Annotated in this window: 111 protein-coding genes and 1 riboswitch (2 of these 112 only partly in view); of the genes, 56 read left to right on the top strand and 55 right to left on the bottom strand. The window is 72.5% G+C overall.

What is annotated here, in order from left to right; all coding sequences use genetic code 11:
- On the top strand, nt 1-397 hold the 3' portion of the coding sequence (locus PZB75_RS02180) for a hypothetical protein (RefSeq protein ID WP_275533578.1). Its footprint begins 86 nt before the window's first position; only the last 397 of its 483 coding nucleotides appear in the window; its start codon lies beyond the left edge, outside the window; it ends in the stop codon at nt 395-397.
- Nucleotides 398-588: 191 nt separating this feature from the next.
- Here the strand turns inward: PZB75_RS02180 and bioD are convergent, their stop codons facing one another.
- The 3 genes from bioD to bioB are packed head-to-tail and all read right to left on the bottom strand — an operon-like array spanning nt 589 to nt 3,785.
- Nucleotides 589-1,278: a dethiobiotin synthase gene (bioD, locus tag PZB75_RS02175; RefSeq protein ID WP_275533577.1), complete on the bottom strand. Its 690-nt coding sequence runs from the start codon at nt 1,276-1,278 to the stop codon at nt 589-591.
- A gap of 1 nt (nt 1,279) precedes the next feature.
- On the bottom strand, nt 1,280-2,584 hold the full coding sequence (locus PZB75_RS02170) for an adenosylmethionine--8-amino-7-oxononanoate transaminase (RefSeq protein ID WP_275533576.1): 1,305 nt from the start codon (nt 2,582-2,584) through the stop codon (nt 1,280-1,282).
- Nucleotides 2,577-3,785, bottom strand: a complete 1,209-nt coding sequence (gene bioB, locus PZB75_RS02165) for a biotin synthase BioB (protein ID WP_275533575.1) — start codon at nt 3,783-3,785, stop codon at nt 2,577-2,579. Before bioB ends, PZB75_RS02170 begins: the two co-directional genes overlap by 8 nt.
- Nucleotides 3,786-3,927: 142 nt before the next feature.
- Between bioB and PZB75_RS02160 the strand changes: the two genes are divergently transcribed.
- On the top strand, nt 3,928-5,070 hold the full coding sequence (locus tag PZB75_RS02160) for an 8-amino-7-oxononanoate synthase (RefSeq protein ID WP_275533574.1): 1,143 nt from the start codon (nt 3,928-3,930) through the stop codon (nt 5,068-5,070).
- On the opposite strand, the gene PZB75_RS02155 is transcribed toward PZB75_RS02160, so the two are convergent.
- Both PZB75_RS02155 and PZB75_RS02150 read right to left on the bottom strand, forming a co-directional pair.
- On the bottom strand, nt 5,063-5,281 hold the full coding sequence (locus PZB75_RS02155) for a DUF397 domain-containing protein (RefSeq protein WP_275533573.1): 219 nt from the start codon (nt 5,279-5,281) through the stop codon (nt 5,063-5,065). The two genes, PZB75_RS02160 and PZB75_RS02155, sit on opposite strands and share 8 nt — an antisense overlap.
- A complete protein-coding gene (locus tag PZB75_RS02150) occupies nt 5,281-6,165 on the bottom strand; it encodes a helix-turn-helix transcriptional regulator (RefSeq protein ID WP_275533572.1) in 885 nt (294 codons plus the stop codon). Before PZB75_RS02150 ends, PZB75_RS02155 begins: the two co-directional genes overlap by 1 nt.
- Nucleotides 6,166-6,366: 201 nt before the next feature.
- Here PZB75_RS02150 and PZB75_RS02145 point away from each other — a divergent pair, with 201 nt between their 5' ends.
- Complete coding sequence (locus tag PZB75_RS02145) at nt 6,367-6,798, top strand: ATP-binding protein (RefSeq protein ID WP_275533571.1); 432 nt, start codon at nt 6,367-6,369, stop codon at nt 6,796-6,798.
- A gap of 138 nt (nt 6,799-6,936) precedes the next feature.
- On the opposite strand, the gene PZB75_RS02140 is transcribed toward PZB75_RS02145, so the two are convergent.
- Nucleotides 6,937-7,410, bottom strand: coding sequence for a C40 family peptidase (locus PZB75_RS02140; RefSeq protein ID WP_275533570.1), 474 nt, complete (start codon nt 7,408-7,410; stop codon nt 6,937-6,939).
- 3 nt (nt 7,411-7,413) lie between these two features.
- Nucleotides 7,414-7,585: riboswitch (cyclic di-AMP (ydaO/yuaA leader) on the bottom strand.
- Between the two features lie 927 nt (nt 7,586-8,512).
- Here PZB75_RS02140 and PZB75_RS02135 point away from each other — a divergent pair.
- Nucleotides 8,513-10,090: an alpha/beta hydrolase gene (locus PZB75_RS02135; protein ID WP_275533569.1), complete on the top strand. Its 1,578-nt coding sequence runs from the start codon at nt 8,513-8,515 to the stop codon at nt 10,088-10,090.
- A gap of 139 nt (nt 10,091-10,229) precedes the next feature.
- Here the strand turns inward: PZB75_RS02135 and PZB75_RS02130 are convergent, their stop codons facing one another.
- On the bottom strand, nt 10,230-11,285 hold the full coding sequence (locus tag PZB75_RS02130) for an NAD-dependent epimerase/dehydratase family protein (RefSeq protein WP_275533568.1): 1,056 nt from the start codon (nt 11,283-11,285) through the stop codon (nt 10,230-10,232).
- Between the two features lie 532 nt (nt 11,286-11,817).
- On the opposite strand from PZB75_RS02130, the gene PZB75_RS02125 reads away from it, so the two are divergent.
- Nucleotides 11,818-12,717, top strand: coding sequence for a hypothetical protein (locus PZB75_RS02125; RefSeq protein WP_275533567.1), 900 nt, complete (start codon nt 11,818-11,820; stop codon nt 12,715-12,717).
- A gap of 149 nt (nt 12,718-12,866) precedes the next feature.
- On the opposite strand, the gene PZB75_RS02120 is transcribed toward PZB75_RS02125, so the two are convergent.
- The 4 genes from PZB75_RS02120 to PZB75_RS02105 all read right to left on the bottom strand — a co-directional run bounded on the left by PZB75_RS02120 (nt 12,867) and on the right by PZB75_RS02105 (nt 21,211).
- Nucleotides 12,867-14,882 (bottom strand): ABC transporter ATP-binding protein, encoded by a 2,016-nt coding sequence (locus PZB75_RS02120; RefSeq protein WP_275533566.1) that lies wholly within the window; start codon nt 14,880-14,882, stop codon nt 12,867-12,869.
- A 1,361-nt stretch (nt 14,883-16,243) separates the two neighbouring features.
- A complete protein-coding gene (locus tag PZB75_RS02115) occupies nt 16,244-19,087 on the bottom strand; it encodes a LuxR family transcriptional regulator (protein ID WP_275533565.1) in 2,844 nt (947 codons plus the stop codon).
- A 52-nt stretch (nt 19,088-19,139) separates the two neighbouring features.
- Complete coding sequence (locus tag PZB75_RS02110; RefSeq protein WP_275533564.1) at nt 19,140-20,252, bottom strand: arylcarboxylate reductase; 1,113 nt, start codon at nt 20,250-20,252, stop codon at nt 19,140-19,142.
- A complete protein-coding gene (locus tag PZB75_RS02105) occupies nt 20,249-21,211 on the bottom strand; it encodes an ACP S-malonyltransferase (protein WP_275533563.1) in 963 nt (320 codons plus the stop codon). Before PZB75_RS02105 ends, PZB75_RS02110 begins: the two co-directional genes overlap by 4 nt.
- 277 nt (nt 21,212-21,488) lie before the next feature.
- Here PZB75_RS02105 and PZB75_RS02100 point away from each other — a divergent pair, with 277 nt between their 5' ends.
- The 10 genes from PZB75_RS02100 to PZB75_RS02055 all read left to right on the top strand — a co-directional run bounded on the left by PZB75_RS02100 (nt 21,489) and on the right by PZB75_RS02055 (nt 98,036).
- Nucleotides 21,489-30,365, top strand: a complete 8,877-nt coding sequence (locus PZB75_RS02100; protein ID WP_275533562.1) for a type I polyketide synthase — start codon at nt 21,489-21,491, stop codon at nt 30,363-30,365.
- Entirely contained in the window at nt 30,362-44,743 is a 14,382-nt protein-coding gene (locus PZB75_RS02095) for a type I polyketide synthase (RefSeq protein ID WP_275533561.1), read from the top strand. The genes PZB75_RS02100 and PZB75_RS02095 overlap by 4 nt, the downstream gene beginning before the upstream one ends.
- 16 nt (nt 44,744-44,759) lie before the next feature.
- Nucleotides 44,760-60,008: a type I polyketide synthase gene (locus tag PZB75_RS02090; RefSeq protein WP_275533560.1), complete on the top strand. Its 15,249-nt coding sequence runs from the start codon at nt 44,760-44,762 to the stop codon at nt 60,006-60,008.
- A gap of 98 nt (nt 60,009-60,106) precedes the next feature.
- Nucleotides 60,107-72,526 carry a type I polyketide synthase gene (locus tag PZB75_RS02085; RefSeq protein ID WP_275538552.1) on the top strand — a complete coding sequence of 4,140 codons (12,420 nt, stop codon included), beginning with the start codon at nt 60,107-60,109 and terminating at the stop codon, nt 72,524-72,526.
- 46 nt (nt 72,527-72,572) lie between these two features.
- The gene (locus PZB75_RS02080) at nt 72,573-87,704 is read left to right on the top strand and encodes a type I polyketide synthase (protein ID WP_275533559.1); all 15,132 of its coding nucleotides are present in this window, start codon (nt 72,573-72,575) and stop codon (nt 87,702-87,704) included.
- A 25-nt stretch (nt 87,705-87,729) separates the two neighbouring features.
- The gene (locus PZB75_RS02075) at nt 87,730-94,419 is read left to right on the top strand and encodes a type I polyketide synthase (RefSeq protein WP_275533558.1); all 6,690 of its coding nucleotides are present in this window, start codon (nt 87,730-87,732) and stop codon (nt 94,417-94,419) included.
- A gap of 139 nt (nt 94,420-94,558) precedes the next feature.
- Entirely contained in the window at nt 94,559-95,440 is an 882-nt protein-coding gene (locus PZB75_RS02070) for a 3-hydroxyacyl-CoA dehydrogenase family protein (protein ID WP_275533557.1), read from the top strand.
- On the top strand, nt 95,437-95,739 hold the full coding sequence (locus tag PZB75_RS02065) for an acyl carrier protein (protein ID WP_275533556.1): 303 nt from the start codon (nt 95,437-95,439) through the stop codon (nt 95,737-95,739). The genes PZB75_RS02070 and PZB75_RS02065 overlap by 4 nt, the downstream gene beginning before the upstream one ends.
- Nucleotides 95,732-96,841 (top strand): acyl-CoA dehydrogenase family protein, encoded by a 1,110-nt coding sequence (locus PZB75_RS02060; protein WP_275533555.1) that lies wholly within the window; start codon nt 95,732-95,734, stop codon nt 96,839-96,841. Before PZB75_RS02065 ends, PZB75_RS02060 begins: the two co-directional genes overlap by 8 nt.
- A gap of 70 nt (nt 96,842-96,911) precedes the next feature.
- Entirely contained in the window at nt 96,912-98,036 is a 1,125-nt protein-coding gene (locus tag PZB75_RS02055; protein WP_275533554.1) for an HAD-IIIC family phosphatase, read from the top strand.
- A gap of 45 nt (nt 98,037-98,081) precedes the next feature.
- Here PZB75_RS02055 and PZB75_RS02050 read toward each other — a convergent pair whose 3' ends face one another.
- The 3 genes from PZB75_RS02050 to PZB75_RS02040 form a co-directional block, all read right to left on the bottom strand.
- Nucleotides 98,082-98,750: a class I SAM-dependent methyltransferase gene (locus tag PZB75_RS02050; RefSeq protein ID WP_275533553.1), complete on the bottom strand. Its 669-nt coding sequence runs from the start codon at nt 98,748-98,750 to the stop codon at nt 98,082-98,084.
- Nucleotides 98,751-98,830: 80 nt separating this feature from the next.
- The gene (locus PZB75_RS02045; protein ID WP_275533552.1) at nt 98,831-99,133 is read right to left on the bottom strand and encodes a hypothetical protein; all 303 of its coding nucleotides are present in this window, start codon (nt 99,131-99,133) and stop codon (nt 98,831-98,833) included.
- 19 nt (nt 99,134-99,152) lie between these two features.
- Entirely contained in the window at nt 99,153-99,935 is a 783-nt protein-coding gene (locus PZB75_RS02040) for an alpha/beta fold hydrolase (protein ID WP_275533551.1), read from the bottom strand.
- 403 nt (nt 99,936-100,338) lie between these two features.
- Between PZB75_RS02040 and PZB75_RS02035 the strand changes: the two genes are divergently transcribed.
- Nucleotides 100,339-102,474 carry a BTAD domain-containing putative transcriptional regulator gene (locus tag PZB75_RS02035; protein ID WP_275533550.1) on the top strand — a complete coding sequence of 712 codons (2,136 nt, stop codon included), beginning with the start codon at nt 100,339-100,341 and terminating at the stop codon, nt 102,472-102,474.
- A gap of 262 nt (nt 102,475-102,736) precedes the next feature.
- Here the strand turns inward: PZB75_RS02035 and PZB75_RS02030 are convergent, their stop codons facing one another.
- Nucleotides 102,737-103,597 carry a BTAD domain-containing putative transcriptional regulator gene (locus tag PZB75_RS02030; RefSeq protein ID WP_275533549.1) on the bottom strand — a complete coding sequence of 287 codons (861 nt, stop codon included), beginning with the start codon at nt 103,595-103,597 and terminating at the stop codon, nt 102,737-102,739.
- Between the two features lie 570 nt (nt 103,598-104,167).
- On the opposite strand from PZB75_RS02030, the gene ccrA reads away from it, so the two are divergent.
- On the top strand, nt 104,168-105,538 hold the full coding sequence (gene ccrA, locus PZB75_RS02025) for a crotonyl-CoA carboxylase/reductase (protein WP_275533548.1): 1,371 nt from the start codon (nt 104,168-104,170) through the stop codon (nt 105,536-105,538).
- Between the two features lie 69 nt (nt 105,539-105,607).
- On the opposite strand, the gene hemA is transcribed toward ccrA, so the two are convergent.
- Complete coding sequence (gene hemA, locus PZB75_RS02020; protein ID WP_275533547.1) at nt 105,608-106,858, bottom strand: 5-aminolevulinate synthase; 1,251 nt, start codon at nt 106,856-106,858, stop codon at nt 105,608-105,610.
- A 325-nt stretch (nt 106,859-107,183) separates the two neighbouring features.
- Between hemA and PZB75_RS02015 the strand changes: the two genes are divergently transcribed.
- Complete coding sequence (locus PZB75_RS02015) at nt 107,184-108,761, top strand: AMP-binding protein (protein ID WP_275533546.1); 1,578 nt, start codon at nt 107,184-107,186, stop codon at nt 108,759-108,761.
- A gap of 3 nt (nt 108,762-108,764) precedes the next feature.
- Complete coding sequence (locus tag PZB75_RS02010; protein ID WP_275533545.1) at nt 108,765-110,303, top strand: long-chain fatty acid--CoA ligase; 1,539 nt, start codon at nt 108,765-108,767, stop codon at nt 110,301-110,303.
- A 113-nt stretch (nt 110,304-110,416) separates the two neighbouring features.
- Here the strand turns inward: PZB75_RS02010 and PZB75_RS02005 are convergent, their stop codons facing one another.
- The 5 genes from PZB75_RS02005 to PZB75_RS01985 all read right to left on the bottom strand — a co-directional run bounded on the left by PZB75_RS02005 (nt 110,417) and on the right by PZB75_RS01985 (nt 114,952).
- Nucleotides 110,417-110,575 carry a hypothetical protein gene (locus tag PZB75_RS02005; protein ID WP_275533544.1) on the bottom strand — a complete coding sequence of 53 codons (159 nt, stop codon included), beginning with the start codon at nt 110,573-110,575 and terminating at the stop codon, nt 110,417-110,419.
- 79 nt (nt 110,576-110,654) lie between these two features.
- Nucleotides 110,655-111,608: a cytochrome c oxidase assembly protein gene (locus PZB75_RS02000; RefSeq protein ID WP_275533543.1), complete on the bottom strand. Its 954-nt coding sequence runs from the start codon at nt 111,606-111,608 to the stop codon at nt 110,655-110,657.
- Nucleotides 111,609-111,747: 139 nt separating this feature from the next.
- Nucleotides 111,748-112,773: a 6-phosphofructokinase gene (locus tag PZB75_RS01995; RefSeq protein ID WP_275533542.1), complete on the bottom strand. Its 1,026-nt coding sequence runs from the start codon at nt 112,771-112,773 to the stop codon at nt 111,748-111,750.
- 153 nt (nt 112,774-112,926) lie between these two features.
- Nucleotides 112,927-113,655, bottom strand: a complete 729-nt coding sequence (locus tag PZB75_RS01990) for a glutamine amidotransferase (protein ID WP_275533541.1) — start codon at nt 113,653-113,655, stop codon at nt 112,927-112,929.
- A gap of 58 nt (nt 113,656-113,713) precedes the next feature.
- Nucleotides 113,714-114,952, bottom strand: coding sequence for a MurT ligase domain-containing protein (locus PZB75_RS01985; RefSeq protein ID WP_275533540.1), 1,239 nt, complete (start codon nt 114,950-114,952; stop codon nt 113,714-113,716).
- Nucleotides 114,953-115,067: 115 nt separating this feature from the next.
- Here PZB75_RS01985 and def point away from each other — a divergent pair, with 115 nt between their 5' ends.
- Nucleotides 115,068-115,622: a peptide deformylase gene (gene def / locus PZB75_RS01980; protein WP_275533539.1), complete on the top strand. Its 555-nt coding sequence runs from the start codon at nt 115,068-115,070 to the stop codon at nt 115,620-115,622.
- A 20-nt stretch (nt 115,623-115,642) separates the two neighbouring features.
- Here def and PZB75_RS01975 read toward each other — a convergent pair whose 3' ends face one another.
- Complete coding sequence (locus PZB75_RS01975) at nt 115,643-116,308, bottom strand: TetR family transcriptional regulator (RefSeq protein WP_275533538.1); 666 nt, start codon at nt 116,306-116,308, stop codon at nt 115,643-115,645.
- A gap of 171 nt (nt 116,309-116,479) precedes the next feature.
- On the opposite strand from PZB75_RS01975, the gene PZB75_RS01970 reads away from it, so the two are divergent.
- Entirely contained in the window at nt 116,480-117,706 is a 1,227-nt protein-coding gene (locus tag PZB75_RS01970; RefSeq protein WP_275533537.1) for an acyl-CoA dehydrogenase family protein, read from the top strand.
- Between the two features lie 88 nt (nt 117,707-117,794).
- Here the strand turns inward: PZB75_RS01970 and PZB75_RS01965 are convergent, their stop codons facing one another.
- The 3 genes from PZB75_RS01965 to PZB75_RS01955 all read right to left on the bottom strand — a co-directional run bounded on the left by PZB75_RS01965 (nt 117,795) and on the right by PZB75_RS01955 (nt 121,654).
- The gene (locus tag PZB75_RS01965; RefSeq protein ID WP_275533536.1) at nt 117,795-118,283 is read right to left on the bottom strand and encodes a glutathione peroxidase; all 489 of its coding nucleotides are present in this window, start codon (nt 118,281-118,283) and stop codon (nt 117,795-117,797) included.
- 122 nt (nt 118,284-118,405) lie between these two features.
- Nucleotides 118,406-118,966, bottom strand: a complete 561-nt coding sequence (locus PZB75_RS01960; RefSeq protein WP_275533535.1) for a GNAT family N-acetyltransferase — start codon at nt 118,964-118,966, stop codon at nt 118,406-118,408.
- A gap of 156 nt (nt 118,967-119,122) precedes the next feature.
- Nucleotides 119,123-121,654 carry a DEAD/DEAH box helicase gene (locus PZB75_RS01955; RefSeq protein ID WP_275533534.1) on the bottom strand — a complete coding sequence of 844 codons (2,532 nt, stop codon included), beginning with the start codon at nt 121,652-121,654 and terminating at the stop codon, nt 119,123-119,125.
- A 182-nt stretch (nt 121,655-121,836) separates the two neighbouring features.
- Between PZB75_RS01955 and PZB75_RS01950 the strand changes: the two genes are divergently transcribed.
- A complete protein-coding gene (locus PZB75_RS01950) occupies nt 121,837-122,628 on the top strand; it encodes a metal-dependent hydrolase (RefSeq protein WP_275533533.1) in 792 nt (263 codons plus the stop codon).
- 223 nt (nt 122,629-122,851) lie between these two features.
- Here the strand turns inward: PZB75_RS01950 and PZB75_RS01945 are convergent, their stop codons facing one another.
- The 4 genes from PZB75_RS01945 to PZB75_RS01930 all read right to left on the bottom strand — a co-directional run bounded on the left by PZB75_RS01945 (nt 122,852) and on the right by PZB75_RS01930 (nt 130,225).
- Nucleotides 122,852-124,633, bottom strand: a complete 1,782-nt coding sequence (locus PZB75_RS01945; protein WP_275533532.1) for an ABC transporter ATP-binding protein — start codon at nt 124,631-124,633, stop codon at nt 122,852-122,854.
- A complete protein-coding gene (locus PZB75_RS01940) occupies nt 124,630-126,522 on the bottom strand; it encodes an ABC transporter ATP-binding protein (protein ID WP_275533531.1) in 1,893 nt (630 codons plus the stop codon). The genes PZB75_RS01945 and PZB75_RS01940 overlap by 4 nt, the downstream gene beginning before the upstream one ends.
- A 213-nt stretch (nt 126,523-126,735) precedes the next feature.
- Nucleotides 126,736-129,684 carry an FAD-binding and (Fe-S)-binding domain-containing protein gene (locus PZB75_RS01935; RefSeq protein ID WP_275533530.1) on the bottom strand — a complete coding sequence of 983 codons (2,949 nt, stop codon included), beginning with the start codon at nt 129,682-129,684 and terminating at the stop codon, nt 126,736-126,738.
- Nucleotides 129,685-129,781: 97 nt separating this feature from the next.
- The gene (locus PZB75_RS01930; protein ID WP_275533529.1) at nt 129,782-130,225 is read right to left on the bottom strand and encodes a MarR family transcriptional regulator; all 444 of its coding nucleotides are present in this window, start codon (nt 130,223-130,225) and stop codon (nt 129,782-129,784) included.
- Between the two features lie 128 nt (nt 130,226-130,353).
- On the opposite strand from PZB75_RS01930, the gene PZB75_RS01925 reads away from it, so the two are divergent.
- On the top strand, nt 130,354-132,162 hold the full coding sequence (locus tag PZB75_RS01925) for an ABC transporter ATP-binding protein (protein WP_275533528.1): 1,809 nt from the start codon (nt 130,354-130,356) through the stop codon (nt 132,160-132,162).
- Nucleotides 132,163-132,302: 140 nt separating this feature from the next.
- On the opposite strand, the gene PZB75_RS01920 is transcribed toward PZB75_RS01925, so the two are convergent.
- Nucleotides 132,303-133,385 carry an NAD(P)-binding domain-containing protein gene (locus tag PZB75_RS01920; protein WP_275533527.1) on the bottom strand — a complete coding sequence of 361 codons (1,083 nt, stop codon included), beginning with the start codon at nt 133,383-133,385 and terminating at the stop codon, nt 132,303-132,305.
- Nucleotides 133,386-133,590: 205 nt separating this feature from the next.
- Here PZB75_RS01920 and PZB75_RS01915 point away from each other — a divergent pair, with 205 nt between their 5' ends.
- Entirely contained in the window at nt 133,591-134,013 is a 423-nt protein-coding gene (locus tag PZB75_RS01915; RefSeq protein WP_275533526.1) for a YjbQ family protein, read from the top strand.
- A 360-nt stretch (nt 134,014-134,373) separates the two neighbouring features.
- Here the strand turns inward: PZB75_RS01915 and PZB75_RS01910 are convergent, their stop codons facing one another.
- Both PZB75_RS01910 and PZB75_RS01905 read right to left on the bottom strand, forming a co-directional pair.
- Nucleotides 134,374-136,155, bottom strand: a complete 1,782-nt coding sequence (locus PZB75_RS01910; RefSeq protein ID WP_275533525.1) for a siderophore-interacting protein — start codon at nt 136,153-136,155, stop codon at nt 134,374-134,376.
- Nucleotides 136,155-137,141, bottom strand: coding sequence for an ABC transporter substrate-binding protein (locus tag PZB75_RS01905; RefSeq protein ID WP_275533524.1), 987 nt, complete (start codon nt 137,139-137,141; stop codon nt 136,155-136,157). Before PZB75_RS01905 ends, PZB75_RS01910 begins: the two co-directional genes overlap by 1 nt.
- Nucleotides 137,142-137,291: 150 nt before the next feature.
- Here PZB75_RS01905 and PZB75_RS01900 point away from each other — a divergent pair, with 150 nt between their 5' ends.
- From PZB75_RS01900 to PZB75_RS01890, 3 genes are all read left to right on the top strand, one after another.
- A complete protein-coding gene (locus PZB75_RS01900) occupies nt 137,292-138,032 on the top strand; it encodes a helix-turn-helix domain-containing protein (protein ID WP_275538551.1) in 741 nt (246 codons plus the stop codon).
- Between the two features lie 89 nt (nt 138,033-138,121).
- Entirely contained in the window at nt 138,122-139,180 is a 1,059-nt protein-coding gene (locus PZB75_RS01895; protein ID WP_275533523.1) for an iron chelate uptake ABC transporter family permease subunit, read from the top strand.
- Nucleotides 139,177-140,211 carry an iron chelate uptake ABC transporter family permease subunit gene (locus PZB75_RS01890; RefSeq protein ID WP_275533522.1) on the top strand — a complete coding sequence of 345 codons (1,035 nt, stop codon included), beginning with the start codon at nt 139,177-139,179 and terminating at the stop codon, nt 140,209-140,211. Before PZB75_RS01895 ends, PZB75_RS01890 begins: the two co-directional genes overlap by 4 nt.
- Before the next feature lie 100 nt (nt 140,212-140,311).
- Here PZB75_RS01890 and PZB75_RS01885 read toward each other — a convergent pair whose 3' ends face one another.
- Nucleotides 140,312-140,755 carry a nuclear transport factor 2 family protein gene (locus tag PZB75_RS01885; RefSeq protein ID WP_275533521.1) on the bottom strand — a complete coding sequence of 148 codons (444 nt, stop codon included), beginning with the start codon at nt 140,753-140,755 and terminating at the stop codon, nt 140,312-140,314.
- A 676-nt stretch (nt 140,756-141,431) separates the two neighbouring features.
- Between PZB75_RS01885 and tsaD the strand changes: the two genes are divergently transcribed.
- Nucleotides 141,432-142,508: a tRNA (adenosine(37)-N6)-threonylcarbamoyltransferase complex transferase subunit TsaD gene (gene tsaD / locus PZB75_RS01880; protein WP_275533520.1), complete on the top strand. Its 1,077-nt coding sequence runs from the start codon at nt 141,432-141,434 to the stop codon at nt 142,506-142,508.
- Between the two features lie 264 nt (nt 142,509-142,772).
- Nucleotides 142,773-145,418 carry an alanine--tRNA ligase gene (alaS, locus tag PZB75_RS01875; protein ID WP_275533519.1) on the top strand — a complete coding sequence of 882 codons (2,646 nt, stop codon included), beginning with the start codon at nt 142,773-142,775 and terminating at the stop codon, nt 145,416-145,418.
- Nucleotides 145,419-145,546: 128 nt separating this feature from the next.
- Here alaS and PZB75_RS01870 read toward each other — a convergent pair whose 3' ends face one another.
- Nucleotides 145,547-146,998: a short-chain fatty acyl-CoA regulator family protein gene (locus tag PZB75_RS01870; RefSeq protein ID WP_275538550.1), complete on the bottom strand. Its 1,452-nt coding sequence runs from the start codon at nt 146,996-146,998 to the stop codon at nt 145,547-145,549.
- Nucleotides 146,999-147,235: 237 nt separating this feature from the next.
- Between PZB75_RS01870 and PZB75_RS01865 the strand changes: the two genes are divergently transcribed.
- Genes PZB75_RS01865 through PZB75_RS01855 form a run of 3 tightly spaced genes read left to right on the top strand, consistent with a single transcriptional unit; the run spans nt 147,236 to nt 150,841 of the window.
- Nucleotides 147,236-148,756, top strand: coding sequence for an MmgE/PrpD family protein (locus PZB75_RS01865; RefSeq protein ID WP_275533518.1), 1,521 nt, complete (start codon nt 147,236-147,238; stop codon nt 148,754-148,756).
- Complete coding sequence (prpB, locus tag PZB75_RS01860) at nt 148,756-149,661, top strand: methylisocitrate lyase (protein WP_275533517.1); 906 nt, start codon at nt 148,756-148,758, stop codon at nt 149,659-149,661. Before PZB75_RS01865 ends, prpB begins: the two co-directional genes overlap by 1 nt.
- Before the next feature lie 37 nt (nt 149,662-149,698).
- Complete coding sequence (locus PZB75_RS01855) at nt 149,699-150,841, top strand: bifunctional 2-methylcitrate synthase/citrate synthase (RefSeq protein WP_275533516.1); 1,143 nt, start codon at nt 149,699-149,701, stop codon at nt 150,839-150,841.
- 127 nt (nt 150,842-150,968) lie between these two features.
- Here PZB75_RS01855 and PZB75_RS01850 read toward each other — a convergent pair whose 3' ends face one another.
- Nucleotides 150,969-152,525: an AMP-binding protein gene (locus tag PZB75_RS01850; protein WP_275533515.1), complete on the bottom strand. Its 1,557-nt coding sequence runs from the start codon at nt 152,523-152,525 to the stop codon at nt 150,969-150,971.
- Nucleotides 152,526-152,620: 95 nt separating this feature from the next.
- Here PZB75_RS01850 and PZB75_RS01845 point away from each other — a divergent pair, with 95 nt between their 5' ends.
- The 4 genes from PZB75_RS01845 (at nt 152,621) to PZB75_RS01830 (ending at nt 156,163) form a co-directional block, all read left to right on the top strand.
- Nucleotides 152,621-153,256, top strand: a complete 636-nt coding sequence (locus PZB75_RS01845) for a TetR/AcrR family transcriptional regulator (protein WP_275533514.1) — start codon at nt 152,621-152,623, stop codon at nt 153,254-153,256.
- 387 nt (nt 153,257-153,643) lie between these two features.
- Complete coding sequence (locus tag PZB75_RS01840) at nt 153,644-154,822, top strand: SRPBCC family protein (protein WP_275533513.1); 1,179 nt, start codon at nt 153,644-153,646, stop codon at nt 154,820-154,822.
- On the top strand, nt 154,819-155,247 hold the full coding sequence (locus tag PZB75_RS01835; protein WP_275533512.1) for a PaaI family thioesterase: 429 nt from the start codon (nt 154,819-154,821) through the stop codon (nt 155,245-155,247). Before PZB75_RS01840 ends, PZB75_RS01835 begins: the two co-directional genes overlap by 4 nt.
- Before the next feature lie 139 nt (nt 155,248-155,386).
- Nucleotides 155,387-156,163, top strand: a complete 777-nt coding sequence (locus PZB75_RS01830; RefSeq protein ID WP_275538549.1) for an isoprenyl transferase — start codon at nt 155,387-155,389, stop codon at nt 156,161-156,163.
- 121 nt (nt 156,164-156,284) lie between these two features.
- Here the strand turns inward: PZB75_RS01830 and PZB75_RS01825 are convergent, their stop codons facing one another.
- Nucleotides 156,285-157,043 (bottom strand): NPP1 family protein, encoded by a 759-nt coding sequence (locus PZB75_RS01825; RefSeq protein ID WP_275538548.1) that lies wholly within the window; start codon nt 157,041-157,043, stop codon nt 156,285-156,287.
- 541 nt (nt 157,044-157,584) lie between these two features.
- Entirely contained in the window at nt 157,585-158,379 is a 795-nt protein-coding gene (locus PZB75_RS01820; protein ID WP_275533511.1) for a response regulator transcription factor, read from the bottom strand.
- Nucleotides 158,380-158,826: 447 nt separating this feature from the next.
- Between PZB75_RS01820 and PZB75_RS01815 the strand changes: the two genes are divergently transcribed.
- Together PZB75_RS01815 and PZB75_RS01810 are read left to right on the top strand one after the other, a co-directional pair.
- Nucleotides 158,827-159,915 (top strand): HAMP domain-containing sensor histidine kinase, encoded by a 1,089-nt coding sequence (locus PZB75_RS01815; protein ID WP_275538547.1) that lies wholly within the window; start codon nt 158,827-158,829, stop codon nt 159,913-159,915.
- A gap of 139 nt (nt 159,916-160,054) precedes the next feature.
- A complete protein-coding gene (locus PZB75_RS01810; protein ID WP_275533510.1) occupies nt 160,055-161,500 on the top strand; it encodes a glyceraldehyde-3-phosphate dehydrogenase in 1,446 nt (481 codons plus the stop codon).
- A 261-nt stretch (nt 161,501-161,761) separates the two neighbouring features.
- Here PZB75_RS01810 and PZB75_RS01805 read toward each other — a convergent pair whose 3' ends face one another.
- A complete protein-coding gene (locus PZB75_RS01805; protein WP_275533508.1) occupies nt 161,762-162,217 on the bottom strand; it encodes a MarR family transcriptional regulator in 456 nt (151 codons plus the stop codon).
- A gap of 162 nt (nt 162,218-162,379) precedes the next feature.
- Here PZB75_RS01805 and PZB75_RS01800 point away from each other — a divergent pair, with 162 nt between their 5' ends.
- Entirely contained in the window at nt 162,380-163,837 is a 1,458-nt protein-coding gene (locus tag PZB75_RS01800; RefSeq protein ID WP_275533507.1) for an MFS transporter, read from the top strand.
- Between the two features lie 279 nt (nt 163,838-164,116).
- Here PZB75_RS01800 and PZB75_RS01795 read toward each other — a convergent pair whose 3' ends face one another.
- From PZB75_RS01795 to PZB75_RS01785, 3 genes are read right to left on the bottom strand one after another with little or no spacing between them, the layout of a single operon-like run.
- A complete protein-coding gene (locus PZB75_RS01795; protein ID WP_275533506.1) occupies nt 164,117-165,130 on the bottom strand; it encodes an FAD-dependent monooxygenase in 1,014 nt (337 codons plus the stop codon).
- Nucleotides 165,127-165,693, bottom strand: coding sequence for an isoprenylcysteine carboxyl methyltransferase family protein (locus tag PZB75_RS01790; RefSeq protein WP_275533504.1), 567 nt, complete (start codon nt 165,691-165,693; stop codon nt 165,127-165,129). Before PZB75_RS01790 ends, PZB75_RS01795 begins: the two co-directional genes overlap by 4 nt.
- Nucleotides 165,694-165,706: 13 nt before the next feature.
- On the bottom strand, nt 165,707-166,789 hold the full coding sequence (locus tag PZB75_RS01785; RefSeq protein ID WP_275538546.1) for a 3-oxoacyl-[acyl-carrier-protein] synthase III C-terminal domain-containing protein: 1,083 nt from the start codon (nt 166,787-166,789) through the stop codon (nt 165,707-165,709).
- 89 nt (nt 166,790-166,878) lie between these two features.
- On the opposite strand from PZB75_RS01785, the gene PZB75_RS01780 reads away from it, so the two are divergent.
- Complete coding sequence (locus PZB75_RS01780; protein ID WP_275533503.1) at nt 166,879-167,751, top strand: UbiA family prenyltransferase; 873 nt, start codon at nt 166,879-166,881, stop codon at nt 167,749-167,751.
- A gap of 178 nt (nt 167,752-167,929) precedes the next feature.
- Here PZB75_RS01780 and PZB75_RS01775 read toward each other — a convergent pair whose 3' ends face one another.
- A complete protein-coding gene (locus tag PZB75_RS01775; RefSeq protein ID WP_275533502.1) occupies nt 167,930-168,280 on the bottom strand; it encodes a PRC-barrel domain-containing protein in 351 nt (116 codons plus the stop codon).
- Between the two features lie 231 nt (nt 168,281-168,511).
- On the opposite strand from PZB75_RS01775, the gene PZB75_RS01770 reads away from it, so the two are divergent.
- The gene (locus PZB75_RS01770; protein ID WP_275533501.1) at nt 168,512-168,748 is read left to right on the top strand and encodes a DUF4287 domain-containing protein; all 237 of its coding nucleotides are present in this window, start codon (nt 168,512-168,514) and stop codon (nt 168,746-168,748) included.
- 250 nt (nt 168,749-168,998) lie between these two features.
- Here PZB75_RS01770 and PZB75_RS01765 read toward each other — a convergent pair whose 3' ends face one another.
- From PZB75_RS01765 to PZB75_RS01740, 6 genes are all read right to left on the bottom strand, one after another.
- Complete coding sequence (locus PZB75_RS01765; RefSeq protein WP_275533499.1) at nt 168,999-169,226, bottom strand: DUF6296 family protein; 228 nt, start codon at nt 169,224-169,226, stop codon at nt 168,999-169,001.
- A gap of 156 nt (nt 169,227-169,382) precedes the next feature.
- Nucleotides 169,383-170,609 carry a cytochrome P450 gene (locus PZB75_RS01760; RefSeq protein WP_275533498.1) on the bottom strand — a complete coding sequence of 409 codons (1,227 nt, stop codon included), beginning with the start codon at nt 170,607-170,609 and terminating at the stop codon, nt 169,383-169,385.
- A 42-nt stretch (nt 170,610-170,651) separates the two neighbouring features.
- On the bottom strand, nt 170,652-172,355 hold the full coding sequence (locus PZB75_RS01755; RefSeq protein ID WP_275538545.1) for an NAD(P)/FAD-dependent oxidoreductase: 1,704 nt from the start codon (nt 172,353-172,355) through the stop codon (nt 170,652-170,654).
- Nucleotides 172,356-172,414: 59 nt separating this feature from the next.
- Nucleotides 172,415-174,082 carry an NAD(P)/FAD-dependent oxidoreductase gene (locus tag PZB75_RS01750; RefSeq protein WP_275533497.1) on the bottom strand — a complete coding sequence of 556 codons (1,668 nt, stop codon included), beginning with the start codon at nt 174,080-174,082 and terminating at the stop codon, nt 172,415-172,417.
- Nucleotides 174,072-183,686 (bottom strand): non-ribosomal peptide synthetase/type I polyketide synthase, encoded by a 9,615-nt coding sequence (locus tag PZB75_RS01745; protein WP_275533496.1) that lies wholly within the window; start codon nt 183,684-183,686, stop codon nt 174,072-174,074. The genes PZB75_RS01750 and PZB75_RS01745 overlap by 11 nt, the downstream gene beginning before the upstream one ends.
- 162 nt (nt 183,687-183,848) lie before the next feature.
- Nucleotides 183,849-184,769 (bottom strand): sterol desaturase family protein, encoded by a 921-nt coding sequence (locus PZB75_RS01740; RefSeq protein ID WP_275533495.1) that lies wholly within the window; start codon nt 184,767-184,769, stop codon nt 183,849-183,851.
- Nucleotides 184,770-185,637: 868 nt separating this feature from the next.
- Between PZB75_RS01740 and PZB75_RS01735 the strand changes: the two genes are divergently transcribed.
- On the top strand, nt 185,638-185,856 hold the full coding sequence (locus PZB75_RS01735; RefSeq protein ID WP_275533494.1) for an MbtH family protein: 219 nt from the start codon (nt 185,638-185,640) through the stop codon (nt 185,854-185,856).
- Nucleotides 185,857-186,160: 304 nt separating this feature from the next.
- Here the strand turns inward: PZB75_RS01735 and PZB75_RS01730 are convergent, their stop codons facing one another.
- Nucleotides 186,161-186,523 (bottom strand): hypothetical protein, encoded by a 363-nt coding sequence (locus PZB75_RS01730; RefSeq protein WP_275533493.1) that lies wholly within the window; start codon nt 186,521-186,523, stop codon nt 186,161-186,163.
- Here PZB75_RS01730 and PZB75_RS01725 point away from each other — a divergent pair.
- The gene (locus PZB75_RS01725) at nt 186,440-194,230 is read left to right on the top strand and encodes an amino acid adenylation domain-containing protein (RefSeq protein WP_343286213.1); all 7,791 of its coding nucleotides are present in this window, start codon (nt 186,440-186,442) and stop codon (nt 194,228-194,230) included. The two genes, PZB75_RS01730 and PZB75_RS01725, sit on opposite strands and share 84 nt — an antisense overlap.
- Nucleotides 194,227-201,921 (top strand): non-ribosomal peptide synthetase, encoded by a 7,695-nt coding sequence (locus PZB75_RS01720; RefSeq protein ID WP_275533492.1) that lies wholly within the window; start codon nt 194,227-194,229, stop codon nt 201,919-201,921. The genes PZB75_RS01725 and PZB75_RS01720 overlap by 4 nt, the downstream gene beginning before the upstream one ends.
- A 46-nt stretch (nt 201,922-201,967) precedes the next feature.
- On the opposite strand, the gene PZB75_RS01715 is transcribed toward PZB75_RS01720, so the two are convergent.
- Complete coding sequence (locus PZB75_RS01715; RefSeq protein WP_275533491.1) at nt 201,968-203,494, bottom strand: SDR family oxidoreductase; 1,527 nt, start codon at nt 203,492-203,494, stop codon at nt 201,968-201,970.
- A gap of 365 nt (nt 203,495-203,859) precedes the next feature.
- On the opposite strand from PZB75_RS01715, the gene PZB75_RS01710 reads away from it, so the two are divergent.
- The 4 genes from PZB75_RS01710 (at nt 203,860) to PZB75_RS01695 (ending at nt 209,050) form a co-directional block, all read left to right on the top strand.
- A complete protein-coding gene (locus tag PZB75_RS01710; protein ID WP_275533490.1) occupies nt 203,860-205,122 on the top strand; it encodes a polyprenyl synthetase family protein in 1,263 nt (420 codons plus the stop codon).
- Between the two features lie 204 nt (nt 205,123-205,326).
- Nucleotides 205,327-206,880 carry a phytoene desaturase gene (locus PZB75_RS01705; RefSeq protein ID WP_275538543.1) on the top strand — a complete coding sequence of 518 codons (1,554 nt, stop codon included), beginning with the start codon at nt 205,327-205,329 and terminating at the stop codon, nt 206,878-206,880.
- Nucleotides 206,877-207,977 carry a phytoene/squalene synthase family protein gene (locus PZB75_RS01700; protein ID WP_275533489.1) on the top strand — a complete coding sequence of 367 codons (1,101 nt, stop codon included), beginning with the start codon at nt 206,877-206,879 and terminating at the stop codon, nt 207,975-207,977. Before PZB75_RS01705 ends, PZB75_RS01700 begins: the two co-directional genes overlap by 4 nt.
- A complete protein-coding gene (locus PZB75_RS01695; protein WP_275533488.1) occupies nt 207,974-209,050 on the top strand; it encodes a DUF5914 domain-containing protein in 1,077 nt (358 codons plus the stop codon). Before PZB75_RS01700 ends, PZB75_RS01695 begins: the two co-directional genes overlap by 4 nt.
- A 108-nt stretch (nt 209,051-209,158) precedes the next feature.
- On the opposite strand, the gene PZB75_RS01690 is transcribed toward PZB75_RS01695, so the two are convergent.
- Together PZB75_RS01690 and PZB75_RS01685 are read right to left on the bottom strand one after the other, a co-directional pair.
- Nucleotides 209,159-210,757, bottom strand: a complete 1,599-nt coding sequence (locus PZB75_RS01690; RefSeq protein ID WP_275533487.1) for an FAD-dependent oxidoreductase — start codon at nt 210,755-210,757, stop codon at nt 209,159-209,161.
- A complete protein-coding gene (locus tag PZB75_RS01685) occupies nt 210,754-212,034 on the bottom strand; it encodes a lycopene cyclase family protein (RefSeq protein WP_275533486.1) in 1,281 nt (426 codons plus the stop codon). The genes PZB75_RS01690 and PZB75_RS01685 overlap by 4 nt, the downstream gene beginning before the upstream one ends.
- Nucleotides 212,035-212,549: 515 nt before the next feature.
- On the opposite strand from PZB75_RS01685, the gene PZB75_RS01680 reads away from it, so the two are divergent.
- The 4 genes from PZB75_RS01680 (at nt 212,550) to PZB75_RS01665 (ending at nt 221,073) form a co-directional block, all read left to right on the top strand.
- Nucleotides 212,550-215,489: a type 2 lanthipeptide synthetase LanM family protein gene (locus tag PZB75_RS01680; protein ID WP_275533485.1), complete on the top strand. Its 2,940-nt coding sequence runs from the start codon at nt 212,550-212,552 to the stop codon at nt 215,487-215,489.
- A gap of 101 nt (nt 215,490-215,590) precedes the next feature.
- Nucleotides 215,591-215,788: a hypothetical protein gene (locus tag PZB75_RS01675; RefSeq protein WP_275533484.1), complete on the top strand. Its 198-nt coding sequence runs from the start codon at nt 215,591-215,593 to the stop codon at nt 215,786-215,788.
- Nucleotides 215,789-215,860: 72 nt separating this feature from the next.
- Nucleotides 215,861-218,791 carry a LuxR family transcriptional regulator gene (locus PZB75_RS01670; protein WP_275533483.1) on the top strand — a complete coding sequence of 977 codons (2,931 nt, stop codon included), beginning with the start codon at nt 215,861-215,863 and terminating at the stop codon, nt 218,789-218,791.
- Between the two features lie 305 nt (nt 218,792-219,096).
- The gene (locus PZB75_RS01665; protein ID WP_275533482.1) at nt 219,097-221,073 is read left to right on the top strand and encodes an AfsR/SARP family transcriptional regulator; all 1,977 of its coding nucleotides are present in this window, start codon (nt 219,097-219,099) and stop codon (nt 221,071-221,073) included.
- A 267-nt stretch (nt 221,074-221,340) separates the two neighbouring features.
- Here PZB75_RS01665 and lanKC read toward each other — a convergent pair whose 3' ends face one another.
- From lanKC to PZB75_RS01650, 3 genes are all read right to left on the bottom strand, one after another.
- The gene (gene lanKC / locus PZB75_RS01660; RefSeq protein ID WP_275533480.1) at nt 221,341-223,932 is read right to left on the bottom strand and encodes a class III lanthionine synthetase LanKC; all 2,592 of its coding nucleotides are present in this window, start codon (nt 223,930-223,932) and stop codon (nt 221,341-221,343) included.
- Nucleotides 223,933-223,997: 65 nt separating this feature from the next.
- Nucleotides 223,998-225,263 (bottom strand): MFS transporter, encoded by a 1,266-nt coding sequence (locus PZB75_RS01655; protein ID WP_275533479.1) that lies wholly within the window; start codon nt 225,261-225,263, stop codon nt 223,998-224,000.
- 162 nt (nt 225,264-225,425) lie between these two features.
- Nucleotides 225,426-225,590, bottom strand: coding sequence for a hypothetical protein (locus tag PZB75_RS01650; RefSeq protein ID WP_275533478.1), 165 nt, complete (start codon nt 225,588-225,590; stop codon nt 225,426-225,428).
- Nucleotides 225,591-225,950: 360 nt separating this feature from the next.
- Between PZB75_RS01650 and PZB75_RS01645 the strand changes: the two genes are divergently transcribed.
- The 4 genes from PZB75_RS01645 to PZB75_RS01630 form a co-directional block, all read left to right on the top strand.
- The gene (locus PZB75_RS01645; RefSeq protein ID WP_275538542.1) at nt 225,951-227,078 is read left to right on the top strand and encodes a radical SAM protein; all 1,128 of its coding nucleotides are present in this window, start codon (nt 225,951-225,953) and stop codon (nt 227,076-227,078) included.
- Nucleotides 227,075-227,815 (top strand): iron-containing redox enzyme family protein, encoded by a 741-nt coding sequence (locus tag PZB75_RS01640; protein WP_275533477.1) that lies wholly within the window; start codon nt 227,075-227,077, stop codon nt 227,813-227,815. Before PZB75_RS01645 ends, PZB75_RS01640 begins: the two co-directional genes overlap by 4 nt.
- A complete protein-coding gene (locus tag PZB75_RS01635) occupies nt 227,812-228,012 on the top strand; it encodes an aroma-sacti cluster domain-containing protein (protein ID WP_275533476.1) in 201 nt (66 codons plus the stop codon). The genes PZB75_RS01640 and PZB75_RS01635 overlap by 4 nt, the downstream gene beginning before the upstream one ends.
- 465 nt (nt 228,013-228,477) lie before the next feature.
- A protein-coding gene (locus PZB75_RS01630) for an adenylate/guanylate cyclase domain-containing protein (protein ID WP_275533475.1) crosses the window boundary here: on the top strand, nt 228,478-230,686 show its 5' portion. The gene runs 1,001 nt beyond the window's last position; 2,209 of the gene's 3,210 nt are visible here — the first part of the coding sequence; the start codon lies at nt 228,478-228,480; its stop codon lies off the right edge, out of view.

Raw genomic sequence — 230,686 nt, 5'->3', positions numbered from 1 at the left:
CCCGGCGGCGGCGGACGGCGCCGACGGCGAGCCCGGCGCCGCCGCCCTCGTCAGCGTCACCGAGTTCACTCCGCACCGGCCCTGGAACGCGATCGGCATCGGTCTCGCGGGCACGGTGCTGCGCCGCACCTGGCAGGACACCGGCGGCGCGGTCGGCCTGTGGCTGTGGATGGACTCCGACCTCCTGCGCCCGCGGTCGGGTTCCGTCTCGGTGTGGCGGGACGAGAAGGCGCTGTACGACTTCGTGGCCCGCGAGGACCACCGGCGGATCGTGCGCTCGTATCGCAGCCGCGGCACGATGCGCGCCACCACCTGGCGCACCGGACACTTCACCCCGGACGCGACGGAGGAGGCCGCCCGCGCCCTGCTCACGGGACGTACGCGGTGGCCGGTCTGACCTCCGGCAGGTCTCAGGCCGCGGTCGGCGGTGGTGGCCCACCGCCCCGGGCGCACACTCCGCCCGGACGACGCACGGCGTCCGGCGGGACCGACCCGCACCGCCCGCGGCGCGCCGCCGCACGACGGGCCGGCTCCGAGGCGCGCGGTCACGGCGCCTCCGGCCTCTTCCGTCGCGGGCCGCCCGGCCGGTCAGTGCACCGGACGGCTGCCGCCCAGCCTGGGTGTCAGCCAACTCCCGGCCAGGGAACGGAAGTCGGCGGGGTCCAGCGCACCCGCTCCCGTCGGCACGACGCCGAGCAGCGGCGCGCCCGCCACGACGGGCAGATCGTCGAGGTTGCAGCGCGCGGCCAGGTCCGGCTCGGCGGGCATGCTGCCCACCACCACCCCGAGGCATTCCAGTCCCCGGGCCCGCAGCGCCTCGGCGGTCAGCGCGGTCACATTGAGGGTGCCGAGCCCGGCGGCGGCCACCACCAGCACCGGCGCCGACAGCAGCCGGGCCGCGTCCGCCAGCGTGCCGCCCTTCTCGTCGAACCGTACGAGCAGCCCGCCCGCGCCCTCCACCAGCACCAGATCGTGTTCGGCCGCCAGCTTCCCGGCCGCCTCGGCGATCTCGTACGGCTCGACCGCGGTCATGCCCGCCCGTACGGCCGCCGTCGCGGGCGCCAACGGATCGGGGAACCGTGCCAGTTCGAACGCTGTCACATGATCGCCCGCCAGCCGGGCCACCTCGGCGGCGTCGCCGGGCTCACCCGGGGCCAGCCCGGTCTGCGCGGGTTTGAGCACCGCGACCGTACGGCCCCGGGCCACGGCCGCCACGGCCGCGGTGACGATCGTCTTGCCTATCTCGGTACCCGTACCGGTCACCACCAGGACCGTCATCTCAGCCCTCCCGCGCCGCCGCGCACACCGCACGGCAGATTCGTGCCACATCGTCGTCGTCGGTCACATAGGGCGGCATCGTGTAGACGAGGTCGCGGAACGGCCGCAGCCACACGCCCTCCCGCACCGCCGCCCGGGTCGCCGCCGCCATGTCGACGTCGTGGTCGAGCTGTACGACCCCGATGGCTCCCAGCACCCGCACGTCCAGGACGCCGGGCAGTGCGGTAGCGGCGGCCAGGCCGTCGCGCAGCCCCGCCCCGATCCGCTCGACCTCCCGCCGCCAGTCCTGGCCGAGCAGCAGTCCCACGGAGGCGTCGGCCACCGAGGCTGCCAGCGGATTGCCCATGAACGTCGGTCCGTGCGCGAGCACCGGGACCTCACCGCTGGAGATGCCCTCCGCCACGCGCGGGGTGCACAGCGTCGCCGCCATCGTCAGATAGCCGCCGGTCAGCGCTTTCCCGACACACATCACATCGGGGGAGACACCGGCGTGCTCGGCGGCGAACAGCTTGCCCGTCCGTCCGAAGCCCGTCGCGATCTCGTCGAACACCAGCAGCACGTCGTGCGCGTCGCACGCCTCGCGGAGCACCCGCAGATAGGCGGGGGAGTGGAAGCGCATCCCGCCCGCGCCCTGCACCACCGGCTCCACGATCACGGCGGCCAGCTCGTCGGCGTGCCCGGCGATCAGCTCCCGCAGATGGCGTACGTACGCGGCGTCCGGCTCCGCGTCGAAACCGTCCGGCGGGGCGTCCGCGAACACCTGGTCGGGCAGCACACCCGACCACAGTTCGTGCATACCGCCCTCGGGGTCGCACACCGACATCGGCTGCCAGGTGTCCCCGTGGTACCCGCCCCGCCAGGTCAGCAGCCGCTGCTTGCCGGGGCGCCCCGCCGAGCGCCAGAACTGGAGGCACATCTTCACCGCGACCTCGACCGAGACGGAGCCCGAATCCGCGAGGAAGACGTGCCGCAGCGGCTCCGGGGTGATCTCGACCAGCCGGACGGCCAGCCGCACGGCGGGCTCGTGGGTGAGCCCGCCGAACATCACATGACTCATCCGGTCCAGCTGGCCGCGCGCCGCCTCGTTGAGCACCGGGTGGTTGTAGCCGTGCACCGCCGACCACCACGACGACATGCCGTCCACCAACTCGCGCTGTCCGTGGGCGGGTTCGGCGAGCCTGAGGCGCACCCCGGAGGCGGACTCCACGACCAGTGGCTCCTGCCGCCCCGGCATCGGACCGTACGGGTGCCACACGTGTGCCCGGTCCAGAGCGCGCAGAGCGGCGGGTGAAAGGGGCTCAGGCATTGGGCGCGAGATCCGTCCCCGCACCACGACGGCGTACCGCGACGAGGTCGGTCCGAGCCGCCGGAACACCGACCGGGACGTCGACCGGAGCGTCCGGAACCGCCTCGGCCGGGGGCCCGGCCGAGGCGGCCTCGGAGGCGTCACCACAAGGAGCGCAGCCACCGCCCGTATGACCGCCACAGCCCTCGGCCGCCCGCGCGCGGTGTCCGGGGAGCGTCGTCGTGTCCGAGCCCTCCACCTCGAACCCCGCGTCCGTGATCATGTCCAGGTCCGCCTGTCCGGCCTGGCCCTCACTGGTGAGGTAGTCGCCCAGGAAGATCGAGTTGACCAGGTGCAGCGCGAGCGGCTGCATCGAGCGCAGATGCACCTCGCGCCCGCCCGCGAGCCGTACCTCCACGTCCGGGCAGACGAACCGCACCATCGCCAGGACGCGCAGGCAGCGCTGCGGCGAAAGGTTCCACTCCTTGGCGAGCGGTGTCCCCTCGAACGGGATGAGGAAGTTCACCGGCACCGAGTCCGGGTCCAGCTCGCGCAGCGCGAAGACCACGTCGACCAGGTCCTCGTCGCTCTCGCCCATGCCCGCGATCAGACCCGAACAGGCCGACAGACCGGCGGCCTGGGCCTGATGGACGGTGTCCACCCGGTCCGCGTACGTGTGCGTCGTCGTGATGTCCCCGTACGTCCCCTCGGACGTGTTGAGGTTGTGGTTGTACGCGTCGGCGCCCGCCGACCGCAGCCGCTCGGCCTGCCCCTCGGAGAGCAGCCCGAGGCAGGCGCACACCTCGACGTCCTGGTTCTGCTCCTTGATCGCCCCGATGGTCCGCGACACCCGGTCCACGTCCCGGTCCGTCGGCCCCCGGCCGCTCGCGACCAGGCAGACCCGCTTCGCGCCGCCGGCCACCCCGGCCGCCGCCGCCTTCGACGCCTCCTCCGGCTTCAGCCAGGTGTACTTGAGGATGTCCGCCTTGGAGCCGAGCCGCTGCGAGCAGTACGAGCAGTCCTCGGGGCAGAGCCCCGACTTCAGGTTGACGAGATAGTTCAGCTTCACCCGCCGCCCGAACCACTGACGACGTACCTTCCCGGCCGCGGCCACCACTTCGAGGAGATCGTCGTCGGAGGTCGCCAGCACGGCGAGCGCTTCTTCGCGGGTCGGCAGTTCGCGCCGCAATCCCTTGTCCACCAGCGTCTTCAGCAGGTCCATGGCCATGATCCTGGCGCACGGTGACGCCCGTGGCCAAGGAGGAACCGGACAACAGAGCCGAGAGACGGTGTGTGTATTGCCACACCGTGCCCGGTCAGCGGCCCGGCTAGGCTCTGTGAGCTGCCTACAAAAGGGACCGTTCATGCCCGCCGCCCCGTTCGACTGGATCGACGACGAGGCGCGCCGCCGCGCGGACGCCGGCCTCGTCCGTACGCTGCGTCCCAGACCGGCCGAGCCCGTGCTGCTCGATCTCGCGAGCAACGACTATCTGGGCCTCGCCCGGCACCCCGAGGTGACCGCCGCGGCGGCCGACGCCGCACACCGCTGGGGGGCGGGCGCCACCGGTTCACGGCTGGTCACCGGCAGCACCGGCCTGCACGCCGAACTCGAACGCGAACTGGCCGCGTTCTGCGGCTTCGAGGCCGCCCTGGTGCTGTCGTCCGGCTACGCCGCCAACCTCGCCGCCCTCACCGCGCTCACCGGACGCGACTCACTGATCGTCTCCGACGCCGGCAACCACGCCTCGATCGTGGACGGTTGCCGGCTGTCACGGGCCGAGACCGTCGTCGTCCCGCACGCCGACCCGGACGCCGTGCGCAAGGTCCTGCGTGGCCACCGAGGACGCGCCCTGGCCGTCTCCGACTCCGTCTTCTCGGTCGACGGCGACGCGGCCCCGCTGTCCCGGCTGGCCGACGCCTGCCGGGCGGAGGGTGCCGCACTGCTCGTCGACGATGCGCACGGCCTGGGAGTTCTCGGTGCGGGCGGGCGGGGGGCGCTCGATGCCGCCGGGCTCGCGGGCGGGGACGGGACCGTGGCGACACTCACCCTCTCCAAGTCCCTGGGCAGCCAGGGCGGCGCGGTCCTCGGGCCCGCCCGGGTCGTGGAGCAACTGGTCAACACCGCCCGGACGTTCATCTTCGACACCGGCCTGGCCCCGGCCGCGGCCGGAGCCGCCCTGGCGAGCCTGCGACTGCTGCGCCGCGAACCCGCCAGGGCCGCCGGGGCCCGCTCGGTCGCCACAGCGCTGTACGAGCGGTTGACCGCGGCCGGGCTGACCGCTGTCCGGCCCGACGCGGCCGTCGTCTCCGTCCGCGCTCCCTCGGCCGCCGCCGCGGTGCGCTGGGCGGCGGACTGCCGTGCGGCCGGGATCGCCGTGGGCTGCTTCCGCCCGCCGTCGGTGCCGGACGGTGTGTCGCGGCTGCGACTGACCGCGCGGGCCGATCTGACGGAACCGGAGATCGCGACCGCGGTGGCCACGGTCGTGGCGACGGCTCCGGTCAGCTGACCGGTCCGCCGCGCAGGACGGAGACGAAGGACGACCAGGCGGTCGCCGAGAACCGCAGCGGTGGCCGGGCCACGTCCTTGGAGTCCCGGACCGCGAGCCGTTCCCCGGCCAGGGCCGCGGTCTCCACACAGTTGTTCATTCCGGTGCTGCGGCTGCTGCGCCGCCACCGTACGGCGTGCGGTGACTCGTACGGGTCCGAGCGGTCGGACATCAGGCCCCCTCGGGCAGTCTGGACGTCTGAGCGCCGCGGCTGATCGCGGCGATGAGGTCCATCGAGTGCTCGGGCGACAGCGCGCGCGCCTGCATGGTGCGGAAGGCCGAGCCGTACGCCTCAAGGTCTTCTTTCCGCTCCAGATAGAGGCTACTCGTCAAGTGATCGAGAACGACCACATCCAGATCAGAAATGTTCGGAAAGGAAAAGATGACGAAAGGGCCGGTGAGACCGACGTACCCACCGATGCTGAAAGGAAGTAACTGAAGTCTCACATGCGGTAGCTCAGCCACCCTGGCGAGATGGTCGAGCTGTTCCCGCATCACCTCGCGTCCGCCGACCTCGCGTCGCAGCACCGCCTCGTCGAGCACCGCGCTCAGCCGCAGCGGGGGATCGGCACGCAGCACTCCTTGCCGTGCCAGCCGCACCTCTACCAGCGAGTCGAGCTGACGCGCGGGCAGCCCGTCCAGCGCGGAGCGGGTCACGGCGCGCGCGTAGTCCGCGGTCTGGAGCAGTCCGGGCACCACCGATGTCTCCAGGGTGCGGGCGGTCCTGGCCTGCGACTCCAGGCTGATGAAGTCCCGGTACTGCGGCGGGATCAGGCCCCGGTAGGCGTGCCACCAGCCGCTGCCGCCCCCGCCCGCCGAACCCGCGAGCACTTCGAGCAGCGCCCGCAGCCGCGCGTCACCCACCTCGTACGCGTCGAGCAGCCGCGAGATGTCGTCGGGCCGCACCCCACTGGTGCCGGTCTCGATCCGGCTCACCTTCGACTGGTGCCAGCCGAGCAGCCGCGCGGCCTCCCGGCTCGTCAGACCGGACCTGTTGCGCAGCGCGCGCAGCTCCTCCCCGAGTTTGCGGCGGCGTACCGCGGGGCCGTGCTGCATGACTCCTCCTCCCGCTCGGTCGAAGGCATCAGTGTGCCGCCCGAATACGTTCGTCCGGGGCAGAGTTCACCGCTTCGAGCGACAGATATATGCATATCTTGGTGGATCGTCGTCACAGACGGCAGCATCAGTGGCAATCTGACGCGAAGCGGAATCCAGGCCGATCGCGGGTCGGCCTGGGAGGGAAAGGGACGGCGCGCCATGGCGGACCATCAAGAAGCAACCGTCACCCTGCCGAGCGATCCGGCCTCGGTCCCGAGGGCCCGGACATACGTGGCCGACACGCTCACCGACTGGGGTCTGCCACGCGACACGGAGATCGCCGACACCATCCGGCTGATCGTCTCCGAACTCGCGACCAACGCCGTCCAGCACACCGCCGGCCGATCGCCCGCCTTCACGGTCGACCTCCGGCTGGAGCGGGACGAACAGCTCCACCTCGGCGTCACGGACAGCGACCCGCGCCGGCCCCGCCGACTGCCCGCCGCCGTGCGGCAGGACAACGGGCGGGGCATGGTGATCATCCGCACTCTGACGAAGGAGTGGGGCGGCCGGCTGACCATCACCCCGACCGCCGACGGCGGCAAGACCGTGTGGGTCGCCCTGCCGTGGCTGCCGCACGCGCGGCACTGAACGCGAACGCCGGACCGGCCGCTGCGGCCCCGGGACCCGCGGCGCCTTCGGACCCCGAGCGGCCCCGGGGCCGCGGCCGGAGCCGCCGCGCGGCCCCGGCCACCCGCTCGGACGGAACAGGAGAGAGTGGCGGCCCGGTCAGCGGACCCTTCCGTACCAGACCCCCTTCGACCAGATCTTCTCCAGCCTGACCACCGCGCCGGTCTTGGGGGAGTGCCAGATCTTTCCGTTCCCGGCGTAGATCCCCACGTGGTAGACACCGCGCCCGGAGTGGAAGAAGACCAGGTCGCCGCGTTGCCGCTGGGAGGCCGAGACGTGGCGGGTCTTGTTGTACTGCTGCTGGGCGGTGCGTGGGAGCTTCTTGCCCGCCTTCTTGAACGAGTAGAGCGTCAGACCGGAGCAGTCGAAGCGGTGGGGGCCCGCCGCACCGTACCCGTAGGGCGATCCCTTCTTCGACGCGGCGATGCCGAGCGCCTTCGTCGAATGGGTGGCGGCCTGTGCCTCGGACACCAAGCCCGGTGCCAGCAGGGTGCCGCACGTGGCGGCGAGAGTGAGAACGGAGGCCGTACCGGCCCGCGCGATCAGAGACGGGACATGAACCTGCGCAGTCATGCGCAACCCTTCGTCAGCCGCCTGTGAAGGATGACCTGTCGGGTTCGGGCTGGCGAAGTTGCCCGGCCGCGGTCTGCGGCTTCACCCCGAGGGCCGATCGATCTCTCGTCGGCCCGTTGTGCTCGGGTCCTCCACTCCTGCCGATCCACTTCTGTCGACCAGGCATCCGGACGGCGGCAGGACTCGGCGTCCGCCCGGACCGCCCCGCCGCGGTGGCGGGGGCTTGTCGTCCCAGGGATCTTTACCCATCGACTGCCGTTTTTCCGAGCTGAAAGGGCGTTATGTGAGGCTCATCACGACTGATCCGTTCGGGTGGACAAAGGGTGTTCGAGATCCCGGTCACACCGCACGACCGGCGGCGCACCAGCGGTGGAGCAGGCCGTTCCGGTCGTCGTCCATCCCGGGTACGCAAGTCGGGCGACCCCTCCCCCAGGAGGGTGCCTACGCCGAACGAGGGAGGAACACCGCACGTCACACAGGCGTGTCGCAGCCGACGGCCGGTCAACTCGCGGGGCCGGGGGGCAAGGTGATCCGACCGCCTCTTCGCTCCCCTGCGGCGCCGGCATCTCGGTGAGCATCGCGCGCACCCGTACCAACTCCCGCGCCTCGATCTCCAGACCCGACGGCCGCCCCTGTACCGGTCCGTCGAACGAGGGGCTGCTGGAGGAGAGCGCGGGCGCCCGGCAGGACGTGCCGACGCTCGGCAGGGCGTGCCGACGCCCGGGTGCGCCCGCCGCGAGCAGGGCGCTCGTGGTCCTGGCCTCCGCCGCTGACCCGCAACGACTCGAAGAGGGTGAGGCGGGCGCCGAGGGGCGGGTGAGCAGATCCGTGGCGTCGGCCGGCGGTGGCGTCCGCTCCGGGCGAACGCCGCCGCTTCGGTATCGCCGCCGAACGCCGCGGACGCCGCGACTGTCATGACTGGCACCGGACCGGCCGTGTCGCGAGCGGTGACCGCTCAGCGGGACACGGGTCTCCGGTTATTGATTAGGTAAAGAAGTACCCCCATGGCCTGTCCTCAGGGGCCTCACAGACGACACGATCCGCAGGAGGTCCTATCAGCCGCGCCGTCATCGGCGGCGCAACGACCATGGGGAGGATCGACTTGAGGCGCACAGGAGTGCTCGGCTCGGCCGGCACACTCATCGCCGGCACGCTCATAGTGGGCGCGACAGCAGCGCCGGCGGCCACCGCGGACGGCCGTCATCACGGCGGTTCCGAGGCGTACGGCGTCGAAGTGGCCGCCGCGCGCGCGGCCAGGGCCGGGATCGACTGGACGGACTGCCCGGCCGACTGGGCGCTGGCGAAGCCGATCCAGTGCGGCTGGGTGTCCGTACCGGTGGACTACGCCAAGCCCGACGGCAAGCAGATCCGGATCGCCGTCGACCGGCATGTCAGCACCGGCACCAAGCGGGAGCGCCAAGGCGCCCTGGTCTACAACCCGGGCGGCCCCGGCGGCTCGGGGATGGCCTTCCCCCGGCGCGTCACCACCAAGAACCCGCTCTGGGCGAACACCTCGAAGGCGTACGACTTCGTGGGCTTCGACCCCCGCGGCGTCGGCCACTCCGCTCCGATCTCCTGTGTCGACCCGCAGGAGTTCGTCAAGGCGCCGAAGGCGGACCCGGTTCCGGGCAGTGAGGCCGACAAGCGTGCCCAGCGCAAGCTCGCCGCCGAGTACGCGGACGGCTGCGCCGAACGGAGCGGCGCCGTGCTGCCGCACATGACGACGCCCGACACCGCCCGTGACCTGGACGTCATCCGCGCGGCGCTGGGTGAGAAGAAGCTCAACTACCTGGGCGTCTCCTACGGCACCTACCTCGGCGCCGTCTACGGGACGTTGTTCCCGTCGCACGTGCGCCGCATGGTCGTCGACAGCGTGGTGAACCCGGCGAGGGAGAACATCTGGTACGAGGCCAATCTCAACCAGGACATCGCCTTCCAGTCACGCTGGAACGACTGGAAGGCGTGGGTGGCGAAGAACGACGCTGCCTTCCACATCGGCGACACCCCGGAGAAGGTCGAGCGGGCCTGGCTGACGCTCCGCGCGGCGGCCAAGAAGAATCCGATCGGCGGGGTCGTCGGACCCGCCGAGCTCATCGGCTTCTTCCAGAGCGCTCCGTACTACGACTCCAGCTGGGCCCCCGTCGCCCGGACCTGGAGCGACTACCTGGGCGGTGACACCCAGGCGCTGATCGACGCCGCCGCCCCCGACATGACGGACATCAAGGGCAACATCTCCGCGGAGAACGGCAACGCCGTCTACACGGCGGTCGAGTGCGCCGACGCCAAGTGGCCCACCAGCTGGCGCAAGTGGGACCGCGACAACACCCGGCTGCACCGCGACAACCCCTTCATGACCTGGGCCAACGCCTGGATGAACCTGCCCTGCGCCACCTGGCCGGCCAAGCAGCGGACACCACTGAACGTCAAGACCGGCAAGGGCCTGCCGTCCGTGCTGATCGTGCAGTCCACGCGGGACGCCGCCACCCCGTACAAGGGCGCCGTCGAACTGCACAAGCGGTTCAAGGGCTCGCGTCTGATCACCGAGAGGGACGCCGGTTCGCACGGCGTCACCGGCCTGGTGAACCCCTGCGTCAACGAGCGGGTGGACACCTACCTGCTCACCGGGAGGACCGACCGTCACGACGTGACGTGCGCCCCGCACGCCACCCCGAAGCCGTGACCCTCCGTCGGCGCTGAACCAACCTGCCTTGAGGGGCGGTCGGATTCCACCGGCCGCCCCTCGGCCGTGCCCGCGAGGCTCGCCGTGCGCCCGTGTGCCGGACGGGGCGTCAGGACACGGACTTCGACGCCACCCCACGTCACCCGGCGTGACCCCGGTCGTACCGCTCCAGCCAGGCGTCCTCCGCCGCGTAGTCGAACAACCCCTCGCCGTACGTCCGGAGCATCGCGGGGAAGACCTCCCGCCAGTCCCGCCCGGCGAGTCGCGCGGCGAGCCACTCGACGGTCTCCGGCAACGACCGCGCGTACCCGGTCACGGGCCGGTAGCCGAGCTCCCGTTCCGCGGCCGTCATGTCGTACACGATCGGATGCGGGCTCGACCACGGCGTGACACCGATCCCGTCCGCCGGGGGAGCGCCCGGCACCAGGACCGTCCCGGTCTCCCGGCCGAGCGCCGCGTCGACACCCGCCGCGATCTCGGCGATCGTCGGGGCCTCCGGGTCCGCGGCGTTCAGCACCCGTGACCCGGGCCGTGACGCGGCGAGCCGGATCAGCTCGGCGACGTTCGACACATGGACCGGGTGGAAGCGGCACGCTCCGCCGTACGCGAGCACCCGCCGCCGCCGGCCGTCCAGAATCCGTTTGACGAAGTACAGCTCGCGCGGTGTGCGGCAGTACGTGCCGTGGATCGCGCCGGCCCTCAGCAGGGTCACCGGCAGGACGTCACCGGCCGCGAGCAACTCCCGCTCCAGGCCGGTCTTCCGCGCCGCGTACGTCGTGTCCCCCGGCGCCACGGTCGGACAGGTCTCCGGGATCGGCACCGGGTAGCGCGGCGCGCCGTCCGGCTCCCCCTGGGTGTCGAAGCTCCGCCCCCGCCCGTCCTCGTACACCGCTCCGCTGGAGATGACGACCGCCGAACCGATCCGGTCGGCGAGTCCGGTCAGTTGCCGGGCGTGCGCCCGCCCGTACGCCACCATGTCGACCAGGACGTCGCAGCCGTCGCCCAGCGCCGCGCCCAGCGCCCCGTCGTCGTCGCGGTCGAGCGCCACCGTCCGTACGTCCCCGGGCCACCGCTCGTCCCTGCCGCCCCCGCGAGAGGCCGCGGTCACCTCCCAGCCGTCCTCGGCGAGCCCACGCACCACGGCTCGCCCCACCTGCCCTGTCGCTCCGACGACCCACGCACTCCGACTGTTCATGACCGGAACGTTAGAAGAACCGGACCGGCGGGACCGGTCATGTTCGCCGTTCGCGGATACGCCGTCGGCGTCGCGCTTCCGGGAACCCTGCCGGTCGCCCGCCCGCCGGAACGAATCCATCGCCATGCCGCCGGGCCGCCCACGCCGGCGTGCGGTGAAGGGGATATCCCTTGAATACGAGAATATTGATGGAAGAATCATCGGCGAGATGGAAACGGAAAGTGCGCCGCAGGATCATCACACGGTCCCATGATTCACTCCGTTGGGTTTAATCCCGTATTCTCGACCTTTTGGAACGATGCTCGACTTATATTTGGGTAGAGAGTCGAATAGTACATCACGCAAGGTGCCGATGTGGCGCCTGTGTTCCATTCAATCCCAGGTTGCGCTCGGCGAAGTAGGTCGGTCCGGTTGCCGCCATCTGTATGGTCCACTGGTGATTGTGTCCGGTTTCGTGGGTGTTTTCTTCCCGAGGAGAAGAGCGGAAAGTTGACACATACTCTGCTTCCCGGCGCCTGCTGAAGGAGAAAGTATGGTCACGCCGATTGAACAACTCTCATCGGTCTTCGTTCTCTTCGGAGACCCGCTCCACCCCGGTACCACCACCAGGGCCATTGTGTACTGGCCCCAACCCGGGGGCGGCGAAGCGGTGGAATACAGCTGCTCCGTCTGCCCCGGTGGATCGGGAAAATGGCACGACCTCACACCGATCTGCGGAACGTCCTACTGGGTGGGCGATTTCACGGTTTCCTCCCACGCCCCTCTCGGTGAGGCATGCCTGACGGTCAGGAAATACATCGAATCCAGATGCGTCACCGAGACCGTGACGATCACGGTCAAGGAGCCGCTGTGCGGAGAGCGGGGCGAAAAGGGGGAGAAGGGGGACGTCGGCCCACGCGGCGGGCGTGGCGACAAGGGCGACGACGGGGAGAAGGGGGAGAAGGGGGCCCGTGGTGATGTCGGCCCGCGTGGCGAGAAGGGCGACAAGGGCGAGACGGGGAGCAAGGGCGACCGGGGTGGCCGGGGCGACCCCGGCCGGGACGGCGAGAAGGGTGAGCGCGGTGAGAAGGGGGACTGCGGCCCACGCGGCAGGACGGGCGACCGGGGGGAGAAGGGTGACCCGGGCTGGAAGGGCGACAAGGGGGACAAGGGGGACGAGGGCGAATGCGGCCCCCGGGGCGAACAGGGCGAGCCTGGCGCACCGGGTGACCCCGGCCCTCCCGGCCGGGACGGCGAGAAGGGCGAGCGCGGCGAGAAGGGGGACTGTGGCCCACGCGGTGAGCGGGGGGAGAAGGGGGAGAGGGGAGAACCCGGGCCACGCGGTGACAAGGGCGACAAGGGAGACAAGGGAGACCCACCGGACTACACCGTCGTCGAGGAGATCGTCTGCGCGGTCGTCGCACGCATCTTCCAGCATGTCGAGTGCCCATGACGGGGCGTCGGTGAGTCACTTACCGGCCGGCTGTGACGCGCGGTCGCTGGGAGACGTGGACCGCACGCGACGACGAAGCTCCTGGTGGACGGGCCCACACGCGAAACCGCCCACGCCGCCAGGAGCTCCGTGCGTTCCGCCGGTCCCCGCTACGGGGTCGCGGCGCGGTCGTCGCCGGAGGGCTCGGGACCGGACCGCGCGGGCGCGGGGACACGCGTCACGTCGGACGTGACCCGCTCCTGCCGGTACTGGTCGGCCTGGGCCCGGTACATGGCGGCGTAGCGGCCTCCCGCGGCGATCAGTTCGTCATGGGTGCCCCGCTCGGCGAGGCGGCCCTCGTGCAGGACGTGTACGAGATCCGCGTGCTGGACGGCCGCCATGCGGTGGGTGACCAGGACCACGGCCCGTCCCGGACCCGCCAGACCACGAATCCTCTCGAACGCGGCGATCTCCGCGGCCGGGTCGAGCGCGGACGTGGGTTCGTCGACGATCAGCACCCGCGGATCGCGGTAGCGGGCTCGGGCCAGGCCGATCTTCTGCCACTGGCCACCGGAGAGTTCACTGGCCCCGCGGAACACCCTGGCCAGCAGCGTGTTCATCCCTTGGGGGAGAGCCGCGATCATCCGGTCGGCGTTCGCGTAGCTCGCCGCCTCCCGCATGTCCTCCTCGTCGGCCGGCCGGCCGGTGTCGCTGATGCGGATGTTCGTCCCCGCCGTCATCGGCCAGCGCTCGAAGTCCTGTGTCAGCAGCCCCACCTGGGCGAAGACCTGCTCGCGGTCGGCCTCCCGCAGATCGACCCCGCCCCACAGGACCCGTCCGCTGTCGGGCAGCAGCAGCCCCGCCAGCATCTTGATCAGGGTGGACTTGCCGGCGCCGTTCTCCCCGACCAGGGCGGTCACCTTCCCGACCGGGATCGTCAGCGACACCTCGTCCACCGCGGGACGTTCGCCCCGGTCCGGATAGCCGTACGTGACCTTCTCGAAGGTCACGGCCTCGAAGTGGGGATCGATGGGCAGACCGCCGACCGGGATCGCCCTCCGGGCGGACTCGTCGACGAAGCGTTCGAGATCGCGGACGTACAGCGACTCCTCGTGCAGCGCGTTCAGATTCATCACCAGCGCGCCCAGCCCGGAGGTGCCCGAGCGCACCGCGATGACCGCCGTCCCGGCGACCGCCAGCTCCATGTGCCCGCCGAGGATGAGCGCGCCGAGCGCCGCGTAGGTGACCACGGCCGCGCCACCGGACAGCGCGGCGGCCAGGAACTCGGTGCCCGCCTTGTCCTTCGCGAGGCGCGACTGCTCCTCCTCGGCGCTCTCCGCCATCGCCCGGTAGTGGCCCAGGAAGAATCCGCCCACGCCGTGCACCCGGACCTCCTGCGCCGCCGTGCGCGAAGTGAGCAGATCACCCAGCAGACGGCTCGCCCGGATGTGTTCGACCCACTGCATCGTGGACACGTACCGGCGCTGGGCGACGCGCATCGCGCCCCAGCCGCGGGGCGCGGCGATCAGCAGCAGCATCGGCAGGAGCACCGGGTGCAGGATCGTCAGGACGCCGCCCGCGGCGATCAGCGAGATGATCCCGTTGACCGAGGCGACACAGACACCGATCATGCGCCGGGCCGACGCCGCGCCGAACTGGGCGATGTCGATGAGTCTGCGGAACTCGCCGTCCTCGATCGCCTCCAGCTCGACCCGGGCCGCCGCCCGGAGGTACCGCTCGTTGGCAGCCCTCTCGACCTTCGGCTCCAGCCGTCCGGCGGCGGACGTGGACAGGGACGCCAGCACGGCTCCGGCCACCGCGACGCCGCTCCCCGCCAGCAACGCGGGCAGCGCCGAGTGCAGCCGGGCGGCCGTGTCACCGCTGCCCAGCAGGGCCCCCAGCACGGCGTTGACCACGATGAGCCCGAGGGCCGCGGTCACCCCCTGGCCGATCTCGGTGACGGCGACGGTGACCATGGCCCGCCGGTCGGCGCGCAGCGCGAGCCGGAGCGTGCCCGAGATCATCTGCGGGACCGAGCGCAGGGTGGCCGACAGGGTGAGTTCGAGACGCGCGTACTCGTGGGTGGACCAGCCCATGTCGTACCGCAACGGCCCGCCGAACAGCTCCCGTTCGGAGGCGGACACGGCCGGTTCGACCGCTTCGGGGCGGGTGAGGAACCGCTTCATGCGGGCACCTGACCGATGCCGGTCGTGAAGGAGCCCCTGGGCTCCGGTGGGGAAGAGGGGCAGGTGGGCGGAAGCGCGCCGTATGACATCAGTACCTCCGACGGGTGATGACTGGGGAGAAGCGGACCGAACCGCGCGGGACGGATTCCCACGGGACGGATCGCGCGGAACGGGATCGCACGGGACACCACGGGGTCGGTCCCGGGGGAGGGAGTGCTGGTGGGGAACAGCGGCCGGTACGCCGGGTCGTCGGCGCCGGGTGGACGCCGTGTTCGATTTCCCTGCGCTCTTCGGTGAGAAGTGGCCACGGGGGCGTCGCACCTCCTCGTATCGAACGGACGTGGGGAAAACGACGCTCGTGCGGGGGGCGTCACGGTCTTCCTGGGGCGATTCTTCGAGCGCAGGTTCGACCTTGAGTCGGCGACAGGGCGCGCCAAGGCCGCTGTCCGTGCGAGAGCGAGCGAATTCACCCGCAGGGTGGCCGTTCACCCGTTTCGGGTATTGCGCCGAGGTGTCGTGCGGGCGGCGGCCTGCGGCGGGTCGTCCGCGCGACGCGTGTCCGGAGGGGGTCGCTGTCCGGCGCGCGTCGGAGCCGGGCGGGGCGCGGGGTGTTCGCGCGTTCGGACGCGGAGGCGGTGGCCGGCCGTTCCGTCGCGAGCCGACGGTGGGCGGCCGGCGGGCGCGGAGCATGGCCGGGAGTCTTCCTGCCGACCGGGCATCGGCCGGTGTGCGTGTCCCGAGCGCGGCGGCCTGACGTGGTACCGGCTCTTGGTCCGGACCTATTGACGGGAGGTCTGGACCACTTTACCGTCTGGTGAATCGCATCGCGCAGGTCTCCAGGCCCTCCACGTTCCAGGAGGTGGGCGTGTCGGACAGGTTGTTCTCCCGCGCCGTCGTCCGCCCGGTGCGGACGGTCCGGCGGCCTCCGCGCGCGTCTTGGGTCATATTGTCAGGGGCGCGTCATTGGAGGGCTGTTTCGGTCACCGGTACACAGGGGTTGGACCGGCCCCCGTGCCGAGAACCCGGCTTCCTCATCCCACTCGTAGCCAGGGCGCCATGGGTACGCTCACCCACCCGGTGACGCGCCGTCACGGCAAGAAGGGAACTACTCAGCATGTTCCGCCGGACGGCACGTCTGCTGGGGGTCTGCCTCAGCTCCAGCAAGGCCTGATGACCTGGTCGCTCAACTGGGGGGCTCGCGCGACTGGACGTTCGGCGACAACGTCAAGGCGTTGCGGGCCGCTGACGGCAGGCCGATGGACCGGCCTCGGCCCCGGGGGCGCTCCCGGGGCCGAGGCCACGCCGCGTCAGGACCACCTCGCGCCCCCGGTGACCACGGTCCGTGTCGTGTCGGGGGCACGTCACGCGGTGTGCGCGGTGACCAGGTGGAACTCGCTCGGCAGATCGGCGCGGTTGGCCACGTTGAGCTTGCGGTACACCCGGGTGAGGTGCTGCTCGACCGTGCTGACGGTGATGCACAGCCGGTCGGCGATCTCCCGGTTGGAGTGCCCGAGGGCGGCCAGCCGGGCCACCCGCTGCTCGGCGGCGCTGAGCCGGGGCGAGTCCGGGAACGCGGCCGGAGCGGCGAGTGGCCGCCCGCCGGGGTCCGCTGACAGCAGGGACTGCTGCAGGGACCTGGCCGAGCAGCGTTCGGCGAGCTGGAGCGCCTGGTAGAGCGCCTTGCGCCCCTTGCCCGCCTGGTCCAGTTCGTGCTGGGCCTGGCTGAGACGGGCCAGCGCGCGTGCCAGCTCCAGCCGGTCGCCGCACAGACGCAGCACGCGTACGGCTTCCTGGAGCAGGGCGGCGCGGCGCGGCGGTTCGCCGCTCTCGGCCAGCAGCCGCAGGGACATGCCCCGGCTGCGGGAGGTGCCGGGGCCCGAACGCTCCACCTCCTCCTCGGCGAGACGGTGAGCCTCCTCGCGCCGGCCGAGGACGAGATGGGCCGCCGCCGCGCCACTGCGCCAGGGAGCCAGCGACGGCAGGTCCAGGCCCCAGTCGCGGGCGAGCCTGCCACAGAGCAGGAAGTCGTCGAGAGCGGCGTGGACATGGTGGGCGCCGAGCCGCTGATGGCCACGGGCGTACAGATACGGGAGAGCCGTCCGGGACCGGAACACCCCCTCGGGCAGTGGGTGGCGGGTCTGTTCCTCGGCCGCCCCGGCGTCACCCATGGCGGTGTGCGCCAGCACCAGGGTGGCCAGCGGGGCGCCGACCGCTGTGCCCCAGCCGCGCGGCGAGACGTGGGTGAGGGCGGATTCGGCGAGGCGCCGGGCGGTGGGGAGGTCTCCGTACCGCAGCGCCGTCTCGGCGCGCACCGCGGCCAGCCGGGCCTGCCAGGCCGGTGCGCACCGGGCGGTGGCCTCCGCCAGCAGCCGCCCCGACCAGAGGGCGGCCCGGCCCAGCCGGTCGGTGTGGAGGAGGGTGAGGAGGGCGGACTCGATCTCGTCGAACGTCGTGTCGTCCAACCGGGTGGACCGGATCAGCTGCTCGGCGTTCATGGCCGCGCCCCGGTCCGGCTCGCCGCTCAGCACGGAGGCCAGCAGGGCGTCGGCGCGCGGGGCTCCGGGGTACGGCGGAGGGCCGGTCCGGCACGCCCCTCGTGGCGGGATGCGGTCGAGGAGAGGAGGGTGCGACACGCGCAGCCACGCGCGTACGGACCCGAGCGCGGCCGGTGCGCCGGCGCAGCCGGGCGCCTCGCACAGACGCCGGGCGACCGCCGCCGCCTCGTCCCCGCGGCCGTGCCACAGCAGCGCTTTGACGAGGGGGAAGACGTCCGTGTCCGGCAGGGCGCCACCGCACGCGGCGTCGGCCAGCGGGACGAGGTGCCGGGCGGCCACCGACGGGTTCACCCGCGTCTCGGCCCTGGCGAGCGCGGCCGTGAGACCGGCCCGCTCGACGGCGTCGGAGCAGGCGCGGGACGCCAGTTCCAGACAGCTCACCGCGAGCGGGATGTCGTCGCTCAGCCTGGCCTGCTCGGCCGCCTCCTTGAGGACCGGGAGAACCCACCGGTCGTCGACATGTCCGACCGCGACCAGGTGCCGGGCGACGTCGGTCGACGCGGCGCCCTCGCGGTGCAGCAGCCCGGCCGCGCCCAGCCGCAGATCACGCAGCCGCTCCGGCGGGACGTCCCCCAGCACGGCCGCCCGTGCCACCGGGTGGCGGAAGCGGGTGAGGTCGAGCAGTCCCGCCGCGTCCAGTTGACGCAGCACCCGTACGACCGGGTCGGCGCCGGTCCCGAGCAGCCGCGCGACGCGCGCGGGCGACGAGGCGTCCCCCAGCACCGCCAGCGCCCGGCCGACGTCGAGCATGCCCGGCTCACCGCGGCGCAGACACGCCAGGACGGCCTGCCCGAAGGAGTCGCCCGCCACCGGGCCTCCCGGCGCGCCCGGGTCCGGTGCGGCCCGGCCACGTACCGGATCGTCGGAGACGTCACGGATGTCACGGACGTCACGGGTGCCGAGGATGTCGTGGGGCTCCTGGACGGTTCGGAGGCCGCGTGCGCCACCCAGTTCCCGGTGGTCCTCCAGCAGTGCCCGTACGAGCAGGGGATTGCCGCCGCTGATCGCGTGGCACTCCGGTGCGAGGCGCTGGGCCTCCGCCGGGTCCAGCCCCTCGGTGAGCAGGCGCGTCACCCCCTGCCGGGACAGCGGGGGCAGTTGTAGCCGCCGGTAGTGCCGCTGACGCAGCAGTTCGGTGTCGAACACCGGGTGGTCGCGGCGGGTGTGGCGCGGCTCGTTGAGGACCAGCATCACCGGCGCCGAGCGGATTCGGCGGACCAGACGCAGCAGGAAGCCCATGGACGAGCCGTCCGCCCGGTGCACATCGTCCACGCCGATGAGGACCGGGCGCCGGGCCGCGAGCCCGAGCAGCGCCTCGCAGAGATCGTGCGCCAGCCGGGCCCGGGTCTGCCGCTGGTCCTCGCCGCCGCCCGGTCCGGACAGCCGGTCCCGCAGTTCGGCGGGGAGAGCGAGGTCCGCGAACAGTTGCCGCACCACGTCGAACGGTCCGGCGAGTCCGGTGTCCCGGCCCGAGGCGACGACGAATTGCGCCCCGGCGTCGGTGGCCTGCTCACCGAAGGCGTACAGCAGCTCCGTCTTTCCGATTCCGACGGCGCCACTCAGCAATACGATCTGGCCCTTGCCCCGCGAACTCTCGGCGAGCAGGCTGTGCAGAAGGGACAGCTCGTCGTCACGTTCGAACAGAGCCATCGGAATTCCTTCTCTTGCTGGCTGGAAATGCCCGAGCCGTCGGCGGAGGACGTCAGTAGAGCCCTTCGGGAGCCGATGATGTTATTTGCAGCGGGCGGACATTGGCGACACCGTCACAGGGCCACGCGTCGCCGCAGTCATGACGCAGCGCCTGATCGCGTTCGAGCACATTGGGCAGGAACAGATCGTCGTGCAGCACGGTCAGCCGCACCTGCCCGGCCGCCCCGTACGCCACGGTGGTGGACCAGTCCTCCTTGTCCACCACCGCCATGGTCACCTGCGGGTAGTTCGGCGCGTACGCCAGCGGCTCCCCCTCGTCGCCCACCGGCAGACCGGCCGCGTTGCCGAAGGTGTTGCCGTAGCTGAGGCCGCAGATCCCGCCCCGCAGAGCGGTCACGAAGTCGCGGTACATGTCGGGACTGATCTGGGTGCCGCTGAGGCGTACCCCGTCGAGGGCGGCCACGGCGTCGGGGTGCCGCTGCCGGAGGACCTGGAGGATCGCCGGGGTGGTGTTGAGGTAGTGGACCGAGCCGAGACCCAGCACATCGACGATCTGCTCCAGCAGATGGGTGGTGTACTCGTTGGCGTCCGCCAGCCGGCCGGCGCGGATGAGCCGCTTCACCCAGCGCGGGTCCATGTCGATCCCGTACACCTGCCCGGCGTGGAGCTCGGCCGCCTCCCAGACGCCGTTGCCGATCAGATGCGGGCCGGTCGGGGTGGCCTGGAGCCAGGTCCGGTGGGGCAGGAAGCCCTCGCTGACGAACGACCAGCGGCGCCACGCGCCCCGGTGCAGCAGCATGTCGGGGGTGTAGAAGACCCGGCAGGGGGTGCCGGTGGTGCCGCCCGAGTCCCACACCCGGCCGGTCAGCGGGCGCGGGACGGCCAGCGGGACCAGCTCCGACGGGTCCTGCGACCGCAGCACGTCCAGCGGGAACGGGCCGAACGCCGTGAGCTGTTCGTGACGGGTGATGTCCCGCGGATCGAAGTCCAGCTCCGCCGCCCGCCGCAGCCAGTACGGACTGCCGGTACGGGGGTCGAAGTGCCGCCGGACGACCCGGCGCGTCCACCGGTCGAGATCGGTGCCCAGCCAGTCCTCGACCAGCGCGTCGCACTCGGCGCCCCGGTGCGCGTACGCCTCCCCGGCCCCACGGACCGTGGTGGTCACCGGGGTGCCCCCGCCGGGGGCAGGTCGATGCCGAGCTCGTACACGGTGGTCAGCACCTGCTCGATGTGTTCCGGCCGGTCGACGTGCACCACCGGGAACGGGAACCTGAGGATGCCGTCCGGGATGGACCCGCCCATCACGAGCCCCAGCCGCACCCCTTCCTCCTTCATCCCGGCGTACACATCCACCAGGCTGACCGGGTCGGTGGCGTTGCGGTGGAAGAGGTCACGGACGTCGTCCGCCGTGGCCAGCCGTCCGCGCTCCAGACAGGACAGCAGCGGCAGTGAGGGAGACACGAAGGTCATGCCGTCGACGTAGGGGGCCATGAAGTCGCGGTAGGGGCGGCGCAGCGGCGAGTGGACCGCGATCGTCCGGTCCGGCAGCGGAACCATCGTGCCCGGGGTGACCTCCGCCGCCAGCTCGTCCAGCGCGGCCCGCTCGCCCGAGAGCATGATGATGCTCATGGCCCCGTCGGCGGTCGGACCGAAATCGCCCGACGCGTGGACACCGGGACGCCCCTCGCCCCGGTACAGGGCGAGATCGGCGTCCGCCGCCACGAAGGCGAGCGCGAGCCCCTGCTCCGGAGAGCCGGCCGGCGGCTCGGGGGCGTACCGCGAGTGCGAGAGCATCGCGAAGAGATCCTGACGGCTCACCGCCCCGGCCAGCGCGCTCGCGGTCATCGCCCCGAGGCTCAGCCCGCCGAGCACCGAGGGGCGCAGACCGTGTCCGACGAGCACGTCGTGGACACCCAGGGCCAGGGCGGTCTCGCGTATGGTGCCGACGCTCTGCCGCTCCTCCGGGGCCTCCGGCAGATCCTCCTCCAGGATCTGCCCGACCGTCAGTCCGGTCCATTCCGCGATCTCCTCGTACAGATCACGCATGACCGGATATGCCTTGTGGAGTTCCACTCCGTGCACTTCGGTTCCCACGCCGCCGCCGAACAGAAATCCCAATGCCATGAACGTCTCCCGTGAGCATTGCGCGAGCAGAGAATTTCGGCCACGGCGGGGCTCCGTCGAATGGCCGCTGAGTCCGGGACCGTGCTGCCACCGTACCCAGGGTGCGGCCGCCTGGAAACAGGATTCGCCAATATTCGCCAGGAGCTTTCCCCGGCGCATGATGTCGCGGACGGCGTCATCGAAACGATATGCCGAGGTGGCAGTGTTCTCGCTGTGTCCGCGTAATTGGCTCTCCGACACCGCGACGAGAAAAGCCGGAAGTGAGGGGGTATTCGTGATGCCAGGTATTGGTCCGAGGACACCTGTCGCAGTCGTCGGATATTCCTGCCGTCTTCCCTCGGCCCCGGACCCCGACGCGTTCTGGCAGCTGCTCGTCGAGAGCCGGCACGCGATCACCGAGGTTCCCCGGGACCGGTGGGACGCGGCCGCGATCGCGGCGGCCGGGGCCGCGCCGGACGCGGAACGCGCCCGCTGGGGCGGCTTCATCGACCGGCCCGACCTGTTCGACGCGGGCTTCTTCCACATCTCGCCACGCGAGGCCACCGCCATGGACCCGCAGCAGCGGCTCGTGCTGGAGCTGGGCTGGGAGGCCCTGGAGCACTCCGGAACGGTCCCCGCCGAACTCGCCGGCAGCGCCACCGCCGTCTTCGTGGGCGCGATGCTGGACGACTACGCGGTGCTGCGGGCGAGGCAGGGCGCCGGGCGGATCGACCGCCACACGGCCGTCGGCACCCACCGGTCCATGATCGCCAACCGGCTCTCCCAGCTCCTGAACGCCCGGGGCCCCAGCCAGACCGTGGACTGCGGACAGTCGTCCTCGCTGGTGGCCGTCCAACTCGCCTGTGAGAGCCTGCGCTCGGGCGAGTGCACCGCCGCGCTGGCGGGCGGGGTCAACCTCAATCTCGCCCTGGAGAGCGCGCTCGCCACCGCGGGTTCCGGCGCGCTCTCCCCGGACGGACGCTGCCGCACCTTCGACGCCGCGGCCGACGGCTATGTACGGGGCGAGGGCGGCGCGCTGGTCCTGCTGAAGACCCTCGACCAGGCGCTCGCCGACGGCGACCGGGTCCGGTGCCTGATCCTCGGCGGCGCGGTCAACAACGGGGCCGCGGCCGCCGGACTGACCGTGCCGGACGCGGACGCGCAGGCGGAGGTCATCCGGCTCGCCCACCGCCGGGCCGGGGTCGAACCCGCCGACGTGCAGTACGTGGAGCTCCACGGCACCGGGACCCGCGCCGGGGACCCGGTGGAGGCCGCCGCCCTCGGCGCCGCGATCGGCGGCCGGCGCCCGGCCGGACTGCCACTGGCCGTCGGCTCCGCCAAGACCAACGTCGGTCATCTGGAGGGCGCGGCCGGGGTCACCGGACTGCTGAAGGTGATCCTCTCCATCGAGCGCCGGGCACTTCCCGCCAGCCTGCACTTCACCACCGAGCACCCGCGCATCCCCCTGGACCGGCTGAACCTGACCGTCCAGCGGTCACTCGGCCCCTGGCCCAGGGCCGACCGGCCCAGGACGGCCGGAGTCAGCTCGTTCGGCATGGGCGGCACCAACTGCCACCTGGTGCTGTCCGACCGTACGGAACCGGCCACCTCGGCGCCGAGTGCCCCGGCGCGCCCCGCCGCCGTCCCCGTACCGGTGCTGCTCTCCGGCCGCGACGAACAGGCGCTCCGGGGACAGGCCGCGCGGCTGCTGCGCCACCTCGCGGACCGGCCAGGACAGGGGCCCGCCGAGACCGGCCACGCCACCGCCGCCACCCGGACCCACTTCGAACGCCGGGCGGCGCTGCTCGCCCCCGACCGCGACGGCCTCCTCGCGGACCTGGGTGAACTGGCCGAGGGGCGCACCGGTTCCCGCACGGTCGAGGGCGTCGCGCGGTCCGGCGGACTCGCCTTCCTCTTCACCGGGCAGGGCAGCCAGCGGCCGGGCATGGGGCGGGGGCCGTACCGGGCGTTCCCCGAGTTCGCCGCCGCCTTCGACGCGGTGTGCGACGAGTTCGACACCCTCCTCGATCTGTCGCTGCGCCGGCTCGTCCTGGGCGGTGAGGGGGCGCCGGACCCCGTGCTCCTGGACCGGACCGAGTACACACAGGCGGCGCTCTTCGCGTACGAGACCGCCCTGTTCCGGCTGTTCGAGGCGTGGGGCGTCGTCCCCGACGCCGTGCTCGGCCACTCCGTGGGCGAACTCGCCGCGGCCCACGCGGCCGGGGCGCTCTCGCTGCCCGACGCGTGTGCACTGGTCGCGGCGCGCGGCCGGCTGATGCAGCGGCTGCCGTCGGGCGGCGCCATGGTGTCGGTCCAGGCGTCCGAGGACGAACTGCGGCCCGGCCTCGATGACTTCGCCGGACGCGTCACGATCGCCGCCGTCAACGGCCCGGCCGCCACCGTGCTCTCCGGTGACGAGGACGCGGTCCTCGCACTCGCCGGGCGGTGGCGCGAGCGTGGCCGGAAGACCGGGCGGCTGCGGGTGAGCCACGCCTTCCATTCCCCGCACATGGACGCCATGCTCGACGACTTCCGGCAGGTCGCCGAACGCCTGGAGCACCGGACGCCCGCGATCGCGGTGGTGTCCAACCTCACCGGCCTGGCCGTCGAGCCGGACCAGCTGTGCTCGGCGGACCACTGGGTCCGGCACGCCAGGGACAGCGTCCGCTTCCTGGCGGGCATGCGCACCCTGGAGGCCCGTTCCGTCACCACGTGCCTGGAGATCGGGCCCGACGCCGTGCTCGGCGCGATGGGCCGCGACTGTGTGGCACCCGGGTCCATGACGTTCGTTGCGGCGGCGCGCGCCGAGCGGGACGAGGTGGCCACCCTGACCGCCGCGCTCGCCCAACTGCACGTACACGGCGTTCCGGTCGCCTGGCGGCGGCTGGCCGGCGGCCCCCGCTCCCGGATGGCGCCGCTGCCCACCTACGCCTTCCAGCGCCGGCGGTACTGGCTGACCGACGTACCGCGCCTCCAGGACGTCACGCCGGGACCGGTGGCCGGTGGCGCCGACAGCGCGTCCGGCGCCGGGGAGGCGGGTGCCGGGGAGGCGGGCACGGGTGGGGCGGGTGCCGCTTCCCCCGAGCGGACCCTCGTCGGCGCGGGCGCGGAACTCGCCGCGCTGGTACGGGAACAGGTCGCGCGGGTCCTCGGCCACGGCACCGGGCAGGACGTGGCGGCCCGGCTCTCGTTCAAGGAGCTGGGATTCGACTCCCTGATGGGGGTGGAGCTCTCCGATCTCCTCGGCCGCGCCACCGGAACCACGCTGCCGAGCACGCTGATCTTCGACCACTCCACGCCCGACGCCCTGATCACGCATCTGCGGAACGAGCTGTCGACGGGCGCGGGCGCGGGCCATGGCGCCGTCGACGCACCGGCCGGAACCCCCGCGCACGGCGACGGTCCCACCGGTGATCCGGTGGTGATCGTGGGGATGGCGTGCCGGTTGCCGGGGGGTGTGTCGTCGCCGGAGGATCTGTGGGATCTGGTGGCGTCGGGTGGGGACGGTGTTTCGGGGTTTCCGGTGGACCGGGGCTGGGATCTGGAGGGGTTGTTCGATCCGGACCCGGACCGGGTGGGGAAGTCGTATGTGCGGGAGGGGGGGTTTCTGCATGACGCGGGGGGTTTCGACGCTGAGTTCTTCGGTATTTCGCCGCGTGAGGCGTTGGCGATGGATCCGCAGCAGCGGGTGTTCCTGGAGACGGCGTGGGAGGCGGTGGAGCGCGCCGGGATCGATCCGCGCTCGCTGCGTTCCACCCCCACCGGAGTGTTCGCCGGGATCTTCGGCTACCGGGACCAGGACGCCTCGGTACAGGGCCCCGACGACGCCCTCGAAGGCAGACGTCTGACGGGTGGGGCGGGGAGTGTGTTGTCGGGTCGGGTGTCGTTTTCGTTGGGGCTTGAGGGTCCTGCGGTGACGGTGGATACGGCGTGTTCTTCGTCGTTGGTGGCGTTGCATCTGGCGGTGCAGTCGTTGCGTGCGGGGGAGTGTTCGTTGGCGTTGGCGGGTGGGGTGACGGTGATGTCGTCGCCGGGGACGTTTGTGGAGTTCAGTCGGCAGCGGGGTTTGTCGGTGGATGGTCGGTGTCGTTCGTTCGGTGTGGGGGCGGATGGTACGGGGTGGGCTGAGGGTGTGGGTTTGTTGGTGGTGGAGCGGTTGTCGGATGCGGTGCGTCGTGGGCATCGGGTGTTGGCGGTGGTGCGGGGTTCCGCGGTGAATCAGGATGGTGCGTCGAATGGGTTGACGGCGCCGAGTGGGGTGGCGCAGCGGCGGGTGATTCGTGCGGCGTTGGCGTCGGCGGGTTTGTCGGGTGCGGGTGTGGATGTGGTGGAGGGGCATGGGACGGGGACGCGTTTGGGTGATCCGGTGGAGGCTCAGGCGTTGTTGGAGACGTATGGGCGTGAGCGGTCGGGTGGGCGTCCTTTGTGGTTGGGGTCGTTGAAGTCGAATATTGGTCATGCGCAGGCGGCTGCGGGTGTGGCTGGTGTGATCAAGATGGTGTTGGCGATGCGGTTCGGGGTGTTGCCTCGTACGTTGTATGTGGAGGAGCCGTCGCCTTTTGTGGACTGGGCTTCGGGTGGTGTGGAGTTGTTGTCCGAGGCGCGGGTGTGGGAGCGGGGTGAGGGTCCGCGTCGTGCGGCGGTGTCCTCGTTCGGGATCAGTGGGACCAACGCGCATGTCGTGCTGGAGGAACCACCTCCCACCGACGACCACCGACCCGCCACCGACACCACCGACAGCGCGGATGAGACCGCGCCCACCGTGCTCTGGCCGCTGTCCGGCCACACCGAGGAGGCGCTGCGCGCACAGGCCCGCCGGCTGCGCGCACACCTCGTCGCCGAACCCCGGCCGCGCCCCGTCGACATCGGCCATTCCCTGGCCACCACACGCGCCGCCCTCGACCACCGGGCCGTCCTCCTGGGCGACGACCGGGACCGGCTGCTCGACGATCTCAGCACGCTCGCCGAAGGCGGTCTGCCGCACGGAGCCGCCCGAGGCATACCCGACGGCGGCGGGACGGCGTTCCTGTTCACCGGACAGGGCAGCCAGCACCCGGCGATGGGGCGCGAACTCCGCGGCGCCTTCCCGGAGTTCGCACGCGCTCTGGACGAGGCGTGCGAGGCGTTCGGAGATCTCCTGGGGCGCCCGCTGCGCGAGGTCGTCCTCGCCGGGGAGGACTCGGCCGAAGCGGAACTGCTGGACCGCACGGTGTTCACCCAGGCGGCGCTGTTCGCCCATGAGGTCGCCCTGTTCCGCCTGCTCGGACATCTCGGGGTGCGGCCCGACCGGGTGGCGGGGCACTCCATCGGCGAACTCGTGGCCGCGCATGTCGCCGGAGTGCTGTCGCTGGAGGACGCCACCACGCTGGTGGCGGCGCGCGGCCGGCTGATGCAGGCGCTGCCGCCGGGCGGCGCGATGGTGTCCGTGCAGGCTCCGCAGGAGACCGTGGCGGCGCTGCTCGCCGGAGCGGACGGGCGGGTCGCCGTCGCCGCGGTGAACGGCCCGGTCTCCTCGGTGCTCTCCGGCGAGGAGCACGCCGTACGGGAGTTGGCCGACCGGCTGACGGAACTGGGCCACAGGACCCGGCGGCTGCGGGTCAGCCACGCCTTCCACTCACCGCTGATGGACCCGATGCTCGACGAGTTCCGGGACGTCGCGCGCCGGCTCACCTACCGGGAGCCCGCTCTTCCCCTGGTGTCCGGACTGACCGGGCGCACCGCCACCGCGGAGGAGGTGACATCGCCCGAGCACTGGGTGCGGCACGTCCGCGGGACCGTGCGGTTCGCCGACGCGGTGCGCGCCCTCCGCGACGCGGGGGTGACCACCTTCGTGGAGGTCGGGCCCGACGCGGTGCTCACCTCCATGGGGCAGGACTGCCTCACCGGGGAACCGGACGCCCGACGACCCGAGTTCGTGGCCACCCAGCGTCGGGGCCGGTCCGAGGCGCGGGCACTGACCCAGGCACTGGGGCGGCTGCACGTACGTGGCGCCGGGCCCGACTGGGACGCGGTGTTCGCCGGTACCGGAGCGCGACGCGTCGACCTTCCCACGTACGCCTTCCAGCACCGCCGCTACTGGCGGAGCGCGGCCCCGGTCCGGGCCACGGACGCCACGGGGCTGGGGCTGCGGGCGACCGGGCATCCGCTGCTCGGCGCGGTGGTGCGGCCGGCCGGTTCCGAAGAACTGCTGCTGAGCGGGCTGTTGTCGGTGGAGACCCAGCCCTGGCTCGCCGACCACACCGTGCTGGGCCGGGTCCTCTTCCCGGGGACCGGTCTGCTGGAACTGGCGCTCCAGGCCGCCGGGCTCGCCGGGTACGAGGAGCTGGCGGAACTCACCCTGGAGGCGCCGCTGGAACTGCCGGAGAAGGGCGCGCTCCAGGTACAGGTCCTGGTCGGCGGGCCGGACGGGAACGGGCTGCGGACGCTGACCGTGCACGCCAGGCCCGACGGGGACGCCCCTGGCGCCATCCCCGGGGGCGTGGTGTCGACGGTGTCGTCGGACGACGGCTGGACCCGGCACGCGAGCGGAACACTGGCCCCGGGTGGACCGGGTGGACCGGGTGGACCGGGCGACGAGGCTGGTGGGCTCGGAGTTGCCGGAGTCGCCGGAGTCGCCGGAGCCGGCGGTGCGTCCGGGGCGGCGACCGTCGCGTCCGGGACGGTCGCCGCCCCGGACGCCGACTGGCCGGTGCCCGGCGCCGTGGCGGTGGACCTCGACGGCTGGTACGACACGCTGGCCCGGCAGGGTTTCGGCTACGGGCCGGCGTTCCGGGGGCTGCGGGCGGCCTGGCGGCGCGGTGACGAGGTCTTCGCCGAACTCGCCCTGGGCGAAGGGCAAACGGGCCGGACGGACGGTTTCGGCCTGCACCCCGCGCTGCTCGACTCGGCCCTGCACGCCATCGAACTGGGCGCGCTGCCGGGCGGCCGGGGAACACATCTGCCGTTCGTCTGGAGCGGGGTGCGGCTGTACCGCCCCGGGGCGTCCGCGGCCAGGGTACGGCTGACCCCGGTCGGCCCGGACGCGGTCTCCCTGAGCCTGACCGACGACACGGGGCGCCCGGTCGCCTCGGTCGCCTCGCTCGCCCGGCGGCCGGTCACCGCCGACCGGCTCGGACCGGCCGGGGGCGGGCCGGTCGCCTCGCTCCTGCGGATCGACTGGGAGCCCGTCCCCCCGGGCCCCGCCCGGTCCTCCGTGTCCTGGGCGGTGCTCGGAGACCCCGCCACCGTCCTGGCGGACGGGACGACGGCGCCCAGGACGTACGAGGACCTGGAGTCGCTGGTCGGGGCGCTGTCCGCGGGCACGGCCGCGCCGGATCTGGTCCTGGCCCCCTACACCCGCCCGGCGTACCCCGCGGGCGACGACCCCGACCTCCCGGCGACGGTCCGCACCGCCACCCACCAGGCGCTGGCCCTGGCACGCGGCTGGCTCGCGGACGAGCGGTTCGCCGCCTCCCGGCTGGTCGTCGTCACCCGGGGCGCGGTCGCCGCGCCCCGCACCCCGGACGGGAACGCGGACCGGGCCGTCCCCGTCGACGTGCCCGACCTGGCCCGCGCGGCCGTCTGGGGACTGCTGCGGTCCGCCCAGACGGAGAACCCCGACCGGATCGTGCTGCTCGACCTCGACACCGCACCCGGCGCGCCGCTGCCCCCACCCCGGGAGCTGGCCGCCGCACTGGCCGGTGGCGAGCCTCAACTCGCCTTACGCGACGGTGTGTTCCTGGCACCTCGGGCGGTGCCGGTCCGGCGCGGACCCGAGGCGCAGGACCGCACCGGGCCCTGGGGCCCCGACGGCACCGTACTGATCACGGGCGGGACCGGGGCGCTGGGCGCCCTGGTGGCCCGCCACCTGGTCACCGAACACGGCGTCCGGCAGCTGCTGCTGGCCGGCCGCCGGGGGGACCGGGCCCCGGGAGCGGCCGAGCTGGTGGCCGAGCTGGCCGGGCTGGGGGCCGAGGCCACCGTCGTGGCCTGCGACGCCGCCGACCGGCCGGCCCTCGCGGAACTCCTCGCCGGTATCGGCCCGAAGTGGCCGCTGACCGGTGTCGTGCACGCGGCGGGCGTCCTGGACGACGGAGTGCTGGCCGCGCTGACCCCGGAACGGACCGACACCGTGCTCCGGCCGAAGGTGGACGGCGCCTGGAACCTGCACCGGCTGACCCAGGACATGGACCTCACCGCGTTCGTCCTCTTCTCCTCCGTGCAGGGCCTGGTGGGCGGCGCGGGGCAGGCCAACTACGCGGCGGCCAACACGTTCCTGGACGCCCTGGCACACCACCGCGGCGCCCACGGACTGGCAGCCGGAGCACTGGCCTGGGGCCCCTGGGCGGAAGGCGGCATGGCGGAAGAACTCGCCGACGCCGACCGGGCCAGATTCGCCCGCTCCGGGATGCGCCCCCTGGCCCCCGTACCAGGGCTGCGGCTCTTCGACGAGGCCGTGGCGCTCGGCGCCCCCGCTCTCGTACCACTGGCCCTGGACACCACGGGGCCCGCGGCGCGCGGCACCGAACCGCCGCGTCTGCTGCGCGGGTTGTTCCGTACCGGGACCGCGCGCCCCACGGTCACGCCCGCCTCCGCCGGGGGCGCCGGACCGGACGCCGGGCTGGTCCGGCGGCTCACCGGACTGGACCCCGCCGACCAGGACCGCGCACTGCTCGATCTCGTACGGGCCGAGGCGGCCGCCGTCCTCGACCACGACGGTGTGGCCACGGTCGACGCGGACCGGACGTTCAAGGCGCTCGGGGCGGACTCGCTCACCGTCATCGAACTCCGCAACCGGCTCAACCGGGCGACCGGGCTGCGGCTGGCCGCGACCGTCGTCTTCGAACACCCCACCCCCCTTCAACTGGCCGCTCGCCTACGGGCCGAGCTGCTGCCCGAAAGCGCGACGGAAGCCGCCCCCCGGCCGGACGGCGACGCCGGCGGGACCGTACTGAACGAGGCCAGGTTCCGGCGGGAACTCGCCGCCCTGCCCGTGGACCGCATCCGCGGGGCCGGCCTGCTGCCGGGACTGCTGGCGCTCCTCGGCCCGGACCCCGCCCACGACGAACCCCCCGAGGCACCGGGCGCGGAGCGCGCCGGGGAGGACGACCTCATCGACGGCATGGATGTCGCCGACCTGATCCGCATGGCACGCGAAGGCGTCGAGTCCCCCGAGCCCGGAAGGGGCAAAGCATGACCACGTCGTCCGAAGCAATAGTCGAGGCCCTGCGGGACGCGCTCAAGGAGACCACCCGCCTGCGCAAGGAGAACCAGCGCCTGCTGGCGTCCGCGCAGGAACCCGTGGTGATCGTGGGGATGGCGTGCCGGTTGCCGGGGGGTGTGTCGTCGCCGGAGGATCTGTGGGATCTGGTGGCGTCGGGTGGGGACGGTGTTTCGGGGTTTCCGGTGGACCGGGGCTGGGATCTGGAGGGGTTGTTCGATCCGGACCCGGACCGGGTGGGGAAGTCGTATGTGCGGGAGGGGGGTTTCCTGCATGATGCGGCGGGTTTCGACGCTGAGTTCTTCGGTATTTCGCCGCGTGAGGCGTTGGCGATGGATCCGCAGCAGCGGGTGTTCCTGGAGACGGCGTGGGAGGCGGTGGAACGGGCCGGGATCGATCCGCGCTCGCTCCGTTCCACCCCCACCGGAGTGTTCGCCGGAATCATGTATCACGACTACGGGCCCCGGCTCCACCACTCGGCCGGCGAGACCGACGGACACCGTCTGACGGGTGGGGCGGGGAGTGTGTTGTCGGGTCGGGTGTCGTTTTCGTTGGGGCTTGAGGGTCCTGCGGTGACGGTGGATACGGCGTGTTCTTCGTCGTTGGTGGCGTTGCATCTGGCGGTGCAGTCGTTGCGTGCGGGGGAGTGTTCGTTGGCGTTGGCGGGTGGGGTGACGGTGATGTCGTCGCCGGGGACGTTTGTGGAGTTCAGTCGGCAGCGGGGTTTGTCGGTGGATGGTCGGTGTCGTTCGTTCGGTGTGGGGGCGGATGGTACGGGGTGGGCTGAGGGTGTGGGTTTGTTGGTGGTGGAGCGGTTGTCGGATGCGGTGCGTCGTGGGCATCGGGTGTTGGCGGTGGTGCGGGGTTCCGCGGTGAATCAGGATGGTGCGTCGAATGGGTTGACGGCGCCGAGTGGGGTGGCGCAGCGGCGGGTGATTCGTGCGGCGTTGGCGTCGGCGGGTTTGTCGGGTGCGGGTGTGGATGTGGTGGAGGGGCATGGGACGGGGACGCGTTTGGGTGATCCGGTGGAGGCTCAGGCGTTGTTGGAGACGTATGGGCGTGAGCGGTCGGGTGGGCGTCCTTTGTGGTTGGGGTCGTTGAAGTCGAATATTGGTCATGCGCAGGCGGCTGCGGGTGTGGCTGGTGTGATCAAGATGGTGTTGGCGATGCGGTTCGGGGTGTTGCCTCGTACGTTGTATGTGGAGGAGCCGTCGCCTTTTGTGGACTGGGCTTCGGGTGGTGTGGAGTTGTTGTCCGAGGCGCGGGTGTGGGAGCGGGGTGAGGGTCCGCGTCGTGCGGCGGTGTCCTCGTTCGGGATCAGTGGGACCAACGCGCATGTCGTGCTGGAGGAACCACCTCCCACCGACGACCACCGACCCGCCACCGACACCACCGCCCCACTGCCGCTGGTCCTCTCGGCCCGCACCGCCGAGGCGTTGCGGGACCAGGCCCGCCGGCTGCTGCCGGTCCTGCGCGCGGACGGCGGACCGGAGCCGCGCGACATCGGGCACACCCTGGTCACGGCCCGTTCCACGTTCGTGCACCGGGCGGTCCTCGTGGGCGACCGGACGGAGCTGGCGGAAGGGCTCTCCGCACTCGCCGCCGCCGAACCCGGCCCGGACGTCGTGGCGGGCGAGGCGTCCGGCACGGGCCCCGTCGTGTTCGTCTTCCCCGGCCAGGGCTCCCAGTGGACCGGCATGGCACGCGAACTCCTCGACGAGTCACCCGTCTTCGCGGCCCGGATGGCCGAGTGCGAACAGGCCCTCGCCCCGCACACCGACCGGTCGCCGACCGAGGCGATCCGCTCCGGCCGCACCTGGGACCGGGTCGACGTGGTGCAGCCCGCGCTGTTCGCGGTGATGGTGTCGCTCGCCGAGGTGTGGCGGTCCTTCGGAGTGACGCCGGACGCCGTACTGGGCCACAGCCAGGGCGAGATCGCCGCCGCCGTCGTCGCGGGCGCCCTGACCCTGGAGGACGGCGCCAAGGTGGTGGCCCTGCGCAGCCGGGCGATCGGCGCGCTCGCCGGACGCGGCGGCATGGTGTCGGTGGCGCTGCCGGGCGACCGGGTCACCGCACTCGTCGCGCCGTGGTCCGGCCGGCTGTCCGTCGCCGCGGTCAACGGACCGACGTCGGCCGTGGTGTCCGGCGACCCCGACGCACTGCGGGAACTCCTCACCCACTGCGGGACGGCCGGGGTACGCGCCCGCCGGATCGACGTCGACTACGCCTCGCACTCCGCCCACGTCGAGGAGATCCGCGACCCGCTCCTGGAAGCGCTGGCCGGACTGCGCCCCGCCGACGGCCACGTCCCGCTCTACACCACGGTGGGCGACGGCGGCTGGCTGGACGCGGCCGGGATGGACGCGGACCACTGGTACCGCAACCTCCGCGGGACCGTGGCCTTCGAACCCGCCGTCCGGGCCCTCGCCGCCTCGGGCTACACCGCGTTCATCGAGGTCAGCCCGCACCCCGTACTGACCACCGCGATCCAGGAGACCGTGGAGGACAACGGCGCCGAGGCGACCGTGCTGGGCTCGCTGCGGCGCGACGACGGCGGAGCGCGGCGAATGCTGCGCTCGGTCGGGGAGGCACACACCCACGGACTCGTGGTCGACTGGGCGGCGGCCTTCGCCGGGACCGGAGCCCGGGTGACCGAGCTGCCCGGCTACCCCTTCCAGCACAGCCACTACTGGCTGCCCGAGCCCGACCCGGCCGCGACCGGCACCGGGGCCGACGACGAGCTGTGGGCCGAGGTGGAACGGCGGGACCCGGCGGAACTCGCCGACACCCTGCGGGTCGACCGCGACGCGCTGGACCGGGTGCTGCCCGCGCTGACCGCGTGGCGCGGCGAACGGGCGCTCGGCAGGCACGCCGATGCCTGGAGCCACCGGATCGGCTGGCAGCCCCTCTCCCTGGGCCCGGCCGGCCCGCCCCCCGGCCGGTGGCTGGCCGTGGTCCCCGCGCCCGGACTCGGCGCCGATGTGGTGGACGCCCTCACCGCCGCCGGAACCGATCTGGTCACCGTCACCCTGTCCGGCCCCGGACACGACCGGCGGTCGCTGGCCGGGCTGGTCCGCGCCGCCGTCGCCGACCGGCCGGTGGCCGGGGTGCTGTCCCTGCTCGCCGAGGAGGACCGCGCGCACCCGGACCACCCCGACCTGCCCGGCGCCGCCGCACTGACCCTCGCCCTCGCCCAGGCACTGGGCGACGCCGGGCTCGACGCCCCCCTCTGGTGCGTCACCCGGGGGCTCGTCGTGACCGGCTCCGGTGAGCGGCCGGGGCGGGGCCCGGTCCAGGCGGCGGTCGCCGGACTGGGCCGTACCGTCGCCCTGGAACACCCGGACCGCTGGGGCGGCCTCGTCGACCTGCCCCCCGTCCTCGACGCGCGATCCGCCGGCCGGCTCCGCGCGGTCCTGGCCGAGGTGGACGACGAGGACCAGGTCGCCGTACGGCCCTCCGGCGTGTACGGCCGACGGCTCCTCCCGGCGGCGCGGCGCACCCCGCCGGGGGAGTCCTGGCAGCCACGCGGCACGGTGCTCGTCACCGGGGGAACCGGCGGGGTCGGCGCCCAGGTCGCCCGCCGGCTCGCCGAACTCGGCGCGCGGCACCTCTTGTTGATCGGCCGCAGGGGCCCGGCGGCTCCCGGCGCCGACGAACTGCGGGCGGAACTCACCGCGTCCGGCGCGGAGGTGACCATCGCGGCCTGCGACGCGGCCGACCGTGACGCGGTGGCGGCGGTCGTCGCCGCGATCCCGGAGAGGTACCCGCTCACCGCCGTCGTGCACGCGGCCGGGGTCCTGGACGACGGGATCGTGGACGCCCTGACCCCGGAACGCATGAGCTCCGTGCTGCGGGCGAAGCTCACCGCCGCGCGCAATCTGCACGAGGCCACCTCGGGCCTCGGCCTGTCCGCGTTCGTCGTGTTCTCCTCGCTGATGGGTGTGGTCGGCAGTGCGGGCCAGGGCAACTACGCCGCCGCCAACGCGGCCCTCGACGCCCTCGCCGCCGAACGCCGGGCCGACGGACTGCCCGCCACCGCGATCGCCTGGGGAGCCTGGGCGGGCGGCGGCATGGTCGAGGAGCGGATCGCCGACCGGCTGCGCGGCATGGGCATCACCCGGATGGCACCCGACCTCGCCGTACGCGCCCTCGCCCCCGCGGTCGAGGGCGGCGAGGACCTGACGGTCGTCGCCGACGTCGACTGGCCCCGCTTCGCCCTCGGCACCGGTCTGCACGCCACCGCCCTGCTCAGCGGCCTGCCCGGCATGGCGACCGCCCCGACCGCGGACGAACCCGGCATCCCGGCCGCACCGATGCCCGCCCAACTGGCCGCGCTGCCCGCCGCCGAACGCATCCGCCACCTCACCGAACTGGTCCAGGCCCACGCCGCGGCCGTACTGCGGTACGGCTCCGCCACCGGGATCGTCCCGGCCAGGGCCTTCGCGGAACTCGGCTTCGACTCGCTGACCGCCGTGGAACTGCGCAACCGGCTGGCCACCGCCACCGGACTGCGGCTGCCCACGACCCTGCTCTTCGACCACCCCACCCCGCGGTCGCTCGCCGCCCATCTGCTCGACCGGCTCCACGACGAGCACGCCCCGGCACCGGCCGCCGCGCCCGTACCGGCCACCGGCGGCCCGGCGCCGCACGCGGACGACGAACCGATCGCGATCGTCGGGATCGGCTGCCGGTTCCCCGGAGGCGCGCACGGTCCGGAAGCCCTCTGGGACCTCCTCGTGAGCGGCCGGGACGTCATCACCGACTGGCCGGACGACCGGGGCTGGGACACCACCCGCCTCTACGACCCCGACCCCGACCGGCCGGGCACCACCTACAGCGTGCGCGGCGGCTTCCTGCACGACATGGCGGGCTTCGACGCGGACTTCTTCGGGGTGTCGCCGCGCGAGGCGCTGGCCATGGACCCGCAGCAGCGGCTCCTGCTGGAGTCCTGCTGGGAGGCGGTCGAACACGCCGGGGTCGACCCGGAGTCGCTGCGCGGCCGGCCCGTCGGCGTGTACATCGGGACCAACGGACAGGACTACTCGACCACGCTCGACGGGGTGTCAGGCGTGTCCGAGGGACACCTGATGACCGGCAACACCGCGAGTGTGATGTCCGGCCGGGTCTCCTACGCGCTCGGCCTTGAGGGGCCCGCCCTCACGGTCGACACCGCGTGCTCCTCGTCCCTGGTCACCCTCCACCTCGCGGTGCAGGCGCTGCGGCGGGGCGAGTGCGCGCAGGCCCTGGCCGGTGGCGTCACGGTGATGTCCACCCCCCGGCTGTTCGTCGAGTTCAGCCGCCAGCGCGGACTGGCCCCCGACGGCCGGTGCAAGGCGTTCGCCGCCGGCGCCGACGGCACCAGCTGGTCCGAGGGCGTGGGCATGCTCCTGCTGGAGCGGCTGTCCGACGCCCGCCGCGAAGGGCACCGGGTGCTCGCCGTGGTGCGCGGCACCGCCGTCAACCAGGACGGCGCCAGCAACGGACTGACCGCCCCCAACGGCCCGGCGCAGCAACAGGTCGTCCGGGCCGCCCTCACCGACGCCGGACTGCGCGCCGACGAGGTCGACGCCGTGGAGGCACACGGCACGGGCACCCGGCTGGGCGACCCGATCGAGGCCCAGGCGCTCCAGGCGGTGTACGGGGCCGAGCGGCCGTCCGGCCGTCCGCTGTGGCTGGGTTCCGTCAAGTCGAACATCGGCCACACCCAGGCGGCGGCAGGGGTGGCCGGGGTGATCAAGATGGCGCTGGCGGTACGCGGGGCGACGCTGCCCGGCACACTGCACGCCGAGGTGCCCAGCCCGCACGTCGACTGGTCGGCGGCGGGACTGCGTCTGCTCACCGAACGGATCGCCTGGCCGGAGACCGGGCGGCCGCGCCGGGCCGGGGTGTCGGCGTTCGGTATCAGCGGCACCAACGCGCACGTGATCCTGGAGCAGGCCCCCGAGGACGCCGAAGCCGGGGACGACGCCGCGGGTGCCGGAGTCGCGGGGTCCGGGCCGGGGACCGCGGGTACGGGCCCGGGGGTCGTTGAGGGTGTACGGGGTCCGGTCGCCGAACCGGAGGACGAGCGGCCCGGTGCCCCGGCGGCCCCGGCCGTGGTGCCCCTGCTGCTGTCCGCCCGCGGCCCGGAAGCCCTCCGGGCACAGGCCGCCCGGCTGGGCGGACATCTGGACGCCCACCCCGGCATCCGGCCGGTGGACCTCGCCCACTCCCTCGTGACGGGGCGGGCCGCGCTGGAGCACCGGGCGGCCGTCATCGGCGCCACCCCCGCCGCCACGCGGCGCGCGCTCGCGGCGCTGGCCGAGGGCGGCCGGGACAGCGGGCTGGTCACCGGCCAGGCAGGCACTCCCGGCCGGACGGCGTTCCTCTTCCCGGGCCAGGGCAGCCAGTTCGCCGCCGCGGGCGCCGGGCTCCACCGGGACGAGCCGGTCTTCGCCGACGCCCTCGACGACGTACTCGCCCATCTGGCCCCGCACCTCGACCTGCCGCTGCTCGACATCATGTTCGCCGCCGAGCACACCGAGCCCGCGCGGTCGCTGGACCGGACCCGGTACACCCAGCCCGCTCTCTTCGCCCTGGAAGTCGCCCTGTTCCGGTTCGCCGAACACCGAGGAATCGTGCCGGACGCGCTGATCGGCCACTCCGTCGGTGAACTGGCCGCCGCCCACTGCGCCGGGGTGCTCGACCTGGCCGACGCCTGCGCCCTGGTCGCCGCGCGGGGCCGGCTGATGGACGAACTGCCCGAGGGCGGCGCCATGGTGGCCGTCGAGGCGGCCGAGGCCGAGGTGCGTGAGGCGCTGGGCGACGGAGCGGTCTCGATCGCGGCCGTCAACGGGCCCGCCGCCACGGTGCTCAGCGGAGACACCGACGCAGTGCTGGCCGCCGCCCGGGAGTTCGCCGCGCGCGGACGCCGCACCAAACGGCTCACCGTGAGCCACGCCTTCCACTCCGCCCGGACGGACGCCATGCTCGACGCGTTCCGCCGGGTCGCGGAGGACCTGTCCTACCACGAACCCCGCATCCCGGTTATCTCAGATCTGACCGGTGAACCCGCCACCGCCGGGCAACTGGCCTCGCCGGACTACTGGGTGGCGCACGTCCGGGGCACCGTCCGGTTCCTGGACGGCGTCCGGCGGCTGCGCGCCGACGGGGTCACCACCTTCCTGGAGACCGGCCCGGGCGGTGTCCTCAGCGCCCTCGTCCCCGAGTGCCTGCCGGACTTCGAGGGCTGCGAGGCCGTGCCGCTGCTCGTCAAGGGCAGGCCGGAGGCGCGGTCGGCGGTCGCCGCGCTGGCCCGGCTGTACGTACGGGGCGTGCACGTCGACTGGCCGGCCCTGTGGCGCGGCGCCGATGTGCGCCGGGTCGAGCTGCCCACGTACCCCTTCCAGCACCGGACGTTCTGGCCTCGGCCCGCGCCCCCTGCCCCCTCGGACACCGACCGGCTGCGCTACCGGATCGGCTGGCAGCCGCTCACCGTCCCGGCCGGCCCCCGGCTGACCGGGACCTGGCTGCTGGTCATCCCCGAGGACACCGGAGGCCGTGGGCGTCCCATGGAGGGGGCAGGTGGCCTGAATGCCGAACAGCCGGACCCGGTAGGGGAGTTCGCCCGGTCCTGTGAGCGGGCGATGACTGAGTGCGGCGCCGAGGTGCGCATCGTCGCGGTCGCGCCCGGAACCGGACGTGCCGAACTGGCCGACCGGCTCCACGGCCCGGTGGACGGTGTGCTGTCCTTGCTGTCCCCGGCCTCCTCCCTGTCCCCGGCCTTCTCATCACCCTCCGTCTCCTCGCCGTCCTCCGTCTCCTCGCCGTCCCCCGTCTCCTCGCCGTCCCCCGTCTCCTCGCCGTCCGCTGCCGACGATGCGACGGGCACCGCGCTCACGCTGCTCCTGGTCCAGGCCCTCGGCGACGCGGCCAACGGCGCGCCGCTGTGGTGCGCCACCACGGGCGCGGTACGCACCGACCGCACCGAGGCGCCGTCACCCGCGCGGGCGCAGCTCTGGGGACTGGGCCGGGTGGCCGCACTGGAACACCCGGACCGCTGGGGCGGACTCGTCGACCTGCCCCGGGACCCGGATGCCACCGCCCTGCGCACCCTGTGCGCCGTCCTGTCCGGCGCCCTCGCCGGGGAGGACCAACTGGCCGTGCGCCCCGCAGGGTTGTTCGCCCGCCGACTGCTGCGCGCCACCGGCTCCCCGGCGCTCCCCGAGGACGGCCGGCGCAGTCGCGGCACCGTCCTGGTGACCGGCGGCACGGGCGGACTCGGCGCCCGGCTGGCGCACTGGCTGGCCGAGGACGGGGCGGAACACCTGGTGCTGACGGGCCGACGGGGGCCCGACGCCCCGGGCGCCGCCGAACTCGCCGCCGAACTGGAGCGGACCGGGACCCGCGTGACGGTGGTGGCCTGTGACGTCGCCGACCGGGAGGCCGTCGCACGGCTGCTGGCCGGGCTGGACGCGGCGAACGAGGACCTCCGGGCGGTCTACCACGCCGCCGGTCTGGTCAGCGACACCCCGCTGGCCCGGTGCACCCCGGCCGGAATCGCCGCCGAGCTGGCGGCCAAGGCGGCCGGAGCCGATCATCTGGACGGGCTCCTCGGCGACCGCCCGCTCGACGCGTTCGTACTGTTCTCCTCGATCGCCGGAACCTGGGGCAGCGGCGGGCAGGCGGCCTACGCGGCGGCCAACGCCCATCTGGACGCGCTCGCGGCCCGTCGCCGCGCCCGGGGACTGGCCGGCGTGTCCGTGGCGTGGGGGCCGTGGGCGGGCGCGGGCATGGCCCACGGCGACGCGGGCACGGCGCTGCGCCGCCACGGACTCGTCCCGATGGCCCCGGAGACGGCGCTGGCGGAGCTTCGACGGGCCCTGCACACCGACGAGGCCCATGTGGTGGTCGCGGACGTGGACTGGGCGCGGTTCGCCCCGGCCTTCACCTCGGCACGCCCCAGCGCGCTGCTGAGCGCCCTGCCGGAAGCCGCCACCGGGACACCCGAGGCGACCGCGACGGGCGCCACCGACGGCTGGAGGCGCCGCCTCGCGGACGTGCCCGCCACCGAGCGCCGCCGACTGCTGGTCGACCTGATCAGCGCGGAGGCCGCCGCCGTCCTCGGTCACGACACGGCGGGCCGGGTGGACCCGGGACGACCGCTGCGCGACATCGGGTTCGACTCGATCACCGCCGTCGAGCTGCGCAACCGGCTGGCCGCCGCGACCGGTCTCAAGCTGCCGGTCGCCGCCCTCTTCGACCACCCGACCGCCACCGACCTCGCCGGACACCTGCACACGGAGCTGACCGGCACCGCCACCGCACCCGCGCCGCTCGCCGCGCAGCGCGCGACCACCGCCGAACCCCTGGCGATCGTCGCGATGGCATGCCGGTTCCCGGCGGGCGTCCGTTCCCCGGAAGACCTCTGGAAGCTGGTGGCCGAAGGCACCGACGCCGTCACCGAACTGCCCACCGACCGGGGCTGGGACCTCGCCGCGCTGTACGACCCCGACCCCGACCACCCCGGCACCTTCTACGCCGCCGGAGGCGGATTCCTCGACGGGGCGGGCGAGTTCGACGCCGGGTTCTTCGGGATCTCACCGCGCGAGGCACTGGCCATGGACCCGCAGCAGCGGCTGCTCCTGGAGACCTCCTGGGAGGCCCTGGAGCGGGCGGGCATCGACCCGGCCTCCGTACGGGGCACCAGGGGCGGTGTCTTCGTCGGCGTCGCCTCCCAGGGGTACGGGACCGGGCCGCTGGCCGCCACCGACGACGTCGAGGGGCACCTGCTCAGCGGCAACGTCACCAGCGTGGCGTCCGGCCGCGTCGCGTACACCCTGGGCATCGAGGGTCCCGCGGTCACCGTGGACACCGCCTGCTCCTCCTCGCTCGTCGCACTGCACCTCGCCGGACAGTCGCTGCGCGCCGGGGAGTGCTCCTTCGCGCTGGTCGGCGGGGCCGCCGTGATGGCCGGTCCCGATGTCTTCGTGGAGTTCAGCCGTCAGCGCGGTCTGTCGCCCGACGGCCGGTGCCGTTCGTTCGGTGACGGGGCGAACGGCACCGGCTGGGGCGAGGGCGTCGGCATGCTGCTGGTCGAGCGGCTGTCGGACGCCCGGCGCGAAGGCCATCCGGTGCTCGCCGTGGTGCGCGGCACCGCCGTCAACCAGGACGGCGCCAGCAACGGACTGACCGCCCCCAACGGCCTGGCACAGCAGCGCGTGGTCCGCCAGGCACTGGCCAACGCCGGGCTGACCGCGGGCGACATCGACCTCGTCGAGGCCCACGGCACGGGGACCGTACTCGGCGACCCGGTGGAGGCTCAGGCGCTCCTCGCCACGTACGGGCAGGACCGCCCGGCCGGGCGACCGCTCTGGCTGGGGTCGCTGAAGTCCAACATCGGCCACACCCAGGCGGCCGCCGGGGCGGCCGGTGTGATCAAGACCGTGCTGGCCATGCGGCACGGGCTGCTCCCCAGGACGCTGCACGCGCACGAGGCGACCACCGGGGTGGACTGGTCGGCCGGCACCGTCCGGCTGCTCACCGAGGCCCGCCCCTGGGAGGTGACCGACGGCCACCCGCGCCGGGCCGGGGTCTCCTCCTTCGGCATGAGCGGCACCAACGCCCACGTACTGCTCGAAGAGGCCCCCGCGCGCGTACCCGCTCCTGGCACGGACACCTCGTCCGCACCCGCCCCCGACTCCTCCACCTCGTCCGTGCCCGGCCCCGCCACCGGATCGGGGCCGGCCGACGCGCCCGCCACCGAGACCTCGGCCCGGGAACCGTCCGCCGCCGTCCCCTGGCTGCTCTCCGCCCGCTCCCCGGCGGCGCTGCGCGACCAGGCGCGCCGACTCCTGACACACCTGACGGGCAGTCAGGAGCCGTTCGCCGCCCCGGCGGAAGTGGCACGCGCCCTCGCCACCACCCGCACCGCGTTCGAGCACCGTGCCGTCGTCATCGGGCACGGCCGGGAGGATCTGCTGCGCTCCCTCGCGGACCTCGCCGACGGCACGGCCGCACCGGGGGCTGTCGTCGGCGACGGCCCGGCCGACGCCGTCAGGACCGTCTTCGTCTTCCCCGGCCAGGGCTCGCAATGGGCCGGTATGGCGGTGGAACTCCTCGACTCCGTACCGGAGTTCGCAGACCGGATCGACGCCTGCGAACGGGCCCTGGCCCGCCACGTGGACTGGTCGCTGACCGGTGTGCTGCGCGGTGCGCCCGGCGCCCCGTCCCTGGACCGGGTCGACGTCGTCCAGCCCGCGCTCTTCGCCGTGATGGTCGCCCTGGCCGAACAGTGGCGCGCCGCCGGACTGAGGCCGGACGCCGTGGTCGGCCACAGCCAGGGCGAGATCGCCGCCGCCTGCGTGGCCGGAGCGCTCACCCTGGACGACGCGGCCACCGTGGTGGCGCTGCGCAGCCGCGCACTGCGCCGGCTGTCGGGGGAGGGCGGCATGGTGTCGCTCGCCGTCCCGGAGGCGCGCGCCCGTGAACTCCTCGCGCCCCACGGCGACATGCTCTGTGTCGCGGCGGTCAACGGCCCGGACGCCGTCGTGGTGGCCGGTGAGCCGGCCGCGCTCGACGCGCTCCTCGACGCCTGTGAGCGCGACGGGGTACGCGCCAGACGGCTCCCGGTCGACTACGCGGCGCACTCCGCCCAGGTGGCGCGGGTCCGCGAGGAACTGCTCACCGCGCTGGCCGCCGTACGGCCCGGCCCCTGTGACATCCCGATGTACTCCACCGTGACCGGCGAACGCCTCGACGGGACACTGCTCGACGCCGACTACTGGTACCGCAACCTCCGCGAACCCGTCGCGTTCGCGCGCACCACCGACACCCTGCTCGGCGCGGGTTTCGGACTGTTCGTCGAGGTGAGCCCGCACCCCGGACTCACCATGGGTGTCGAAGGCACCGCCGAGGCCAGGGCCGCCGCGGTGGGGGCCGACGCCACCGCCCGCCCGGCCACCGCGATCGGCACGCTGCGCCGCGACGACGCCGGCCGGACCAGGCTGCTCACCTCACTGGCCGAGGCGTGGACCCGTGGCGCGGCCGTGAACTGGTCCGAGGTGCTGGACCCGGCGGTGCCCGGCGTCCCGCCGGCCGCGCTCCCCACCTACGCGTTCCGGCGGGACCGCTACTGGCTGCCCACCCCCGGCAGAGCGGCTGCCGCCCGGCCCGCCGACGCGCCGGGCCGACCGGAGCAGGACCGCTTCTGGGACGCCGTGGACAGCGGCGACCCGGACGTGCTGGCGGCGGCCATCGGCGCCGGACCGGACGCCGTACCGCAGGGCTTCGGCCCGGCGCTGCGCGAGGTGCTGCCGGTGCTCTCCGGCTGGCGGCGCGCCCACCGCGACGCGGCGGCCGTCCGGTCGTCGGGCTACCGGACACGCTGGCAGCCGCTGCCGGACGCTTCGGCCGCACCGCCGGCCGGTGACTGGCTGCTCGTCGTACCCGCGCAGCACACCGACGATCCGCTGGTCACCGCCTGCCGGGCCGCCGTCGAACTCGGCGGGGCACGGGCCACCGCCGTGACCGTGCCGCCCGGCGGGGACGCGGACGGGATCACGCGTACCCTCTCCGCCGCCCTCACCGGGCCGCCCGCCGGGGTGCTCTCACTGCTCGCCCTGGACGAACGGCCCACGAGCGGACCGGACTCGGCGCCCGGCGGACTCGCCGCCACCCTGGAGCTGCTGCGGGCCCTCGGCGCCCCGGCCGACCCCGGTGCCCCCGGTGGCGAGGCCCCGCTGTGGTGCGTGACCCGGGGGGCCGTGGCCGCCGTACCGGGCGAACCACTCACCCACCCGGCCCAGGCGCAGCTCTGGGGCCTCGGGCAGGTCATCGGCCTGGAACAGCCCCAGCGCTGGGGCGGCCTGATCGATCTGCCGCCCGAGCCCGACTCCGCGGTGGTGCGCCGGCTCGCCACCGCGCTCGCGGGCGGTTACGACGAGGACCGGCTCGCGCTGCGCTCCGAGGGGAGCCATGTGCACCGCCTGGTGCGCGCGGCCGAACCCGTCGGACCGGCCACCCGTCCCTGGAGCCCGGAGGGAGGCACGGCCCTGGTCACCGGCTGCCCCGAGGAACTGGGCGCGGAGATCGCCCGCTGGCTCGCCCGGCGCGGCGCCGACCACGTCGTGCTCGCCGTCGACAGCGCCGAAGCCACCGCCACCGGCCGTGCCACCGAGGGGCCCGGGGACCGGGACCCGTTCCGTCGGCTCAAGGAGGAACTGGCTTCCCTGGGAACGGAACTGACCGGCGTCGAACTGGGCCCGGCCGATCGGGCCGATCCGGCGGGGCCGGACGCCCTGGCCGTGCTGCTCGCCGCCCTGCCGGCCGACCGTCCGCCGACCACGGTGGTCCACCTCGCCCGGGTACCGGGCACCGGAGCCTCCCTGGCCGAGCTCACCACGGCCGGGATCGATGACGCACTGCGTTCCACGGTGACCGCCGTGCGCGGCCTCGACAGCCTCCTGGGCGACGACGAACCGTCCGCGCTGGCCGTGCTGTTCCCGCTCGGCGGCGTCTGGGGCGCCGCCCGGCAGGGCGCCGCAACCGCCGCGTACGCGGGCCTCGAAGCCGTGGTCCGGCAACGCGCGGACCGGGGCGCCCGCGGTCTGACGCTGGCACTCGGCGGCCAGGACCCGGAGGCCGTCGACGTCGAGGGACCGGTCACCCCCGAGACGGTCACGGGGATGCTCCAGCGGCTGCTGGAGCGGGACGGGTCCGGCGCCGTCGCCGCGGACATCCACTGGGACCGGATCGTGGCCTCCGTACCCACCCCGCGACGGCTGCGGCTGCTGCGTGAACTGCCCGAGGTGGAGGCCGCGTCGAAGGCAGCCGCCGACGAACCGGGCACCCCGGCGGCCGAGTTGGCCGAACGGCTCGCTCCGCTCGACGAACCCGCCCGGCGGCGGCTCCTCCTCGATCTGGTCACCGGTCACGCGGCCGCGATCCTCGGCCGGACCGGACGCCAGGCGCTCCAGCCCGACCAGGCGTTCTCCGCCGTCGGCTTCGACTCGATGCTCGCCGTGCGGTTCCGCAACCGGCTGCGCGCCGCCACCGGACTGCCCCTTGCCGCCACCGTGACGTTCGACCACCCGACCCCGGCCGCGCTCACCGGTCACCTCTACGAGGGTCTGTGCCCCGCGTCAGGACCCGTGAGCGGTGCCCTGGCCGAGCTGGAGCGGCTGGAGGAGGCCCTGGCCGCCGTGGGACCCGATGCCGAGGGGGCCGAGGATGTCGGCGTCCGCCTTCAGGAACTGCTACGGCGCTGGGCCGAACGGGCCCTGCCGCCGGACGCGGCGAACCGTCCCGACGCGCTCGAATCGGCCTCCGCCGACGAGCTCTTCGAACTCCTTGACAACAACTTCGGCACGGTCTGAGGGAGCGCTGCGAAAGATGTCGGACGACCAGAAGCTACTGGAATACCTCAGGCGGGCCACCGCCGATCTCGGCCAGGCCAGGCGGCAGCTGCGCGAGCAGGAGGACGCCCGGCACGAGCCGATCGCCATCGTCTCGATGACCTGCCGGTTCCCCGGTGGCGCCAACTCACCTGAACAGCTCTGGACCTTGCTGGCCGACGGCACCGACGCGGTCTCCCAGTGGCCGACCGACCGGGGCTGGGACGTCGCCGCGCTCTACGACCCCGATCCCGACCGGCAGGGCACCTCCTACACCCGTCACGGCGGATTCCTGCACGACGCGGGGGAGTTCGACGCCGGCTTCTTCGGGATCTCACCCCGTGAGGCGCTGGCCATGGACCCGCAGCAGCGGCTGCTGCTGGAGGCGTCCTGGGAGACCGCCGAGCGGGCCGGCATCGCCCCCGGCGACCTGCGCTCCACCGACACCGGGGTCTTCGTCGGCGCCATGGTCAACGGCTACGGCACCGGGTCGCTCAACCTCCCCGAGGTGCAGGGGCTTTTGCACACCGGTACCGCGAGCAGCGTGATATCGGGACGGATCTCCTACTTCCTCGGCCTGGAGGGCCCGGCGGTGACGGTGGACACCGCCTGCTCGTCCTCCCTGGTCGCCACCCACCTCGCCGTGCGCTCGCTGCGGTCGGGGGAGAGCTCGCTGGCCCTGGCCGGCGGGGTCTGTGTGATGCCGGACCCCGATCCCTTCGTGGCGTTCAGCCGGCAGCGGGCCCTCTCCGCGGACGGCCGCTGCAAGGCGTTCGCCGCGTCCGCCGACGGCACCGGCTGGTCCGAGGGGGTCGGGATGCTGCTCCTGGAGCGGCTGTCGGACGCCCGGCGCAACGGCCATCCGGTGCTCGCGCTGGTACGCGGCTCGGCGGTCAACCAGGACGGTGCGAGCAACGGTCTGACCGCGCCCAACGGCCCCTCCCAGCAACGCGTGATCCGGGCGGCGCTCGCCGACGCCCGGCTGTCCCCGCAGGACGTCGACGCGGTCGAGGCGCACGGCACGGGCACCACCCTGGGCGACCCGATCGAGGCCCAGGCACTCCTCGCCACCTACGGTCAACGCCGCCGGGAAGGGCGGCCGTTGTGGCTCGGGTCGCTCAAGTCGAACATCGGGCACACCTCCCCGGCGGCCGGCGTCGGCGGCGTGATCAAGATGGTCCTGGCGCTGCGCAACGGGCTGCTGCCGAAGACCCTGCACGTCGACGAACCCACCACTCAGGTGGACTGGTCGGCCGGTACGGTACGGCTCCTCACCGAGGCGCGGCCCTGGGACAGCGACCCGGAACGCCTCCGTCGCGGCGGGATCTCCGCCTTCGGGGTCAGCGGTACCAACGCGCATCTGCTGCTCGAAGAGGCTCCACCGCGGACCACCGCCACCGAGGAACCGGACCAACCTCCCCACGACCGACTGCCGTTGGTGCCCTGGGTGGTGTCCGGGCGCGACGAGGCGGCACTGGCCGCGCAGGCCCGGCGGCTCCTCGACCGCCTCACCGACGACGACCGCGGGCCGGCTGACGATCCCGGGCCGGCTGACGACCGCGCCGGGAGCCTCCCGCTCGGCCGGGCCGGGATCGGCGCCGTCGGCCGGGCCCTGGCCACCACCAGGTCACCGTTCGAGCACCGCGCCGCCGTCGTCGCGGGCGACCGCGACGCCTTCACCGAGGGACTGCGGGCCCTGGCCGAGGGCCGGGACGCCCCGCACCTGGTCCGGGGCGTCACCGGCCCGGCGGGCCGCACCGTCTTCGTCTTCCCCGGGCAGGGCTCCCAGTGGCCCGGTATGGCACTCGAACTCCTCGACGCATCCACGGTGTTCGCGGAACGCATGGCCGCCTGCGAGCGGGCCCTCGCCCCGTACACCGACTGGTCGCCGACCGAAGTGCTGCGCGCCGCACCGGGCGCCCCCGCCCTCGACCGGGTGGACATCGTCCAGCCCACGCTGTTCGCCGTCATGGTCTCGCTCGCGGCCCTGTGGCGCTCCGCGGGGGTCGAACCCGACGCCGTGCTCGGCCACTCCCAGGGAGAGATCGCCGCGGCCTGCGTGGCGGGCGCGCTGACCCTGGAGGACGCCGCCAAGGTCGTCGCACTCCGCAGCCAGGCGCTCGGCGCGCTCGCCGGACGCGGCGGCATGGCCTCCGTACCCCTGCCGGAGGCGGAACTGACGGCGCGGCTGGAACGCTGGGACGGACGGCTCTGCGTCGCCGCCGTCAACGGCCCCGCCAGCACCGTGCTGTCCGGGGACCCCGAGGCGATCGACGGCATCGTCGGTGAACTGCTCGCCGAGGACGTACGGGCCCGCAGGGTCCCCGTCGACTACGCCTCGCACTCCGGCCATGTGGAGGAGATCCGCGAACAACTGCTGGAATCGCTGGCCGGGATCACCCCGCGCCCCGCCGACGTACCGTTCTTCTCCACCGTCGACCCGGGCCGGCTGGACACCACCGGGCTGGACGCCGACTACTGGTACCGCAATCTGCGCCGGACCGTGCGCTTCGACGAGGCCACCCGGGCCCTGCTCGACCAGGGCTACCGGTTCTTCGTCGAGGTCAGCGCCCATCCGGTGCTCACCATGGGCGTCGCGCAGTGCGCCGAGGCCGCGGGGACCGACGCCACCGTCGTCGGCACCCTGCGCCGGGACCGGGGCGGCCCGGACCGGTTCCTGCTGTCACTCGCCGAGGCCCAGACCGGCGGACTCGTCCCGGACTGGGACAAGCTGTTCGCCGGGCACCCGGCGCAGCCCGTCGAACTGCCCACGTACGCCTTCCAACGGCGCCGCTACTGGCTGGAGCGGCCCTCCGACGGCGACGGACGGGCCGGTGCGGGCGGCGCGGACCCCGCCGAGGCCGCCTTCTGGGAATCGGTGACCGACCAGGACCTCCCCGCGCTCACCGAGACCCTGGGGGTCGGGCCGCAGGACCCGCTCAGCGCCGTGCTGCCCGCGCTGGCTCGCTGGCGGGAGCGGCGCGGCGAGCGGGCGACCGTGGACTCCTGGCGGTACCGGATCGCCTGGAACCCGCTCACCGACCGCGCCGGGGCCGCCCTCACCGGCACCTGGCTCGTGGTGCTGCCCCAGGACCCGGACGACGAGGCGAGGGCCGACGCCTGCGTCCAGGCGCTGACTGAGGCCGGCGCCGACACCGTCCGGCTCGTCCTCGCAGGACCGGACACCGACCGGGCCGCACTCGCCGCCCGGCTGGCCGATACGCACGACGGGCCGGCCGGCCCGGTCACCGGCGTGCTCTCGCTGCTCCCGCTCGACGAACGGCCGCATCCCCGGCACCCCGGCCTCACCGTCGGGGCCGCCCTCAGCCTCGTCCTGGTGCAGGCCCTGGGCGACGCCGGACTCGCCGCCCCGCAGTGGTGGGCGACCCGGGGAGCCGTCTCCGTCGGCGACACCGACCCGCTGACCAGCCCCGCACAGCACCTGCTCTGGGGGCTGGGCCGGGTGGCCGCCCTGGAACACCCCGACCGCTGGGGCGGTCTCGTCGACCTGCCCGAGACCCTGGACGCCCGAGGCCGCGCCCGGCTCCGCCACGCCCTGGCGGGCGGGTACGCCGAGGACCAGATCGCACTGCGCGACACCGGCGCCCACGGCCGCCGACTGGTCCGCGCACCGCTGGGCGACGCGGCGGGCGCCCGGACCTGGCGTCCGCGCGACACCGTGCTGATCACCGGCGGCACCGGAGGAGTGGCCGCGCACCTCGCGCGCCGTCTCGCCCGGAGCGGCGCCGAACACCTGGTGCTGCTCAGCCGGAGTGGCCCCGACGCGCCCGGCGTCACCGCGCTGACCGAGGAACTGGCCGCGTTCGGCACCCGTACCACCGTGGCCTCCTGCGACGTCACCGACCGGCAGGCGCTCACCGAACTGGTGGCCGGGCTGGAAGCGGCCGGCGACCGGATCGGAACCGTCCTGCACGCCGCGGGCGCCGGGGCCCTCGTACCCCTGCCGGACACCGACGTCGACGAGTTCGCCGCGACCCTGCACGCCAAGGTCGCCGGGGCCGCCAACCTCGACGCCGTCTTCGGCCGCGACGGGCTGGACGCCTTCGTGCTGTTCTCGTCGATCTCCGCCGTCTGGGGCAGCGCCGACCACGGCGCCTACGCGTCCGCCAACGCCTACCTCGACGCCCTCGCCGAGAACCGCCGCTCCCGGGGGCTGGCGGCGACCTCCGTGGTGTGGGGGATCTGGGACCCGCGCGACGGCGGCGGGATGGCCGCCAACCTGGTGGAGGAACAACTCGCCGGACGCGGAATCCCGTTCATGTCCCCCGAGGTGGCCCTCACCGCCTTCCAGCAGGTCATGGACCACGACGAGACGGTCGTCCTGGTCACGGCGGTGGACTGGGACAGGTTCGCCCCGGTGTTCACCTCCGCCCGGCCCAGCCCGCTCATCGGCGACCTCCCGGAGGTACGGCGGGCGCTGGACGCCGAGGCCGCCCCCGGCCAGGACGACCGGGCCTCCTCCACGCTGCGCGACCGGCTGCTCGCACTGACCGCACCCGACCGGGACCGGCTCCTCGTGGACCTCGTCCGGGACCGGGCCGCCGCCGTGCTCGGCCACGACTCCCCGGACGCCGTCGCCCCCGACCGCGCCTTCCGGGACCTCGGCTTCGACTCGCTGACCGCCGTCGAGATGCGCAACCGGCTCAACACCGCCACCGGCCTCCGGCTCCCGGTCACCGTGCTCTTCGACTACGCGTCGGCCACCCTGATGGCCCGTCATCTGCGCCGCGAACTGCTCGGCGAGGAGACCGCGGCCCCGGCCCCGGCACCCGCCCCCGCCGCGCCGGCCGCCCCCGACGACCCGATCGCCATCGTCGCCATGAGCTGCCGCTACCCCGGAGGTGTGCGCACCCCCGACGATCTGTGGCAGCTCGTCGCCGAGGGCCGGGACGTGATCTCCGCGCTCCCCGGCGACCGGGGCTGGGACCTGGACCGCCTCTACGACGCCGACCCGGACCGGCCCGGCACCAGCTACACCACCGAGGGCGGATTCCTTTACGAGGCAGGGGAGTTCGACCCCGGCTTCTTCGGGATCTCACCGCGCGAGGCACTGGCCATGGACCCCCAGCAGCGGCTGCTCCTGGAGACCTCCTGGGAGGCCCTGGAACGGGCCGGCATCGCCCCCGCCTCGCTGAGCGGCGACAGGGTCGCGGTCTTCGCGGGCGCCGCCTACCAGGGGTACGGCGACTTGCGCGACGTACCGGAGGAGGTGGAGGGACACCTCATCGCCGGCATCTCCACCAGCGTGCTCTCCGGCCGGATCGCCTACACCCTCGGCCTGGAGGGCCCGGCCGTCACCGTGGACACCGCCTGCTCCTCCTCACTGGTCGCGGTCCACCTCGCGGCCCAGGCGCTGCGCGCCGGCGAGTGCACCCTCGCGCTCGCGGGCGGCGTCACGGTGATGGGCACCCCCCTGTCGTTCACCGGGTTCAGCAGACAGCGCGGCCTGGCCGCCGACGGCCGCTGCAAATCGTTCGCCGCCTCCGCCGACGGCTTCGGCATGGCCGAGGGCGCGGGCCTGCTGCTCCTGGAGCGGCTGTCCGACGCCCGGCGCAACGGGCACCCGGTGCTCGCGCTGGTACGCGGCTCGGCGGTCAACCAGGACGGCGCGAGCAACGGGCTCACCGCGCCCAGCGGCCTGGCCCAGCAGCGGGTCATCCGGGCCGCGCTGACCGCCGCGGGACTCACCCCCGCCGACGTGGACGCGGTGGAGGGACACGGCACCGGCACCCGGCTCGGCGACCCCATCGAGGCCGACGCGCTGCTCGCCACCTACGGCAGGGAGCGGCCGGCCGACGGCCGCCCGCTGCTGCTCGGCTCGCTGAAGTCCAACATCGGGCACAGCCAGGCAGCCGCCGGGGTCGCCGGGATCATCAAGATGGTGCAGGCCATGCGGCACGGACTGCTGCCCAGGACACTGCACGTGGACGAGCCCACCCCGAACGTCGACTGGTCGGCGGGCGGAGTCGCCCTGCTCACCGAGGACCGGCCCTGGGAACGTGACGGTCACCCCCGCCGGGCCGGGGTCTCCTCCTTCGGACTGAGCGGCACCAACGCGCACGTCATCGTGGAACAGGCCCCCGCCGAGGACGCCGGCACATCGGCCGGTGACGAGAGCGCCGGGACACCCGCCGGTGCCGAGGACGCCGGCACACCGGCCCCCGCCGAGGTCGCCGGGGCACCCGCCGATGCCGAGAGCGCCGGGACACCCACCGATGCCGAGGACGCCTGGACACCCGCCGACGCGGAGGCCGAGGACCGCACACCCGGCCACGGCCGACCGGTCCCCTGGACGCTGTCCGGCCGCACCCCAGAGGCGCTGCGCGCCCAGGCCGCGCGGCTGCGCGACCACCTCGCCGGGCACCCGGAGGCCACCCCCGCGCGGGTCGGCCACGCGCTGGCGACCACCCGCACCGCGTTCGAGCACCGCGCCGTGGTCGTCGGCGCCGAACGCGACGGCCTGCTGCGGGGACTGACCGCCCTGGCCGACGGCCGGTCCGACCCGGCGCTCGTCCAGGGCGTGACGGGCCCCGCCCACCGCACCGTCCTCGTCTTCCCCGGCCAGGGCACCCAGTGGGCCGGGATGGCGCGGCAACTCCTGGACACCGAGCCGGTCTTCGCGGACCGGATCGCCGCCTGCGCGGACGCGCTGGCCCCGCACGTCGACTGGTCGCTGTCCGACGTCCTGCGCGACACCCCGGACGCCCCCTCCATGGACCGCGTCGACGTGGTGCAGCCGGTGCTCTTCGCGGTGATGGTGTCGCTGGCCGAGCTGTGGCGCTCGTACGGAGTCGTACCCGCCGCGGTGATCGGGCACAGCCAGGGAGAGATCGCCGCGGCCTGTGTCGCGGGGGCGCTCTCGCTCCCGGACGCGGCCCGCGTGGTCGCGCTGCGCAGCCGGGCGCTCGGCGCGCTGGTGGGCCGGGGCGGCATGCTGTTCGTCGCCGCACCGGCCGCCGACGTCACCGGCCGGCTGGAGCCCTGGGGCGACCGGCTGGGCCTCGCCGCCGTGAACGGACCGGCCTCGGTGACCGTGTCCGGCGACCCGTCGGCCCTGGCGGAACTCGGCGAACGGCTCGCCGACGCGGGCATCCTCAACTGGCCCATCCCCGGGGTCGACTTCGCCGGGCACTCCGCCCAGGTGGACGACATCCGCCAGGAACTGCTCGATGTGCTGGCCGATGTGACGCCCCGTCGCACCGACGTCGCGTTCTACTCGACGGTGACCGGGACCGCGCTGGACACCACCGGGCTGGACGCCGACTACTGGTACCGCAATCTGCGGCGGCCCGTGGAGTTCCACCGGGCCGTCCACGCGCTGCTGGCCGACGGCCACACCGTGTTCGTCGAGTCCAGTCCGCACCCCGTGCTGGGCGTCTGGCTCCAGGAGAGCGCCGAGGCTGCGGGCGTCCCGAGCTGTGTCACCGGCACCCTGCGCACCGACGACGGCGGCCGGGACCGGTTCCTGGCCTCGCTGGCAGCCCTGCACGTCCACGGCCACCCGGTCGACTGGCGGGCCGTGTTCGGGAGCGGGAACGCCCGCCCGCTGGAACTGCCCACCTACGCGTTCCAGCGGCAGCGGTACTGGCTGGAGCCCGCGCCCGGCACCGGCCCGGCCGACGGCCGGCACACCGAACCCGCCGACGCCCCGTTCTGGGAGGCGGTCGAACGCCAGGACCTCACCGCCGTCGCCGGGGCGCTCCGGATGACGGACGAGAGCGGGCGGGACTCGCTCGGCGAGGTGCTGCCCGCACTCGCGCACTGGCGCCGGGACAGCCACGACCGCTCCACCGTGGACACCTGGCGCTACCGGGTCACCTGGAAGCCGCTGCCCACCACCGGACCGGCGCCCGCCCTCACCGGCACCTGGTGGCTCGTGGTGCCCGGCCCGGCCGGTCAGGACCCGGCCGTGGAGGCGTGCCTGCGGGCCCTCGACCGGCACGGCGCGACCGCCGTCCGCATCGACGTCGACGACCCCGACCGGACGGCGCTCGCCGCGCTGCTCCGCACCCGGTCGGCATCCGATGCCCCCGACGGGGTGCTGTCCCTGACCGCCCTCGCCGACGGGCCGGAGCGGGACGGACCGCACGGCGAGGGGCCCGCGCCGTCCGCCGGGCTGACGCTCACCACCGCCCTCGTCCAGGCCCTCGGCGACGCCGGGGTCGGCGCCCCCCTGTGGTGCGCGACCCGGGGCGCGGTGTCCGTGGGGCGCTCCGACGCCGTCACCGCGCTCGCCCAGTCCATGGTCTGGGGACTCGGCGGCGTGGCGGGCGTCGAGTACCCCGAACGCTGGGCCGGTCTCGTGGACCTGCCCCAGGAGTTCGACGACCGGGCGCTGGTCCGGCTGGCCGGCGTCCTCGCCGGCTCCGACGGGGAGGACCAGCTCGCGGTCCGCGCCTCCGGTGTGTTCGGCCGGCGGCTGGTACGCGCCGGGCGCGGCGCCGGTGCACCCGGCCGCGCGTGGACCCCGTCCGGCACGGTGCTGATCACCGGCGGCACCGGTGCGCTCGGCGCCCACGTCGCCCGTCGGCTGGCCGAGGTCGGCGGCGCGCATCTGCTGCTCACCGGCCGTCGCGGCCCCGACGCACCCGGCGCGACCGCGCTCGCCGCCGAACTCACCGCATTGGGGGCCGACTTCACCATCGCCGCCTGTGACGCCGCGGACCGGGACGCGCTGGCCGCGCTGCTCGACTCCGTACCGGCGGACCGCCCGCTGCGGGCCGTCGTGCACTGCGCGGGCGTCCTGGACGACGGGGTCGTCGACACGCTCACCCCGGAGCGGGCGGCGGGCGTGCTCCGCCCCAAGGCGGACGCCGCGCTCCACCTGGACGCGCTCACCCGGGACCTCGACCTGAGCGCGTTCGTACTGTTCTCCTCGCTGGCCGGCACCCTCGGCGGTACCGGGCAGGGCAGTTACGCCGCGGCGAACGCCTTCCTGGACGCCCTCGCCGAGCGGCGCCGCTCCCTCGGACTGCCCGCCACCTCGGTCGCCTGGGGGCTGTGGGGCGGCGACAGCGCCGCCTCCGCCGAGGGCGACCGGCTGATCCGCAACGGTCTGCCCGCCATGGCGCCCGAACGGGCGATCACCGCACTCCAGGGGGCCCTGGACCACGACGAGACCCGGCTGGTGGTCTGCGACGTCGACTGGGACCGCTTCACCCGGGCGTTCACCGCCCTGCGGCCGAGCGCCGCGCTGCGCGAACTGCCCGAGGCCCGCGACGTCCTGGCCGCCGTGCGGGGCGAGGGCGACCCGGCCGACGCGGCCCGGTCCCTGGCCCGCCGGCTGGCCGGGCTCTCCGGGCCCGACCGGGACCGCGAACTCCTCGACCTGGTCCGTACCGAGGTCGCGGACGTGCTCGGCCACCCCGACCTCGGGGCCATCGACCCGGACCGGGCGTTCAAGGACATCGGGTTCGACTCGCTGACCGCCGTCGACCTGCGCAACCGGCTCTCCGCGACCACCGGACTGCGGCTGTCGGTGACCCTGGTCTTCGACCATCCCACCGTCGCCGCCCTCACCGCCCATCTGCGCGCCGAACTCCGCACCGTCACCGAGCCGTTCGCGACCACCACCGAAGCCCCCCTCGCGTCCCCGGCCGCCGCGCCACCGGCCGGGGACGACCGGGCCGCCGACGACCCGATCGCCATCGTGGCGATGAGCTGCCGCTTCCCCGGCGAGGTGCGCAGTCCCGAGGACCTGTGGCGGCTGATGATCTCCGGCACCGACGCCATCTCGCCGTTCCCCACCGGACGGGGCTGGGACCTCGACGGCCTGTACGACCCCGATCCGGCCCGGATCGGCAAGACCTACGCCCGCGAGGGCGGCTTCCTGCACGACGCGGACCACTTCGACCCGGCCTTCTTCGGCATCTCGCCGCGCGAGGCGCTGTCGGTCGACCCGCAGCAGCGACTCCTCCTGGAGACCTCCTGGGAGGCCGTCGAACGGGCCGGGATCGACCCGCTGACGCTGAAGGGCAGCCGCTCCGGCGTCTTCATCGGCTCCAGCTACCGCGACTACGGGTCCCGGGTCCAGGAACCCTCGGAGGAACTGGAGGGATACCTCGGCATCGGCAGCGCGGGCAGCGTGGCCTCCGGCCGCATCTCGTACACCTTCGGCCTGGAGGGCCCGGCGGTCACCGTCGACACCGCCTGCTCCTCGTCCCTGGTCGCGATGCACATGGCGGCCCAGGCGCTGCGGTCGGGGGAGTGCACGCTCGCCCTGGCCGGCGGGGTGACGGTGATGTCGACGCCCTCGGCGTTCGTCGAGTTCAGCAGGCAGCGCGGCCTCGCCGAGGACGGCCGCTGCAAACCGTTCGCCGCCGCGGCCGACGGCACCGCCTGGGCCGAAGGGGCCGGTGTGGTCCTGCTGGAGCGGCTGTCGGACGCCCGCCGCAACGGGCATCCGGTGCTCGCGCTGGTACGGGGCTCCGCCGTCAACCAGGACGGCGCGAGCAACGGCCTGACCGCCCCCAACGGTCCGTCCCAGCAACGGGTGATCCGGCAGGCGCTGGCCGGGGCCGGACTCACCTGCGCGGACATCGACGCGGTGGAGGCGCACGGCACCGGCACCCGGCTCGGCGACCCGATCGAGGCCCAGGCGCTCCTCGCCACCTACGGCCAGGACCGCCCGCCCGGCCGCCCGCTGCTGCTGGGCTCGCTGAAGTCCAACATCGGACACAGCCAGGCCGCCGCGGGCATCGCCGGAGTCATCAAGATGGTGCTGGCGATGCGCCACGGAGTGCTCCCCAGGACCCTGCACATCGACGCGCCCACCCCGTTCGTCGACTGGTCGGCCGGAGCGGTGGAACTCCTCACCGAGGACACCCCGTGGCCGGTCGGCGCGCACCCGCGCCGCGCCGCGGTGTCCTCCTTCGGCGTCAGCGGCACCAACGCCCACACCATCCTGGAACACGTACCGGACGAGCCCGCCCCGGCCGCCGGACCGCTCACCGAGGACGGCGACGCCGTGCCGTGGCTGCTGTCGGCGAGGAGCGCGGACGCGCTCCGGGACCAGGCCGGGCGACTGCTCGAACTGCTCACCGCCGCACCGGAGTCGCGGCCCGCCGAGGTCGGTCACGCCCTGGCGACCACCCGGTCCGCCTTCGAACACCGCGCCGCGGTCGTCGGCGCGGACCGCGCCGCGCTGCTCGACGGGGTCCGGGCACTGGCCTCGGGCGGCGCGGCCCCCGGCGTGCTGCGCGGCGTCGCGGCGAGCGCCGGGAACGCCGGACGGGCCACCGGCAAGACCGCCTTCCTCTTCGCCGGACAGGGCAGCCAGCGCCCCGGCATGGGCGCCGGACTCTACGCCCGCCACCCGGTGTTCGCGGACGCCTTCGACGAGGTCTGCGCCGATCTGGACCCGCTCCTCGAACTCCCGCTGCGCGACGTGATGTTCGCCCCCGCCGGATCGGAGAGGTCCGCCCTCCTGGACCGTACGGAGTTCACCCAGCCCGCCCTGTACGCCATCGAGGTGGCCCTGTTCCGGCTGGTCGAACGGTGGGGGGTCCGGCCGGACCTGCTGCTGGGGCACTCCATCGGTGAACTGGCCGCCGCGCGGGTGGCGGGGGTGCTGTCATCGGCCGACGCCGCCACACTGGTCGCCGCCCGGGGGCGGCTGATGTCGGAACTGCCCGCCGGCGGGGCCATGGTGGCGCTGTCCGGCGGCGAGAGCGACATCGCACCGCTGCTCGCGGACCTCGGCGACCGGGTCGCCGTCGCCGCGGTCAACGGCCCCGCGACGACGGTCGTGTCCGGCGACGAGGACGCGGTGACGGAATTGGCCGCCCGCTGGAAGTCCGGCGGCGGCAGGGCGAAACGACTGCCGGTCAGCCACGCCTTCCACTCGTCGCACATGGACGGCATGCTGACGGAGTTCCGCCGGGTGGCACGGACGCTCGACTTCCGTCCGCCGGCCGTCCCGCTGGTCTCCGACACGACCGGCGAGCTGGTGAGCGCCGAGCTGATCTGCTCCCCGGACCACTGGGTCGACCACGTCCGCCGCGCGGTGCGCTTCCACGACGGCATCCGCACCCTGGTCGCCGAGGGCGCCACCACCTTCCTCGAACTGGGCCCCGACGGCTCCCTGACCACCCTGGGCCGGGACTGCCTGCCCGACACCGACGGCGCACCGGGTGACCCGGACGCTCTGGTACCGATGCTGCGCAAGGACCGGCCCGAGCCCCACGCCGTCACCGCCGCCCTCGCCCGACTGCACGTACGCGGCGTCCCGGTGGACTGGCCGGCGGTCTTCACCGCACTCGGCGGAACCCCCCGGGAGAAACCCCCGACCGACCGCGGCTCCGACGCGCCGACCGGCCACGCCGACGCTCCGCCGGCTCCTGTCCGCCCGCGTCCCGTGGAGCTTCCGACGTACCCCTTCCAGCGCGAGCGGTACTGGCTGGAGGCCACCGCCCCCACCGCAGGCATCGGTTCCGCCGGACTGCTGGCAGCCGACCACCCGCTGCTGGGCGCCGCCGTCGAACTCGCCGACAGCGACGGGTTCCTGTTCACCACCCGGCTCTCCGTGCGCAGCCACCCCTGGCTGGCCGACCACGGGGTGTTCGGCACCGCGCTGTTCCCCGCCACCGCGTTCCTCGAACTCGCGGTGAGGGCCGGCGACCAGGTCGGCCGCGACCGGGTGGAGGAACTGATCCTCGAAGCCCCGCTGGTCCTTCCCCCACAGGGCGCCGTCGTGCTGCAACTGACGGTGGGCGCGCCGGACGGGACCGGCGGCCGACCGCTGAGCGTCCACTCCCGGGCCGAGGACGCGCCCGCCGACGAACCGTGGACCCGGCACGCGGGCGGCCTGCTCACCGCCGGGCCCCCGCCCGCCGCGGAGGACACCCCGGCGGCCTGGCCGCCGCCCGGCGCGGTCCCCGTCGACATCGAGGGGCTGTACGAGCGGTTCGCGTCCGGTGGTTTCGCGTACGGCCCGGTGTTCCAGGGGCTGCGCGCGGTCTGGCGGCTCGGCGACGAGGTGTACGCGGAGGCCGCTCTGCCGCCCGGACAGCGGGCCGACGCCGCCGCGTTCGGCCTGCACCCGGCCCTGCTGGACAGCGCCCTGCACTCGCTGATCTTCGGAGTGCTCCAGGACACCACGCGGGGATGGCTGCCGTTCTCCTGGAACGGCGCCGGGCTGCACGCCACCGGCGCCCACACCCTGCGGCTGCGGCTCGCACCGGCCGGTCAGGACGCCGTGTCGGTGCTGGCCACCGACACCTCCGGCAGGCCGGTGCTCACCGTGGACTCCCTGGTGCTGCGACCGGTGTCCCCGGAGCGGCTGAGCAGCGCCCGCACCGGCCGGCACGAGGAACTGTTCCACGTCGAGTGGCCGGTCCTGCCCGACCGCCCGGCCACCGCCGCGGCGCCGCCCACCGGATGGGCGGTCATCGGTGCCGAGTCCGCCGACTGGGCCGCGCACGGCATCACCCGGTCGGCACCCGACCTCGCCGCCCTCCTGAGGGAGGACGCGGACGGCACCCCGCTGCCCGGCACCGTCCTCGCACCGCTCACCCCCGGTACACAAGGAGCCGGGAGCGCCGACGCCGTGCGACGGACCACCGAGGACACCCTCGCGCTGGTACGGGAATGGCTCGACGGAGACCGCTTCGCGGGCCGCAGGCTCGTCGTGCTGACCCGGGGAGCCGTACCGCTCACCCCGGACGACGACGTACCGGACCTCGCGCACGCCGCCGCCGCGGGCCTGGTGCGCTCCGCGCAGACCGAGAACCCCGACCGGTTCGTCCTGGCCGACCTGGACGACACGGACGCCTCCCGGGCCGCCCTGCGCGCGGCCGTGGAATCCGGCGAACCACAACTCGCCCTGCGCGACGGCCGGGCCCACATGGCGCGGCTGGCCCGGGTCCCGCTGACCGAACGGCCCCGCGTCCCCGACTGGTCCCGCCCGGGGACCGTCCTGATCACCGGCGGCACCGGAGCCATCGGCGGCCATGTCGCCCGTCATCTGGTGGCGGAGCACGGGGTGCGGAGGCTGGTGCTGACCGGTCGTCGGGGTCCTGGTGCGGTGGGTGCGGCGGAGTTGCGGGACGAGCTGGTGGCGGCGGGTGCCGAGGTGGAGGTGGTGGCCTGTGACGTGGCCGACCGCGACGCCCTGGCCGCACTGCTCGCCGAGGTACCGCCGGAACACCCGCTGACCGCCGTGGTGCACGCGGCGGGCGAGCTGGCCGACGGCGTCGTCGACGCCATGACGTCGGCACAACTCCAGCGGGTGCTGCGCCCCAAGGTCGACGCCGCACTCCATCTGCACGAACTCACCAAGCACCTCGACCTGTCGGCGTTCGTCGTGTTCTCCTCGATCGCCGGGGTGTTCGGCGGGATGGGCCAGGGCAACTACGCCGCGGCGAACGCCTTCCTCGACGCGCTGGCACACCACCGCAGGGCCACCGGTCTCCCGGCCTCCGCACTGGCCTGGGGCCTCTGGGCCAACCGGAGCGGGATGAGCGGAGGGCTCGACGAGGCCGACTTCCGGCGCATCGCCCGGGGCGGCATCGTCGCCTTCTCTCCCGACGAGGGCGTGGCACTCTTCGACACCGCCGTCGCCGCCGACCGGCCCGCCGTCATGCCGCTGCGCCTCGACCTCAAGGCACTGCGCGGTCAGGCCGGCGCCGCGGGCCCACCGGCGCTGCTGAAGGGCCTGGTCAGGGCGCCCGCCCGACGCGGCGCCGCCTCGGCGGACGCGGGCCCCGACGCCGTCGAGGCGCTGCGCCGCGGTCTGGCCGGTCTCTCCGGCGCCCGGCGCCACCGGGCCCTGCTCGACCTCGTACGCGACCACGCGGCGACCGTGCTCGGCTTCGGTGATCCCGGCGCGGTGGACGCCGAACGGGGCCTGCTGGAACTCGGTTTCGACTCGCTCACCGCGGTCGAACTGCGCAACCGGCTCGGCGCCGCCACCGGTCTGCGGCTGCCCGCCACACTGCTCTTCGACCACCCCACGTCGGCCGCCATCGCCCGCCACCTCGGCGAGGAGATCGCCCCGGACCTCTGCGCCGCCCGCACCCCGGCCGGACTCGCCGAACTGGGCGCTCTGGAAACGGCGTTGAGCGGCGGCGAGGCGAGCCCGGAAGTCCTCGCCAGGCTCCAGGAACTGCTGGCCAGGGCCCGCCCGGACTCGGGTGCCCCCGCCGACGACCGGGTGGAGGAGCGGATGGGCGTCGCCAGCGACGACGAGCTGTTCGCCTTCATCGACAACGAACTCGGCCAGTCATGACGGGCCCGGCCGCACATCCTCGGACTCCCTTACCCGCACGCGAAGGTGACGGTGCAGCAGTGAATGACGCCACGGACGCCGGCCCGGCCAAGAGCGCGATGGACGCGGTCCCGGTGAAGGACCCCTCGGACACCGCTCCGGCGAAGAGCGCCACGGTCGACGACAGCAAGCTCCGCGAATACCTCAAGCGCGCGGCGACGGACCTGCACCGCACCCGCCGCCGCCTCGACGAGGCGGAGTCCAAGGACCACGAGCCCATCGCCGTCGTCGCGATGAGCTGCCGCTACCCGGGCGGAGTGCGCTCCCCGGAGGACCTGTGGCAACTGGTCGTCTCCGGCACCGACGCGATCGACGGCTTCCCCACCGACCGGGGCTGGGACATCGACGCCCTGTACGACCCCGCCCAGGAGCGGCCCGGCACCACCTATGCGGCCCGGGGCGGGTTCCTCACCGGAGCGGGTGACTTCGACCCCGGCTTCTTCGGGATCTCACCGCGCGAGGCACTGGCCATGGACCCCCAGCAGAGGCTCCTCCTGGAGACCTCCTGGGAGGCGTTCGAACGCGCCGGGATCGACCCGGCCGCGCTGCGCGGCAGCGACACCGGGGTCTTCGCCGGGGTGATGTACCAGGACTACGCCCTCAGGCTCCACCAGGTCCCCGAGGACATCAAGGGCTATCTGGGCAACGGGAGTTCGGACAGTGTCGCGTCCGGCCGGATCTCGTACACCTTCGGCCTGGAGGGCCCGGCCGTCACCGTCGACACGGCGTGCTCCTCGTCGCTGGTCGCACTCCATCTGGCCTGCCACGCCCTGCGGCAGCGTGAATGCGGACTCGCCCTCACGGGCGGGGCGATGGTGATGTCCACCCCCGTCCCGTTCGTCGAGATGAGCCGGCAGGGCGGCCTCGCCAGGGACGGCCGCTGCAAGTCCTTCGCCACCGACGCCGACGGCACCGGCTGGGGCGAGGGCGTCGGAATGCTGCTCCTGGAGCGGCTGTCGGAGGCCCGGCGCAACGGGCATCCGGTGCTGGCGTTGGTACGGGGCTCCGCCGTCAACCAGGACGGCGCCAGCAGCCGTCTCACCGCTCCCAACGGGCCTTCGCAGCAGCGGGTGATCCGGCGCGCGCTCGCCAACGCCCGGCTCGGCGCCCCCGAGGTGGACGTCGTGGAAGGGCACGGCACCGGCACCCCGCTGGGCGACCCGATCGAGGCGCAGGCCCTCCTCGCCACCTACGGCAAGGACCGGCCCGAGGACCTGCCCCTGCTGCTCGGCTCGCTGAAGTCCAACATCGGCCACACCCAGGCCGCCGCAGGCGTCGGCGGTGTCATCAAGATGGTCATGGCCATGCGTCACGGCACGGTCCCGCCCACCCTGCACGTCGAGCACCCCACCTCGCAGGTGGACTGGTCGTCCGGCGGGGTGCGACTGGTGACCGAGCCCGTGCCGTGGCCGGAGACCGGTCGGCCGCGCCGCTCCGCCGTCTCCTCCTTCGGGATCAGCGGCACCAACGGACATGTGGTTCTGGAGCAGGCTCCGGCGGAGGGGCCTGAGGGGTCTGAGGGTGGTGGGGGTGTTGGTGGTTCCGGTGCGTTGTCGGGGTCTTCGGTGCCGGTGGTGGGGTTGGGTGGTGTGGTGCCGTGGGTGGTGTCGGGTCGTAGTGCGGGTGCGTTGTGTGAGCAGGCGGGTCGGTTGGCGGCTTGTGTGGGTGGTGTGAGTGGTGTGGGGTCGGGTGGGATCGGTGTGAGTGGTGTGGGTGAGGTGGGGCGTGCGTTGGTGGTGTCGCGTTCGGTGTTTGAGCATCGGGCGGTGGTGGTGGGTGGGGATCGGGAGGGGTTGGTGGGTGGTTTGGGTGTGGTGGCTGGTGGGGGTTCGGGTGTGGGTGTGGTGGTGGGTCGGGTGGGTGTGGGGGTGGGTCGTTCGGTGTTTGTGTTTCCGGGTCAGGGGTCGCAGTGGGTGGGTATGGCGGTGGGGTTGTTGGAGGGTTCGGAGGTGTTTGCGGGGTGTGTTGCTGAGTGTGAGGGGGTGTTGTCGCGGTGGGTGGATTGGTCGTTGGTGTCGGTGTTGCGGGGTGAGGTGGGTGCGCCGGGGTTGGATCGGGTGGATGTGGTGCAGCCGGTGTTGTTCGCGGTGATGGTGTCGTTGGCGCGGTTGTGGGGTTCGTTCGGTGTGGTGCCGGATGCGGTGGTGGGTCATAGCCAGGGTGAGATCGCGGCGGCGGTGGTGGCGGGTGCGTTGAGTTTGGAGGACGGGGTGCGGGTGGTGGTGTTGCGGAGTCGTGCGTTGGGGGTTCTGGGTGGTCGTGGGGGGATGGTGTCGGTGTCGTGTTCGGCTGGGGTGGTGGGGGAGTTGTTGTCGGGGTGGGAGGGTCGGTTGTCGGTGGCGGCGTTCAACGGTCCTGCTTCGACGGTGGTGTCGGGTGAGCCGGGGGCGTTGGAGGAGTTGCTGGTCCGGTGCGAGGCGGAGGGTGTGCGGGCGCGTCGTATCGAGGTGGATTACGCGTCTCATGGTGAGCAGGTGGAGGAGATTCGTGGGGTGTTGGCGGGTGAGTTGGCGGGGGTGGTGCCGAGGTCGGGTGGGGTGCCGTTCTATTCGTCGGTGACGGGTGGGTTGGTGGACGGGGGTGTGTTGGACGGGGGGTATTGGTATCGGAATCTGCGTCAGCCGGTGTTGTTCGAGGATGCGACGCGGGCTTTGTTGGCCGCGGGGCATCGGGCGTTCGTCGAGGTCAGCCCCCACCCCGTCCTCAACCTGCCGATCGAGGAGACCGCACGGTCCGCCGACACGGAGGCTCTGGTCACCGGCACCCTGCGCCGCGACGAGGGAACCGGGGAACGGTTCCTCCAGTCCCTCGCCGAGGTGTACACCCATGGCGTCCCCGTCGACTGGCGGCCCGCCTTCCGGGGTGTCGAACCCCGCCACGTGGAACTGCCCACGTACGCCTTCCAACGGGAGCGGCACTGGCTGGAGGACTCCGGCGCCCCCCAGGGAGACATGGCCTCGGCCGGCCTGGCAGCCGCCGACCACCCCCTGCTCGGCGCCGTCGTCCGGTCCACGGGCGAGGACGGGCCGCTGTTCACCGGCCGCCTCTCGACCCGCAGCCACCCCTGGCTCGCCGAGCACGCCGTACGGAACGCGGCCCTGCTCCCCGGCACGGCCTTCCTCGAACTCGCGATCCGGGCCGCTGACCAGGTGGGCTGCGGCCGGGTCGAGGAGCTGACCCTCGAAGCCCCGCTGGTCCTGCCCGAACACGGCGGAGCCGTCGTACGCATGGCCGTCGGCGCCCCCGACGCCCGAGGCCGTCGCCCGCTCACCCTGCACGCCCGGCCCGAGACCGACGACCCCGAGGCACCGTGGACCCGGCACGCCCAGGGCACACTGACCCCCGACACCTCCGGTCCGCTCCCCGCCGATGTGACGGCCTGGCCGCCGCCCGGCGCGGTCCCCGTCGACATCGAGGGGCTGTACGAGCGGTTCGCGTCCGGTGGTTTCGCGTACGGCCCGGTGTTCCAGGGGCTGCGCGCGGTCTGGCGGCTCGGCGACGAGGTGTACGCGGAGGCCGCTCTGCCGCCCGGACAACAGGACGCCGCCGCCGCCTTCGGCCTGCACCCCGCCCTGCTGGACGCGGTCCTGCACACCACCGGGCTGACCGGTGCCGGTGAGGGTCGGATGCCGTTCGTCTGGACCGGGGTCACCCTGCACGCGCAGGGCGCCTCGACCGTACGGGCCCGGGTGACCCCGGTCGGACCGGACGCGTACGCGTTGGAACTCTCCGACCCGTCGGGCCGACCGGTGGCGTCGGTGGAATCGCTGGCACTGCGCCCGGTCGCCGCCGAGACGCCCGGCGCCCCGGTTCCCGCTCCCCGTCACCACGACTCGCTGTTCCGCCTGGAGTGGGCACCTGTGTCCGGAACCCCGGAGGCGCGGAGCTGGGCCGTGCTGGCCCCCGGCGCGGCCGACACCCCGTCCGGGTCCGTCCGTTACGCGGACCTCGCCGCGCTACGGGCCGCCGTGGACGCGGGGGCGCCCGTACCGGACGTGGTCCTGGTGCCCAGCGTGACCCCCGCCGGATCGCTCGCGCCCGCCGCCGTCGCCGACGCGACCCGGGCGGCGGTGCACCGGGCCCTGGACCTCGTCCAGGACTGGCTGGCCGACGACCGCTTCGCCGGTTCCCGGCTCGCGTTGCTCACCCGTGGGGCGGTCGCCGCCCGGGACGGCGACCGCGTACCCGATCTGCCGGGCAGCGCGGTGTGGGGGCTGCTGCGGTCGGCACAGTCCGAACATCCGGGCCGGTTCCTCCTCATCGACGAAGACACCGACGAAGACACCGATGGGGGCATCGGCGAGGACGCCGACGAAAACACCGACCAGGAGATCGACCCGGACACCGAACAGGACACCGAACAGGTCACCGAACAGAACCCCCGCCGGGGCGCGGACCCCGCACCCGCCTCCGAGGTCGCCCCCACCTCCGAGGTCGCTCCCACCTCCGAGGTTGCCCCCACCTCCGAGGTCGCCTCCGCCCCCGGAACCGCCGACGCGGCCCTCGCCTCGGTGGCGGCCCTGGCCGCCGTCGGTGAGCCGCAACTCGCGCTGCGCGGCGGCCTGCCGTACGCGCCCAGGCTGACCAGGGTGGCCCGCACGGACGACACGACCGTCCCCAGGGCCCCGTTCGACCAGGCCGGTACGGTGCTGATCACCGGAGGCACCGGAATGCTGGGATCGCGGGTCGCCCGGCACCTGGCGGCCGAACACGGTGTGCGGCATCTGCTCCTCGCCAGCAGGTCGGGCCCCGACGCACCGGGCGTGACCGCGCTCGAAGAGGAACTGGCCGCCCTCGGCGCCGAGGTCTCCGTCGTCGCCTGCGACATCGCGGACCGGCGGGCCTTGGCCGGCCTCCTCGACGGCGTCCCCGCCGAGCACCCGCTGACCGGCGTGGTACACGCGGCCGGAGCGCTGGACGACGGAGTGATCTCCTCACTCACCCCCGGCCGGATCGACACCGTGCTGCGTCCCAAGACGGACGCGGCACTCCATCTGCACCGGCTCACCGAGGGCATGGACCTGTCGGCGTTCGTCCTCTTCTCCTCCGCCGCCGGAACCTTCGGCGGGCCGGGCCAGGGCAACTACGCGGCGGCCAACGCCCTCCTGGACGCGCTGGCCGAGCAGCGCCGCGCCGACGGCCTGGCGGGACAGTCCATCGCCTGGACCCTGTGGGAGCAGCGCTCCGCGATGACCGGTCACCTCGACGACGACGAGGTCCGGCGCATCGCCCGGTCCGGTATGCCGCCACTGACCACCGGGCAGGGACTGGATCTGTTCGACGCGGCGCTGACGGCCGGACCGCCGTCGCTCCTGGCGATGCGGCTGGACACGGCCGCGCTTCGCGCCAGGGCGGACACGGACCCCGTCCATCGGCTGCTGCACGGCCTGGTGCGGGTCCCGGTACGACGACAGGCCGCGCTCGCCGCGTCCGACGACGCCGGGACGAACCCGCTGGCCGATCGGATCGCCGTACTGCCCGAGAACCAGGGGCTGCGCGAACTGCTGAACCTGGTCAGGACCCATGCGGCGGCCGCGCTGGGCCATCCGTCCCCGGACACCGTCGACGCCGGGCGTGCCTTCCGCGACCTCGGCTTCGACTCGCTCGCCGCCGTCGACCTGCGCAACCGGCTGAACCACGCCACCGGCCTCCGGCTCCCCGCGACCCTGGTCTTCGACCACCCCACGCCCGATGTCCTCAGCGGATATCTGCGCACCGAACTCCTGGGCGCGGCCGGGCTCCTGGCCGCCGCCCCGGCCGCCCCGGCGGTCGCACGGCGAACCGGCGACCCCGATGACGACCTGATCGCGGTCGTCGCCATGGGCTGCCGCTACCCGGGCGGTGTCCGGTCCCCGGACGACCTCTGGGACCTGGTCGCCTCCGGCTCGGACGGGATCACCCCCTTCCCCGCCAACCGGGGCTGGGACCTCGAAGGTCTCTACGACCCCGACCCCGACCGGCAGGGCACCTCCTACGTCCGCGAGGGCGGATTCCTGCACGACGCCGACGAGTTCGACGCCGGGTTCTTCGGGATCTCGCCGCGTGAGGCACTGGCCATGGACCCGCAGCAGCGGCTCCTCCTGGAGACCGGCTGGCAGGTGTTCGAGCGGGCCGGAATCGATCCGCACACCCTGCGCGGCAGCCGTACCGGCGTCTTCACCGGAGTCATGCACCAGGACTACGCGGCCCGGCTGCTGCCGCACATCCCCGAGGAGGTGCAGGGCTTCCTCGGCGCGGGCAACTCGGGCAGTGTCGTGTCCGGCAGGCTCGCCTACGTCTTCGGCCTGGAAGGCCCGGCGGTGACGGTGGACACCGCGTGCTCGTCCTCGCTGGTGGCCACGCACCTCGCCGTGCGGTCGCTGCGGTCGGGGGAGTGCTCGCTCGCCCTGGCCGGCGGAGTGACCATCATGTCGAGCCCCGAACTCTTCGTGGAGTTCAGCCGGTCGAGGGGAATGGCCGAGGACGGCCGCTGCAAGGCGTTCGCCGGGGCCGCCGACGGCACCGGCTTCGGTGAGGGTGTGGGCCTGCTCCTGCTGGAGCGGCTGTCGGACGCCCGGCGCAACGACCATCCGGTGCTCGCGCTGGTACGCGGCTCGGCGGTCAACCAGGACGGTGCGAGCAACGGCCTGACCGCGCCCAACGGCCCCTCCCAGCAACGCGTGATCCGGGCGGCGCTCGCCGACGCCGGGCTGTCCCCGCAGGACGTGGACGCGGTCGAGGGCCATGGCACCGGCACCACCCTCGGCGACCCGATCGAGGCCCAGGCACTCCTCGCGACGTACGGCCAAGGGCGCCCGGAGGGGCGTCCGTTGTGGCTGGGTTCGCTGAAGTCGAACGTCGGGCACACCTCGGCGGCGGCCGGGGTCGGCGGCGTGATCAAGATGGTCATGGCGCTGCGCAACGGACTGCTGCCGAAGACCCTCCACGTGGACGAGCCGTCCCCCCAGGTCGACTGGTCGGCCGGGGCCGTGGAACTGCTGGCCGAGGCCCGTCCCTGGGACACCCGGGACGGACTGCCCCGCAGGGCCGGGGTCTCCTCCTTCGGCATGAGCGGCACCAACGCGCACCTGCTGCTCGAACAGGTCCCGGAACCCGCCCCGGCCACGGACACCGTCACGGACACGGGCCCCACCGCCACGGATACGGGCACACCCCTGCCGGCCGGCCACGCGCCCGACGTGGCCCCCGCCCCCGGCACGGACCGCCCCGGACCGGCCGTCTGGGTGCTGTCCGCCCGTACCCCCGAAGCCCTGCGCGCCCAGGCCGACCGGCTGCACACGCGTGTCCTGGCCGGCCCCGGACCGGACGCGGCCGCCATCGGCCGCTCCCTGGCCGCCACCCGCGCCCGGCACGAACACCGGGCCGTCCTGGTCGGAGACGGGGACCAACTCGTCGACGCGCTCCGGGAGATCGCCGATGGCGCCCCCTGCGCCACCGCCGCTCAGGGAGTCGCGGCCACCACCGGGCGGACCGTATTCGTCTTCCCCGGACAGGGCGGGCAGTGGACCGGCATGGCCCGCCGGCTGCTCGACGAGTCACCCCTGTTCGCGGCCCGGATGGCGGAGTGCGACGAGGCGTTCGCCCCGTACCTCGACTGGTCGTTGCTGGCATCGGCGCGCGGCGACGCGGACACCCCGTCACTGGACCGGCTCGACGTGGTGCAGCCGGTGCTGTTCGCGGTGATGGTGTCGCTCGCCGCCCTGTGGCGGGCCCACGGCGTGGAACCGGACGCCGTCGTCGGCCACTCCCAGGGCGAGATCGCCGCCGCCCACATCATCGGCGCGCTGTCGCTGACGGACGCGGTCAGGATCGTCGCCCTGCGCAGCCGCGCCCAGTCGACCCGGGCGGGAATCGGCGGAATGGCGGCCGTGGCCCTGTCCGTCGCCGACCTCCACGAGCGACTGCGCCCCTGGCAGGACCAGTTGTCGGTGGCCGCGGTCAACAGCCCGACGTCCACGGTCGTCACCGGGGACCTGCCCGCGCTGGAAGAGCTGATGGCGGCCTGCAAGGCCGACGGGGTACGGGTGCGACGGGTGCCGTCCGCCGCCGCCGGCCACTCCCCGCACCTCGACCCGCTGCGGGACCAGGTGCTGACGGAACTCGCCGGTACCGCTCCGGCCGCCTCCCGGGTGCCGTTCTGCTCCACGGTCACCGGAGAATTCCTCGACACCTCCGGACTGGACGCCGACTACTGGTTCCGCAACATGCGGCAGACCGTCGAGTTCGAGACCGCCGTGCGTTCCCTCGCAGCCGCCGGATTCACCACCTTCGTCGAGATCAGCACCCACCCCGTGCTCACCACCGCCGTCCAGGCGACCCTCGACGACCCGGCCGCGGCGCCCCCCGTCGCCGTCGGATCGCTGCGGCGCGACGAGGGCGGCCTCGGCCGGCTGCTGCTGTCGATCGGCGAGGCCCACGTCCAGGGCGTACCCGTGGACTGGACCCCCACCTTCGGCACCGGGCCCGCCCGTACGGTGGAACTGCCGACCTACCCCTTCCAGCGCAGCCGCTACTGGCTCGACGCCCCCACCACGACCGGGGACGTGGCCGCCGCCGGACTCGGCTCGCCCGACCACCCCCTGCTGGGCGCCACCGTGCGCCTCGCCTCACCCGGCGACCCGTCCGGCGAACACCTCCTCACCGGGCGGCTGTCGCACCGCACCCACCCCTGGCTGGCCGAGCACACCGTCACCGGCGTCAACCTGCTGCCCGGCACCGCCTTCCTGGAACTGGCGCTGCGCGCCGCGGACGAGGCGGACTGCGCACGCGTCGACGAACTCACCCTGCACGCCCCGCTCGTCCTGACCGACCGGGAAGCCGCCCAGCTCCAACTGCGCGTCGGTCCCGCCGACGACACCGGGCTCCGCCCGCTCGGTCTGTACTCCCGGAGCGAACACGGCCGCGCCACCGAATGGACCGCGCACGCGACCGGCACCCTCGGACCCGACGCCGGGCCGCCCCGTCCGGCCCCCGCCGACTGGCCGCCGCGCGACGCCACCGCGCTCGACATCACCGACCTCTACCAGCGGTTCGCGACCGCCGGATACGTCTACGGCCCCGCGTTCCAGGGACTGCGGGCCGTCTGGCAGCGCGGCACCGAGGTCTTCGCCGAGGTCGCCCTGCCGGAACGGCAGGACAGCACCGGATATCTGGTCCATCCCGCGCTGCTGGACAGCGCCCTCCAGTCCGCCGCGCTCCTCGCCGACCGCGACGACGTCGCCCGGCTGCCGTTCTCCTGGAACGGCGTGAGCGTCCACGCGTCCGGCGCCACCACCCTTCGGGTACGGATCTCCTCCGCCGGACCCGACGAGGTCGCCCTCGACGCCTGGGACCCCGCAGGCCAGCCCGTGCTCACGGCCGACTCCCTGCTGCTGCGCCCCCTCGCACCGGACCTGCGGACGGCGTCCACCGCCCGGCGGGACCGGCTGTTCCGCGTGGACTGGGCGCCCCTGCCCGCCGGGGACACCGCCGCGACACCGGGCTCCCGGGCATCCTCCCCGGACTCCTGGGCCGTGCTGGGCGAGGACCGGCCGGAGCAGCGGGACCTCCCCGGCATCCGGTGGCCCGGGCTCGGCGCCCTGCGCACGGCCCTCGACGACGCGCCCGGAGCACCTGGCGCGCCCGGAACCCCTGACGCGCCGGGAGCGCCCGACGCGCCCGGAACACCTGGCGCGTCCGCGGCCCCGGACCTCGTCGTCTGGCCGTGCCCGGCGGACCCGGCCCCCGACCAGGCGGACCGGGTCCACGCGACCGCCGCCCGCGCGCTCGCCGTCGTACAGGAATGGCTTGCCGAGGACCGGTTCGCCGGCGCCCGGCTGGTGGTGCTCACCCATGACGCGGTCGTCACCGGCCCCGGGGGCCGGCCCGCCGATCCGGCGCAGGCCGCCGTCTGGGGCCTGGTCCGGGCGGCCCAGACCGAGAACCCGGACCGGTTCGTGCTGCTCGACCTCGACGAGGCCGCACCCCACAACACGGCGACCGGCACCGCCCCGTCCGCCGGTACGCCTTCCGCCACCGCCCCTTCCGCCACCGCCCCGTCCGGCACGAGCCTCACCGACGTGCTGGCCTCCGCCCTCGCGAGCGGTGAACCCCAGCTGGCCGTACGGGAACGCGCCACGCTCGTCCCCCGGCTGACCGGGCCGGACCGCCCCGGCACCCTGACCCCGCCCCCGGACACCCCGGCCTGGCGGCTGGAACTCACCGAACGCGGCACCCTGGACAACCTGGCGCTGCTGCCCGCACCCGACGCCACCGCCGCGCTGGCCCCGGGCGAGGTACGGGTGGCGGTCCGCGCCGCGGGCCTCAACTTCCGGGACGTCGCGGTGGCCCTCGACATGGTCCCCGACCAGCCCGACCAGCAGGTACTGGGCAGCGAGGGAGCCGGTGTCGTCCTGGAGACCGGGCCCGGGGTGACCGGCCTGGCCGTCGGCGACCGGGTGTTCGGCATCTTCGGCGGCGCCTTCGGACCGGTGACCGTCGCCGACCACCGCACCCTGGCACCCATCCCGCGAGGCTGGTCGTACGCACAGGCGGCGGCCGTACCGATCGCCCATCTCACCGCGTACTACGGCCTGTTCGACCTGGCGGGGCTCACCTCGGGGGAGACGGTGCTGGTGCACGCGGCGGCCGGTGGTGTCGGCATGGCCGCCGCCCGGCTCGCCAGGCATGCCGGGGCCCGGGTGTTCGGCACCGCGAGCCCCGGCAAATGGGACGTGCTGCGCTCAGAGGGACTGGACGACCGGCACCTCGCCTCGTCCCGCACCCTCGACTTCGCCGACCACTTCCGCGACACCACCGGAGGCCGGGGCGTCGATGTCGTCCTGGGCAGCCTCGCGGGCGAGTTCGTCGACGCCTCACTGGGACTGCTCGGCCCGGGCGGCCGGTTCCTGGAGATGGGCAAGACCGACCGGCGCGACCCCGCCACCGTGGCGGGACAGCACCCCGGGGTCGACTACCGGGCCTACGACCTCACCGAGGCCGGACCGGAGCGGATCGGTGAGATGCTCACCGAGATCGTCAGCCTCTTCGAACAGGGCGTCCTCACCCCGCTGCCACTCACCTGCTGGGACCTGCGCCGGGCCCCGGACGCGTTCCGCCACATGAGCAGGGCCCGGCACATCGGCAAGAACGTCCTGACGCTTCCCGGCCGGTTCGACCCGGAAGGCACCGTCCTGATCACCGGTGGCACCGGCACCCTCGGCAGCCTGGTGGCCCGTCATCTGGTGGCGGAGCACGGGGTGCGGAGGCTGGTGCTGACCGGTCGTCGGGGTCCTGGTGCGGTGGGCGCGGCGGAGTTGCGGGACGAGCTGGTGGCGGCGGGTGCCGAGGTGGAGGTGGTGGCCTGTGACGTGGCCGACCGCGACGCCCTGGCCGCACTGCTCGCCGACGTGCCCACGGAGCGCCCGCTGACCGGTGTCGTCCACGCGGCGGGTCTGCTGGACGACGGTGTGGTCGGCTCACTGACCCCCGTACAGCTCGACCGGGTCCTGCGTCCCAAGATCGACGCGGCGCTCGGCCTCCACGAGCTGACGCGGGACGCCGATCTCGCCGCGTTCGTCCTGTTCTCCTCCGGAGCCGGCCTGCTCGGCGCCGCCGGGCAGGCCAACTACGCCGCCGCGAACGCCTCGTTGGACGCCCTGGCGGCACGAAGGCGGGCCGAAGGGCTCCCCGGCCTCTCCATCGCCTGGGGACTGTGGGCCGAGCGCAGCGGCATGGGCGACCACCTCGACGAGGTCGACTTCCGGCGGATGAGCCGCAGCGGCATGGCCCCGCTGACGACCTCGGAGGGGCTGGCCCTGTTCGACGCGGCGGTCGGCTCCGACCACGCCCACCTGCTGGCCGCCGGACTCGACACCGCCGCTCTCCGGAGCCGCCCGGCCACGGACGTCCCGGCGCTCCTGCGAGCGCTGGCCGCCCGCCCGCCGCGCCGCCGCGCCGTCGCGTCCGCCGCCGAACCGTCCGACTCCTTCGCGCAGCGGCTGTCCCGGCTCTCCGACGCCGACGCGCACCGCGCCCTGCTGGAACTGGTACGCGGTCACGCGGCGACCGTGCTCGGACACGCCTCACCCGAACTGATCCAGCCCACAAGGCCGTTCAAGGACTTCGGCTTCGACTCCCTCACCGGCGTCGAACTCCGGAACCGGCTGGCATCGGCGACCGGCGTACGCCTGTCCGCCGCGATCGTCTTCGACCACCCGACCCCGGAAGCGCTCGCCCGCCACATCGGCGCGCGCACCGTCCGTCCCCGGACCCCGGACAGCGCTTCCCCGCTCGCGGAACTCGACCGCCTGGAAGCGCTGATCGCCGCACTGCCCGACGACGGCCACGACCGCGACCGGCTGTCGCGGCGGCTGCGCGAGGTCCTGGCCCGGCTCGAACCCGCCGCGGCCCCGGAGAGCGCGGTCACCGCGGACCACATCGAGTCCGCCTCCAACGACGAGATCTTCGAGTTGATCGACAAACAGCTGGGCATTTCGTGAATCCCCGACCGCCCGTACGGAACTCAGCAGAAGGCGCAGGTGCGCGATGAGCGAGCAGAAGCTTCGTGAATACCTCAACCGGGTGACGATCGACCTCCAGCAGACCCGCGACCGGCTGCGGAAGGCGGAGGAACGCGGTCAGGAACCCATCGCCGTCGTGGCCATGGGCTGCCGCTTCCCCGGCGAGGTCCGCACCCCCGAAGACCTCTGGGACGTCGTGGACGGGGGCCGCGACACCATGACGGGCATTCCCGCCGACCGGGGATGGGAGGCCGCCGGGCTGACCGCGGCGGGCAGCGCCGCGGAGGGCGCCTTCCTCGACGACGCGGCGGGCTTCGACCCGGACTTCTTCGGGATCTCGCCGCGCGAGGCACTGGCCATGGACCCGCAGCAGCGGCTGATGCTCCAGGTGTGCTGGGAGGCGGTCGAACGCGCCGGGATCGACCCGATGTCCCTGCGCGGCAGCCTCACCGGCGTCTACGCCTCCACCATCGACCAGGGATACGCCTCCCTCGCCGACGGTGCGCCCGAATCAGTCAAGAGCTTCCTGATGACCGGCAACGCGATCAGCGTGATGTCGGGCCGGGTCTCGTACGCCATGGGGCTCGAAGGTCCCTCGGTCACCGTGGACACGGCCTGCTCCGCCTCCCTGGTGGCCCTGCACCTCGCCGCCCAGGCCCTGCGCGAGCGCGAATGCACCCTGGCCCTGGTCGGCGGCGTCAACGTGATGGCCATGCCCGGCGCCTTCCTGGAGATCGGCCGGCAGGGCGGGATGGCCTCCGACGGCCGCTGCAAGGCGTTCGCCGCCGCCGCGGACGGCACAGGCTGGGGTGAGGGCATCGGTGTGCTCCTCGTGGAGCGGCTGTCGGAGGCCCGGCGCAACGGGCATCCGGTGCTGGCGTTGGTACGGGGCTCCGCCGTCAACCAGGACGGTGCGAGCAACGGCCTGGCCGCCCCCAACGGTCCCTCCCAACAACGCGTCATCCGCGCCGCGTTGGCCGACGCCGGTCTGACCGGAGCCGATGTCGACGCGGTCGAGGGACACGGCACGGGCACCCGGCTCGGCGACCCGATCGAGGCCGACGCGCTGCTCGCCACCTACGGCCAGGAGCGCCCGGCCGGCCGGCCGCTCTGGCTGGGTTCGGTCAAGTCCAACATCGGCCACACCCAGGCCGCCGCCGGGGTGGCCGGGGTGATCAAGATGGTCATGGCGCTGCGCCACGGACGACTGCCGAAGACGCTGCACGTCGACGCGCCGACGCCCGACGTGGACTGGTCCGCCGGTGACGTACGTCTGCTCGACGAGGCCCGGGACTGGCCGGAGAGCGACCACCCGCGCCGGGCGGGTGTCTCCGCGTTCGGCATGAGCGGCACCAATGCCCACGTGATCCTGGAGCAGGCTCCGGCGGAGGGGCCTGAGGGGCCTGAGGGTGGTGGGGGTGTTGGTGGTTCCGGTGCGTTGTCGGGGTCTTCGGTGCCGGTGGTGGGGTTGGGTGGTGTGGTGCCGTGGGTGGTGTCGGGTCGTAGTGCGGGTGCGTTGTGTGAGCAGGCGGGTCGGTTGGCGGCTTGTGTGGGTGGTGTGGGGTCGGGTGGGATCGGTGTGAGTGGTGTGGGTGAGGTGGGGCGTGCGTTGGTGGTGTCGCGTTCGGTGTTTGAGCATCGGGCGGTGGTGGTGGGTGGGGATCGGGAGGGGTTGGTGGGTGGTTTGGGTGTGGTGGCTGGTGGGGGTTCGGGTGTGGGTGTGGTGGTGGGTCGGGTGGGTGTGGGGGTGGGTCGTTCGGTGTTTGTGTTTCCGGGTCAGGGGTCGCAGTGGGTGGGTATGGCGGTGGAGTTGTTGGAGGGTTCGGAGGTGTTTGCGGGGTGTGTTGCTGAGTGTGAGGGGGTGTTGTCGCGGTGGGTGGATTGGTCGTTGGTGTCGGTGTTGCGGGGTGAGGTGGGTGCGCCGGGGTTGGATCGGGTGGATGTGGTGCAGCCGGTGTTGTTTGCGGTGATGGTGTCGTTGGCGCGGTTGTGGGGTTCGTTCGGTGTGGTGCCGGATGCGGTGGTGGGTCATAGCCAGGGTGAGATCGCGGCGGCGGTGGTGGCGGGTGCGTTGAGTTTGGAGGACGGGGTGCGGGTGGTGGTGTTGCGGAGTCGTGCGTTGGGGGTTCTGGGTGGTCGTGGGGGGATGGTGTCGGTGTCGTGTTCGGCTGGGGTGGTGGGGGAGTTGTTGTCGGGGTGGGAGGGGCGGTTGTCGGTGGCGGCGTTCAACGGTCCTGCTTCGACGGTGGTGTCGGGTGAGCCGGGGGCGTTGGCCGAGTTGCTGGTCCGGTGTGAGGTGGAGGGTGTGCGGGCGCGTCGTATCGAGGTGGATTACGCGTCTCATGGTGAGCAGGTGGAGGAGATTCGTGGGGTGTTGGCGGGTGAGTTGGCGGGGGTGGTGCCGAGGTCGGGTGGGGTGCCGTTCTATTCGTCGGTGACGGGTGGATTGGTGGACGGGGGTGTGTTGGACGGGGGGTATTGGTATCGGAATCTGCGTCAGCCGGTGTTGTTCGAGGATGCGACGCGGGCTTTGTTGGCCGCGGGGCATCGGGCGTTCGTCGAGGTCAGCCCCCACCCCGTCCTCACCGTCCCCCTCCAGGAGACCGTCGAGGACCACCTCGCCGAGCCCGTACCCGGCGCCCCCGAGGTGCCCACCCTGATCACCGGCACCCTCCGCCGGGACGAGGGAGGACCGCGGCGGATGCTCACCGCACTCGCCGAGGCGTACACCCATGGCGTCCCCGTCGACTGGCGGCCCGCCTTCCGGGGTGTCGAACCCCGCCACGTGGAACTGCCCACGTACGCCTTCCAGAACCGCCGCTTCTGGCTCGAACCGGTCGCCCGGCCCGATGCCGCGCCCGTGGAGAGCGACCCCGCCGACGCCGCCTTCTGGGACGCGGTGGAGCGCCAGGACGTCGAGGCCGTCGCCGCCACCCTCGGCGTCCCGGCAGCCACCTGGAACGACGTCCTGCCCGCCCTCGCCGGCTGGCGCAAGAACCGCCGGGACCGGGCCGTACTGGACGGCTGGCGCTACCGGGCCGGCTGGCACCACCTCCCCGAGCAGCGGCCCAGGCCGCTGTCCGGCCGCTGGCTGGTGCCCGTCCCCGAGGAACACACCGGACACGAGACCGTGCTCCACGCCGTCCGGGCACTGGAGGAACACGGCGCACACCCCGTCCTGGTCCCCCTGGGCCACGCCGGGACCGACCGGGCATCGCTCACCGCCCGGCTGCGCGACCTCCTGGCGGACGACGAGGCACCCGCCGGAGTGCTCTCCCTGCTCGCCCTCGACGAACGCCCGCACCCCCTGCACCCGGCACTTCCCGTCGGTGTGGCACTGACCACGGCGCTGACCCAGGCGCTCGTCGACCTCGGTGTACGGACCCGGCTGTGGAGCGCCACCGCCGGCGCCGTCTCGACCGGCCCCTCCGACGCCGTGCGCAACCCGGCGCAGGCACTGGTCTGGGGGCTCGGCCGGGTCATCGGACTGGAACACCCGAAACTGTGGGGCGGCCTCGTCGACCTCCCCCAGGAACCCGGAGACCGGACCGGCCGACTGCTCGCCGACGTGCTCGCGGGCATCGGCGACGAGGACCAGATCGCGGTACGCGCCTCCGGTGCGCACGCCCGGCGCCTGACCCGGTCCGCACCCACGACGGCCCCGTCCCCGGAGTCCTCCGACGGCGGCTGGCGGCCCACCGGGACCGTCCTCATCACCGGCGGAACCGGTGCGCTCGGCGCCCACTGCGCCCGCTGGCTGGCCCGGAGCGGCGCCGAACACCTGGTGCTGACCAGCAGGAGCGGGGAGAGCGCCCCCGGAGCCGTGGCGCTGCGGGACGAACTCACCGCCCTCGGCGTCGGCGTCACCCTCGCCGCGCTCGACATCACGGACCGCGCCGCCCTCGCCTCCCTCGTCGACGGACTGGCCGAGGAGGGCCGCCCCGTCCGCTCCGTCCTGCACACCGCCAACGCCGCCCGGATGGTGCCGGTCCGCGACGAGACCGACGCCACCTTCGCCGCCAGCCTCGCCGCCAAGGCCCAGGGCGCCGCGAACCTCGACGCCGTGTTCGCCACCACCGAACTCGACGCGTTCGTCCTGTTCTCCTCCATCTCCGGCACGTGGGGCAGCGCCGACCACGGCGCCTACTCGGCGGGCAACGCCTATCTGGACGCCCTGGCCGAGCACCGCCGCTCCCGGGGACTGGCCGCGACCTCCGTGGTCTGGGGCATCTGGACCACCGAGGGCGGCGGACAGCTCGCCGTCGATCTGGAAAAACTCCTCCTCCAGCGCGGTGTGCCGTCCATCGACCCCGCGCTGGCCGTCGCCGGACTCCAACAGGCCCTCGACGACCAGGAGACCGTGGTCCTCGTCGCCGACGTCGACTGGCCCCGGTTCGCCCCCGTGTTCACCTCCGCCCGCCCCAGCCCGCTGATCGCCGACCTCCCCGACGTACGCGCCCTGACGGCGGCCCCGGCCGCCGCGGACGACGAGGCCGCACCGGACGACGGCGACACCGAACTCCCGCTGCGCCGCACCCTGGCCGCACTGCCCACCGCCGAGGCCCACCGCACCCTCCTCGAACTGGTCCGTACCCACGCCGCCGCGGTCCTCGGCCACGAATCCGCCGACGAGGTGCTGCCCGACCGCCCGTTCCGCGAACTCGGCTTCGACTCGCTGATCGCCGTCGAACTCCGTAACCGGCTGAACACCGCCACCGGACTGCGGCTGCGGACCACCGTCGTCTTCGACTACTCCTCCGCGACCCGGCTCGCCGCACACCTGCGCACCGAACTCCTCGGCGCCGGAACCGGGCAGGCCCGACAGGCCCCCGCCCCCGCCGCCGACCCCGGGAAGCCCATCGCCGTCGTCGCGATGAGCTGCCGGTTCGCGGGCGGCATCGACACCCCGGAACAGCTGTGGCAACTGCTCCAGGACGGCGGCGAAGCGCTGTCCGGGATGCCCACCGACCGGGGGTGGCCGCTCGACCGGCTCTTCGACGACGACCCCGACCGACAGGGCACCTCCTACGTACGGGAAGGCTGCTTCCTGCACAACGCGGGCGACTTCGACCCGGCCTTCTTCGGGATCTCACCGCGCGAGGCCGTGGCGATGGACCCCCAGCAGCGCCTCCTCCTGGAAACGTCCTGGGAGGCGATCGAACGGGCCGGGATCGACCCGGCCTCGCTGCGCGCCACCCCCACCGGGGTGTTCGCGGGCGTCAACTACCAGGACTACACGCTGATCGCGGGCCCCTCCCCGGAGATCGGCGAGGGCCACCTCGTCGCGGGCGGCGCCGCCAGCGTGGTGTCCGGCCGGGTGGCGTACACCCTCGGCCTTGAGGGCCCGGCCGTCACCGTCGACACGGCCTGCTCCTCCTCCCTGACCGCGATCCACCTCGCCGCGCAGGGCCTGCGCAGCGGCGACTGCACCCTCGCCCTGGCCGGCGGGGTCGCCGTGATGTCCAACCCGGGCGTGTTCATCGGCTTCTCCCGGCAGCGCGGACTCGCCGCCGACGGCCGCTGCAAGGCGTTCGGCGCGAGCGCCGACGGCATGGGGCTCGCAGAGGGCGTCGGCGTCGTCCTGCTGGAGCGGCTGTCGGACGCCCGGCGCAACGGGCACCCCGTCCTCGCCGTGCTGCGCGGCTCCGCCGTCAACCAGGACGGCGCGAGCAACGGCCTGTCCGCCCCCAACGGTCTCGCCCAGCAACGGGTGATCCGTCAGGCACTCGTCAACGCGGGCCTGACCGCGTCCGACGTCGACGTGGTGGAGGCGCACGGCACCGGCACCACCCTCGGCGACCCGATCGAGGCCGAGGCGCTGCTCGCCACGTACGGCCGGGAACGCCCGCCGGGGCGGCCGTTGCGGCTCGGCGCGCTGAAGTCCAACATCGGGCACACCCAGGCCGCCTCCGGGGTCGCCGGGGTGATCAAGACCGTGCTGGCCCTGCGCCACGGGGTGATGCCCCGCACCCTGCACGCCGACGAGCCCTCCCCGCACGTGGACTGGTCCACCGGTGACATCGAACTGCTCACCGAGCCGTACGACTGGCCGGACACCGGGGCGCCGCGCCGCGCCGCGGTCTCCGCCTTCGGCTTCAGCGGCACCAACGTCCACGCCATCCTGGAGGAGGCACCGGCGGACCCGGCCGGAGCCACCGACTCGGCTGACACACCCGCCGACACGGCGGACACCGAGCTGACGGCGGAGGCGACCGCCGGGGACCCGGCCCCGTCGCCCACCCTGCCCTGGGTGCTCTCGGCCAGGACGGCGCAGGCACTCACCGGACAGGCGGTACGCCTCCGGGAACAACTGCGCGACAGCGACAGCGGCGGTGGCGGCGACCGTCCGGACCCGCTCGACATCGGCTTCTCGCTGGCCACCGGCCGGACCCCGTTCGAGTACCGCGCCGTCCTGCTGGGCTCCGGCCCCGAAGGCCCCCTCGACGCGCTGGACGCGCTGGCACGCGGCGAGGATCACCCCGGGCTGGTGCGCGGTGTCACCGACGCCGAGGGGCGCCGGGTGTTCGTCTTCCCCGGCCAGGGCGCCCAGTGGGCCGGCATGGCGGTGGACCTGCTCGACCGGCCGTCGGCGTTCGCCGACTCCATGGCCGCGTGCGAGGAGGCCCTGCGCCCCCACGTGGACTGGTCGCTGTCCGCCGTCCTGCGCGGCGACCCGGGCACACCCCCCTTCGAACGGGTCGACGTGGTCCAGCCCGCGCTGTGGGCCGTGATGGTGTCGCTCGCCGCGCTCTGGCGGTCCTGGGGCGTCGAGCCCGACGCGGTACTGGGCCACAGCCAGGGCGAGATCGCCGCCGCCGTGGTGGCCGGCGCGCTGACCCTGGAGGACGGCGCCCGGGTCGTGGCCCTGCGCAGCCGGGCGCTCGGCGCGCTCGCCGGGCACGGCGGCATGGTGTCGGTCGCCCTGCCCCGCGACCGGGTCACCGAACTCGTCGGCCGGTGGCCGGGCCGGCTGTCGGTCGCGGCCGTCAACGGCCCGACGGCCGTGGTGGTGTCCGGCGACGCCGACGCCCTGCGCGAACTGCTCGCCGACTGCGAGAACGACGGCGTACGGGCCAGGGCCGTGGCCGTGGACTACGCCTCCCACTCCGCCCACGTGGAGCGCATCCGTGACGAGGTGCTGACCGCCCTGGCGGGCATCGGACCCGTCACCGCCAAGGTGCCGCTGTTCTCGACCCTGACCGGCGACTGGCTGGACACCGCGGTCATGGACGCCGAGTACTGGTACCGCAGCCTCCGCGAGACCGTGGAGTTCGACGGCGCCGTACGGGCCCTGGCCGAACAGCGCCACGAGGTGTTCCTGGAGGTCTCCCCGCACCCCGTCCTCACCATGTCCGTGCAGGAGACCCTGGACGGCACCGACACCCCGCGGGCGCTGGCCGTCGGCACCCTCCGGCGCGGCGAGAGCGGCCCCGAACGGGCACTGTCCTCGGCCGCCGAACTCTGGGCGCACGGCGTCCCGGTGCGCTGGTCGGCCCTGTTCGAGGGCACCGGAGCCCGCCGCACCGACCTGCCGACGTACCCCTTCGAGCACCGCCGCTACTGGCTGGAGGGCCCCGGCGCGATGGGACCGGCCGCCGAGGACGAGGCGGACTCCGAGTTCTGGCGCATCGTCGAGCGCGGCGACCCCGCCAACACCCTCTCGCTGGACGCCGAGACGCTCGGCACGGTGCTGCCCGCACTGACCTCCTGGCGCCGACGGCACCAGGAGAACTCCGTCGTCGACACCTGGCGTTACCGGATCGACTGGCAGCCGGTGCCCGACCCGGCCGCGACCACCCTGTCCGGCCGCTGGCTGGTGGTCCTGCCGGCCGGCCACGAGGAGGACGCACTGGTACGGGACACCCTCGCCGCCCTCGCCGCCGCGGGCGCCGAGACCGTGCCCGCCGTGCTCACGGACGAGGACACGGAACGCCAGGACCTGGCCGCGAAACTGACCGGGGCGCCTGCCGCGCACCCGGGCGCCGACCGGCCGGCGTTCGACGGAGTGCTCTCCCTGCTGGCCGCCGCCGTCCGGCCGCACCCCGGCCACCCCTCCGTCCCCGTCGGCGCGGCGCTCACCCTCGTCCTGGTGCAGGCGCTCGGCGACCTGGGCATCGACGCACCGCTGTGGTGCGTGACCAGCGGCGGGGTGACGACCGGCTCCACCGACCCGCTCACCACCCCCGAACACGCCCTGATCTGGGGCACCGGCATGGTGACGGGACTGGAGCACGCGGACCGCTGGGGCGGCCTCATCGACCTGCCACCGACCCTCAACTCCCAGGCCCGCAACCGGCTGTGCGCGGTCCTCGGCGGGACCACCGGAGAGGACCAGCTCGCGGTCCGCGCCTCCGGCCTGCTCGGCCGCCGCCTGGTGCGGGCCCCGCGCGCCCCGGGCGACCGCCCGGCCTGGAAACCGCGCGGCACCGTGCTCATCACCGGCGGTACGGGAGCGCTCGGCCCGCACCTCGCCCGCTGGCTCGCCCGGGGCGGCGCGGAACACCTCGTGCTGCCCGGCCGGCGCGGCCCGGACGTCCCCGGCGCCGACGAACTCACCGCGGAACTGGCGGAGCTGGGCACCACACTCGCCCTGCCCGTCTGCGACATCTCCGACCGGGACGCCGTCGCCGAGCTGCTGACCGGGCTCGACGAGCGGGGCACCCCCGTCACCGCGGTCTTCCACGCCGCCGCCTACATCGAACTCGCCCCGCTGGACGAGACCCCGCTCGACTCCTTCGCCGCGGTCGTCGCCGCCAAGGCGGCCGGCGCCCGGCACCTGGACGAACTGCTGGACCACGAACTCGACGCGTTCGTCCTGTTCTCCTCCATCGCCGGCGTCTGGGGCAGCAGCAACCACGCCGCCTACTCGGCGGGCAACGCCTACCTCGACGCCCTGGCCGAGCACCGCAGGTCCCGGGGGCTGACCGCGACCTCCGTCGACTGGGGGGTGTGGCAGGCGGCCAACCCCTGGGTGCCCCGCGTGACCGTGTCCGACGCCGACTTCTTCCGGGTGCAGAAGCAGGGCCTGCCGCTGATCGAAGCCGGACCGGCCCTCACCGGACTCCAGCAGGCACTGGACGACGACGCCTCCGTCATCGCCGTCGCCGAAGTGGACTGGGAGCAGTTCGCCGCGGTCTTCACCTCCGTACGTCCCAGCAGGCTGCTCACCGGGGTCCCGGAGGCCCGCAGACTGCTGGAGGAGGTGCCCGCCGCCGCTCCCGGGGCGTCGTCACCGTTCCGGCAACGCCTGGAGAAACTGGAGGAGAGCGAACAGATCCGGGCCGCCCTGGATCTCGTACGCACCCACGCGGCAGCCGTACTCGGCCACTCCTCACCGCAGGAACTGCGCCCCGCCAAGGCGTTCCAGGAACTCGGCTTCGACTCCCTGACCGCGGTCGAGCTGCGCAACCGGCTGCGGTCGGCCACCGGGCTGCGACTGCCCGCGACCCTGATCTACGACCACCCCTCGGCGGCCGTGCTCGCCGAGCACATCAGGTCCGAGGTGCTGGGTGAGCGGCGCACACCCGCCGCGCCCGTCCCCGCGCCGTCCACGGCAGCCGCCGACGAACCGATCGCGATCGTCGCCATGAGCTGCCGCTTCCCGGGCGAGGTGCACACCCCCGAGCAGCTGTGGCGCCTGCTCGCCGACGGCGGGGACGTCGTCTCCGGATTCCCGACCGACCGCGGCTGGCCACTGGAGGAGCTGTACGACCCCGACCCGGACCGGCCCGGCACCGCCTACGCCCGGCACGGCGGATTCCTGCACGACGCGGGGCAGTTCGACGCCGAGTTCTTCGGGATCTCACCGCGCGAGGCGGTGGCGATGGACCCGCAGCAGCGGCTCCTCCTGGAGACCTCCTGGGAGGCGTTCGAACGCGCCGGGATCGACCCGGAGACCCTGCGCGGCAGCTCCACCGGAGTGTTCACCGGGGTCAACTACCAGGACTACGGCAGCGCGTTGTACCAGAGCTCCGTGGACGAGGGACATCTGCTCACCGGCAGCGGCGGCAGCGTCATCTCCGGCCGCATCTCCTACACCCTGGGCCTCGAAGGCCCCGCCGTCACCGTCGACACGGCCTGCTCCGCCTCACTGGTCGCCCTGCACGTGGCCGCGCAGGCGCTGCGCGCCGGGGACTGCACCCTGGCCCTGGCCGGCGGCGTCGCGGTGATGTCGACCCCGGGAGCCATCGTCAGCTTCTCCCGGCAGCGCGGGCTGGCGGCCGACGGGCGCTGCAAGGCGTTCTCCGACGCCGCCGACGGCATGGGATTCGGCGAGGGGGTCGGCGTACTCCTGGTGGAACGGCTCTCCGACGCCCGGCGCAACGGACACCCGGTGCTCGCCGTGCTGCGCGGCTCCGCCGTCAACCAGGACGGGGCCAGCAACGGGATCGCCGCCCCCAACGGCCCCTCCCAGCAACGCGTCATCCGGGCCGCGCTCGCCAACGCCCGGCTGTCCGCCGCCGAGGTCGACGTCGTCGAGGCGCACGGCACCGGCACCACCCTGGGCGACCCGATCGAGGCGCAGGCGCTGCTCGCCACCTACGGCCAGGAACGCCCGCCCGGCCGGCCGCTGCTGGTCGGCTCGCTGAAGTCCAACATCGCCCACACCCAGGCCGCCGCCGGGGTGGCCGGGGTGATCAAGACGGTGCTGGCCATGCGGCACGGCCAGGTGCCCGCCACCCTGCACGTCGACCGGCCGTCGGCCAAGGTGGACTGGGACGCGGGCGAGCTCTCGCTCGTCACCGAGCTGAGCCCGTGGCCGGAGAGCGGCCACCCGCGCCGGGCGGGCGTCTCCGCGTTCGGCATGAGCGGCACCAACGTCCACGTGATCCTGGAGCAGAGCGACACCGCGACCGACGAACCGGACCCCCTGCCCGGCACCCCCGGGCCCGGTGACACCGCCCTGCCCTGGCCGCTGGCCGCCAGGACCGAGGACGCGCTCAGGAACCAGGCGCGCAGGCTGGCGGAGCACCTGACGGGCAGCCCGGCCACCCCGGCCGACGTGGGCCTCTCGCTCGCCGGCCGCACCGCGTTCGAACACCGGGCCGTCCTGGTCGGGGACGACACCCGGCTGCCCGCCGCGCTCACGGCCCTCGCCGACGGCGCGACCGCCCCCGAACTCGTACGCGGCGTCGCCGACACGGACGGCCGCACGGTGTTTGTGTTTCCGGGTCAGGGGTCGCAGTGGGTGGGTATGGCGGTGGGGTTGTTGGAGGGTTCAGAGGTGTTTGCGGGGTGTGTTGCTGAGTGTGAGGGGGTGTTGTCGCGGTGGGTGGATTGGTCGTTGGTGTCGGTGTTGCGGGGTGAGGTGGGTGCGCCGGGGTTGGATCGGGTGGATGTGGTGCAGCCGGTGTTGTTCGCGGTGATGGTGTCGTTGGCGCGGTTGTGGGGTTCGTTCGGTGTGGTGCCGGATGCGGTGGTGGGTCATAGCCAGGGTGAGATCGCGGCGGCGGTGGTGGCGGGTGCGTTGAGTTTGGAGGACGGGGTGCGGGTGGTGGTGTTGCGGAGTCGTGCGTTGGGGGTTCTGGGTGGTCGTGGGGGGATGGTGTCGGTGTCGTGTTCGGCTGGGGTGGTGGGGGAGTTGTTGTCGGGGTGGGAGGGGCGGTTGTCGGTGGCGGCGTTCAACGGTCCTGCTTCGACGGTGGTGTCGGGTGAGCCGGGGGCGTTGGCCGAGTTGCTGGTCCGGTGCGAGGCGGAGGGGGTACGCGCCCGCCGTATCGATGTGGACTACGCCTCCCACGGCGAACAGGTCGAGGAGATCCGCGACGAACTCCTCGACGTCCTGGCCGGACTGCGACCCGTCACCTCCAGGGTCCCCCTCTACTCCACCGTCGACGGGCGCTGGCTGGACACCACCGAGATGGACGCCGGCTACTGGTACCGCAACCTGCGCCGGACCGTCGGCTTCGAACCCGCCGTCCGCGCCCTCGCCGCCGAGGGCTGCACCGCCTTCGTCGAGATCAGCCCCCACCCCGTACTGACCATGGCCGTCGAGGAGACGGTCGAGGCGGCGGGACACGACGCCGTGGTCCTCGGCACCCTCCGGCGCGACGAGGGCGGACCCCGCCGGCTCCTGCTCTCCGCCGCCGAACTCTGGGTGCGCGGCGGCGCCGTGGACTGGACGGCGGCCTTCCCCGGAGCGGCCCAGGTGGAACTGCCCACCTACGCCTTCCAGCACCGCCACTACTGGGTGCGCCCCGCCGCCGTCACCCCGGCCGACGTCACCTCGGCGGGACTCGGCTCCACCGGGCACCCGCTGCTCGGCGCGGCCATGGAGATCGCCGACACCGGGGAGGTGCTGCTCAGCGGCCGCGTCTCCCTCGCCACCCACCCCTGGCTCGCCGACCACGCGGTCTCCGGAGTGGTACTGCTGCCCGGCACCGGCTTCGTGGAACTGGCCGTACGCGCCGGGGACGAGGCGGGCTGCGCCGAGGTCGAGGAACTGACCCTGCACGCCCCGCTGGTCCTGCCCACGACCGGTGCCGTCCGGCTCCAGGTGCGCGTCGGGGCCCCCGACGACACCGGGCGGCGCACCCTCGCCGTGTCCTCACGAGGCGAGGACGACACCGACCGGGAGTGGACCACCCACGCGTCGGGCACGCTGGCCCCGGGTGAGGAACCCGCCGGGGACCAGACCCCCGACGACCAGGTCTGGCCCCCGGCGGGGGCCCGGCCGGTCCCGCTCGACGGCTTCTACGACCGCATCGCCGACTCGGCGTACGGCTACGGCCCCGCGTTCCAGGGGCTGCGCTCCGCCTGGCGCCTCGGCGACGAGATCTTCACCGAGGTCGAGCTGCCCGAGGACCAGCGGTCCCAGGCCGCCGCGTACTGCCTGCACCCGGCCCTGCTCGACGCGGCGCTGCACGGACTTCGCCTGCTGGCCACCGAGGACGGCACCGAGCAGACCGAGGAACCCGGCACCGCCCGGCTGCCGTTCTCCTGGGGCGGAGTCACCCTGCACGCGTCAGGGGCCACCACCCTGCGGGTCCGGCTGGGCTACGACGACAGCGGAGCGGTCTCCCTGTCCGCCGCCGACCCGGCCGGCCGGCCCGTCGCCACGGTCGGCGAACTCGCCGTCCGCCCGATCTCCCTGGACGCGCTGCGCGGCACCGGACCCACCGCCCACGACTCGCTGTTCCGGGTGGACTGGACCCCCGTACCCCTTGGCGGCGACCGGCCCGCCGGACGATGGGCCGCGATCGCCTCCGGGGAGTTCCTGCCGGACGCGCACCCCGACCTCGCGGCGCTCACCGGAACCGTGGCGGCGGGCGCGCCCGCACCCGAGGTGATCGCCGTCGACCTCACCACCCCCGTGGCGGTGCGCACCGCCCTGGGAGGCGTCCTGACGCTGCTCCAGGAATGGCTGGCGGACGACATCTACGCCGACACCCGGCTCGTGCTCCTCACCCGGTCGGCCGCCTGCACCGTTCCCGGCGAGGACATCGCCGATCCGGCGGGCGCCGCCGTATGGGGCCTGGTGCGCTCGGCCCAGTCCGAACACCCCGACCGGATCGTCCTCGTCGACACCGACGACCGGGACCGGGCACCGGCTCTGCTGCCCGCGGTCCTGGCGACCGGTGAACCTCAACTGGCCATCAGAAGTGGCGCGTTGTTGGCACCCCGGCTGGCCCGCGTACCGGCTGCCGCCCCACCGCGGCAGGCACCGGCGCCCACGGACCCGCCCGCGTCGGCCGACGCGTCCACCGTGCCGCCGACGGAACCGTCCACCGACGCGTCGGCCGTACCGCTCACGACCCCGCCCGTCGACGCCTCCGCCGGACCGGCCGGGGCCCCGCTCACCGATCCGTCCGGCGCCCCGCCGCTCGACCCGTCCGGCACGGTGCTCATCACCGGCGCCTTCGGGGTCCTGGGCGCACTGGTGGCCCGGCACCTCGTCACCCGGCACGGCGTCCGCCATCTGCTGCTCACCGGGCGGCGCGGCCCGGACACCCCCGAGGCGGCCGCGCTGACCGCCGAACTCACCGGACTGGGAGCGCAGGTGCGGTCGGCCGCCTGCGACGTGGCCGACCGTGAGGCACTGGCCGCACTGCTCGGCTCGGTGCCCGCCGACCGGCCGCTGACCGCGGTGATCCACGCGGCGGGAGTCCTGGACGACGGTGTCATCGGCTCGCTCACCGCCGAACGCCTGGACCGGGTGCTGCGCCCCAAGGTGGACGCCGCGACACACCTCCACGAGCTGACGAGGGAGTCGCCGCTGTCGGCCTTCGTCCTGTTCTCCTCCGCCGCGGGCACCATGGGCAGCGCCGGACAGGGCAACTACGCCGCCGCCAACGCCTGTCTGGACGCACTCGCCCAGCACCGCAGAGCCCTGGGACTGCCGGGGCAGTCGCTGGCCTGGGGCATGTGGGCGCAGCTCAGCGCACTGACCGGCACCCTGGACGAGGTCGATCTGCGCAGGCTGGGCAGGGGCGGTGCGGGCGCGCTCAGCTCCGAGGAGGGACTGGCGCTGTTCGACGCGGCCCTGACCCGGGACGAAGCGGTACTGGTACCGGTCCGCATCGACCTCGCCCGGCTGCGGGCACGGGCCGACGCGACGGGGGCCCCGCATCTGCTGCGTGGCCTGGTACGCGGCACGGCCCGCCGGACGGCCGCCGGGAGCGCCACGGCGGCCGGCGCGGACACCCTGCGCCGACGGCTCGCCGGACTGGGCGCCGACGAGGCGGGCACGGTCCTCACCGAACTGGTCCGGGCCCATGTCGCCGACGTACTCGGACACGAGAACCCGACAGCGGTGGACCCCGAACGGGCCTTCCGCCAGCTCGGGTTCGACTCGCTGACCGCCGTGGAACTCCGTAACCGGCTCAACGCCGCCACCGGACTGCGACTGCCCGCCACGCTGATCTTCGACCACCCGAGCCCGAAGGCGGTGGCCGGACATCTGGCCGAACGGTTCGGACCGTCCGTACCGCGGCGGCGACCCACCACCGAAGGACCGGACGACGCCGAGATCGGCCGCGCCCTGGCCACCGTCCCGGTCGCCGCGCTGCGCGACTCCGGACTGCTGCAAGCGCTGCTGCGGCTCGCGGCCCCGGACGACGAGAAACCGGCCCCCGGCACCCCGGCCGGCGTCGACGCGATCAAGGAGATGGACGTGGACGACCTCGTCCGGACGGCACTCGGCGGCGGACATGCCTGACCCGGCACGTGATCTGAGGAGCGACATGGCCACGGACAGGGTGGTGGAGGCGCTGCGCGCCTCGCTGATGGACAACGAACGGCTGCGTGACGAGAACCGGCGCATCCGCGACCGGTCGCGCGAACCCGTGGCGATCGTGGGGATGAGCTGCCGGTTCCCCGGCGGCGTCCGGTCGCCGGAGGACCTGTGGCAGCTCCTGGTGGGTGAGCGGGACGCCGTCACGGGCTTCCCCTCCGACCGGGGCTGGCCGCTGGACGAGCTGTACGACCCCGACCCGGACAACCCCGGCACGGCCAACACCCGGGAGGGCGGTTTCCTGCACGACGCCTGCGAGTTCGACCCCGGCTTCTTCGGCATCTCCCCCCGGGAGGCGCTGGCCATGGACCCCCAGCAGCGCCTGCTGCTCGAAACCTGCTGGGAGGCCGTCGAACGGGGCGGGATCGACCCGCTGTCGCTGAGCGGCAGCCGCACCGGTGTCTACGCGGGCGTCATGTACAACGAGTACGCGGTCCGGCTCGGCAAACTCCCCGCCGATCTGGAGGGGTTCCTCGGCACCGGCTCCGTGTCCAGCGTCGTCAGCGGCCGGATCTCCTACACCCTGGGCCTCGAAGGGCCCGCCGTCACCGTGGACACCGCCTGTTCGTCCTCCCTGGTCGCCCTGCACCTGGCCTGCCAGGCCCTGCGGGCCGGGGAGATCCGTCTCGCACTGGCGGGCGGTGTGACGGTCATGTCCACCCCCGGGCTCTACGTCGGATTCAGCCGCCAGCGCGGACTGGCCCCCGACGGCCGGTGCAAGTCCTTCGCCGACGGGGCCGACGGCGCGGGCTTCGGCGAGGGCGTCGGGATGCTCCTGCTGGAACGGCTCTCGGACGCCCGGCGCAACGGCCACCCGGTGCTGGCCGTGGTACGCGGCAGCGCGGTCAACCAGGACGGCGCAAGCAACGGGCTGACCGCCCCCAACGGCCCCTCCCAGCAACGGGTCATCCAGCAGGCCCTGGCCGCCGCCGGGCTGGCACCCGACGACATCGACGCCGTGGAGGCGCACGGCACCGGCACCCGGCTCGGCGACCCGATCGAGGCCCAGGCCCTGCTGGCCACCTACGGCAGGGACCGCCCCGCGGAACGGCCGCTCCTGCTCGGTTCGCTCAAGTCGAACCTCACCCACACACAGGCCGCCGCCGGAGTGGGCGGGGTGATGAAGATGGTCCTGGCGATGCGGCACGGACTGCTGCCCCGCACCCTGCACGTCGACCGGCCGTCGTCCCAGGTGGACTGGTCCGAGGGCGCCGTCTCCCTGCTGACCGAGGCCACCCCGTGGCCCGACACCGGCCGGCCGCGCCGGGCCGGTGTCTCCTCCTTCGGCGCCAGCGGTACCAACGCCCACACCATCCTGGAGTCGGCGCCCGCCACCGAGCCCGCCGCCCCGGACGACCCGGCCGCGACCGGTCCTTCGGTGACCGGCCCTTCAGCGACCGGTACTGCTGTGAACGGCTCAGCCGCGACCGGCCCCTCCGTGAATGGTCCCTCCGTGAACGGGCCTTCCGTGAACGGGCCTTCCGCGACCGGGCCTTCCGTGAACGGGCCTTCCGTGAGCAGCCCTTCCCCGACCGGCCCCTCCGTGAACGGCCATTCCGCGACCGGTCCCTCCGCGAATGGGCCTTCCGCGACCGGCTCTTCAGCGTCCGGCTCCTCCGCGAATGGCTCCTCCGCGTCCGGCTCCTCCGTGAGCAGCCCTTCCCCGACCGGCCCCTCCGCCTCCGGCTCGGCCGCGACCGGCCCCGCCGCCGGACGGGCATGGTCCGGGGCCCCCGTCGGGCCCACCGTCTGGACGCTGTCCGGCAGGGGAGAGGCCGCGCTGCGCGGTCAGGCGGCGGCGCTGCACGCACGCGTCACCGCCGAACCCGCCCCGGACTCACGGGACATCGGCCTCTCCCTCGCCACCGGCCGGTCGCGCTTCGCCGACCGCGCGGTCCTGGTCGGCGACGACCGCGCGACCCTGCTCGACGGACTGGCCGCGCTGTCCCGGGGCGAGAACCCTCCGGGCTCGGCCCGGGGCAGGGCCCTGCCCGGCCGCAAGGCGGTGTTCGTCTTCCCCGGCCTCGGCTCCCAGTGGCCCGGTATGGGCGCCGAACTCCTCGTCGCCTCACCCGTGTTCGCGCACCGGCTGGCCGACTGCGAGCGCGCCCTGGCCCGCCACCTCGACTGGTCACCGACCGAGGTGCTGCGCGGAGCGCCCGGCGCGCCGTCGATGGACCGGGTGGACGTGCTCCAGCCGGTCCTCTTCGCGGTGATGATCTCGCTCGCCGCGCTCTGGCGCTCCCACGGCGTCGAACCCGCCGCCGTCATCGGCCACAGCCAGGGCGAGGCCGCCGCGGCCTGCGTGGCCGGAGCCCTCACCCTCGACGACGCGGCCACCGTGGTGGCACTGCGCAGCAGGGCGCTCGCCGGACTCGCGGGCGACGGCGGCATGGCCACCGTGCTGATGTCCCCCGACGAGCTGACGCCCCGTCTGAAACCGTACGAGGGCAGGGTGTCCATCGCCGCCGTCAACGGCCCCCGGGTCCTGGTGGTCGCCGGCGCGGCCGCGGACGTCACCGCGCTCGTCGACGCGCTGACCACCGAGGGCGCGATGGCGTGGCCCATCCCGGTGGACTACGCCTCGCACTCCGGCGACATCGAAGCGGTGCGCGACCGGCTGAGCCACGACCTGGCCGGACTCGCCCCCCGTACCCCCGCCGTCCCCCTGCTCTCGTCCGTGGACGTCGACTGGCTGACCGCGGCGGATCTCGGACCCGACTACTGGTACCGCAACCTACGGCAGACCGTCCGCTTCCACGACGCCGTGCGCCGACTGCTCGACGAGGGCCACCGCACCTTCGTGGAGGTCAGCCCCCACCCGCTGCTCACCTACGGGATCGAGGACTCCGTCGCCGACGCCGCAGCCGACGACGCCGTGGTCGTCGCCACCCTGCGCCAGAACGACGGCGGCCCCGCCCGGATGCTGAGTTCACTGGGGGAGGCGTACGTCAACGGGGTGGACGTCGACTGGCGGCCGGTGTTCGAGGGCACCGGGGCGCGCAGGGTCGACCTGCCCACGTACGCGTTCCAACGCGACCACTACTGGCTGGAGACCCCCGTCGTGGCGGGCGACCCGGCGTCCAGTGGCCAGACCGGCACCGGGCATCCGCTGCTGAGCGCTGCCGTGGACCTGCCGGACTCCGGCGGGGTGCTGTTCACCGGGCGGCTGTCGCTGCGCGACCGCCCCTGGCTCGCCGGTCACGCCGTGTCCGGCACGGTGCTGCTGCCCGGCGCGGCGGTACTGGAGATGGCGGCGCACGCGGGCGCGTACACCGGCTGCGCCACGGTGGAGGAGCTGACCCTGGCGGCGCCCCTCGTCCTGCCCGGCGACGGCCCCGAGGAGCCCGGCGGCGGGGACCGGCAACTACGGTTCGCCGTGGCCGGCCCCGGCCCGACCGGCCGCCGTACCTTCGAGCTGTACGCGCGCGCGTGCTCCGACGGCCCGGACCGCCCCGGCACCGCCGACGATCCCGGCGCCGACGACACCTGGGTGCGGCACGCCTCCGGGACCCTCGCCCCCGCCGTGCCGGCGGACGGGGACGGGTTCCCGGCCGCCCCGGCCCCCTGGCCGCCCGCCGGCGCCGTCGCCCTGGACGTCGACGAGCTGTACGACGGTTTCGAGGCCGCCGGGGTCCACTACGGACCGCTCTTCACCGGACTGCGCGCGGCCTGGCGCGGCGCCGATACCGTCCACGCGGAGGTGGCGCTCCCGGAGGACGTACCCGGATCGCGGGAGACCGGATTCGCGGTGCACCCCGCGCTGCTGGACGCCGCACTGCAGACGGTCGGGCTGCGGTCCGGCACGCCTGACGGCGGCGACGGGCCCCGGCTCCCCTTCTCCTGGCACGACGTCACCCTCACCCGCCCGGCCGGTCCCGTCCTGCGGGTGGCGCTGCGCTCCCTGACGGAGGACACGGTGTCCGTGCGGGTCACCGAACCCACCGGCCGGCCGGTGATGACGATCGGCACCCTCACCCTGCGGACCGCGTCACCGGTCACCTCGCGGACACCCACGCGGTCCTTGTTCCGCCCCGAGTGGGCGCCCCTGGGCGCCACCGGGCCCGCTCCCGCCGTCCCCCGGTGGGCCGTGCTCGGCCGACCGGACGAGCGACTGCTCCCGGCCGGATTCCCGGCCGGCCACCACCAGGGCCCGGCGGACATCACCGGCACACCCGACGCGGTACTCGCCCTGTGCGCCCCGCCCTCGCCGTCCACGGCCCCGGCCCCGCCCGCCGCCCCCGGCCCGTCCACCGCCCCCGCCCCGGCCGCCCCGGACTCCGGCCCATCCGGCGCACCCGGCCGGCCGGGCCCGGCCCTGGCGGCCACCGCTCCCGTGCTCGACCTGCTGCGCCGCTGGCTCGCCGAACCACGGTTCGCGGACACTCCGTTGGTGCTGCTCACCCGCGGTGCGGTGGACCTCGGCGACGACCCGGTCGACCCCGGCGCCGCCGCTGTCCACGGACTGCTGCGCGCGGCCCAACTGGAGCACCCCGGACGGTTCCTGCTGCTGGACACCGACGGACACACCGACGGGCACACCGACGGACGTGCCGACGACCTGCCCGGCATCCTCGCCACCGCCCTGGCCTGCGGGGAGCCCCAGCTCGCCCTGCGGGCAGGCGTCCTGTACGCCGCCCGGCTCGGCCGCCCGCCCGCCCCCGGCCGGGCGTTCACCGCCGATCCGGACGGCACGGTCCTGCTGACCGGCGGCGCGGGCACCCTCGGCGCCCTGGTCGCCCGCCATCTGGTCGCCGCGCACGGCGTACGGCATCTGCTGCTCGTCGGCCGCCGGGGCGCCGCCGCCGACGGGGCCACGGCCCTGACCGACGAGCTGACCTCGCTCGGCGCCCACGTCACCATGGCCGCCTGTGACGTGGCCGACCGCGAGGCGCTCGCCGGGGTGCTCGCGGCCGTGCCCGCCGCCCACCCGCTGCGGGCCGTCGTCCACCTCGCGGGCGTGCTCGACGACGGCGTACTGGAAGGACTGTCGCCCCAGCGGCTGGACACCGTCCTGCGGCCCAAGGCCGACGGGGCGTGGAACCTCCACCAACTGACCCGGGACGCCGACCTGTCGGCCTTCGTCCTGTTCTCCTCCGCCGCCGGAATCTTCGGCAGTCCCGGACAGGCGTCCTACGCGGCGGCCAACGCCTTCACCGACGCGCTCGCCGTGGCCCGCCGCCGGGCCGGCCTGCCCGGCACCTCGCTCGCCTGGGGCCTGTGGGAGCGGCGCTCCGCCCTGACCTCGGACCTCACCGGCACCGACCTGACCCGGATGGCCAGGAGCGGCGTACAGGCACTGACCGCCGAGGAGGGACTGGCCCTGCTCGACACCGCCCTGGCCCTCGACGACCCGGTCCTGGTGCCGATCCGTCTGGACCCCGCCGCCCTCCGGGGCGGCCCGGTGCCGCATCTGCTGCGCTCACTGGTGCGCCCGCCCGCCCGGCGGGGCGGTCCGGAGAGCGACGCCTCTCTGCGGCCCCGGCTCGCGGCGGCGCCCGAGGACGAGCGGCGGGCGATCCTGCTGGGACTGGTCCGGGCCCAGGCCGCGGCCGTCCTCGGCCACGCCGACCCGGACGCGCTCGCCCCGCGCGACGCCTTCCTGGAGGTCGGATTCGACTCGCTGACCGCCGTCGAACTGCGCAACCGGCTGGCCGCCGCGCTGGACCTGCGGCTACGGCCCACCGCGGTCCTGGACACGGGCTCCCCGGCCCGTCTCGCCGCCCACCTGTCCGACGAACTCGCCCACGCGGCCTCGGCGGACGGGAAGCCGGAGGACCGGGCCCCGGCCCCCGCCGTCGACCCGGTCAACGCCCTGTTCCGGCAGGCGTGCGAGGCGGGAAAGCTCCACGACGGCGTCAAGATCCTCCAGCACGCCGCCATGTTCCGGCCCGACTTCCGCTCCGGCGCCGAACTGCTCCGCGCGGACGCCCGGCCGGAACCGCTGCGGCTCAACGCCCGCGACGACGGTCCCGAGCTGATCTGCTTCGCCTCGGTCGTCGCGCTGGGCGGCGCGCACCAGTACGCACGCTTCGCCGCCGCCTTCGAGGGCCGCTACGGCGTCAGCGCGCTCGACGCACCGGGGTTCGCCCCCGACGAACCCCTGCCGGGGACCATGTCCGCGCTGGTGGAGTTCCAGGCCGCGAGCGTCGGGGACCGGTTCGGGGACCGGCCCCTGGTCCTGCTGGGGTCCTCGTCGGGCGGCACCCTGGCGCACGCGGTCGCCGCCCGGCTGGAGGCGCGGGGACGCGGCCCGGCGGCGGTGGTGCTGCTGGACACCTACCTGTCCGGCGACACCGCGATCAGCCAGTTCAACGACGTACTGATGCAGGGCATGTTCGACCGCGAGGACCGGGCGGCTCCCATGGACAGCGCCCGGCTCACCGCCATGGGCCGCTACTTCCAGCTCCTCGACGACTGGGAAACGCCCCCGGTCAAGGCCCCGGTCCTGCTCGTACGCGCCTCCGAGCCGCCCGCCGAACCGGCCGGCGACACCACCGTCGACTGGCGGGCCTCCTGGAACCGGCCGCACACGGCCGTCGATGTGCCGGGAAACCACTGGTCGATGATGGAGAAACACCTTCCGTCCACCGCGCGGGCGGTCTCCGCGTGGCTGGACTCCGTGATCACGGATGAGTAGCCCCGGCGCCGGGAACCGGCGGCGACACGCCGAAGCCCGTGCGGAAGCCCACTCAGAAATCCACTCAGAGGCCCACCGAGAGGCCCTTTCCCGACGGCCGTTCCGACGGGTGATCCCGTTAGGGACAGAGGAACAGGAGATGCCGGAGAACATGGACACCGATACCGGGAGGACACCCCGGCTCACCGTGCTGGGCGCCGGGGTGATGGGCGCGAGCATCGCCACCCTGGCCGTGGGGCACGGCGTGCCGGTGCTGCTCGTCGACACGGACCGGGACAAGCTCGCCGCCGCCGGGGACCGTATCGAACACGAGCTGCGACTGGCCCGTCTGATGGGCGCGCTGCCGGACGGCGCGCCCACGGGGGAGCTGACCACCAGCGCCTCGGTGACGGACGCGGCGGGCTCCGACGCCGTGATCGAGGCCATCACCGAGATCGCGGAACTCAAGGCGAAAGTGCTCTCCGAGGTCTCCGCCGCGGTGTCGCCGGGCACGGTCCTGGTGTCCAACACCTCGGCCATCCCCATCGACGAACTCGCGTCCGCGGCGGCACGCCCGGCCGAGGTCGTCGGGACCCACTTCATGAACCCTCCGTACCTCATCCGTACGGTCGAGGTCATCCGCGGGAGGCGCACGGGTGACGCCACCATGGCGGCCGTACGCGAACTGCTCGGCGTCCTGCACCGGGAACCCGTCGTGGTCAACGACGCCCCCGGCTTCGTCACCAGCCGGGTCCTCCACCCGATGATCAACGACGCGGTCCGGGTCGTCCAGGACGGCACGGCGACCGCCGAGGCCGTCGACACGCTGATGCGGGGCTGTCTGGGCCACCCCACCGGCCCGCTGCGCACCGCCGACCTGATCGGTCTCGACAACCTCGTGGACTCCCTCTGGGTGCTGCTCGACCGCACCGGCGACGAGGGCTGCCGCCCGTGCGACCTGCTGCTGGAGAAGGTGCGCCAGGGCCACCACGGCCGTAAGAGCGGCCGTGGCTTCTACGTGTACGAAGGAGAAATGTCATGACGGTCTCGTCCGACGACGCGTCGCGCCCCGCGGTGACCCCCACCGCCGTCGTGGAGAAGGAACTCCTGGTCTTCCTGGAGGCGCGGACCAGGACACAGTGGCACGAGGACCTGGACCTGTTCGCCTCCGGCGGGCTCTCCTCCCTGTTCGCCATGCAACTGGTGGTGCATCTGGAGAAGACGTACGGCATCTCGATCCGCGGCGCCGACCTCCGGCTCGACAACTTCCGTACGGTACGCGGCATGGCCGCCCTGACCGGGCGGCTCCAGCGACCGGCCTCCGGGGACGCCGGTGAGTGACGCGCTCGCGGAGGCGTCGGCCTCGGTCACCGGCCTCGTCGGTGACCGGGCGGACGCCTGGGACCGGGCGGGTCTGCTCCCCGCCGGACTGCTGCGTGAGCTGGGCGCCGCCGGACGGCTGTGCCCGGAGGTGGCCGCGGAGTTCGGCGGGCTCGGCTGGGACAGCGCGCTCGGCGGAGAGTTCACCGCGCACGTCGGCGGCCTGTGCAGCTCGCTGCGCAGCGTCATGACCTCGCAGGGCATGGCGGCCTGGACCATCGACCGGCTCGGCGGACCGGGACAGCGGGCGGCGCTGCTGCCCCGGCTGACCGGCGGGGAGCTGGCCGCCGTCGGATTCAGCGAACCGGGGGCGGGCAGCGACCTGTCGGCGATCACCACCACGATCACCCGGGACGGCGACTCCGTCGTCGTCGACGGCCGCAAGGTGTGGGTGACGGCCGCTCACTACGCCGACCTCCTCGTGGTGTTCGGACGTCTGGGCGACGGCGGAGCGGCCGTCGTGGTACCCGCCGACACCCCAGGCGTACGGGTGGAACGCGTCGCCGACCCGCTGGGCTGCCGCGCGGCCGGGCACGCCGAGGTCCGGCTGGACGCGGTCCGGCTGCCCGCCGGCCAGGTCCTCGGCGGCGCCGGCCAGTCGCTCCCGCTGCTCGTGACCACCGCCCTGGCGTACGGGCGGATGTCGGTGGCCTGGGGCTGCGTCGGCATCCTGCGCGCCTGTCTGGCCGCCGTCGCGGCCCACGCCAGGGAACGCGAACAGTTCGGCAAGACGATCGGGCGGCACCAGCTGGTGGCCAGGCACCTCGCCGAACTCCTCGTCTCCGAGCAGATCGCCACCCGCGCCTGTGAACACGCCTCCCGCTGCTGGGACAACGGCTCCCCGGAGATGGTGATCGCGACGGTGCTGGCCAAACACATCGGCGCGGGTCACGCCGCCCGGGGCGCCGCCACCGCCGTCCAGGTCATGGCATCGGCCGGCGCGCGCGACGGGCACCCGGTGGCCCGTGCCTACCGGGACGCCAAGCTGATGGAGATCATCGAGGGCAGCAACGAGCTGTGCCAGCTGATGCTGGCCGAACACGTCCTGACCATGCCGCTGTGACCGGCCACCGGCAACGCCCCGCCCCACGCTTTCCTCCGCACCCGCACGCCAAGGAGCAAGGAGCAAGGACATGAGCGACGAACCCACCCCACCACCCGCCCTGGTGAAGTGCCTCGTCTGGGACCTGGACAACACCCTGTGGCGGGGCACCCTCCTGGAGGACGCCGAGGTGCTGCTGCCCGACGGCATGCGCGAACTGATCGTCGAACTGGACTCCCGGGGCATCCTCCAGTCCGTGTGCAGCCGGAACGACCACGACCTCGCCTGGTCACGGCTGGAGGAGCTGGGTCTGGCCGAGTACTTCGTCCTGCCCGAGATCGGCTGGGGGCGGAAGTCGGACGCGGTCGCCCGGATCGCCGAACGGCTGAACTTCGCCCACCGGACCATCGCCTTCATCGACGACCAGCCGGCCGAACGCGCGGAGGTCGCCTTCCGCCTCCCCGACGTGCGCTGCTACCCGGCCGAGGAGGCCGCCTCCCTCGCCGGCCGGCCGGAGTTCAGCCCTGCGGTGAGCACCGTCGACTCCCGGCGCCGCCGCGAGATGTACCGGGCGGGCTTCCGGCGCGAGGCGGAACGCACCCGGTTCGAAGGCCCGGACGAGGAGTTCCTGCGCTCCCTCGAACTGGAGATGCGCATCGGCCGGGCCACCCACGAGGAGCTGTCCCGGGTCGAGGAACTCACCCTGCGGACCAGCCAGATGAACGCGACGGGGGTGCACTACCCGGACCGGGTCCTGCGCGAGCTGATGGCGGACCCGGGCCACGAGGTGCTGGTGGTCACGCTCACCGACCGCTTCGGGCCGCACGGAGCCGTCGGGGTGCTGCTCCTGGAGAAGCGCCCCGAGGTGTGGCACCTCAAGCTGCTCGCCACGTCCTGCCGGGTGGTGTCCTTCGGCGCCGGAGCGACGATCCTGAGCTGGCTCGTCGACCAGGCGGCGCGGGCCGGCACCCATCTGCTGGCCGACTTCCGCGGCACCGACCGCAACCGCATGATGGAGATCGCCTACCGGTTCGCCGGCTTCGACGAGCAGCCGTGCGTCTGCCGGGAAGCGGCGACGGCCCCCGCCGGGGCGGAGGGTGTCCAGCGGCTGCACCTGGCACCGGTACGGCAGCCGGCACCGACCTACGTCCGGGTGGAGGCCGTCCGGCTGACGGGGCGGGAACCCGCCGACGGGGTGGTCACGTCCAGGGTGTGAACGGCGCGTACGCGAGCCGCCCGGGACCCGGGCGGCTCACGTACGTCAGCGGGACCTCCGGCGCGCGAGCGTGATGCCGTCGGCCATCGGGAGCATGCTGATCTCCACCCGGTCGTCGTCACGCAGCAGCGCGTTCAGCTCCCGCACACCGGCGGTGTCCGCGTCCGACGCGGTCGGGTCCACGACCCGGCCGAAGAAGAGCGTGTTGTCCACCACGATCAGACCCCCCGGCCTGATCAGCGAGAGGGAGAGTTCGTAGTACCGCGGATAATTGGCCTTGTCCGCGTCGATGAAAATGAGATCGTACGATTCCTGGCCCCCGGCGGCGATCAATTCCGCCAGCGTCTCCACGGCCTCCCCGATCCGTAGCTCGATCCGGTCGGCGACCCCCGCCCGCTTCCAGTGACCGGCGCCGATCTCCGGCCAGCGCGCGCTGATGTCACAGGTCACCAGACGGCCTCGCGGGGGCAGCGCGCGGGCCATGCACAACGTGCTGTAGCCGGTGAAGGTACCGATCTCCAGGACCGTCGACGCCCGCGTGACGCCCACGAGCAGCGCCAGCAGCTGCCCTTCCTCGGCGGGCACCTGCATGGCCTGCCCGCCGGGCAGCTCGCCGGTCTCCGCACGCAGCTCGCGCAGAATGTCGTCCTCACGCAGTGAGAATTCCCTGACGTAGTCCAGGAGATGCGGAGTGATGTTCAACTGGTCTGCCATACCGGAATTTTAATGGCGAATCCGCATTCTCCTCAAGAGCGCGGCAGTGGAATTAAGACATGGTTCCCGGCGGATTTCCCTCAGGAAATGATGCCGAATTCCGTGGGAAGGTGGGGGCGGTGGCCGCCGACCCCTTCGTCGTCCGCCCCGTGCCACAGACCCGGATCGTAGGGATCGTCCGGCACGGCCACGAAGAGCCCGTCACCCGCCGGGAGCGGGCGCGGCACGCCGTACAGGTCGGCGGCGTCGATCCGCAGCCGCTCCACGGTGTTCACGAGCCTCAGCGTCATCGCCGACTCGCCGGTCCGGCTCCGCAAGGAGTCGACGCAGCGCCCCAGCCGCTCGATCACGCGCAGCAGTTCCTCGGTCTCGGAATTGGACATGCCTCACTCAACCTCTCGGTCAGCGGGTATCCGGTCCCGGCACCCGCAGGGCGCCCAGATGATCGCGGACGGCGTCCTGCACCGCCGTGGGACGGTCGTTGAGGAAGAAGTGACCGCCCTCGAAGACCCGCAGGGTGAAGCGGCCCTCGGTGTACGCGCGCCACCCCGCGACCTCCTCGACCGCGGCCCTCGGGTCGGCGTCCCCCGTCAGCGCGACGACCGGGCAGGTCAGCGGCGGCCCGGGGGTGTACGTGTAGGTCTCCGCCGCCCGGTAGTCGCTGCGGATCGACGGCATGACCATCGCGCGGATCTCCGGGTCCGTCAGCGCCGCGGAGAGCGACCCGCCCAGCAGGTCGAGTTCGGCCAGGATGCCCCGGTCGTCGCGGAGGTGGACCGACTCGGCGCGCACCGACTCGGGCGGTCGTCGGCCCGAGACGAAGAGCACCAGCGGCGCCCGGCCGCCGGACCCCTCCATCCGCCGGGCCACCTCGAAGGCGACGGTCGCGCCCATGCTGTGCCCGAACAGGGCCAGCGGCCGGTCGTCCGTCCGCCGGGCCAGCACCGGGACGATCCGGTCCACCATCCGGGGAATGCTGTCGACACACGCCTCGGACCGCCGGTCCTGCCTCCCCGGATACTGCACCGCGAGGACGTCCGCGCAGGACGCCAGGGCCTGTGCCATCGCGAAGAAGGCACTGGCCGACCCGCCGGCGTGCGGGAAGCAGACCAACTGGACCCCCGCCCCGGGCGCCGGGTGGTAGCGCCGCAGCCAGAGTTCGTCATCGGAGGCGTGACCGTCCATCGGTGTCCCTTCTCCCGGCGTCCGCCCGCCGTGCGCGGCGGACAGGTGCCCGAAGAGGGCACTTGGTCGAGCAATGTAGCCAGTCGGACGAAACGGCGGACACCCCTAAACGCCCCCTGCCGGCCCCAGACTTCTCACCCCCGGCCCCGGACCGGCCCGGTGGGGAACGGGCCGTCCCGCCGGTGCTCCCGGGAAGTCCTCGACGCCGTTTCCGTACACCGTCGGCGCCCGTGTCCACGAATCGGCCGGAAAGCGCCGGTTGGAGCAGCCGGAGAGAGTCGTTCAAGATACTTGCCAGATTTATTTCACCGAGTTCCGGCACGTTCGTGGAGGCGAAGCGGAACGTACGAACCGTGACGATCAGGTGGGGCAGTTCGTGCGATGACGGAGGTGTCCGACACATATGGAATTCTTGCTTCTCGGGCCCCTGGTGGTCCGCACGGGTGGAGCCGAACTCAGGGTGTCCGCCCCCCGGCAGCGCATCGTCCTCGCGACCCTGCTGCTCAACGCGAACCGAGTGGTCTCGGTCGACAGCATCGCCAGGTTCGTCTGGGACGGCGACTCCCCGCCGAGCGCGGCGGCCACCATCCGTACCTACGTCATGCGGCTCCGCCACGTGCTGGGCGCCGCGGGAGCGGCCAGGATCACCACCCGCGCCCCCGGCTATCTCATGGAACTCCAGGAGTGCGAGACCGACCTGGGCAGGTTCACCGAACACCGCAGGGCCGCCGGAACCCTCGCCGACGCGGGTGATCTGCGCGGCGCCGTGGCACGGCTGGAACAGGGCCTGGCGCTGTGGCGGCACGACCCGTTGCTGGACGTCCCGTCCAAGGCGCTGCACGACGCCGAGGTCTGCTACCTCCAGGAGCTGCGTCTGCAGACCCTGGGCTGGCGCATGGACATGGAACTCGCCCTGCAACGGCACGCCGACATGCTGCCCGAGCTGTGGCGGCTGGTGCGCGAACACCCCCTGCGCGAGGCGTTCGTCGGCCGTCTGATGCTGGCCCTGTTCCGCTCGGGCCAGCAGCAGGAGGCACTGGAACTGTTCCTGCGTACCCGGGCGGTCCTGGTCGAGCAGCTGGGCGCGGAACCGGGCGCCGGCCTGCGTGAGATCCACCGGCGCATCCTGTCCGCCGAGGACGAGCCGCCCAAGCCACCGCCCGGCACCCTCCATCTGCCCGAGCCGGCCGAACAGGGCCCCGCCGACCTCGTCGTCGCCCGTACCGAGCCCGCCCAACTCCCGCCGGACCTGCCCGACTTCACGGGCCGCACCAGGGAGCTGTACGAACTGGGCCGATCGCTGCGCGGGACCGAACCCGCGGCCGCCCTCGCCACGACCACCGTCATCACCGGACGCGGCGGCATCGGCAAGACCACGCTGGCCCTGCGCGCCGCCCACCTGGACAGGGGACGCTTCACCGACGGCCAGCTGTACGCGAACCTCGCCGGCACCCGGGACCGGCCCGCGGAGCCCGACGACGTCCTCGCCCGGTTCCTCACCGGCCTCGGCGTGCCCGAGACGGCCGTTCCCCGGAGCGGGAGCGAACGCATCGCGCTCTACCGGTCGTTGATGGCCGACCGCCGGACCCTGGTGCTGCTCGACGACGCCCGGAACGCCGCGCAGGTCCGTCCCCTGCTGCCGGGAGCCGGTGACAGCAGGGTCCTGGTCACCAGCCGGGACCGGCTCGCCGATCTTGAGGGCGCCCACGCCGTGGGCCTCCCCGACTGCGACGAGACCGAGGCGCTGGACATCCTGCGTGCCTTTGTCGGAAGGCACCGCACCGACGCCGAACCGGAGGCCGCCCGGCGCGTGGTCGAACTCTGCTCAGGGCTGCCGCTGGCCGTGCGGATCGTCGGGGCCCGGCTGCGGGGACGGCCCCGGCGGAGTCTGAGCGGCGTCGCGCAACGGCTGGCGGACCCGCGGCGGACGCTCGACGAGATGCAGGTGGGCGATCTCGCCATCCGCGCCACCCTGGACGCCGCGTACGCCTCGCTGCCGCCGCGTTCCGCGCTCGGCACCGATCTGCGGGCGGCCTTCAGGGCGTTCGGAGTGGTCGACATGTCGAGCTTCGAGCTGGAGACGGCGGCGGTGCTGCTGGAGTGTTCGCAGGACGAGGCGGAGGACGTCCTCGACACCCTGGTCGACGCCCATCTGCTGCGCGAGGAGGGCCAGCACCTCTACCGTCTGGACCACCCGCTGCGCGCCTACGCCCGCGAACGCGCCGAGCTGGAGGAACGGCCCGAGCATCGTGTCGCCATACTGCGCCGGCTGCTCGGCTGGTACCTGAGTCTCCTGGAGGGCAGCGGCCTCACCCTGGTCGGCCATCGTGTGCAGCGGTCCCGGGGCCCGTCCGACGACCACCCGTCGCTGAAGCGGCCCGTGGACCGGCCGCGTACCGAACGGAATCTCGCCGCGGCGCTGGCTCGGGCGGAGACGGTCGGCCCGGAACACATCGGCGGCGGACTGGTGGCCGATGTGCGGACCTGTCTGGCCACCCGCTTCACCGTGCCGGGACATGGCGAGGCGACGTTGGCCTGACGGGTGACGGGTGACGGGTGACGGGTGACGGGTGACGGGTGACGGGTGACGGGTGACGGCCTGTCCGGCGGCTGGTCCGGACAGTGCCGGTACCGGTACCGGTGTTCGTCCACCCGGTCGGCCGGCCGGCCGTTCCCTCCCCGGTTCGCCCACCCCCGCCCGTGGGGAGCGCGAAGCGAGTGGTGCGCGGGTGCGTCGATCGGCCGCTTCCGTCTCCCGCGGTCCCGTACCCGCTCGGAGCCGGTCGGGGCCGCGACACCGGTCAGACCGACGAGGCCGCGACCTCGCACGCCCCGGAGTTCTGCGAGCGGGGCGGACCGAGCACGGTGGAGGCGGACCTCCGCAGCAACTGACCGTAGAGCATCTGGGAGAGAGGGCTGGGCGCGATGCCCAGTTCCGCCTCCAGCCGCCGACGGGTGCGCTCGTACCGCGCGGCGGCGTCGGCCCGGCGTCCGGCCCTGTCCAGCGCGATCATCAGGTGCCGCAGTACGACCTCGTCCAAGGGCCGGTCGGTGGCAAGGACCTCCAGATCGCCGAGCACCGCGAGATGGTGGCCCGCGCGCAGCTCCTGGGCGTGGTGGTCGAGCAGCGCCGCGACACGTTCCCTGGACAGGGTCTCCCGGACGGATTCCGCCCACGGGCCGCCGATGCCCTGAAGCGCTTCGCCGTCCCACAGGTCCAGGGCCTGCCGGTACAGCGGCGCGGAGCGCTCGTAGTGGTCGCCGCACTGCCGGGCGGCGGAGACGAGCGAGCGGAACCGGTGGACGTCGATCGAGGCGGGATCGATCTCGGCCGTGTAGCCGCCGAGGGAGCGGCGGATGCGCGGACCGCCGCGATACGCCGTGTCCTCGCCCGGACGCCCGCCGGGTGTGTGACCGGTACCGGCCGAGAGCGTACGGCGGATGCGCGCGATGTAGCTGTAGAGCACGTTCTTTCCGGAGGCCGGCGGGGTGTCTTCCCACACCCGGTCGATCAGTGTGTTCATGGAGATCACACGGTTCGCGTCCATCAGCAGCGCGGCCAGTACGCACTGCTGTTTGGCCGGGCCGAGAGTGACCGGTTGGCCATTTCGCTCCGCTGTGAGCGGACCGAGAAGGCTGACGGAAAAGGTGTCAGATAGCACAACTGTTCCCTTCTTCCGAAAAGGCGACCTCTTCCATAGCTTATTGTCTCGTGACCGCCGAACGTGTCACTTTCCGCAGGTCCGCAATTTTCACGTCGATGGTTTGAGAAGTGACCGGGGTGGCAACGATCTGTCGTCGTGCCGGCGGAGGCCAGGCTCACCGGTACAGGTCGTCGGCACGCTGCCGTGCGAGGGAACGGGAAGGGCGCCGAGTGGCTCTCCGGGCGGAGACGTCTCCGGTCAGGGCGTCACCTTCCGATGATTACCGGCCAATTGAGGAGAACCGGGAACTTCCCCCCGGGGACCGGACCCCCGGGGCCTGCGGGGCGGTGTGAAACGAAAGAACACTCCTGTTTCCCAGGTGTTCGTCGGGGCCGTCCCGCAGCCGTGAAATAGGGGGAACCGGATAAGGGTTGGCACCGGACCGCACTCGTCGTACCGTGCTGCTCGGACGGGCAATGACGTGGCGCATCCGCTATTCGCTTTCCGTCACTCACCATTTCGTACCGAGCGCGGTCCCGTGACTGTTCCCCGCCGCGCGGGTGTCTCCAGATGACGCAGAGGAATTCTATGGACCTCTTGGCCGAAGCGGTGCTCGATGGCAGTTCCCCGGAGCGGTTGGAGCGGGAGGCGGTACCGGACGAGTACACCGCCGTCCATCTGCGGGCCGAGGACGTCGGGATGTTCGGTGACGCCGACGACAAGGACGTACGGAAGTCCCTCCGGCTCGGCTCCGTACCCATGCCCGAACTCGCCGTGGACGAAGTGCTGATCGCGGTGATGGCCAGTTCGATCAACTACAACACCGTCTGGTCCGCGACCTTCGAACCCGTCCCCACGTTCGCCTTTCTCAAGCGCTTCGGCCGGCAGGGCGGATTCGCCGCGCGGCACGACCAGCCGTACCACGTGGTGGGCTCGGACGCCTCAGGAGTCGTCGTGCGGGTCGGTGCCGGGGTGCGGCGCTGGCGGGTCGGCGACCACGTCGTGGTCAGCGCCGTCCAGGTCGACGACCAGGAACCCGCCACGCACGGCGACGGGATGATGGGCACCGAGCAGCGCGCCTGGGGCTTCGAGACCAACTTCGGCGGTCTGGCGCACTACGGCGTGGCCCGTGCCAGCCAGCTGCTGCCCAAACCGGCGCATCTGACCTGGGAGGAGGCCGCCTCCATGATGCTGTGCGCGGCGACCTCGTACCGGATGCTGGTCAGCGAGCGCGGTGCCCGCATCAAGCAGGGGGACATCGTGCTGATCTGGGGCGCGAGCGGCGGCCTCGGCAGCTACGCCGTGCAGTTGGTCAAGAACGGCGGAGGCATCGCCGTCGGAGTGGTCGGCTCGCGGGAGAAGGCCCGGCGGGTGCGCGAGCTGGGCTGCGACGTCGTCATCGACCGGGCCGACATCGGCATGGCCGGGAAACCCCCGGCCACCCCGGAGGAGACGATCGAGCTGGGGAAGCGGCTGGGCAGGATCATCAGGGCGGAGACCGGTGAGGACCCCCACGTGGTCTTCGACTACGTGGGCCGGGCGACCTTCGGCGTCTCCGTGTTCGTCGTCCGCCGGGGCGGAACGGTCGTCACCTGCGGTTCGAGCACCGGGTACCAGCACCAGTTCGACAACCGCTACCTGTGGATGAATCTCAAGCGGGTGATCGGCAGCCATGGGGCGAACTTCCAGGAGCAGTGGGAGTGCAACAGGCTCTTCCGGCTCGGACAGCTCGTCCCCACCCTGTCCGCGGTCTATCCGCTCACCGAGGCCGCCGACGCCGTCCGGCACGTCCAGACCAACCAGCACATCGGCAAGGTCGGGGTGCTCTGCCTGGCGCCGCGCACCGGCCTCGGGGTGACGGACCACCAGCTGCGCGAACGGTTCGGCGAGGACCGTCTGAATCCGATGCGCGACCTCGACGCGCCGGCCTCGCGGGCCGTCCCGGAACCCCGGCGGTAACCGGGAGGGAACACGACCCGGCCCCGGCGGTGGCCGCCCCCAGGTGGGGAGCGGCCACCGGACCGGGGCTCAGTGCTGGGCCGTCCCCGTCCGCGCGGCCCGCGTACGCGCCGACCGGGGGACCTCCAGCTCATCCCAGATCCCGTCCAGCGCCCCGACGAATTCGCGTACGTCGTCGGGGCTGTGCACGGCGCCGGGGGCCACCCGCAGGATCTCCTCACCGACCCGGACACTCGGCGCGTTGATGGCCTGGACGTAGATGCCGTGCCGCTCCAGCAGGATGGCGGAGATCTCCTTGCACAGGCTCTCCTCGCCCACGAAGACGGACACGATGTGGGACATGTCCGAGAGGAACGGAATCCCGCGCTCCGTGAGCAGCCGGTGCATCAGGCGCGCGTTCCCGCCGAGCCGGTCGCGTTCGGTGTCCGACGTCCTCAGATGACGCACGGCGGCGAGACCGCCCGCCACCACCGCGGGCGGGAGGGCCGTCGTGAAGATGAAGGAGCGGGAGACCGCCCGCACCGCGCCGATGAGCGCGGAGGGCCCCGCGATGTACCCGCCGGTGGTGCCGAACCCCTTGGCCAGGGTTCCCATGATGACCGTGAACCTGTCGGCCAGTCCCAGACTCGCGGCGATCCCGGCACCCTGCGGTCCGTACATCCCGACCGCGTGCACCTCGTCGAGAAACGTCATCGCGTCGTACCGCTCCGCGATGCCGGCGATCTCCGCCAACGGGGCGACATCGCCCGCCATCGAGTGGACGGATTCCGCGACGATCATCTTCGGACGCTCCGGATCGGCCGCCGCCATCAGTTCGGCGAGATGCGCGGTGTCGTTGTGACGGAAGATGTGTTTCTCGGCGCCACTGTGCCGGAGCCCGTCGATGATCGACGCGTGGTTCAACTCGTCGGAGAAGACCACGCAGCCCGGCACCCGCCCGGCCAGGACCGACAGGGAGCCGTCGTTCGCCGTGTACCCGGACGTGAAGACCAGCGCCTCCTCCTTGCCGTGCAGATCGGCCAGTTCCTTCTCCAGCAGCACGTGGTACTGATTCGTTCCGCCGATGTTCCGGGACCCGCCGGCCCCCGCCCCGAACGAGTCGAGGGCGTCCCGGGCCGCGGCCAGCACCGACGGATGCTGCCCCATGCCCAGATAGTCGTTGCTGCACCAGACGCTGATCTCGGAGTCGACCCCGTCCCTGCTGTTGAGGGCCGCGGGAAAGTGCCCGGCGCGTCGGCCGATCTCCAGGAACTCCCGCTTACCGCCCGTCGACTCGAATTCCTTCATGTGCTGCGAAAAGAAGTCCAGATAATGGGTCATGACGTCAACTCGCTCTCTGGGAACCGTGACTGCACGGGGCTCGGCCCCCTCATGCCGATGACAACAGGTGCTCTTCCCGGCGTGACGCGGCAGCGCCTGGCCCGCCCGTCGGTCAGTGGTCGACGGAGATGGATTTCTTCGAACCGAAGCCATCTTCCCAGGGGCCCGTATCATTTCAATAGCGTGGGCCGCGACATTGCGTCGGGCGCCGTTCGTCGAATTGCCCGTAATTGTCTGCGAGTTCGTCCGGGAATATCGATTCGAACACTTCGTCACGCTGTTACGCTCGTCGCAGATCCTGCCGAGCGCCCGACTGGAGAACTCCATGTCCGCGAGCGAAACCTATGTCAACAAAATCCTCGAAGTGCTTTCCTCCGAGCCGGAGAAGACGGTCCTGACCTGGCGGGGCGGGACCGTCACGGCGGCCGGGTTCGACGCGTCGGTGCGCACCGCCGCCCATGTCCTGCACCGGCACGGGAGCGGCGCGGAGAACGCGCCCGCCGACAGTGGCGACACGGCGGGGACCGGCACGGTCGTCGCCATCCTCACCGTCACCAACTCACCGGCGACACTGATCCTGCGGTACGCGGCGAACCTGGCCGGTGCCACGGTGGTCCATCTCCACACCACCAACGCCGTCGACCCCGACGACCGGATCGCCACGGAAGCCGAACTCCAGATCCTCAAGGAGACCGGCGCCACCGTACTGGCCGTCGACGCGGACCATCTGGCGCTCGCCCGCGAACTGCGCGCCCTCCTGGACACACCGCTCACGCTGGCCGCGCTCGGCGACCTCGGCCCCGGCGTCCTCGACCTGACCGACGGCGACCCTAAGGCGTTCGACCCGGCCGCGGTCGAGATCGACCCCACCAGGACCGCCGTGGTGACCTACACCAGCGGCACCACCGGGAAGCCGAAGGGGATCGCGGTCGACTTCCGGACCCGGAACGGCTTCATCGCGGCCGGACTCCGGATGGGCTGGCGCGCGGTGTATCTGGCCACGCTCCCGATGAGCCATTCCAGCGGCCAGACGACCGACGACTCACTCGCCTCCGGGGGAGCGGCGGTGCTGCACGACGGGTTCGACGCGGGCGAGGTGCTGCGCGCCGTCGCGGAGCACCGCGTCACCCGGCTGCTCGTCTCGCCCCCGCAGTTGTATCTGCTCATGGACCACCCGGACCTCACGGCCACCGACCTGTCCAGCCTCCAGATGCTCTGCTACACGGGCTGCCCCGCGTCACCGCGACGGCTGGCCGCCGCGGCCGGGATCTTCGGCGACGCCCTCATCCAGGTCTACGGAACCGGGGAGGCGGGCGCCATCAGCATGCTGACCCCCGCCGAACACAAGGAGCCGGAGCTGCTGGACACGGCCGGCCGGCCCCTCCTCGGAGAGGTCCGCATCCGCGACCCGCACGACGGCCGCGATCTGGCCACCGGCGAGACCGGTGAGATCTGTGTGCGCTCCCCGTTCGCGATGAAGGGCTATGTCGGCGACCCCGGTCTCACCGCCCGCACCCTCCGGGACGGCTGGCTGCACACCGGGGACCTCGGCAGCACCGACGAGCGCGGCTACATCCACATCCGGGGCCGGGTCGCCGACGTACTGAAGACCAACGGCATCAAGATCCACCCGGTGACGGTCGAGAACGCCCTGCTGGCCCACCCGGACGTCGTCCAGGCAGCGGCGTTCGGCGTACGCGACCGGGACAGGACCGAGTACCTGCACGCCGCCGTGGTGCTCCGCGACGGCGCCGGGACCACCGCCGACGCGCTGCGCGACCACGTCGCCGCCGAGCTGACCCCGAAACACGTCCCGCGGGGGATCACCGTCCACCCGCAGCTCCCCCTCACCGGCGCCGGGAAACCGGACAGGACGAGGCTGGCGGCGAACGCGGGCGGCTGAGCCATGACGCTCTCAGCCGCCGCCGTGCTCGCCGAGACCGCCCTGCGCCGCCCCGGTCATCCCGCCCTCGTCTCCGGCTCACGGAAGGTGACCTACCACGAGCTGTGGACGGCCGCCCGGCGGTACGCCGCCGTGCTGCGCGAACGCGGGATCGGCCCCGGCGACAAGGTCGCGCTGCTGCTGCCCAACACCCCGCACTTCCCGATGGCGTACTTCGGCGTCCTCGCCCTCGGAGCGGTCGTGGTGCCGGTGCACGCGCTGCTCCGGGAGCGGGAGATCGCCCACGTGCTGCGCGACTGCGGAGCCAGGGCCCTGATCTGCGCCGGACCGCTGCTGCGCGAGGGCCGGGGGGCCGCGGAGACCACCGGGACGCCCCTGCTCACCGTACTGACGGAGTCCGACGGGGACCTACCCGGACTCGACGCGCTCGCCGAGCGCGCAGAGCCGATCGACCGGTACGTGCCGCGTGACCCCGGCGACATCGCGCTCGTGCTCTACACCTCGGGCACCACCGGCCTGCCCAAGGGCGCGATGCTCACCCACCTCAACGTGGTGATGAACATCGACACGACGGTGCTGTCACCGTTCGACTTCCGGGCCGACGACGTGCTGCTCGGCTGTCTGCCGCTGTTCCACACCTTCGGCCAGATCTGCGGGATGAGCACCTGCTTCCGGGCCGGCGCGACCCTGGTGCTGATGCCGCGCTTCGACGGGCCCGGGGCACTGGACCTCATGGTGGACGAGGGCTGCACGCTCTTCATGGGGGTCCCCACGATGTACGTGGCGCTGCTCGAAGCGGCCCGGCACGACCCGCGACGGCCGGGGCTCGACCGTGCCTTCTCCGGCGGCTCGGCGCTGCCGGTGAGTGTCCTGGAGGAGTTCCAGCGGGCGTTCGGCTGCCCGATCTACGAGGGGTACGGCCTCACCGAGACGTCCCCCGTGGTCGCGTACAACCAGAAGGCGTGGCCGTGCAGACCGGGCACCGTGGGCCGTCCGATCTGGGGGGTCGACGTCGAGATCGCCAGCTCGGACGTCGAGGACCGGATCGAACTGCTGCCGCCCGGCCGGCTGGGCGAGATCGTGATCCGCGGACACAACGTGATGGCCGGATACCTGAACCACCCCGAGGCGACCGCCGAGGCCATCGTGGACGGCTGGTTCCGCTCCGGTGACCTGGGCGTCAAGGACGACGAGGGCTATCTGACGATCGTCGACCGGAAGAAGGACATGGTGCTGCGGGGCGGCTACAACGTGTACCCCCGCGAGGTGGAGGAGGTACTGGCCCGGCATCCGGCGATCGCCCAGGTCGCCGTCATCGGTCTGCCGCACGAGGTGCACGGCGAGGAGGTCTGCGCGGTCGTGCGGCCACGGCCGGGCACGGCCCCGCACCCGGCGCTCGCCGAGGAGATCGTCGGCTGGAGCAGGGCGCGGCTGGCGGCGTACAAGTACCCGCGCCAGGTGAGGTTCGTCGACGCCTTCCCGCTCGGTCCCAGCGGCAAGATCCTCAAGTACGAGCTGACCGTCAGGTTCGGCGGCCGGTGAGGGCGACCGCACACCACGGCCCGCCGCGCCCGGCGGCGGTCGGAGCGGCCCCGGCCGACGGCTCCTGAGCGGGCCCGGGTGCCCGGCCGGACCGGGCACCCGGGCCGCCGCGCTCAGCCGTCCCGGGTGGCGACCATCGCGATCGTGAGCAGTCCCAGCACCACCCAGCCGAACCACAGCCAGCCGTTGCTCCCGAGCGCCACCGTGTAGGCGGTCACCGCCACGAGTGCCCCGGTGGTGAGCACTCCCATCGTCTTCGTCGATCCGGACATGCGCGCACCCTCCTCGTCGGCCGCGCGGCCGTCCGCACCATCGTCCCCCCGAACGCCGGTCCGCCGCTACCGTCCCGCGTCACTGTCCCCGCGCCCGCAACCCGGCGAGGTAGTCGTTGTACGCCGCCAGCTCCTTGTCACCGTCCCGGTCGGCCGCCCGGTCCGACCGCTTCGCCGTCCGCTGCTCGGAGCGGTACCACTGGAAGACCAGCGCGACCAGCACCAGCACCGAGGGGATCTCGCTGAAGGCCCAGGCGATGCCGCCCGCCGCGTTCTGGTCGGTGAGCGCGTCGAGGCCCAGCGAGGCGGGCGGGTTCCTGTACGCCTCCACCATCGGCTGCGACGCCATCATCAGCGCGATGCCGAAGAACGCGTGGAACGGCATCCCGGCGAACAGCTCCAGCATCCTCATCACGTATCCCGGCCGGTGCGGACCCGGGTCGATGCCCATGATCGGCCAGAAGAACACCAGCCCCACGGCGAGGAAGTGCACCATCATCGCGAGATGTCCGACCGTCGACCCCATCAGGAAGTCGAAGAGCGGGGTGAAGTACAGCCCGTACAGGCTGGCGATGAACAGCGGGATCGTGAACACCGGATGGGTGATCACCCGCATGTACCGGCTGTGCAGCAGCTTCAGCAGCAGCTCGCGCGGCCCGGTCCGGCCCCGCCGCCCGGCCACCGGCAGCGCGCGCAGCATCAGCGTCACCGGAGCGCCCAGCAGCAGCAGGATCGGCGACAGCATGCTGATCACCATGTGCTGCACCATGTGCACGCTGAACATGACCATGCCGTAGTCGTTCAGCTTGGTGCACATCACCAGGGCCACGGACAGCACGCCGACGACGAAGAAGACGATCCGGTTGACCGGCCAGCCGTCCCCGCGCCGGCGCAGCCGGGCCACGGCGTACACGTACAGCACGATCGCGAGGACACAGCCGGTGAGGAAGAACGGCTCCGCCGAGAACTCCAGGCCCCGTCCCAGCGTGAACGGCGGCAGATCCATGTTCATGCCGTGTCCGCTGTGATCCATCTGTTCACTCCCGATGGGGACATCCCCGATTCGTGCCGGTTGTCCGCACCAGAGTAGAACCGCCCCCGGCCGCGCTCGCGGCCGGGGGCGGTCGGGATGTCCCGGTGTCGTCACCCGCGGGAGGGTGCGACGGTTCTCCTCAGAGGACGCACTCCGCCTCGGCGTACCGCTCGGCCGGAACCGTCTTCAGCGTCTCCACGGCCTCCGCCAGCGGGACCATCACGATGTCCGTGCCGCGCAGCGCCGTCAGCATGCCGAACTCACGGCGGTGCGCCGCCTCCACCGCGTGCCAGCCGAAACGGGTGGCCAGGACCCGGTCGTACGCCGTCGGGGTGCCACCGCGCTGCACATGGCCGAGTATCACCGGGCGGGCCTCCTTGTCGAGGCGGTGCTCCAGCTCGACGGACAGCTGACGGGCGACCCCGGCGAAACGCTCGTGCCCGTACACGTCCTTGCCGCCGGTGTCGAAGTCCATGGAGCCCTCGCGCGGCTTCGCGCCCTCGGCGACGACGACGATCGCGAACTTCTTGCCCGCCGAGAACCGGCGCCCGACCAGTTCGGTCAGCTCGTCGATGTCGAAGGGGCGCTCGGGGACGACGATGGCGTGCGCACCGGCCGCCATGCCCGAGTGCAGTGCGATCCAGCCGGTGTGCCGGCCCATGACCTCGACGATCAGCACCCGCTGGTGCGACTCGGCGGTGGTCTTCAGCCGGTCGAGGGCGTCCGTCGCGACCCCGACGGCCGTGTCGAAACCGAAGGTCACATCGGTCGACGCGATGTCGTTGTCGATGGTCTTCGGTACGCCGACGATCGGCAGCCCCGCCTCGGAGAGCAGGCTGGCCGCCTTCAGCGTGCCCTCGCCGCCGATCGGGATGATCGCGTCGAGACCCAGGTCGGCCACATGGCCCCGGGCCCGCTCCACCCCGCCGCGCAGATGCGCCGGCTGGACCCGGGACGAGCCGAGGACCGTGCCGCCGAGGGCCAGGATGCCGCTGACCGCGTCGAGGTCCAGTTTGCGGTAGTCGCATTCGAGGAGGCCCCGCCATCCGTCGTGGAAGCCGATGACCTCGTCGCCGTGGTCGACCACCGCGCGATGCACGACGGAACGGATGACGGCGTTGAGGCCGGGGCAGTCGCCGCCGGAGGTGAGCACACCAATTCGCATTGCCCGGGGAACCTTTGCAACGTGGGCCGACGACCGGACCACGTCGTCCGGTTGGATCTCCGCCACCCTACCGGCGCGGGGTGGCGGGACTGAACCGGGCGTCCGACTGCTGGACGGCCCCGGACGCACGCCGACGCGCCGACGCGCCCCCGGTCAGGCGGGCTGGGTGGCGGCCGCGATCCGCTCCGAACGCAGCGCCTCGTACCACCGGTCGTCGGTCGGCGGCAGGGCGTTGACGTCGAGGGCGAGCTTCAGCAGGAGATCGGCGATCTGCGGGTTGCGCGCCATCACCGGGCCGTGCATGTACGTACCGAAGACCGTGTCGTTGTACGCGCCCTCGGTGCCGTCACCCGTGCCGTTGCCCCGGCCGAACTGCACCCGGGCGAACGGCCTGGCCGTCGGTCCGAGATGGGTGACGCCCTGGTGGTTCTCGAAGCCGGTCAGTGGCGGCAGGCCCAGCTGCGGGTCGATGTCGCCCAGCACGTCGCCGACGCACCGGTCGCCCTCGCCCCGGGTGGAGAACACGTCGAGCAGTCCGAGACCGGGCTCGCGCTCGCCGAGGTCGTTGATGAACTCATGGCCGAGGATCTGGTAACCGGCGCAGACCGAGAAGATGATCGCCCCGTTCGAAGCCGCCCGGCTGAGACCGCCGTCCCGGCGCAGCCGCTCGGCGGCGAGCCGCTGCGGCCGGTCCTCACCGCCGCCGATCAGATAGATGTCACCGGACGTCGGGATGGGCTGGTCACTGCGCACGTCGACCCGGGAGACGTCGAGACCGCGCTGTCTGGCCCTGCGCTCCACCACCAGGGCGTTGCCCTGGTCTCCGTAGGTGCTGAGCAGGTCCGGATAGACCCACACGAGACGCAGGCCGTTGTTGCTCATGCTTCCTCGTCCTTTACGGGAGTAGGCGGGACCGGGGTGCGCGTAACCGCTGCGGGGGTCAGTTGCCGACACGACGCCTCAGATCCTGGAAAGCGGTGTAGTTGGCGATGACCTCGATGCGGCCCGCCGGTGCCTGCTGCACGGCCTCGTCGAGCGTCGCGCAGACCCGGAAGTCCAGCCCGGCGACCTCCAGCCGCACCGCGAGGTCCAGCTTGCGGTCACCGAGCACGAAGATCGGGTGGCCGGCGAGCTGGGTGTAGTCCACGTCCCACAGCCACGAGGTGTCCGTGCCGTCCGCGCCGCGGGCGTTGACGGAGAGGATCACCGGGGTGGGCGGCGGATCGATCAGCGAGAACGTCTCCAGCCAGCCCGCCGGGTTCTTCGCCAGCAGCAGCCGCAGCTCGCGGCCGAGGAAGGAGACGACGTCGTAGCGGCCCGCGACGGCCTGCACCTGGTACATCCGCTCCAGGGCGACCTGGGGCGGTACCCCGAAGACGGCCGCGACGGCGGCCGAACTGGTGGCGTTCGCCTTGTTCGCGCGGCCGGGCAGCTGGAGGTGGATCGGCCAGGCCGACCCGTGCGGGTCCAGGACGTAGTCGCCGTTGAGCGCCCAGCTCGGGGCGGGGCGGCGGAAACCGCATTCGCCGCAGTACCAGTCGTCGCCGGGACGCTGCATCACGCCACCGCAGGACGGGCAGGACCAGGCGTCGTCCTTCCACGCCTGGCCGGCCGCCACCCACACCACGTTGGGGGAGGAGGACGCCGCCCAGACGATCAGCGGGTCATCGGCGTTGGCGACGACCACGGCCTTCGAACCGGACAGGCCCTCACGCCACTTCTCCGCCAGCATCCGGGTCTCGGCGGCCCGGTCCAGCTGGTCGCGCGAGAGGTTGAGCAGAGCGATCACCTTCGGCGTGGTGTCCCGTGCCACCCCGGCGAGGTACTTCTCGTCCACCTCGATCACGCCGTACTTCGCGTCCGATCCACCCGCCAGCGCCGAGGTGATGCCCGCGGGCATGTTCGCGCCGAGCGCGTTCGACACGACGGGCCCCGCGGCCCGAAGCGCCTCGGCGATCAGCCGGGTCGTCGTGGTCTTGCCGTTGGTCGCCGACACGAGGATCACGTCCAGGTGCTGCGCCAGCCGCCCCAGCAGGTCGGGGTCGAGCTTGAGCGCCACCCGGCCGCCGATCACCGACCCGCTGCCGCGCCCCGCGGCGCGCGACACCGCCGCAGCGGCCTTGCCCGCCGTCACCGCCAGCTTGGCCCGCGGCGACAACGGCTCCGTGTTGCCTGCCATCGTCCTAGATCCTCCTTGCATCGGTCCACGCCCAGCCTATCCAGGTCCGGGGCGTCGGGCCGCATCGCGGCACCGCCGGGCAGGCCCGGACGGGGCGGAACGTACGCTTGCCGCCATGCGAAGCCGCCCGATCCCCGGCAGTTCCGGACTCGTCCGCGCCATGAGCCTGCTCGGCGATCCGGTGCTGCACGCCGCCTGCGGGACCGTCACCGATTTCGGCCCCTCGCTCGGCCGGCTGGTCGAGGACATGTTCGCCACCATGTACGCGGCGCGGGGCGTGGGGCTCGCCGCCAACCAGATCGGCGTGCCGTTGCGGGTGTTCGTGTACGACTGCCCGGACGACGAGGAGGTCCGTCATCTGGGCCATCTGGTCAACCCGGTACTGGTCGAGGCGGACGGCGGCATGGTGCGCGGCCCGGAGGGCTGTCTGTCGCTGCCCGGCATCGAGGCCGGCACGCCCCGTCACGACCGCGCCGTCGTCGAGGGGACGGACCGGGACGGCGAACCGGTACGGATCGTCGGCACCGGCTTCTTCGCGCGCTGTCTCCAGCACGAGTGCGATCACCTGGAAGGCGCCGTGTACACCGACCGGCTGACCGGGCTGCGGCGGGCCAGGGCGCTGCGCGCCGCGCGCCGGGCTCCGTGGGCGGGCGCCGGACGGACCGGCTGACGGCCGCCGCCGGGGCCGGCTCAGAAGCCGGGCCCGCCGGGGCGGTCACTCACCATGGCCAGCCTGCCCCACAGCAGATCGGCCAGGCTGTGCACCAACTGGGCCCGGGAGCAGGGGCGTTCGCCGAGCCACCAGTCGCCCGCCGCGTGCATCATGCCGACGATGCCGTGCCCCCAGATGCGTGCGCTCTCCTCGTTGCCGGGGCCCAGATCGACCCGTTCGGCTATCACCATGGCCAGTTCCTCGCCGAGGCGCCGCAGCAGCGGCGCGGAGTGCCGGCCGACGTCGAAGCCCTGCTCCACGGCGGCCGGGTCGGCCGGATCGGCCGACCTGTCGGAGGGATGCATCAGGAACCGGTAGACCTGTGGCCGGGCCTCGATCGCCGCGAGATAGGTGTCGAGCGTCGCCTCGACCCGCTCGCGGCGGTCGGCCGGGGCGTCGAGCGCGGCGCGCAGGGCGCTGAGCAGGGCGTCGGTGTGACGCTTGGCGAGCGCGCGGTACAGGCCGCCCTTGTCGCCGAAATGCCGGTAGAGGATGGGCTTGGTGATCCCCGCCTCCGCGGCGATGGCGTTCATCGAGGCCTGGGGCCCGTCCCTGAGCACCACCCGGTCCGCGGCTTCGAGCAGTTCCCGGCGACGGCGCTCGGCCGCCGACCGCTGACGCCCGGCCTGTCGCGTGGTCTCCATGTCGTCTCTCCCGCCCCTGGCCATGCAGTTCGTCGCGCACGCGCAACGTAACACCCCGCCCGGGGGCGACGCGGAGGGCGGCCGGACGGGTTGACAGAGGCTACTCGCCGGTAACAGACTGCTGTTACCGATAGTAACGATCAGTTTCGACGGCAGTGCCTGGAGGGGAACATGGCCGAGTTCACGCTCGAACTCAACGACGACCAGAAGCAGATCCGCGACTGGCTGCACGGCTTCGCCGCGGATGTGATGCGACCGGCCGCTTCGGAGTGGGACGAGCGTGAGGAGACCCCGTGGCCGGTCATCCAGGAGGCGGCCGAACTCGGCATCTACTCCCTCGACTTCTACGCCCAGCAGTTCTTCGACCCCACCGGACTCGGCATTCCGATGGTGATGGAGGAGCTGTTCTGGGGTGACGCGGGCATCGGCCTCTCCCTCGTCGGTACGGGCCTGGCGGCCGTCGGTGTCCTCGCCAACGGCACCGAGGAACAGATCGGCACCTGGGTCCCGCAGATGTACGGCGACGCGGCCGACGTGAAGGTCGCCGCCTTCTGCTCCTCCGAACCCGACGCCGGTTCGGACGTCTCCGCCATGCGGACCCGCGCCGTGTACGACGAGGCCAAGGACGAGTGGGTGCTCAACGGCACCAAGACCTGGGTGACGAACGGCGGCATCGCCGACGTCCACGTGGTGGTCGCCGTCGTCGACCCGGAGGCCGGCTCGAAGGGCCACGCCTCCTTCATCGTGCCGCCGGGCACCCCCGGACTCTCCCAGGGGCAGAAGTTCAGGAAGCACGGCATCAGGGCCTCGCACACCGCCGAGGTCGTCCTTGAGGACGCCCGGGTCCCCGGCCACTGCCTGCTCGGCGGGAAGCAGAAGCTCGACGAACGCCTCGCCCGCGCCCGGGAACGCGCCGCCGCCGGTGGTGAGCGCGTCAAGAACGCCGCGATGGCCACCTTCGAGGCATCCCGCCCGGCGGTCGGCGCCATGGCCGTCGGCACCGCCCGCGCCGCGTACGAGGTCGCGCTCGACTACGCCGGGACCCGCACCCAGTTCGGCCGCCCGATCATCGACAACCAGGGCGTCGCCTTCCAGCTCGCCGACATGCGCACCGGGATCGACGCGGCCCGGCTGCTGGTCTGGCGGGCCTCCTGGATGGCGAGCGCGGGCAAGCCGTTCACCTCGGCCGAAGGGTCGATGTCGAAGCTGTTCGCGAGCGAGACGGCCAAGAAGGTCACCGCGCAGGCCGTCCAGATACTCGGCGGCAACGGCTTCACCCGCGAGTACCCGGTGGAGCGCATGCACCGCGACGCCGCGATCTACACCATCTTCGAGGGCACCAGCGAGATCCAGCGGCTGGTGATCGCCCGCGCCCTGTCGGGGATGCCGATCCGCTGACCCCGGGCCCGTGCGGCGAAGGCGCGGCGCCCGCGACCCGCGGGCGCCGCGCCTCCACGCGTCAGGTCCGCCGTTCGCGGACCCGGTGTCAGGCGGGGAGCTGTGCCTCGATGGCCGCGACGACCTCGGGGGCGTCCGGCTCGGTGCGGGGACGGATGCGGGCGACCGGCTCACCGGCCGGGGAGATCAGGAACTTCTCGAAGTTCCACCGGACGTCACCGGCCTCGCCCTCGGCGTCCGCCAGCCGCGTCAGCTCGGTGTAGAGCGGGTGCCGGCCGTCGCCGTTCACCTCGGTCTTCGCCAGCAGCGGGAAGCTGACCCCGTACGTCGACGAGCAGAACGTCGCGATCTCCTCCGCGCTGCCCGGCTCCTGCCCGGCGAACTGGTTGCACGGAACGCCGAGGACGGTGAACCCGCGGTCCGCGTACTCCTTCTGCAGCCGCTCAAGACCGGCGTACTGCGGAGTGAGCCCGCACCTGGAGGCGACGTTCACCACCAGGACCGCCTTGCCGCGGTAGGCCGCCAGCGTCGTCGGCTCGCCGGACAGGGTGTGCAGCGCGATGTCGTACAGCGTCATGGAACTCTCCTCGTCGGTATGGCTCTTGCCCTCATTGTGGCGCGCGGGGACCCCCGGGCACGAAGCCGGTGGGCCGGTCCCACCCCTGCGCTCTCGCGGTGCCGCGCCACGTCCCCGTGGCCTCAGGCCGGAGCGTCGGCGTCCCGCCGCTCCGGCCCGGCCGCGGCGCCCACGGCCTTGTAGTAGAAGGTCGTCGGCCGCAGCACCCCGGCCGGGTCCGCCGCGTAGTCCGGCACGGACCCGCAGCGTGTCCAGCCCGCCGAACGGTAGAGCCGTTCCGCCGGACAGTCCGTCTCGGTGTCCAGGAGCAGCAGCGTCACGCCCGCCCCCGCCGCCGCGCGCTCGACGGCGGCCAGCAGGGCGGCGTCCACGCCCTGGCCACGGGCGGACGGACGGACCATCAGCTTGGCGACCTCCGCCCGGTGCCGGGCGTTCGGCAGCAGCGCCCGGACCAGGCTGACCGTCCCCGCCACCCGCTCGTCGTCCCTCGCGATCCAGACCTGGCGGTGCCCGGCCTCCACCGCGGCGGCCTGCTCGCGCCACCACTGCGCCGCCACGCCCCGGTCGAGCGGCGCGAGGAAGCCCATCGAGGCGCCGCCGGTCACGGACTCCACCAGAAGGGCAGCCAACTCGTCCGCGTAGGTGACCAGTTCGGGGCCGGACAGGGAGACGATCTCGGTCATGGGCGAGGACCTTTCGCGTGCGGTGTCAGCGGTACGTACGGGCGGTACCACCGTACGGACGAGGGCGCCGGTCCGGCCGGGACACGACGGACCCGACACGGACCGACGGTCCGGCGCCCGGCCCGCCGGGCGGCCATGAGCCGTCCGACGACCCGTTCACGACTGTCCGGCGGCGGACAGCTGCCCGACGGACGTGACCCGCACGACCGCCCGGCCCTCCTCGTCGGAGGCCGCCAGATCGACCTCCGCGCCGATTCCCCAGTCGTGGTCGCCGTTGGGATCGGCGAACGTCTGCCGCACCCGCCACAGACCGTGCTCCGGGTCCTCGTCGATCTTCAGCAGCTTCGGGCCACGGGCGTCGGGCCCGGTGCCCAGATCGTCGTACTCGTCCCAGTACGCGTCCATCGCCTCGCCCCAGGCGTCCTCGTCCCAGCCGGACCCGGCGTCCAGCTCGCCCAGCGCACCGACCTTGTCCAGCGCGGCCAGCTCCACCCGGCGGAACATCGCGTTGCGCACCAGCACCCGGAAGGCCCGCGCGTTGGCGGTGACCGGCTTGACCTCGTCGGCCCGCTCCTGCGCCTGCTCGGCGGTCTCCACCTCGGGATTGGCGAGCTGTTCCCACTCGTCGAGCAGACTGGAGTCCACCTGACGCACCATCTCGCCCAGCCAGGCGATCAGATCCTCCAGGTCCTCCGACTTCAGATCGTCCGGAATGGTGTGCTCCAGCGCCTTGTACGCGCTCGCGAGGTAGCGCAGCACAATGCCCTCGGTCCGGGCCAGCTCGTAGTTCGAGGTGAACTCCGTGAAGGTCATGGCCCGTTCGTACATGTCCCGGATCACGGTCTTCGGCGACACCGGATGGTCACCGACCCACGGGTGGCTCTTGCGGTACACGTCGTACGCGTGCCACAAGAGCTCGCTCAGCGGCTTCGGGTACGTCACGTCCTGGAGCCGTTCCATCCGCTCCTCGTACTCGACGCCGTCCGCCTTCATCTGCCCGATGGCCTCGCCGCGCGCCTTGTTCTGCTGCGCCGCGAGGATCTGCCGGGGGTCGTCGAGCGTCGACTCCACCACGGACACCATGTCCAGGGCGTACGAGGGGGACTCGGGGTCCAGCAGCTCGAACGCGGCCAGCGCGAACGTCGACAGCGGCTGGTTGAGCGCGAAGTCCTGCTGGAGATCGACGGTGAGCCGGACGATCCTGCCTTCGGCGTCCGGCTCGGCCAGTCGCTCCACCACACCGCCGTCGAGCAGCGAGCGGTAGATGGCGATGGCCCGGCGGATGTGGCGCAGCTGCGCCTTGCGCGGCTCGTGGTTGTCCTCCAGCAGGTGGCGCATCGCCTCGAACGCGTTGCCCGGCCGGGCGATCACGGACAGCAGCATGGTGTGCGTGACCCGGAAACGGGACGTCAGCGGCTCGGGGTCGGAGGTGATGAGCTTGTCGAAGGTGGTCTCCGACCAGGCGACGAAGCCCTCGGGGGCCTTCTTGCGGACCACCTTGCGGCGCTTCTTCGGGTCGTCGCCCGCCTTGCCGAGCGCCTTCTCGTTCTCGATGACGTGCTCGGGCGCCTGGGCGACGACCAGGCCCGCCGTGTCGAAACCGGCCCGCCCGGCGCGGCCCGCGATCTGGTGGAACTCACGGGCGCGCAGCGTGCGGACCCGGGTGCCGTCGTACTTGGTCAGGGCCGTGAACAGCACCGTGCGGATGGGGACGTTCACCCCCACGCCCAGGGTGTCCGTACCGCAGATGACCTTCAGCAGACCGGCCTGGGCCAGCTTCTCGACGAGACGGCGGTACTTCGGGAGCATGCCGGCGTGGTGCACCCCGATGCCGTGCCGCACATAGCGGGAGAGGTTCTGGCCGAACTTCGTGGTGAAGCGGAAGCCGCCGATCAGATCGGCGATCCGGTCCTTCTCCTCCCGGGTGCACATGTTGATGCTCATCAGCGACTGGGCCCGCTCCACGGCCGCGGCCTGCGTGAAGTGCACGATGTAGACCGGGGCCTGGCGGGTGTCGAGGAGTTCGGTCAGCGTCTCGGTGATCGGGGTCAGCCGGTACTCGTACGAGAGCGGGACCGGCCGGGTCGCGGAGCGCACCACGGAGGTGGGGCGGCCGGTGCGGCGGGTCAGGTCCTTCTCGAACATCGAGACGTCACCGAGCGTCGCGGACATCAGCACGAACTGGGCCTGCGGCAGTTCCAGCAGCGGGATCTGCCAGGCCCAGCCACGGTCCGGCTCGGCGTAGAAGTGGAACTCGTCCATCACGACCTGGCCGATGTCCGCGTACCTGCCGTCACGCAGCGCGATGGAGGCCAGCACCTCGGCGGTGCAGCAGATCACCGGGGCGTCGGCGTTCACCGACGCGTCACCGGTGAGCATGCCGACGTTCTCCGTGCCGAAGAGCTTGCACAGGTCGAAGAACTTCTCCGAGACCAGCGCCTTGATCGGCGCGGTGTAGAAGGTGACCTTGTCCTGGGCCAGCGCGGTGAAGTGCGCACCGGCCGCGACCAGGCTCTTCCCCGAGCCGGTGGGGGTGGAGAGGATCACGTTGGCCCCGGAGACCACCTCGATCAGCGCCTCTTCCTGAGCCGGATAGAGGGTGATGCCCTGGGTCTCGGTCCATGACGAGAAGGCCTCGAAGAGGGCGTCCGGGTCGTCGGTCGGGGGCAGCTGATCGATAAGGGTCACCCCCCCATCTTGCCTGCCTTCGGCCCCCAGGAGGGAACCGGACGACCGGACGAAGATCACGGACGATACGCTGCCCACTCAACTCGGCGGTACGACAACCGCGATGGCCCGGCGTCCGTGACGTCCTGGAACGCCCTCGCGGCTGCGTCGGCGCCACAGCGGTGATGGGGGCGGGAACGACCATGATGGGACCGGCACACTCTCTGTCAGGGGCAGCGGCCTGGCTGGGGGTGGGCGCCGCCGCGGCGGCGGCCGACCGGCCGATGCCGTGGCCGGTCCTGGCCGTAGGGGCGCTGATCACCGCGGGTGCGGCCCTGGCCCCCGACCTCGACCACAGGTCCGCGACCATCTCGCGCGCCTTCGGCCCGGTCTCCCGGGGGCTGTGCGAGATCGTCGACAAGCTCTCGCACGCCGTCTACCAGGCGACCCGGATGAAGGGCGACCCGCGCAGGAACGGCGGCCACCGGACCCTGACGCACACCTGGCTCTGGGCGGTACTGATCGGCGGCGGGGCGTCGGCCGCGGCGATCACCGGCGGCCGGTGGGCCGTCCTCGCCATCCTCTTCGTCCATCTGGTGCTGGCCGTCGAAGGGCTGCTCTGGCGGGCCGCGCGGATGTCCAGCGATGTGCTGGTGTGGCTGCTCGGGGCGACCAGCGCGTGGATTCTGGCGGGGGTCCTGGACAAGCCGGGCAACGGTTCGGACTGGCTGTTCTCCGCGCCCGGCCAGGAGTACCTGTGGCTGGGGCTGCCGATCGTCCTGGGAGCCCTGGTCCACGACATCGGCGACGCGCTGACCGTCTCGGGGTGCCCGGTCCTGTGGCCGATCCCGGTGGGGCGCAAGCGGTGGTACCCGATCGGACCGCCCAAGGCGATCCGGTTCCGTGCCGGGAGCTGGGTGGAGCTGAAGGTGCTGATGCCGGCCTTCATGGTGCTCGGGGGAGTGGGCGCGGCGGCGGCCCTCAACGTCATCTGAGCCGTCCGCGTCCGGCCGCCGCTCCTGGCGCCCGGACCGGACGGCCGGCACCCCGCGCGCCCGGTCCCGTGCCTCCGCGTCCGGCCGCCGCACTCCCGGCGTCCGGCTCCTTTGCCCCGGCCCTCCGGGCTCCCGGCTCAGGGCAGGGGAGCAGGAGCACGCAGACGCGGGCGACACGATCCGACCGGCGGGCAGCTGCCGGAACGGCCGCCCGGGACGGTCCTCAGCCGTGCCAGGACCGCCACAGCGCCGCGTACGCGCCGTCCGCCGCCACCAGTTCGTCGTGGCTGCCCAGCTCGCTGATCCGGCCCCGCTCGACCACCGCGATCACGTCCGCGTCGTGCGCGGTGTGCAGCCGGTGCGCGATGGCCACCACCGTGCGGCCGTCGAGCACCCGGGCCAGTGACCGCTCCAGATGCCGGGCCGCGCGGGGGTCCAGCAGCGAGGTCGCCTCGTCCAGCACCAGCGTGTGCGGGTCCGCGAGCACCAGCCTGGCCAGCGCCACCTGCTGAGCCTGGGCCGGGGTCAGGCCCCGGCCGCCCGAACCGACCTCCGTGTCCAGTCCGTCGTCCAGGGCCTTCGCCCAGCCGTCCGCGTCGACCGCGGCGAGCGACGCCCACAGCTCCGCGTCATCGGCGCCGGTCCTGGCCAGCAGCAGATTGTCGCGCAGTGACCCCACGAAGACATGGTGCTCCTGATTGACCAGGGCCACGTGCGAACGCACCCGCTCGGCCGTCATCCGGGACAACTCCGCTCCGCCCAGGGTCACTTCGCCGGAGCGCGGCGTGTAGATCCCGGCCAGCAGCCGGCCGAGCGTCGACTTTCCCGCACCGGACGGGCCGACCAGCGCCAGCCGGGTCCCCGGAGTGACGTCCAGCGACACCTGGTGCAGCACGTCGACCCCCTCGCTGTAGCCGAAGCGCACCTCGGCCGCCCGGACGTGCCGCCCGTCGGGACCGACCTCGGCATCACCCGCGTCCGGTTCGATCTCCCGTACGCCGACCAGCCGGGCCAGTGATACCTGGGCGATCTGCAGCTCGTCGTACCAGCGCAGGATCAGACCGATCGGTTCGACCATCATCTGCGAGAGCAGCGCACCGGTCGTCAGCTGTCCGACGGACATCCACCCCTCCAGCACGAACCAGCCGCCCAGCAGCAGTACCGCGCCGAGAATCGTCACATAGGTGGCGTTGATGACCGGGAAGAGGACGGACCGCAGGAAGAGCGTGTACCTCTCCCACGCGGTCCACTCCGAGATCCGCCGGTCCGACAGCGCCACCCGGCGGGCACCGAGGCGGTGTGCCTCCATGGTCCGCCCGGCGTCCACCGTCTCCGCGAGCACGGCCGTCACCGCGGCGTAACCCGCCGCCTCGGAGCGGTACGCGGACGGTGCCCGCCGGAAGTACCAGCGACAGCCGGTGATCAGCACCGGCAGGGCGATCAGCGCGCACAGCGCCAGGGGCGGCGCGGTGACCGTGAGCGCGCCGAGCAGCAGGGCCACCCACACCACCCCGATCGCCAGCTGCGGTACCGCTTCGCGCATGGCGTTCGCCAGCCGGTCGATGTCCGTGGTGATCCGGGACAGCAGATCACCCGTCCCGGCCCGCTCCAGCACGCCCGGCGGCAGCCCGACCGACCGTACGAGGAAGTCCTCGCGCAGATCGGCCAGCATCTCCTCGCCGAGCATCGCGCCGCGCAGCCGTGTCGTCCGGGTGAACACCGTCTGGATCACCAGCGCGATCACGAAGACCGCGATCGTGCGCTCCAGGTGGAGGTCCTCGGCTCCGCTCGACAGGTCCTCGATCAGACCGCCCAGCAGGTAGGGGCCGGTGATCGAGGCGATCACCGCGACGGCGTTGGCCCCGATGAGCACGGCGAAGGCCCGCCTGTGGCGACTCGCCAGCTCCCGCACATAGGCCCGTACGGTCGCCGACGTGCCCACCGGCAGGGTCGCCGCCGACTCCGGGGCGGCGGGGTCGTACGCGGGTCGCTCGACGCCGATCATGCCCTCTCCTCGATCTCCGCGGTCTTCCCGACCGTGTGCGTGGTGTGCGTGGGGTGCGCACCGTCCGGGGCGTGCGGGGCGGTGAACGAGGGCGGGGCCATGGGCGGGTCCTCGGTGTCACGGGTGACGACCGCCCGGTAGCGCGGTTCGGTGCGCAGCAGTTCGCGGTGCGTACCGACGGCGGCCACGGTGTCCTGATGGACCAGGACCACCCGGTCCGCGAGGTCCAGCAGCAGCGGTGACGAGGCGAACGCCACCGTCGTACGGCCCTCACGCAGCCCCTTGACCCCTGCGGCGACCCGGGCCTCGGTGTGCGAGTCGACGGCGGACGTCGGCTCGTCCAGGACCAGCACCCCCGGGTCGGTCACCAGCGATCGGGCCAGTGCGAGCCGCTGTCGCTGGCCGCCCGAGAGCGACCGGCCGCGTTCGGTGATCCGGGTCTCCATCGGGTCGCCGTCCCGGTGCGTGGACGTCTGCGCCAGCGCGTCCAGCACGTCCCCGCACTGGGCCGCGTCCAGCGCCGCGCCGGCGTCGACGAGACCGGACGCCGGTACGTCGAGCAGTTCCCGCAGCGTTCCGGAGAGCAGCACCGGGTCCTTGTCCTGGACCAGGACCGAGGTCCGGGCCGAGTCCAGCGGCAGCTCGTCCAGCGGTACGCCGCCGAGCAGCACGGACGGGGTGCCCGGCGGCCGGTCCCCGGGACCGTCCCGGTCCGGTCCGGTGCGGTCGGTCTCCTCGTCCTGGGCGTGTCCGCCGAGCCGTTCGGCCAGCCGGCCCGCCGCGTCCGGATCGCCGCAGACCACCGCGGTGAACAGTCCCGCCGGCGCCAGCAGCCCGGTCACCGGGTCGTACAGATCCCCGGTCGGCGCGGCGTCGACGGTGGACGGGCCCGCGGCGCGGCGCAGCGAGAGCACCCGGACCGCGCGTTGCGCGGAGGGCCGGGAGAAGGAGTACGCCATGGCGATCTCCTCGAAGTGCCGCAGCGGGAACAGCATCAGCGTCGCCGCGCTGTAGACCGTGACCAGCTGGCCGACCTCGATCCGGCCGTCGCGGGCGAGCACCGTCCCGTACCAGACGAGCGCGATGAGCAGCAGCCCCGGCAGCAGCACCTGGACCGCCGAGATCAGCGCCCACATCCGGGCGCTGCGCACGGCGGCCCGGCGTACTTCCTGGGAGGCGCGCCGGTAGCGGCCGAGGAACAGTTCCTCCCCGCCGATGCCGCGCAGCACCCGCAGTCCGGCGACGGTGTCCGACGCCAGCTCGGTCGCCCGGCCCGCCTTCTCGCGCTGGAGGTCGGCGCGCCGGGTGGCCGGGGGCAGCAGGGGCAGTACGGCCAGTGCCAGGACCGGTACCGCGAGCGCCACGAGCAACCCCAGCGAGGGCAGATAGAGGATGAGACCGACACAGGTCAGCAGGAGGGCCGCTGCCGCGGCGGCGAAACGCGACAGCGCCTCCACGAACCAGCCGATCTTCTCGACGTCACCGGTCGACACCGCCACCACCTCACCCGCCGCGACCCGGCGGGTCAGCGCGGCGCCCAGTTCGGCGGTCCGGCGGACCAGCAGCTGCTGGACCCGGGCGGCGGCGGTGATCCAGTTGGTGATGGCCGCGCGGTGCAGCATGGTGTCGCCCACCGCCATCAGCGCGCCGAGGACCAGGATCAGTCCGCCGGCCAGTGCCAGCCGGCTGCCGGAGCGCTCCACGACGGCCTGCACGCCGAGCCCGACGCCGAGCGGGAATCCGGCGAGGGTGCACTGTTGGAGCAGTCCCCAGCCGAGGGCCTTGAGCTGGCCGCCGAGCTGGCCGCGCCCGAGCCAGAGCAGGAAGCGTGGGCCGGAACGGACATCGGGATCGCCGGGATCGGGGAACGGAAGATCGCGAATCTGCATGACGCCCCATGGTTCGGTGGATCGGTCGGTCCGGCGGACGAGTGGCTCGTCGCGGCTCGCCGGGACCCGGTCGGCCGGTCATGGCGGTGACCCGAGCCGTGCAAGGTTCACCCGGGGACACCGGTCGGAGCAATCGGTTTTACGGGCCGAGGCCGCCGGCCGGCCGGCACCGGACAGCGCGGAGGGGGCCGCTCCGCTCTGTCCGGGGCGGGGTCAGGGGCGGCCCGTCGGCCGGGTCGCGCGTTCCAGTTCCATCAGGACGGAGTGGTAGCGCCGGCCCGTCGCCCGGTCCATGCCGATCTCACACATCCGGTTCGCGGACAGATACGCGTCGTACTCGCGGGAGTTGACCTCGGCGGCCTCCTTGGACGTCGCCGAGTCCGTCAACTCCTTGTGCAGCATGCCGCGGTCACCCGCGAAGGCGCAGCAGCCCGCGTCGTCCGGTACGACGACCTCGTCCGCGCAGGCCTCGGCCAGGGTGCGCAACTGCGCCTCGTCGCCCAGGTGCTGCATGGAACACGTCGGGTGCACCACCGCGGAACCGGTTCTGTGGAGCACGGTGAGGTGGGGGAGGAGTTCGTCGGCCGCCCAGACGAGCGAGTCGACGACGGTCAGCTCGCGGTGCAGTGCGCGATTGTCGTCGGTGAGGTACGGCACCACCTCATGGGCGATGCCCAGGGTGCACGAGGAGGCGTCGACGACCAGGGGCAGCGCGCCGCCCGCCGTCCAGCCCCAGGCAGCCTCCACGATGCGGTTGGCCATCACCGTGTTGGCCTCGTCGTATCCCTTGGAGTGCCAGATCGTCGAGCAGCAGGTGCCCGCGACGTCCTCGGGAATCCACACCGGCCTGCCGGCCCGCCGGGAGACGGCGACCAGGGCCTGCGCGAGTGACGGCTCGCGGCGGCCCTCGGGTCCCGCGAAGATGCGGTTGACGCACGCCGGGTAGTAGACGGCGCTCGCCCCGGCACGGGAGGTGCGGGGCAGCTTCCGTGCCGCGGCCCCGGGGATCTCGGGCAGCCATTCGGGCACCAGGTCGGGGCGTACGGCCCTGCGGGCCAGCCGGGTGACGGATTCCAGGAACCCGTCGCCGATCCGGTCACCGATCCGGTCGGCGGCGGCGACCGCGAGACGGGCCGACGCCTCGACCGCCCTGAAGTGCTTCGCGGTGAGCGCCGCGATCCGCTCCTCGCGCGGCGAGTGCCGGTGGTGGCGGAAGTCCTTCATCATCGCCCCGGTGTCGATCCCGACCGGGCAGGCGAGCTTGCAGGTGGAGTCGCCCGCGCAGGTGTCGACCGCGTCGTAGCCGTAGGCGTCGAGCAGGCTCGACTCGACCGGTGAACCGTCCTCCTGGCGCATCATCTCGCGCCGCAGCACGATGCGCTGACGGGGCGTGGTCGTCAGGTCCTCGCTGGGGCAGGTCGGTTCGCAGAAGCCGCACTCGATGCACGGGTCGGCCACCGGCTCGACCTTCGGGATCGTCTTCAGGCCGCGCAGATGGGCCTTCGGGTCGCGGTCCAGGACGATCCGCGGCGCCAGCACCCCGTCGGGGTCGATGATCTGCTTCGTACGCCACATGAGCTCCGTCGCCCTGGGCCCCCACTCCAGCTCCAGGAAGGGAGCGATGTTGCGGCCGGTCGCGTGCTCCGCCTTCAGCGAACCGTCGAAGCGGTCGACGACGAGCGCGCAGAACTCGTCCATGAACGCGGCGTAGCGGTCGACGTCCGACGGCTTCGCCGCGTCGAAGGCCAGCAGGAAGTGCAGATTGCCGTGCGCCGCGTGGCCCGCGACGGCCGCGTCGAAGCCGTGCCGCGACTGGAGTTCGAGCAGGGCCTCACACGCCTCGGCCAGCCGCGAGGGCGGAACGGCGAAGTCCTCGGTGATCAGCGTCGTACCGGACGGACGGGAGCCGCCGACCGCGGTGACGAACGCCTTGCGGGCCTTCCAGTACCCGGAGATCGTCCCGGCGTCGCGGGTGAACGCGTTGGTGACGGAGGGGACCGGCCTGACGAGTTCGAGCCCTCGGACGACCTCGGCCGCCGCGCGCTCGTACTCCTGTCTGCGCTCCTCGTCGGGGGCGCGGAACTCGACCAGGAGCGCGGCGGCTCCCTTGGGCAGCGCCGCCCAGTCCGAGGGGACGCCCTGGACGCTCACCGAGGCGCGCAGTGTGTTGCCGTCCATCACCTCGACGGCCACCGCGCCCGCCTCGTTGAAGCGCGGCACGGCGGCGGCCGCGGCGGACAGCGACGGGAAGAAGAGCAGCGCCGTGGAGACCTTCCGGTCCAGCGGCAGCGTGTCGAAGACGACCTCGGAGATGAAACCGAAGGTGCCCTCGGAGCCGACCATCAGACCGCGCAGGATCTCGACGGGCGTCGCCCCGTCGAGGAACGCGTCGAGCCGGTAGCCGTTGGTGTTCTTGATCTCGTACTTCGCGCGGATGCGTGCCGTGAGCGCCGGGTCCGCCTCGATCTCCGCCTTGAGCGCCAGCAGTTCCCCGCACAGCCGGGGCTCGGCCCCGAGCAGCAGCTCGTCGGCGGCCGGGTCACCCGTGTCGACGACGGTGCCGGTCGGCAGGACGAAGGTCAGCGAGGAGACCGTCCGGTACGAGTTGCGGGTGGTGCCCGCCGTCATCCCCGAGGCGTTGTTGGCGACGACACCGCCGACCGTGCAGGCGATCGCGCTGGCCGGGTCGGGGCCCAGGAGCCGGCCGTACCGGGCGAGGGTGGCGTTGGCCCGCATGACCGTCGTGCCCGGGGCGACGCGTGCCCGTGCCCCGCCGTCCAGGACCTCGATGCCCGTCCAGTGGCGTCGTACGTCGACGAGGATGTCCTCGCCCTGCGCCTGGCCGTTCAGACTGGTGCCCGCCGCCCGGAAGACGACCTCGCGCCCCTTGCCGTGGGCGTAGGACAGGATCGCCGAGATGTCGTCGATGTCCTCCGGGACCACGACGACCTGCGGCAGGAAGCGGTACGGGCTGGCGTCGGAGGCGTAGCGGACGAGATCGGAGACCTTCCACAGCACCTTCGAGGGGCCGAGGAGGGCGGTCAGCTCGCCGCGCAGTGGTTCGGGCGTGCCGGACGCCTGCCGGTCGGGCACCCGGTCGTGGGACGCGGCCCGCGCGAGGCCAGGGCGGAGGGCTTCCGGATTCGGCTCCAGCAGCGGCATGTCGACATCCCCTCGGTAACTCGGTGGTCCATGCAACGGTGTCACGGACGGCGCGGCGCGGGTGCGGCGGGTCCGCGGCCGGTACGGGCGACGCGGTTCAGCCGCGATGCCTCGGCATGCCGTCCACCAGCGCGGACAGCAGTTCGCCGAGCGTCTCGCGCTGCTCGGTGTTCAACGGAGCCAGGATCTCCTCCGCGGCGGCGCGGCGCGCGTCGCGCAGCGAGCGGAGGGTGGCGCGGCCCTCCTCGGTGATCTCGACACGCACCACCCGTCGATTGGCCGGATCGGCCGCGCGCCGCACCCGGCCGCTCGCCTCCAGGCCGTCCACCAGGCTGGTCACCGCGCGCGGCACGACGTCCAGCCGCTGCGCGAGATCCGCCATCCGGGGCGGTCCGTCGCAGTGGGCGACCGTGCGCAGCAGCCGGAACTGGGCGGGGGTGATGCCGATCGGCTCCAGCTGGCGGCTCTGGATGCGGTGCAGCCTGCGGGTCAGCCGCAGCAACTGCTCGGCCAGCGGGCCGTCGGCGTCGGGGGAATCCATGCGGGAACAATATCAGGAGCTGGTTCATTGTGAACGAAGGTAACAATGAGCTATGCTCTCATCCGCCCGATCCTCCGCCCCCTCGCGGCGTCCGCCCGACGTCTCCCGCACACCCGACGAAGGAGCACATGAAACCCGACGAACCCACCTGGACCCCCTCGCCGCCCGGAGACGCCGACCGCTCACCCGGTGAGCTGCGCCGGATCGTCCGTCTCTTCCGCCCCTACCGCGCCCGGCTCGCACTGGTCGGGCTGCTCGTCGGTGCCTCGTCCCTGGTGTCGGTGGCCTCGCCGTTCCTGCTCCGGGAGATCCTGGACACCGCCATCCCCGACGGCCGCACCGGGCTGCTCTCGCTGCTCGCGCTCGGCATGATCCTCACCGCCGTGCTGAACGGCGTCTTCGGCGTCCTGCAGACCCTGATCTCCACCACGGTCGGCCAGCGCGTGATGCACGACCTGCGCACCGCGGTCTACACCCAGCTCCAGCGGATGCCGCTCGCCTTCTTCACCAGGACCCGCACCGGAGAGGTCCAGTCCCGCATCGCCAACGACATCGGCGGAATGCAGGCGACGGTCACCTCCACCGCCACCTCGCTCGTCTCCAACCTCACGGCGGTGACGGCGACCGTCGTCGCCATGCTGGCCCTCGACTGGCGGCTCACCGCCGTCTCGCTGCTCCTGCTGCCGGTCTTCGTCTGGATCAGCCGCCGGGTCGGCCGCGAGAGGAAGAGGATCACCACCCAGCGTCAGAAGCAGATGGCGGCCATGGCGGCCACGGTCACCGAATCGCTCTCGGTCAGCGGCATCCTGCTCGGCCGGACGATGGGCCGCTCGGACTCCCTGACCAAGGGCTTCACCGAGGAGTCCGAGCGGCTGGTCGACCTGGAAGTGCGCTCCAGCATGGCCGGACGCTGGCGGATGTCGACGATCGGTGTCGTGATGGCCGCCATGCCCGCCCTCATCTACTGGGCCGCGGGCCTCGCCCTCGGGTCCGGAGGACCCGCCGTCTCCATCGGCACCCTGGTCGCCTTCGTCTCGCTCCAGCAGGGCCTCTTCCGTCCGGCGGTGAGCATGCTCTCCACCGGTGTGCAGATGCAGACCTCGCTCGCCCTCTTCCAGCGCATCTTCGAATATCTGGACCTCACGGTGGACATCGACGAACCGGAGAACCCGGTCCGCCTGGACAAGGTCCGGGGCGAGGTCCGCTTCGAGAACGTCGAGTTCAGTTACGACGAGAAGAGCGGCCCGACCCTCAGCGGCATAGACGTGACCGTGCCCGCGGGCCACAGCCTGGCCGTCGTCGGCCCCACCGGCTCCGGCAAATCCACGCTCAGCTACCTCGTCCCGAGGCTGTACGACGTCACGGGCGGCCGGGTCACGATCGACGGCGTCGATGTGCGCGACCTCGACTTCGACACCCTCGCCCGCGCGGTCGGCGTGGTCTCCCAGGAGACGTACCTCTTCCACGCCTCGGTCGCCGACAACCTGCGCTTCGCCAAGCCGGACGCCACCGATGCCGAGCTGGAGGCCGCGGCCCGCGCGGCGCAGATCCACGACCACATCGCCGCACTCCCGGACGGTTACGACACGCTGGTGGGCGAGCGTGGATACCGGTTCTCGGGCGGCGAGAAACAGCGCCTGGCCATCGCCCGCACCATCCTGCGCGATCCGCCCGTGCTGATCCTCGACGAGGCGACCAGCGCCCTCGACACCCGTACGGAATTCGCCGTGCAGCAGGCGATCGACGCCCTCTCGGAAGGCCGGACCACCCTCACCATCGCGCACCGGCTGTCCACCGTCCGTGACGCCGACCAGATCGTCGTCCTGCACGCGGGCCGTACCGTCGAACACGGCACGCACGAGGAACTGGTCCAGCGGGACGGCCGCTACGCCGCACTCGTCCGCCGCGACGCCCCGCTCGCCCCGGCGGTCACATGACGCGCGGGCGGCCCGGTGACCGGAGCGCCCGCCAGGCACCGAGTGACGGACGAGGTCACGCCACCGGCCGTACGACCGTGCCGGGACGGAGACCGATGGCGCCCGTCCCGGGCAACCCCCGTCCGGATGCGGGTCACAGGTCACACCCCGGCCGGCGCACGTTCCCGGCGTCCGGCCGGGTCGAGCAGCCGCTCGATCGCGCGCACCGCTGACCGCCCCGCCCGATTGGCCCCGATGGTGCTCGCGGACGGCCCGTACCCGACGAGCTGGACGCGTGGATCGCGTACCGCCCGCGTGCCGTCCAGCCGAATGCCCCCGCCCCGTTCACGCAGCCGCAGCGGCGCCAGATGGTCGATGGCGGCCCGGAACCCGGTCGCCCAGAGGATGACGTCCGCGCCGGCGCTCCGGCCGTCGTCCCAGGCCACCCCCTCGGGGGTGATCCGGTCGAACATCGGCAACCGGTCGAGCACGCCCTCCGCACGGGCCCGCCGGACGGCATCGGTGAGCGGCAGACCGGTCACGCTCACCACGCTCCGCGGCGGCAGCCCGCGCCGCACCCGTTCCTCCACCATCGAGACGGCCGCCCGTCCCTCGTCCGCGCCGAACGGTCCCTCACGGAACACGGGGGGCCGGCGGGTCACCCAGTGCGTCTCCGCCGCCACCTCCGCGATCTCCATCAGATGCTGGGTGCCGGAGGCGCCGCCACCGACCACGACCACCCTCAGACCGGCGAACTCCTCCGGCCCCGGATAGTCCGCGGTGTGCAACTGCCGCCCCCGGAACGTCTCCTGACCCGGAAGACGCGGCCAGAACGGCCGGTCCCAGGTCCCGGTGGCGTTGATCAGGGCCCGCGCCCGGTATGTTCCCTCCGACGTCTCGACCAGCAGCCGCCCGCCGCCGCCCTCGCGTACCGCCCGCACCTCGACCGGCCGGTGCACCCTCAGCCCGAACGTCTCCTCGTACTCGGCGAAGTACGCGCCGATCACCTCGGACGACGGCCGGCTGTCGTCGGCGCCGGTCAGCTCCATCCCGGGCAGCGAGTGCATCCCGTGCACCTTGCCGTACGTGAGCGAGGGCCACCGGAACTGCCAGGCACCACCGGGACGCGGAGCGTGGTCGAGAACGACGAAGTCACGGTCGGGCGCCAGCCCGGCGCGCCGCAGATGGTAGGCGGCGGACAGCCCCGCCTGCCCGGCGCCGACCACGACCACGTCCACATCCACGCCGCCGCTCCCAGCCGTACGCAACCCGGTTCCGTTCACGCTTCTACCAACCGTCGGAACGGCGGGGATCTTCCCGTCAACGGCTCTGTCACGGGCCGGCCGGGTGCCCGGCCGGACGCCCAGCGGGATGCCCCGTCGGTGCGGCCGATCGCGCGCGGCCACCCCGGAGCGTGCCGTTCCGCCGCACGCGCGGGAGGATGGGAGCATGCCCGACGCCTTCACCACCCACGTCCTGCACCTCACCACCGGGTCGACCGAGACGGTCACGGACCTGACGGCCGACTGCGAACGGTTCCTCGGCCGTGCCGCCGACGGCCGGGACGGTCTGCTCAACGTCTTCGTGCCGCACGCGACCGCCGGCATCGCCGTCCTGGAGACCGGAGCGGGCAGCGACGACGACCTCCTCGCCACCCTCCACACGGTGCTGCCCGCGGACGACCGCTGGCAGCACCGCCACGGCAGCATGGGACACGGCCGCGACCATGTGCTCCCGGCACTCGTGCCCCCGCACGCCACCCTGCCGGTGATCGGCGGGCACCTGGAACTCGGCACCTGGCAGTCCGTCTGCCTGGTCGACACCAACAAGGACAATCCCGACCGTCAGGTCCGGCTGAGCTTCCTCGGTTAGCCGGCCGACTCGGAGAGCGCACGCAAGCCGGGGAACCCCCGGCGGCCTGTTCCGGCGGGGTTCCGTGTGTGGCGGTGTGTGCGGGGAGTGTCCGCTTCGGTCCGGTCGGCTTCTTCTCGCGTGAGGTCGCGTCGTCCGCCGCGCCGGCTCACTTCGTCGGCACCGCACGAGCGAGTTCCGTCAGGGGCCGGGGTGTATGGAGTGGATCTTCACCGTCCGGTGGCATCGCGGAGGCGGAGCGCCGCGTGGCGCTCGCTGACGGCGGGAAGGCTCCGCCTGATCCTCGGCCCCGCACGGCCGCTCCGGGAATTCCCGGAGCGGCCGACCTCGTCCCGGCCATGGCCCGGAGGCCCGGGGACGTCAGGCCCGGTGCAGGACAGTGGCCTCCGCGCCCCAGCCGAGCGCGATGGTCCGGCCGACGTCCCAGCCCGACCGCTTCGCGAGGGCGGCGATGGCGGCGGAGTCGCGCAGGGGGCTGCCGGTCGCACCGTACGCGTGCAGGGCCGCCTCCGCCGCGTGCGGACTCAGGCCGTCGGGGCGGGACGCCTCGACGAGGACCGCCGTCCGGGTCCAGTCGGTGAGCCGAGTGAGGAGCAGCGTGGCCTCCTGATCGGTGCGGTACGCGAGGGCCTTGGCGGCGACGGCCACATCGGCGGGGCCGGCCGTCCAGTCGATACGTTCCGGCGCCGGAACCTGTCCGCGCAGGACCGTGGCCGGTGTGGCGTCCTCCGCGATCCGCAGTCGCGGACGCCGTCCGGCGTCGTCGAGAGCGGCGACCACCGAGGCGCTGCCCGGCCCGGTCAGGAGGCAGGTCCCGACGTCCTCCCAGAGGGGGTCGGCCGTCAGGCCGTCCAGCAGGAAGACCAACTGCTCGCACTCCTCGACCAGTTCGCCGTAGCGTTCCGCGTCGTGGGTGACCGTGTCGTGCAGGGTGGTGCCCGAGGCGAGCCGCCAGGGGGACGTACCGTTGCGGAGCGCGGGAGCGAGGTGAGTGAGGGCGAGCAGCAGCTCGGCCTCGTGGCCGGTGTACTCCTCACGCTCGTGGTCGTCCAGGAGTTCCTCACCCGCCGGGCCGAGGCGCAGCCCGGTCCCGTCGTCGGCACCGACGACCACGTCGTACGCGGCGAGCAGTGGAAGTAGTACGTCGATCCCCGGTCCGGGCATGCCCAGGCGTGTCGCGAGCGCGCCGACTGGGAGTCCCGGTGCGTCGGCCACCGCGTCGACGACGCCGAGCAGCAACGCGGCCCGTGTGACCAGCCACGGCAGCGGGGAGGGGACCCGGCCGTCGGCGGGGCCGCGGGCGGCAGCGCCGTTGTCGGCCGTGCCCTCCCCTTCCGGCGCGGTGGCCTCCTCGCGGTGCCAGTAACCCGTGATGTTCAGACGGTCCTTCGGGAGCTTCCGTTCACGCTGGAGATACCGGCGTACCGGGAGCAGCGCCCGGCTCTCCGCCGCCGCCCAGGCGTACCCCTCACCCGTCGGCACCGGCAGCGCGCGGACGGCGGCGTCCAGTGCCGCCGCGTCACCCGGCTCCGCGACCACCCAGGTGATCGTGTCGCCGTCGCGCAGCGCCAGTTCCTGGCGTGCCGAGTCGTCCGAGACGGTCACCAGGACGTGCGCCGTGGCGTCGAGCGGACGTTCGTCGAGGAAGCGGCCGATCGCGGGCAGTGCTGTCTCGTCCCCGACGAGAAGCATCCAGTCCAGCCGTTCCGGCAGCCGGAGCGACGACTTGGGCCCGACGAACCACAGCTCGTCGCCCTCCCGCGCCGCCGCGGACCATGTCTCCGCGGGCCCTTCGCCGTGCACCACGAAGTCGAGGTGAAGCTCACCCTTCTGAAGGTCCACCCGCCGGGGTGTGTAGTCACGGGTCAGCCGGTGTTCGGCCGGTGTCCACTCGATGCCGTGCGGCAACTGGGCGGGGAGCGCCGCGTGGATGTCCCCGTCCGCGGCCAGGATCAGCTTGATGTGGTCGTCGAACCCGGGCGCGGAGAAGGCGGGACGGCCGATTCCGTCGCGGGTGAACGCGGCGAGATCCTCGCCGCCGAGAACGACTCGCCGCATCCTGGGGGTCACTTCGTGGACACGGCGCACGGTGAGCCGGCGCAGGACGAGGGGGTGCGTCGTGTACGCGCGCTGGGCGGCCATCAGGAGAACCGCTTCTCGATGATGTCGAGCAGGGCCATCGACTCGTCGTAGTCGCCGCGCAGCACCCAGTACGGCAGGTCGTAGGCGTGGTTCGCCTTGAAGGCGGGCAGCGCGCCGTAGACGGGGTTCTTCTTCAGGGTGGCGACGTCGGTCGTGTCGGCGTTGAAGCCCATGACGAACACGGACGGCTGGGTGATCGTCTGGCCCACCTTCTCGGTCGACAGCTCGAACATGTCACCGCCCTGCCCGTACACCTTGAAACCGCCCTTGGCGAAGACCGGCGCCGGCTCGATGCCGACCCTCTTCAACTCGGTGGGCAGGCCCACGCTCTCCACAAGGCCGTAGGCGGTGCCGTCGCCGGTGAGGGCGAGGAAGGACACGGGGCCGGGCGGCGGCGTGATCGCCTTCTTCACCTCGGCGATCCGCTTGTCGTAGGCGGCCAGGTGCCGGTCGTAGACGTCGGGCTTGCCGAACACGTCGTCGGCGAGGAAGGAGAACTGGCTCCGCCAGTCGCCGAGCTTCTTGCCCACGAGCACGGTGGGAGCGATGCCGGAGAGGTTGTCGTACACCTTCTCCGCCTGGAACAGCGGGAAGCCGATGCCGCCGCCGACGATGAGGTCGGGCTTGAGGGCGAGGATCGCCTCCAGATCGAAGCCGTCGACGCTCCACGGCAGGAACGTCGTGCCGTCCTCCTTCGCCTCCTTCTCCCAGTACGGGGAGAACTTGCCCTTGCCGTCGGCGTCCTCGGGAATCGTGGCGCGCACCGGCACGTCGAGGTCGTAGAGGTACCCGGCGAGGGCATGGTTCAGCACGACCACACGCTTGGGGTCGGTCGGCACCTTCACCTCGCCGTAGTCGGTCTTGACGGTACGGGTCTTCGCGACGGGCGCCTTGTCCCCGTCGCCCGACGAGTCGGAGGCCGAGCAGCCGGTGAGGGCCAGCGCGGCGACGAGCGCGAAGGCGAGAAGGCGGGCAGGAGCAAACATGGGACCTCATGTGACTGGGCAGGGCAGGCTCGAGTGTTCGAGCTATTGGTAAGGTGAGGCTAACCTTGCTGGTTCCGTTGCGTCGATCCGAGTGTGACATCGCCGGTGACGGACACGACGCGTCGCATACAACGGGAGGCACGCTTGCCGATGACATTCCTCGGCACCGTGGTCCCCGAGAACGCCATCCGCTTTCTCGGGCACGACACGCATCGGCACGACGAGCCGCACCTCGTCTACCTGGTGACCGGCAACGCCCGACTGTCTGCCGACGGCGCGGAGTGGCGGCTCGGGCGACACGAGGCAGTCTGGCTCGCTCCCCGCGTGCCGCACGCGCTGCGGATCGAGTCGGGCGGCATGGCACTCGGCCCCACCCTCAACCCCGGTGACCTGCCCCGATGTCGTGTGCAGCCGCTCGGGGCGGTACCCGCGATCGTCGAGGTCATGACCACCACGCTCGGCGCGGCGCCGAGCACGGCGGAGCAGGTCCAGCCGTTCCGTCAGGCACTGGGACGCGTGCTGAGGGGCATCTCCCGGCAGTACTTCCCGGTCGTGCTCCCCGCCCATCCCGCGGTGCGCGCACTCGCCCGCGAGGCCCTGCGCACTGCCTCCGGGACGCTGGAGCAGCTCGCCGCGCAGCACCGGATGAGCCCCCGGCAGGTGCAGCGCGTCTTCCTCGACGAGACCGGACTGCCCTTCACACGGTGGCGCAACCGGGCCAGGATGAACGCCGCCGTCGAACACCTCCGCGGCGGGGGTGAGCTGACGGCGGCGGCCAGGGCGGCCGGCTACGCGACCCGGGCCGGACTGCTGCGCGCGCTGAGCCGCGAGTCCGGGGTGCCCGTGAGCGCGCTCAGCACGGACGCGGTGGGGGCGCTCGGCGGTCACTGAATCGGGAGCCAGGCAGTTCAAGCAGTTCAAGTACTTCGATCACGCACGGCACCGGGCTGTCCGGGTGACGGGTTGCTCAGGGAGGTTCGATGCCACAGGCGCTCGCGACGACGACCGCGCCACCACCGACTGCGTCGTCGCGGTCGTCGCGTCGCAGGACACGCCGGCTCCTCGGCCTGGGCGTCGCCGTCGGCGCGCTCCTCGTGGCGGTGCTGCTCAGCGTCGCGATCGGCTCGGCGATGCTCCCCCTTGACGTGGTGTGGCAGGCGCTGACCGCTCCCGACGGCTCCGCTTCGCACGCCACGATCAGCGCCGCCCGCGTGGACCGCACGCTGCTCGGCATCGTCGTCGGTGTGTCCCTGGGCGTGGCGGGGGCGCTCATCCAGGCGCTCACCCGCAATCCGCTCGCCGACCCGGGTGTTCTCGGCGTCAACGCCGGCGCGGGTTTCGCCGTCACCCTGGGTGTGGCCGTCTTCGGCGTCACGCGCATCGAGCAGTACCTGCCCTTCGCCTTCGTCGGCGCCGTCGTCGGTTCAGCGGTGGTCTACCTCGCCGCGAGCGGCGGACGGGGCGGGCCCTCGCCGCTGCGGCTCACCCTCGTCGGGGTCGCTTTCACGGCGGTGCTGTCCGGCATCTCCCAGACCCTCGCCCTGATCGACACGGAGACCTTCGACCGCATGAGATTCTGGGGAGCGGGCACCATCACCGACCGCCCGACGGGCACAGCCGGTGACATCGCGCCCTTCGTCCTGGCCGGTCTGCTGGTCGCCGTCTGCTGTGCGCGTCCGCTCAACGCGATCGCACTCGGCGACGACGCGGGGCGGGCTGTCGGTCTGCGGATCGGTGCGACCCGGTGCGGTGTGGTGATCGCGGTGGCCCTGCTGTGCGGTGCGGCGACGGCCGCGGCGGGCCCGCTGATGTTCGTCGGTCTCATGGTGCCGCACGCCGTGCGATGGCTCACCGGACCGGACTGGCGCTGGATTCTTGCCTACTCCGCCGTCCTCGCCCCGGCGATCGTGCTGGTCGCCGATGTCCTGGGCCGGCTGATCGTGATCCCCGCCGAGCTGCCGGTCGGTGTCATGATGCCGCTCATCGGCGCGCCCGTACTGATCCTGCTGGTGCGCGGAAGCCGGATGAGGGCGCTGTGAACGGGGTGTTCGTCCTCAGGGCAGGGCCCCTGAGTCTGAGAGCGTCGCGCCGTGTGGTCGTCGTGTGCGGCCTGCTGTGGGTCGCGCTGATCGCGCTGGCCCTGTGGGCGTTCACACTCGGCAGCTACCCGCTGAGCCTCGGCGACCTGATCGCGGTCATGTCGGGCACGGCCGGCGACAGCGTCCGTACCGTCGTCCTGGAGTGGCGGGCACCGCGCATCGTCGCCGCCGTGGTGTTCGGGGCCGCCCTGGCCGTGGGCGGCGCGATCTTCCAGTCCCTGACCCGCAACCCGCTCGGCAGCCCCGACGTCATCGGCTTCACCACCGGCTCCTACACCGGTGTCGTCCTCACGCTGCTCGCGGGCGCGAGCAGTTACTCGGCGCTCGTGGCGGGCGCGCTCGCAGGCGGGCTCGTCACCGCCTTCGCCGTGTATCTGCTGGCGTTCCAACGGGGTGTGCGGGGCTTCCGGCTCATCATCGTGGGTATCGCGGTCGGTGCGTTGCTGTCCTCGGTCAACACGTGGTTCTCGGTGAAGGCCGATGTGGACACCGCGCTGAGGGCCGCGGTGTGGGGCGCCGGCTCACTGAGCTCCATCGGCTGGCCCGCCGTCATGATGGCCTCCGTCCTGACGGCGGGGGTCGCACTGGCGGCCACCGTGGTGCAACGCCGGATGCGATTGCTCGAACTGGGCGACGACACGGCGGCGACGCTGGGAGTACCCGTCGAGCGCACGAAGCTGCTGCTGGTGGTCCTCGGCGTGGCCGCTACAGCCGCGGTGACCGCCGCGTCGGGCCCCATCGCCTTCGTCGCGCTGGCGGCGCCGCAGATCGCCCGCCGTCTCACCGGGCGGGGAGCCTCCGTCGACCTCGCCGGTTCGGCGCTCGTCGGCGCGCTCCTGCTGCTCGGCGCCGACATCGCGGCGCAGCATGCGATTCCGGATGTGCTGCTACCGACCGGTGCGGTCACCGTGTGCGTCGGCGGGGCGTATCTGCTGGTACTGCTGGTGCGGGAGTCCCGGCGGGGCTTGTAGGGCAGCCGAGTCGGCCGACCGGCGGGCCGGGGAAGGTCAGCGGTCCGTGGTCCGCGAACGTGTGGCTGCGGCCTGCCATCGCGCGGTCGCCAGGTGGCCTTCACCTGCTCTCCGCCTCGAATGCCTGGGCGACCGCCAGGCTGTCCTCGTAGACATGGTGGCGGGTGACGAGGCCGTCCTCGACCGTGAGGTGCAGGGCGAACCGCGCGCGATACGCCCGCCCGGTGGGCCGGGCGGTCTGGCGAATCTCACCGAGCACGACTGCGTCGTCGCCATCGACGAGGATGCGCTCGATCTCGGTGGCCACGTGCTCAGGCTCGTGGTGCTCGGCAAGCTCGCGGTAGTGATCGGCCGCGTCGGCCCGGGTGGACCGGTGACGAATCCACGGCGTGGCCGTTCGGCCGTGCTCGGCCTCCGGCCAGTCCAGCTTCCAATCGCACCGCTCGGCATACAGCTCGGCGATGCGCCCGGGATCGCCTTCGCCGATTCTGCGCAGGAGTTCCCCGATGACGGCGCGTGTGTTCTGAGGTGTGGCTATGGACATGGTCGGCCTTCTCCCTGCAGATCCGCGTCCTGCCGACGCGGAGAAGGCCCCATTCTTGCCCAGTGCGGGCAAGCCGAGCCGGCCGACTCGGAGGCAGGGCAAGCGAGTCACCGTGACGACTTCCGACACACGCATGCTTCCGTGCCGCTGACCGGTTCCCCTTGACGCGACAGATCCTGGCCTTGGGTTTCCATCCATTCCCGGGTGCTCCGCTCCGGCCCGACCGGTTCCGTCCGGTGCGGGGACGCGGGGTTGCCGCCCGGGTCCGGCGGCCGACGAGCCGGGACACCACCTCCTGGCCCATCTCCCCGACGATCGGCGGACCGAGTCGGCGCTGGGCGCTCTGGGGGGAGGTGACGGCGGACAGCGCCGGGGCGGCGAACACGCACAACCGAAGTGGCGGACGGTCTGGCGGCGCAGGGCCACCGCTTCGGGCCGGGAGCGGTCCCAGCGTTTGCCGGTGTTCTCCGCGGACCGGTCCGTCAGCGGCGTCGGACGGGCAGGACATCAGCGACTGGGCTCGCCAGATCCGGGGGCGCACCGCCGTCGGTGCGTCCCCGGTCGCGCGTCGGGTCCTCTCTGATGACCCGACGGCTCCTGGAGCGATGCCGCACCTTGTTGCACATGGATTGCAACTACACTTCTGTGGCAAGAACCCGCTTCGGGAGGAGATGCGATGGCGACGGACCGGATCGTGCTGGGGATCGAGTCGTCGTGCGACGAGACGGGTGTGGGGATCGTCTCGCGGGGGCGCCTGCTCGGCCATGCGGTGGCGTCGAGCATGGACGAGCACGCCAGGTTCGGCGGTGTGGTCCCGGAGATCGCCGCACGCGCTCATCTGCACTCCTTCAACCCGGTGGTCAGGGAGGCGCTGAACCGGGCGGGACTGCGGTTGTCCGACATCGACGCCGTGGCGGTGACCACGGGGCCGGGGCTGGCCGGCGCGTTGCAGGTCGGGCTCGCCGGAGCGAAGACTCTGGCCTACTCGACGGGTGTGCCGTTGTACGGGGTGCACCATCTGGCGGGGCATGTCGCCGCCGACACACTGGAGCACGGCCCGCTGCCCGACCCGTGCGTGGTGCTGATCGTCTCCGGCGGGCACACGTCCCTGCTGGTCGTGCGGGACCTGGTCCGCGATCCCATCGTGCATCTGGGTGACACGGTGGACGACGCGGCGGGTGAGTGCTTCGACAAGGCGGCCAGGGTTTTCGGGCTGCCCTACCCGGGCGGCCCCGCCATCGACCGCGCGGCCCGGGGAGGCGATCCGCGGGCGGTGGCCTTCCCCCGGCCGCTGACCGGCCCGAAGGACGATCCGTACGCGTTCTCCTTCTCCGGGCTCAAGACGGCAGCGGCCCGCTGGGCCGAACGGCACCGCCTCGGAGACCAGGAGATCCCTCTGTCCGACGGCGCCGCGTCACTCCAGGAGGCCGTCGCCGACGTACTGACCCGCAAGGCGCTCGCCGCCTGCCGTGCCTACGGCGTGCGGACCCTCTTGATCGTCGGCGGCGTCGCCGCGAACTCGCGGGTGCGGGCTCTCGCCGAGGAGCGCTGCGCCGCCGCCGGTGTCGGTCTGCGCGTACCACCCCTGTCCCTCTGCACGGACAACGGCGCGATGATCGCCGCCGTCGGGGATCTTCTCCTCCGGGCGGGCGCCGACCCCGCCCCGTTGGACCTGTCCGTCGACCCTTCGGCTCCGCTGGAGTACGCCTCGCTGCATCCGGTCGCCCGGCCCTCCGCCGCGGGAGCGGCATGACACCACCGGCCCACGTCGTGCGGAACGGCGACGGCGCCACGCGGTGACCACCGACCGCCCCGACCGCGTCGGCGGCCACCGGCGGACGCTGACTCCCGTACGGGTCGGGGGCGCGGCGCGCTTCCGGCAACGCCTCGGGGACACCTGTCCTTCGCCGGTGGTGTGGACCATGCCGCGATTCCCGGCTCTCCGCCCGCACGACCGGCCCGTACGGCCGTGCCGCTTCCTCCCTCCTGATTCCCCTCTGACGTCCTCGGAGCACCTGTGCGTACCGCTGACATCCGTACCCGATTCCTCGACTTCTTCGCCGCGCACGGCCACACCCGAGTGCCGAGCGCACCGTTGCCCACACCCGATCCGACGCTGCTGTTCGTCAACGCGGGCATGGTTCCGTTCAAGCCATGTCTGACGGGCGAGGTACCGGCGCCCTGGCCGCGGGCGGTGAGTGTGCAGAAGTGCGTACGCACGCTGGACATCGAGGAGGTCGGCCGGACCACGCGTCACGGCTCGTTCTTCCAGATGAACGGCAATTTCTCCTTCGGCGACTACTTCAAGCAGGAGGCCATCGCCTTCGCCTGGGAGCTGTCGACGAAAGCGATGGCCGACGGAGGCTTCGGCCTGGACCCCGACAGGATCTGGGTCACGGTCCATCACTCCGACACCGAGGCGCGCGGCATCTGGCGTGCGGTCGCCGGACTCCCCGACGAACGGATCGTGGCGCGCGGCGACGAGGACAACCTCTGGTCCATGGGCGTCCCCGGCCCGTGCGGGCCCTGCTCCGAGCTGTACTACGACCGGGGGCCGGCCCTGGGCCGGGCGGGAGGCCCGGCGGTCGACGAGGACCGGTACATGGAGTTCTGGAACCTCGTCTTCATGCAGTACGAGCGGGGCGAGGGCACCGGTAAGACCGGCTATCCCGTCCTCGGCGAGCTGCCCCGGCGCAACATCGACACCGGCATGGGCCTGGAACGCATGGCCACGCTCCTCCAGGGAGTCGGCAACCTCTACGAGATCGACGAGACCCGCCCCGTCCTGGACCGCGCGGCGGCCCTGGCCGACGTGCGCTACGGCGCCGGAGCCCCGGCCGACGTGCGCCTGCGCATCGTCGCCGACCACGTCCGCACCGGCCTGATGCTGCTCGCCGACGGCACGGTCCCCGGCAACGAGGGCCGCGGCTACGTGCTGCGCCGCCTCCTGCGCCGCGCCGTCCGCTCCATGCACCAGCTCGGTCAGCGGGACCCCGTCCTTCCGGAACTGCTGGCCGTGGCCCGTGACTGCATGGCGCCCGGCTACCCGGAGGTCGCCGCCGACTTCATCCGCATCGCCGAACAGGCGTCCGCGGAGGAGGACGCCTTCCGGGGCACCCTGCGCCAGGGGACCACCGTTCTCGACACCGCCCTCGCCAAGGTCAAGGCGGACAGCGGCCGGACGCTCCCCGGAACTCAGGCGTTCCTGCTCCATGACACCTACGGATTCCCCGTCGACCTCACCCTGGAGATGGCGGCCGAACAAGGGGTGGAGGTCGACCGCGAGGGGTTCGCGGCCCTGATGAACGCCCAGCGTGAACGTGCCCGCGCCGACGCCCACGCCCGCAGGCCGGGTGGGACGGCGAGCACGGCAGCCCTGCGCGCGGTGCTCGACGCACACGGTCCGACCGACTGGCGGGCCTGGGAAACGCTGACCACCGAGTCGCGTGTCATCGCCCTGACCGACGCCACCGGAGCCGTCCCGGCCGCCCGGGCGGGAGAGATCGTCGGTGTCGTCCTCGACCGCTCGCCCTTCTACGCCGAGTCCGGCGGCCAGGAGAGCGACGCCGGGCGCCTGTCCGGTCCCTCCACGGAGGCCGAAGTGCTGGACGTTCAGCGCGCACTGCCCGGCCTGGTCGTCCATCAGGTACGCGTCCTCTCCGGCGAACTCGCCGTCGGCGACACCGTCCGTGCCGCCGTCGACCCCGAGTGGCGCCTCGGTGCCCGCCAGGCCCACTCCGGCACGCACGTACTGCACGCCGCGCTGCGCGAGGTCCTCGGCCCCGCGGCCCTGCAGTCGGGCTCCTACAACCGGCCCGGATACCTGCGCCTCGACTTCCCCCGGCGTGGCGCGCTCCCGCAGGCCGTCCGGCGGGACGTCGAAGAGGCGGCCAACCGCGCGCTGCGCCGCGACCTGCCGGTCACCGTGCGGTGGATGCCCCTGTCCGAGGCGAAGCGGCTCGGGGCCCTCGCCCTCTTCGACGAGACCTACGGGGAGAAGGTCCGAGTCGTCGAGATCGGCGGGCAGTGGTCACGCGAGCTGTGCGGTGGCACCCACGTCGAACACGCCGCACAGATCGGCACCGTGGCCATCACCTCCGAGAGTTCGGTGGGCGCCGGTATGCGCCGCGTCGAAGCCGCGGTCGGCATCGAGGGCTTCGGCTATCTGGCACGCGAACGCGACCTCGTCTCCCGTGTCGCCGAGCAGCTCGGCGCCCCGCGCGCCGAGGTCCCCGACCGGATCGCGGCCCTGCTGGAGCGCCTCAAGGCGGCCGACCGCGAGAACGCCCGTCTCAAGCGGCAGGCCATGGCCGGTCGCGCGGCCGAGCTGGCGGAGCGAGGGGCCGACGCCGACGGAATCGGTGTCGTCACCACGACCAGCGAGGGCGGTACGGACGAGGCACGCTCGCTGGCCGTGGCCGTACGCGACCGGTTCCCCACGGAACGGCCGGGCGTCGTGGCCGTGGGCACCCCGGCCGGGACCGTCGTCGTCGCGGTGAACAAGGCAGGACTCGACACGGGGTTGGACTCGGCCGCCCTGGTCAAGCGGCTCCTCGACGGCCGGGGCGGCGGCTCGCGGGAACTCGCCCAGGGCGGCGGTCTCACCCCCGAGGCGGTGGGCGCCGCGCTGGCACGGCTGCCCCGGCTGGTCGGCGGACACTGACGCACTCGCCGGCCGCGCGGGCACGGACAACCGGTGAGGTGACGGACCGCTGAAGTGCCGGGTGCCGGGTGCCGGGTAGGGCGGACGCCGGATGCCCGAGGGCGTGTGCGGAACTTCCCCCGGGACGCTCAGGCGCCGCCGCCCGAAGTCTCCACCGGATAGGGGACGTAGGTACGCCGGTCGGGGTCCACGGCCAGCCGGCCGCCGGCCGGCGGCCGGGCCCGCTGGGCGCAGTCACGGCGTTCGCAGATGCGGCAGCCCAGGCCGATCGGTGTCGCGGCGCGCGGGTCGTCCAGGGCGATGCCCTCCGCGTAGACGAGGCGGTGCGCGTGCCGCAGTTCGCACCCCAGCGCGACGGCGAACTCGGCCCGGGACGCTCGGTGTCCGGCGCCACCCCTGGTGACCGTGCGCGCCACCCAGAAGTGGCGCTTCCCGTCCGGCATCTCGGCGACCTGGGTGAGGACCCGGCCGGGGGAGGAGAACGCCGCGTACACCGTCCAGAGCGGGCAGGTGCCACCGAGCCGCGAGAAGTGGAAGTCGGTGGCGGACTGCCGTTTGGAGACATTCCCGGCCCGGTCCACGCGCAGGAAGGAGAAGGGCACCCCGCGCTGCCCGGAGCGCTGGAGGGTGCTCAGCCGGTGGCAGACGGTCTCGAAGCCGACACCGAAGCGGGCCTGGAGCAGCTCGATGTCGTACCGCAGCTCCTCGGCGGCGGTCCGGAACGCCGTGTACGGCATCAGGAGCGCACCGGCGAAGTAGTTGGCGAGCCCGATCCGCCCCAGGTCCGCGGACTGGGCGGAGGTCAGCGCGGCGGTCTCGATCAGGGCGTCGAGCAGCGGACGGTACTCCAGCAGGGCGATCTGGGTGGCGAGCTGGAAGGACTGCTGGCCGTCCGTGAGCCACGGTGACAGGAACAGCAGGCCGCGCGCCGCGTCGAAGCGCCGGGCGTCCGCCGAACGTTCGGGGGCGGCCTCCACCACGGTGACGCGGTGGCGGTCGGCCAGCCGTCGCCGCAGGATCTCCGCCGCCGTACGCGCCGAGTCGAGGCCCCACGCGTGCGCAGCGCGCTCCGCCTCGCTGTCGAGCCGGCCGAAGTGGTTGTGGTGGGCGTAGAAGAAGTCCCGGACCTCGTCGTGCGGCTCGGCCGGGGGCAGCACCCTGACCGAGGAGGCGGGCGCGTCGGCGGACGCCAGGGCGGCGACCTGCTCGGCGGCGTCCCGGTAACGGTGGTGCAGGGCGACCAGCGCACGGGCCACCTCGGGATGGTCGCGGACCACTTCGGCGGCCTGCTCCACCGGGACGGACACACCGCTGGCCTCGTCGCCGAGCGCGGTCCGCAGATCGGTCGCGAGCCGCTCCTCCGCGGCCTCGGAGAAGAACTCCGCCTCCACACCCAGGACTTCGGCGATCCGGAGCAGCACCGGGGCGGTCAGCGGACGTTGGCTGTGCTCGATCTGGTTCAGGTAGCTCGTCGAGATGCCCAGCGAGCGCGCCAGCTCGACCTGGTTCATACCGCGCTCGGACCGCAGTCTCCGCAGTTTGGCGTGCGCGTAGATCTTCCGCCCGGCAGCTCGCGCCATGTGTGCCTCCCGCCGCTCCTCCTGGGTGCCATCCGCGTCGCGCACCTGTGAAGTTACCATCCGCACCTTTCGCAAGATTCGCAGATTCGCAGCGCGCGACGGTACGGATTCAGCAGCTTGGAACTGTCGCGCCACACCCTGGACGCGGGCATGCTCGCTGGTACAGGCCGGCGGGAACCGTCCCGGGACAGCTCTCAGGACGGTCGCCCCGCCAGGACGAACACCGCGAGGAGCCCCGTGATCGACCATCAGGTACGCGTCCACCCCAGCGCCGACCGGCTGCCCCGCGAGGAACAGCTCGCCTGGAAGCTCGCCACCGTCGCCACCGGCACCCAGGAGGCCGCCGAGCTGGAACCGGAAGCCGTGGCCATGGCCGTCAACCGGGTGATCGACAACGCGTCGGTCGCGGTCGCCTCCCTGCGCCGCCGTCCGGTCGCCGTGGCCCGAGCCCAGGCCCTGCCGCACACGGCTGCCCCGGGGGCCTCGGTCTTCGGAGCGGACACGAGCCGGCGCGTATCACCCGAATGGGCGGCCTGGGCCAACGGCACGGCGGTGCGTGAGCTGGACTTCCACGACACCTATCTGGCCGCCGACTACTCCCACCCCGGTGACAACATCCCGCCGCTGCTCGCCGTCGCCCAGCACACCGGCCGCACCGGTGCGGATCTGCTGCGCGGCGTCATCGCCGCGTACGAGATCCACGTCGCGCTCGTGAAGGGCATCTGCCTGCACGCCCACCGCATCGACCATGTGGCGCATCTGAGCGCCGCCACCGCCTGCGGACTCGGGGCGATGCTGCGGCTGCCCACGGAAACCGTGTACCAGGCCGTCGGGCAGGCGGTGCACACGACGACCGCCACCCGGCAGTCCCGGAAGGGAGAGATCTCCAGCTGGAAGGCGTTCGCCCCGGCCTTCGCCGGCAAGGCCGCCGTCGAAGCGGTGGACCGGGCGATGCGAGGGGAAGGCGCGCCCTCGCCGATCTACGAAGGCGAGGACGGCTTCCTCGCCTGGCTGCTCGACGGCCCCGAGGCGTCGTACACGGTCTCCCTGCCCGAACCGGGCGGGACGCGCCGCGCGATCCTCGACACGTACACCAAGGAGCACTCGGCCGAGTACCAGGCCCAGGCGGTCATCGACCTGGCCCGCAGGCTGCGGGAGAGGACCGGACCCCTGACGGACGTGCGGGACATCGTGCTGCACACCAGCCACCACACCCACCACGTCATCGGCTCCGGTGCCGGAGACCCGCAGAAGTACGACCCGCACGCCAGCCGCGAGACCCTCGACCACTCCGTGCCGTACATCTTCGCGGTCGCCCTGGAGGACGGCGCCTGGCATCACGAACGCTCCTACGCCCCCGACCGCGCCCGCCGCCCGGAGACCGTCGAGCTGTGGCGGAAGATCTCCACGGTGGAGGACCCGGAGTGGACCCGCCGCTACCACGACCCGGACCCGGGGCGCCGTGCCTTCGGCGGCCGCGCCGTGATCACGCTCGCCGACGGCACGGTGATCGAGGACGAACTCGCCGTCGCGGACGCCCATCCGGCCGGCGCCCGCCCCTTCGGCCGGGCCGGATACACGGCCAAGTTCCGCACCCTCGCCGAGGGCGTCGTCGCCCCCGACGCGCGGGAAACCTTCCTGGACAGCGCGAGCCGGCTCGCCCACCTGGACACGGACGGGCTCGCGGAGCTCTTCCCGCGGGTCGACACGGAGAAGGTCGCCGCGTACGACGCGCGGCTCCCGAAGGGTCTGTTCTGATGCTGCACTCCCGCACCACACCCACCGAACGCCGCCGGGCGCTACGGCAACAGCTCGCCTCCGGGCGGCTGCTGCGGATGCCGGGCGCGGTCAACCCGTACTCGGCGAAGCTGATCGAGGAGCACGGCTTCGAGGCCGTCTACCTCTCCGGCGCCGTCCTCGCCGCCGAACTGTGCCTGCCCGACATCGGCCTCACCACCTCGACCGAGATCGCCGCCCGCGCCCAGCAGGTCACCCGGGTCACCGGCCTCCCCGTCCTCATCGACGCCGACACCGGCTTCGGGGCCCCCGTCAACGCCGCCCGCACCGTCCAGCTCTTCGAGGACGCGGGACTGTCCGGGATGCACCTGGAGGACCAGACCGCCGTCAAACGCTGCGGCCACCTCGACGGCAAGACGCTCGTGACGCGCGACGAGATGGCGCAGCGGGTCCGAGCCGCGGCCGACGCCCGGCGCGACGACGGCTTCCTGCTGATGGCCCGCACCGACGCCCGCGCCGTCGAGGGCCTGGACGCGGCGATCGACAGGGCGAAGGCGTACGTCGACGCGGGCGCCGACGCGGTCTTCCCCGAGGCCCTGGACGGCGAGGCCGAGTTCGCGGCGTTCCGCGCGGCCCTCGACGTGCCGCTGCTCGCCAACATGACCGAGTTCGGCAAGGGCCCGCTGCTGACCACCGCCGCCCTGGAAGACCTCGGGTACAACATCGCCCTCTACCCGGTCACCCTGTTCCGCCTCGCCAACGGCGCCATCGAGGACGGGCTGCGCACGCTGGCCGCCGAGGGAACCCAGGCGTCCCTGCTGCCCCGCATGCAGACCCGCTCCCGGCTCTACGAGGTCCTCGGCTACGAGGACTACACGGCCTTCGACTCGGCCGTCTTCGACTTCACCCTCCCGCCCGGCGCCTGACTCCCGCCCGGCCCGCACCCCCCGCTGGAGGAACCTCATGCCCACCGCCCCGCCCACGCCGGACATCCACCGCGGCCTCGCCGGTGTCGTCGTCGACACCACCGGGATCTCCACCGTCATCCAGGAGACCAACTCCCTGACCTACCGCGGCTACCCGGTCCAGGACCTGGCCGCCCGCCACTCCTTCGAGGAGGTCGCCCACCTGCTCTGGCACGGGGAACTCCCCGACGCGGGGCAGCTCGGTGAGTTCCGGGCCCGCGAACGCGCCCTGCGGCCCCTGGACCGCACCACCGCGGAACTCCTGGCCCGCCTGCCCGAGACCTGCCACCCCATGGACGTCCTGCGGACCGCCGTCAGCTTCTTCGGGGCCGAGGACCCCGCCGAGGACGACGGCAGTCCGGCCGCCAACCGGACCAAGTCCCTGGCCCTGCTGGCCAGACTGCCGACCGTGGTCGCCGCCGACCACCGCAGGCGCCGCGGACTCGCCCCGATCCAGCCGGACCCCTCCCTCGGATACGCCGAGAACTTCTTCCACATGTGCTTCGGCCGGATTCCCGAGCCCGAAGTGGTCCGCTGCTTCGAGATCTCCCTCATCCTCTACGCCGAACACAGCTTCAACGCGTCGACGTTCACCGCCCGCGTCGTCACCTCCACGCTCTCCGACCTCTACAGCGCCGTGACCGCGGCCATCGGCGCCCTCAAGGGGCCGCTGCACGGCGGTGCCAACGAAGCCGTGATGCACATGCTCAACGAGATCGGCGACCCGCGACGGGCCGAGGAATGGCTCGACGAGGCTCTGGCCTCGAAGCGCAAAATCATGGGCTTCGGCCACCGCGTCTACAGACACGGCGACTCACGCGTCCCGATCATGCAGGACGCCACGGACCGGCTCGTCGCCCGCGCGGCCGACCCCGAGGCCACCCGCCTCGCCGCCCTGCACGCGGCCCTGCGCCACGCCATGATCACACGCAAGGGGATTCACCCCAACCTGGACTATCCGGCAGGGCTCGCCTACCACCTCATGGGCTTCGACATCCCCACCTTCACACCGATATTCGTGATGAGCCGCGTCACCGGCTGGACCGCCCACATCACCGAACAACTCGCCCACAACGCGCTCATCCGCCCCCTGGCCTCCTACGACGGACAGGACCAACGGCCCGTGCCGACGGCCTCCTGACGGCCGGCGCACACCTGGCCGCCGGTCCGCCCCCGCCGACGAGCTGTCGCCCGCGATGCCGGCCGATGCCGTGGACCCTGCCCGGGCCCACGGCATCGGCCGCACGATCACTGCGCCGCCGGGCCGGTCACGAGGGCTGCGGCTCCTCAGTGGCCGTACGCGACAGAACCACCTCGGAACGGATGATGTGCTTGGTGAGTTTGCCGGACGGGTTCCGCGGCAGCCGGTCGACCCTGATGGCCTCGCGAGGGAGCTTGTAGCGCGCGAGCAGCTTCCCGAGGTACTCCCGCATCTCCTCCAGCTCGACCGCCGCGCCGTCGCCGCTCACGTAGACGGCGACGACTGATTCCCCCCAGGCGGGGTGAGGGCGGCCGACGACGGCGATGTCGCTGATCCGCGGGTGTCCGCGGAGCGCTTCCTCGACCTCCTGGGAGTGGACGTTCTCCCCGCCGACGATGATGACGTCCTTGAGCCGGTCGACGATGTAGAGGTAGCCGTCCTCGTCGACGCGTGCCACGTCGCCGGTACGGAACCACGGGCCGGAGAACGACTCGGCGGTGGCTTCCGGGGCCTGGTGGTAGGCCACCATCGCGGTGTCGGCGCGCAGCCAGATCTCTCCCGTGCCCGGGGCGTCGACGTCCCGGCCGTCGTCACCCACGACACGCAGGTCCACGCCGGGCATCCCGCGGCGGCCGATGGAGCCGGCCTTCGTCAGCTGTTCGTGGGGGTGGAGAGCCGTGCCCACGGGCCCCATCTCGCTCACGCCGTAGACCTGGACGAAGCGGTCGCTTCCGTACGCCCCCATCAGCGTCCGGGCGACCTCGGCGCCGAGGGGGGCGCCCCCGTACAGCCACCGCGTCACGCTCGACAGGTCGTAGTCGGACAGGCTCAGCCTGCCGGCCGCCGCCAGCTGTGTGGGGGCTATGTAGGCGATGGGGGCGCCGAAGAAAGCGGTCGCCCGGTACCGCTCGACGTGCTCCAGGAATCCGGCGGGGTCGTACTCGCGCTGCAGGATCGTCGTGGCGCCCAGGAACACCATGGTGAGGAGCCAGTCGTTGAGCGGGGCCGCGTGCCAGACGGGCATCGAGAGCAGGAACCGCTCCTCGCTGGTGAAGTTCAGTGTCGAGACGATCAGAGGCTGGACCGCCGAGATGGTCCGGTGGGTGTGGACGCATGCCTTCGGGGCGCCTGTGGTTCCCGAGGTGTAGAGGAACTGCGCGACGTCGTCCTGACCGAGGTCCGGTACGGGCTTGAGCGGCGCCGACCGCTCCACGAGTTCGTCGAACCACTCCAGGCCCTCGACACGGGCCTCCGTGGTCAGCCAGCGGGTCTGCGGACCGGCGACCGTGGCGTCGAGCGCGAGTTCGGCGGCCACGATGCCGATGCGGGCGCCGCTGTGCTCGATCGCGTAGGCGGTCTCCGGAACCGCGAGCTTGTGGTTGACGGGGACGAGTACACCACCGGCGAACCAGACGCCGAAGGCCGCCACGACGAATCCCGGGGTGTTGAACGTCTGTACCGCGACGCGGTCGCCCGGCCCGAGTCCACGGTCCGTCAGCACCGTGGCGGCGCGGCGCGCGCGATCCAGAAGGGCGCCGTAGGTGAGGTGTTCATCGCCGTGGACGACGGCGTCCTTCCGCGGGTCGATTCGTGCGGCACGTTCCAGCAGGGCGGTCAGGTGCACCGGCGTGGCTCCTCGGACGGTCACCGAGCTCAACTATGCACCGAGCTCAACTATGCTTTGAATATTAGTTCATTCCTTCTGCCGAGGAGGTGTCGATGGCGTATCGGCAGACCGACCGGACGAGGCGGCGTGCGGAGGAGAAGCAGGTCGCCTTCCTCGGCGCCGCGCTCGACCTCGTGGCTCTCCACGGCTTCGCCGGCGCGAAGGTGAGCGCCATCGCCCAGGCGTGTCATGCCAGCACGGGCTCGCTCTACTCGTACTTCGACAGCCGTGAGGACCTGCTGGCAGCCGTGTTCCGCGAAGTCGCCGACCGGGAGTTGACGGCGGTGGGACGGGCGGTCGCGGAGGCTCCCGCCTCTCCGACCGAACGCCTGGACGCGCTGATCCGCACCTTCACCCGTCGTGCGCTCAGAGGCCGCCGGATGGCGTGGTCCCTCCTGTTCGAGCCGGTGGCGCCGGCCGTGGAGGCCGAGAGACTCGTCTACCGGCGCGCCTACGTCGAGCTGGGCGAGGGAATCATCCGCGACGGCATCACGGAGGGTGCGTTCGCGCCGCAGAACGCGACCGTCGCGTCCTCGGCCGTCATCGGAGCCATCTCGGAAGCCCTGGTGGGACGGCTCGGTCCGATCGAGCCCGACGCCGTCTCGGGCATGTCCGACGAACTTCTCGTCGCGGAGATCCGCGACTTCTGTTTCCGCGCCCTCGGCCGGCCGTCGGCGACCCCCTCCTGACCCCTGGAGACGCGGTGAGGCCCGGGACGCGCCCGCCCGGCCGACCGTGCGCCACCACCACGCGACTGATCGCGGGTCAGAACGTGCCTCGGGGTCCCCACCCGAGACACACCAGCCGTCAAGTGCGTTGCCCGCGGAGGGAGATGCGTGGCGGTGAACGGACACGCCGCCCCGAGGAGCGTTGCTCCGTCGAGCCTCCGGCCGTACGATGAAATGAACCTTGGTTCAGATCATGGGGTGAGGTTCTTCGCGGCAGGCCGGGACACCGATCGTCGGGGAGATCCCGCCGCTCTGCCTTCGCGCGGTCGGTGCCGGGCAGCCGTCTTCCGGACCGGCGGCCGCCGCCGGTCGGCAACCCCGAATCCGTCGTAGAGGGAGTGGGTCCCGATGAAACAGGACGATCAGGTGGCCATGATCAAGCGGCTCCTCGCGCTGCGTGAGACGCGTCATGACGAGAAGATGCTGGACGAAGTCGTGCGGATTCCCGTCACGAAGTACACCGACGGCGCGCTCCTCGACCGCGAACTCGCCTCGGCCTTCGCCCGGTTCCCCCTTGTCGTCAGCCACGCCTCGGCCCTGAGCGAGCCCGGTTCGTACGTGACCAGCGACTGGGACGAGTTCCCGTACGTCGTCGTCCGCGGCGACGACGGCCGGGTGCGGGCGTTCTACAACCAGTGCCGCCACCGCGGGGCCCGGCTGGTCACGGAGCGCACCGGCTCCGTCAAGAACTTCGTCTGCCCCTTCCACGGCTGGGTCTACGGGCTGAACGGGGACCTGAGGGGCATCACGCGGTCGCACGACTTCCCGGGCGTCGACAAGTGCGACTACGGCCTCGTCGAACTGCCGGCCACCGAGTCCGGCGGCCTCGTCTGGCTCGCGAGGGACCCCGGCGCCGAGCTCGACATACCCACGTACCTGGGCGCCTTCCACGACGACCTCGTGAACTTCGACGTCGCGTCACTGGTGCGGTACAAGAAGACCAAGGTCGTCAAGGAGGCCAACTGGAAGCTCCTGATCAAGACCTATCTGGAGGGCTACCACGTTCCCTACCTGCACAGGGACACCCTCGCCTTCGCGTTCAAGAAGGGCGTGATCGCCCACGACGAGGAGGGGCCGCACATCCGCCTGTCGGCGGCGCGCACCAACATCGAGGACACCGGGTCGAAGCCCGAGGAGGAATGGCGCATCCTCGACTACGCGTCGGTCTACTACACGCTCTTCCCGAACACGTTCTTCATCCTCCACCCCGATTACGTCTCCATCAACACGTTCTGGCCGCTCGCCCCCGACCGGACGGTCTGGACCCACGAAATGCTCTACCGTGCCGAGGACTTCGCCGGTTCGGCCGGTCAGAGCGGGCTGGAGAAGCGGTTCCGGTTCACCAACGACGACGTCTTCGACCAGGAGGACTTCGCCATCGCCGAAAACGTTCAGCGCGGCCTGAAGCACGGTGGAAGCGACCATCACGTGCTCGGTCTCGCCGAGGGACTGCTCGCCATGTTCCAGGACAACATCGACACGCGCCTCGCCGCGCCCCACGACGACACGACAGGACAACCGGCATGACGACCGACCTCGCCGCCTTCGCCCACAGCATCTTCGAGGCCCAGCCGTTCAGCCGGTTCCTCGGCGCCGAACTGACCGCCGTAGGTCCGGACTCGGCCGAGATCCGCATCCGTAACCGGCCCGAGCTCCAGCAGCAGCACGGGTTCGTCCACGGCGGTGTCATCAGCTACCTGGCGGACAACGCGCTCACGTTCGCGGGCGGTCTCGCTCTCGGCGGCGACGCGCTCACCACCGAGTACAAGATCAACTACGCCAGGCCCGCGGTCGGCGATGTCGTCATCGCCCGGGCGGACGCGGTCGTGACCACCCGCCGGCAGGCGGTCTGCCGGTGCACCGTCCACGTGCTCCGGGCGGACGTCGAGCGCCTCGTCGCCGTGGCCCAGGGCACGATCGTCGCCGCCGGGGCGCAGCAGCCGGACAGCTGATCCCCGCCCGGACCCGCGGGAACGGCGCCGTCCTGCCCGTTCCCCTTGAAACCCCAGGTGGTCAGAGGAGTTGGCGGCCCGCTGCTACTGTCGGCAGCCCCTGTAGGCACGTGACAGTTGGAGGAAGTCGATGAGGCTGCTGCCCAAGGTGGTTCGTCGGCCGCTGGAAGCGGTGTACGAGCGCCGTCTGGCCAGCACGCTGGAGGGGCTGCCGCGCCCGGAACACGTCGGGATCATGCTGGACGGGAACCGGCGCTGGGCCCGTGAGGCCGGTCACTCCGACGTCCGTGAGGGATACCGGCGAGGCGGGGCCAAGGTCGCCGAGTTCCTGGGCTGGTGCGTCCAGTCGAAGATCCAGCAGGTCACGCTGTTCATGCTGTCCGATGACAATCTCGGCCGCCCTGCCGAGCAGTTCGGTCCGCTGATGGAGATCATCACCGAGACCGTCCGCGATGTGTCGGCGTCAGGTCTGCCGTGGGAGGTGCAGGTCATCGGTTCGCTCGACCTGCTGCCCGCCGAGGCGGCGAGCGCACTCAAGGAAGCGGCGGGCCGGACCGCGGGCCGGGGCGGGCTCAAGGTCGATGTGGCGGTCGGCTACGGCGGTCGTCGCGAGATCGTGGACGCCGTGAAGGCCGCGTTCGAGGCACACAGGGCCGCCGGCGGTGATCCCGAGCAACTGATCGCCGATTTCGACGTCGAGCACATCTCCGCGAACCTGTACTCCGACACCGGCCGGGACCACGCCGACTTCGTGATCCGCACCTCGGGTGAGCAGCGGCTCTCCGGCTTCCTGTTGTGGCAGTCCGCGTACGCGGAGATGCACTTCGTGGACGTGTACTGGCCCGAGTTCCGCCGTGTGGACTTCCTGCGGGCCCTGCGCTCCTACGCCGGACGGGAACGCAGGTACGGCAAGTAGGACCCTCGCGACGTCCGTACGGGGAAGACGGGTGCCACTCCGGGAGTGGCACCCGTCAGTGCGGTGCACGAAGTCGGTTCAGCAGCCGGGGTCATTCACCGGCGAGCGCCGGCGGGAGTCGTCAGGCCCAGGGATTGAAGGGGATGCCGCCGGGCTTGGAGGCGTTGAGGAGATTCCTGAAGCGGTCGTCCTTGTCCGTGGTCTTGATGGTCGCGGACCCGAAGTCGGCGTTGTTCAGCCGGTCGCGCAGCCACGTGCTGGGCCAGCCGTTCCAGTCCACGATGGGAGGCTGACGCCAGTTGTGGTAGTGGTTCTCCGGCGGTTCGTCATTGCTGTTGGCGAGCCGGAAGAGGTGCGTGAGAGCGGGCAGACCGTCCTTGTGGTAGACGACCTTGGGGTGCGAGCCGCTGAAACGTACCGATGAACGCGGGTAGGTGGCCTGGCTGCTGTGCTGCGTGACTGTCAGGTACTCCACTTGGTTGGACGACTGCTTGACCCAGGAGATGACGTGTTCCCAGTCGTGGCGGTGGCCCCCCGAGCCGTTCACGGTCTGGTCCTTCTCGAAGTAGCTGGCGTACACGATGGCGCACCAGCCGTTGTTGCACTTCGAGCGGGCGTAGGTCTGTGATTTGTCGAGGTCGGACTGGTCGTGGCAGTTGCCGTTGATGGCACCGCTCGTCTTCAGCCCGGGATTGAGGGTTCCGTCCGGCGCGATGGCGGACACGGCGTAGCAGCCGTCCGTGTCGTAGTCGTAGGCCGGCGAGAACGACGCCTCGTACCCTCCCGCGTTCTGGGGCAGGTTGGGCAGGGAATCGGCGTGAGCCGCCGACATCGGGACCGTGAGCGTCAGGGCCGTGGCGCCGAGCAGCGCGCCGACCAGGGAGCGCCCGCGCTTCGGGGACGCGGGGGAGGGGGCGGTCCCCTCCGAAACGGCCGCGGACCGTCCTGACCGCGCGGACGGCCTGAATAACGTGAATGACGAAAGATTTCTCATTTTCCCATTTCCGGCCCGACTCGTCCCATGACCCGACGTCGCGTCGACATGGCCGAGTGATCTGCGTCGGCGCGGTTCTCCGCGCCGACGTGAAGCGCACCCCCGTCATTTCCGAGGTGTTTCCGGGGCCGATGCCTGGACAAGGCCCCGCAGTCGAACAGCGCCGTGGTGTTCAGTGACCACAACCATCCGGAACGCCCGTGAACCGTGCGCCCCCTTTTCGGGGAGGTCTCGTCCCCGGCGCGCCTTCGGTGCTGTTCGGTCATACCGAGATTCCAGCAGGGGGGAGGGCGCATTTCCAGAGGCATCGGATGCTCGTCAGACTTTCGTCATACATCGGGATTCCGGGGCGGGCCGTCCAGTGCTTCCTCTTCACCGCGCGGTTCGGTCCGCCCGAAGCCGATGGACGCGACGAGGAACAGGCCCGTCATGACGGGGTCGCGCCGGCCGCCGCGTCGTCGTGACGGTCCGAGGGCGGGGTCAGCTCCAGGCGGTAGCCCACACCCCATACCGTCCGGATCAACCGCGGACGGGCCGGGTCCGTCTCCACCTTCCCGCGCAGCCGCCGCACATGGACCGTCACCGTCGACAGGTCGCCGAACTCCCAGCCCCACACGCCCCGCATCAGTTCCTCCCGGCTGAACACCCGTGAGGGATGGCGGAGAAAGAAGGCCAGGAGATCGAACTCCCGTAAGGTCAGGTTCAGTTCACGGCCTTCCATGGTCGCGCGGCGGGCCACCGGGTCGAGACGGAGCCCGGCGCCTCGCAGGGGGTCCCGAGGGGAGTGGGCGGCGGGCGCCGTCGCCCGGCCGCGGCGCAGCACCGAGTCGACGCGCAGGACGAGTTCACGCGGGCTGAACGGCTTCGTGACGTAGTCGTCGGCGCCCGTCTCCAGCCCCAGGACGCGGTCGTCCTCGTCGCCACGCGCGGTCAGCATGATGACCGGCACATGTCCGTGCGCCCGGATGTGACGGCAGACCTCGATACCGTTCATGCCGGGAAGCATCAGGTCGAGGACGACCAGGTCGGGCCGGTGGTCCCCGAAGCACCGCAGAGCCGCCGGGCCGTCCTCCGCCCACTCGACCTCGTATCCCGCCCGCTCCAGATATCCGACGACGACCTCGGCGACGGTCGGGTCGTCGTCGACGACGAGGATGCGGCCGCGCGGGGCGTCGGGGCAGGTTGCGGGGGCCGGGACCGAGCCGTCCGGAATGTTCTGCATCCCACCACCCTGGCACGCACGGACGCCGCGCGGGGCGCCCGTGCGGCGTCGCCGGGATGATGTCCGTATTCCGTAAGCATGACGTCCGTCCTTCTCCGGAGCACGGAGCACGGAGCACGGAGTCCGGAACGCCGGTTCCCGGTACGTGGACGAGCGGTGCGGCCGGGTTCACGGCAGGCCGGCCGTCTGTCGACGCCCTGGCCTCACAGGGAGGTTGGGGCGCCTGTGGCGGGTGGACGCACTCGGTACGCCGCCACCCGTGCTCGCTGACGGTCCGCGCCCCGGCACCCCGTCAGGAACGGGACCGGCTTCCGTTGCCCGCCGTCGGACAGCGCTGTTACGTTGCGCGGTGTGTTCCGTACGCCCGAGTCGCGGATCGGCGTCCTGCCGGTGGAAGCGAGCTGAGCCCCTGTGCAGGACCTGCCGCGCATCGCCCTTTACACCTCCATGTACGCCTTCCTCGGCGCCGGGCTCTCCGGTCTCGCGGGAGGGCTCGCCCTGTGGCGGCTTCGCCGGCGTTCCGTGGTGGTCGCGCTGAATGTCGTGGCCGCGGTGGCGGTCGGCGCCATGCTCACCGGGACGCTCGTGGTGGCCCACGCGATGTTCCTGTCCTCGCGCGACCTGTGGGTCGTCACCGTGGTCGTGGGAATGGCCGCCGTCGTCGCCTTTCCCACGGCGGTGCTGCTCGGCCGCTGGGTCGTGGCCCGCACCCGTGAGCTCGAAGCGGCCGCGGAATCCCTCGTGTCCGGCCGGGGCTTCGTCGTCCCCGGCGGAGCGAGGACCGCGGAGCTCGACTCGCTGTCCACGAGGCTCGCCTCGGTCAGTGCCCAGCTCGCGGCCTCCAGGGAGCGTGAGCAGACGCTGGAAGCCTCGCGCCGCGAACTGGTCGCCTGGATCTCGCACGATCTGAAAACGCCCCTCGCCGGGCTGCGCGCGATGTCCGAGGCACTGGAGGACGGGGTCGTGGCGAATCCCGAGCGCTATTACCGCCAGATCGGAACAGAGGTGGAACGGCTCAACCACATGGTCGACGACCTCTTCCAGTTCTCCCGCATCCACTCGGGCGCGCTCGCCCTCACCTGTACCCGGTTGTCCGTCCACGATCTGGTCGGCGAGGCGCTGGCGGGCGCCGACCCGCTCGCCAGGAAGAACGAGGTCCGGCTCGTCGACGCGGGCATCCAGGCGATTCCGGTGGAGGTGGACGGCAAGGAGGTGCTGCGGGTCTTCACCAACCTCCTGGTCAACGCCATCCACCACACACCCGTCGACGGGACCGTCGCGGTGGCTGCCGAACGCCGTGCCGAATCGGTCGTCGTCTCGGTCACCGACGGCTGTGGTGGCATCCCCGCCGAACACCTGCCGCACGTCTTCGAGATGGGCTGGCGCGGCACCGCCGCCCGCACTCCCTCGACGGGCGCGGGCGTGGGGCTCGCCATCGTCCGGGGGATCGTGGAGGCACACGCGGGACGGGTGAACGTCCGCAATGTGCAAGGGGGCTGCCGGTTCGAGGTGACGCTGCCCACGGGCGCCGCCTGAGGTCCCGCCCCTGGATCATCCGCCCGGACGCGGCCCGTGAGGCGCCGCTCTCACGCCCGGTGGCGCCATCGACGCCGCTTGAATGATCAAAATGTGAGACGGCTACCATATGAGCACCGCCTAGCTCGAAAGATGAACTGTGACTGTCAACGAGGACTCGTTCACCAACTGGAAGAACCGCGAGGAGATCGCGGAGTCGATGATCCCGATCATCGGGAAGCTGCACCGGGAACGGGATGTGACAGTCCTGCTCCACAGCCGCTCCCTGGTGAACAAGTCGGTGGTCAGCATCCTCAAGACCCACCGATTCGCCAGGCAGATCGCCGGCGAGGAGCTTTCCGTCACCGAGACGCTGCCCTTCCTGCAGGCTCTCACCACGCTCGAACTCGGCCCCTCCCAGATCGACATCGGCATGCTCGCCGCGACGTACCGGGCCGACGACCGCGGCCTTCCGGTGGCGGAGTTCACCGCCGAGGCCGTCGCCGGCGCCACGGGCCCCGACAGGATCGAGCGCCGCGAACCGCGCGACGTCGTCCTCTACGGGTTCGGCCGGATCGGCCGTCTCCTCGCCCGGCTGCTCATCGAGAAGGCCGGCTCCGGGAACGGTCTGCGGCTGCGTGCCATCGTGGTCCGCAGAGGAGCCGGCCAGGACATCGTCAAGCGAGCCTCGCTGCTGCGCCGCGACTCCATCCACGGCCAGTTCCAGGGCACGATCACCGTCGACGAGGCGAACAGCAAGATCATCGCCAACGGCAACGAGATCAAGGTGATCTACTCCGACGACCCGACGTCGGTGGACTACACGGCGTACGGCATAAAGAACGCCATCCTCATCGACAACACCGGCAAGTGGCGCGACCGCGAGGGCCTTTCGCAACACCTCCGGCCCGGAGTGGACAAGGTCGTCCTCACCGCCCCGGGCAAGGGGGACGTCCTCAACGTCGTCCACGGTGTCAACCACGAGATGATCGAGCCGGACGAGCGAATCCTGTCCTGCGCCTCCTGCACCACCAACGCGATCGTTCCGCCGCTGAAGGCGATGGCGGACGAGTACGGGGTCCTGCGCGGTCACGTGGAGACGGTGCACTCGTTCACCAACGACCAGAACCTGCTGGACAATTACCACAACTCCGACCGCCGTGGCCGTTCGGCGCCGCTCAACATGGTCATCACCGAGACCGGTGCCGCCTCCGCCGTCGCCAAGGCGCTGCCCGATCTCAAGGCGAGGATCACCGGCAGCTCGATCCGCGTCCCGGTGCCGGACGTGTCGATCGCGATCCTCAGCCTGCGGCTGGCGCGTGAGACCACCCGCGAAGAGGTCCTGGACCACCTCCGCAATGTGTCGCTCGCCTCACCGCTGAAGCGTCAGATCGACTTCATCAGCGCCCCCGACGCGGTCTCCAGCGACTTCATCGGGTCGCGCCACGCCTCGATCGTCGACGCCGGTGCGACCAAGGTCGAGGGGGACGACGCGATCCTCTACCTCTGGTACGACAACGAGTTCGGATACTCCTGCCAGGTCATCCGCGTCGTACAGCACGTCTCCGGTGTGGAGTACCCGACCTACCCGGCCCCGGCGGTCTGACTCCGCCCTCGGGCGGGTCCGGAGCGGGTGGGTCCGGCGTGGGCGGGTCCGGGCTTCCGGCGGGCGGGTCCGAGGCGGTCCGGTTCCGTCCTGGCGGCCTGAAGTGGTCCGGTTGTGCTCCGGGCGGGTCCGGGTTTCCGGCGGGCGGGGCCGGAGGCTCCCTTCCGCCGTCCTCCGCCGTCTCCGGCCTCGGGGGCGGCGGGAGACCGGACCCGCCACCGCGCCGCGTCGCCGCCCGCCGGAGGAACGCGCCGCCGACGCCTACGGGCGTGGCCAAGGGCGTCCGGTGAGGCGCTCGATGTCGGTGTTGAAGCGCCTCAGATAGAAGGCGAAGGCGGCGATGTCCTCGTCCGACCAGTCGACCATGACCCGGTCGAGGCCGTCGACCATGCCCTCGCGTTCGTCGTCGAGGATGTGCGCCCCCTCGTCCGTGAGCCGGAATTTGCGGGCCATGCCCCCCTGGGGGTCGGGCACACGCTCCACGAGCCCGGCGCGCATCGCCGCCGCGGTCTGCCGGTTGAGGGTGGAGGCGTCGAGTCCGAAGGCGTCGCTCAGCTCCCCGATCGACATCGGTCCCTGGACGCGGATGCGGCTGAGCAGGATGTAGGCGCTCCGCTCCAGCCCTCCGCCCTTGCGGCGCCCGCCTCTCTGCTGCAGCAGTCCATGGCGGCTGAGCAGCATCTGCTCGTACTCGACCTCGTGGGTGGGCTTGGTCATGCGCTCTCGCCTCCTGCTTCCCGCCGTACCAGGGGTGCCTCATGTGGGACGGCTCGGCCCGATCCTCTCACAGTGGTATGTATCGGCCATGCGTCGTGCCTGGTGCATGAGGCATGTACGATGCACACTCTCGTTTCCGAAGACACCCCAGGGAGTTCCTTCATGAATGCCCCCCAGCCCTCGGCCCGTGCGGGCGGAGTGGTTGCCACGCTGGCGTTCGCCGGCATCACGGCAGCGATCATGCAGACGCTGGTGACGCCGCTCATCGCGGAACTCCCGCGGATTCTGCACACCTCACGCTCGAACTCCGCCTGGGTGATCACCGTCACCCTTCTGGTGGCGGCCGTGTGGGTGCCCGTCTCCGGCCGTCTCGGTGACCTGGTCGGCAAACGCCGGATGCTGCTGGTGTGCGCGGTCCCGCTGGTGTGCGGCTCGGTGGTCTGCGCGCTGGCGTCCTCCGTCGTCCCGATGATCGTCGGACGTGGCCTCCAGGGCGTGGGCATGGGCATGGTGCCTCTCGGCATCGCCCTGCTCCGCGACGTGGTCCCGCCGGAGAAGCTCAGCTCCTCCATCGCACTGGTCAGCGCTTCCATGGGCATCGGTGGCGGCCTCGGTCTGCCGATCGCGGCGGCGGTCGCCCAGTACACGGACTGGCGCATGCTGTTCTGGGGTTCCGCCGTCCTGGCCCTGGTGGTGGCGGCTCTGGTCTGGTTCCTCGTCCCGGACGTCCCGGCGACCGCCAAGGGACAGCGATTCGACGTGCCCGGTGCGATCGGCCTCGGCGCCGGCCTGGTCTGCCTGCTGCTCGCCGTCTCCAAGGGCGCCGACTGGGGCTGGGGTTCCGCGACGACCCTGGGCCTGTTCGCCGCCGCACTCGCGCTGCTGCTCGTCTGGGGCGTCTGGGAGCTGCGCACACGGGAACCGCTGGTGGATCTGCGCACCACGGCCCGTCCCAGGGTGCTGCTCACCAACATCGCCTCGGTCTTCGTCGGCTTCGGCATGTACGCCAGCATGCTGATCCTGCCGCAGCTGCTGCAGTTCCCCGAGGCCACCGGTTACGGCCTCGGACAGTCGATGCTCGCGGCGGGCCTGTGGATGGCACCCGGCGGCATCATGATGATGATCGTCTCCCCGTTCGGCGGAAAGCTCACCGATGCCCGCGGCCCGAAGTTCACCCTGGTCTGCGGGGTCCTGGTCATCGCCGCCGGCTACGGCCTGTCGTTGTCACTGATGGGCTCCGCCTGGGGGCTGATGCTGGTGGGCATGGTCACCAGCGGCGGCGTCGGTCTCGCCTACGGTGCGATGCCCGCGTTGATCATGAGCTCGGTGCCGCTCTCCGAGACGGCCGCGGCCAACGGGTTCAACGCGCTCATGCGTTCGCTCGGCACATCGATCGGCGCCGCGGTGATCGGCGTCGTCCTCTCGCAGATGACCAACACCATGGGCGGCCACGGCTTCACCTCCGAGGAAGGCTTCCGCACCGGCCTGTTGATCGGCTGTGGTGTCGCCCTGGTCGCCGCTCTGATCGCGGCGGTCATCCCGGCCGCGCGCCGCGACCCGGCGGACAAGGGCGCCGCCGAGCGGACCGACACGGCCGAGCAGATCCTGACGGAGGCGTGACGGGCCGACACCCGCTGGGCGACGGGCCCGGGGCGGGGCCGAAGCGGTCGGCCACCCTCCCGGCCCGCCCGCCCTCGGTCGCGCGCCCGGGTCGATCTGCCACGGCCGGTCGGCCGGCTCCCGTGAGAGCGCGACCTGTTGTCCCCGTCCGGCGAGCGCGCACCTGCGAGGCCGGGGACAGGGCGTACGCGAACGTGCCGCGCATCCCCCGGCCGGTCGGAGCCGATCCCGGCCGCCCATCCACCCCGACGGACGCGGCGGCCGGGCGGCCCTGTTCGGCTACTGCAACGCGTGGACGGCCGCGCCGAACACCCGCGGCAGCCGACCGGCCAGCGGGACGATCAGACGGGACGCGCCGGGGTTCCGGGCCGCCCGCAGCAGCGCCCCCGTCAGCAACCGGTGGCGTCTCGTCAGCCGCGCCCATCCGGCCGGGTAGTCCTCGGGCCGGCCGGCGGCCACGCACCCGATCGCCGCTCCGGCCGTCGCCAGTGCCAGCGCGACCCCCTCACCCGTCAACGCGTCGACGTAGCCCGCCGCGTCACCGACCAGCAGCACCCGCCCGGCCCGGGGTTCCCGGCACCGCTGCCGCAGCGGCCCCGCGCCGCGTACCGGACCCGCCTCCCGGCCCCGGAGCGAGGCGGCCAGGCCGGGAAAGTCCGTCAGGTGCTCGTCGTAGGGACACCGTTCGCGACTGAGCACGGCGACCCCCACCAGCGCGTCACCGACCGGTGTCACATAGGCCTCTCCCCGTCGCGACCAGTGGACCTCCACGAAGTCCGACCACGGGGCGACCCGGTAGTGACGGCGCAGTCCGTACCGGCCCGGCTCCTCCGCCGGGCGGTCCAGGCCGAGTGCCCGGCGCAGCGGGGAGTGCAGGCCGTCCGCGGCGATCAGCCAACGCGCCGTCAGCCCGCAGGCCGTGACCCTGTCCCCTTCCTGACGGACACCGGTCACCTTGCCCTGGACGACACGGACGCCGAGTGCCAGGGCCCGTGCGTGAAGGGCCGTGTGCAGCGCGGTCCGGCGCACGCCGAGTCCCTTGCCGCCCCGGAACAGGGCCCGCGCGTCACGGACGCCGTCCACGTAACGGATTCCGCGCAGCTCATGGCCCTGGACGTCGATCCCCAGCGAGCGCAGGGCCACCACCCCGCTGGGCATGATGCCCTCGCCGCACGCCTTGTCGACGGGGGCGGGCCGCGGTTCGACCACGACGGCCTCCAGACCGGTCCGCGCGGCGTGGATCGCCGCCGCGAGACCGGCCGGGCCACCGCCCGCCACCAGGACGTCGATCACGCCCGTACGTCCCTCGTGCTCCGCACATCCCGTGTTTCCGTCACGCCGGGCACGGCGGTGACGGAGGCCAGCGCCGCGTTCTCGCACCGCACGCGGACCGTCATCAGCGCCGCGTTGAGCACGGTGAAGACGGTGGCGGTCAGCCACGCGCCGTGAATCAGCGGCAGGGCCAGCCCCTCGGCGGCGACCGCGACATAGTTGGGATGGCGCAGCCACCGGTAGGGGCCCGCGGTGACCGCGGACAATCCGGGGACGACGATGACCCGGGTGTTCCACCGGTGCCCGAGCGTCCCGACGCACCACCAGCGCAGCGCCTGCGCGGCGGCCACCACCCCCACCATGGTCCAGCCGAGCGCCGGGACGAACGGGCGGTCGGCCAGCCACACCTCTGCCCAGCAGCCGGCCAGGAACGCGGTGTGCAGCAGCGCCATCGCCGGGTAGTGCCCGCGACCGGACTCGATGCCGCCGCGGGCCAGGCTCCAGCGGGTGTTGCGCGACGCCACGGCGAGTTCGGCCACGCGCTCGCCCGCGACGGCGAGCACCAGGGCCGTGTACCAGATCATGCGGTCCTCCGACCTACCAGCGCAGCAGTACGAGTTCGCAGCAGAAGCCCGGTCCCATGGCCAGCATCAGACCGGGTGTCCCGGGTTCGGGCCGTTCCTGCTCCATGGTGTCCCGGAGCACGTGCAGCACCGACGCCGACGACAGATTGCCGACCGCGGCGAGGGAGCGCCAGGTGACGTCCAGGGCGTGGTCGGGCAACGAGAGCGTGGACGAGACGGCTTCCAGCACCTTGGGGCCGCCGGGGTGGCAGACCCAGTGGGCCACGTCCTTCGGTTTGAGGCCGTGCTCGGCCAGGAAGTCGTGCACGTCGTCGGCGAGGTACTCACGCACGACGTCGGGAACGGCCGGATCGAGCACCACCCTGAAGCCCGAACCGCGGATGTCCCAGCCCATGACGTGTTCGGTGCCCGGATACATCCGGCTGCGGGTGTCGATCACCTCCGGTCCGGTCGCCGCCCGTCCGTCGCCGACGGCGACCACGGCCGCCGCGCCGTCCCCGAACAGGCCGGTGGCCACCAGATTGGCGGGCGTCGCGTCGTCGCGCTGAAACGTGAGGGAACAGAACTCGGCCGAGAGCAGCACCGCCACCTGGTCCGGCCTGCCGACCAGGTAGTCGTGCAGCCGGGCCACCCCGGCGGCCCCGGCGACACAGCCCAGACCGAAGATCGGCAGCCGTTTCACATCGGGACGCATCCCCAGACGGCCGATCAGCCGCGCGTCGACGGAGGGGGTGGCCACACCGGTGACCGAGGTGAACATCAGCAGGTCCACATCCGTCGGTGTCAGCCCGGCGGTCCGCAGCGCGCCGCGCACCGCCTCGGCGCCCAGGTCGACCGCCGCTCCGATGAACACGTCGTTGGCGTCCCCGAAGCCGTTCAGCTCGCCGTAGCCGTCCAGTGGCAGCACCATGTGCCGGGTACGGACCCGCGCGTTCCGGTGGAGCCGGTCCAGGACACGTCGGTCGGCGCCGGCCGGCAGACAGGTGCGGGCCACCATGTCGGTGATCTCGCTCTGGGTATGGCGATACGGGGCGAGAGCGCCGTGAACCGCCGCGATCCTGGTCATCCCGGATTCCGCTTCGGAGGCTTCATGAATCGATCCTTGCCCGAGAGCGCGGAATGACACACCGTGGACAACCCGTGCGGCTGCCAGGTCGGTCCGGCCCGGATGCCTACCATCGCCCGATGGACACCGGGGACCCGCAGCGCACGCCCGAACTGACCGGATGGTGGCCGCCGCGTCGCGCGGTGGCACTCGCGATGTCCTGCCACCCGGGCCCGGTGGCCGCGGTGACCGGCCTCGCGGTCGCGCTGGGCGTCTGCGTCGGCCTCGGCGCGACCGGCTGTCTGCTGATCGGCGCGGCCGTGCTGACCGGGCAGCTCTCGGTGGGCTGGTGCAACGACGCCTTCGACGCCCGGCGCGACATCGCGGCGGGCCGACGGGACAAACCGGTGGCCGTCGGCTCCCTCGGCCGTGGCACGGTGTGGCGGGCGGCGTTCACCGCTCTGCTGCTGTGCGTCCCGCTGTCACTCGCCTGTGGCCCCGCGTCCGCGGCGGTGCACCTGACGGCGGTCGCCGCCGCGTGGTCCTACAACCTGAGGCTGAAGACCACGGCGCTCTCGTGGCTTCCGTACGTCGTCGGATTCGGAGGTCTCCCCGCTGTCGTCACCCTGAGCCTGCCCGCACGGCCCTGGCCGGAGTGGTGGGTCCTGACGGCCGGGGCGCTGCTGGGGGTCGCCGCTCATCTGGGCGATGTGCTCCCGGACCTGGAGGGCGACCTCAGGGAAGGTGTGCGCGGGCTGCCGCAGCGGCTGGGCGCGACCGGCATCCGGCTGCTGCTGCCCGTCCCGCTGCTGGCGGCGACCGCGGTGCTGGTGCTGGGGCCTCAGGGGTCACCGGGCGGAGGGGGAGTGGCCACGCTGGGGGCGGCGGCGCTCATGGCGTTCGCGGGGCCGGTCCTGGGCCGGTACTGGTCCAGGGCGCCGTTCGTCGGGACCGTGGCCGTGGCGGCGGTGGACGTGACACTGCTCCTGGTACAGGGCACCGCTCTGGTGTGACGGCCCGTGCCCGTGCGGTCGTCCGGCCGCCGCCCGGTGCCGTCCCGCCTGTCCTGGGCGGCGGCCGGCGGGACATGGCGTCCGACCGTGACGACTCCCGGCCCCGGGAGGATACGGCGGAACACAGGGGTGGGGCCGACCAGTCGAACTGGTCGGCCCCACCCCTGGCATCGGTGTCTCAGACGCGACGGTGACGGCCGTAGTAGCCGCCCACCTGCTCGTGATAGCCGGTGTCACCGAGGTGCTTGTCCTTGTCGAACTCGGGCGCTTCCTTGATCTGGTCCTTGGTCAGGTCGACGTAGATCTTCTCTTCGTCCGTATCGACGCGGGTGACGGTGCCCGCGGGCAGCAGCACCTCCTTGCCGAAGATCCAGACTCCGGTGTCCACGACCAGGTACGAGGAACCGACCTCGTCGGAGTGCTTGTCGACCTTGCCGATGCTGCCGTCCTTCGCCTCGACCTTGTAACCGGTCAGGGTGTTGCCGGCGGTGTGGCCGGTCGTCGGCTGGTAGCCCCAGATGTCACTCATGAGAAAGCCTCTCTATCGACGAATGCTCAGCCAAGAGGAAGGCCGCCGAAACGCGGTGACCCTGCCTCGCTGATCCTGGTGCCCTGAGTCCACGGCCTTATGCGATCCGCGTGCGGACGTTTTCCGGCGAGGTCTCCTCGGTGCTCTCCGCACGCGATCACCGGCGGCCGGCCGAAGGAGCACACCGAGGCCGTCATTCCCCGCTCGCCGACGGGATGACAGACTTCCGGCATGAGCGACATCGTCAAGGGCCCCGCCGGCTACTTTCCGTCGATCGAGCGGAAGCACGGCCGGCCGATCGCGGAATGGAAGGACCTCATCAGGTCCTCGCCGCTGACCAAGCACATGGAACTGGTCGACTGGCTCAAGACCGAGCACGGACTCGGGCACGGCCACGCCAACGCCCTCGTCGCGCACACACGTACCGAGGACGCCGAAGCGGCGGACAGGGGGAGCGGCGACGCCTGAGACGCCGCAGCCGCCCGGGGAAAACCTCACACCTGCGAAACACCTGCGGAGCAGCCGTGGAGGTGTCACTGCTCGGGTAGGCCCCCGACGCCCCCTGCCGCACGCGCCACGGCGGCTTCTTCGCCGTCGGGAACCGCGGCACGGGGGCGGGGGCCTCGTCCTGGTGCTGGGCTGGGTCTGAGCCTGGGCTGCTCCTGGCCTGGGCCGGCCTGGGAGCGGACGTTGTCGGATACCCGGCCTTCGGGCGCCTTCAGGCGTTCAGCGACCGTGCCAGTGGAATCCCGGGAGCCTGGTGGCCTCCACTGGCCAGCATGCGCACTTCCGCCCGGCTGCTGATCTCCGCGCGGACGATACCGGTGTCGTCCTCGTAGATCGGGTATCCGCCCGCTCCCGACGCCGTGGTGCGCCGGACGACCACCACGTCATCCGTCCCGGCGGGGTCTCGAAAGACCAGTTCGTAGCTTTCCGGGTAATCCACGCGGGCCTCCCCACAAGGCTCCCAGGGACGTCCGGGAGCGATGCCGCCCCCGGACGGCCGGACGGTCCGGCTCCCATCATCGCCCACACCCGTCCGGCGCGCCTCCGGAAGGTCGGCAGCGAGGGCGGCCGGGCCGCACCGGCCCTCCCTGCGCCGTCACCAGGCGACCGGCAGCTCCCGCAGCCCGCTGAAGAACTCCTTCGAACGCCAGCGAAGCTTCTCGACGGGAACGCCGAGCCGCAGTCCCGGCATCCGGGTCGCCACGCGCTCCAGGGCCACCTGGAGTTCCAGCCGGGCGAGATGGGCGCCGAGGCAGTAGTGCGTGCCGTACCCGAAGCTCACGTGGGCGGCCCCGGAGCGGTCGAGGACGAGCTGGTCCGGATCGGGGAAGACTCCCGGATCCCGATTGGCGGCCGCCTGGGAGACGACGACGGCTTCGCCCGCGCGGATGAGGACCCCGCCCAGTTCGATGTCCTCCAGGGCGTAGCGCGGCAGGATCAGCCCGTTCAACAGCGGTACGTACCGCAGCAGTTCCTCGACGGCCTTGGGGACGAGGCCGGGCTCGGCACGCAACCGGGCCAGCAGGTCCTGGTCGCCGTCGGGACGCAGCAGGAGCAGGGAGAAGAAGTTCGCGATCTGGTTGGTGGTGGTCACGAAGCCGCCGATGAGCACCTCGTTGAGGAGTTCCGACAGCTCCCGCTCGGAGAGGGTGCCGTCCTGGTCGCAGGCCCTGATGAGGACGGTGAGCAGGTCGTCGGCCGGTTCCTCACGACGGGCCGCCACCCAGCCGTTCATCCGCTCGAAGAACGCGCCGGCCTTCTCCTGGATCACCTCCGGCGCCGCGTTGCCCGCGCAGACGGTGTCCGCCCAGGCGCGTACGTGGTGGTGGTCCTCGTACGGCACACCGACCAGTTCGCAGATGAGCGTCATGGGCAACGGGAACGCGAAATCCTCGACGAGATCGGCGGGCGGCCCGGTCTCCACCATGCGGTCCAGCAGCTCATCGGCGTTCTCCCGGACCCGGTCGCGCAGATGCTCGATGCGCCGGGCCGTGAACTCCTTGCTCAGCAGCGAACGCATCCGGGTGTGATCGGGCGCGTCGATGGCGATGAGGCCGCCACCGACCCGGGGCATCGGGCTGATCCGGGGATGGTCGCGGCGGACGGCCTCCGAGAGGCTGAACCTGGCGTCCGACAGGACCGCGCGGACATCCTCGTGGCCGGTGACGAGCCAGGCGTCCTCACCGTACGGCAGACGCACCCGGGCGAGGGGTTTGTCCCGCAGCTCGCGGTAGTCGGGGTGGAGGCCGAGGCCCTCGGTGGTCCAGAACGGGTAGGCGAGGGGTTCCGGGCACTGCTCGGCATGCTGCTTCTGGGGGGACACGCGGATGTCTGCCTTTCCTGGTGGTTCGGTGGTGGTGAGAGGTCAGCGCGAGAGGCGCACGGGTTCGGCGCGTGGCCGGGGCAGCGGCCCGGGAGCGGGAGGGCTCGCGAGCGGGCCCGGGGGCAGGACGACATGGGTCGGTGGCGGCGCGGTGTCGTCGACGGACGCGGTGAAACCGATCCCGTCGTCACGGCAGATGAACTGCATCACCTGACGCCCGGCGGTGGCGGCCCTGATGAGACCACCGGTCGTGGCCCACACACCGGAGAGGTAGAAGTTCCCGAGACCAGGCAGGACCGGCCCGTGCTTCTTGACGAGCGTCTCCATCGTCTCGCCGCTCTCGACGAAGGGCTGCCAGCCGAGGACGGTGCCCTCGTAGCTCCCCGTGTAGCGGATCTGGGTGAGTGGAGTGCAGATGTCACGGACCGCGACCGAGTCCCCGAGTCCCGGGTAGCGCTCGTCGAGGAAGTCCACGATCACATCCCTGACCTGACGCTTGGCCACCGAGTACGTGCGCCCGCGGCGTACCGGCAGTGTGTGCAGCTCCGCCCCGCGACGCCGGCGGCTGAGCTGTTCGGGACCCTCGCTCAGCTCCCGCCACGGCGCGGCGTCGGCGAAGTACGTGGCGTAGACGACGGTCGTGTCCTGGGGCGACAGCTCGGGATAGTGCCTGCTGCGGAACTGGACGTTGATGCTCGGATGACGGATACCGGTCAGCCTGGACGCCATCGACTCGTCCAGCAGATGGGTGGTGGTGGGCTCCCCCTCGGGGAAGGGGCGCCGAAGGCCGAGGAACACACTGACGTAGCCGGGGAAGACCATGCCCGGTTCCTTGAGGGTCTTCTCGTAGAGCTGCCGGTACGTGTCGTCGAGATAGCGGCCGTCGAGGAACCGCAGCAGGGTGGCCGGGCCGTCGCAGGCCGACACGACGACGTCGGCGTGGTACTCACGCCCGTCGGAGAGCCGGACCCCGACCGCCCGGTCGTTCTCGACGAGGATCTTCTCGACCTTGGCGTTGTACGTGATCTCCCCGCCCAGCCGCTTGTACCGCTCCTCGATGGAGCGGGCCAGGCCGAGCGAACCTCCCTCGGGCACCCCGGCCGCCCGGTGTGCCTGCGCGGCCAGTTGGAAGTAGAACGGCAGCACGGGGAAGTTGGGATGCTTCTCGTACAGGATGTAATTGAACGCCTCCTGGAGCAGCGGGTCCTCGAACCTCCCCGAGTACTCCGACATCAGCACCGACATGGAGGTGCGGAACAGATTGACGTAGGGGACGAAACGGGCCAGCATCCGCCAGCGCTCCCACCGGCCCATCAGCGCCACAGGCTTGAGGAACGGGTAGGTGGGCAGGACGGTGATGAACTTCCGCAGCCCGGAGCAGAAGGCGCGGATGGGCCGGGCGTCGGCCGGTGAGAGTGACAGCAGATGCGCTTCGAGCCGGTCCGGATCGCAGTAGAAGTGGACGGCCCGGCCGTCCCGGCCCCGCACGATGTTGAACACGTCGAAGTGACGCATCTCCTTGCCCTGGAGCGCGCCCAGTTCGAGCCAGATCTGGTGCATCTCGGTGCCGGGCCCGTTGCCCAGAAGCCAGCTGATGCAGCAGTCGAACGTGAAGGCGCCCCGCCCCCAGCCGGTGCAGCAGCCACCGGGGATCTCGTGCATCTCGAAGATCCGGCTGCGGTACCCGTTCATCTGCGCGTAGCAGCCGGTGGACAGCCCTCCCAGCCCCCCACCGATGACGATCATGGTCTCTCTGCGCTTGGCGGACGGCATGCCGTGCTCTCCTCGGAGTTTCATCGTGTGCCTCACCGGACCCCGCGCTGTTCGAGCTGCGGCAGCCGGCCCAGCTTTCCCGGGTGCCAGGGGTCCGTGCCCCCGCTCTCCCACGCCCGGAACTCGATGCCCAGCTCCTGGCAGAGGTACTGCGTGACGAACCGGCCGCTCGCCGCGGTGCGGATCAGACTGCCGCCGCCGAACCACTGTCCGGCCAGCGAGAACCCGCTCAGGCCCGGGAGCCGCAACCGGTCCTTGTTGATGATCCCGGTGATCACGTCGTCGGCGTCGGTGAACGACTTCCAGCCGAGGATGCTGCCGCCCTGGACGCCGGTGTACCGCTCGGTGGTCGAGGGCGAGGCCACATCGATGACCTCGATGGCCGCGCCGATGCCGGGGTGGCGGCGCTCCAGGAACGTACGGACGAAGTCGGCCACTTCCTGTTTGCGGGCCCAGTACGCCTTGCGGTCGGTGCGCCGAAGCTCCTTCCAGTAGCCGTAGTCGCTGAAGTACGTGCAGTGGACGACCGACTTGCCCGGCGGGGCGAAACCGTCGGAGTACCGCGAGCGCAGCTGCACGACGAGGCTCTTCTGCAGCGCCTTCGGCAGGGCGGCGCTGTCCTCCTCGGACAGCAGGTGGGTGGTGCTGTGCGGTACGTCCGGGCCGAGCTCGCCCCGCAGCCCGACGAACGCCGACACCACCCCGGGATAGAGGAGTTCCGGCCGGTGCGTCATCTCCTTGAAGAGGGTGTCGACCCTCGGGCTGGAGTACCGGCCGCCCAGCAGTCCGTCGATGGTGGTGCGGCCGTCGCACGCGGAGACGACATGATCGGCGTAGTGCCGCTCCCCGCCCCGCAGCTCCACCCCGATCGCCCGGTCGTTCTCCACGATGACCCGCTCCACCCGGGCCCGGTAGTCGACCCGTCCGCCCAGCGAGGTGTACCGCTCCTCGACCGACCGGGCCAGTCCCAGCGAACCCCCCTGCGGGAAACCGGCGTTGAGGTGGTGCGCGCTCGCCATGTTGAACAGATAGGGCAGCAGCGGGAAGACCTCGTGGTCCTGGAAGAAGATGAACGGGAACGCCCGCCGCAGCAACGGGTCCTGGAACCGGTCCGAGAAGCGTTCCATGCGGGTCGCGGCGGTCCGCCAGAAGAGGACGAAGGCAGGCAGGACGGTCCGCAGGGTGGCCAGCCTCTGCCGGAGCGTCTGCAGCGGCGCGGGGGTGAGGAACGGATAGAGGTTGATGTCGATGAAGCGCCTCAGATCCCGGCAGAAGGCGCGGATCGGCCGGGCGTCGGCGGGCGAGAGCTCCAGCAGATGGCGTTCCAGCCGGTCGGGGTCGTTGTAGAAGGTCACCGAGCGGCCGTCCTCGTCGGTGACGGTGTTGAACATCTCGAAGTTCGCGATGGTCTTGCCGTCGAGGGCGCCGAGTTCCCGCCACACCTGGCTGGCGTCGTTCCCGCGGCCGGTACCGGTGAGCCATTCGATGCAGTAGTCGAAGACGTAGTCCTGGCGGGACCACGCCGTGCAGCAGCCCCCGGGCAGCACGTGCCGCTCGAAGATGCGGGTCTCGGCGCCGCTCATCTGGGCGTAGCAGCCGGTCGAGAGGCCACCGATGCCGGCGCCGATCACGATGACCCGGGGTTTGTCGCCGGGCGCCCTGTCACGGGCCTCCCAGACGGGGCGGGTGTCACGCGACATGGGTCTCACCGCCGGAGAGGTCGGCGAAACCGCTGAGCGCGGCGAGCGCGAGTTCGGCGTTCTGCGCGGCGTACTTCGCGTCCAGCATCTCGGCGTGTGTCCCGAAGCCGCGCAGCAGTTCGGTGCGGGTCGACGAGCTGCCGTGCCACGTGCCGCGCTGCCCCGCCGCGTAGAGGACGGCCTTCCGCTCGTCGGAGATCACGCTCACGGTCGCCGTCACCGTCCCCAGGTTCGGCGTCCGGCCGCAGAAGTCCAGGTATTCCCGGGCCTGTTCGAGCGTCTGGTCGGTGACGGCCCGCGAGCCGGTGTGCCGGTGCAGATGTTCACGCAGTTCGAGCTCGAAGGCCTCGATGTGCTCGTCGGCCAGGGCCCGCGCCTCCAGGATGCGGTACGAGTCCATGATCACCACATGGCCCACGTCACGCCCTCGTCGTTCGAGTTCCTTGGCGATCTCGAACGCGAGGTTGCCGCCGAGGGAGTACCCGAGGAGGGGGCAGGGACCGTCCGGGCGAAGCGACTCGACCAGGTCGGCGTAGTGGTTCACCTTGTCGCCGTCGACGTGGTTGAAGGCGACCAGCTCGTACTGCGGCAGATGAGCGGCGAACCGCCGGTAGACCAGTCCATGGCCGCCGGCCGGCGGGAAGCAGAACAGCGCGGGGCCCTGACCGGAGTTGAAGGTCAGATACGGGCGGTTCCCGGAGATCCTGCCGGTGACGATGTCCTCGACCGTCCGGGCCATGCCGTGCAGGGTGGTGACCTTGAACAGCAGTCCGACCGGGATGGCGATGCCGAACTCGGCCTGGAGCTGGTGAATGAGCTCGATCAGCCGGATGGAGCTGCCACCGGACGCGAAGAAGTCACTTCGCAGTCCCATGTGTTCCGTGCCGAGCAGATCCTCCCAGTGGGCGGCCATGCGCTGTTCGTAGAGGGTGACCGGCGGTTCATGACTCTCCTCGGCCGTCTCCGGCCGAGGCTCCGGCAGGGACGCGGTGTCCACCTTTCCGTTGGCCGTCACCGGCAGTGCGTCCAGCGTCGTGAAGTACGTCGGAATGAGATACGTGGGCAGATGCGCGGCGAGATGGCCCCGCAGCGTACGGGTGTCGAGCGTGGAACCGGTGGCCGGGACGCAGTAGGCGCACAGGACGGCCTCTCCCCGGGCATCCGTGCGTACCGTGACGCAGGCCTGCGCGAGGTCCTGCCTGGACATCAGCAGGGACTCGATCTCGCCGGGTTCGATGCGGTGGCCGCGTACCTTGATCTGGGAGTCGGCGCGCCCCAGCAGATGCAACCGTCCCCACGCGTCCCGGCGGGCCAGGTCCCCGGTGCGGTACAGCCGCTCGGGTACGGCCCCGGGGCCCCGGTCCAGGGTCATGGACACGAAGCGGTCGGCGGTCTGCTCGGGATCTCCCGCGTAGCCGAGGGCGAGACCCGCGCCACCGACCCAGAGCTCACCGACGACCCCGGGCGGGACCGGCTGACGTCGTGTGTCGAGCACCCGCAGCGAGCAGTTGGGCAGCGGAGCGCCGATCGGCACCGTCTGATGGGGGTCCAGCCCGTCCGTGCAGCCCTCGAAGCAGGCGCTGTCGACGGCCGCCTCCGTCAGCCCGTACGAGTTGATGACACGGGTCTCCGGCCCGCACAGGCGGCGCAGCCGCTCGTACTCCTCGACCTTCCAGGTGTCCGAGCCGACGATCATCAGGCGCATGAACGCCAGTCGGTGACCGCTCTGCTCGCAGTGGTTCATCAGAACGCGGACCACCGCCGGGACGAACTCGGCGCAGTCGACCCGCTCGGCCGTCATCGTCTCGTACAGCCGGGCGGTGTTCAGCAGCAGATCGCGCCCGACCAGCACCAGCCGTCCACCCGAGCACAACGCCCGGACGAGATCGCCCGTGAACACGTCGAACGACACACCGGCCATCTGCAGATGGACACCCGGGGCCGTGTCGAGACCGTACTCCTCGCGCCAGGCCGCCTGGACGGCGGCGAGTGCGCGGTGGCTGACCCGCACGGCCTTGGGGCGGCCCGTCGACCCCGAGGTGTGGATGACGTACGCGGGTGTGTCCATGTCGAAGGCGCCGTCGTCGAACTCCGTCGCGTCACCGCCACCGTCGCCACCGTCGCCGGCGGCGCCGGGAGCGTCGACGGTGAGGAGTTCGGTGCGCAGCTCCGTGAGCCGCGCGCTCCCCGCCTCGTCGGTGACGACGAGCACCGCTTCGGCGTTGCGGGCCATGAACACCAGCCGGTCGACGGGGTGTTCGGGGTCGAGCGGGGTGTACGCGGCTCCCGCCCGGAGGACGGCCAGCAGCGCGACGACCAGTTCGGCCGATTTGGGGAGGCAGACGGCGACGACGTCCCCCGAACGCACTCCTCGGGCGCGCAGCCTGCCCGCCAGGACCCGGGTCCGGTCCTCCAGCTCCCGGTACGTCAGATGCCGGGCCGGACCGCTGTCGGAGGGGACGGTGAGCGCGACGGCGTCCGGAACGCGGCCGGAGACCTCGGCGACCAGCCGGTGCACCGGCACGTCGTGCGGTACCGGGCGGCCCACGGCCGCCGAGTCGTGCAGCACCCGCTCGCGTTCCTCAGGTCCCAGCATGTCGAGCAGCGCCACCGGCCGGTCCGCCGGGGCCCGGGTCAGCGCCTCCAGCACGGTGACGTAGTGCCCGACCATCCGGCGCACGGTCCCGGGCAGGAACAGATCGGTGTTGTACTTCAGCACACAGTGGAAGCGGTGCTCCGACTCGTCCTCGTACGCCGACAGCGTGAGGTCGAACTGCCCTTCCTCCTCAGGGAGTTCGATGTAGTCGAGATGGTAGCCGTACTGCTGGGTCGCCACCTTGTGGGCCAGCAGGATGAACATCGCCTGGAACACCGCGGACCGGCTCGGATCGTGCTGGAGGCCCAGCTTCTCCACCAGCAGGACGAACGGATACTCCTGGTTGTCCAGACCGCCGAGGACGGTCCGGCGGACCTGGGCCAGGAACGAGGCGACCGACGGCGCCCCCGAGAAATCGGCGTGCAAGGGGAGCGGATTCACGAAATAGCCGTAGACGGAGGCGAAGCCCTCATCGGTCCGGCCGGTCACCGGGCTGCCCACGATGATGTCGTCCTGGCCGGAGTAGCGGTGGAGCAGGATGTAATAGGCGCTGATCAGCACCATGAACACCGTCACATCGTGTTCCCGGGCCAACGCGTGGACCCGGGCGCTGAGTTCGGAGTCGAGGACGAAGAACTCCGACGCGCCGTTGTGGGTCTGCACCGCGGGCCGGGGCCGGTCGGTCGGCAGCTCAAGGGGCGGGATCTCGGCAGGCAGGGCGGCGCGCCAGTGGTCCAGCATGCGTTCCGCGTCCGGCGAGGCCAGGAACTGGTTCTGCCGGTTGAGGAAGTCCAGGTACCGGGCCGGTACGGGAGGCAACTGGACCGGCCGGCCCGCGCGCATCCCCTCGTAGAGCGCGAGAAGCTCCTCGATGAAGGTGAACGTGGAGATCGCGTCCGAGATGATGTGGTGGACGGCCTTCATGATGATCCACCGGTCCGGGCCGCGCTTGAAGAGCCGGAACCGGATCAGCGGGTCGTGTTCGAGGTCGTACGGCCTGCGGTACTCACGGACGATCATGTCGTGGATGTCGTCCCAGTCACGGCCCTGGACGTCGAACAGCGCCACATCCGGCTCACCGGTCTCCGACACCCGCTGCACCGGCTGCCCCTCCTCCATCGAGAAGTTGGCACGCAGCACCGGATGGCGGGCGACGAGCACCCGCACGGCGTCGAACATCAGCTCCGGCTCAAGGGCGACCTCCACCTCGACGGCCCCGCCGATGTTGTAGGCGAACCCGTCGGGATTGAGCTGCTTGAGGAACCACAGGGCCTTCTGGTTCTGCGTGAGCGGATGGCAGGACATGTCCTCGTACAACTCGACCGACGCGCCGCTGCCCGCCGCCCCCGCCGCCTCGGTGGCCAGCGCCGCGGCCGCCGCGTGGAGCTGGCCGATCAGCTCGCGGTTGCGGGCACCGCTGAGAAGGGCCACCACAGGCAGGGCGACACCCGTCTCGGAATGGATACGGGCACGCAGTTCCATGGCGAGGAGGGAGTCGAGACCCAGCGAACCAAGGCTGTTCGCCGGTTCGATCTGCTCGGCCGGCACGCGCAGCACGGCCGCGGCCAGCGCGGTGAACCGGTCGGTGACGAGCCGGTCGCGTTCCTCCTCGCCGGCCGAGCGGAAGACATCGAGGAAGTTGCTCTGCTCGTCCCCGGACGTGCCGTCCCCGGACGCCGCGTCGGCCGCGAGACGGGCCACGAGCGGGGGCGGTGACGCGTACCAGGCGAGAAACGTCTTCCAGTCGACGATCGTGGCGATCAGCAGCTGCGGGCGGTCCTGGCCGATGACCCGCTCCAGGACGGCCATGCCCGTGGAGGGCGACAGCGAACTCATCCCACGACTGTTGCGGTAGTGCTCGACGAGACCGAGTTCCTCGATCATGCCGGTCGCCCATGGCCCCCAGTCCAGACTGAGCGCGGGCAGCCCCAGGGACCTGCGGTGGTGAGCCAGCGCGTCGAGGAACGCGTTGCCCGCCGCGTAGTTGGTCTGGCCCGTCGTCGTGAGCAGTGACGCGACGGAGGCGAAGAGCACGAAATGGTCGAGCGGTTCGTCCCTCAGATGGTGGTGGAGCAGCCAGGCACCGGCCGCCTTGGGCACCAGGACCGCGTCGAAGACGGTCCGGTCCATGTCCCGGACGAGTGTGTCCCGGACATGCCCGGCCAGATGGAACACACCGCGTACCGGCGGTGCGTCCTGCGCCCGGTACGCGGCCAGCCAGCCGGCCAGGGCCCGCTCGTCGGTGATGTCCAGGGCCGCGTGGACGGGATGAGCGCCGAGGGCTTCCAGTTCCTTGACGAAACGTGCGTTGTCGGCTGCCGGGGACGTGGGATCGAGGTCGCGCCAGGTGCCGCGGTCGGGCAGCGGGGTCCGGCCGACGAGGACCAGATGCCGGGCTCCGCACCGCACGAGGAACCGGCACAGCAGCCGGCCGAGAGCGCCGAAGGCGCCCGTCACCAGGTACGCCCCGTCCGGCCTCAGACGTGCCGGCAGCGGCCGGGTGAGTTCGGGCCGGGTGAGCGTACTGACGAGGCGACGGCCGTCACGCAGGGCGACCTCGTCGTCGCCCTGCCCCGGTTCGGCGGCGGTGGACAGGATCTCGTGCAGCAGCGCGTCGGCCTCGGCGCGGTGGTCCGGGCCCGCGCCGCCGCCGGCCGGTGCGAGGTCGATCAGTTTGCCCCGGTGGGTGGTCAGTTCCTGGTGGCGCAGTACGCGGCCGATGCCCCAGGCGGGGGCGCCCAGCGGTTCGACAGGAGCCCCCGGTGTCGTGGGCTGTGTCCCACGGGTGACGATGTGCAGCGCGGCCGGGGAACCGGTCTGTCCGGGATCGTCCTGGAGCGCCTGCGCGAGGGCGATCAGGGAGTACGCACCGACGGCGCTGTGTTCGTCGAGCCGGTCACGCGTCGTGCCGTCCAGCGTCGGCAGGTCGAGGTTCCACAGATGGACGACTGTGCCGACGGGCGGTGCGGGACGGTTGCCGGACCCTTCCGTTCCGCCTCCCGATGCCTCGGCCAGGTCGGTCAGCAGTCGGCGCAGGTCCTCGGCGCGTCCGGGCGCCACCACGGAGACGCCGGACTCACGGTCGAACGCGTAGGAATCTCCAGGGCGAACGACATGGCAGTGGCCGCCGCGGGACGTCACGAGTTCGGCGAGTGCGTCCGCGACCCCGCCGGGCCCGTCGGCGAGGAGCAGCCATGTACCGGGGGAGGACAGGGCGGCCGCCGAGGCGACTTCGGCGGGAGCCTCGGTCCAGGTCGGTTCGGCGAGCCAGTTGTCGATCGTGCCGAGCCCCACGGTGGCCGACGCCTTCTCGACATCGGCGGCACGGAATCCGCCGATGTGTCCGAGCGGGCGCCCGTCGTCCCCGTAGAGGGCGATGTCGCCGACGAGTTCGTCGTCCCGCCGCCGGGTGACCGTGGCGTGGGCCCACAGGGGCTGGTCGCCGACGGGAGAAGTGTGCACGTCGGTGACGGACAGCGGCAGCAGAATGCCGGTACCGGGTGCTCCGGGGCCGCCGGCGTTCACCGGTCCGGCCGGACCGGTGAACAGTCCCGCGGTGAGGAGAGCCTGGAAGCAGGAGTCGAGCAGGACAGGGTGGACGTGGTGGTGCGCGGCGCCGTCACCGATCACCTTCGGCGGCCGGATTCTGGCCAGGGCCTCGCCCTCGCCGGTCCACACCTCCTCGATGCCCTGGAAGGCCGGACCGTAGTCGTAACCGAGGGCGCTCAACTCGGCGTAGCAGTCCGGAGCCGACAGGTGCCGGCCGCCACGGGCCGCGACCGCGTCGAAGTCCAGTGGCGCCCCGGCGGCGCGTCGGTCCCCGGTGCGCACGACGCCGCACGCGTGGACGGCCGGTTCGTCGGCCGCCCCGGTGCCGGTCGCGATGGTGAAGGCGGCGTTCTGTGTCGAGAAGGACAGCTGTGCACTGCGGGGCGCGTCGTCGGGGAGGAACAGGGCCTTGCGCAGTTCGATGTCACCGAGTGCGACGTCCGTACCGCCGGTCATCGCCCGGACCGCCTGGGCGGCCATTTCGAGGTAGCCGGCGGCCGGGAACAGGGCCCGGCCCTGGATGCGATGGTCGGCGAGGTAGGGCGCGGTCTCGACGTCGAGCATGACCTCCCATGCGGGTTCCGCCGTGGCCAGCCGACGGCCGAGCAGAGGGTGGTCGACCTGGCCGAGCCTGATCTGCGCCACCGGCGCGGGCTCGGTCCAGTACCGGTCGCGCTTCCACGGATAGCGCGGCAGCGGCACGATCCGGCCCCGCGGATGCAGTACGTCCCAGTCGAGCGGGAAGCCGAGATTGTGGAGTGCGGCGAGGGATGTGGTGAAGGCCGCCTGCTCGTCCTCCTCACGACGGATCGACGGCAGGGTCAGCACCTCGTCACCGGGCTCTTCGGCGGGGCGGTCGGCGAGGCATTCCCTGATCGAGTGGGCCAGCACGGGATGCGGGCCGATCTCCAGGAACAGGCGGTGTCCGTCGTCGGCCAGACGCTCGACCGCGGACCGGAAACGGACGCTGTCGCGGACGTTGTCCCACCAGTAGGCCGCGTCGAGCTCGGTGCCCTGGGCGCGTCCCTCCCGGCCGGTCAGATAGAGCGGTACCCGGGCGGGTCGCGGTTCGATGTCGGCGAGACCTTCGAGCAGTTCGTCCTTGATCTGTTCCATCTGGGGGCTGTGGTAAGGCACCCGGACGGTGAGGAACTTGGCGAAGATCTGCTCGGCGCGCAGACTCTCGGCGTACGCCGTCAGAGCCGCCTCGTCGCCCGCCAGGGTCAGCGAGGCCGGACCGTTCACCGCGGCGACGGAGACCACGTCCCGGTACGGGCGGAGGCGGCGCACCGCCTCGTCCTCGGGAAGGCCCACGGCGAGCATCGTGCCGGTGCCCACGAGGCGCTGCTGGAGCCGGCTGCGGTGGACGGCGATTCGTGCCGCGTCACGCAGACTGTAGACGCCCGCCTCGTGAAAGGCGGCGATCTCGCCGGTGCTGTGACCGACGATGGCGTCCGGTCGCACACCATGGGCACGCCACAGAGCGGCGAGGCCGACCTGCACGGCGAAGTTCGCGGGCTGGGCCAGCCAGGTCTCGGCCATCCGGGAATCGGCCGCGTCGGCGTTCATCTCGTCGATGAGCGACCAGTCGGTGAGGGCGGCGATTTCCCGGTCGCAGCGCTCGACCGCCTCCCGGTAGACGGGCTGGGAGGCGAACAACTCCCGGCCCATGCCCCACCACTGGGGGCCCATACCGGTGAACGCCCAGACCAGGCGACGCTGTCGGGGCTCGCGGCACCGGTCCGTGAGCACCCGGGGATGGGCCTCGCCCCGCGCATAGGCCGCGAGGGCCCCGTCCAGTTCGTCACGGGACGAGTAGACGACGGACAGCCGGGCGGAGTGGTGCTGGCGGCGGTGCGCGAGGGTGTGACCGAGATCGGCGGTGGACACGGCCCGTACACCGGTCCGGTCTCCCGCACCGTCCGGTCCGGCCAGCTCCCGGCGGATCTCCTCCGCCAGCACCGGAAGACCGGAGGCGTCCCGGGCGGTCAGCGGAAGAATGCTGTAACGGGGACGGGAGTGCGCGGGCCCGGCCTTCCCCGCCGTTTCGGCCTCGGCCGTCGTCGGCCCGGGACTTCCCTCCTGCTGCGTCCCCGTCCCGGACTGCGTCGGAACGAGTCCCCCCGCGTCCGGGCGGGTTGCGGCGGGAGCCTCCAGCAGAACATGCGCGTTGGTGCCACCGAAGCCGAACGCGTTGACACCCGCCCGCGCAGGGCCGACGTGCGCCGGCCAGTGGGTCACCCCGCTCGGGATGTCGAAGGGCAGCGCCGCCAGATCGATGCCGGGGTTGAGCTGTTCCAGATTGATGTGCGGCGGGATCAGCCCGTGCTCGATGCTGAGAGCCGTCTTGATCAGGCCGGCGATTCCGGCGGCCGACTCGGTGTGCCCGATGTTGGTCTTGACCGAGCCGACGTAGCAGGCGGCGCCCGGCTCACGGCCCCTGGCGAGGGCCCGGCCGAGGGCGTTGGCCTCGACGGGGTCGCCGACCGGCGTGGAGGTACCGTGCGCCTCGACGTACTGGAGGTCGCCCGGCGTGATCCCGGCCTCCGCGCACACCCGCTCGATCAGCGCGGCCTGCGCGTCACCGTTGGGCACGGTGATGCCGTTGGTGCGGCCGTCCTGATTGACGCCGCTCGCGGTGATCACGGCGTGGATCGGGTCGCCGTCGCGGACGGCGTCCGCGAGGCGTTTCAGGGCGACGACACCGACTCCTTCGGCACGGACGTAGCCGTCCGCACCCGCGTCGAACGCGCGGGACCGGCCCTCGGTGGAGAGGAACCCTCCCTTGGTCTCCGCGATCGTGTACTGCGGGGCCAGATGCAGCAGGGTGCCGCCGGCCAGGGCCAGCGTGCTCTCGCCCCGGCGCAGGCTCTCGCAGGCCAGATGCACAGCGACCAGGGACGAACTGCACGCGGTGTCGATCGAGACGCTGGGCCCGCGGAAGTCGAAACAGTGCGAGATGCGGTTCGACACCATTGTCATCATCGTGCCGGTCGCCGTGTGCGCGTCGAGGGTGTCGAACCCGAGGTCCGCAAACTGAAGGATCTTGTAGTCCAGGGTGAAAGCGCCGACGAACACACCGACATCACTCCCGGCCAGCTCGGCCGGTTTCTGGCCGCCGTCCTCCAGGGCCTCCCACGCCACCTCCAGCAGCTTTCGCTGCTGCGGGTCCATGTAGTGCGCTTCCCGGGGGCTGATGCCGAAGAAGGCGGGGTCGAACTCGTCGAAACCGTCGATGTATCCACCCCGGCCGCCCACCAGGCGGCCTGGTTTCGCCTTGTCCCGGCTGCCCAGAGTGGTCACGTCGTATCTGTCGGACGGAGTCGGTGTGATGCAGTCCTTGCCGTCCAGCAGGTTCCGCCAGAACTCGCGGTGGTCGCACGCTCCGCCGGGGAAACGGCAGCCGATACCGATGATCGCGATCTTCTCGGGAGGCGTGGTTCGGAGCGAGTCAGCCATGGTCGGCTCCTTGATTCGTAACGGGAAATAACAGGAATAAGAGAGATAAAGGGACTGAGAAGAGATGGTGACTTCCTGGAGCCGGGGCGCGTCCGGGCCCGTATGACGCGCTCGACGGCGCGACGGGTGGGACCGGGGAGCGGGCCGGGAAGGACAGCGGGGTCACCCGGCCGTCTCGCCGGCCTTCGCCGATCGGCGCAGCGGGTGCACGAGTGTGGCGAGGATGGCGCCGGTGCCGGGGAAGGTCTCCGGTCTCACCAGACCGACAGAGGCCGGTTCGCGACCGGGGTGCCATGTGTAACTGCCGAACACCCTGTCCCAGACGGACAGTTCGGAACCGTAGTGACCGGCCTCGGCGAGGTCGGTGCTGTGGTGCAGACGGTGTTGCTCGGGGCCGGCGAACACATGGTTGAGCCTGCCGAGGCGGACGGTGATGTTGGCATGGATGAAATACCCCTGGGCGATGACGAAGAGACCCACTCCGAAGACGGCCCGCTCGGAGAACCCGACCAGAGCCACCGTCAGTTGCACACTGGCCTGGGAGATGAGCACGTCGGCGACGTGATTGACGCCGTTGTTGCCGACGTTGACCTTGTCGGGCACGTGGTGCACGCCGTGCAGTCGCCACAGCCACGGATTGACGTGCCCGAGCCTGTGCACCGTGTAACTGGTGAGCGAACCCAGCAGAAGGGCGAAGGGGATCTCCACCCACAGCGGAAACATGGAGTCGGGCCGGGCCACCGCGCCCACAGCGATCATCACGAGGGTCTGCCCAAGGGCGCCGCTCAGCGCCGTGAGTACGTAGTAGACGGCGTACCAGCCCCACTCACGCCGATTCGGCTGCCAGGCACGCTCGTACGGAATCAGGTATTCCAGCACTACGAGGTAGCCGAGCACCGAGAGTTGGAAGAGGAGGGTGACCCGGTCCTGAGCCCAGCCGAAGCGCACCGACGAGACGAACACGGCCACGACGGAGACCAGCAGGAGGGGGTGGGCGGCCCGGGAGAGGACCGCTCGCACCACCCTCCCCGGGGCGCGCCCCCGTCGGAGGCCACCCGTGTCACTGGTCGGGGAACTGGACATGGCACCTCTCATCGGCGGCGGACCTGGGTACATCCCCGGCGGACTGTCCTCCGCCGGGGATGTGTATCAACAGAGTGCTGTGGATCAGTAACGCTGCGCAATGGCCCCGGCCCGGCGTGCGGGATCGCGCGGGCTCGGGCCCGCGATCCGCTCGCACCCCTGGCGCAACCCCGGCAATGGTCGCGATCCCGCATAACTCGCTGAGCGTGGGTAAGGGGCGACGGCCGGCGAACGCGGGGGAGCTCGCGGCGTGATCCATGCGCCGGAACGGGTTTGGGACTCCCGGACGCTGTTCTCGCACTCCCCGCCGCACGTCCACCGCGGAGAACGGGTCTGCCGTGTGGCGCGATGAATCCGGGGCGGCGCCCCGTCGAGCGCCAAGAGGGGTGCCGGGTCAGGGGGCGCAAGGCGGGCGCACGGGGGCATGCTCCGGCGTCCAAGTCCGCATCAGGGTCGCACAGCGCCCCGTTACGGCGCGGGGGACGGGGCGGTGTCGCATTGATGAGACGTCGGGTATCGGACAAGGCGGTGGCTGAATGTGGACTGATGGTCGCGTGGGGGCAAATGCCAGAAGCAATACCACAGTATGTTTTTCAGCCAAAAGCCAGGTGAGGGGGGTGCGTCCGCTCGGCGGCGTTCCATGAATGCTGTCGGCGCTCGCACATGCATCCGGATTTGGTGGGCAGGTGATTCGCGGGAGTTGTTTTGTTGCCCAGAGAGTGAGGTGTACCGTACTCACGCTCGACCGATACCGAACGGAGTATCCCGTGGCATCGTTCGGGGGAACGGGACAAAAGAGTGCGGAGGCCCGCACGGTCCTGGATTGTCCGGCGGCTCGCGGAACGGTGAACGAAGAGGTGGGGAGTTCATGGCCAATCCTTTTGACGATGATGAAGCTCGATTCCTGGTTCTGATCAATGAGGAACGTCAGTACTCGCTCTGGCCCGCAACTTCCGAAGTGCCGGAAGGGTGGCGGACGGCGCGGCCGGAAGGGTCGCGGCAGGAGTGTCTCGACTTCATCGAGGCGTCCTGGGTCGACATGAGGCCGGCCAGTCTGGTGGCCCTCCTTGAGGGCGAGGGCAAGTAGTACCTGGCCCGACCAGCGAAAAGGCTCGTCGTGGGTGCGACCGCCCGGCGGTCGTGTTCGCCGATGCCGCCGCCCCGTCAGGGGCGGCATGCCATCCCGGAGCTCTGCGGGACACGTGCGTACCGATCGCTGCGTTCGGTACGCGAGGCGTAGGGCCTAAAGGTGAGCGGCCCCGATCGACATCGCTTTCCGCCCGCGCGGCGGAAGGCGCCGCGGGAAGATCCGCCATGCCTTCACGGACATGTCGAATACCTCTTGGAAGAGCGGAAGTGCCATGCAGGAAAGCCGTGCTCGTCTTCTCCCGTTAACCGCAGCGCAGCAAGGCGTCTGGTATGCGCAACTGCTGGATCCGCAGAGCCCGAAGTACAACATCGGTGAGTGCATAGAAATCCGCGGACCGTTGGACGAAAAGACGTTCGAAACGGTACTGCGGCGGGCCGGCGACGAGTGCGACAGTCTCAACACGGAGTTCGTCACAGAAGACGACATCGTTCATCAGCGGATCACCCGGAAGCCGCCACAACGCTGCGGTGTCGTGGATCTGACGGGTGCCGATGATCCTGTCGACGCGGCAGAACGATACATGGCGGATGACATGGCTGCGGTCGATTCCCTGACATCCCCGCGCCATACCCTGACTCTGATCAAGCTCCGTGCGGATCTCCACTACTGGTACCTCCGATATCACCACATCGCCATGGACGGGCTCAGCGGGTCGGTGTTCGCCCGCCGGGTCGCCGAGATGTACACCGCCGCCATGCGTGGTGAGGAACCGGCCGGTGTCGAGGCGCCGTTGAGCGCGCTGATCGATGACGAGATCCGGTACCGGCGGTCGGCCGCGTTCGAGAACGACCGGGCCTACTGGACGAAGAAGTTCGGCGACCTCTCCCGCCCCGCGGACGGCCATCCCGGCGGGGGACCCGCGGGAACGGTCCGCACCCCGGGCGACAGCACCCTCATTCCACGTCGTACGTCCCACCGCGGCGCCGGTTCCGACGCCACGCGCGGCGCTGACTCCGACGGGCGGCCCGCTGCCGCCGGCAACCACCTCCACCAGGGCGAGACACTGCCGCCACAGGTCATGGCCGGACTGCGCTCCATCGCCGCCGGAGCGCGGACCACCTGGTCAGCCGTCTACGTAAGCGCTGTCGCCGCCTACCTCGCCCGCATCACCGGGTGCCGCGATGTCGTGATCGGGCTGGCCTCGAACGGTCGCCACGGCAGCCTGCGCCACATCGTGGGCATGACGGCCAACATTCTTCCCCTCCGCATACGCGTCACCCCCGACATGACCGTCGAACAGCTGGTCCGTACGGTCGCGACGGAGATGCGGCTGGCTCTTCGGCACCGTCGCTACTCCCGGGAGGACCTGGCCCGGGATCTGAATATCGCCGATGACGCGTCCCGGCTCTCCGACATCGTCGTGAACGTCATGCCGTACGACTACGGCCTCGACTTCGCCGGAAGCCCCGGAGCCTCACGACTCCTTTCGACCGGTCCGGTCGACGACGTCTCCATGTTCATCTCCGAGCGGTCCGAGAAGGACGGGCCGCTGATCGGGTTCGATGTGAACCAGGACCTCTACCACTTCGACGACGTGCTTCCGCACCAACAGGGCATCACCACACTCATCACGGAGTTCGCCCAGGCGGACCTGACCTCTCCCCTCGCCTCCCTACGGACGCTGGACGACTCGACCACTGAGGCTGTTCTGGACTGGGGTCATGGTGGTGTGCTTGAGGTGCCGGATGGTGTGTTGGGTGGTGGGTTGTTCGGTGGTGGTGTGGGTGGTGTGTTGGGTGGTGGTGTGGGTGGTGGTGTGGTGGCTGTGTGTGGTGGGGGTGTGGAGTTGTCGTATGAGGGGTTGGAGGTGGGGTCTCGGTTGTTGGGTGAGTGTTTGGTGGGGTTGGGGTTGGGTGTGGAGGGGTGTGTGGGTGTGTTGGTGGGTGGGGGTTCGGTGGGTGTGGTGGTGGTGTCGGTGGGTGTGGTGCGGGCGGGTGGGGTGTATGTGCCGTTGGATGTGCGGTGGCCGGTGGAGCGGTTGAGGGGTGTGGTGGGTGTGGTGGGGTTGGATGTGTTGGTGGTGGGTGAGGGTTTGGTGGGTCATGGGTGGGTGGGGGAGATGTGTGGGGTGGTGCCGGTGGTGGTGGTGGATGGTGTGGGTGGTGTGGTGTCGGTTGTTGGTGGGTCGGGGGTTGTGGTTTCGGGGGGTGGGGTTTCCTGTGGTGGTGGGTTGCCGGTGGTGGTGGGTGGTGGTCGGTTGGCGTATGTGATGTTTACGTCGGGTTCGTCTGGGGTGCCGAAGGGTGTGGGGGTGTCGCATGGCGATGTGTTGGCGTTGGCGGGGGATGGTGTGTGGGGTGGGGGTGGTGTTGATGTGGTGTTGATGCATTCGGCGTTTGTGTTTGATGCGTCGACGTTTGAGGTGTGGGTGGCGTTGTTGCGGGGTGGTCGGGTGGTGGTGGCTCCGGAGGGGGTGTTGGAGGGTCGGGTGTTGGGTGAGTTGGTGGTGTCTGAGGGTGTGACGGCGGTGTTTTTGACGACTGCGTTGTTCAATGTGCTGGCTGAGTGGGATGTGGGTGTGTTTCGTGGGTTGAGGTTGGTGGCGACGGGGGGTGAGGTGGCGGCGCCTGGGTTGTTGCAGCGGGTGGCTGGTGAGGTTCCGGGGACGCGTTTCTTTCATGTGTATGGGCCGACGGAGACGACGACGTTTGCGACGCGGTTTGAGGTGTGCCCGGGTGATGGTGGCGGTGATGGGGCTGGTGGTGGTGTGGGTGTGGCGCCGATTGGTGGGGCGTTTGATGGTGTGCGGGTGTATGTGTTGGATGGTGGGTTGGGGTTGGTGGCGCCGGGTGTGGTGGGGGAGTTGTATGTGGGTGGTCGTGGGGTGGCGCGGGGTTATGTGGGGCGTGTGGGGTTGACGGCGTCGCGGTTTGTGGCTGATCCGTTTGTGGGTGGGGGTGGTCGGATGTATCGGACGGGGGATCTGGTGCGGTGGAATGGTCGGGGTGAGTTGGAGTATGTGGGGCGTGCGGATGGTCAGGTGAAGGTGCGGGGGTATCGCATCGAGCCGGGTGAGATCGAAGGCGCGTTGGACGGTCTTCCTGGAGTCGCCACCGCCTTTGTGACCGTGCGCGAGGACATGCCCGGAGACCGCCGGCTGGTTGCGTACGTGGTGCCTTCGGCCGGCGCGGTGCTTGAGCAGGCCGAGCTGGTGACCGGCCTCGGACGGACGCTGCCGGAGTACATGACACCCTCCGCGTTCGTCTTCCTCGACGCTCTGCCCCTGACGCCCAATGGCAAGGTCGACCGGCGCGCCCTGCCGGCTCCCGAGGCGCCGACCACCCAGGCGAAGGGCCGCGAGCCGAGGACGGCACGGGAGACGATCCTGTGCGGACTGTTCGCCGACATCCTGGGCCTGGACCGGGTCGGAGTCGACGACCAGTTCTTCGACCTCGGTGGGCATTCGCTGCTGGCCACCCGGCTCGTCAGCCGTATCCGGACCGTGCTGGGTGTGGAGGTGGGTGTCAAGACACTGTTCGCGCATCCCACGGTCGAGGGCCTGGCCGCCGTGCTCGACGGCGGTGAGCGAGCCAGGACGGCGTTGCTGCCCGAGCGACGGCCCGAGGTGCTGCCGTTGTCGTTCGCGCAGCAGCGGCTCTGGTTCCTGAACAGGCTTGAGGGCCCCAGTGCGACCTACAACGTGCCGTTGGTCCTGCGGCTGGAGGGCGCTCTGGACGTCGACGCGCTCGGCGCGGCCCTCGCCGATGTCGTCGAACGACACGAGACCCTGCGCACCGTCTTCCCCGAAACGGACGGCGTGGCCCGCCAACTGGTGCTGGACGCGTCGGCGGTCGACCTCGACCTGAGGCCGGAGGACATCGACCCGGCCGACCTGGACCGAGTGCTCACCGAGTCCGTCTCCCACGCCTTTGATGTGGCCTCGGAAGTGCCGTTGCGGGTGCGGTTGTTGGGGTTGGGTGGTGGGGTGTTCGTGTTGGTGTGGGTGGTGCATCATGTGGCGGCTGATGGTTGGTCGTTGGCGCCGTTGGTGCGTGATGTGGGGGTGGCGTACCGGGCGCGTTCGGGTGGTGGTGTGCCGGGGTGGGGTGTGTTGCCGGTGCAGTACGCGGATTACGCGTTGTGGCAGCGGCGGGTGCTGGGTGACGAGGATGACGCGAGCAGTGAGATGGGGCGTCAGTTGGGTTTCTGGCGTGGGGCGTTGGCGGGGTTGCCGGAGTTGGTGGAGTTGCCGTGGGATCGGGTGCGTCCTTCGGTGATGCGGTATGAGGGTGATGTGGTGGGGTTCCGGGTGGGTGGGGTGGTTCATGCGGGGTTGGTGGGGTTGGCGCGGTCGTCGGGGTGCAGTGTGTTCATGGTGTTGCAGGCGGCGGTGGCGGTGTTGTTGTCGCGGCATGGTGGGGGTGAGGACATCGCGTTGGGTACGGCGGTGGCGGGGCGTACGGATGAGGCGTTGGACGATCTCGTCGGGTTCTTCGTGAACACTTTGGTCCTGCGGACGGATCTGTCGGGTGATCCGACGTTCCGTGAGGTGCTGGGGCGGGTGCGGGACTTCGACCTCGATGCCTACGCCCACCAGGACGTGCCCTTCGAGCGCCTGGTCGACGTCCTCAGTCCGACGCGGACGGAGAGCTTCCACCCGCTCTTCCAGACCATGGTCGTCCTCCAGAACCAGGAGTCGGCCCGGATCGACCTCCCCGGACTGTCCGTCACCAGCCAGCCGGTACACACCGGCATCAGCAAGTTCGATCTGACGTTCTCCTTCACCGAGACACACGACGAAGCCGGGCGAGTCACCGGCATCGACGGCAGCCTGGAGTTCTCCACCGAACTGTTCGAGGTGGCGACGGCCCGGTCGTTGGCCGACCGGCTGACCCGGCTGCTCGATGGTGTGACGTCCGACCCCGATGTACGGGTGCACAGCATCCAGATGCTCACCGAGCCGGAGCAGCAGCGCGTGCTTGAGGCAGGCCGCGGTGAAGTGCGTCGGTTCTCTCCTTCGACGGTGCCGGCGGCTTTTGGTGCGCAGGTGGTCCGTGGGTCTGGTGTGGTGGCGGTGTGTGATGGGGTGCGGGAGTTGTCGTATGGGGAGTTGGATGGGGAGTCGGATGTGTTGGCGGGTTGTTTGGTGGGTCGTGGTGTGGGGGTGGGGGATGTGGTGGCTGTGGTGTTGCCGGGGAGGGTTGAGTCGGTGGTGGCGATGTTGGCGGTGTTGAAGGTGGGGGCGGTGTATTTGCCGGTTGATCCGGAGTATCCGGTGTCGCGGGTCAGGTTTATGTTTGAGGATGCGCGGCCGGTGTTGGTGTTGTCGGTGAGTGGGGTGGGTGGTGTGTTTGGTTCGTTGGGGGTGCCGTTGGTGGAGTTGGATGATGTGGGGTCGTGGGGGTCGGGGTGTGTGGGTGGTGTGGAGCGGGTGGTGGTTCCGGATTCGGGTGCGTATGTGATTTATACGTCGGGTTCGACGGGGGTGCCGAAGGGGGTGGTGGTTTCGCATGGTGCGTTGGTGAATCACATGGGGTGGTTGGCGGGGCAGGTTGGTTTTGGGGTGGGGGATCGGGTGCTTGCGCGTACGTCGTTGAGTTTTGATGCGTCGGTGTGGGAGACGTGGTTGCCGCTTCTGCATGGTGGGTGTGTTTGTGTGGTGTCGCCGGAGGTGAATCGTGATCCTGATGTGTTGTTGCGTCGTATGGGTGAGTTGGGGGTGAGTGTTGCGCAGTTCGTGCCGTCGCATTTGTCGGTGGTTGTGCGTGAGGCGTCGGTGTCTGTTCCGGGGTGTTTGCGGGTTGTGTTGTGTGGTGGTGAGGTGCTTCCGGTGGGGTTGGCGGCGGAGGTTGCGGGTGTGTGGGGTGTTGAGGTGCACAATTTGTATGGGCCGACGGAGGCGACGATTGATTCGACGGCGTTTCGGGTGGGTTCTGTTGGGGTGCGGGGTGGGGGGTCTGTGCCGATCGGTGTTCCGGTTCGTAATGTGCGGGTGTATGTGTTGGATGGTGGGTTGGGGTTGGTGCCGTGGGGTGTGGTGGGGGAGTTGTATGTGGCGGGGGAGGGGTTGGCTCGGGGGTATTTGGGGCGTGCGGGGTTGACGGCGTCGCGGTTCGTGGCTGATCCGTTCGGTGTTGCGGGTGGGCGGATGTATCGCACGGGTGATCTTGTGCGGTGGAATGCTGATGGTCAGCTGGAGTATGTGTCGCGTGCGGATGATCAGGTCAAGTTGCGTGGGTTCCGTATTGAGTTGGGTGAGGTCGAGGCCGTGTTGTCGGGGTTGCCGGGTGTTTCGGCGGCCTGTGTGGTCGTTCGGGAGGACCAGCCCGGCGACCGACGACTCGTCGCCTACACAGTGGCCGACACACGGAACGGCCGACCGGCCATCGACGCGGCCGAATTACGTGGCGGGCTGGCGGCCGTGCTGCCGGAGTACATGGTCCCCGCCGCATTCGTCACACTTGACGCGCTGCCCCTCCTGCCCAACGGTAAGACCGACCGCCGGGCACTGCCGGCACCCGACCTGACCTCGGGCCGGCCCACCGGGCGCGCACCGCGCACCGCGCAGGAACGAATCATCTGCGAGGTGTTCGCGGGGACTCTAGCCACCCCGGACATCCACATCGACGACGATTTCTTCGCGCTCGGCGGCGACAGCATCCTGTCCATCCAGGTCGTCAGCCGGACCCGTAAAGCCGGGCTGGTCATCACCCCGCGTGATGTCTTCGTGCACCGGACCCCCGAGATGATCGCCTCGGTCGCCGCACCCATCGGTGAGCAACCCGTGGACGCCACGGACCAAGGTGTCGGCGAGGTGCCGTTGACCCCCATAGCCGCCTGGTTCCTCGGACGGCCCGGACCCACCGACGGCTACAACCAGTCGAGTGTGCTGCGTTCGCCCGCCGGGGCCGACGAAGCGGACCTGGTCGCGACGCTCCAGCTGCTCCTCGACCACCACGACGCCCTCAGACTGCGGCTCACCGGAACACCGGACGGGGGATTTGGGCTGGAAGTGCTGCCCCAGGGGGCGGTGCCCGCGAGAGAACACCTGACCCGCGTGGACATCGCCGACCTGGACGCCGACACCGCCGACACGGTGATGGCCGAGGCCGCCGAATCCGCCCGCCGCAGGTTACGGCCCGCCGCCGGAGCCATGACCGAAGCGGTCTGGTTCGACGCCGGCGCCGACCGGCCGGGCAGACTGCTCCTCGTCGTCCAGCATCTGGCCGTCGACGCCGTCTCCTGGCGCACGCTCACCGCCGACTTCGTCGCGGCCTGGCAGGAGGTCACCTCGGCACCCGGTCGTCCCGGTGACCACTCCCGTACCCCCGCCTCCCGCACGCGTGAGCCCGGGAGCGGCACATCCCCACTCCCCGCCGTCCTCACCTCGTACCGCCGCTGGGCCGAACTCCTGGTCGCCGAGGCGCACAGTCCCGCACGCGCCGACGAACTGCCGCTATGGCAGGACATCATCCGCACCGAGGAACCGCGGCTGGGGCACCGGCCGCTCGACCCCGGCAAGGACACCGCGGCCCGCGTCACCACCCGCACCTTCACCCTCCCCGCCGAGTGGACCCAGCCCCTGCTGACCACCGCACCGACCGCCTTCCACGCGGGCGTCAACGACGTGCTGCTCACCGGACTGGCCCTCGCGGTCGCCGGGTGGCGGGCCGAGCGGAACGTCCCGGGACACCCCGCTGTACTGCTCGACCTGGAGGGGCACGGCCGTGAGCAGCTGTCCGAGCACATCGACCTGACGCGCACGGTCGGCTGGTTCACCAGCATGTACCCGGTCAGGCTCGACCCGGGGCCGGTCAGCCGGTACGAGGCACGGGCCTACGACGGGCCACTCGTCGACCGCGCCCTCAAACGCGTCAAGGAACAGCTACACGCCATTCCCGACCACGGCATCGGCTACGGCCTGCTCCGCCATCTGAACCCGGTCACCCGCGCCCTGCTCCAGGACGCGCCGACCCCACAGATCGGCTTCAACTACCTCGGGAGGTACGCCGGTTCGCAGGGCGGCGAGGCGGCCGGGGCCGGCCCCGACTGGCAGCTCCTCCTCGACGGCGGAGGTCCCCGGAGCCAGGACCCCGACATGGCGGTCCACCACGTGCTCGACATCAACGCGTACACCCAGGACCTTCCCGACGGGCCGCGCCTGGTCGCCGGCTGGACCTGGCCGACGGAACTCCTGAGCGAACCGGACGTGGAAGAACTCGCCGAAGGGTGGCTACGAGCACTGCGCGCCATCGCCGAGCACGCCCAAGCGCCGGACGTCGGAGGCTACACACCCTCCGACCTCCCCCTGGTCTCCCTGAACCAGGCCCAGATCGACCGACTGCAGAACAAGTGGGGTGGACGCAAGTGACCGGGTTCCAGCTTCAGGACATCCTGCCGTTGACGCCGTTGCAGGCAGGCATGCTGTTCCATGCCCAGTACGACTCGGAGGCGGTGGATGTCTACACCGCGCAGTTCGTCTTCGAGATCGAGGGCCCGGTGAACGCGGCGGTGCTGCACAGAGCCGTCCGGGGACTGCTGCGCAGACACGCGAATCTGCGGGTCGGATTCCTCCACGAGGACCTGGACGAACCCGTCCAGGCGGTCGCCGCCGAGGTCTCACCGCTCTTCGAGGAGATCGACCTCACCGGCCGCGAGCCCACCGAGCGGGCCGAAGCCCTCGCCGCCTTCCTCGAAACCGACCGGGCCCGGCGCTTCGACCTCGAAGAGCCGCCCCTGCTGAGGTTCACCCTGATCAGGACGGACACCCACCGGTACCGCCTGGTGATGACCAGCCACCACATCCTGTTCGACGGATGGTCCACCCCCCTGGTCGTGCGGGAGCTGTTCGAGCTGTACGCGCGCGGCGGCGACGACAGCGCCATGCCGCGCGTCGTCCCCTACCGGAACTACCTCGCCTGGCTGGCCGCCCAGGACCGGGCGGCCACCACGGACGCCTGGCGCACCGCGCTCGCCGGGGTGGCGGAACCGACCCTGCTGTCCGGCGGCAGATCCGCCGCCGTGTCCTCGGACGAACTGCCCGAGCAGGTCGTACTCACACTGGGCGAGTCCGTCACGGCTCGTCTGCGTGACACCGCCCGCCGCCACCGCCTCACCCTGAACACCCTCGTACAGGGCGCGTGGGGACTGCTCCTGCACCAGCTCACCGGACAGGACGACGTGCTGTTCGGCACCACCGTCTCCGGTCGGCCGCCGGAGATCACGGGCGTCGAATCCATGATCGGCCTGTTCATCAACACCGTGCCCGTGCGGATCGCGGTACATGACGACGACACCTTCGCCACTCTGCTGGGCCGGGTACAGGACGAGCAGGGCCGCCTCCTCGGCCACCAGTACCTCGGGCTGACCGAGGTCCACGCGCTCACCGGCCTGGACGAACTCTTCGACACGCTCGTCGTCTTCGAGAACTACCCCATGGACGCAGAGGCACTGCGACAGGCACAGGAAGGACTGCCCGGCCTCCGGATCGTCGGCTTCGAAGGCACGGACGCGGCCCACTACCCGCTGACCCTCACCGTCGCACCCGGGGACGATCTCCGGATCACGTTCGGACACCGGACCGCCGCTTTCGGGCACGAGGACGTCCGGTTGATGGCGGAACGGCTGCGTCTGGTGCTGGAGACCTTCGCCGACGACCTCGACGGACGTGTCGCCGGCCTGAGCGTGCTGCTCCCGGGTGAGGCCGGGCGACTGCTGGACTGGGGTCGTGGTGGTGTGCTTGAGGTGCCGGATGGTGTGTTGGGTGGTGGGTTGTTCGGTGGTGGTGTGGGTGGTGTGTTGGGTGGTGGTGTGGGTGGTGGTGTGGTGGCTGTGTGTGGTGGGGGTGTGGAGTTGTCGTATGAGGGGTTGGAGGTGGGGTCTCGGTTGTTGGGTGAGTGTTTGGTGGGGTTGGGGTTGGGTGTGGAGGGGTGTGTGGGTGTGTTGGTGGGTGGGGGTTCGGTGGGTGTGGTGGTGGTGTCGGTGGGTGTGGTGCGGGCGGGTGGGGTGTATGTGCCGTTGGATGTGCGGTGGCCGGTGGAGCGGTTGAGGGGTGTGGTGGGTGTGGTGGGGTTGGATGTGTTGGTGGTGGGTGAGGGTTTGGTGGGTCATGGGTGGGTGGGGGAGATGTGTGGGGTGGTGCCGGTGGTGGTGGTGGATGGTGTGGGTGGTGTGGTGTCGGTTGTTGGTGGGTCGGGGGTTGTGGTTTCGGGGGGTGGGGTTTCCTGTGGTGGTGGGTTGCCGGTGGTGGTGGGTGGTGGTCGGTTGGCGTATGTGATGTTTACGTCGGGTTCGTCTGGGGTGCCGAAGGGTGTGGGGGTGTCGCATGGCGATGTGTTGGCGTTGGCGGGGGATGGTGTGTGGGGTGGGGGTGGTGTTGATGTGGTGTTGATGCATTCGGCGTTTGTGTTTGATGCGTCGACGTTTGAGGTGTGGGTGGCGTTGTTGCGGGGTGGTCGGGTGGTGGTGGCTCCGGAGGGGGTGTTGGAGGGTCGGGTGTTGGGTGAGTTGGTGGTGTCTGAGGGTGTGACGGCGGTGTTTTTGACGACTGCGTTGTTCAATGTGCTGGCTGAGTGGGATGTGAGTGTGCTGGCCGGTCTGCGGTTGGTGTGTGTGGGTGGTGAGATGGCGGCGCCCGGGGTGATGCAGCGGGTTGCCGGGGCGTTGCCGGGGACGCGTCTGTTGCATGTGTATGGGCCGACGGAGACGACGACGTTTGCGACGCGGTTCGAGGTGTGCCCGGCTGACGGTGATGGGGATGGGGCTGGTGGTGGTGTGGGTGTGGCGCCGATTGGTGGGGCGTTTGATGGTGTGCGGGTGTATGTGTTGGATGGTGGGTTGGGGTTGGTGGCGCCGGGTGTGGTGGGGGAGTTGTATGTGGGTGGTCGTGGGGTGGCGCGGGGTTATGTGGGGCGTGTGGGGTTGACGGCGTCGCGGTTTGTGGCTGATCCGTTTGTGGGTGGGGGTGGTCGGATGTATCGGACGGGGGATCTGGTGCGGTGGAATGGTCGGGGTGAGTTGGAGTATGTGGGGCGTGCGGATGGTCAGGTGAAGGTGCGGGGGTATCGCATCGAGCCGGGTGAGATCGAGGGGGTGTTGAGTGGTCTGGTGTCGGTGGCGTCGGCGTGTGTGGTGGTGCGTGAGGATGTTCCCGGGGACCGCCGGCTCGTCGCCTATGTGGTGGCCGCTGATCAGGCGATGGTGTCGCCGGAGACACTGGCGGCCGAGGTGGGCCGGAAGCTTCCCGCGTACATGGTTCCGTCCGCGTTCGTCACTCTGGACGCTCTGCCGCTGACGACCAACGGCAAGGTCGACCGCCGCGCACTGCCCGAACCCGAGAGTTCGGCCGGTACGGGAGGTCGTCCGCCGCGAACCGCGCACGAGGAGATACTCGCCGACCTCTTCGCGGAGACGCTGGGCCTCGGACGAGTCGCTGTGGAGGACGATTTCTTCGCGCTCGGCGGGCACTCGTTGCTGGCCACCCGGCTCGTCGGCCGTATCCGTTCCTCCCTCGGGGTCGAACTGAAGGTCCGTACGCTGTTCGAGCATTCGACTGTTGCCGCGTTGGCGTCGGTGCTCGACGGGGCGGACCGGGCGCGGGTGGCGCTCGTGCGTGAGGAGCGGCCGGCGCGTCTGCCGTTGTCGTTCGCGCAGCAGCGGCTCTGGTTCCTGAACAGGCTTGAAGGTCCCAGTGCGACCTACAACGTGCCGTTGGTCCTGCGGCTGGAGGGCGATCTGGACGTCGACGCCCTGCGCCAGGCCGTCACCGACGTCGTCACACGCCACGAAACCCTGCGCACCGTCTTCCCGGAGAACGACGGCATGCCCGAGCAACTGATCCTCGACGCGGCCGATGTCGTCGTCGACTTCACGGTCGACGACGTGTCGGAGGCCGAACTCCCCGACGCGATCAGGCGTGCATCCACCGAACCGTTCGACCTGTCGTGTGAGGTGCCGTTGCGGGTGTGTTTGTTGGGGTTGGGTGGTGGGGTGTTTGTGTTGGTGTGGGTGGTGCATCATGTGGCGGCTGATGGTTGGTCGTTGGCGCCGTTGGTGCGTGATGTGGGGGTGGCGTACCGGGCGCGTTCGGGTGGTGGTGTGCCGGGGTGGGGTGTGTTGCCGGTGCAGTACGCGGATTACGCGTTGTGGCAGCGGCGGGTGCTGGGTGAGGAGAGTGACGCGGGGAGTGTGGGCGCGCGTCAGCTGGGTTTCTGGCGTGGGGCGTTGGCGGGGTTGCCGGAGTTGGTGGAGTTGCCGTGGGATCGGGTGCGTCCTTCGGTGATGCGGTATGAGGGTGATGTGGTGGGGTTCCGGGTGGGTGGGGTGGTTCATGCGGGGTTGGTGGGGTTGGCGCGGTCGTCGGGGTGCAGTGTGTTCATGGTGTTGCAGGCGGCGGTGGCGGTGTTGTTGTCGCGGCATGGTGGGGGTGAGGACATCGCGTTGGGTACGGCGGTGGCGGGGCGTACGGATGAGGCGTTGGACGATCTCGTCGGGTTCTTCGTGAACACTTTGGTCCTGCGGACGGATCTGTCGGGTGATCCGACGTTCCGTGAGGTGCTGGAGCGGGTACGGGACTTCGACCTCGACGCCTACGCCCACCAGGACATGCCGTTCGAGCGGCTGGTGGAGATGCTGAACCCGGCACGGTCGCAGAACCATCACCCGCTCTTCCAGACCATGCTCGTCCTCCAGAACCAGGCACCGGCCGAGATCGACCTCCCCGGCCTCTCCGTCAGCAGCGAACCCGCCTCCATCGGGGTCAGCAAGTTCGACCTCTCCTTCTCCTTCGCCGAGACGCACGACGAGCACGGTGTGCCCCAGGGCATGGAAGCGACCCTGGACTACTCCACGGAGCTGTTCGACGCCGGGACGGTCCACCACCTCGTCGACCGGCTCACACGCCTGCTCGCGTCGGTCGTCGCCGATCCGGGACGGCCCGTCGCCGCCCACGACCTGCTCACGGCCGGTGAACGGTCGGACCTCGAAGCCTGGGGACGCGGACCGGACACCTCGATACCCGAGGCGAGCATCCCGGAACTGTTCCAGGACCGGGTACGGCGCGCGCCCGACGCGATCGCCGTCCGCGACGGTGCCGGAACCCTGACGTACGGACAGCTGAACTCCCGTGCCAACGCCCTCGCCCACCACCTGATCGACCGCGGTGTCGGCCCGGAGGACCTGGTCGCGCTCGCCGTGCCACGGTCCGCCGGGATGATCGTCGCCATGCTCGCGGTGCTGAAGGCGGGCGCGGCCTATCTGCCGGTCGACCCGGAGTACCCGGCGTCCCGCATCACGTACATGCTCGACGACGCGCGACCGGTCCTCCTGCTCACCACCACCGCCACGCGCGGACAACTCCCCGCCATCGCGACGCCGTTCATCGCACTGGACGACGACACCGCCCCCTGGGCCGGCCACCGGACCGACGATCCGCGGACCGCCCCGCACGTCTCCCTGCCCGCGTACGTGATCTACACCTCCGGCTCGACCGGCCGCCCCAAGGGCGTCGTCGTCACGCATCGCGGGGTCGCAGCCATGGTGCGGACCCATCTGGAACGCCTGGACCTGACACCCGCGAGCCGGGTGCTCCAGATGGCGTCGATCAGCTTCGACGCGGCGTTCTGGGACATCTGCATGGGGCTGCTCACCGGAGCCCGGCTGGAGATCGCCGACCGGTCGGAGCTGGAACCGGGGCCCGCCCTGGCCCGCCTCCTCGTGGAGCGGGGCGTCACCCACCTCACCCTGCCGCCCGCGGCTCTCGCCGTGATGCCACCCGAGGACGGAATCCCGCACGGCCTCACACTCGTCCTCGCCGGAGAGGCGTGCACACCCGCGCTCGTCCGCCGGTGGGCCCCGCACCGACGCCTCGTCAACGCCTACGGACCGACCGAGACCACGGTCTGCGCGACGATCAGCGCCGTGCAGCCCACGGACGGCCCGCAGGCACCCGTACGGACCGTACCGATCGGCACCCCGGTGAACCGGGCGGAGGTGTACGTACTCGACGCCGGGCTGCGGTTCGTGCCGCCGGGCGTCGTCGGGGAGTTGTACGTGGCCGGGGACGGACTCGCCCGGGGATACCTGGGACGTGCCGGGCTCACCGCGTCACGGTTCGTCGCCGATCCGTTCAGCACCGCCGGCCGGCGCATGTACCGCACCGGTGACCTCGTACGGTGGAACGCCGACGGCCAACTCGAATACGTGTCCCGGGCCGACGACCAGGTCAAGCTCCGTGGGTTCCGCATCGAGCTGGGGGAGATCGAGGCAGCGCTCACCGCACTGCCCGCCGTTTCCGCCGCCTGCGCGGTCGTCCGTGAGGACCGGCCGGGCGACCCGCGGCTCGTCGCGTACACGGTGGCCCCGAACGGGCGGCGAGGTGCCGCGGCGGCGGAACTGCGTGCCGGACTCGCCTCCGTACTGCCCGGACACATGGTGCCGTCGGTGTTCGTCCCGCTCGAAGCCCTGCCCGTCACCCCGAACGGGAAGGTCGACCGCCGGGCGCTGCCCGCCCCCGACCTGTCCCTGGGCCGTGAGGCGGGGCGCGTCCCCGTCACGGAGCGGGAGAAGGTCCTGTGCGAGGTGTTCGCCGACGTCCTCGACATCCCCGACGTCCACCTCGACGACGACTTCTTCGCGCTCGGCGGGCACTCGCTGCTGGCCGTGCGGCTGGCCCAGCGCATCGAGGACCGGCTCGGGGCACGGCTGTCGATGCGCGCCGTCTTCGCCGCGCCCACCGTCGACGGCATCCGGCGGACCCTCGACGCCACCGATGCCCCGCACCCCACGGACGCCGCCGCACCGGGCGCGGACCCGCAGGACGACGTGCGGTTGGCACCCGACATCGCCCGGGTTCCCGCGCTACCGTCCGGGGCGGCGGGAGCGGCGCGCAGACCGCTGCTGACCGGCGGCTCAGGATTCCTCGGCGCGTTCCTCCTGCGCGATCTGCTGGAGACCACGGACGACGCGGTGGACTGCCTCGTACGGGCCGAGGACGAGGCCGACGGCGTACGCAGACTGCGCGCCAACCTGGAACGGTACGGGCTCTGGAAGGACCACTACGGCGAGCTGATCCACGCAGTGCCGGGCGACCTGGCGGCGCCGGGGCTCGGCATGCCGGACCGGGCGCTCAAGGCGCTCCGGAGCAGGGCCGGGGACGTCTACCACAACGGTGCCCGGGTCAACTTCGCCGCACCCTACGGGGAGTTGCGCGACGCCAACGTGGACGGCACCGAGGAACTGCTGCGTGTCGTGGCCGCGTCGGAGTCGGGCCGTATGCACTACATCTCGACCACGGGTGTCCATGCCCGGCCGACGGACGGACCCCGGACGGTCACGGAGACCACACCTCTGGGACCGGTGGGCGACCTGCCGGACGGCTACTCGCAGAGCAAGTGGGTGGCCGAGGGGATCGTACGGATCGCGCGGCGGCGCGGACTCGCGGTGACGGTCCTCCGGCCTGCCCGGATCTCGGGCGACTCGCGGACCGGCGCCTGCCAGGAGCGGGACCTTCTCTGGCAGTTCATCAAGGGATGCCTCCAGGCGCGGGCCGTTCCGGAAGGAGCCGACGAGTCCACCGGCTGGATACCGGTGGACTACGTGAGCGCGGCCGTCGTGGCGCTCGCGGGCCGGGAGCGGCGGGAACCGCGGCCGGACCCGGCCGCTCCGGCCGGGGACACCTTCCACCTCACCCATCCCGGGGCGCCGGCCCTCTCGCAGGTCTTCCGGGCGGCGGAAGCCCTCGGCTACCCGCTGCACCCGGTGGGGCCCGAGCAGTGGAGCAAGCGCGTGGCGGCCCAGCCGGACAACGCCGCACAGCTCTTCCTCGGCGGCGCGACGGAAGGACACGGCGCAACGGGCGGCGCCGGGCGGCGGGGCGCGGCGCCCGAGGCGGCGGAAACCACCCCGCTCCCCGTGCAGACGTTCGACTCCACGGTCACGATCGAGGCGGTGAGGGCGGCGGGAGTCACCCTTCCCGCGCTGACCGACGCGACCCTGCGGACCTATCTGACCTATTTCATCCGTACCGGGTTCCTGCCGTCCCCGACCGAGGAGGGCGGCCGGTGACCCCGTCCCCGCACGCCTCGGCCGGCGGGTCCGGCGCCCGCCCCGCTCAGCGCGGCGCCGGCCTGAGCTCGGCGGGCGTCGTCCCCTTCGCGGCGGCCAGGGCGATGTTCCGCGCCATCCCGCCGAACAGCAGGGCGTGGAAGGGGGAGATGCTCCACCAGTACGCATGACCGAGCAGTCCGTGTGGATGGAACAGGGCCCGCTGCCGGTAGCGGGCCCGGCCGTTCCCGTCCCGCTCGACGTACAGCTCCAGCCAGGCCAGGCCAGGCAGCCGCATCTCGGCCCGCAGCCGCAGCAGACGGCCCGGCTCGATCTCCTCGACCCGCCAGAAGTCCAGGGAGTCGCCCACCCTGAGCCGTTCGGCGTCCCGTCGCCCCCGGCGCAGACCCACCCCGCCGAACAACCGGTCCAGCCAGCCCCGTACCGCCCAGGCCAGCGGGAAGGAGTACCAGCCGTGGTCACCCCCGATGCCCTCGACGACCCGCCACAGGGCCTCGGGGGACGCGTCCACTTCCCTCTCCCGTACGTCCGTGTACAGGCTCCCGCCCGCCCAGTCGGGGTCGGTGGGCAGCGGGTCGCTCGGCACCCCCGGTACCGAAGCCGACGACCAGCGCGTCGTCACCTTCGCCTCCCGCACCCGCTGAAGGGCGAGCGACAGCGCCTCGCGGAAGCTGAACGGCCGCCCCGGACCGTCCGGGACATAGCGGTCGATGTCGTGTTCGCGGCACACCACCTCGTAGCGCAGTGACTCGGCGAGCGGCCGGGCGATCGCGCGGGGAACCGGGGTGACCAGCCCGATCCAGTGGCTGGACAGCCGGGGCGTCAGCATCGGGACCGGCACGATCAGCCGGTGCGGCAGTCCGGCGACCCGCGCGTACTCCTGCATCATGTCGCGGTACGTGACGACGTCCGGCCCGCCGATGTCGAAGGTGCGGTTCACGTCCTCGGGCATGTGCGCGCTGCCCACCAGATAGCGCAGCACATCGCGGACGGCGACCGGCTGGATTCGCGTCGACACCCAGCTCGGCGTGAGCATCACCGGCAGACGCTCGGTGAGATAGCGCAGCATCTCGAAGGAGGCCGAACCCGATCCGATGATGACCGCGGCGCGGAGCGCGGTCGTCGGCACCCCCGATCCCAGGAAGACGTCACCCACCTCGGCGCGCGAGCGCAGATGGGGGGACAGCCGGTCCACCGGTACGTCCTCCGGGGTGAGGCCGCCCAGATAGACGATGCGCCGGACGCCGACGGCGCGTGCCTGCTCGGCGAAGACACGGGCCGCCCTGCGGTCCGTCTCCTCGAAGTCCGGTCCGCTGCCGAGCGCGTGCACCAGGTAGTAGGCGACATCGATGCCGCGCAGGGAGGAGCGGACCGACTCCGCGTCGGTGACGTCCCCCCGGACGACCTCGGCCTCACCCGCCCACGGGTAGTCACGCAGTTTCTCCGGGGTGCGCGCGAGACAACGCACCCGGTGGCCCGCCTCCAGCAGCTCCGGCACCAGCCTCCCGCCGATGTAGCCCGTCGCCCCGGTCACCAGGCAGTGCACCCCCGGTGCACGGTCCTCGCCGTCCATGAAGCCTCCACCTCGGTCCGTGTGCCGCACGTCCACCGTGCCCGCGCACGCGCGATCCCGCTTCCCGGAGTACCCCGGGTACCCGCGCGCACACGGCCCCGCTCCCCGGAGTACGCCGCCCACGGCGACTCGCGCCCAGGACCGCCGAACGGGTCACCTCCGGCCGTCCCGGGGAGCGTCACGGCCCTGACAGCAGCACCATGGGCCTTCGGCCGTGATCCGCTGGGAAGACCGTCGGCGACCCACCGGGGCGGCCGTCCGGCGGGTACTCCTCCGGGTTCCGGGTACGCGGCGGACCACACCGCCCCAACCGGGCACGGGGACCGAAGAGGCACTGCCGACCGACACGAGGAAAGGGAGGCGCGATGCGCCGCATCCGGGCGGAGGGACGCTCCCGCACCGATCACGGACCGGTGCCCGCGGACGCCCGGAGCGTCGACACGGATGTCACCGGGGCGGTCGGCCGGGCGATCGAGGCGGTGCTGCGCGAACGGCTCCGCGAGGCCGGAACGGTGGACACCGTCTTCGCCCGGGACATCGCCGAACGCGTCGCCGACTTCACGCTCAGCGGCGGCAAACGCACCCGCCCCGGATTCCTCTGGTGGGCGATGCGGGCCTGTGGCGGAGGAGACGACCCGGCGGACACCTGGGCGGCGCTCCGCCTGGGAGCCGGACTGGAACTCATCCAGACGTGCGCGCTCGTCCACGACGACGTGATGGACGGCTCCGCGCTGCGCCGCGGCAGACCCGCCGTGCACGCGGACCTCGCCGCGCAGTTCGGTACGGGCCCCGATCCGGTGCGGGGACGGCCCTTCGGCAGATCGGCCGCGGTCCTCGTCGGTGACCTCTCCCTCGCCTGGGCCGACGACATCGTCGCGGACACACCGATGGCCCCACTGCCCGGTCGACGGGTGCGGAGCATCTGGCGGGCGATGCGCACGGAGATGGTCGCCGGACAGTACCTGGACCTGCACGGTCAGGCGACCGGCACCCGGACCGCCGCACACGCCCTGCGCACCGCCCGTCTCAAGAGCGCCCTGTACTCGGTGGAACGGCCCCTCGCGCTCGGCGCCGCGCTCGCCGGCGCGGACGAGCCCACGACCCGCGCGCTCTGCTCCGCGGGGCGCTGCGCGGGACTCGCCTTCCAGCTCCGGGACGACCTGCTCGGAGTCTTCGGCGACCCGGAACGGACCGGGAAACCGTCCGGCGACGACATCCGCGAGGGGAAACCGACGTATCTGATGGCCATGGCCCGTGAGCGCGCCGACGTGACGGGGGACCACCGTGCCCGGAACGCCATCGACGCCGCCCTGGGGGACGCCGGTCTGACCGAGGAAGGTCTGGAGCGGGCACGGGACGCGCTGATCGCGACCGGGGCCCGCGCCGCCGTCGAGGAGGAGATCGACCGCCTCGTGGAGGACGGCACGCGCTGCCTGGCGGGCGTGGCCTGGGAACCGGCCGCCGGACGCAGACTCGGCGACCTGCTCGCGTCGGTGGCGGGGGCGTCCGCGGAACCGGCCTCCTCGCCGGGCGGGGCGGTTCCGGGGCGGGTGCGCGAAGGCGGTGACGGCGCGCGCCCGGCGATCGGGACGGCCGCGGCGGCCCGAGGAGAGAGCGAGCACCACTGATGAACCCCGCGGACCCGGCATCGTCCGTCATGCCCTCCACGCCGGTCGCGCCGGCTACACCCGCCACGCCCGCATGTCCGCCACGTCCGCCATGACCGTCACACCCGCCATATCCGTAACACCAGTCAGACCCATCACACCCGTCGCACCCGCCATGCCCGGAAGAGCCGGAAGAGCTGGAAGAGCTGGAACACCTCGATGACCGTGAAGACAGTGAAGAAGCCCACCGACCATGTGGTGGTGATCGGTGCCGGACTCGCCGGTCTCTCCGCCACCCTGCATCTGCTCGGCGCCGGACGTCGGGTCACCGTCGTGGAACGGGACCTGTCGCCGGGCGGCAGGACCGGGCTGCTGGAACGCGGTGGCTACCGCTTCGACACCGGACCCACGGTGCTGACCATGCCGGACCTGATCGAGGAGGCGTTCGCCGCGGTCGGTGACCGGCTCGCCGACCGGCTGGACCTGATCCCGCTGCACCCCGCCTACCGGGCCCGGTTCGCCGACGGCTCGGAGCTGGACGTGCACACCGAACCGGCCGCCATGGAGGACGCCGTCGAACGGTTCGCCGGCGCCCGGGAAGCGGACGGGTACCGCCGCCTCAGGGTATGGCTCGAACGGCTCTACAAGGTCCAGATGCGCCGCTTCATCGACGCCAACTTCGACTCGCCGTTCTCGCTCCTCCACCCCGACCTGGCGCGGCTCGCCGCACTCGGCGGCTTCGGCCGGCTCGACGCCCGGATCGGGAGCTTCCTCTCGGACGAGAGACTGCGCCGGGTCTTCTCCTTCCAGGCGCTCTACGCGGGCGTTCCCCCGGCCCGCGCGCTCGCCGCCTACGCCGTCATCGCGTACATGGACACGGTGGCCGGTGTCCACTTCCCGCGCGGCGGCATGCACGCCCTGCCCAGGGCCATGGCGGAGTCGGCCGCCGACGCCGGGGCCGACTTCCGGTACGGACACACCGTCACCCGACTGGAACGCTCCGGTGAGCGGATCACCGCCGTCGTCACCGACCGGGACCGCATCCCCTGCGACGCCGTGGTCCTCACCCCCGACCTGCCCGTCAGCTACCGCCTGCTGGGCCGGGCCCCGCACCGCCCGCTCGCCCTGCGGCACTCCCCGTCGGCGGTGGTCCTGCACGCGGGAACCGGCCGTACCTGGCCCGGCCTCGCCCACCACACCATCTCGTTCGGCTCCGCGTGGAAGAAGACCTTCGACGAACTCACCCGCACCGGCCGTCCGATGAGCGACCCGTCCCTGCTCATCACCCGCCCCACCGCCACCGACCCCGCCCTCGCCCCGCCCGGGAAACACCTGCACTACGTCCTGGCACCCTGCCCCAACACCGACATCGGCCCCGGCGCAGTTGAGTGGCGGGAGCTGGCGCCCCGCTACCGCGACACCCTGCTCGGCACGCTCGACCGGCGCGGACTCCCCGGGCTCGCCGCCGCCATCGAGGAGGAGTGCCTGGTCACACCGGCCGACTGGACCGCCCAGGGACACGCGGCCGGCACCCCGTTCTCCGCCGCGCACACCTTCCCGCAGACCGGACCCTTCCGGCCCCGCAACCTCGTGCGCGGCACGGAGAACGCCGTACTCGCGGGCTGCGGCACCACCCCCGGCGTCGGTGTGCCGACCGTACTGATCTCCGGGAAACTCGCCGCCGCCCGGATCACCGGCCCGCGCCCAGCGGGGACCGCCGCCCGCGTCGCCCGCCCCCTCGGACGACAGGCCCGCACCCCGAAAGGCACCCCCGCATGACCGCCCGCGAACTCGACGCGGCTGGCATCCACGAGCCCGCCCTGCGGGACGCCTACACCAGGTGCCGCCGCCTCAACGCCCGGCACGGCAAGACCTACTTCCTCGCCACCCGGCTGCTCCCCGACGACCGCCGTCCCGCCGTGCACGCCCTGTACGGCTTCGCCCGCCGCGCCGACGACATCGTGGACGACCTGGACAGCGACGCCACCCCCGCCCAACGCGCCCGCGCGCTCCGCGACTTCCAGGACCGGCTGGAGGAAGCACTGCGCCGGGCCCCGGACCCCGGTCCCGCCCGGCGGCGCCTCGGCCAGGTGACCGAGGCCGCCGCACCCGCGTCCGCAGCCGCCGGGCCCGACCCGGTGATCAGAGCCCTCGTGCACACGGCCGGCGCCTACGGCATCGACCATCAGCACTTCGCCGACTTCATGACCTCCATGCGCAGCGACCTCCAGGTGACCGGATACGCCACCTACGAGGAACTGGGCCACTACATGCACGGCTCCGCCGCCGTCATCGGCCTTGAGATGCTGCCGGTGCTCGGCACCGTCGGGCCCGAGGCGGAGGCAGCGCCGTACGCCGCGGCGCTCGGCGTCGCCTTCCAGCTGACCAACTTCCTGCGTGACGTCGGTGAGGACCTCGACCGAGGGCGCCTCTACCTCCCGGCCGATCTCCTCGCCGCGCACGGCGCGGACCGGGAACTCCTGGAGTGGAGCCGGGCCACCGGCGGCCGGGACTCCAGGATCACCGCCGCGCTGCGCGCCGCCGCCGCCCACAACCGCGGCGTCTACCTGACGGCGCTTCCCGGCCTCCGCCTCCTCGACCCGGTGTCACGCCCTTGCGTGCGTACCGCGTTCGTCCTCTACGGCGGCATCCTCGACGCGATCGAGGACGACGGATACGCCGTCCTGCACCGTCGTGCGGTCGTGCCCCGACGCCGCCGCGCCGCCGTGGCCCTTCACGGACTGGTCCGGGCAGTGGCGGCCAGGGCCGCCGCCCCCGGGCGGGGACGGCGGGCCGCGCCGCACCATCCCGACCCCGCCCGTCCGGCCCCCGCGGCGCTCCGGGCGGCGACGCCCCTGCGGAAGGAGCCGGTGTGACGGCGGACGACCGGTCCCGGCGCGGCCGTGTCCCGCTGAGCCTGCGACGCCACCCCGTCCGCTGGGAGCGGCAGCCACCCACCTGGCGTGAGGCCCGGCCGGCGCTCATCGCCGATGCCCTGAAGCGCGCACTCGCCCGCCCCTCCGGCAACTGGTACGTCGTCGGGGCGTCCCGCGACATCACCGCCGGCCGGCCGTTCGGCCGCACCGTGGCTGGCATCGAAGTGGTCCTCTGGCGTGACACCGACGGCACCCCGCGAGCGGGGCAGGGAGCCTGCCCGCACCTCGGCGCACCGCTGCGGGACAGCCGGGTGCGCTGCGGCACGCTCGTCTGCCACTGGCACGGACTCGCCCTGGACGGCGCGCCGTTCGCCGGATGGGAGCCGTACCCGGTCTTCGACGACGGGGTCCTCGTCTGGGTCCGGCTGGATCACGTGGGCGGTGAGACCCCGCTGGACCGGCCCCTCGTCCCGGACCGGCCCCACCAGGCATCGGCCCTCGCGGCCGTCTACCAGGGGCGGGGCGTCTGCGAGCCGGAGGACGTGGTCGCCAACCGGCTCGATCCGTGGCACGGCGCGTGGTTCCACCCGTACACCTTCGTCGATCTCACCGTCGTCGGGACACCCGCACCGGCGGCTCCCGGCGCGTCGGACACCGGTGGCGCGGATGACGGTGGTGCGGATGACGGCGGTGGGCGGCGGCCGGACACGGACGGTTTCGCGGTGGACGTCTCGTTCAAGCTCGCGGGGCGGGTGGTGGTGCCGGTGAGAGCGGTGTTCACCGCCCCCGGGCCGCGTACGGTCGTCATGCGCATCACCGAGGGCGAGGGCCGGGGTTCGGTGGTCGAGACCCACGCCACCCCGCTCGGCCCGGACCGTACGGGCCGGCCGCGCACGGTCGTCGTCGAGGCCCTGATCGCCGCGTCGGACCGCCGCGGTTTCGCGGTCGCCCGGTCGGCGGCGCCGCTCCTGCGTCCGCTGATGCGGCTGTCGGCGGGCCGGCTGTGGCGCGACGACCTCGCCTATGCGCACCGGCGCTGGGAGCTGCGCGCCGACGGCCGGTTCCCCGGCTGACCACCGGGCACCGGGCGCGACCGGCCGAATGACGCGTCCGGTCCACCGGCCGGACGTCACGCACACCTGGCGGCCGCCGGCGCGCCCCGCCCGGCACCTGACGGACCGTCAGCGTCCGCCCAGCCGGGCGAGTGCACGGAGCGCGGCCGACCGGCCCTCGGACGGCACCGTCCACAACGGGACACCCCGGACGCCCCACTTCTCCAACAACGCGTTGGCGGCGAGGAATCCGCTCGTCGCCGCGCGTTCCATCAGGGCCACCGGCAGCTCGGTGCGGACCAGGTCGCCCGCCACCGTCACCCATGGGTCCGGGGTGCGCACCGTGGGGCGATCGGCGTAACCGCCCACCGGGAACAGCGGGCAGTCCGCGCGCCATTCGTGCCGGGCGTCGACGACGCGGGCGTGGGCCGTCTCCGGGTACACCCGGTGCAACTCGTCCAGCAGGAGGCGTTGCTGCTTCTCCCGGTCCGCGTCCGGTGCGACGGCGTACGCGTGCAGCTCGACCACCGAGCCGCCGGTACGCCGTGACCAGCGGGCGGCCTCGCCCTCCCAGCGCTCCAGCACGCTCACGTTGTCCAGCGGGCCGTAGCCGCTCGTGCCCAGGAAGCCGGGCCGCTCCGGCGCCACCCGCCGGTCCAGCCAGAGCCGCGACACCAGGAACGGCGGCGCCGTCCGCAGCCGGCCGATCCGCGCACGCCACGGTCCGTCCCCCAGCTCGGGCGAGGCGGCGACCACCGTGCGCAGCCCCTCCGTGTCCAGCGCCAGCACGAGCGCGTCATGGCGGCGCGTCCGGCCCTCGGCGGTCACGGAGAGCCCGCCACCCGGCACGGGCGCCACACTCTCCACCGCCGTGCCGGTGCGTACCCGGGCACCGTGCCCCTCCAGGTACCGGCGCAGCGGATTCCACAGCGCCTGCGGGAACGGCTCGTTCGGCACGTCGAAGAGAAGACCTTCGCTGGACCCGAGGAAGTAGATGTGGAACATCAGCACCAGCTCGGCGGCCGACAACTCGCGAGGATCGGCGAAGAAGCTCCGTGAGAACACCTCGAAGGCCAGATGATGGGCGGCTTCGGGGAACCGGACCCGCGCCAGGAAGTCGTGCGCGCTCACCCCGTCCAACCGCGCGTAGACCTCGGGGACACGCACGTCCAGCAGGGGCAGCGCGGCGCGCGCGTCCATCCGGAACAGATCACGCCAGCCGAACGTGGGGCTGAGCGCCACGAATCCGACGGCGCTGAACGGCGGGGTCCGCGGCACCCGGGCGAAGCTGTCACGGAGTCCGGAACCACCGTGGCGCAGGGGATAGTCCGGCAGACCGGTGAGCGAGTCCAGCCCCGGATCGACCCGGCGCAGCAGCCCGCGTAGGTTGTAGTACTGGCGGAAGAAGGCGTGGAAGCCACGGCTCATGGTGGCCGTGGAGCCGTCGGACAGCACCACGGGCCAGCCCGCCAGACGCCCGCCCAGGGTCGGTCCGCGTTCGTGGAGCGTGACGTGCGCGCCCCGTTCGGCCAGCGCGGTGGCCGCCGCCAGCCCGGCGATGCCACCGCCGATCACGGCAACCGCGGGCGCCTCTCCCGGGAAACGGTGGCGCCCCGGCGGCGCGGGCAGCAGCGCGGCCCGACGGTCCCTGCCCCGCGGGGCGGTCCCCGTCCGGGCCGCCCCGCGGGTGGTCACGCCGGTGCGTCGGTCGTCGTACGGCTGGGTCATGAAGTGGCCTCTTCCTGATCCGTTCTCGGGGTGTCCTGGTCTGTGCCCGGGGCGGTTCCCCGGCCGGGCACGGGGGAGCGGGACGGCTGCGGCGAGAGGGGGCGCCGGGGCAGGAACGGCAGCTCGGCGACCGTCCGGAGCATGGGCCCGACCGGGGTGCGCAGGCCGATCAACAGGTCCTCGTACAGCAGGGAACGGCCGTCGAGGAAGCGCAGCAGGCGTTCCGCCGGAACGGTACGGAACAGCCCGGAGAAGAACTCCGCGCCGTCCACCCGCCCGCTGTCCAGGGCCCGGAGCAGCACCGCGTCCATGGCCCGGGACCGCGCGCCGTGCGGGGCGGGCGTCCTGGGGCTCCGGCCGCTCAGCAGCCGGGCGGCGACGGCCCGGCTCTGCCGCTGCACGGCGGCGAAGGTGTAGCCGGTGGACGGCCGGGTGGCGCCGCCCGCCGTGCCGATGGGGAACACCGAACGTCCGGTACGCCCCGGGAAGCGGCCGTCGGTCATGGGGATGACGCCCCGCTCCGCGGCGGTGACCCGGAACGGCGCGATGCCGAGGATCTCCCCGGTGTAGCGGCGCAGCGCCCGCTCGTACCCGGCGGTGTCCAGCACGGTGCGGGAGAACTCCGTGTACTCCACGAGCGCCGTGCGCGGGCCGAGCGGCAGCACATATCCGAACGAGAGTCCGTGTGCGGGCTGGGGCGTGCGGAAGTCCATCAGATCCGCCGTCCCCGGGTCGAAGACCGGCCTCTCGGTACGGACGAACCAGCCCATGAAGTGCTGGAGCAGCGTGGTGCGGGCCGGTGGCATCCGCGCGGGCGGGCGGGAGTCGAAGACCCAGCGGGCCCGCAGGGTGACCTCCGCGCCGGACGCGTCACGGCCCCTCACCTCGCCCCCACCGGGAACGTCACGGACCGAGTCCACCGTCGCCTCGACGGCGCGGAACCGGTCGGCGGTGTCCAGCCGCCGGCCGACCAGCGTCCCGAAGTCGTCCGAGCGGAGCATCTTGTAGCGCAGCGGAGCGGGCTCGCCGAGCGCGGCGCCCCCGTCGGCCCCCCGTACCCGCAGCCGGTCCCAGGACGCGGTGAGGACCGCGTCGTACTCCCCGCCGGGCGCTTCCCAGAAGCACCAGGTCCGCGGGGGCGGCCGCAGCGGTCCGGGCGGCGCGTCGACGAGAACCACGGAGACGGGCCCGCCGGCCGCCGCCGGGTCGCACAGCCGGTACGCGAGGGAGAGCCCGGCCGCGCCCGCGCCCACGATGACGACATCCGATTCCGGCACGGTGCTCCTCTCCGGTGACTTCGCGGACGGTCCGCCCACCGCGGTCGCCCCGGAACCGATCCTTCCGCAGGAGGCCCCCGCGCGGACGTGTGCGACGCGCGGGGGCGCCCACCGGAACACGCGTACCGTTCGCGCCGCTCCCGCGCGGCTACCCGGCCGGGCGGCGTTCACCCCGGACGGAGTTCACTCCAGGGGGCCCGTGCGGGCGGGACCGTCGGGCTCAGGGCGGATGCTGCGCGCCGCCCGGCACAAAGATGGGGGACGGGCCCCCATGCACAGGGATGGTGCGGGGGGAAGGATGTCGGTCGAGGGCAGGCCGGCGGACGGCGGTGCTCCGGGACGAAGGGGGTGCGGCGATGGCGGGAACGGACGAGATACGCACGGGGGACGCGATCGGCCGTCCCACGACGGGGGAGGGCCCGGGTACCGGGGCAGCGGGTGTCCGAGCCGCGTCGGGGGACGTTTCGGGCACGGCGGCGCCGTCCGGCCGGACGGCGGCAGGGGGTGCCCCCGGCGTGGGGGGCGCGGTCGGGGGACCGCGCCCCTCCGCACGGCACGAAGTCCCGGACGACTGGTGGTGGCCGGGCCTGACCGCGCGGCGGTCCGACCGTGAACCGCGCCCGGACTGGGCGGCGTTCACGGAGGAAGTGCTTTCCGCGGCGCCGCTCGAACCGAGGACGGCGGAGGCGGCGGACACCGGCCGGCCGGGCCTGGCCGGATTCGAGACCGTCCTGGCGCCGTTCGCCGAGTGCGCCGTCGAGCGGTCGCTGCGTTCACTGCCCGACGGTACGGACCGGGACGTCGACCTCCCCGCGGTCCGGGCGGACTTCGTACGCCACCTCAGCCGCAGGCTCGCCCGGATCGCCGCCCGCACCCTCGTACTGGAACTCAACGTCGCCCGGGTGTCCGGACGGCTCGGCGGCGCCACCCCGGCGGAACGCTTCCGGGACTTCCTCCGGCTCACCGGCCGGCGTGACGGCCTCACCGCACTGCTCACGGAGTACGCGGTGCTCGCCCGGCTGCTCGCCCGGACCAGTCTGGACGCCGCCGCCGCGCTCGCCGAAATGCTGGACAGGCTCGCCGCCGACCGGGCGCTGCTCGCCGCCGGACCGCTCGTCGGCCGGGTTCCGGGCCGGCTGGTCTCCGTCGACCCGGCCGCGGGTGACAGCCACCACGGTGGGCGGACCGTCATGCTGCTGCGCTTCGCGGACGGCACCGGACTCGTGTACAAACCACGCCCGTTGAGCGCGCACCGGCATTTCAACGAACTGGCCGAGTGGTTCAACACCCTCCCCGGCACCCCCGACCTGCGGGTGCTCGCACTGCTCGACCGGGGGACGTACGGCTGGGTCGAGTTCGCCGAGGAGCGCCCTTGTCCCTCGGCGGACCTCGTCGAGTCGTTCTACCGGCGCCAGGGCGCACTGCTCGCGCTGCTGCACGTCCTCGACGGGACCGATCTGCACTACGAGAACGTGATCGCCTGCGGTGAACACCCGGTCCTCGTCGACGTCGAGACCCTGTTCCACCCGGCCGAGCCCGCGGACGGGACGGACGACCCGGCGGCGCGGGCGCTCCAGCGGTCGGTGTACCGCGTCGGTCTGCTGCCCCAGCTGTTCGTCGGCGACGAGAGCGCCCTCGACGTCTCCGGCATCGGCGGCGGCCGGGCCGCGCTCTCCCCCGTCGAAGGGGTCGACTGGGCGGGGGCGGGCACCGACGAGATGCGGCTGGTGCGCCGAGCCCACCGCTTCACCGAGTCCTCCAACCAGCCCCGGCTGCTCGGCGCCGCCGTGGACCCGACCGCCTACACCGAGGCCCTTCTCTCCGGATTCCGGGCCGGGTACGAGGCGGTCAGGGCCGCCCGCGCGGAGCTGACCGGACCGGAGGGGCTGCTCCACGCCTTCGCGGGGGACGCGGTCCGGGTGGTGGCCCGGCCCACCCGCGTCTACGCCACACTGCTCGACGAATCGACCCACCCGGACCTGCTGAGGAACGCCGACGAGCGGCAGAAGGTCCTCGAACTCCTCCACACCGACGCGCTGGGCGCCGGGCTGCCCGTGCTGGTCGAGGACGAACTGACGGACCTGTGGGCCGGGGACGTACCCCTGTTCACCACCCGGCCCGACAGCACCGATCTGTGGAGCGCGTCCGGCCGGCGGCTGCCGGGCCCGTCGGCGGAACCGGGCCTGGCCAGGGTCGACGCCAAGCTGGCCGCCCTGGGCCCGGTGGACCGCCAGGACCAGGAGTGGATCATCAGGGCCGCCATGGTGAGCACGTCCGCCACCTTCGCCCACCACGTCGCGGGCGCCGCCCGGGAACGGACCGCCGCCACCGCCCCCGAACCCGAACATCTGCTCTCGGCCGCCCGTTCGGTGGGCGACCTGCTGGTCTCACTCGCCTACCACGGCCACGACCGCACCAACTGGATCGGCCTCGAACTGCTCGGCGAACGCTACTGGCGACTGGGCCCGATGGCCGCCGACCTGGCGGGCGGATACACCGGCCCGGCGCTGTTCCTCGCCCAACTCGCGGCCCTCACCGGCGCCGACCGCTACGCGGAGGCCGCTCGCAGCGCCCTCACCGCCGTGCCCGGACTGCTCGCCACCCTGCACGGCCTCCCCGACGAACTCGGTCCGCTCGGCTCCGGCGCGTTCGCCGGACTCGGCGGCATCACCTACGCGTTGACCGAGGTGGCGCGGCTGCTCGACGATCCGCAGATCCGCGAATGGGCCGGTTCGGCCGTCCGTCTCACCCGCACCGCCGCCGAGACGGAGACGGAGTACGGAGTACGGAGCGGCGTGGCCGGGGGACTGGTGGCGCTGCTCGCCGCCCACCGGAACACCGGGGACGCCGAGGCGTGGCAGGGCGCCCAGCGCTGCGCGGCCCGGATCACCGAGGCTCCGCTGCCCACCGCCGCCGGTTTCGCCGACGGCGCCGCCGGACTCGGCTGGGCGCTGCTCCGGTTCGCCGAGGCGGGCGGCGGCGACGGACACCGGCGCAAGGGCCTGGCCGCGTTGCGGGCGGCGACCGCCGCGTCGGACCGGTCCGGCTCCTGGTGCCGGGGCCGGACCGGGATCGCGCTCGCCGTCGCCGACAGCCCCGCGGCCCTCGCCGACCCGCGGCTGGGCGCCTGGGCGCGCGGCACGGCAGCCGCCGTCGCCAAGACCCGCCCACCGCACGACGACAGCCTGTGCCACGGCGAGCTGGGCATCCTCGAACTGCTCGGTCACGAGGCGCTGCCGCAGACCCGCGCCGACTGGGTCCGGCGGGCGGGCGCGCTGCTGGCCGGAACCGACGGAGCGGGCCCACGCTGCGGGACACCGGGACACGTCCCCCACCCGGGACTGCTCACCGGACTCGCCGGCATCGGGCACGGACTGCTCCGCGCGGGCTTCGCCGAACGCACCCCGCCCGCGCTCCTCCTCACCCCGTCGGCGGGACGGGCCCCCGCCGACTGACAGCGGCACCCCGCCCACCACTGCCCGAACGACGCACACGGCACATGGCAAGAGGACCTGACGCCCCATCGCCACGTTCACGAGAGGAAGTGCTGAGGACCATGGACAACAACGAGCTGGTACGGGACTGGAAGCAGAGCGGACCGAGACCGGCCGCGGTCGCCGACCACCCCGCCGGGGAGGTCCTGCTGGGGGCGGGCGGGGCCCTCGGCCGCCGTAGCCGGCTGCTCGGCGGTGGTGACCGGATCGCCGGATACACCCACGATCTGCCGTTCACCACCATGACGTCCCCGCTCTGAGGGACCGCACCACTCAGGTGTGGCCGATAGTGCGCCCTGCCCGATCGAGGAAGGCTCCAGTACCCTGCGCCCATGCGGACCACTTCGTCGGTCATCGTCGGTCGGGAGGACGAGATCGGCCTGCTGAGCGGCGCCCTGAACGCTGCCGGACAGCGCTCGGGGCGCGCGGTCTTCCTGATCGGCGAGGCGGGTATCGGAAAATCCAGGCTGGTCGGTGAATGCGCCTACCAGGCCTACGGATTCGGCCTGCCCGTACTGCGGGGCCGGGCCACGTCGACCGGGCTGGTCGTGCCGTTCCGCCCGCTCATCGAGGCACTGTCCTCCCGCTTCAGGGCGACAGGCCCGCCGACTGACCCCGAACTGGACCCGTACCGCCCCGCGTTGGCCAGGCTCGTCCCCGAATGGCGGGGAAGCGTGCCTCCCGGCTACCCCGAGACGGTCATCGAGCTCGCCGAGGCGCTGCTGCGCCTGCTGGCCGTACTGGGCCGCGAACAGGGCTGCGTACTGCTCCTGGAGGACCTGCACGACACCGACACCGAGACGGTCGCGGTGGTCGAATACCTCGTCGACAACGTCGCCGACCTGCCCGTCCTCCTCGTCGGCACGCTGCGTCCCGAGCCGGGTCCCGCCCTGGACCTCGTCCGCGCCACCGAGCAGCGGCAGACCGCCACCGTCAGCGAACTCCGGCCGCTGGAACCGGAATCCGTGCGTGAGATGACCGCGATCTGCCTGGAGACGCACCCCGACGAACTGCCCCAGGTGGTGCACCGCAGACTGACCGAGCGGGCCGGCGGCAACCCGTACCTCGTCGAGGTGCTGCTCGCCGACATGCTCGACTCCGGGGCGCTGTGGAAGACCGACGGCCGGTGGGGGGCGTCCGACGACCTCATCGCCGGGGTGCCCACCACCATCGTCCGCAGCTGGGCCCGCAGGATCGACCAACTCGACGACCAGGTCCGGGATCTGCTGCTGACCGCCGCCACGCTCGGCAACCAGTTCTCGGTCGCCGTCCTCCAGCTCATCACCGGACACGACGACCGCACCCTTTTCAGCCATCTGAGGTCCGCGGTCGAGGCCAACGTGATCGTCCCGGACGGCGCCGCGCCCGACCGCTACACCTTCCGGCACGCACTGACCGCCGAAGCGCTCATCGCCTCGCTCGCCCCCGCCGAACGGGCCGCCGTCGCACGCCGTGCCGCGCTCGCCATCGAGGAGGGCGACCCCGATCCGACCGACGACCGCCGTCAGCTCGTCGCGGCGTTACGGCTCGCGGCGGGCGACCGGGCCGGCGCCGCCCTCCAGTACGCCGAGGCGGGCCGCCGCACGCTCGCGGCGGGGGCCTTCAACTCCGCCGTCGTCCTGCTGGAACGCGCCCACGGCCTCGCCGCCGACGCCGACCGCCCCGCCGTCACCGAGTCCCTCCTCGTCGCCCAGGCGGAGTCCGGCGAACTCGACCGGGCGTTCGCCCTGGCCGCGATCCTCAGCCCGGTACGCCCGGGCACGGAGACCGCCGAGCGCAGGATCGAGCTCCACACCCGGCTCGCCTGGGCGGCCGTCATGGCGGAACGCGGACCCGAGGCGCTGCTCCAGGTCAGGACCGTACAGACACTCCTCGGTGCGGAACCCCGCCCCGAACAGCGCGCCGCGCTCGCCGTGGTGGAAGGCCACCTGGCGCTGCTGCCCGGCGAGGGAGGCCGTGAACAGCTCGCCGACGCCTACCGGACGGCCCGGCGGGCCGCCGAGATCGCCGAGGACCGGGGACTGCCGGTGGTCGCCTGCCAGGCATGGCAACTGCTGGCGCTGTTGTCCCGCGAACGCGGCTTCGACGAGGCGGACGCCTGTCTGGAGCGGATGCTCGCCGTCGCCGAGAGCCACGCCCTGCCGGTCTGGCGGGTCGAGGCACTGCTGCGGCTGGGCGCCAACGCCTTCATGCGGTCCGGCGACGCCACCCGTCTGGAGGCGGCCAGGGAGGCGGCCGGCGGGCTCGGCGCGATCGTGCTCACCCAGACGGTGGACGGCATGCTGGCGATGAACGCGATCATGCGTGGCCGGTGGGACACCGCCCGGGACATCATCGGGCGGTCCCTCGAAGCCAGCGCCCGGCTCCGCAACCTCGCCGCGCACCGCTATCTGCTGCTCGCGTCGGCGACCCTCGCGGCGCACCGGGGACGAAGACGGGACATGGAACGCGAACTGGCGAGATTCCGGCAGGTCGGCGGCGAGGAATCATTTCTCGTCCCGCTCCAGCTGGGGCTCTGCAGGGGCGTCGGCGCCCTCCTCGACGAGGACGCCGACCGGGCCAGGACCGAACTCGCCGCCGCGCTGGCCTGGGAGGAACGCCACCCCAGCTTCTTCTATCTGAGCGGCCGGTACGGTCTGTACCCGCTGCTCGCCGTCCTCGCCGGGGACGCGGGGCGCGAGGAGTACGAGGCCGCGGTCGCCGCGCCGGCCGCCGCGCTCGCCTGGAACCAGCAGTTCCTCCGCCTCACCGAGGCGGTGCTGCTCGGCCGCGAGGGCGACCACGAGGGCGCGGTCCGCGCGGTCCGCGCCGCCGGCCGGACCGCCGAGACCTTTCCGCTCGCCCACCACCTGGGCCTGCGGCTGGTCGCCGACGCGGCGCTCCTCCAGGGCTGGGGCGACCCGGTCGCCTGGCTGCGCACCGCCGAGGAGTTCTTCTACGCCGCCGAGATCCAGCCGGTGGCCGGGGCCTGCCGGGCGTCCCTGCGGCAGGCCGGCGTGAGCGTCGCGCAGCACCGGGGCGGTTGGGAACGGATACCCGCCCCGCTGCGCACGCACGGCGTGACCCCGCGGGAGTACGAGGTCTTCGTCCTCCTCGCCGACCGTCCGGGCAATCAGCAGATCGCCCAGCGGTTGTGCATCTCACCCAGGACGGTGGAGAAGCACATGGCGAGCCTGCTCGGCAAGACCGGCCGGTCGGACCGGGCGGCCCTGTGCGCGCTCTCCGCCGAACTGGCCGCCGAACTCGCCACGGGCAGCGGCTGATCACCACGGGCGATGGCTGACGGCCCACCCGTACAACAGGCCGGTTGGGGACGGGCCGTGGTCCTGGAAGCGGGGCCGGTCCCGGTCAACGGGCCCCGGAACGCGGGACCGTGGGCCGTTCCCCGGCCCGCGGTGGCCCGAACATGGGTGCCCAGCACCCAACATGGGGGTGACCGGCCCGTTTCGGCGGGGCGCCGCCGGTGAACATGAGGGCGTCGCCCCGATGCACCGGGTGGCCGGTGCGCGGAGGATCGGACGGGAGCACGGCAGTCGCTCGCCCCGCCCTCACCCCCGGAGGTCCGCCGATGACCGTGACACGTTCCGCAGGCCCCGCGCCCGCCGCCACGTACCGCCGCCCCCGGCCGTCCGGCCCCGCGCCGGCCGCCGCGCCGTCGACGGGCACGGCGCTCACCGGCCGGGCGCCCGTCGATGTGTCACGCACCGAGAGGTCACTCATCGGCCCGGCACGCACCGGCGCGACGTCCGGCGGCGCGGTGCTCGGCGGCGCTGTACGGTTCTCCCTCCTCGGGTCCCTGTCCGGCGAGACCGGCGGACGGCCGATCGCGCTCGGACCGCTCAAACAGCGGCTGGTGCTCGCCGTGTTGCTGAGCCGGCCCAACACCCCTGTCCCCGTCGACGTGCTCACCGACGCCGTGTGGCCGGAGGAGCCGCCCCGCACCGCGCGCAAGAACCTCCAGGTCTACATCAGTTCCGTGCGCGCCCTGTTCGGCCCCGGGGGCCGTGACCGGCTCGTCCACGACTGCGGCGGCTATGTGCTGCGCGTCGCGGAACCCGAGCTGGACACCCTGCGCTTCCGGTCCCTGGCCCGAGAGGGCCGGGAGGCCGCGGGCAACGGCGCCCTCGCCCCCGCCGCCGGGCTGCTCCGCCAGGCACTCGACCTGTGGCAGGGGCCGCCGCTGCGGGGCCTTCGCCACTCGCCGGAGATCGAGGCGGAGGCGGAACGGCTGGAGGCCCGATGTCTCGGGGTGTACGAGGACTGGGCCGAGACCGAGATCGAATTGGGCAACGCCACAGCGGTGACGGAGGGAATCTCCGAACTGGCCGAACAACACCCCCTGCGCGAACGCCTTCAGGCGGCGCGGATGAACGCCCTGCACCTGTCCGGCCGGCAGGCCGAGGCGCTGGCCGTCTACGACAGGCACCGGCAGTTGCTGGCCAGGGAGCTGGGACTGGAACCGAGCCCGGCCCTGGCCGCGCTGTACCGGTCGATCCTCACCAAGGGGCGCCCCGCGCCGGCGGGGCGCGCGGCTGGGGCCCGGCCCGCCGCTCCGGCGACCCGCACACTGCTGCCCGCCGACACCGCGGACTTCACCGGCCGGACGGAGGAGCTGCGCGAACTGCTCGACGTGCTGGGCTCCGCCGACGGCGAGGCGGTGGTGCTGTCGGGGCCCGCGGGCGTCGGCAAGACGGCGCTGGCCGTCCGGGCCGCCCACCTGCTCGGCGACCGTTTCCCGGACGGACGGCTGCTGGTACGGATGCGCACCGACGAAGGGGTGCCGCGCCCGCGCACCGACCTGCTCGCGGAACTGGCCCGGCTGACGGGACATCCGGCGCACGACGATCCGGCGTCCGCGTCCGCGGCCTGGCGTTCGTGGCTGGCCGGGCGCGAGGCCCTGGTGGTGCTGGACGACGCCCCGGGGGAGAGCGCGGTGCGCGACCTGCTGCCCGGCACGGGCCGTAGCTCCGTCGTGGTGTGCGCCCGGGGCCAGTTGGCCGGACTGGCGGCGGTGCGCCGAGTCTCCGTACCGCCGTTCCGCCCGGCCGAGGCGCTGGAACTGCTGAGCCGGATCGTCGGACCCGGCCGCGTCCACACCGACCGGGCCGCCGCGCTGCGGATCGGCGACGCCTGCGGACTGCTTCCCCTGGCGGTACGGGTGAGCGGGATGCGGCTGGCCGTGCTGAGGCATCTGCCACTGGGCGAGTACGCGGCCCGGCTGGCCGACCCGGCCGCCGCCCTGGACGAGCTGATCGCGGGCGACGTGTCCGTACGGGCCCGGCTCGACTCCGGCTGGCGGGATCTGACGGAGGAGGGCAGGCGTACCCTCGGCCGGCTGGCGGAGCTGCCGCGTGAGGCGCTGTTCACCCTGCCGGAGGCGGAGGCGGCGCTCGGCTGCCCCGAACGGGCCGCGCTGCGTGCGGTGGAGGCGCTGATCGACGCCGGAGCGGTCACCTCCCCGGCGGGTGAGGTGACCGCGCACGCCGCGCTCTACGCGCTTCCCCGGCTGACCTGTCTGCACGCCCGGGAACAGGAACGGGAGTAGGAACGGGCACGGGAACAGGACGAGTAGGGGGATGCGCGAAGGGCACGGGGGAGGGGCCTTCGCACAGGCCCGGTCCGGTCGGCGGGCGGGCCCGGTCACCGTGCCCGCCCGCCGTTCGTCACCCGTCGGCCACTCGTCGATCGGTCATTCGCCGATCGGCCGCCGAGCGCGACGGGACCCGGCCGACGGGTGCCTGACCACCCGTCGGCCGGGTCGGGTACCGGTCCCGGTTCCTGGTCCGGGACCGTTGTGCCGGTCGGCCCGTGATCAGCCCAGTGTGAGCAGATCCAGCAGGCCCACCGCACCACGTGTGCGGCCCCGCCCGTCGGCGGGGGGTTCAGGAGTTCCGAACACCGAGTGCAGGGCCAGCAGCACACCGGCCGACCCGGTCGCGAGATCGGTGGAGTACCGCCGCAGGCCCGCTCCCGGCACATGGAGGGCGCCGTTCCGCGCCACCAGGTGCCAGGACAGATTGCGTACCGAGTCGAGGACGTCCGGGCGGAGCTCCGGACCACCCAGCCGGTGTCCGGCCGCGATCAGCCCGGCCCGGCCCCGGAACAGACCGGGTTCACGGACGAACTCCAGTACGCACCCACGCCGGACATCGGAGAGGAATTTCCGCTGTCCCGGGATGCCCCAGCGGGCCGGATGCTCCCGCGCCACCAGCGCGACACCCGAACTGCCCTGGTCCAGATAGAGCAGATGGCGCCGGCCGTCCCTCACCTGCACCGAACCTCCGGGCATGTCGACACAGTGCCCCGACTCCCGGTCGATCGCCGCCTCCGCCGCCCGCAGCAGCCACTCCTCCCCGGTCAGCTCGTACAGCCGCAGCTGGAGCAGGGCGGCGCCGCTCAGCCCGTACAGCAGTCCCGCCGACGGGGGCGCGGCCAGCCCCGTGGCCCGGTCACCGCGCACCAGCGCGTCGAGCTCCCGGGCGTCGCGCAGAGCGGCGTCGAGCAGGCCGGTGTCCGGCGCGCCGTCCCCGGACACCGCGAGCCGCGTCCGGGCCAGTGCGACGCCCGCGAGTCCCGAGAACAGATCGGCGCCCGAGCCGTGCGGCGCCGCCGCCGCGCGTTCCATCAGTTCGTACGCGTCCTCGCGGCGCCCCAGCGCGGCCAGTACCACGGCCACCCCCGGCAGACCGTCGAAGAGCCCGCCCGACGCCGCCCGGCCGTTGCGGCGCGCCGCCCCGGCCAGCCACTCGACATACGCCTCGGGGACGCGCGCCCCCACCCGGTGCAGGGCGTACAGCACCCCGGCGGCGCCGTGCGCCGCGCTCGTACCGCCCGTGTCGAATCCGTCGGGATCTCCGGCGAACAGCCGGTCGCGGCGCTCGGGCGTCGCCCCCGCGTGCACCCCGGCCACCAGAAGGTCACGGACCGTCGGCCAGTCGAAGGCGCCCGCGCCGAACAGCTCCCGCACCCGCTGCTCGCCGGAACCGGTCGGCGGGCGGCGGAACGCGACGGGCCTGGGCGGCCCGGCGTCAGGGCCGAGCCCGAACCGCCGCCGGGCCCAGGTCTCGATCGTCGTCACCTTGCCGGGGTCCCGCTCGGCCATCTCCAGCAGCGGCATCAGCATGTTCAGCCAGGTCGCCCAGAGCGCGTGGTGGTCGACCTCCGCGCCCGTGGTGCCGGGCGGCGCCTGCAGACCGGGAGCCCCGGCCACCGGGGTGTGCGGATCGTCGAGGTCGGTGGCGTACTCGAAGTCGATCAGCACGACGGACCCGTCGGGGCGGACGATGACGTTCGACGGGTGCAGATCGCCGAAGCGCAGACCCCGTTCGTGCACCGATGCGACCGCCTTGCCGAGGGCGTCCGCGATGCCCTCCGCCCACGCCGCGTACGCGGCGAGCTCCGCCGGTGAGCGGCCGCCGTGCGCCAGTGCGTGGCGGGTGACGACCTCCTCCAGCAGGGAGTTGCCCTCGATGTGCTCCTCGATCAGGAAGTGGTGCTCCCAGACCTCACGCACCCCGTACACCTTCGGTACGCAGTCGAGCCCCGCCAGCCGGCGCAGCGCCCGGTGCTCCCGGTGCAGCCGCGTCACCGCGTCGTCGCCCGCCGCGTCCAGACCGCTGTGCGGCCTCGCCTCGCGGAGCACCACCCGTTCACCCGTGTCGCGGTGCTCCGCCAGATAGATGCCGCCCGCGTTGGAGAACTGGAGCGCCTCGCGGACGCGGTACGGGAATCCGTCGTCCCCGGCCGCCGCGCGGGCGGCCAGATGCGGGCGCAGCTCGTCGGGCGGCGTCACCCAGTCCGGCGTCCGGAAGACGACCTCCCGGGTGTCGGGCACCAGTGCGCCGGACGGATGCCGCAGGGCGTGCACGGTGTTGCCGTCCGCGTCCCGGCACCAGCGCTCGACGAACGCCCCGTAACGGACGTACACCGGTGCCCGTCCGATCCTCAGGTCGCTGAGGATGTACGGTCCGCGGCGTCCGTCCAGCGCCTCCACCAGCTCGGCGAGCACCAGCAGGAAGGTCTCCTCGTCCGGTGGGTAGACCGTGATGAACTTGCCGCTGCCGCCCCGCGCCATGTACTTGCCGGACATCAGTGCCAGTGCCCGTTCGCTGCGCAGGAACTTGAAGATCACCCCGTGCGCCAGACAGATCCGCGCCGTGTCGTCGAGGGTCCGGGCCGCCTCGGCGGGGACCGTGGAGACATGGATCTTCCAGCCCTGCTCGGCCGGTTGGGTCCCGTGCGGGCGCATCGACGTCCACAGCCCGTTCGCGTCGCGGCGCCAGCCGGGCGGCGGTTCGGACCGGTCGAGGCCGTACCGGGTGTCGTGATCGGGCAGCCGTTCCGGTGTCTCGTAGTACACCGGGTCGGCGACGCAGAACAGCTGGGTCCTCTGGACGCTGGGCATGACACGACTCCTGGTGAATGTGTGCGGGCGCCGGCCCGGTACCGCCGTCGTGGTCCGGTCGGGGGTCAGGGCCGGGCGGCGGCAGCGGGCGCCGCTCCCGGCAGCACCGTCCCGCCGTCCGCCCCGGGGGCCGGGCCGCGGCGTACCGAGGGGGTCAGGGTGATCACGGCGGCGGACAGCGCCAGGACGCCTCCCAGCACCCCGTACGCGCCGACGGCGCCCAACGCGCCGAGCAGCACCCCGCCCACCAGCGGGCCGAACGGCTGGACGAGGGTGGACAGGAAGCTCGCGGCGCTCTGCACCCTGCCGACACGGTCGTTCGGGGTGACGACCAGCATGGTGGAGAGAAAACCGATGCTGGCCACGGTCGCCAGACACATGCACGCGGCGCACAGCAGCCCGGCCGCCAACGGCTGCCGAATCCACGCCAGCAGCCCCGCGGTCAGCACACAGCCCCAGCACGTGGCGACGATCAGCGCCCAACTGTGGTCCTCCGGACGCAGCTTCGGTGCGATCAGGGCGCCGAGCAGCGCGCCCGCCGAGGTGCAGGTGACGACGACCCCGCCACCGAGACCCGACTGGCCGCTGTCGGAGAACACCGCCAGCGTGGTGAACATCATCGCGCCGAAGGCGAAGTTCATCCCGAGGCCGAAGACCAGCAGCACGGTACGGAGATAGGGCAGGGACCAGAGGAACGTCAGTCCGGCGGTCAGCTCCTTCCGGCTGAACACCGAACCGGCCCGCTTCTCCGCCTTCGAACGGGTCCGCACCAGCGCGACACATGCCGTCGAGATCAGCAGTCCGACGGCCTCCGCCAGGAACGGCAGCACGGAGTGCCAGGCGAAGAGGGCGCCGCCGACGAGCGGACCCACCAGCCGGGCCGTGGAGGTCCTGGCCTGGAGCCTGGCGGTGGCCGTACCCATGTGCTCGGCGGACACCACGGTCCGCATCAGCCCGAACGCGGCGGGCCCGTACACACTGTTGAGCACCGCGCCCGCGCCCGCGACGAGCAGGACGAGCACCAGCGGCACCCCTCCGTTCAGTACCGCAACCACCAGGGAGGTGACCGCGAGCAGACTGCCCACGTCGCACAGCCGCATCAGCCGTCTGCGCTCCACCCGGTCGGCCAGCACACCACCGGGGAGCATGGTGAACAGCAGGGCTCCGACGGACACCGTGCCGATGGCGCCCGCCTGCACGGCCGATCCGGTCTCCCGCAGTACCAGCAGGGGCAGGGCGAGGGCGGACATCTGGATGCCCAGCGTGGCGAACAGACCGCTGATCCAGAGCAGACGGAAATCCCTGTTGCTTCGGAGCGAAGAGGCTTTCAACGGCCCTCCCGGTGCCATGGAAACGGGCCGGCCGCGCGACCGGCCGAAGGGAAACGCGGCGGGGCGGCCCCGCGAGGAGCCGCCCCATGGCTGACGACGAGCCGCCGACGGCCGGGGGCGGCGAACCGCCCCCGTGCCGCTGGTCAGGACTCGGTCCCCGGATCAGCGCTCCGACAGGACGACGCTGATGACGCTGACGCAGCTGCCGTCGAGCTCACGCTCGTTGACCGCCGCCGTCTCCTGGAGGTCCAGGACGGAGCTGTGCGCCTCGACCTCGGGGGTCTCCTCGTTGTTGTCCTCGGCGGCGGGCTTCGTGTTCTCGGCCATGGTGATCTCCATCCACTGATAGCGGTGCGGTCACCTCCAGGACCGGTACGGGCTCCGCGGGGAAGCCCGGTGGTCCGGGAGCGGCGGGCTGTTGCCTGCCGATGACCAGAAAGCTAGGCCCGCCGCCCCCGGAAGCGGCTCGGTGCCGGTACGGCCCCGGTATACCGCCAGCTCAGCGGGGGTGGGCGGGACCGGAACCAGCTGCCGGGAGCCACCCGTACGACCCGCCCCGGGCCGCCGGCCTGCGCCCATACCGCTTCCGAAGCGGTCCTTGACCGGAGCCGAACCCCCGGCCGGGACGCTGTCCCCGTGCGCGGCGACCGCGCCGCGCATCCGGACATCCTGAAGGAGGCGGCCCGCGTGGAACTCGCCGAACTCATCGGCCTGAGACCCGTTCCCGGCGCGGGACTGCTGCTGAGCCTGACCCGCCGCTGCCCGCTGAGCTGCGCGCACTGCTCCACCGCCTCCGGCATGTCCACCCGCGACGAACCCGACCCCGGCCAACTGCGCCGCTTCGTCGCCTCGTTCACCCCGGAGACCCGGCCCGACGTGGTCATGCTGACGGGCGGCGAGCCGCTGTTGCTGCCGGAGCTGGCCGCCGAACTCGGCGCCCTCGCGCGGACGGCGGGCTCGCGCACCGCACTCCTCAGCGGAATGTTCTTCGCCCGGCAGCGGACGGTGCCCGACAGAATCCTGCGCGCGATCACCTCCGTCGACCACTTCTCCGCCAGCCTCGACGCCCACCACGAACGCGAGATCGACCGGGCCGACGTGTTCCGCGCCGTGCGCCAGGTGCGCGACGCGGGGGTCCCGGTCAGCTTCCACCTCGCCGGGACCGGCCCCGACGACCCGTACCTCGCGGACGTCACGGCCGACATCCGGCGGGAGTTCGACGGCCGGGTCCCCTCCCTGGTCAACGAGGTCAGGGCGTTCGGCCGTGCCGCGTCCTGGGCCGGCCCCACCCGGCCGCCGCCCGACGCCGAGCGGGCACTGCCCTGCTCGATGGCGGCCTGGCCGGTGGTGGCCTTCGACGGGACCGTCCTCGCCTGCTGCAACCAGGACACGGTCGACCGCAGACCGGCGCCCGCCCATCTGCGACTCGGCCACATCGCCGACGACACCTGGCCGGAGATCCGCGAACGCACCCTCCTGTCACCGCTGTTGCGCATGATCAGGACGGTCGGCCCCAGCCATCTGTACGCACGTCACGCACCCGACGTCCCCGCCGACGGCTACTGCGCCGGCTGCCGGGCACTGGGCGAACACCCCCGGATCACGGCGGCCGTCGAAGCCGTGGCCGCCGGACCGGCCGGTGTTCTCCTCGATCTGACGGCCGCCCGCGCGCAGGTCGAGCAGGGACCCGTGGCGCTGGTGCGGCGACACGGCTGCGCCCCCTACGCCGACCTGCTGACGCCGCGCGGGCCGGCCGGGGCCCACACGGCCGGACGCGCCGACGCCCCCCTGCCCGCGCCGGGGGAGGGCCGGTGAGGGCGGCCGGACCGGGCGGCGCCGCCCGGCGACTGCGCGCCAAACTCGCCCTCACCGAACCGTCGTTGCGCACCGCGACGGCCACCCTGTGGCGCTCGGACGGTCTGCTGCCGAGATACCTCGACTACCTCTGCGCCATGCACGCGGTGATCCGGGCCTCCGTACCGCTGATGCGGCTGGCCGCCCGGCGCGGCGAGCGGCTGGCCACGGCCGGGGACCCGCTGGGCGCCCCGCTCGCGGACTACTTCACCGCGCACGCCCGGGAGGAGACCGACCACGACGACTGGCTGCTGGCCGACCTCGCCGCCGCGGGCGCCGATCCCACCGCGCCGCTCACCCGGGTGCCCCCGGCCGTCGTCGCCTCCCTGGTGGGGGCGCAGTACTACTGGGCCGAGCACCACCACCCCGTGTCCCTGCTCGGCTACATCGCCGTCCTGGAGGGCCACGCGCCCGCCGCCGGACTGGCGCCCCGCCTGACCGCCGCCACCGGTCTGCCCCCGGCCGCCTTCCGGACCGTGAGGGAACACGCCCGGCTCGACACCGGCCACCTCGACGATCTCCACGCCCTGCTCGACCGGCTGCCGCTCACCCCGGACCAGGAGGCCGCCGTGGCCGTCAGCGCGCTGCACACCACCGACGCGCTCACCCAGCTGTTCGTCCGGCTCGGGCGCCCCGGACCGGCCCCGCCGGCCCCCGGGGAGCCGGACACCCACGCGTTGATCGGAGGCCCCACATGAACGAACCGGAAGACCGACTGGCCGCGCTGCACGGCGCGGGCTTCGCCGTCGACATGCTCACCGAGGAACAACAGGAGGTACTGAGCGCACTCAGCCAGGAGGAACTGGTCCTCCTGCTCGACATCAAGAACCGTCTGGACGCGGTCGGCCCCGAGGTCCAGGCACACGGCGAGATCGCGGGCGGGGCGCTGTTCTAGTGCCGCTCCCGGCGAGCTTCGCCCCGTCGCGCCGCCCGGCACTTCCCCGAGCTCTCGGCCTCGCTCGACCGGGGGAGGCCCCGTCCTCGTCGCGTTGGCCGAAGGCCCTGGTAGCTCCTCCCCCAAGGTCCTGAGGGCCAGGGGGGACCCCCTCCAGTGACTGCCGGCCGCCGTGCGATCGCACGCACCGGACGACGCTCCTTCGGGGCAAACCTTGCCGGCCACCGCACCGGTGCCGCTCCCGGCGAGGCCCGCGGGAGCGGCGCCAGGGCCGTGTCCGCGAAGTCCCGCCCGCCGTAAGCCCGGAGGAGTGCGGCCCGAAGCGCCCGGCACGCGCACCCGCCACGCCGTCGGAGTCATTCACGTACGTCCGGAAGAAGGAGGACGGCCCTCCGCCCGGCGGGCGCGCACCGGCCGGGCGCGCGCGCCGGACGCGCCGCCCCGCCCACAGAGAAGGACACCGTCATGACCTGCACCTCGTGCCGCCGGGACCTGCCGGACGCGGCCCGGTTCTGCCCCTCCTGCGGTACGCCCTGCCCCGTACCGGCGGGCACCGCGCCGGACGACGAACGCAAGCTCGTGACCGTGGTGTTCTGCGACCTCGTCGGTTCCACCGCGCTCTCCGGGACGCTCGACCCGGAAACGCTGCGGTCCGTCACCCTGCGCTACTTCGACCTGATGAGCCGTCGGATCGAGGCGTGCGGGGGCACCCCGGAGAAGTTCATCGGTGACGCCGTGATGGCGGTGTTCGGCGTCCCCGTGGTCCGCGAGGACGACGCGCGCCGCGCGCTGGCGGCGGCGCTCGGCATGCTGGACGCCCTGGACGGGCTCAACGCCGAGCTGGACGCGGCCCTCGGCATCCGGCTGGACGTCCGTATCGGCGTCAACACCGGGCAGGTGGTCGCGGGCGCCGACGCCACCGCGCGACAGGCGCTCATCTCGGGCGAGACCGTCAACATCGCCGCACGGCTGGAACAGAACGCCGGCCCGGGGGACATCCTCATCGGCCCGCAGACCCTGCTCGCCGCCGGACCCACCGTGACCGTGGAGGAGGTCGGCCCACTGCGGCTCAAGGGCAAGACGGAGTCCGTCCACGCCTACCGGTTGCTGGCCCTGGGCGCGGACGACCCGGAACTGCTCCGCCGCTTCGATGTGCCCTTCGTCGGACGGGAACGCGAACTGGCCGAACTGGACGCCGCGTTGGACCGGGCGGCGACCGGCAAGGGCGCCCAGCTGCTGCACATCGGCGGCGAGGCCGGAATCGGCAAGACCCGGCTGGCCCGCGAATGGCTGCGCCGCCGGACGGAGATCTCGGCCCTGCCGTACGGGGCCGGGCGGTGCCGCACGTACGGCGACCACGGCACGCTCGCCCCGCTCGCCGACGCCGTACGGGACCTGCTCGCCGCCGCCGGGACGGACATCACCGGGAACCGGCACGGACCGCCCACCGGCTCGGCCGCGGCCGACGAGGCGCTCGCCCTGCTGACCGGCGGACTGCTGCGCGACGGCACCCCGAACTCCTCGGTCGACGACACCTGCGCCGCCCTGGCCGTCGTGCTCGAACTGCTCGCCAGGCGGCGCCCGGTGGTCCTGCTGCTCGACGACTGCCACTGGGCCGGCCCCGCCCTCCTGGAGACCGTGGACCGGCTCGTCGGCCTGCTCGGCCGGGCCGCCGTCCTGGTGGTCCGTCTGGCCCGGCCCGACCTCCTGGACGGCCGGACCAGCACCGGGGAGCCCGTGGACCCCGGGCGCCGGACGCTGACCCTCACCGGTCTCTCCGGCACCGAATCCGCCCGACTGGCCGCCGGGCTGGCCGACCTCGACGCCCACCAGGACACGGCACCGGCCGGACTGCTCGCCCGCGCCGAGGGCAACCCCCTCTACCTGGAGCAACTGCTCGCCACCTCCGGGACCGGCACCGGACCGCTCGGTGACGGGGACGACGAACTGCCCGCGACCGTACAGGCGTTGCTCGAAGCGCGGATCGGCGCGCTGGGCCGGGGCGAGCGCACCGCACTCGATCTGGCGGCGATCGTCGGCCGGGAGTTCACCGAGCGGGAGCTGGTCCGGCTGTCCCGGACGGGCCCCGGGCCCGACGGCCGCCCCACCCCGCCGTCCGCCGGCGGCCCGCCCGGCGGGCGCGGCGACGTCGTCGTGCCGGCGGCGCTGGCGCGTCTCAGCCGCCGCCGGCTGATCGAACCCGGCCCCGCCACCTCCGGCCAGGGACTCTTCCGGTTCAGCAGCGGACTCGTCCAGGAAGTCGCGTACCAGTGCATGTCCAAGCGCGCCAAGGCCGAACGCCACGAACGGGCCGCCGAACTGCCCAGCGTCCTGCGCGGCGGCGACGGCGCGATCGGCGGACACCTGGAGCGCGCCCACCGCTACCGCGCAGAACTGGGCCTGCTCGACGAGCGGACCGAGACCCTGCGCGGCCGGTCCGTCACCGCGCTGACCCGCGCCGGCACCCAGGCCCTCGCCCGCTCCGACCTCCACTGGGCACACGACCTCCTCGGCCGCGCGGCGCAGCTGTGCCCCACCGGCGAACAGGCCGCCGTCCCGGCGCTGCGCGCACTCGGCGAGGTCCGCGTCGCCCTGGGCCGCACCGACGAGGGCCGGTCCCTGCTCACCCAGGTGCTCACCACCGCCACCGACCCGGTGGAGACCGCCCACGCCC

The organism is Streptomyces sp. AM 4-1-1 (assembly GCF_029167625.1).
Classification (GTDB): domain Bacteria; phylum Actinomycetota; class Actinomycetes; order Streptomycetales; family Streptomycetaceae; genus Streptomyces.
Note: the sequence above shows the minus strand (reverse complement) of the source record. Positions and strands in the feature narration are given on the sequence as shown.

Bases quoted from the DNA above. Each gene is read 5' to 3' on its own strand.
- bioD (WP_275533577.1), bottom strand. From the start codon at position 1,278: ATGACGGTCCTGGTGGTGACCGGTACGGGTACCGAGATAGGCAAGACG.
- PZB75_RS02170 (WP_275533576.1), bottom strand. From the start codon at position 2,584: ATGCCTGAGCCCCTTTCACCCGCCGCTCTGCGCGCTCTGGACCGGGCA.
- bioB (WP_275533575.1), bottom strand. From the start codon at position 3,785: ATGGACCTGCTGAAGACGCTGGTGGACAAGGGATTGCGGCGCGAACTG.
- PZB75_RS02160 (WP_275533574.1), top strand. From the start codon at position 3,928: ATGCCCGCCGCCCCGTTCGACTGGATCGACGACGAGGCGCGCCGCCGC.
- PZB75_RS02155 (WP_275533573.1), bottom strand. From the start codon at position 5,281: ATGTCCGACCGCTCGGACCCGTACGAGTCACCGCACGCCGTACGGTGG.
- PZB75_RS02150 (WP_275533572.1), bottom strand. From the start codon at position 6,165: ATGCAGCACGGCCCCGCGGTACGCCGCCGCAAACTCGGGGAGGAGCTG.
- PZB75_RS02145 (WP_275533571.1), top strand. From the start codon at position 6,367: ATGGCGGACCATCAAGAAGCAACCGTCACCCTGCCGAGCGATCCGGCC.
- PZB75_RS02140 (WP_275533570.1), bottom strand. From the start codon at position 7,410: ATGACTGCGCAGGTTCATGTCCCGTCTCTGATCGCGCGGGCCGGTACG.
- PZB75_RS02130 (WP_275533568.1), bottom strand. From the start codon at position 11,285: ATGAACAGTCGGAGTGCGTGGGTCGTCGGAGCGACAGGGCAGGTGGGG.
- PZB75_RS02125 (WP_275533567.1), top strand. From the start codon at position 11,818: ATGGTCACGCCGATTGAACAACTCTCATCGGTCTTCGTTCTCTTCGGA.
- PZB75_RS02120 (WP_275533566.1), bottom strand. From the start codon at position 14,882: ATGAAGCGGTTCCTCACCCGCCCCGAAGCGGTCGAACCGGCCGTGTCC.
- PZB75_RS02115 (WP_275533565.1), bottom strand. From the start codon at position 19,087: ATGGCTCTGTTCGAACGTGACGACGAGCTGTCCCTTCTGCACAGCCTG.
- PZB75_RS02105 (WP_275533563.1), bottom strand. From the start codon at position 21,211: ATGGCATTGGGATTTCTGTTCGGCGGCGGCGTGGGAACCGAAGTGCAC.
- PZB75_RS02100 (WP_275533562.1), top strand. From the start codon at position 21,489: ATGCCAGGTATTGGTCCGAGGACACCTGTCGCAGTCGTCGGATATTCC.
- PZB75_RS02095 (WP_275533561.1), top strand. From the start codon at position 30,362: ATGACCACGTCGTCCGAAGCAATAGTCGAGGCCCTGCGGGACGCGCTC.
- PZB75_RS02090 (WP_275533560.1), top strand. From the start codon at position 44,760: ATGTCGGACGACCAGAAGCTACTGGAATACCTCAGGCGGGCCACCGCC.
- PZB75_RS02085 (WP_275538552.1), top strand. From the start codon at position 60,107: ATGGACGCGGTCCCGGTGAAGGACCCCTCGGACACCGCTCCGGCGAAG.
- PZB75_RS02080 (WP_275533559.1), top strand. From the start codon at position 72,573: ATGAGCGAGCAGAAGCTTCGTGAATACCTCAACCGGGTGACGATCGAC.
- PZB75_RS02075 (WP_275533558.1), top strand. From the start codon at position 87,730: ATGGCCACGGACAGGGTGGTGGAGGCGCTGCGCGCCTCGCTGATGGAC.
- PZB75_RS02070 (WP_275533557.1), top strand. From the start codon at position 94,559: ATGCCGGAGAACATGGACACCGATACCGGGAGGACACCCCGGCTCACC.
- PZB75_RS02065 (WP_275533556.1), top strand. From the start codon at position 95,437: ATGACGGTCTCGTCCGACGACGCGTCGCGCCCCGCGGTGACCCCCACC.
- PZB75_RS02055 (WP_275533554.1), top strand. From the start codon at position 96,912: ATGAGCGACGAACCCACCCCACCACCCGCCCTGGTGAAGTGCCTCGTC.
- PZB75_RS02050 (WP_275533553.1), bottom strand. From the start codon at position 98,750: ATGGCAGACCAGTTGAACATCACTCCGCATCTCCTGGACTACGTCAGG.
- PZB75_RS02045 (WP_275533552.1), bottom strand. From the start codon at position 99,133: ATGTCCAATTCCGAGACCGAGGAACTGCTGCGCGTGATCGAGCGGCTG.
- PZB75_RS02040 (WP_275533551.1), bottom strand. From the start codon at position 99,935: ATGGACGGTCACGCCTCCGATGACGAACTCTGGCTGCGGCGCTACCAC.
- PZB75_RS02035 (WP_275533550.1), top strand. From the start codon at position 100,339: ATGGAATTCTTGCTTCTCGGGCCCCTGGTGGTCCGCACGGGTGGAGCC.
- ccrA (WP_275533548.1), top strand. From the start codon at position 104,168: ATGGACCTCTTGGCCGAAGCGGTGCTCGATGGCAGTTCCCCGGAGCGG.
- hemA (WP_275533547.1), bottom strand. From the start codon at position 106,858: ATGACCCATTATCTGGACTTCTTTTCGCAGCACATGAAGGAATTCGAG.
- PZB75_RS02015 (WP_275533546.1), top strand. From the start codon at position 107,184: ATGTCCGCGAGCGAAACCTATGTCAACAAAATCCTCGAAGTGCTTTCC.
- PZB75_RS02010 (WP_275533545.1), top strand. From the start codon at position 108,765: ATGACGCTCTCAGCCGCCGCCGTGCTCGCCGAGACCGCCCTGCGCCGC.
- PZB75_RS02005 (WP_275533544.1), bottom strand. From the start codon at position 110,575: ATGTCCGGATCGACGAAGACGATGGGAGTGCTCACCACCGGGGCACTC.
- PZB75_RS02000 (WP_275533543.1), bottom strand. From the start codon at position 111,608: ATGGATCACAGCGGACACGGCATGAACATGGATCTGCCGCCGTTCACG.
- PZB75_RS01995 (WP_275533542.1), bottom strand. From the start codon at position 112,773: ATGCGAATTGGTGTGCTCACCTCCGGCGGCGACTGCCCCGGCCTCAAC.
- PZB75_RS01990 (WP_275533541.1), bottom strand. From the start codon at position 113,655: ATGAGCAACAACGGCCTGCGTCTCGTGTGGGTCTATCCGGACCTGCTC.
- PZB75_RS01985 (WP_275533540.1), bottom strand. From the start codon at position 114,952: ATGGCAGGCAACACGGAGCCGTTGTCGCCGCGGGCCAAGCTGGCGGTG.
- def (WP_275533539.1), top strand. From the start codon at position 115,068: ATGCGAAGCCGCCCGATCCCCGGCAGTTCCGGACTCGTCCGCGCCATG.
- PZB75_RS01975 (WP_275533538.1), bottom strand. From the start codon at position 116,308: ATGGAGACCACGCGACAGGCCGGGCGTCAGCGGTCGGCGGCCGAGCGC.
- PZB75_RS01970 (WP_275533537.1), top strand. From the start codon at position 116,480: ATGGCCGAGTTCACGCTCGAACTCAACGACGACCAGAAGCAGATCCGC.
- PZB75_RS01965 (WP_275533536.1), bottom strand. From the start codon at position 118,283: ATGACGCTGTACGACATCGCGCTGCACACCCTGTCCGGCGAGCCGACG.
- PZB75_RS01960 (WP_275533535.1), bottom strand. From the start codon at position 118,966: ATGACCGAGATCGTCTCCCTGTCCGGCCCCGAACTGGTCACCTACGCG.
- PZB75_RS01950 (WP_275533533.1), top strand. From the start codon at position 121,837: ATGATGGGACCGGCACACTCTCTGTCAGGGGCAGCGGCCTGGCTGGGG.
- PZB75_RS01945 (WP_275533532.1), bottom strand. From the start codon at position 124,633: ATGATCGGCGTCGAGCGACCCGCGTACGACCCCGCCGCCCCGGAGTCG.
- PZB75_RS01940 (WP_275533531.1), bottom strand. From the start codon at position 126,522: ATGCAGATTCGCGATCTTCCGTTCCCCGATCCCGGCGATCCCGATGTC.
- PZB75_RS01935 (WP_275533530.1), bottom strand. From the start codon at position 129,684: ATGCCGCTGCTGGAGCCGAATCCGGAAGCCCTCCGCCCTGGCCTCGCG.
- PZB75_RS01930 (WP_275533529.1), bottom strand. From the start codon at position 130,225: ATGGATTCCCCCGACGCCGACGGCCCGCTGGCCGAGCAGTTGCTGCGG.
- PZB75_RS01925 (WP_275533528.1), top strand. From the start codon at position 130,354: ATGAAACCCGACGAACCCACCTGGACCCCCTCGCCGCCCGGAGACGCC.
- PZB75_RS01915 (WP_275533526.1), top strand. From the start codon at position 133,591: ATGCCCGACGCCTTCACCACCCACGTCCTGCACCTCACCACCGGGTCG.
- PZB75_RS01910 (WP_275533525.1), bottom strand. From the start codon at position 136,155: ATGGCCGCCCAGCGCGCGTACACGACGCACCCCCTCGTCCTGCGCCGG.
- PZB75_RS01905 (WP_275533524.1), bottom strand. From the start codon at position 137,141: ATGTTTGCTCCTGCCCGCCTTCTCGCCTTCGCGCTCGTCGCCGCGCTG.
- PZB75_RS01900 (WP_275538551.1), top strand. From the start codon at position 137,292: ATGACATTCCTCGGCACCGTGGTCCCCGAGAACGCCATCCGCTTTCTC.
- PZB75_RS01895 (WP_275533523.1), top strand. From the start codon at position 138,122: ATGCCACAGGCGCTCGCGACGACGACCGCGCCACCACCGACTGCGTCG.
- PZB75_RS01885 (WP_275533521.1), bottom strand. From the start codon at position 140,755: ATGTCCATAGCCACACCTCAGAACACACGCGCCGTCATCGGGGAACTC.
- tsaD (WP_275533520.1), top strand. From the start codon at position 141,432: ATGGCGACGGACCGGATCGTGCTGGGGATCGAGTCGTCGTGCGACGAG.
- PZB75_RS01870 (WP_275538550.1), bottom strand. From the start codon at position 146,998: ATGGCGCGAGCTGCCGGGCGGAAGATCTACGCGCACGCCAAACTGCGG.
- prpB (WP_275533517.1), top strand. From the start codon at position 148,756: ATGCTGCACTCCCGCACCACACCCACCGAACGCCGCCGGGCGCTACGG.
- PZB75_RS01855 (WP_275533516.1), top strand. From the start codon at position 149,699: ATGCCCACCGCCCCGCCCACGCCGGACATCCACCGCGGCCTCGCCGGT.
- PZB75_RS01845 (WP_275533514.1), top strand. From the start codon at position 152,621: ATGGCGTATCGGCAGACCGACCGGACGAGGCGGCGTGCGGAGGAGAAG.
- PZB75_RS01840 (WP_275533513.1), top strand. From the start codon at position 153,644: ATGAAACAGGACGATCAGGTGGCCATGATCAAGCGGCTCCTCGCGCTG.
- PZB75_RS01835 (WP_275533512.1), top strand. From the start codon at position 154,819: ATGACGACCGACCTCGCCGCCTTCGCCCACAGCATCTTCGAGGCCCAG.
- PZB75_RS01820 (WP_275533511.1), bottom strand. From the start codon at position 158,379: ATGCAGAACATTCCGGACGGCTCGGTCCCGGCCCCCGCAACCTGCCCC.
- PZB75_RS01815 (WP_275538547.1), top strand. From the start codon at position 158,827: ATGTACGCCTTCCTCGGCGCCGGGCTCTCCGGTCTCGCGGGAGGGCTC.
- PZB75_RS01805 (WP_275533508.1), bottom strand. From the start codon at position 162,217: ATGACCAAGCCCACCCACGAGGTCGAGTACGAGCAGATGCTGCTCAGC.
- PZB75_RS01800 (WP_275533507.1), top strand. From the start codon at position 162,380: ATGAATGCCCCCCAGCCCTCGGCCCGTGCGGGCGGAGTGGTTGCCACG.
- PZB75_RS01790 (WP_275533504.1), bottom strand. From the start codon at position 165,693: ATGATCTGGTACACGGCCCTGGTGCTCGCCGTCGCGGGCGAGCGCGTG.
- PZB75_RS01780 (WP_275533503.1), top strand. From the start codon at position 166,879: ATGGACACCGGGGACCCGCAGCGCACGCCCGAACTGACCGGATGGTGG.
- PZB75_RS01775 (WP_275533502.1), bottom strand. From the start codon at position 168,280: ATGAGTGACATCTGGGGCTACCAGCCGACGACCGGCCACACCGCCGGC.
- PZB75_RS01770 (WP_275533501.1), top strand. From the start codon at position 168,512: ATGAGCGACATCGTCAAGGGCCCCGCCGGCTACTTTCCGTCGATCGAG.
- PZB75_RS01755 (WP_275538545.1), bottom strand. From the start codon at position 172,355: ATGATCGTCATCGGTGGGGGGCTGGGAGGGCTGTCCACCGGCTGCTAC.
- PZB75_RS01750 (WP_275533497.1), bottom strand. From the start codon at position 174,082: ATGTCGCGTGACACCCGCCCCGTCTGGGAGGCCCGTGACAGGGCGCCC.
- PZB75_RS01745 (WP_275533496.1), bottom strand. From the start codon at position 183,686: ATGGCTGACTCGCTCCGAACCACGCCTCCCGAGAAGATCGCGATCATC.
- PZB75_RS01740 (WP_275533495.1), bottom strand. From the start codon at position 184,769: ATGTCCAGTTCCCCGACCAGTGACACGGGTGGCCTCCGACGGGGGCGC.
- PZB75_RS01735 (WP_275533494.1), top strand. From the start codon at position 185,638: ATGGCCAATCCTTTTGACGATGATGAAGCTCGATTCCTGGTTCTGATC.
- PZB75_RS01725 (WP_343286213.1), top strand. From the start codon at position 186,440: ATGGCGGATGACATGGCTGCGGTCGATTCCCTGACATCCCCGCGCCAT.
- PZB75_RS01715 (WP_275533491.1), bottom strand. From the start codon at position 203,494: ATGGACGGCGAGGACCGTGCACCGGGGGTGCACTGCCTGGTGACCGGG.
- PZB75_RS01710 (WP_275533490.1), top strand. From the start codon at position 203,860: ATGCGCCGCATCCGGGCGGAGGGACGCTCCCGCACCGATCACGGACCG.
- PZB75_RS01700 (WP_275533489.1), top strand. From the start codon at position 206,877: ATGACCGCCCGCGAACTCGACGCGGCTGGCATCCACGAGCCCGCCCTG.
- PZB75_RS01690 (WP_275533487.1), bottom strand. From the start codon at position 210,757: ATGACCCAGCCGTACGACGACCGACGCACCGGCGTGACCACCCGCGGG.
- PZB75_RS01675 (WP_275533484.1), top strand. From the start codon at position 215,591: ATGGACAACAACGAGCTGGTACGGGACTGGAAGCAGAGCGGACCGAGA.
- PZB75_RS01670 (WP_275533483.1), top strand. From the start codon at position 215,861: ATGCGGACCACTTCGTCGGTCATCGTCGGTCGGGAGGACGAGATCGGC.
- PZB75_RS01665 (WP_275533482.1), top strand. From the start codon at position 219,097: ATGACCGTGACACGTTCCGCAGGCCCCGCGCCCGCCGCCACGTACCGC.
- lanKC (WP_275533480.1), bottom strand. From the start codon at position 223,932: ATGCCCAGCGTCCAGAGGACCCAGCTGTTCTGCGTCGCCGACCCGGTG.
- PZB75_RS01650 (WP_275533478.1), bottom strand. From the start codon at position 225,590: ATGGCCGAGAACACGAAGCCCGCCGCCGAGGACAACAACGAGGAGACC.
- PZB75_RS01635 (WP_275533476.1), top strand. From the start codon at position 227,812: ATGAACGAACCGGAAGACCGACTGGCCGCGCTGCACGGCGCGGGCTTC.